We start from the raw sequence: 228183 nt of genomic DNA on the forward strand, positions 1-228183 counted from the left end.
GGCTTGGGGGTCGTCGAGAAACGCGGAACCAGCCACCACAAATGTCGACGGTGAGTGGCTCCGAATCAGTTCGGCCGCCACACTGCCCAGCTCTGTGGCGCGTCGATCCAAGCAGCCGCGGGAGGCAGGGTAGTTCTCGCCGAGCTCGACTGCATCTTTGAGGGTGTGCAGGTCCGGATTGTTGATGCCAGCGAGAAGACCGTCCGTGGTGAGGTCAGGGCGGTCGATGTTGATCGATGTGACCCCGTCTTGGCCCGAGACTGCAGCACCGATGGAGTCGTCGGCAAAAAGTGACATGATGCCCGAGGGGTTCACCGACTCGCTGGATTGAATTTCCGAGCCAATAATGCCTGGCACGATCCCCGAGACTGTCACTGGGACTGAAAATTGCTCTCGGAGCTGGGCTGCAATGTTGACGTTTTTCCACCCCAGGTTGGAGGCATTGACTACGCCGTCGCGAGAGACGGTGCCCGAGGTGGTCACTCCCACACTCGATATCGGGCGATCCATACCCGCGGTGAGGCGATTGAGCCCGGCCATAATGTGCTGGACGAAATCATCCGGGGTCAGCGCTGCCACAGGTGTAGAAATATCCGTGTCGCGCAGGGTGTGGCCCTTGATATCGAATAATGCGATATACGTAGAAGTGGTACCAACGGCAATACCGGCGTGGATGCTGTGTGTTTCTGCGATCTCGAGTGGAATCGTCGGGCGCCCGCGACCCTGTGAGCGGGTGAGGTCATTGCGCTCTACAGCGTATCCGGCCTTGATGAGCGCGGACATCGCGCGGGTAATGGTGGGTTGGGAAAGACCGGTCGCCTCAACGAGTTCGCTACGCGAGGTCACCGGATTGAGCCGGATGAGATGCAAGCACTTGGCCACTGGCGTACGCAGCCGAGAAAACGGTGGGTGGGACGAGGACATGTGAAGATAATACGATGGAACTAGACAATCCTGTCTTTATTACCCCCGGTGTTTCTAGACTGCTTATTCTGGTTTTGGTTTGGAATAGTTCCAGAATTTGGGGACAGCCAGCATAGATAGCACCGTGCCAACGATGACAAGAACCCCGCCGATGAGGGTGGTTAGTCCTGCCCCCATGAACTCGCCAGCCCATCCATGAGCCAGATCTGCAATGCGCGGACCGCCCACGACGATGATGATGTACACGCCCTGGATTCTGCCCTGCATCTCTGCGGTGGCCGACTGTTGCAGGATCGCATTACGCAGGCTCGCCGAGAACATGTCAGCTGCACCGCCAATGACCAGCATTGCAACCACGAGCCACGCCCAAATACTTAGAGTCGGTGGGCTGACCATGGTAAACAGGCCAGCCAGCGCGACTGCTCCGCCCCATACCGCAACGCAGATAGCTACCGCCTTGCCCTGCTTGGCAACGCGAGAGACCCAGCCAGAAAACACACCACCGATCACCGCGCCCACGGCGATAGAGGAGTACAAAAGCGACAACATCAGTGGCGAGCCACCGAAGTTCACCTCAGCCATCTCTGGATACAGTGCTCGTGGCATGCCGAACACCATGGCGATGGCATCGAGAAGCATCGCGATGAGGAGCACTGGTTGCGCCCACAGATATGTCAGCCCACTTGCGATAGAGCGCAGGCCCGGGGATTCAACCTTTCCTGCCGGGGGTAGTGAAGGCAGGGCCAGCACTGCCCCGAGGGTGGGAATTAAGAATGCGACATCGAGGAAATAGACCCACGAAAATCCGGTAAAGGGAATCAGGGCACCGGCAACGAGTGGGCCAATCACGGCTCCTGCCTGCATCACCAGCATGTTCAGGCTTGCACCGGCGGCGAGCTGATCAATGGGCAGAATTGAGCGGAAGGTTGCCGTCCTCGTTGGCTGGTTGATGGCAAAAAATGCTTGCTGGAGGGCGAAAATGCTGAGCAGCAACCAAACATTAGTGTTTCCCAGCATCGAGACAACGAAAAACGCACCGGAACTAATAATCATGCCGAGTGTAGAGACGATGAGCACCGCGCGCTTATCAAAGGCATCGGCAATAGCACCGCCGTAGAGCCCGAACAAGACGAGAGGGACAAGGCCGAAAAGCCCGGTCAAGCCGACGTATCCCGACGATCCCGTGAGGGAATAGATCTGGGCCGGCACAGCCACGACCGTCATCTGGGCGCCGAGCTGGGTCAAAATATTGGCGACCCAGAGCTTTCGGTATGCCGGAACTTTGAGCGGTCTCGTATCCGCAAACATCTCACGCATGAGGTGAAATGTTAGGCGACGAGCTCGGGCAACACCTCAGCGGCCGTGCCTTGCAGGACAATCGATGCCATCGGACTGAGATCGGTGCGCTGAGGAGTCACTTCGATAATCGGGGTGCCAGCCTCATAAGCAATTACGGGTAGACCCGCTGCCGGATATACAACGCCGGAGGTTCCAACGATGATCACAAGGTCTGCCTCGCGCATCCGTGCCTCTGCCACGTCCCATTCTTTGTGCGGAAGTCCCTCGCCGAACCACACCACCCCTGGGCGCACCAGATTCTTACACAACGGGCAGGTCGGCGGTGTCATCCGAGCAACGGGCTCGGTGGGAAAGTCAATCTTCCCCTTCCACGGTCGAGAACAAATGGAACAGCGAAAATCGAACAGAGAGCCGTGGAGGTGAATAACGTTGGTGGATCCCGAGCGCTCATGCAGGTTGTCAATGTTCTGCGTAGTCACGGTAACGTCTGCGCGCTGTGCTAATTCAGCGATCGCATCGTGGCCAGCATTGGGGGCCGCGCGACTTACAAGCTCAGCGCGCCAGAGATACCAGGCCCACATCGGTTCTGGGTCGCGTGCCCACGCATCAATGGAGGCCATCGCCTGGGGGTCCACGTTTTCCCATACACCGGTGTGCGCGTCTCGGTAGGTGGCAATGCCTGAATCGGCAGACATACCGGCACCTGTAAAGACCTCGATTTTTCCCGCCATCTTTCCGCCGCGAGCAGTGACTTGGGAAACAAGATCGTGAGCTTGGAGCATTCCGTCGACCATGCTTATTAGGATAGGTGCTTTGTGTGCCCCTTTTCATTACAACATTGACGTGCCCTCGGAGGAATTTGAAGACTCCTCTGACCTGCTAGAACAATTTTCCACCTGGGTAAATCCTTGAATCAAGTGGGCAGAAGCATAAGAATTGATTAGACTTCCTAGCCATGACTTCATCGTCAACACCGTTTTCTTCTGACCGCGATTCCCAGGAACCTATCAAACGTCAAACGTCGCTGCTAGACGCGACATGTGAGAACTTTGTCTACGACATGGCAGAGCACACGCCGACCTTGGCAACCGAACTAGGAATTGTTGGATACGACGGAGACCTGCAGGATTTCTCACCTGAGTATTGGGAAACCGTGGCGGAGCGCATCCGCGACCTCATGGCCGATGTGGATGCCCTCAATGACGGCACCGATGATTCTGACGACGAGGATGATTTCGACGACGTCGACCATGTCACTGCAGCAATTCTGCGAGACCGCATGGGATTGGAACTAGACCTGTTGCACCAGGGAGAGTTCCAAGCACAGCTCAACAACATTTCGTCTCCCGTTCAGACAATCCGGGACACGTTCTCGCTCATGGCATCGGATACCCCTGAGCAGCGCGAGGCAATCGAATCTCGCCTGTCGAAGGTGGCGCAATCCCTGCAGGGCTACCGCGAGTCGCTTGCAGATGCAGCGAGCCAAGGCCATGTCGCAGCGCACCGCCAGATCGATGCCGTGATTGATCAGTGCGAAAACTTGGCCGACGAAGGCAGTCTCCTCGAGTCGCTAGGAGTTGATCCCGAATCGGCAGCCGTTGAGTCAGCCAAAAGCGCCTTCGGCGACATGGCAGATTGGCTCTCCACCGAGCTCAACCCTTTGGGGTCAATGGAGGAAGCTTTTGGGCGTGAGCGCTACGAGCTGCTCTCTGAGTATTTCGTTGGCTTCCAGGTGGACCTCGATGAAGCCTACGAGTGGGGCCTTGACCAGCTCCACCGGATCGTCAGCAAGCAAAAGCAGCTGTCGCGAACGCTCTTCGGCGACGATTGCCCCGTGCGCGTGGCCTACCGCCGCCTGAATGAGGACCCACGCTACACCCTCAACGGCACCGACGAGCTGCAGAATTGGATGTACAAGGTCTCGCGCCGTGCGATCGAAGATCTTGACGGAACGCATTTCACCATTCCTGACGAAATCAAAGTGCTCGAGTGCAAGATCGATGCTGCAGGCTCGGGAGGTATTTTCTACACCCCGCCGGCCGACGATTTCTCTCGCCCCGGCACGATGTGGTGGTCGGTGCCGAGGGGCCAGACCAAGTTCCACAAGTGGCAGGAACTCTCTACCGTGTTCCATGAGGGAGTGCCGGGACACCACCTGCAACTAGGCATCACGCTGACCGAGAAGGATAATCTCAACCTGTGGCGCCGGACCATGAACTGGCATTCCGGCCACGGCGAGGGCTGGGCACTCTACGCCGAGCAGCTTATGGAAGAATTCGGCTACATGCGCGATCCTGGCATGCAGATGGGCCTGCTGGATTCGCAGCGCCTGCGCGCCGCCCGCGTTGTGCTCGACATCGGTGTGCACTTGGGCAAGAAGGTCCCCGAAGGCTCTGGTGTGTGGGACGCTTCCTACGCTAAGTCCTTCCTGCGCGACAACACCGCGATGGACGAGGCCAACCTCTCCTTCGAGCTCGACCGTTACATGGGCTGGGCAGGTCAGGCACCGTCGTACGCTTTGGGTCAGAGGGCATGGACATCGCTTCGCGACGAGGCGCTTGCCGAAGGCCAAACGCTTACGGAATTCCACGACAAAGCGTTGCGCTTGGGCTCGATGCCGATGGACTTGCTGCGCCGTGAGGTCTTGAACGACTAAAGTTTTTTCAAGATTTTCGGGAGCCATCCGGCCATCAGCAAGATGGAGATCAACCGGATCAGCTGGATGGCCACCACTGCCGGTCCAGCACCGCCCTCTGCCGAGAGCGCGAGAACCGTCTCTAGGGCGCCGGGACTCGTCGCTAAGTATGCTTCAAAATAGGAAATGTCGAGCCACTGCGAAACAACCCAGCCCATGGCTGCGCAGGCCGCCATGACAACTGCGATGAAGATGAGCGTGGCGGGTAGCAGTTTGCCGAAGCGCTTAAGCGCCGGGACTGAGAGCGTGCCGCCGCAGACCCAGCCGATGGCGAGGAAGGAAATAATCGACAGTGGTTCGGGCACGACGACGCCGCCGTCGATGAATTGGGACACGAGCACAGTCAGCAGCAGGGGTCCGAACACACTGGGCACGGGAAGCCGAATGAGCTTGGCCAGTGGACTGCCCACGACTGCGATGGCGATGACTACCAACCACATCCACCACGGCACGCTGGAAAGCGGCGCGATGGTGGTTTCGCCGGGCCTGTCAAGAAACGATGCGACAAGCGGCAGCGTCATCGATACGGCGAGCAGGCGCAGGTATTGGGTAAGAGCGACGTAACGGGCATCGGCACCGAGCTCTTGGGCGATTGCCGGCATGATGGAGGCGCCTCCCGAGAGCATGGAGAGGATGCCGGTCTCGCGGGAGACACCATATCTAGATAAGAGGATCCCGCCGCCGAATCCGATGCCGACGGTGACTGCAGCCACGGCAAGCCCAGCGGGGAGGTAGCTCACTAGCTGCATCACAGGAACGCCGACAAGGGGCACGGCTGCTAGCACGCCGATGATGCCGCGCCCGAAGGCGTAGAACTCTTTATTGATCACAAGTTCTCGGCCGGTGCCCAGCGCCATAGCGCCTGAGGCGATGATCGCGGCGAGGATCCACGCTGCAGGAACATGCAAGGCGGAGAATGCAAAACCGAGCCCGAGGGACGTTGCGATAACAATTATCCACCTGAACACGTTACTTACACTACCGTTAGTGACATGAGCCATTACCTTTTGAGCATTTATCATGATCCAGGCGTGCACGCAGCTGGCACTGCCTACCAGTCCGAAGAGGAGATGCAGAACGCATTTTCCAAGGTAGAGAAGTTTAATGAACAGATTATCGCTGACGGGCAGTTCGTCTACGCCTGTGGGCTAACACCTCCAGAATCTGCACGCCGTGTGGGCACGGATGGCAGCGTCCTTCCTGGGCCAGCCTCGCCAGGGGATCGCCAGTTGGGCGGATTTTGGGTCATTGATGTCGCCGACGACGAAACCGCACTTGCTGTTGCAGAACGCGGTGCCGCCGCATGCGGGCAGCAAGTGGAAGTCCGGTCTATGCAGTGATAGTTCTTCTCCTGGCCGCGGCAGCCGTCGCCGGTTGGGTCGATGCAGTCATTGGGGGCGGAGGGCTCATTTTGATTCCCGTCCTCATGGCTTCTACTGGCCTGCCCGTGGCGAGCGTGCTGGCCACGAACAAGGTGGCCGCCGTCTTTGGCACGGCCTCTGCCGCATTTACGCTCGTGCGCAAGGTTGGCGTGCCCCGCAGGGTGTGGGGATATGCCGTCGTGGCGGCCCTGTGCTCTGGGCTGGGAGCCCTGGCCGTATCGCTTATTAGCGACGAGGTCGTGCGCCCCTTCATTATCGTGCTGCTCATCGCGGTGGGGATTTTTGTCGCCTTCAAACCAAACTTCGGGCAAAGCGACGCACAAGTCGAAGTAACCCGCGCACGAGTGTTGCTGGGTCTCTTGCTCGTCGCTGCAGTTGGTTTTTATGACGGAGTCTTTGGCCCCGGCACCGGAATGTTTCTGATCATGGGTTTCACCGCGATCTTTTCGCAGAATTTTCTCCGCTCAGCCGCGATGTCCAAGGTGGTCAACACTGCCACAAACCTGGGCGCCTTGGCCGTCTTTATCGCAGGTGGGCATGTGGAATGGGGATTGGCGCTGGCCCTTGCCGTAGCCAACGTGGTTGGCGCGCAATTAGGTGCGCGCACAGTCCTTGGAGGTGGCACAAAACTGGTCAGGTACGCCATGCTGACGCTGGTTGTCGTGCTCACGATATACCTGAGCATCCAAGAGTTCAGTGGTTAGCAATACGTAGAGTTCGCTGCCGAAGCGAGCGAAACCTACAGTCTTTTCACACGCCGATTATCAGGCACCGAGCAGATCACTTCTTTAACATTGAGAACATGCAATATCCAGAAGGCGTTATTGAAATCCGCCTTGACCACAATGCCGACAACGAAATCGATGAAGAATATGCCTTGCGATTCATCGATGCCTCGCTAGAATTTGCTCGTCGCTATCCGGCGCAAAAGATTCATATCGTCGGCACTACAGAGTCGATGCCGAAACTCGCACTCGCGCTGAGCATGCAAGACGAAATCGTCGACAATGTTCAATTGGTCGAACACGGCCATGAGTGTTCGGACCACCGCATCGTCTTGTCGGCGGACTACCTGATGGAAGGTGCGCTAGTCGTCGTCTAGCCGCGGTTCTTTGTCCGTGCCGTGGCGCGGGCACTCCAGGGGTCCTCGGGCCAGGGGTGTTTCGGGTAGCGCCCGCGCATTTCCTTGCGAACCTCCTGGTACGGGCCATCCCAAAAACTCGCCAGGTCATCGGTGACGGCAAGCTCACGTCCCGCGGGCGAGAGCAGATGGAATAACACACGCTGGCCCACCACTTCTGGCGAACTCGCCAGCCCAAAACACTCCTGCAACTTGACCCGCACAATAGGCCTGCCCGTGGAGTAATCGATGCGTGGGTGCGAGCCACTGGGCACATCGAGGCGCTCCGGCACGAGCTCGCCGAGCTTGGCTGCCTCTGGCCAGGGAAGTTGGCGCTGCAACGCCGGATACACATCGATCTTTCCAATCGGGTTGCCCTTGGCCACCTCCATGAGCTCTGGTGTGTAATCTCCCTGGGAGACATCCGGGCAGGGCGCGCCGACGCGTTCGTGCAGGTAATCTAGCCGATCCTTCAAGCCCTGGGATTTCTCCGACAGCGTGAAGGCCTCGAGCCCCACGCCACGCAGCGCCTCGGCGGCCTCGGTGGGGGAGAGCTTGACCGGGGTGGAACTGAGCTCAATTGCCCCGATTGCCTTCACCCTGCGCCCACGCACCTTCCCGTCGACTAGGCTCGCCCGAGTTTCTTCTGTGATCATGTGCTCGGGTGCGCCACCCAGTGCCGCCGCAGAGCGGATGATCGCTCCGCGCGCGGTGAGCTGCACCTCGGCCGCCGCGATCCACTCCGGCGCACCCATCTCCACGCCGAGGGTGGCGCGGGTGCCCGCTGCCAGCAAATATTCGGAGCCCACACGCTTGCCCACCCAACCAGGGTAGGCGGCAGCGACCACGTCGCCAGCGGGCACCGGAGCTGACTTATCGACGAGTCGAGCCAGCCTGGACACCTGCTGCTTCGGAGCGCGCAGCCGCGCAAGATCACCACTGAGGCCCTCGGCTAGTACTGCTACTGTTTCTGCTGCACCCGAACCGTATTCCACGAGTGCGTTGCCCAAGCGAGGATCCAGCGGCAGCTGCGCGAGGTGAGCGCCGCGGTCGGTGACGTGGCCGGATTCGTTGACGGCCCCGAGCTCGCGCAGGGTTGCTTCGGCATCATCGAGCGCTGATTCGGGCGGGGTGCTGAGCAGTGGGAGCCCCTCGCCACGGGGCGTGCCCCAGGCAGAAAGGGTTAGCGCCGCATCGGTCAGGTCCGAGGTGGCAATCTCCGGGGTAATTTCGGCAGAAAAGTGCTGGTAGTCGTCCTGAGAGTAGGCCCGAAGTACTTCACCTGGGCCGAGTCGGCCCGCACGCCCGGCGCGCTGATCGGCACTTGAACGGGCCGTGGAGACAGTAACCAGGCCGGTCATCCCGCGGGCTGCATCGCGCCGGGGTACGCGTGAGAGCCCCGCATCGACGACGCGGTGCACACCGGGCACAGTGATTGAGGATTCCGCAATTGTTGTAGAAACCACCACCTCGGCGTTTCCGTTCAGCGCTTCGTCTTGTTCCTTACTGCTCAGTCGGCCGTGAAGGGGAGCTGCGTGAATTTGCTGGGCGGTCAGGCCGGCGCACACGAGCTCCACCTCGCGCGCACCGGGGACGAATACAAGGGTGCGCTGGCTGGTGTCACGCGCGGCAAGATCGGCGACATGCGCGTAGAACTCGCGGGTGCCACGGACCCGACCCTCATGCGGGTGATAGGAAATATCCAGCGGATGAGTGACAGCATCGGTGGAAAGAATCTGCGCACCCATGTGCTCGGCGAGGCCGCGCGCATCGAGGGTGGCGGACATGGCGGCTAGGTAGAGGTCGTCGCGAAGCGCTGCGACTTCCATGACCATGGCTAGTACGAGATCGGTATCGAGTTGGCGTTCGTGGACCTCGTCGATAATCACGGCACCAACACCGGTCAGTTCTGGGTCGCGCAGCAGCCGGTTGAGCAGGACTCCCGGGGTGACGAACTCGACGCGGGAGCCTGCGAAGTGTTCTCCGCGGATGGAATATCCGACGCGGTCGCCCAAGGGGGAATCGTCGAGAAGCGAAAGTCTGCGTGCCGCCGCGCGGACGGCGACGCGACGTGGTGCCGTGACCAAGGTCTTGCCTGCAATATTGCTGATGGCGGGCGGCAGGAGGGTGGTTTTGCCTGTTCCTGGGGGTGCTTCGACGACGAGTGGGCCAGTGGGCGGCAGCTGGTCGATCACATTGGCAACGGGGAGGCCGGCGCCGATACGGGTGAGGTCGAATGGGGCGGGCATAGGTGTCAAGGGTAGTGGAGTGGGCGACAAAAGACGCCAATTGTTCACTGTCTGCTGTATGGTCAGTGTGTGCTGACTATTACTTCGAAGCTTGACGTGATGAATCGTCTCGGTCGTGCGATGGCCGATCCGACTCGCTCGCGCATTTTGATGACCTTGTTGGATGGGCCCAGTTATCCGGCTGAATTGTCCCGAGATTTGGGCCTGACCAGGTCGAATGTGTCGAATCACCTGACGTGTCTGCGCGACTGTGGGATTGTGGTGGCGGAGCCGGAGGGGCGAAAGACTCGTTACGAAATCGCGGATCCACACCTGACCGCCGCGTTGAATTCCCTGCTTGAGGTCACCCTTGCGGTTGACGCGGATGCGCCATGCATCGATGCGTCGTGCGAGGTGCCAGGTTGTGAAAGCGCGGGGGCAGCGAAATGACCGAAGTATTGAAACCTCAGGTTGAGGGCGACGACCTCGACGATGACGATGATGACGACGACGGCCCGTGGTGGAAAGACCGTGAGGTCATGCCGGCAGTTTTGTCTGGTGTGGCGCTGGTTATAGGCCTGATCTTAGAGTGGACTGGTTTTGAAACCCCAGCTCAGATCCTGTTTTGGGCCTCGCTGCTGCTGGGTGCCTCCACCTTCACACCCGGTGCGATTCGGAATCTGTTTAAGGGCAAGCTGGGCATTAGCCTGCTCATGACAATCAGTGCGGTCGGCGCCGTAATTTTGGGCTACGTGGAAGAGGCCGCAGCGCTGGCGTTTTTGTACTCGATTGTTGAAGCACTCGAGGACAAAGCGATGGACCGGGCGCGCGGCGGGTTGCGCTCGCTACTGAAGTTGGTGCCGGAGACGGCGACGATTAGCCGTGGCGGTGTGCGTGAGGAGATCCCGGCGAAGGATCTGGAAGTCGGCCAGCTGATGCTGGTCGCGCCGGGCGAGCGGATTGCTACCGACGGAATTGTCCGCTCGGGCCGGAGTTCTTTGGATACCTCTGCAATCACCGGCGAATCCATCCCGGTGGAGGTTGTTCCTGGCGATGAAGTCTCGGCCGGTGCGATTAATAGTTCGGGTGTGCTCGAAGTGGAAGCCACTGCGGCTGGCACGGACAACTCGTTGACCACCATCGTTGAGCTTGTCGAACAAGCCCAAAACGAAAAGGGCGAGCGTGCGCGCATTGCCGACCGGATTGCCAAGCCACTTGTTCCCGGTGTGCTCGTCCTTGCCGTGTTAGTGGCAGTGATTGGTTCGATATTGGGCGATCCAGAAGTGTGGATCACCCGTTCGCTCGTGGTACTCGTTGCAGCCTCGCCGTGTGCGCTTGCCATCTCCGTTCCGCTGACTGTTGTGGCTGGTATCGGCGCCGCAAGTAAGTTCGGGGTGGTGATCAAATCAGGCGCAGCATTCGAGCGCCTCGGCACAATTAAACACGTCGCAGTAGACAAGACGGGAACTCTGACCCGCAACGAGCCAACGATAACCGCAGTTGTGAGCGACGACGGGGTTGAGGAACGCCAGGTGCTGGAATGGGCCGCGGCCCTCGAGCACAGCAGCTCGCACCCGCTGGCCACCGCGATTACCAACGCGGCACCCGAGGTGACTGCCGGTTCTGATATTTCCGAGCAAGCTGGCCACGGCATCGAGGGCACCGTCGATGGTGCACGCATCACCGTGGGCAACCCGCGCTGGATCGACGCAGGCGCGCTTTCCGGCCGGGTGACGGAGCTAGAGAACCAAGGGATGACGGTGGTCGTCGTGAAGCGAGGCGACGACGTAGTCGGAGCTATCGGTGTGCGCGACGAGCTTCGCGACGAAGCCCCGCAGGCCGTAGCGGACCTGGCAGCGCAAGGCACTGGTGTAACCATGCTGACCGGCGATAACGCGCGCACCGCCGCGGCCCTGGCGAAGCAGGCGGGAATCAGCGATGTGCGCTCCGAGCTGCGCCCCGAGGATAAGGCGAGTGCTGTCGCTGAGTTGTCGCAGCAGGCTCCTGTGGCGATGATCGGTGACGGGATTAATGACGCTCCGGCTCTAGCGAGTGCCGATGTGGGCATTGCAATGGGCGTCTCTGGTTCGGATGCGGCGATGGAGTCCGCGGACGTGGTGTTCACCGGCAGCGACCTGCGCCTGATCCCGCGCGCTCTGGAGCATGCGCGACGTGGCGGGCGGATTATCAACCAGAATATTGCGCTGTCGCTACTGATCATTGCGGTGCTGATGCCACTGGCGATCACGGGCGTACTGGGGCTTGCGGCAGTGGTGCTGGTGCACGAAGTGGCCGAGATTTTCGTGATTCTCAACGCGTTGCGTGCCGCCCGGGTTTCGAGCTCTGTCTCTCTCTAACCTTGGCCTCCGCGCCCTGACCGTGCCCTGACTTTGCGGGGTGCGGGTGCTAGAGTCTCCTCTGGATTCTTGCGGGTTCTTGCGGTTTGAGAAGGAGATCTGGGATGAAAAAGTGGCTCCTTTTGGGCGGTGCGATCGCCTCGGAGGTCACCGCGACGCTGTCATTGCGAGCCAGCGTGGACCAACCCGCGTGGATTGTCGTGGTGGTGATTGGCTACCTGCTGGCCTTCGGATTTTTGGGGCTGACACTGCGTGAGGGCATGAGCGTGGGCGTGGCTTATGGCATTTGGGGAGCATGTGGCGTGGCCGCGATCGCGCTGCTGGCCATGGTCCTCTTCGGAGAAATGCTGAGCACTGGTGCGCTTTTGGGCATCATCTTCATCATTATCGGCGTTGTCTTGGTCGAATCCGGATCCTCTGAGAACACTCAGGAGGCCCGCTCATGAGCTGGATTTGGCTCCTATTATCCATTGCTGCTGAGGTTACGGGTACTTTATCCATGCGCGCCAGCGATGGGTTTCGAAAGAAGAAGTGGCTCATTCCGATGACGCTGGCCTATGTTGTGGCCTTCTTTTTCCTTGGGCTGACGCTGAACACGGGAATGCCCGTCGGTGTGGCCTACGGGCTGTGGACCGCTATCGGTCTTGTGGCCATCTCGGTGCTGGCCAAGCTGATCTGGAATGAGCCATTGACTCGCCGCATGCTCGTGGGCATGGGATTCATTGGGGTCGGCGTGCTGCTGGTCGAACTGTCCTGATCGGAGTGTTCTAATCCATCTGCAACACGGTGCGAAGCTCTGCAAACATTTCGGGGAGAATGCGGTGGGTGACGGTACGGCCTTCCTTCTTTTTCTCGATGAGGCCGACATCGGTGAGCTTCTTCAAGTGATGTGACACCGTGGGCTGGCTCAATCCCGAAAGCTCCGTGAGCTCATTAACCGTCATTGGCCCACAGTTTTTCTTCGTGAGCTGTGAGAGCAGGCGCAGCCGGGCGGGATCCGAGAGGACCTTGAACAGCAGTGCGTAGCGCTCGGCCTCGTCTTCGGTCAGCGGGCCAGCTCCGAGGGAGCAACAATCGTTCAAGTCAGTCAGGGGAAGGATTGTAGGGGTGGACATACCCCCACTATAGATTGACACTCATCAATGCGAAACCTAGCTTTAATATCGATATGTATCAATATTATTCGGTATTTTTTCGGTATGAAGTGAAAGGGTGCAATGAGTACTCGAATGTCATTCCTTGACCGGTACCTGCCGGTCTGGATTCTTGTGGCCATGGCTGCGGGTCTGATGATTAGCCAAGCGTTCCCCAAGATCGGCGATGCACTCGGTGCGATGGAGGTCGGGGGGATTTCCATTCCGATTGCCATCGGCCTGCTGGTCATGATGTATCCGCCTTTGGCGAAAGTGCGCTACGACAAAGCAGTAAAAATCGCGGCAGATAAGCGCCTCATGCTGGTTTCTCTCGTACTGAACTGGATCGTCGGCCCGCTATTGATGTTTGCACTAGCGTGGATTTTCCTGCCCGATCAGCCCGAGCTGCGGACGGGACTGATCATCGTCGGCCTTGCTCGCTGCATCGCCATGGTGCTCGTCTGGTCGGACCTCTCATGCGGTGACCGTGAAGCCACCGCCGTTCTCGTGGCAATCAACTCGGTGTTCCAAGTCCTCATGTTTGGCGTGCTCGGCTGGTTCTACCTGCAGGTCCTGCCCGGCTGGTTGGGTTTGGAAACGGCCTCAGCCGATTTCTCTTTTTGGGCGATCATGAAGTCGGTTCTTGTATTCCTGGGCATTCCGCTAGTAGCTGGCGCACTGACCCGCATTATTGGCGAAAAAGCCAAAGGGCGCCAGTGGTACGAGGAGAAGTTCATTCCGAAGATTTCCCCATTGGCTCTCATCGGTTTGCTGTACACAATTGTGCTGCTATTCGCCCTGCAAGGCGATCAAGTCCTTGAGAATCCGTGGGCAGTTGTTCGCGTCGCCGTACCGTTGGTCTTGTACTTCGTGATCATGTTCGGCATCGCCCTGTTCGCTTCGCGGAGCTCGGGAATGAACTACGCGCAGTCCGCGTCGGTTTCCTTCACAGCCGCCGGAAACAATTTCGAGCTGGCAATCGCCGTGGCAATTGGTACATTCGGAGCTACGTCGGGCCAAGCTCTCGCTGGCACGATCGGTCCACTTGTTGAAGTGCCGGTACTCGTAGCACTCGTCTACGTCATGCGCTGGCTTGGCCCGAAGCTATTCCCAAGCGATTCGACCCTTCCACCCCAACAATCCCAAGCAAAAACCACACTTCCCAAGGAGAACTCCCATGTCTGAATCTACAAAACCGCAGGTCTTGTTTGTTTGTGTCAGTAACGGCGGAAAGTCCCAGATGGCCGCGGCCCTGGCCGAAAAGCACGCCGGCGACACGCTTGATATCCATTCGGCTGGCACAAAGCCGGGTACGAAGTTGAACGCTCAATCCGTGGAGGCGATCGCCGAGGTCGGTGCCGACATGTCCCAGGGCACCCCGAAGGGCGTCGACCCGGAGCTGCTGCGCACCGCCGATCGCGTGGTCATCTTGGGCAAGGACGCACAGCTAGAAATGCCCGCAGACGCCCACGGCACCCTTGAGCGCTGGGAAACCGACGAGCCCTCCGAGCGCGGCATCGAAGGCATGGAGCGGATGCGGCTTGTGCGCGATGACATCGACGCACGCGTGAAGCAGCTTATCGACGAGTTGTAGTTCCTAGCTCCCAGGTAATAGACGAAAGCTGCTGAGCCAACCCGAGAATCGTATGGCCATCGGCCCTGATCGCTCCCAGCTGGATACTTACTGGCCCTTTTTCCGCTCCAAGATCCAGTGGCACGGAAATCGCTGCACCTCCACTCATATTGAAAATGGAACCCCACGGAGTCCAGCGGGTTTGAGCAAGGAAATCGTTCTCAGGGCCGAGTTTTGCAAACGATCCAATTTCTGGGGGCTCATGGGAAAGCATCGGAGTAAGCAATACGTCCACCGGCCAGGCAGCTTGGAGTTCCTGGGCGGAGCCCTCGAGCCTGGCGATATCCTCTTTTGGTGGCGTGCGGTGGGAGTGGTTGCGAAACCACTGCACGATCTCGCTTGCAGGTACGTCGTCGTGGGGGACTTTCGCGCTAAACACTCGCTGGAAACTCCCAAATAGCCCGGCAGCATCAAGCGCCGAGCGCTCAACTTCTACGACATCGTGACCTGCTGCGGCAAGGGTGTTCGCTGCGAGTTCTGTGGCTCGAAGCGCTGGCGTATCCACGTCGGATCGCATCATATTTTCGGCCAAGAGGGGAGAAGTGAGCACGCCGATGCGCAGTGGCCGAGGCGGCTTAAGTTGCTGAATATTGTGGGCAAAAAGAGTGTCCGCCAAGGTTCTGGTCAGCACTCCTTGGGCGCTCAGCATTCCACCCACAGCGTGATGGGAAGGTTTGAATCCAATCAATCCACACGCAGCCGCGGGAATACGAAGCGAGCCTCCACCATCAGAACCGTGCGCGATATCGACGAGCCCCTGTGCAACCGCCACCGCAGCACCACCAGAAGAACCTCCAGGCGTACGCGCCTGCCCTGGCCACAATGGGTTATGCGGTGCGGGAAGACCAACCGGTTCGGTATAACCGGTCATCCCTAGCTCGGACGTGGCCGTTTTACCTGGAATGATCGCGCCTTCTGCAAGTAGCTTTGAAACCAATTCCGCAGATGAGGTGGCTCGGCGGCGCAAGTGAATCGAGCCATAGGTGGAGGGCATTCCAGCCACATCGGCCAGGTCCTTGATCGGGATGATTCGGCCGTGCCAGCGCCCGCGCTGTTGCGGTGGAAGCGAGTCCAAATGCGTTGCACGTTTCATCGACGTGCCGAAATCAACGTGGCTGAAGCCGTGTTCCTCCGGCGAAAGCCCAGAAATCTTGTGAATAAACGCTTTCACATTGTGCGTGGCACTTGTCGAACTCAATATTCTCCAGGCTCCAATTCATCACGTTCCAACGCGTCGCCAGGCTGGTTCAATGTGCGGGTGACTTTGCCTGGAACGCCCATGACTAGGGAGTCGTCGGGAATGTCCTTCGTGACCACGGCCCCTGCTGCAATTACGCAGCGATGGCCAATTGTGACACCGGGCATCACCATTGCGCCTGCGCCGAACCAGCAATCGTCGCCAATTGCGATAGGGCGAGCACGCTCCCACCCCTTGACGCGCATCTCCACGTCATTTACCGGGTGCTCCGCGGTGATCAGCTGGCAGCCGGGGCCAAAGAGTGTGTTGTTGCCCACTGTTATCGGAGCGACGTCGACGATGATGCAATTGAAATTCATGAAACACCCGGTGCCGAAGGTGGTGTTGATGCCGTATTCGAGATGAAGGGGAGCAAAGGTTTCCGGAATGCCTGACCCAGGTGCCAGCGCCTCCGCGAGAATTGCTTCGCCTTGGGCCATATCGGTGTTGGCAAGGTCGTTGAATCGCTTCATAATGGACCGGTTTTTCTCGTGCTGTTGCACGATCTCCGGTCCTCCCGCAATGTACCACGAGCCACTTTTCATTCTGTTAAAATCGTGCATGTCACCAATCCTACAGATCCTACCTTTTTATTAGTGTGACCTGCATTAATGAAAATACTTTAAATTTCTACTATGGTTGGTGATGTAACAACAAACTGTTTATTTTAGAGGAGTTAACATGGGTAAATTTGACGGAAAAGTAGCTCTCGTTACCGGCGGTGGCTCGGGTATCGGCGAGGCTATTGCCAAGGAGCTCGCAGACGGCGGCGCGAAGATCATTGTTGCCGACCTTAACCTTGAGGGCGCACAGCGCGTCGCTGACGAGATTAAGCAGGCTGGCGGCGAAGCAACCGCATTCGAGATGGACACGTCCTCCAAGGAAGACAACAAGGCAGCGGTTGACTTTGCTGTTTCGACCTACGGTTCCCTCGAGTTGGCAGTCAACAACGCTGGCATCGGCGGCAAGAACGCGCCAATCGCCGAGCTTGACCTGGACAACTGGGACAAGGTCATCGACATCAACCTCAACGGCGTGCTCTACGGCAACCACTACCAGATCGCGCAGTTCCTGAAGCAGGACAATACCGACAAGACCGCGATCGTGAACATGTCCTCCATCCACGGCGTGACCTCTGTCTGGGGCAATGCGGCGTACGCTGCGGCAAAGCACGGCGTGATCGGCCTGACCAAGAACGCTGGCGTCGAGTACGCATCCCAGGGCATTCGCGTCAACGCGGTTGGTCCTGCTTACATTGAAACCCCACTGCTTGAGAATATGTCGAAGGAGGCCTACGACGGCCTCGTCGCAAAGCACCCAATCGGTCGCCTTGGCCAGCCGGAAGAGGTAGCAAAGCTCACCGCGTTCCTGCTCAGCGAGGACGCATCCTTCATCACCGGTTCCTACCACCTTGTTGATGGTGGTTACACCGCTCCATAAGCGCTGGATTGTTAGCGCCGGTCAGCGTCAGGTTGATCGGCGCTTTCGCATTTTCGCTTCACGACGAGGCGCTAAGGTCTAGAACTCATTGCAGGAGTACAAGTGATCTGGCACACTCGTTTCTATGGCAAACAAAGTAGCAGTAGTAACAGGTGGTTCCGCGGGTATCGGCGAGGCAACCGCACGCGCACTGGCCGGCGACGGCTGGACGGTGTACGTGGCGGCTCGTCGTAAAGATCGCGTGGAACAGATCGCGAACGAGATCGGCGGTGTCGCCGTTGAATTAGACGTAACCAGCCAGGAGTCTGTGGACGCTCTGGTGGCAAAGCTCGATCGCGTGGATCTGTTGGTGAACAACGCCGGTGGCGCGCGAGGTGCTGACCCACTCCGCGACGCAAACGAAGACGATTGGCGCTGGATGTACGAGGTCAATGTTCTCGGCCTAGTCAGAATAACTAAGGCTTTGTACCCGCTGCTGCTGGAATCCGAAGGCCAGATTATCAACGTTGGTTCCGTGGCTGGATTCCGTGCTTATGCAGGCGGAGCAGGTTACAACGCCGCAAAGTTCGGCGTGACCGCGCTGACCCGTGCGATGCGCTTGGAGGAAGAAAACAACCCGATCCGCATCTGCGAGATCGCGCCGGGCCGTGTGAAGACAGACTTTGCCAAGAACCGCTTCAAGGGCGACGAAGAAAAGGCCGACGAAGTTTACGCCGACAAGCTCAACCTCAGCGCAGACGATATTGCCGAGGCAGTGCGCTGGGTTTCCTCGCTGCCTAAGCATATGAACATTGACACGATGAATATCATGCCGCGAGATCAGGCGCGGGTGTAATTAAGGCGGTAAGGGTACCCTCTTCTCCATGACCCTTGCCTCATTCGCTGCACTGATCGGTGTGTGGCTAGCCGCCATCATGAGTCCTGGCCCCGACGTATTTCAGATTATGCGCGTCGGGGCTCGCTCGCGTCGCAATGGAATTTTGTGCGCATTGGGCATCGTCTTTGGTAACACGTTGTGGCTGATTGCTTCGCTGGTCGGTTTGTCGGCGTTGATTCAAGCAGTGCCAGAGATCCTGGCAGTATTGCAATTGGCTGGCGGTTCCTACCTGATCTACATGGGCTTTGGCGCAACTCGAAGCGGAATAGCTGCGCGAAGGGCACCTGCGACTACAACTTTACGGGGCCCGGAAATGACGGGTGGGCAAGCGTTTTGGCTGGGTGTGCGCACGAATCTGGCGAACCCCAAAGCGGTGCTGTTCTACGGGGCGGTGTTTGCCCAGTTTGTGCGCCCCGAGATGGGGGTGCAGTGGATGTTTATTATTGCTGCCACCCTCATCCTGATTGCGCTGGCGTGGTTTACCCTTTTTGCTGTGTTTATCCGCGCCATTGCGAAGCCACTGGAAAAGTACGGCTTCATTGTTGATATTGTTGCTGGCTTTATCTTTATCGTGCTGGGTGTGTGGATGATCGCGGAGGGCGGTATTGGTCTGTTTGGGGCGGTGGCATCGATCTGACTCTTCGGTTGGGTAAGTGCTCAAGTAGGCTGAAGCACTATGGACGTAGCTATCCACGGAGATTCCATCAAGTTGGGCCAGTTTCTTAAACTCGCCAACCTCGCCGACACCGGCGGACATGCTAAAGAGCTCATTGCCACAGGCCAAGTTCACGTCAACGGCGAAGAGGTAACGCAGCGCGGCCTCGTTTTGCGCGACGGCGACGAAGTGCGCGTTGGCGGAGTGAGCGCCACTGTGATTGCGAACTCCGAGGACACGGACTATTTCGACGAGCGCACCGCCGACGATGATTTTGACCCAGAAAAGTGGAGGAACCTCTAGCCAATGCCCGCATTTGAAGCCCGAACCGGCATGCCCTACTGGATTGAAAAGACCACCCAAGACAAGCAAAAGTCCACCTATTTTTACTCCAAGGTGCTTGGGTGGGAAGTCTCCGACGATGCTTATAGCATGGCGCGCATCCAGGGCCTGCCAGTAGCTGGTTTTGTTCAACAGCCCAAGGAAGCCACAGTGAACGACACTTGGGTGACGTACTTCCTCTCGGGCGATATTTACGGCGATACCGCGAAGGTAGAGGAGCTGGGTGGCCAAGTTCTTTCGCAGCCGTCGGACGTCTCGCTCGGCGTGATGAGCCTGTGCGCTGACGTCGCGGGTGGGCTTTTCGGTTTGATTCAGCCTGCGGGCGAAGAAGCTTTCGTTGCTGCTGGCGAGCCTGGCACCCCGGTCTGGCACGAGTACACCGCCAACCGCTCGTTTGAGAAGGTCGCCGACTTTTACCGTGGCCTTTTTAATTGGGAAACGGTCACCAAGGATGGCTACGCACTCGCTGTCGAAGACGGTGGGGCATTCGCCGGCATTTGGGATGCAACCGGCCAATTCCCGCTGGAAGTACCAGGTTTTTGGCAGTCGTATCTGGGAGTGCAAGATATCGACGAGGCCGCGCGCCGGGTTCCTGCATTCGGTGGCGAGGTCATTCGTGGTCCCCAGGATTCCTCCTTCGGCCGCCTGCTGCTCATCGCGGATTCAACAGGTGCGACCGTGACCTTATGTGAGGTAGATGAGCCAGTTGAGGAAGACGACCTCAGCGAGGCGGATTCCATTTTGGATCTATAGGTCCGAAACTTGTGAGCGTGCAAAAGCCGTGGGTGGAGCTGCCGGATTACGCCGAGCGGGTTTTGGCAATCGTCGATACGCTTGGCCCTGGTCAGGTAGCTACCTACGGTGAGGTGGCGGTCGAAGCCGGCACCGGGCCACGGCAAGTCGGCTCCGTGTTGCGCAAATGGGGAGACTCGACGAACTGGTGGCGTGTTGTCCGCGCCGACGGAACTGGGCACGATCCTGTCCGACAGATTCCGCTCTGGGACGCCGAAGGGATCCCACACGATGGGGCTCGTGTGAGGTTTCAGTAGCACCCGACTAAATAGTGTTCAGCTGCATAGTGCAATTGCGCGTGAATCTGTTTAAAGTTACCTGCGTAGTTTCGCCGAGCGTATAGATGGTGTATGCTCGCGTGACTTCGGTGAAGGGTGGAGGACGGTGGACATGAAAAAGTTATTGGGCGTATTTCTTGCGCTGCTCTTTGTCATGTCCGGTGTACCTGCGGCCAACGCGCTTCAGCTCGATGCCGAGGACGTTGATGAACGCACGGCACTGGTGCTCGTTCACTCTGATGGCACGGTGGAAGCAAGCGAAAACGCTGAAGAATCTCGGCCTTCGCTGTCGCTGAGCAAGCTCTACCTGGGATATTGGGTCATCTACAACGGCTCGGACGAACACAAAGATCAGGTCGAGGAAATGCTCCGGCTATCCAATGACGATATGGCCTCGGAGATGGATGCTGCCTACCCCGAGGCTATCGACGAGGTCGCGGAAGATTTTGGGCTGGAGAACACCTACCGCAATGGCTACTGGGGAGTAACCCGGACATCGGCATTAGATGTGGCAACATTTATCGCCGAAATTAGGTGGGACCCGCGCGCTAAACCGATTTTTGAAGCCATGAGTGATTCAGCGCAATACGCACATGACGGATTCGCGCAGGACTACGGAACCTCACAGCTGCCTGGTGTGAAGGGAACCAAGTTCGGCTGGTCGAATGACCATGAAACTACCGCGACGGTCTCCTTCGGGAAAGAATGGACAGCCGCATCGATGACTTTCGGCGATACCTCGGCGATTACGAAAGATACTCTCAAGGGGTTCACCCCGTCGTTGGAGATCTCCGGCAAGGACGTCGAACTGATGGCGGAAGGGTGGTTGCTGGCCCCAGCCAAGGTGGAGTCCGTTGACCAGCTCTATCCGAAAACTACGGAGAACAAAGAACAGACGAAAGCACCAAGCATCTTTTCCCACGGTTGGTTGCGCTCCATCGGGGCACCCAAGAAAGTAATTAAGATCGACGAACTTAGCGATCTACGCTCTTCAGGAACTCCGCAACATCAGTGATTTTCTGCCTGTTCACCTCGGGTGTAGCAATGCGATGGGTGGAGTAATATTCCTTGACCTCCACATTGCTCGCGCCGTCCACGTTCGGGCGGGAGGCGATCTCGTCGTGAAGCGCTATTTGTAGGAGCGTGCGCGGCCAACTTGAGGGTGGCGAAATATGGGCTGCGCCACGGATTTCAGCGGGAAGATTAGCCAGCGAGTCCAAATCGGGGAAGGTGAGCACAAGCCCGTCGACGAGTGGCGCGACAAGCGTGGCAAGAGCTGCACCCGAGCTATACCCCCACGCGGTGATCGACGAAGGGGAGTGGTGCTTGGCATAGCCGATCGCCTGCTCGACAGTGTCGCGCATCGCGGCGACCTTGTACTTCGGGGCGAGCGGATAATCAACGTCAAGGATTGTGGTGCCGGAGAGCTCCGCGGCTGCTGCGACCTCAGGGCGCCAGGAATGCTCCAGGGCATTGCCAGAGCCACGCCACCAGCCGCCCGAGTGCAGCGAGATAGCCCACCGGCCCGTTGGCTCGGACGGAGTGAACTGGCGGGCGCCGATGGTGAGAACATCTTCGACCTGGACATCACCGGCAAAAGCCACACCGGGCATGGAATGGTCAACGGCGGTGCCGAGCATGAGCATCGAGGCATGGGTAATCCGATCCGGCAATAATGCGGTGTACTGATCCGCGGGGTAGGGATCACCCGAGCCACCCTTCCACGGCGGAGTGAAGTCCGGCAGCGGATAAGTAGCATCCATATAGGACACTAGTTGCTCAAGTTGCTGCTTTTCCGGAAGTGTGCGACGGACCCCTCCGACATTAAATTCGGCCGAATTCTGCTCGTTAACGGGGTAATTATCGTCTGGATCGCCGGGCTGCAGTTTAAGAGGTGGAGTCATACTTACAGCGTAGGCGAGAATTGAGCGCTAGATTTGAAAGTGGACAGAACTTCTTGAGGAGGAAGCCATGAGCGGGACCGCAAAAATCTACGATGCCGACGTTTATCCAACCAAAAGCCAAATCGCTAAGAAATTCGGAGCCATCACCGATCTAATCGGCTCCTACCGCTTCGTCGACCCCGAAGACGTGGTCGGAATCGAAGTCCTTGTGGGCAGGGACATGGAAGGGCGCTTGATGCAGCTCCCACTCGTGTACACCTCTGATGTCATCGAAGGCGAAGCACTGATCAGCACAATGAAGCACTCCATTCTGGGCAAGCGCTACGTGGGCGTGGCCACGGCCAGCCCAGCCGCCGTCAAGGAATTCATCCGCGTGATCCTCAACGGCGACAACGGAGCCGCCTACTCCGACGGCTCCGGCCCGCAGGTAGAGGTCAAGGGATCCGGCGACCTCGGCGTTGAGGTCGGTGATATCAACATCCGTGAGTTCACCCGTCAGCGTTCTACAGGTTCAGTGCTTATCGACGGACGCTCCCGCTCGTATTTCCTAAGAATTCCCAACCTGCTTTTGCGCAGCCACGAAACTGCCCGCGGCCACACAACGTCACGGATGCGCCTGTCGGGTTGGCGCCCAGAAAACCCAGCAGATCCGCGCGTCATGGCGGAACTCTCTTGGGGTGACATGCTGAAGTAAAAGCAGAACTAAAAGCTAGTCCCGCTACCAGATGGTTACGCGATCTTCTGGGGTGATCCACATCTCCGAATTCTCGTCGACCTCAGGGAAGGCAACGTAGAATTCGGAGATATTTGATGAGATGACGTTGCAGCGGAACTCGGCAGGCGAGTGCGGGTCAATGGCCAAGTACTGCTGCGCCATCTCGGGGCGAATTGCTGTGCGCCAGATGCGTGCCCACGACAGGAAGAGGCGCTGCATGCCGCCGTACTCGTTCTCGTAAAGCTCAGGGCTGGCGCCCTCGATCTCGAACTTCTGAGTAGGCCCGTCTTCTAGGCCCTTGTCTGCCAGATACATCTTGTAGGCGATCACAGCGATGCCAAGACCACCAAGATCACCAATATTCTCGCCCAGTGTGAACTCGCCGTTGACACCCTCAACGCCTTCCTTGCCCTTGAGCGCGGAAGGAATCAGGCCATCGAACTGGTCAACCAACTTCGATGTCAGTTCGTCGAAGGCATCGCGGTCTTCGTCAGTCCACCACGAGTTCAGGTTGCCCTGACCGTCGTAGCGCGAACCCTGATCGTCGAAACCATGCCCAATTTCGTGGCCGATGACCGCACCGATGGCGCCGAAGTTCTCCGCAGCGTCGACCTCGGTGGAATAAAACGGTGGCTGCAAGATGGCGGCTGGGAACGTGATGTCGTTGACCACCGGGTTATAAAACGCGTTGACGGTTTGCGGGGTGGTAACCCACTCGTCGCGATCCGCGGGCTTGCCCACCTTGCCGAGCTGGTACTCGTGTTCAAATTCGGCGCCCTTGCGCACATTTTCGACGAGGTCACTACCGGAAACCGAGAAGTCCAAGCCCTCGAAGCTGCGCCAAGTGTCCGGATAGCCGATCTTCGCCTTGAACTGGCTCAGCTTTTCTAGGGCCTTGGTGCGAGTTTCTTCGGTCATCCACTCGAGCTTGCCAATCCGCTCGCGGTAGGCGCGCACGAGGTAGTCAACCAGCTCAAGCATGTCGTCCTTGGCCTCGGGGGAGAAGTACTCCTTTACGTAGGCCTGGCCAATATCTTCGCCGACGATGGACTCTGCAAGGCCGACCCCACGCTTCCAACGATCGCGCTGCTGCGTCGCACCAGAGAGCTGAGTGCCGTAGAACTCGAAGTTTTTCTCGCCGATATTTTCGGCCAGGGTGCCCGCGCGGGAACGCAGGATGTGCCAGGTGGCCCACAACTGCCAGTCCGCCAAGTACTCAGGGCGCAGCATGCGCGAGAGATGCTCGGTAAAGGTTGGCATCATGTTGATCACGCGGCCATCCTTGACACCAGAGCCGCGCAGGAGAGTTTGAATAATTTCAGGAAGATCTCCGAGGTCAACCGGGTTATAGGTTGCTACAGCATCGCGGGTGCGCACGACATTCCAGTGTCCTGCCGCCAACTCTGTTTCCAGATTGACGATGCGTGTTGCCGCCGCCTCAGTGGGGAGCCCAAAGAGGTGGACTGGGTCGATGAACTCGAGCATTGCTGCAATATGAGACCGGTAGGCCGTGAGAGTTTCCTTGTGGTTCTCGGAGCGGTAGTAAGCCTCGTCCGGCAGGCCAAGACCCGATTGAACCAGGTAAGGCACAGAATCCTCGCCCTGAGAATCCTTCTCGATGTAATAAGTAATAGGCGCACCGATGCCGATACGCTCCAAGCGACCCAAGTTTGTGGCAAACTCTTCAATGTTGGCCACGGAAAGTAATTCGAAGTCTGCTTCCAGTGGGGCAACACCGGTGGCATTGATGGATTCCGTGTCCATAAAGGATTTGAATAAATCGGTAGCGCGCCCGGCGCCCTCAGTGACAAGATCGTGGACGTGGGCCTCGGCCTCGTCGCGAAGCGCATGAAATGTGCCGTCGACGCCGCGATCGTCTGGGATCACGTGGTTTTTGAGCCAGGGGCCATTGACAAACTGATAAAGGTCGTTCATGGTTCTACTCTAACGATTAGGCTGACCCTATGCCCCACTATCGGTTCGGTCCCAGAAAAACTGGCAGCCTTTTTACAGTTTCAGTCCTAGTGACCGTGCTTTTTCTTGCCATTCCGCAGATAGTGACAATGCTCGCTCCACCCGTGCAGATGGATCGCGAGCGTGTTGTCATTTCGAGCGAGCGAAGCGATTGGGCGGTTGAGTTTCCCACCCTCGATTGCTATTGGGACCCGTACGGTATGGCGGGCCAAGCGTGGTGGTGCGGTGATTCTAGCGATACCTATGTGCTTGGCTCGTCGACGATGTGGACTGACGACCCAGAAAAGACATTGCGCAGGCAGGTGCGCGCGAACTCCCTTGATCTTGATGGCTCGGCGGGAGTGGTTGTGGAATCCGGCGACAACCTGATGTATTTCTTCATGCCTAACCAAGGAAGCCTGGGCAGCCCGACCATGGCGATGGCCGTCCGCGGTGGTGGGTCGAGTGGTGGAAAAGAGAACGAGGTCCTCTTCGCGATGGTAGAAGGCACTAATCTCACCGAGCTAGCTTCTCTGGGAGCAGACTTATGGGAGGGTCTAACGGGCACGCCGATGCAAGATGAGCTCCGAAATCATCCGATGTTCGAGCAGTGGAATGCGCCGACGGATCCGTCAGTGCCATCGGACCCATCGGCGCCGTCTGTTCCGTCAGTTCCGTCAGTGCCGGAAATGAATGCGCCACGGAATCACGAATTTGCAAGCGCGAAGGAGAACCATGTCGCGGCTATTTAGAACCACCATGATCGTGCTTCTGGCAGTGTCCGTGCCACTGACTATTGTGACCTTGATTTTTCAGGGGGTCTCCTCTCCGATTCCTACTATCGTGAGTTATCTCATTGCTGCGGCCTACATCCTGATCTGTCTGGCGATTCTGCGGAAAACTCCGCTCTGGCCGAAATGGGACACCACGGGTATCTGGTGGGTACTCTGCGCACTTTTCTGGGGCGCGGGAGTCAGTTACTCCGTCGCAGGAGCCGTGGGTTATTCGGCCATTGACTTATCTCTAGTCCTGCGTTGGGAAGACGCGTTGATGTCCTTCGGCGGGGCTTGGCCGGAAGAGGCCGCAAAGGCGATCGGGGTGCTGTTTATCTTGATGTCGTTTAGGCGCTTCAACCGTCCGTGGCATGGATTCCTGGTGGGCATGATCATCGGCCTGGGCTTCGAAGCACTGGAAAACGCGATGTATGGCTCGATACTTGGCATGTACCACCCTTCAAGCGACATGGTTGGCATGTTGCAGGGGTGGGGCATCCGCATGGTGTTCCTGCCCTTCTTGCACATCGCCTGGACCGGTGCGGTGGGCTGGGCCATCGGGCTGGCGCTTTATAGCGCGGATCACACGTTGGGGTGGAGGGTTCGCGTGGTGGCAATCTACTTCGTCTACGCCTTCGCTTGCCACTTTGCCTGGAACTATTCGCTGGATGATTTCACACTTTTCGTGGTGAAGAACGTCATTGTTGGCGTGGTGATGTACGCGGTGTGGATCTTCGTGTGGCTGAAGGCATGGCGCGCAGCAAAGAATGATCGCACCTACGTGTTTACGCGCGAACCACTCCGGTCCATTGCCGATATTGAAGGAAATACTGGGGGTAATTCCACCCCAGAATTAAGTGATGTGCAACACACAAAAACCGTGTGACCGGCCCTTTTTCTATCGGACAAATGGTATGTCTTGCGTGGTAGTGACGTTATATTGTTTTCTATAGAGCGATAGACAGGCGATCAGTAAAGGTGGACCACAATGCGTCAAACAGGGCTCTACAACCCCGCCTACGAACACGATGCGTGTGGCGTGGGTTTTGTTGCTGACATTAAGGGACGACCAAGCCGTCAGATCATTGATAATGCGCTGACGGTCCTGGATAACATCGATCACCGTGGCGCCGCCGGAGCGGAAGAAAACACTGGAGACGGCACCGGTATCCTGCTCCAAATCCCCGATGCGTTCTACCAGGAAGTCACCTCCTTCGACCTGCCTGCAGCAGGCGAATACGCCACGGGCATTGCCTTCCTCCCGCAGACTCGTATGGCCGAGCTCGACGCGCGCCGCGCAATCGAGGACATCGCCGGCGAAGAGGGCGCCAAGGTGCTGGGGTGGCGCGAGGTGCAGGTCAACCCCGAAAGTCTGGGCAAGATGGCACTTGCAGCCATGCCGACTTTCGCGCAACCTTTCTTGTCCGTGCCGGGTAAAAAGGGCATTGAGCTCGACCGCGTAATGTTTTTCATTCGCAAGCGCGCCGAGCGCGAACTCGGCGATCAGACGGTGTATTTCCCATCTCTATCTGCACGCACCATTGTGTACAAGGGCATGCTGACCACCAGCCAGCTCTCCGAGTTCTACGCAGATCTCTCCGATCCACGCATGGAGTCGGCGATCGCGCTGGTGCACTCGCGCTTTTCCACGAACACCTTCCCATCGTGGCCGCTTGCGCACCCTTACCGTTTCGTTGCGCACAACGGTGAAATCAACACCGTCACCGGCAACGAAAACTGGATGCGTGCCCGCGAGGCCTTGATCAATTCCGAGCAGCTCGGTCCGCTTGACCGTGTCCTTCCGATCTGCACCCCTGAGGGATCGGACACAGCGCGTTTCGACGAGGCACTGGAACTGCTCCACCTTGGCGGCTACTCGCTGCCCCACGCGGTCAGCATGATGATTCCGCAGGCCTGGGAGCACTCCACCGAGTTAGATCAGGAACTGCAAGACTTTTACGAATACCACTCCTGCCTGATGGAGCCATGGGACGGCCCAGCCGCTGTGGCCTTCACCGACGGTAGGTATGTGGGTGCCACCCTGGACCGCAATGGCTTGCGCCCAGGCCGCATCTGGATTACCGACGATGGCCTCGTCGTTATGTCCTCTGAGGCTGGCGTACTGGATATCCCGGCGGAGAAGATTGTCAAGCGCACCCGCGTGCGCCCCGGTCACATGTTCCTGATTGATACCAAGGCCGGGCGCATTGTCCCCGATGCCGAGATCAAGCAGACTTTGGCTTCCAAGGAGCCTTATGGTCAGTGGATTGAGGAGAACTTCACCCCGCTGAGCCAGTTGGATCAGGTCTACTACGAGTACATGCCACACAACCGCGCGGTTTTGCGCCAGCGTGTCTTTGGCATCACTGAAGAAGACGTGGATTTGATCATTCGCCCGATGGCGCTGACCGGCGCAGAGGCAATCGGCTCCATGGGCTCGGATACCCCAATTGCTGCGCTGTCGAATCGTCCGCGGATGCTCTTCGACTACTTCGCGCAGCGCTTTGCCCAGGTGACCAACCCGCCGCTGGATTCCATCCGCGAAAAGAACGTGACCAGCATGTACACGCTGTTGGGTGCGCAGTCCGACGTGCTTAATCCCACAGCTGAGGCGGCTCGGCGGATCCGGTTGGATTCGCCAATCATCGACAACCATGCCTTCGTCACCTTGCTTGAAGCAGGCGAGCCCTTCAAGTCCCGCATTATCTCCGGGCTCTACTCCGTCGCTCACAACGGCAACGGCATGCGCGAGGCTATCGAGCGAGTCAAGCGCGAGGTCTCCGAGGCCATCAACGACGGCGTGAGCCTCATCGTGCTCTCGGATCGCGATTCCGACGAGCGCTTCGCCCCAATTCCCTCCCTGCTGCTCACCTCTGCGGTGCACCAGCACATGGTTGCTGAGCGCACGCGCACCCGCGCATCGCTTGTCATCGAGTCCGGTGACTCCCGCGAAGTCCACCACCTGGCCATGCTCATCGCTTTCGGCGCGGACGCCATCAACCCATACATGGCTTTCGAATCCATCGACGAGCTGCGCATGCTCGGCCAGCTCGGCGAGCTTGAGCTCGACGAGGCCTGCACCAACTACGTCAAGGCAGCCACCACCGGCGTGCTCAAGGTGATGTCGAAGATGGGCATCGCCACCGTCGCGTCCTATCGCGGCTCGCAGCTCGCGGATGTTACCGGTTTATCGCAGTCGCTTCTCGACGAGTACTTCGGCGGGATGCCCGCACCGATCGGCGGAATGGGCTTGGATGCCGTGGCAGAAGATGTAGAAAAGCGCCACCGCGCAGCATTTTTGCCACGCCCTGAGGAAAACGCCCACCGCGAGCTCGAACTCGGCGGTGAGTACAAGTGGCGCCGCGAAGGCGAGTACCATCTGTTTAACCCAGAGACGATTGCCAAGCTGCAGCACGCCACCAAGACGGGCCAGTACGCAATTTTCAAGGAGTACACCACAGTGGTGAATAACCAGTCCGAGCGACTGGCCACCCTGCGCGGCATGATGGACTTTGATTCGCCACGCCCAGCCATCTCGGTGGATGAAGTTGAGCCGGTAGCCGATATTGTCAAGCGTTTCTCTACCGGCGCAATGTCCTATGGCTCGATTTCGGCCGAGGCGCACGAGACCCTGGCTATTGCCATGAACCGCCTGCACGCAATGAGTAACTCCGGCGAGGGTGGCGAGGACCCAGCGCGCTTCGAGATGGAACCTAATGGCGATTGGCGTCGCAGCAGCATTAAGCAGGTCGCCTCCGGTCGCTTCGGTGTGACCAGCCACTACCTGAATAACTGCACCGACATCCAGATCAAGATGGCTCAGGGTGCAAAGCCAGGTGAAGGCGGCCAGCTGCCGCCGAACAAGGTCTACCCCTGGATCGCCGAGGTGCGAATTACTACCCCTGGCGTGGGTTTGATTTCCCCGCCACCGCACCACGATATTTACTCCATCGAGGACTTGAAACAGCTCATCTTCGATTTGAAGAACGCCAACCCGGATGCGCGCATCCACGTGAAGCTGGTTGCTCAGGCTGGTGTGGGCACCGTTGCTGCTGGTGTTTCGAAGGCTCACGCCGATGTTGTTTTGGTCTCCGGCCATGACGGCGGTACCGGCGCGTCGCCACTGACTTCGCTCAAGCACGCCGGTGGTCCGTGGGAGTTGGGCTTGGCAGAAACCCAGCAGACGCTGCTGCTCAACGGCCTGCGCGACCGGATTCGCGTTCAGGTTGATGGCCAGCTGAAAACTGGTCGCGACGTGGTTATTGCGGCACTGCTTGGCGCCGAGGAATTTGGTTTCGCCACCGCACCGCTGGTGGTGGAAGGCTGCATCATGATGCGCGTGTGCCACTTGGATACTTGCCCAGTGGGTATTGCTACTCAGAATCCTGACCTGCGTAAGAAGTTCACGGGCCGGGCCGAGCACGTGGTGAACTTCTTTACCTTCATTGCGCAGGAAGTTCGTGAGATCTTGGCTGAGCTTGGTTTCCGTTCCATCGAGGAGGCCGTGGGCCAGGCACGCGTGCTGAAGCAGAAGGAGAACACGCCGGGCCGCTCCGAGATGCTGGATCTCTCGCCGATTTTCGAGCAGCCTGAATCTGAGTTCTTCCGGAATCAGAACCCACGCCAGACTCGTGAGCAAGATCCTGGTTTGGAAGGCACCCTTGACCAGCGCATTATCAAGGATTCTCAGCTGACTATTGATGCTGCGGCGGCAGCGTCGTCGTTAAGCGCCCCTGCGTGGATGAGCTCTTCGGACGCACCGTCGATCCGCCTGAAATATCCTATCCGCAACGTGGACCGCACGACCGGGACCATGACGGGCTCGCAGCTCACTCGCGCTGCTGGGCGCGATGGGCTGCCGGAGGATTCGGTGAAAGTGACCTTCACCGGTTCGGCGGGTAACTCTTTCGGTGCGTTTGTGCCTGCGGGCATGACGCTGGATCTGGTTGGTGATGCGAACGACTTTATGGGCAAGGGCTTGTCGGGTGGTCGGATTATTGTGCGTCCGCACCCGGATGCGCCTGCGCAGGCGAACTTCGACGAGCCGGACATCATCGCCGGAAACGTGATCGGCTTTGGTGCGACCAGCGGTGATATGTACATCGCCGGTGAGGTGGGCGAGCGCTTCTGCGTGCGCAACTCGGGCATTACTGCCGTTGTGGAGGGTATTGGTAACCACGGTTGCGAGTACATGACCGGCGGGCGCGTAGTTGTGCTTGGTCCGGTCGGCGAGAACTTCGGTGCCGGCATGTCCGGTGGCGTGGCCTACTTGGCACCGCAGGAGAACCTTTCTGCACGCGTGAACCATGGCCTCGTGGACTTCGAGGAGCTGGATGCAAAGGACATCAGGTTCCTAGAAGAGGCCGTGGCCAAGCACAAGGAGCTGACCGGCTCACAGATTGAGGTGGACGTGACCACCCTGGTCAAGGTCATGCCTCGCGATTTCCGCAAGGTTTTGAACATCACCGCAAAAGCCCAAGCACGGGGCGAAAACGTTGGAAAAGCAATCATGGAGGCAGTGAACTAATGGCCGACCCACATGGATTCATGAACTACGAGCGCAAGGAACCGGCACACCGCCCCGTTCCGCTGCGACTGATGGACTGGCGCGAGGTGTACGAAAAGGCTCCCGACGGCCAGATCCAAGAACAGGCCACGCGCTGCATGGACTGCGGCGTTGCGTTCTGCCACGAGGGCTGCCCGCTGGGCAACATCATCCCGGAGTGGAACGACCTCGTGCGCCAAGAGCGCTGGCAGGAAGCCTACGACCGCCTGCACGCGACCAATAACTTCCCGGATTTCACAGGTCGTCTGTGCCCGGCGCCGTGCGAGGGCGCGTGCGTGCTAGGCATTAACGACGACGCCGTGACCATTAAGAACGTCGAGTTGGACATTGTCGAGCGAGCTTTCGACGAGGGCTGGGTCGAACCGATCCGCCCCACCATGCAGACCGGCATGGCAGTTGCCGTGGTTGGTTCCGGGCCTGCAGGTATGGCCGCTGCTCAGCAGCTGACCCGCGCCGGGCACCGCGTGACCGTGTTTGAGCGCGATGACCGCATTGGTGGTCTGATGCGCTATGGCGTGCCGGAATACAAGATGGAAGCGCGCTATATTGACCGCCGCATCCGCCAGATGGAGCTGGAGGGTACTGAGTTTCGCACCGGTGTTTCGCCAACCGCGCGTGACCTGGCAGGTTTCGATTCCGTGGTGCTGTGCACCGGCACCGCTGTGGCCCGCGAGCTGGCTGTAGACGGCCGTGACCTCGAGGGCATCTATCCAGCAATGGAATACCTCACCGCGCAGAACCGCGTGAACGAGGGCGACATGGAAGTCTCGGCGATTAGCGCCAAGGGCAAGAAAGTCGTGGTCATTGGCGGTGGCGACACCGGTACTGACTGTTTCGGTACTGCGTTGCGCCAAGGTGCTGCGAATGTGACCCAGTTCGATATCCGTGCTCGTGCTCCGCAGCACCGCGCTGCCTCGACTCCGTGGCCGATGTACCCGCTGACCTACCGCGTGGCCACTGCTCACGAGGAAGGCGAGTACGTGGTAACTGGCGATGAGTCGGCAGATGAGATTGCAGCACTTGGCCTGGCCACCCGTGGCGCGGGCGAGGCTTTGGGCAAGCGCATCTACTCCGTGAACACCGTCAGCTTCGACGGTTCTGATGGCAAAGTGGAGACGATCCGAGGCAACGAAGTCGAGGTCATCGACGGTAAGCGCACCCCGATGGAGGACACCGACTTCGAGTTCGAGGCCGACCTAGTACTCATCGCGCTGGGCTTCACCGGCCCGGAGCGTGGCGGCCTTGCTCACGAGCTGGGCATGGAGTTCGACGCTCGTGGCAGGATGGTTCGCGACAACGAGTACCGCGCTACCGTGCGCCCACTCGTGCCAAACTTCAAGCCACAGGTCTATGTTGCTGGCGATAACGGCCGTGGTCAGTCGCTGATTGTATGGGCAATTGCCGAAGGCCGGGCGGCTGCTGCCGCAGTGGACAAGGATTTGATGGGTGAGACGGCTTTGCCGGTGGCGGTTTCGCCGTCGACGGCGCCGATCAAGCTTTAATTGCTAGTTTGGAATCGACCACGCTGGTTTTATGTCCGTTAGAACAGGCCTAACTGGCCTATTTTTCCGCATGGTCGATTCCGCAGCGGGGCGAGAGGCAGCCCCATGCAAGCTACCTGTGCTCGAGCAGACCCAGCAGGTGGCGGCGCATCTCGCCGGTATCCGATTCCGCGGCACCGTGGCGTGGCCGGCGAATATCCACCTTGAGATCCTCAATGATGGTGGCATCTGGGCCGGGTGACATGACCAGGATGCGGTCGGAGAGCAGGATTGCTTCCTCCACGTCGTGGGTGACCATGACCACCGTGCGCCGGTTGGTTTCCCAGATCTCCAGCAGGAGGTTCTGCAGCTCGCGGCGGGTCAAAGCGTCGAGGGCGCCGAAGGGCTCGTCGAGAAGCAAAATCTTGGAATCGATGGCGAAAGCTCTAGCGAGACCCACTCGCTGCTGCATGCCGCCGGACAGCCGCGCGGGGCGACGGTCGGCTGCGTGCGAGAGGCCGACGCGGCCCAGTACGTCGTCGGTGCGCTTGGCGCGCTCGGCGGCGCTGAGCTCTGGGTGGGCGGAGAGTAGACCGAAATCGATGTTGCCACGGGCGGTTTTCCAGGGCAGCAGGGCGTGGTCCTGGAAGACGAGGCCGCGCTCGGGGCCGGGGCCTGTGATTTCCTTGCCGAACGCGGACACCGTGCCGGTGGAGGGAAACGCGAGGCCGGCGATCATGTTTAAGATCGTGGACTTACCGGAGCCAGATGGGCCGAGCAGGCTGACGAATTCGCCCTCGGCAACATCGAGTGAGGTGGGGCCGATGACGCGGGTCTCGCCGTAGGACTTGGTGATGTTATCTACTGAAATAGTGCTAGTCATGGTGTTAGTCATGGCGGACTACCTTCTGGATAGAAGCGACAAGGTGGTCGAGGATCAGGCCGGTGATGCCGATGAGCAGGATTGCCACAACGATGGCGTCGATGTCCAGGCGGTTCCACATGTTCCAGACGAAGAAGCCGATGCCTTGCCCGCCGACGAGCATCTCGGCGGCCACGATGACCAGCCAGGAGGTGGACAGCGAGAGGCGCATACCGGTGACAATCCCGGGCAGCGCCGCGGGGAGAAGCACGTGGCGCAGGGTGAGCCAGCGACTCGAACCGAGGGTAGCCGCAAGATTGAGATAACGCGGGTGAATGTCGTGGACGGCCGAGATGGTGTTAATCAGCGTCGGCCACAGTGCGGAAAGCACGATGACGAAAACGGCGGTGTTCTCGGCGTCTTGAAGCAGGGCAAGACCCAGAGGCAGCCACGCCAGGGGAGAAACCGGCCGCAAAATTTGGATCGCCGGGTCTAGCGCGCGACGCAGCGTGGTGGAAGTTCCCAGCAAGAAGCCCAGTGGAATGGCAATAATCATGGCGATGGCGAAGCCAATGAGCACTCTGCGAAGGCTGGCTAGGAGGTGCCAGAAGATACCTACAGAGGCGGGCCCGTTGCGATAGAAGGGGTCGGAAAGGATTTCCACGCCACGCTGCCAAGTGCGCGCCGGGGTAGGCGCGATGTCAGAGAGCCAGCCAGCGGACACGGCAATCTGCCAGAGCGCGAGGAAGGCCACAAACAGCGCGAGACCAGTGACAACGGCATGCCACACAGGGGGAGAGGACTTCTTTGTCATGTACGTTTCCTAGCGATATCCAGCAGTCGGGCGGGTCGGGTCGAAAGTGCGGCCATTGATGGTCACCGGCGCGTCGTCGGTCACGGCATCGCGGGGCAAAACCGCAAAGGCGGCGTCGCGGATGGCGGTGTCGTCGAAAGTTAGGCGCGAGCCACCCAAATCCCATCGCGCGAGCTGCGCAGCCATCCACGTCAGTGCCGTCGAGGAGGTGGGGTCACCGTAGCTCAGGTAGTTCGGGTCGGTGCTCTGCTCGCCCGCCCAGTTCACATAGGTGCCGCTCAGCCCCGCCGCAATCAGTGGTTCCTGCTGGTTGAGGTACTTTTCCGAGGCCAGCATGGGCGCGGTCTCGTGGACGTGGGCAGGGTCGTCGACAAAAGTTGCGGCTTCGTGCAGCGTTGCGACGATCGCATCTGCCATCTCCGGGTGAGTCACACGGAACTGCTTGGACATCACCACCGAGCAGCACGGGTGGTGATCCCACATCTCGCGAGTGAGCATGAAAATCCTGCCCGCCCCGCTTGCCAGTGCACGCTGATTGAACGGCTCCGGGCCGATAAATCCGTCGATGGTGCCCACAGATAATTGCGCCACCATGTCGGCGGGCCTGAGCAACCGAAGTTCCACGTCGGCAACTGGGTCGAGCCCGCCGGCTACCAAGTAGTCGCGCAAAAGCAGCGCATGCACCGAGTACTCGAAGGGGATACCCAGGACCATGCCACGCATATCCACAGGTGAATGCACGTGTCCGTGGTGCTTCGCCGCCAAAGTGAGCGCCTGACCGTTGGTGTTTTGGGTAAAGGAGAGTTCGGTTGGGCGCGCAGCGTTGGTCGCCGCAGCATCGAGCGCGATCGGCATCGGCGAGAGCATGTGCGCTACGTCGAGCTCGCCGGTGGCATACGCCGTCCACAAATCGGCCCAGCCGGAAAACTTCCGCAGGCTCACGTTCACCCCGTGCTTATGAAACAGATCCAAGGAATCGGCAACGAGTAGCGGAGCCGCGCAGCCAATGGGCACGAAGCCGATGGTGACGGCGTCTGCAGAGGAGGCTTTGCTTTGCGACGACGCGCTGCCGCACGCCGCAAGCGTACCCAGTGCCACTCCGGCCCCTGCGACACCAGTGGCGCGCAGCAAAGTACGACGGGAAAAGGACGGCTGCATCGACTCTCCTGGACATGCCTGAATACTTTTTATAGACCGAACGGTCTTATGAACTTCACACACACTATGTGCTGAAAATATAAAAGTCCATCTTCGGAAGAGGGGAGAATAAAAATCACAGTACAGACCACTTAGTCTATGAATTTAATTCCGTGCGGCCCTTGGGTGGAGGCGAGAAAATCGTCGATAAGCGAAATTGACACTTGTGCAGAAAGTGTCAACATGTACACTGTGCCCATGGTCACAGGACAAGGAGTTTCCGTGCCGCTGCCTCCTATGGAGCCGCAGCTGTGGGGCACGCGCGAGGAAGCGAAGCCACTCTCGCCCTCGATTTTGCGGATGCTGGACAAGGCACTCGGCGCGACATCCGCGCAGGTGGGACGTATTGATCCGCGGGACATCGAGCTCACACCGGTGCGCCTGAGTAAGGCGGACCTAGCGCAGCTGGCCACAATCGTGGGGCAGGAATTTGTCTCTACCGAGCATGAGCAGCGGCTGCGCCGGGCGCGGGGCAAGTCGTATCCTGATCTGCTGGATATGCGCGCGACTCGGGTGATTGATGCCCCCGACGCGGTGGTCGCGCCCGCCACGAACGGCGAGCTCGAGCAGCTGCTGCGGTTTTGTGCGGGCGAGCGGATTGCCGTGGTCACCTTCGGCGGCGGCACCTCGGTTGTTGGCGGAGTGGCACCGAAAGATGGGGGACTGCGTGCCGTGCTTAGCGTGGATATGGCGCGCTTCACTCAGCTCTCGGATGTGGATGACATCTCGGGCGAGGCCACCCTGGGCGCCGGGTTGACCGGCCCGCACGCCGAAATGTTGCTGGCTGAGCATGGATTGCAGCTGGGCCATTTCCCGCAGTCCTTTCCTTACGCCACCATTGGCGGTTACGCGGCGACGCGGTCCTCGGGGCAGAATTCCGCAGGCTATGGGCGCTTCGATGAAATGGTGCGCTCACTAACCGTAGTCACCCCAACAGGCACAATCGAAGCGGGCTGGAACGCGCCACAATCCGCCGCGGGCCCCGATCTGCGCCACCTGTTCATGGGCTCCGAGGGCACTCTCGGAATCATCACCTCGGTGCGTGTGCGGGTGCATCCGATTCCAGAATCGAAGCGCTACGAGGCCTTCCGCTTTCCCGATTTCCGCGCCGGCGCCGAAGCGATGCGAGTGGTTACCCAAACCGGGACGGGGGCCACGGTGCTGCGCTTGTCGGATGAGATTGAGTCGGCGATGAATCTTTCGTCGACAAGCGCGATTGGCGAAACCGCAGGTCAAGGCTGCCTCCTACTCACGATGTTTGAGGGCACTGAGGCGCACACGACCTCGCGGCATGCGGAAACTAGTGCGCTGCTGCGCGAACTCGGGGGTGTGTCCGCGGGCGAGAACCCGGTGCGTCACTGGGAACAGGGGCGCTTCGGGGCCCCTGTGCTGCGCGACGGGCTGTTGGACAATGGCGCGATCTGCGAGACGCTGGAAACGGCCACCGACTGGTCAAATTTGATGAACCTGAAGCGTGCGGTGACCGACGCCGTGACCTCGGCGCTTGCCGATTCCGGAACAATTCCGCTGGTCATGTGTCATATTTCCCACGTGTATGCCACTGGCGCTTCGATTTATTTCACAATTATTGGTGGCCAGCGCGGCGAACCGGAGCAACAGTGGTGGCCGGTTAAGGAAAAGGCCTGCGAGGCGATCATTGCAGCCGGTGGCACGATTTCTCATCACCATGCCGTGGGCACCGATCACCGCCCTTACCTCGCCGACGAGATCGGCGCACCGGGCGAAGCTTTGCTCAGGGCCATCAAGGCACAGCTGGATCCCGCGGGAATCCTGAATCCCGGAAAGCTCATCTCATGACGAGCAACATCTTAAGCCACCAGCCGATTCGCCGCGTTGCAGTGCTCACGAACCCCGCCGCCGGGCGCGGCATCGCGGCGGAACGAGCCGTGGAGGCGCGCCGGGAATTTTATCGCCGCGGCATCGACGTGGTTGCGCTCGCAGGAGCCAGCGCGCAGGCATCGCGCGAGCTTGCACGACATGCGCTTAGCGACGATTTACTCGATGCCCTTGTCGTCTGCGGCGGCGACGGACTGATTCACTTAGCCTTACAAGAACAAGCCGGAAGCGACAAGCCACTGGGAATCATTCCTGCTGGTACCGGCAATGATCACGCGCGCGAGTATCGCATTCCCCTGGATGTGCGCGGCGCAGTGAACACGATCGTCGGCGGCTATTCCACGCATACCGATCTAGGCGTGATCCGCCACGGCGACAAGGAGCGCTACTTCGGCACCGTGGCGATGGCAGGATTCGACTCCCAGGTCACCGAGCGGGCCAATACCATTAAGTGGCCCCGGGGCAAGCTGCGCTACCTACTGGCCTCAGGCATTGAGTTTCCCAGGTTCCATGCGCGACCCACGCAACTGACAACCCCAGACGGCCAGGTACTTTTCGAAGGGCCTGCCATCTTGTGCGTGATTGGCAATACCAAGTCCTATGGTGGCGGGATGACCATTGTGCCCGACGCCGATCACCACGACGGGCTCTTCGACATCACGCTGCTCACCGATATTCCACGTCGCAGGTTCTTACCCCAGGCGCGCAAGTTCATGGCGGGCGATTTCTCAGGCCTCGGTGACGCGATCAAGCGTTTCCGCGAGCCCGCGCTCTCCCTCAACATGCCTGGTGTGCACACCTATGTCGATGGGGACCGCAGTTTTTCTTCCCCGGTCTCGCTGCGCATCGCAGCTGGTGCGGGCCACTACTTGGTGCCGAAGCCATGACCAACCCATCCACTCCCACAAGGCAAGCGCTCATCCAAGCGGCCCGCGAAACCTTCATCGAAACTGGGGTGTCCCGGGCTACCATGTCCGGCATTGCCCGGCGGGCTGGGGTCTCACGCCAAACCGCGTACAACCATTTCTCCTCGGTGGACAAGCTCGCAACCGAGGTGATGACCAACGAGATTGTCACACTGCTCAGCGAGGTTCAGCCCGAAACCTTCGCCGGTGACACCGCCGAGTTCGTCAGCCAAGTCGTCAACGTCACCGCCCGTGCCCGCGACAACGAACTGCTCGTTGCCCTGATCCGCAACGACCCCGAGGTCTTCGTCACCTACCAATTCGAGCGCCTCGGCTCGAGCCAAAAAATCATCATCCACTTCCTCACCTCCATGCTGGACACACTCGCGCAGTCGGGCACCGCCCCAGAACTAGAGGGAAGAAACCACCACGACATGGCCGTGATGATCCTCATGATCACCCAAGCAGCAGCGCTGAGCCGCGAAGCGGTCGTCCCCGAACTCAGCAGCGACTCCACATGGAAAGCAGAACTGACCACGATGCTGAAAGGATATTTGTCAGCATGAAAGAACAACCACGCATTAATGCTTCACGACGAGCAGCCGACCTAAAACGACTCACCACCGCTTCCGAGGGAGTAGATGTGATTGTCATCGGCGGTGGCATCACCGGTGTTGGTGTTGCACTTGATGCTGCGACGCGGGGCCTGAACACGGTGCTCGTCGAAAAGCATGATCTTGCGTTTGGAACATCACGGTTTTCCTCCAAGCTTGTCCACGGCGGGTTGCGCTACCTGACCAAGCTGGAATTCGGCATCGCGAGAGATTCTGCCCGCGAGCGCGGCATCATCATGGAACGCACCGCACCCCACCTCGTGCGGGCACTCCCGCAGGTCACGGCACTGGGCGCGGACACGAACTTGTTCCAAAAGGCCGCGATGCGGGTGGGCTTCCTCGCCGGAGACATCCTGCGCATCCTGGCCGGAACCTCAGCTCAGACTTTGCCGCGGTCGCGCTATGTTGGCCCCGATGAGGCGAGCCTGCTGTGTCCGGCGGTTTCTCGCGACAAGCTCCGTGGCGCATGGGTGAACTTTGATGGGCAGATGATCGACGACGCGCGCTTTGTCACCGCGGTGGCGCGCACGGCGGCCTCTGAGGGCGCGCGGATTCTCACCCGATGTGAGGTGCTCTCCGCCACCGGAACAAGTGTGCAGGTACGCGACCGGATCGCGGGCACAGAATTTACCCTGCAGGCAAAAGCCGTGATCAATGCCACCGGAGTCTGGGCGGGAACCATCGACGATGCGCTGAGCATTCGCCCCGCTCGGGGTACGCACGTTGTCCTTGACGCTGCCACGCTTGGTAATCCAGAAGGAGCGCTGACGGTGCCGCTGCCTGGGTCGATTTCGCGCTATCTCTTTCTGCTGCCTGCGCCACACGGGCGCGTCTACCTGGGGCTGACCGACGAGGACAACGGGCCAGAAATTCCTGAGGTGCCCGCGACTCCGCAGGAAGATATCGACTTTCTTCTCGAGCACATCAACCGCGCATTGGTGAAAAAACTTACCCAGGATGACGTGATCGGCGCGTTTACAGGGCTGCGCCCCTTACTTGATACCGGCGAGGATGCCGTCACCGCCGATCTTTCGCGCAGGCATCACATCATCGAATCGGACACCGGGGTGATCTCTACCGTCGGCGGAAAGTTCACCGAGTATCGATTGATGGCCGAGGAGACTGTGGATGAGGCAGTGCGCTTGCGCAAGCTCAATGCCAGTGCCTGTGTGACGCATAAGTTCCCGCTGATCGGCGCGCCGGGACACCGCGATTATGCGCATGTTTCCCGCCGAGACCTGCACCATCTTCCAGATTCTTTGGTGCAGCGTTTTGGCAAAGAAGCACCTGAAGTTGTGCGGAGTGCCACCGTGGAGCGACCCCTTGATCTGGTGGAAGGCAGCGATCTCACGCGCGCGGAAATCGAGTTTGCCGTGACCGCGGAAGGCGCGTTGAGCGTGGACGATGTCCTCGAGCGACGCACGCGCATCGCCCTAGTCAAAGCGGATGCTGATGCCACGCGCAAAGAAATTACCAGTATTGTCAACCACGCATTGGAGGCAGTTTCATGAATTTTGCACCCCGAATTGCAGCCATAGCCCAAACTCGCGCACCGCGACTTAGTGCACGGGTGCTTTCTTGGGCCACGAGCAAGCGCAGCAAGAAACCCAAAACTGAGACGAGTGGATTGAAGGCGGCCAATGGGGCTGCGCGCGTGCCAGCAGCAAACAACCCCGGCAGCCGGACGAACGGTATTGCGGCCGCGAACCGGGCCGCGGGGATCCCAGGGGCTTAGTACCGTTTGTTTTTATTAGCTGATGCGGGGCGCGGGCGATATCGGGTTTGCCGTGGTGCGAGACCTGGCCTTTGACCACACCGTCTACCGCATCGGCACAGCTGATCTCGATTCTGTGCTTCTAGCTGCGAGTAGTCAACGGTGCATTTTGAGTGGGAATTAACTCCCTTTAAAGCATTATGGCGACCTATACCTTTTCACTTTAAAGATAGTCATGATTCCGCATGCCTCGAATGAAAAAATGCCGTGGATATTTCTATAGAACGGATGATTCTTCCGCTGAGTAACGGGTATTCTCAGTTTAAGAAGGCAAATCATACGTTGTTATAGGAGATAATTATGCGCTACATCGTAACAGGGACAGATGGAAAACTAGGCGGACGAGTTGCGGAAGATGTATTGAAATCGGTTGAACCGCAAAATTTGGTTTTTACATGTCCAAACCTTGAATGGATGAATGCCGAGAAGAAAGAAGAGTGGGAAAACCTTGGTATTTCAGTGCGTCAAGGAAATTATGATGACGTTGAAGAAATGACTAAAGCATTTGAAGGCGGAGACAGAATCTTCATCGTCTCAGGTGTGCTGATTGGTGAACGTCGAGTACAACAGCATAAAAATGTAGTCGATGCCGCAATCGCAGCAGGTGTAAAGCACATTACTTATACATCCTTTTTAGGAGCAAGTGATCCGGCTTATGCACATGTATATGTAACCCCAGATCACACAGCAACCGAAAAGTATATTCGGGAGCGTGCTGCTGAAACAGGGGTCGCGTACAACTTCATGCGAAACAATCTTTATATGGAGAACTACTTAACTACCTCAGTCATGTTGGCTCTTATGTCGGATAACAAGTGGTATACAACTGCGGGAGAAGGTAGAGCAACTTTCATTCCTAAAGATGACAGTGCCAGAGTAGGAGCAGCTCTTTTGCTTGGAAAAGGGGAGCATAATACTGCATATAATGTGTGTGGTATCGAATCCATCTCGCAACGTGACATCGTAGATTTAATCAGTGAATTATCGGGACGGCAGATTGAATATTGCCCGGTAGGTCATGAAGAATTCTTTGAATACTTGGATTCCATGGGAATACCAAGAGACACTGATGCTGACTTCTCCAATTCACCAGTTCCTTGGTGTGGAAACGACATGGTGACTAATGAAGCAAGTATTGCAGAAGGACTTATGGATGTTAAAAGCGATGCTGTGGAAAAGTTAACAGGTACGAAACCAAAAACAGCAAGGGAAATAGCTCAAAATTACAGCTATATCTGGGAAAAGAATGTTACAAATTGGAAAGATATTGACTAGGTTGTTGGGATCCGAGGAGAAATCCACGGAGAAGAATGAATGAAAATTGCCTGTGGGGGTCCGCACCTGCAGGTAATTTTTTATAAATCCCCAACATGTTCCCCAAAACCCCGACATCAATAATGGCAACTCTGCCCACGTTGAAGCGCTTCGGGCTTAACTGAATCAAAAGCTAATCGACGAATAGCGCAAAAAAGGGCGTGACCCTTGAATAAGGGTCACGCCCAAGTAGCTGCTACTCGATGTCGCGGATCTTCATCTTGGATGGGTACCACAAGCCGGAGCGCGTGATTTCCTCGTAATCAATCTGGGCGAGATCAGGTTTCTGCCCGGTTGAGTCCGTACGTTGTTCGTATTTGTATACGGAGCCCCAGTCGCGCTGCCAATCGTCTCGTAGGTATGCCGGGATTTCGTAGGAGTAGTTCACGGCCTCCGCTGTACCCAGGGAACCGCCACCGAGGAAGTCCATGAACCCGGAAAGGGAGGCCTTACCTGGTGCATCTGGGGAGATGCGGAACTCAGGAATTTCCGTCACACCTGCGTAGTGGTCGAATGGGCGCTGGTCAGGGAATTGCAGGGAAATCGACCAGTCCAGCAGGCTAGGTGCGTTGGCCGGGATGTAGTCATTCATTGATTGCAGCTCAGGCACGCGAGGTGGGGTCACTGCGATCCAGTCATCTTCTGCCAGAGACTTATCGGAAGCAACGATGCGCACCACGTTGGCCTCAGCAGGCAGGTCCTTGATGGGGTAGCGCAGGTTACGCCACGAAGGCGTTGGGCCGGTATCCATCATCTGAACAGTGCCCAGAGCTTCGACGCTGCCATTTTCGGAAAGGGTGCCGTATTCGAGGAGCACTTCCTGGCCGTCTTGCTCAACGCCGTTGATGTCATCGTGTTTAATCTTGCCCGCAGCGGACACAACGATCAGCGGTGCGGATTCGCTATCTGCGGGAAGTTCGTACCACTCCGTCTCCAGTTCGGCGGCGTTACGAGGCTTCGATTCCCAAGAACCCAGCACCGGCACTCGAGTGTAATCCAGGTTGAACGGCAGATTCACTGTAGAACCGTTGACACCTTTGTTCTCCTCGGAACGGTTGCCCTGGGTTCCACCCTGAGAAGTGGATTGCTGAGAAATCGTTTCCTGAGTGGTGTTCTCAGGGTTATTGGTTGTTGCCGGAACTTCGGCGTTGGTCGTAGTGTCATTAGCAGTTGTGCGCGACTCGGTGTTCGCGTTGCCGGAAGTGGTCTGCGTGTTATCACCGATCGCACCAACAGAAGCCGAAGACATGTTCTGGGGTTCAATGAATCCAGGAACACCGTCAGGCGTAAAGCCACGGTTGTCACCGGACTCAAGAGAGCGCCCGAGCGGAGTTCCGTTGATCGGGGTGAGGAAGGAATCGTTCGTGTTGGTTTCCATCATCACGTCCTTGGCCATGCCAGAGCTATCTCCACCGAAGGAGCGGACGTTGCCCATGCCAACGGAGTAGGCCGGTGCCTGGTCAATGAAGGACTTTGCGAACGACAGCGACGAGAAGGCCACCATGAGCACACACGCAATTGCAATTGGTGCGGACATCAGCCCAGCGAACTTGCCGGTGGCAACATTCTGGCTTGCCTCGAACTCGGCGAGGCGACCCTCTTGCTCAGCTTTTCCTCGCTGGTAGGAGTATCTAAACGTTTGCCAAATGCCAATTCCCAGCACGATCAGCGCGATGATGAGCATGACAGAGTTTGCCTCGATCGCCTTGAACTGCACAGGTCGATCCCACCAAGGAATAGCAAAGGAGGACGCGTACCACCAGGCGTTCCAACCAGCGAGGGTAATTGCCATCAGGAAGAGCACCGCGGCGATGGAGAGGGTTCGGGCCCGCACCGACTTCAGTGCAATTTGAGAAAGCACAACGGCTCCCACGGCGGCGATGGCCCCCGCGATACCTGCATAGATACCAAAGTGGTGGGTCCACTTGGTTGGGGTGAACATGAGGAAGAACATCGACAAGGCGACGATGAGCAACAAACGTTGGGTTGGGGCCTTGGAGATGCCAGGTATCTTGCCTTGGCGGGTGACGGCCCACACGATCAGAATCAGGCAGAACAGCATGGTGAACATGGCAAAGCGACGCGACATCGAACCGTCCACAGACTGCTGGAACAGCGTGGAGTAGCGCACCCACTCGGAGTACCACGGCAGCGCCGGGCCGACGGCGGAGCGCACCGAGGTGGATTCCACCACGGCCATCAACGTTTGATCGGCGAACACGGGAACGAGAACCGCGGTACCGGCGCCGAGGAAAGGCGCAATATAGGCAATCCACGGAGCAATCGAAAGACGTGACTTCATGATGCGGAACAGTGCTGGGAGGGACACCAAGAAGACGCCCACTGCCATCAGGCCGGTCGGGCCGACGGTCAGGGTAAACGCTGCGGTAATAGTGCCCAGAGCTGCTGGGAAGAGACGATTCGTCGCAATGGCACGCTCGAACAGTGCCCAGGTGACGATAGTGCCAAGTGCCACCATTGGCTCAGGACGGGTGCCGTTGTTGTACGGCAGCCAGAACGCCAGGAACATGAAGGCTGCTGTCCAGTAGGCCACTCGTCGTCCAGCGACTGCTTCACCGAAACGTGGAAGGATCTCGCGCGATAGGAACCACCAGATCAATACGCCGGCGATAAGCGTCGGGAGGCGCATCCAAATTGATGCCGTGGACACCTGAGCGAAGGCGGCGAGCAGATCATAGAACGGGGAACCGAAAGGCGATTCAGGTACGCCGTACCAGCGGTAGTAGTTCGCCATGTAACCAGAATTCTCGGAAGCCCGGGCCATGGTGAGAATGAAGCCGTCGTCGGAGGTGTTGCCACCGAAGACGTGCCAAAAGCCCAGCACGAAAAGAACAATGCCGTCGAGTGGTTTGAAGGTGCGCCAGTTCTTGTTGAACACCGCGAACTTGCGCCCATCGAGCTGGTCCATGCGCCACAGAGACCAGAGGGCAACCAAGGCTGCCACGATGCCACTGACCATGAAGATGAGCTTGAGGGCGGTCGGCGTCGTCGTAAAGCGGGAATTGATCTCTACCTGTGCTTGCAAGCCAGCATCGGTCAGGGCGTTCGCGTCGCCATTGACCTCGGTGTAAATGCCGGTGAGCTGCGGGCGCAGGTCTTCGCTGGTGGTCTCGTCGTACTTCGTGCCTGGAATGACCACATGGATGCCGTCTTGCGTGACGGAAAGATCGAGGACGGCATTATCTGGAAGAGCATTGAGCTCGTCCGGAGTGAGCTCGAAAACAACCTTATTGAGCGAGCTGATACTCAAGCCCCCGCCGGCCGGAGCAGACACGAACAGGCCACGGTCATAGGCTTCGGTGGAATCGGAAGGAAGCGTACCAATTACCGTGCTTTGGCCCTCGCGCAGCGAATCAATCGCAGTGACCGGCACGCTGACTTCCAGAGACTCCGGAGCCATGGAGATCAGCGGTGCGTTGACCGAGTTCAGCGAGCCGTTCTGCGGCCAGCTAAACGACGATTGCGTCTGGTTAACCGGAAGAAACGGGGTTGAGACGAACAGAATGAAGGCAATGAGCCCTGAGACTATCGCAAGATTTTTGAGCCACCCGGGAGCTTTCTGAGCAACAGGCTGGGTGGACTGTTGACCTGGTTGCGTCAACGTTTCACCTGGGTTTTCGTGCTTTGAGTTCAATTCTCGATCCTGACTTCTATTTATTTAATCCGGGTAACTACAACAAAAGGACCAACCTGAGTGGCGTCCCAGTCGGCGCTGTCGAACACTTCTGGATTAAAGAACAATCCCTCATAGCGTACATTCGGTTCGCTCGGGTAGATATCTTCGGCAATGTGGGTCTTCCAACCTTCAGAGGAAGAAGCAGTGGAAGCAGCAGAGGAAGTTGTGGTGCTGGAATTACTTACGGTGCCACGGAAAATGAACACGTCGGGGCTGCGCCACGGAGCCGCTGCCAGCTCTTTCTTGAATGCTTCAGGGTCACCGTTATTGGCGTAGGAAGCTTTCGCCCAATTCGAGATTGTCTCGTTGCGGGCCGTGAATTCACCAAGCGGGTTGGCATAGTGGCTCGTGAAGGCGTTAAAGCCGTGGTAGGGGTGGAAAGCCATGAAGTTGATCTCGTCGGTAAGTACGACTGTGTCGTTCGGCACATACCCCTGCTCGCGAATGATCTGGTCGATCTGGGCGTAGTAGCGCGCAGAGTCTGGCGCGAAGCGGTCGGCGCGCTCACCGTTGCCGTCGGTGTCTTGGTACGCCTGATCGATGTGGGCTTCGTTCTCGGCAGGAATTTGCTGCACGTAGACCAGCCCGCCGAGCGCCAAGAGGACGATAAATGCGACCGTAATGCGGCGATTGGTTTGATCACCGAAGCGGCCCGGGTAGAAGTACTCAGGACCGCGGTGGCGCAATTCCGCAAGCGCTAAGACACCCGTGGTGGACATGGTCAACACAATCAAAGTTTCAATGCGGAATCCCAGAAGCGTTGTCCCGAGCACCGTGGCCAGCATAGAGAGCAGCGCCCAGAGATAGAAAACACCGGTGGCGATGGTAAGAACGCGCACTTCCGGAACATTGAAGCGGAACAGCATGTACACGAAACCAATCAGGCACAGCAGGCCGACCACGGAGAGGGAGAGGAATGGGATCGGCAGCGTCGTTCCCTCCTCCGGCAGGAAGTGCTGCGCGGTGGAGGTGTCGCGTGGTGCTCCAGACAGCACTGCCGCGAGGTAGGGGCCCCATGTGATCAAAGCAATGGCGATGGCACCGAAGCCCATGACCATGAGCTGGCGAATCGGGATCCACCACGAGTGTTTACCCGAATCTTTGCCAGCAGTAAACGCTGCGACGAAGGCCAGCACCACCACAGCGAGCGCCACGGCGCCGGTGTAGAGCGTATAGAAGGTGGCGGAAATTCCCAGGTAGATCATGATCGCAATCGTCGCCGGCCACGAGCCGTGGAGCGCGCGCTGGGAAAGCACGATGATAGCGGGAACGAACAGTGCGACGACTGCTGCATAAGGTTCGTCCGGTGCAAGAGTCAAGACGACGCAGATGGTGACCAGCGAGATTCCCGTAGCCAGGGGCAGCGAGCCCACCAGTTTGCGCCAGATCGGACCTAGACATGCCGCTGCAGCAGCCATGGACACGATTGCCCACGGCTGGTAAACCTCCCAGCCCGACATTCCCAGCATGTTGGCCATCCGGCCCCCGAGCCAGAACCACCCGATGGGGTAGTAGGTAGGCATGTCAATGTAGTTCATGTCCTGGTTCGCAAACGTATCCGTCATGCGAGTCAGGAACTGGGTGCGGAAACCCTGGTCAACCTGGATGCCGTTCAAGTACAGCTTCGTGGCAGACAGTGGGATACCCAACGTCGTGACAACTAGTCCCGCGGGCGCGAGGTAGCAGACAGCCTCGGACAAAACTTTGCGCCACGTTGCCCGGGTATCGCCGCGCTTGCGGGCACGCAACCACAAAATCACTACGGCAACGACAGCGATGAGAACAAACAGCGAGGCGGCCGTTGTCAACGCGCGGGTGACATATGAGGTACTAAATGCCGGGAGTGAAATGGAGTGAAGGACAAACCAGGCACCAAGAGCAAGCACCCCTCCGAGCACCCCATAGACCAGTACCGAGGCAATGGTCCGGCCAGTCGAGACACTATCGGGAGTGCGATCAGCTGACGAGTACGTAGGGGGGATCGGAGGGGTGGGTTGTGGGCGTGGCAAAGACCCGGTGGGTGAAACTGTCATGCAAAACAGTCTCCCACACACCTTCAAATTAGAGGTTAAGCCTGCGCATAATCGGAGCAGGAATATGCTGCAGCACGAAAGAAACTGCTCCGAAAGCCTTGTGCACGAAGATACTTGACTTCTTGTGCAGCACAGCATCGACAGTTTCGTGGGCAACCTCGTCGACATCGACTGTCAGCGGAGCTTCCTTTTCAATGTCAGCGGTCATCTTGGTGCGTACCTGGCCGGGGCGAACCACGAGCACGTCCACACCGGTGCCACGCAGAGCTTCGCCCAGCTGGGTGTAGAAGCCGTCCACACCGGCCTTTGCGGAGCCGTACACGAAGTTCGAGCGGCGCACCTTCATACCAGCAACGGAGCTCATGGCAATGATGGTGCCGTGGCCCTGATTCTTCATGGCCTGGCCAAGAAGAACACCGACGGAGACTGGTGCTGTGTAGTTGAGCTGGGCAGAGGCAACTGCTGCCTTCTGGTTCTGCCAGAGCTCTTCCTGATCGCCAAGGGAGCCAAAGGCGACGATGGCAATATCGACGTCGCCCTTGTCGAAGACCTCGGCAATGATGGCCTCGTGGGTGTCGAAGGCGGTCGCGTCGAAATCAATCACGTCGACCACACTTGCACCGGCCTGCTCGACCTGGGCGCGGGCGTCGTCGATACGCGGCGAATCCTTGCGTGCTGCCAGAGTGACTGCGGGTGCGCCACCGCGGGAGACGAATTCCTTGACAATGCCAAGGCCGATCTCGGAGGTGCCGCCAAGAAGAAGAATGTGTTGTGCTTGGCCTACTGCGTTGAGCATAGGGCGGTCCTTTCTAGTGGAGTTCCAGACGGCGGGACATGTCGGAGGCGAACAGGCCCTCGGGGTCGATCGCGTTGCGAGTCTTCAGCCAGCCCTCAAGGCCTGGGTACATCTTGTGGAAGTTCTCCGCAGAGGTGCGGGATTCCTTTGCCAGGTAGAGGCGGCCACCGAACTCCATAACCTGCTTATCAATACGGTCGAGGAACTCATTGAGGCCATCGCGGATAGGGAAGTCCACGCAGACGTTCCAGCCCTTCATTGGGTAGGACAGCGGCGCGCGGTTGCCCTCGCCGAACAGCTTGAACACGTTGAGCGCGGAGTAGTGGCCGGACTTCTGAATGTCGTAAATGATCTGCTTGAACGGCTCGACTGCATCGGTTGGTACAACGAACTGGTACTGCAGGAAGCCAGCATCGCCGTAGGCACGGTTCCACTCAGAGATCATGTCCAGTGGCTGGTAGAACTGCGTGAGGTTCTTCACGTCGTTCTTGGAATCCTTGCCCATTGCGTAGTAGAGCTCACCAATGGTATTCAGGGTCAGCTTGTTCATGGTCCAGGATGGGAAGATATCCGGCACTGTCATCAACTGAGGAGCCGAGAACTTCAGCGGGTCCTTCGCCAGCTTCGGAGCGAACTCCTCGAGCTGTTCCAAGGTAGCCAGCGAACCACGGGAGATAGTGGAGCGGCCTGTCTTTGGTGGTGGGTTGATCGCGTCAAACCATGCAGACGAGTAGGAGTAGTTTTCCTCGGCACCACTGGAGTGCTCAGCAATAGTCTCGTCGAGGTTGGTGGTGCGCACGGTATCGGAGATGAAGTACGCGGTTTCTGTCTTCGTCATCTTGATCTTTGCGCGCAAGATGATGCCGGTCAGGCCCATGCCACCCACTGTTGCCCAGAACAGGTCACCCGATGGATCATCGGTGGAGCCTTCTGGCTCCAGGTGCAGCACACGTCCGTCTGCCACCAAGAGCTCCATGGACACAACGTGGTCGCCGAAGGAGCCATCGGAGTGGTGGTTCTTGCCGTGAATGTCTGGCCCGATTGCGCCACCGATGGTGACCTGGCGGGTACCAGGCAAAACAGGGACCCACAGGCCATAAGGGATTGCGGCGCGCATCAGCTGATCCAGGGTCACACCGCCGTCAACGTCCACGATCGCGGAGTCAGGGTCAATGGAATGGATCTCATTCAGTGGCTGCATGTCCACGACAAGGCCACCGCCGTTTTGCGCCGGGTCACCATAGGAGCGACCCATGCCACGGGCGATGATGCCGCGCCGGGCGTGCTTTGGCAGCGATTCATTCTGCTCAGCAACAACCTTGACAGCATTGATGACCGTCTCAGGGCTCGTCGCCGAAAGGACGTGAGCTGTGGTCGGAGCCGTGCGGCCCCAGCCATAAAGTGATTTTTCAGTAGTGTGCAGTTCCATCTTTTCCATTCTTGCTACTCGATGGTTGTAGGGGATGGAGTAGGTAATTCCGAACTCAAGCCTACAGACGTGATCCCCGCTAAGGTGTAGAGATTTATGTGAAATAGGTCGTATCTATAAGACCTGTGTCAGAAACCCATTACAGATCCATGATGTCCTTGATTTCCTGCGGCAGTTCCTCCTGCGAGGTAATCGTAGGCAAACCCTTCGCCTTATAGTCCGCCAGAATCCGGTACACGTAGCTGCGCGAATGCGAATCAAGTAGGGGCAGCTCCTGGGCAATCAAGCGAACCATGAAGTCGCTTAAAGGAACATCCACCAGCTGAGCTGCCACGTGAGTCGCGTTTGGGTCGTCGCCTTGGTAGTGCTTTCTCATGTTTTCCAGGCTAGTGGAGCATGCGCGAGATAACCGAGATAACCTAGCCCAAAACGCGGCCTCTCCCAGATACCATGGGGAGCTATGACACGGAAGCAGACTTCGGCTCAAGATCAATTAGAAATCGACGATATTGATTACAACGCCCTAGACAACACCACCGGCGGGCGCGCCATCCAGGCAGGATTCGTCTTCGCAGCGTTGTCAGTGCCCGATTACGTCGCGCCAGGGGCTCGTCGCGTAGCGACGATTGCGGTGGTCGCCGTAGCAAACCTCGTCACCACTGCGGCGTTCAACGCCTTCGACGAAGACCCCCGCAACGACCTGACCGCGGTGTTGGACCGTGACAACGGCTCAGGGCCTGAAGAGGTCGCATCTCCTGCGAAGACCTGGGCAGTGCTGCTTGGGCTGATCGCCGTGGGCGCGCTAACTCTTATTGCAGGTCAGAAGTGTGTGGGTGCCCTGGCGCAGGGGTTGCGCAAGCGCGGAGTGAACAAGCCTCATACCGTGATCGGCGGCATCGCTGCGGCTCTGGCGTTTGCCCAGATGGAACTTCAGGCCCGCAAATGAGTGAGGTGAAGCACCCGGTGCTGGCGATCGTCGATAAGCACGATGCTCGCACCGTGATCTGGCGAGTGGAAACGACCCCTGGGTTCGAGCCCTTGTGCGGGGCGTGGATCACCGACGATGCGGCGGACGTGGCGAATTTGGTGACCGGCGCGGTGGTTATTCCCGTCGGTGAGCATGTCGACGACGTGCTCACGCTGGACGGGGCGGGCCCCTTTTCCAGTATTGAGGGCATTGCTCAGGAAATGGAGAAGACCGGTGTGAGCGCGGCGAAGGAACTTCGCGAGCAACCGCAATTTACCGGTGAGCCGGTTGCCGAGACCGCGTGGGCGAACGCGATTAAGGCAACTGAACTGGTGGAAGCGTGGCGGGTGTTTGAAACGCGTCGGCGTCAACGCGATGGAGATGAGCTGCGAGCATTGCCCACGCCCGAGCGTTGAGCGCATTCTTAGCAAGCTTTGAGCGCGACCTGCCGAAAACAAAATCGCTACGCTTGAATTTATGGCAGGAAATGTTTCAGATGAGTTCGACGGGCGCAAGGTCATTGACCTCGCGGCGGCTCGCGCTTCCCGAAACATGCTCGAAAACAAGCAAGGCGGGAGCACTGTCCAAGACTCCATGTTTGGCAACACGCTCCTGATTAGCGTGGCTACAAACGTCGCCGGGGAAGAAGTGATCCGCCATATCGGAATCAACGAAAACCTCCAGCTCGGCCAGCTTGGTGAAATAGTGTCGGTGGCCTTTAACCTTGGCCAGGAATCGGCACCCAGAGGCTTTACCGTGGAAGGCAGCGGAAATCGCTGGCTGGACCCGCACCACGGCGTTGCGGAATTTCTCACCCACGAAGGCGACGGCCTGTATTACCACTGGGGGCTGTGGACATTCAGCGTGGTCCTGGGCGACAAATGGCTCCGCGACGAGGGCACGCCGCGCGCATTGTGCGTCGGTGGGGTCGGCGATTTCGGCGGCGAGCCGTTTGATCTCTCCCACATCAACAAGCAGCTTACCGACGACGGCGTGGCGCGAGAGGTGCTGGCAAAAACTCGGCCCGAGGTGGTTGAGATCATTCAGCGTTCCGGGATCTTCGACTTCGTCCCTTTGCTTCACGCCATGGACTTAGGGCGCAGCGTGCGCCTCGACGACGAGGTGGCGCACACCCTGCAGGGCCTGCCTCGTGAAATCTCGCGCCAAGGAATCGATGCTTTCTGGGCAACGGTGCTTGGCCTGGCCTGTCTTGCTTCCGAGGACTTGACCGACCAAGTGGTCGAAGAGACTATGGAGGCTCTCGGTTGGGTGGATGAGCAGGGCTCGTCGTATAGCGCACAAGAGATTAAAGGGATGTGCGCGACATCGCTGAATGAACTGCAGCGAGTGGGCGGTTATCGGGAGCCGACGCTTGCTCCGGTTGATCGCCTTGAGCTCTACCGCGAGTTGCTTCGGCGCCCAGGGCAGTAGAGGGGAGTAGGATTGTCCGGCGTGCCTACTATGCCTCAAGATTCAACGCCCGCTGAAGAGCCTGAAAATCAGGAGACTCAAGAGCAGCACCAACGTTTCGACGACAACAACGCGCTTGTCCAGCTGGTGCGTTTTACTACCGTTGGTATTTTTACTGCCCTCATTGACTTCTCGCTGACCTGGTTTTTTACCTTCGTTGTGGGGTGGAACCGCCAGATTGCAAAAGCAATCGGTTGGGTCTTCGGCACGCTGGCGGCCTATCTGCTCAACTCTCGGTTCACCTTCAAGTCCGAGGTAACGGCGAAGAAGGCTCTTGCGGTGTTTACGCTTTATGCCTCGACATTCCTGATTCAGCAGTTCATGTACTGGGTGACAAACGCCCCGCTGCTTGCTTTGGGCTTCGACGGCACCACTAAGGACGCGATTTCGTTTGTGATTGCCCAGGGCGTGGCAACCATCACGAACTTCGTGCTCCAGCGTGTCCTGATCTTCAAAAAAGACTAGCGTAGGAAATTATGGCTGATCCGATCTCAACTGCGTGGGCAGCGCTTCGGGCAGCCAATTTACACAAGTCCGATGCGCTGCACGCTCAAGCGACGCGCTTCGGCATCACGGGGTTAATCTCCGCGGGCCTAGATGTCTCGCTGACCTGGCTCTTACAAGTCGGGTTGGGCGTGCTGGGCCAAGGCTGGGCGCGATCAGTGGGCTATATCGTCGGTACAACGGTAGCTACGTTGCTGAACCGGAAATATACCTTCCGGGCGCCCTTTTCCCTGCGCCGCTTCATCGCGGTGGCGGTGTTGTACTTTGTCAGCTGGCTTGCCAATGTTGAGATCTATCAGCGAGTATTTACCTGGCTCCACGAATCAACGGTGCTCACCGAGACACCTGTGTTGCTGATTTCCTACGTGATCGCCCAAGGCATCACCACCACTATCAACTTCTTTGTGCAGCGCTCGGTTATTTTCCGCCCGCCCGGCCAGTCGCGCTCGCCGGGCCAGTACAAGAAGCGCTAAGGCCTGCGGAAATCCTCGCGTGCGCCGCGTCGCAGCAGGGACAACCATTCGCGGAATTCCTTCGGGTTCTTGCGCTGGAGCAGGAAGAACCAACCGAAGCGCACCACTTCCTGCAGTTTCATATGCTTCATCCCGCGCTGACTAATTACGTAGCCACGGTTGCGATAGGTAAAGAAACGCTTCGTTTCATTATCCGGGAATTGCGCGTGCGCACGGCCTCCCATGATCGGGTGGAACTCACTAGAGCCGTCTGGGTGCACATATGCCGTGGTCAGCGCCGTACCGAACTTCAGCCCGGACTGCTTCAAACGACGGTGGTACTCCACCTCGTCGCCGCGGATAAACAGGCGATAATCAGGCACACCAATGCGCTCCATCGCAGCCGCAGAAATCAGGGCACCATTAAACAGCGAGGCGATGCCGGGGAGGAAGTCGCCCTCCAACTCGTCGCGACGCCTGTGCCACACCACGCCCTGGCGCAGCGGGAACGCCAGCTTCTCCGGGTCCTCGATATTGGCTACCACCGGCGAGACCTCATGCAGACCCTCGCGGCCAGCCACGCGATACAACTCCTCCAACACGCCGTGATCCGCCGGACGACCATCGTCGTCAGCGCACCAAATCGCATCGGCACCCAGCGCCAAAGCATGCAAGAACCCATACGCAAAGCCGCCGGCACCACCCAGGTTGGTGCGCGACGGCAGGTAGACCGCGCGTTCGCCCGCTAGCTTTACGACGAGCTGCCGCACCGCATCCTCGCAGCCATTATCAACAACAATGACCCACTGCACGGGGTGGGTCTGATTGACCACTTGCTCCAGGGAATTACGAAGCAGCTCGACGCGCTTGTGGGTGACAATCACCGCAGCGGTCGAGCCGGATGGATCAATTGGGGGAGTTTCAGACATAGCGTTTATTGTGCCACCCGCGAGCGGATTGTGGCGGGAGGCTTCGCTATTCTTCGCGTGCTTCTTCTGCGCGGGAGTCTGCTTCGCGGGAGTCTGCTTCGTGGAAGCGCTTCATCAGGCTGCGCACGTTATCTGCGGCATCTTTGCCTTCGTAGGCTTCCACGACCTCGTCGACAAGTCCTGCTTGACGGATCTCACCGTGATCAATCCACAATCCGGTGGTGCACAGCTGCGCGAGGAAGTCGTTGGAGTGCGAGGCAAAAACTAGGATGCCGGAGCGCTCCACCATTTCGGCAAGCCGGACGCGCGCCTTGGCCATGAATGCCGAGTCGACGGCGCCGATGCCCTCGTCGAGAAGCAAAATCTCTGGCTCGATAGAGGTGACAACGCCGAGTGCGAGGCGCACGCGCATGCCGGTGGAGTAGGTGCGCAGCGGCATGGAGAGGTAGTCGCCGAGCTCGGAGAACTCTGCGATTTCATCCATCTTCTTGCGCATCTGGCGACGTGATTGGCCCAGGAAGAGGCCGCGGATGATGATGTTTTCGTAGCCGGAAATCTCCGGGTCCATGCCCACGCCGAGGTCGAAGACTGGGGCGACGCGGCCACGCACATCGGCGACGCCGCGGGTGGGCTCGTAGATGCCTGAGAGTAGCCGCAGCAAGGTCGACTTACCTGCGCCGTTGTGGCCGACGAGGCCGACTCGATCGCCTTCGCGCAGGTGCAAGTTAATGTTTTTGAGCGCCTCGACGACAACCGTGTTGGACTCGTTCTTGCCGATTGCGCCACCAGCTGTGGAGAGTACTGCGTTCTTCAGCGAGCGTGACTTTGCATCAAAAACAGGGAAGTCGACGCAGGCGTTGTAGGTATCAATAGAAACCATGGTGTTGTCCTTTTACTTGATTCCTGATTAAACCCAATACGCGACGCGGTAGCGCCACTGGCGCATGACAACTGCTGTCAGCAGGACACCAATGACCGTACAGCCGATGACAATCCACCAGTGGTAGGCATCAACGTGCTGGCCGAGCAGCGGAGCGCGAGCGATTTCGAGGTAGTGGAACAGTGGGTTGATCTCGACGATCTTTGCTTGAGCTGCAACTTCGCCACCGCGGTCCTCGAGGGTACTGGTGGTCCACACGATCGGGGTGACGTAGAACAGTAGCTGCACCAGTGCTTCGAGAAGAGGTGCAACATCGCGGAAACGCGTGGAGATGATGCCGAAGAACATAGCTACCCACACGCCGTTGATGATCAGTAGGAGCAGCGCCGGGACAAATAAGAGAACTTCCCAGGTCAGCGGGATATCCAGGATGATCACCATGAGTACCCAGATGATCATGTTGTGCGCTAAGAAGAGCACTTGGCGCCAGACGAGGCGATAGACGTGCACGCTCAGCGCACTGGGGAGCTGTTTGATCAGGCCTTCGTTCTCAATGAAAACTGTCGAGCCCTCTTTAATACACCCTGAGATGAAACCCCAGATGATGAAGCCCACGGTGACGTGTGGGAGGAACTGGCGCCATTCGATCTGGAAGAGCAATGAGTACAAAAGGCCAAGTGCAAGAGCCATCACGCCGGTGGCGATGGTGATCCACAGTGGGCCAAGTGTTGAGCGCTTATAGCGCTGCTTGATGTCTTGCCAGCCGAGTTGGAGCCATAGTTCGTATTGACCGAAACCGCGAATGAGGTCACCAAATGCAGCACGGAAAGTCTTCGATTGCGACTTTGGTGTTTCCTCGTGCGCATCTGAAGTCATCCGCGCAACATCGGCACGTAGTTGGTTTTTATCCAGCACGCAATCCACCCTAGTCGGCCATGCGCCAATTCCTAATGCAGATCGAGCCCATGACGGCAAGGATTGTGCATGTTTGAAGGATGAGCACAACTAGTGGGGTGGTATTGATCTACTGTTTTAGATGGTGCTGGTGAGGAGTCTGGGAATTGTTTAGGAATTGCTAGGGTGTTCCGTTAAATAGTGTTTGGGTGCCCAAATAGGGCTGGCTATAGTGGAAGTTTTATACAGTGAACTGTGGAACCTTGTGCTGGGCGCAGGGTTAACACGCAAGTAGTTATCGTGGTTGAATAGTTGGTTGTACCGCTGGTGGAAGAAAACGCTGATGAAAGTCCGCAGGAAAGGGGCAGACAATGGCGTACGACGTCTTTGAAGTTCGTGGGTTGTATACCTCGCTCTCGGATGGCTGGACGTACCTGAACGCACATGACTGTCCGCAGATCCCTGAGCGGGTTTCTGCTGCCGTTGCTCGATCATTCCGAATGGCAACCCAAGCAGTGCGCCCCGAAGTAACAACAGGCACTCATTCGCGCAGCAGCGTCGGGCGCCCCGAAGGCGATGCTTTTGCAGCCGATGCGCGCCATGCCGTTGCCGATCTTGTGGGTTCTTCGGCAAGTCGGGTTGTTCTGGGGCCGAGCCTGCCAGTGCTTTATGCTGCCCTGGCCCGGGCGATGCGTCCGATGTTTAGGCACCGATCGTCGATAGTTGTGAGCTCGTTGGACGATCCTGCGCTGACCATCGCCTTCAAGGGCTTGAGCGCAGATATTCGTTGGGCGCAGACGGATCTTGCCACCGGTGATCTACCCGCGTGGCAATACGGCGACCTGGTGGACGGCGGGACCCGCCTTGTTAGCGTGCCGGCAGCCCATGCTGGCCTGGGCAATGTGGTTGACGTGCAAGGTATTGCTGAGCGGGCCCGCGGTAAGTCGCGTGCGTGGGTGCTTGTCGATGCAACCGCATACGCGGCGCACCGCGTAATTGATATTGAGGAGATGGGCAGCGACATCATCGCGCTTGATATCGGAGCGCTTGGTGGGCCGCAGCTGGCTGCACTAGTTTTCCGCGACGAGGCAATGTTTCGGCGCCTTGATTCCCTTCATCCCGCCCAAGGGAGCGCAGCCACGGGCATTGACAAGCTGAATATGGATGTCGCGCCGGGCCTGGCCGGCGGTGTATCGCCCCTGGTTGAGCACCTATCTAACTTGGTTCCCGCGCAGGAGCGCATGAGCCGGCGTAAGCGGGTTGTGCATTCGATGACCGAGCTGGGCATCTATATGGACGGCCTGCGCGAGGATCTTTATGGCTACCTTGGCGCCCTGCCGGCCGTGCATATTGTTGGTGCCTCCGGCGAGGCCGCGCAGGGCACGTCGGTGGATCGCCTTCCGAGGCTTTCCTTCGGTGTGCGTGGCGTACCTGCGGAAACGGTATACCGGCGCCTCGTGGACAATGGGCTGATCACTACGGTGAGCCAGCCATCGCCATTGCTCACTGAGATGGGTGTGGAAGAAATTGGCGGGGCCGTCACAGTGGCGCTGGGCCCCTTCAACACGGAAAGCGATATCGAGCACCTGACGCGTGTTGTCGCCTCCTTGGCTTAGAATTCTTGCCCGATTTTCAGGCCCTTAAATAAGAGGTAGAACGCAAACCAGATCTCGAAGGCGAAGATGGGAACGGCGGCCAAACCAGCGATGGTGCCACCCATCTCAATGGTGCCGAAGAGCTGCAGGCAATTGCCAACCAGAACAATGATGCCGCCAGCAACGCCGAGCCAGGCGAGAGCACTCGGTACAACTTTGGCGCTGAGAAGCAGCCAACCGAGGATGATCGTGTTGACGCTGATGATCATGCCCTGGCCCATGAGGAAGCCCGCGGTATGCACTTCTGTCAGTGTGGCTCCAAGCGACGTGCCGAAGCTATCAGTCAGTGCGATCGTGAGCATGGGTAGCGTCGCGGCGATAATGACCGCGGCCTCGAGGGCGCGCAACGCTGCGAAAGTTGCCGCGCGCACTGGGCCGAAGGAGCGCAACATATGCCACAGCAAGACGCCGGTGCCTAAGCAGCCCAGGGCAAGAAGAAATTCAAGAGCGACCCCAAGGCGGATTGTGTAGGCGCGAGAATATGCGAGAACTGCCACGACAGAGGTGACGTGGGTGATGAGGTAGAGCACCCCGGTGGCAATGGAATAGGTCCTAGTTGTGGTGTTCATCGTGCCGGCCCCTTTATATACGCCGTATACTTTTTCTAATTTGAGAGTATGTGTACGGTGTATATATGTCAACAGGTGCGGCGAAAAAGCGGCTGAGTCGCGAGGCGGTTATTGAAGCGGCGATCGATTTTGCGGACACGCAAGGTCTCGACGAGTTGAGCATGCGCAAACTTGCAGAAGCCCTCGGTGTGACACCGATGGCGCTGTACAACCATGTGGCGAACAGAGAAGAAATGATCGACGGCATGGTCGAACATCTCGTGGCAAGCATTCCCGCGCCCCAGCACGGCAAAGGCTGGAAGGTGGCGGTACGCTCCAAGATTCTGGCTGCGCGCGAGGTCATGAACGCCCATCCGTGGGCTCCGGATGCCATAGAGACCAGGACAAGCGCAGGTCATTCTGTACTGCACTTTATGGACGAGCTCATGGCCCTCATGTTCGAGGGCGGGCTTTCCGCGGACCTTGTTCACCACGCAATGCACGCACTGTCCACGCGCATGTGGGGATTCAATCGCGATGTTTTGCCGACACCGCAGATGCCCAAGGACCCTGAGCAGTACGCCACGGCCATGGCTGACTACCAGCGCGAATATCCGGCGATTATCCGCATGGCCACCGATGCGCCACACACCGGGGCGGGATGTGACGCCGATGCGGAATTCGAGTTCGCACTAGATATTTTGCTCGATGCATTCGAGCGGCTCGACTCCCAGGGGTGGGTGTCGGTGGGAGGGTAGGTATCGCCGGCGCTACACCTCAAGCACGAGCTTTCCGGTCACCGCGCCTGTTTCCAACAGCTCGTGCGCCTTTGCAGCGTCGGCGAGGGGAAGCGTACGGTCGATCGTCGTCACGATCTTTCCGCTTTCAATCAACGGCCAGACATTCTCCACCGTCGAGGCGCAAATTTCCGCCTTCTGATCCAGCGGTCGCGCGCGCAGCGTCGTGGCGTGTACCGACTGCCTGCGCGGCATCATCCGACCTAGCGGCAGCGTACCCTTCGCCCCGCCCTGCACCGCGATCACAATTAGCTTGCCGTCCATGGCAAGACACCGCACGTTGTCTTCGAGGTACGGTCCGCCGATAATGTCCAGGATGGCGTTGCATGAGCCTTTTAGCTTATCGACGAACGACTCTTCCTTGTAGTTAATGAGAATGTCCGCGCCGAGCGCCTTACAGTGATCGAGTTTTTCCTGGGATCCTGCCGTAACGGCAACTTCGGCGCCGAGTGCCTTGCACATTTGGATAGCAAAGGAGCCGATTCCGCCTCCGCCGCCGTGGATGAGAACTCGCTGTCCTTTTTTAAGGTCGGCGAGCATGCCGAGGTTAGACCAGACGGTGGTGGCGACTTCGACAATTGAGGCGGTATCGGTGAGCGTGAATCCTGCTGGCACCCGCATGAGCTGGCACTCGGGAACCGCGACATACTCGGCGTAGCCACCCCCGGCGAGCAGGCAGCCTACCTCTTCACCGACGGTGCGGCCGGTGTCACCTGTGTCGACGATGGTTCCGGCGCACTCCAGGCCGATGATTTCGGATGCGCCTTGTGGGGCAGGGTAGTTGCCCTTGGCTTGGACAAGATCGGCGTGGTTGACACCTGCGGCTGCGACCTTTACCAGTACCTCTCCTGGTTGAAGCTGCGGAGTCTCCGTTTCTTGCAGTTCAAGCGCGCGAGGGTTGTCTGGGTCTGTTTGGATAATTGCTTTCATGGACCCAGGTTAGATGATCTTTGAGGGGCATAGGCTATACTTTTCTCCAGTCTCTGGAGAGTTCCAATTGAGCTATCTGGTGATTGGAGACGTGGCAGAGCGGCCGAATGCACTGGTCTTGAAAACCAGCGAGGGTTAAACCTCCGCGGGTTCAAATCCCGCCGTCTCCGCAAACACTAAAACCCCTGTTCATGTTTGGGCGGGGGTTTTGTCATGTCTGGACTCCAGAGGATAAAAAGAAACCTCGTTGAGAGAAAGATAGGGGAAAGGGGCGGACGGTACTGCGCCGTCTCCGCGGGGTGAAGTCTCGAGACTTTTTTATTTGAATCTTCAAAGAGGTGCACTTTGCAAGATATCACTTTTAAATGACCTGGGGTTTTGATTTTCGCCGTGCGTTAGGTCCGGGTGGTGCGGACCTAACGCACGGCGAAAATCAAAACCCCAGGTCGCTGTGAACAAAGAAGTGCAAAGTGCACCTAGTGGGGCACGGCCAAGGAAAATAGCCCGGGAATGAGTCAGTCACCCCTGCGGGAAATGTGACCCATACCACCTTGAGTGCCTCGTTGAAAAGGGTGGAAATGAGTGATATTTAGCATAACCTTACTTAGGTAAGCCTATGCTAACTTCTTAAACGATATTTGGCGGAAATACCGTTTTAAAGGAGAACAGCTGTTGTTGGTCGCAACATTTATTATTGGCCTGCGCGAAGGCCTGGAGATGTCGCTGGTTATCGGCATCTTGCTCGCGCACTTGCGGCGCACAGGGCGAAGTTACGCGGCACCGAAGATCTGGTGGGGCGTTGGCCTGGCAGTGGTGGTTTCGCTGATCGCGGGAGTAATCCTCACCTTTGGTCGCTACTCGTTGTCCTTCCGGGCGCAGGAGATTCTCGGCGGCTCGATGTCCATCTTGGCGGTTGTCATGATCACCGGCATGGTGTTTTGGATGATGTCCCACGGGCACACACTGCAGCGTGACCTGGAGAAATCGGTGGACGAATCCATTGCCAAGACCACGGTGACCGCAGCGGGCTGGGGCATCTTCTGGCTGTCTTTTGTCACCGTGGCCCGCGAAGGGCTAGAAACCACGGTCATCATTTTGAGTTGGTCCTCGGCGGCGCAGGCATTCATTGGGGCGCTGCTCGGTATCTTGGTTGCCGCGGTTCTTGGATTGCTGCTGAACCGGGGCATGGTGCGCATCAACCTGTCCACCTTCTTCCGCTGGACCGGCGGGCTGCTCATAATTCTTGCCGCGGGAATTTTGGCCTACGGTATCCACGACCTGCAAGAAGCTGCAGTCCTACCCGGACCATTTTCGGGTTCTCCCATCACGCCGACCAATCCGTTAACGGGTGAAGTCCTCGTCGGCTTTACTAACTCACCGTTCTCGATGGCGGCGTACCCCTTCGGTTGGGCGTGGGATCTCTCGTCGTCAATTGCTCCCGATGGCTTCTTCGCGGCCCTGGCGAAAGGCACCGTCGGGTGGACGCCGCGCATGACGTGGCTCGAAGTGACCATCTGGTTCATCTTCATCGTGGTGGCCTTCGCGCTTTTCATTGCGAAGGCGCGCGAGCAACGCAGAATCCTCAATGCCCCATCGATCACTCCAGTGAAGGAGCTCCAAGCATGAAAACTTCCCGCATTTTCCTCTCTATTCCTGTGTTCGGAGCTCTCGCGCTGACCGGCTGCGTGGCAAATGCCCCTACCGATGGTGCGGGCGCAGTGAATGACATCACGGTGAACTCCACCGATTCGGAGTGCACGGTTTCCAGCGCTTCGGCGGACGCAGGAAACATCACTTTCCAGATCACCAACGATGGCCCGCGTGTCACCGAGTTCTACGTGCTTGGTTCCGATGGGGTGCGCATCGTCGCTGAGCGTGAAAATATTGCGCCGAGCCAGACCGCAACTTTGACCGCATCGTTGCAGGAAGGTAGCTACTTTACGGCATGTCGGCCTGGCATGACCGGCGCGAATGTCGGCGAAGTGGCATTTACCGTCGTGGCTTCTGCAGACCAGGCGGCCAGCGTGAATGATTCGCAATCGCAGCAGGTCGCGGCGCAGTACATTGACTATGTCAAGGGCGAAGTTGATGCGCTGCAGCCCATGGTGAAGGATTTCGCCACCGCGTATATGAACGGCGACGATGAGACCGCCCGCACTCTATATGCTCAGGTGCGCGTACATTACGAGCGCATCGAGCCAGTTGCGGAGGCGCTCGGAGTTCTGGATGCGCGCATTGATTACCGCGAGATCAACTACCACGCCGAAGCAGCATTGCTCCAGCAAGACAGCCCAACTTTTACCCAGTGGCTGGGTTTCCACCGCATGGAGAAGGACCTGTGGGTGCCTACCCGCGATCAGTTGCAGCCCGACGGGACGAATGCCTGGGAAGGCTGGGAGCCGTCGACCCCGCAGCAGCGCCAGGAGGTCGGGCAGGCACTCATCGACGACGTTGCCCAGTTGCATGAGGTGGTCAACGATCCAAGCTTTGCGACGACCCACCAGGTCTCCTTGGCAAGCATCTCCAATGGTGCATCCACGCTGCTTGAAGAGGTATCCGTGAAGAAGGCCACCGGCGAAGAGAACTGGTGGAGCCACCACGATCTGTGGGATATCCAGGCCAACTTGGAAGGTAGTCGCAAGGCGTTTGAACTGGTTGCCCCGATCGCGGAATCAAAGGGCGACGAGGGCAAGAAGCTGGTGCAGCAGATCAGCGCGCAATTCGATGCCACCCAGGCCCTTTTGAGCAAGTATGGGAATCTGCAGGATGGTTTTGTCACCTACGACAAGCTCACTACAGATCAGCGTCGCGAACTGATGTCCAGTCTTGACGGCGTGCGCGAACCGACCTCGAAATTGACCAATACTGTGCTCTCGGAGGGGGCATCAAAGTGAGCACCAACGGTGAACTAAATGCTGAACTAAATGCCGGACAAGGTCTCTCTCGACGCGGTTTCCTCGCCTTGGTCGGGCTCGGTGGCGGTGGTGTAGCAGCAGGTTATCTGACACATGCGGCATCGAGCGCGTTCGCAGCGACCCCAGAATCCTCTGCAGGTCGCGACCTAGTCTACGACTTCTTCGGGTCCCACCAAGCCGGAATTGTCACCCCACAGCAAGACCAAATGCACACGGCGGCATTCAACGTGGACGAAAGCACTACCCGCGCAGATCTCATCGAGCTGCTGCAAGATTGGACCTTCGCGGCTTCGCGCATGACCCAAGGCCTCGACGTGACCGACGGGGGATCCTTCGATTTAGGGCCCTACCTGCCACCAGACGATACCGGCGAGGCCCAAGGGTTCGGCCCGTGCGGTTTGACCATTACCTTCGGCTTCGGTCCGACCCTCTTCCAAGACGCCACTGGAAATGACCGCTTCGGCATTGCTGCGAAGAAGCCAACGGAGTTCACGGCGCTGCCCACCATGGTCAACGACTTTATGGAACCAGGCCGCTCAGACGGCGATCTCTGCATCCAGGCGTGTGCCCAAGATCCGCAGGTGGCGGTGCACGCGATCCGCAATCTCACCCGGATTGCCATGGGACGTGCGACCTTGAAGTGGTCGCAGCTGGGCTTTGGCCGCAGCTCGTCGACCTCCGTGGAGCAAACAACCCCACGCAACCTGTTCGGGTTGAAGGATGGCACGAATAATCTCAAGGCGGAAGAGCAACCAAAACTCGACGAGCACGTTTGGATTCCAGAGCAATCGTCGATACCTGCTCTTGCCGGCGGCACCTACCTCATCGCGCGCCGCATCCGCATGACCATCGAAGTCTGGGACGGCGTACGCCTCGAGGAACAAGAGCGCGTGGTGGGCAGGAACAAAGCCGAAGGCGCGCCGCTGTCCGGTGGCGACGAGTTCGCCGCACCGGATTTCGTAGCCCTTAGTCCCACAGGTGAGCCGCTTATCGACGAGCGTTCCCACCTCGCCCGGGTTCACCCCTCTGCCAACGGCGACATCGCGATGCTGCGACGCGGCTACAACTTCGTTGATGGCAACGATGTCCAGGGCCGCCTCAACGCGGGACTGTTCTTCATCGCGTTTGTCAATGCTCCCGAGCGTTTTGCCCGCGTGCACCAAAACATGGCGCGCGATGATCTGTTCACTGAGTATCTGAAAACCACAGGGTCTGCGGTGTTCTTGGTGCCACCAGGAGTTTCGGAAGGGCAATATGTTGGCTGGCAACTATTTGAGTAGCTTAAAGCTCGAAGTATAAAGGTGCGTGCTGGGAGCAGTTTGAGTTAAAGGGGTGCCCGCACGAGCGACACGCTGATGCATGGGAATACTCTGCGTAATCCATTTCGTGTCCGCATGCCCCGCACAGTGCGGCCGCTACATCTCGGGTGGGCATGCGACCGAATGGGTGATCTGCAATGTCACGGTGACATTTAAAACAAGCCCACCACTGATTGCAGGTGGCACAACGATTAGCAATCACATCTCGCGCCGAGTGGTAGTGGGCGCAGCGCCCCTGACCGTCCACGCCGGTGCCGCAAATAGTAAAACCCATGGCCTCCAAAATAACATAATAGGAGGTCATGGGCCTTTTTCTGAGCTTGTTACTAGCCAGTTACTAGCCAGTTACTGCTTCAGGCTGCTTACGCAGGGCCGAGGTTTGCGCCTCGGAGGATTCGATGATCGTCGTTGCTGCAGGGGAGCGCGGGATCAGGGCGGTGCACACGGCACCGACAAGAGCTGCAGCTGCGAAGATGTAGAAGGCGTAGGTTGGGCCGAGGCCAGCGCCGATGATGAGGCCGCCGATCAGTGGGCCGAAGATGCCGCCGAGGCGACCGAAGCCTGCGGTCCACGCCACGCCAGCCGCACGAGCGGAGGTGCCGTAGTAGTTGGCGGTCAGGCCGTAGGTGAGCACCTGGGTACCCAGCACGCCGATGCCGGCGAGTGCGATTGGGAGATACATCGGTGCCACCGAGTTGAACTGTGGCAGGATCGCCAGCGAGATCGCAGCCAGCAAGAACGTCGAGGTGATCACGGTCTTTGCGCCGATCCGGTCAGCGAACTTCGAAGCGATCAGGCCGCCGACCACAGCGCCACCGTTGAGCGCCAACAGGGAGTAGAGGGAGTCGTGGGAGGAAGCACCGTTTGCCTGCATGATCTTCGGCAGCCAGGTGTTCAGGCCGTAGGTGGAGAGCAAGCCGATGAAGCTCATCACGCCAATCAGGATGGTGCCTGGCAGGTAGGAGCGGGAGAAAATGCCTGCAAAGCCGGTCTTTTCCAGGTCGGACTTCTTCTGCGAGTCACCGGAGGTTGCGCGCTTGACAGCAGCTGCAGCCACTGGCTCAGCCATGAATTGGTCCTTTGGCAGGCCGAAGCGGTCACAGGTGGACTCGGCCTCGTCGCGACGCCCACGCGTCATCAGCCAGCGCGGGGATTCCGGCAGAGCGAAGTACGCCAGTGGCAGCAGGAAGAGCAGTGGGGAAGCGCCGATCATGAACAGTCCGCGCCAGCCGATTGCGTCCTCGAAGGCGATGGCGAACAGGGAAGCCATCACGCCACCAGCTGGGACACCGGAGTACACGATTGCGTTGAAGAAGTTCTTGCGGTTGGCCGGCGCGAACTCAGCGATGATGGCACCGCCGGTGGCCACGATCATGCCCACACCCAGGCCGGTGAGGAAGCGCAGGAAGCCGAACATAAAGATCGAGGTGGCAAGGGAGGTTGCCAGCATGCCCAGGGAGAACCAGACGATTGCGGTGATCATCACTTTACGACGACCGACTCGGTCACCCACAGCACCTGCCGAAAGTGCACCGATCATCACGCCGATCATGGCATAGGAACCGAGGGTGCCGGCCACCGCTGGGCTGAGCTGGCCGATGTGCGTTGGATCTTCCAGCAGAGTGCCCAACACTGCGCCGTAGATAACTAGGTCATATCCGTCGAACAAGATTGAGATGCCGACGATGGCCAGGATCATATAGACGGTTCTCTTGTGTTTTGGCGAGGCCCATGTGTTGCCTCGCGCTTGGGTTTGGGTGGTGGACATGATGCGCTCCTTAACAAATTTTTCTATTTGTGACAGTAAGCACATTCAACGTGTTTTATTTATCCTGCGAAACTAGGGAGATGCCCAAAGAAACCCCGGGTAAAGCTGTGCGCCTGGCGAACATGATGTTGTGGGAGTGTGTGGGTGGGGTGCCTAGTTTACCTAACTTACTATCGACCAATCGTTCGAAAACGGCTGATTTTCAGGCATTTTACCCACATTGGTCGATATTAAACCTCGAATGCTTGGGCTAAAAACCGCCGCTGCAGCTAGCCCTGCCACGCATCAATCCCACCGCGCAGCGAAACAATGCCGGTGATGCCCTGTTTCTGCAGCGCATCCACCGCCTTCGCCGAGCGCACACCTGCGGTGCACTGGAAAACCACAGTCTGATCCCCGCCGCGGACCTGATCGGGCACGAACCCACCCAGGATTTCCCCCAGGGGCACATTCACCGCGCCGGGGATATGGAAAACTGAGAACTCCTCGGGTTCGCGCACGTCAATAACCACTGCACCTGCGGGAATCTGCGCAACTTCGTCCACGACGGGCACGTCGGAAACCTGCCGGGGAGGCGCTGAATTAAGCACCCGCTCGGTCACCTCAGGGTCGCCCGCAAGCGGAATGTACTCCCACTTTCCGGTCAGCGAATCGTAGTAACCCAGGGTGCCCACAAGGGGTTCGCCCACCCCGATGATCAGCTTCAGCGCCTCCATGGCCATGGCGGAACCAGTCACACCCACCACCGGGCCGAGCACGCCGGCCTGCGCACACGAAGGCACCACACCTGGCGCGGGCGGGGTGGGAAACAGGTCCTCGTAGACCGGGCCGTGGCCCGCCCAGAACACGGAAAGCTGGGATTCATAGCCCAAAATGGAACCCCACACGTGCGGAATCCCCAACCGCGCCGCCGCATGCGAGGCGATATGGCGGGTATCAAAGTTGTCGGCGCCGTCCAGGATGACATCGGCACCTTCCAACAATTCCAGAGCATTAGACCACGTCAGACGCTGTTCGTACTGGATCACTTCCACATCTGGATTCAGCGCCCGCACCGCCACAGCAGCCGAGGCTACCTTCGAGGAACCGATCCGCTCGGTTGTATGAATGACCTGGCGATGCAAGTTGGAGAGGTCGACCACGTCGTCGTCGATAAGCGAAATGCGTCCCACACCGGCACCCGCAAGATACAGCAATGCGGGCGAGCCGAGGCCCCCTGCGCCGATCACCGTGACGTGTGCATTCAGCAGCGCCTCCTGGGCATCGGTGCCGGTCAGGGTGATTTGGCGGCGATAGCGTGCTGCATCCATCACTCGAGACCCACCCACTGCGTGTCGCCCGAAACCAATTCCTGTTCCTTCCAGATGGGCACCTCGGCCTTGACGCGGTCCGCGAGCTCAGAGGCCGCAACGAAGGCGTCCCCGCGGTGGGCTGCGGCCGCAAGCACGATGAAGGCGACCTCGCCGATGGGGATGGGGCCGGTGCGATGGGCTGTCCAGACGCGCACGAAAGGATGCTTGACGACGATTTCCTGCGCAATCCGCGCGATCTCCGCATCAGCGGTGGGGTGGCTGGAGTAAGTGAGTGTGGCTACGCGATGGCCGCCGTCATGGTCGCGCACGATGCCTTCGAAGCTGACCAGGGCCCCCATCGCGCGCGTCATTGTGGCCTCGCGGGCGGCGGGGAGAAGTTCCTCGAGGCGGTCTTGCGTCATGAATGCGCTAATGACTTGGCCGGTTTGTTCCTGGACGTAGTCCGGATCTTTAGTGGACATTGTTGCCTTCTATCATGTCAATAATGTGGTGCAGCACAGGGGCGAGCACCGTGCAGCCATCTTTGACACCGCCGCGGGAACCGGGCAACGTCATAATGAAGGTGTGGCCCGCCACCCCGGCAACCGCGCGCGAGATGATTGCGGTGGGCACCTTCTTTAAGCCTTCATTCCAAAAAGCGTGGACGATGCCGGGAATCTCTCGCTCGATGTGGGCAGAGACTGCCTCGACGGTGCGATCGTCCGAGGTCAGGCCGGTGCCACCTGAAGTAAGCAGCACGTTGGGCAGGTCATCTCCGGCGAAAATCTCGTCGATGGTGGTCTGGATATCTGCATCGGCTACTACGATCGCATCCGGGGTGTCAAAGCCCTGCTCGCGCAGGAATTCCACGGCAACTACGCCGGAGCGATCCTGGTACACGCCCGCGGCAGCGCGCGTGGAGGCGACGATAACAAGTCCGGTTCGCATGCAACGCTCCAATTTCTTAAAGGGGGTAGACCTTCACCAGGCTACCCGCTGACACGGTTGTGGATTCGGGGATACGGATCAGGCAGTCGGCGGTGACAGCCTGAGAAATGAGGTGCGACCCCGCTCCGCCAACGGGAGTGGCGATAACATTGCCGTCCGCATGATTAAGGTGGCCGCGCCTGAATTGCTCACGGCCTGGAATACCTGTGGTGTCCTCGGTGAGTACAGCCTCGAATGGCTGCGGGGCCGTGCCCAGGAAAGGGGCCACATACAGGCGGAAACTCACCCAGGTAGATACGGGATTGCCGGGAAGTGCGATGACCGGGGTACCAGCCAGTGTGGCCAGGCCTTGCGGCCCGCCCGGTTGTTGATCCACATGCCCAAACCAGCCCGTGGGCTCGAGGATTTGTCGCACAACCTCGAATTTCCCGGCACTGATCCCGCCGGAGGTAATCAACGCATCGGGGGCGAACTCGGCTATTGCGCGTTTGAGGTCGGCGCGCAGGGTCGCGGGGTCGTCGTTAGTTGAGACATGACCTGCCACCTCGATGCCGTACTGCTGCGCCAGCGCCTCAAGCATCGGCGCGTTGGAATCAGGGATGGTGGCCGCGCCTGGTGCACCAATCTCGGCGCCACCAGTGACAATGACAATGCGGCCCGGACGCAGGACCTGCACCTCAGCGATTGATTGAGCCGCAAGCGTTGCGACGACCGGCGCCGTCACCTTGGTACCTGCAGGAACAACCACGGCGCCCGCAGGGATATCGGAACCCTGTCTGCGAATAAACTGCCCGGTGGGCACGGCTGGGACTTCAACGAAGGCGCCCTCGGCACCAAAGGTCGGCGGGACGCACTTTTCCACGGGGACGATCGCGGCGGTTCCGCGGGGAATTTTCGCCCCTGTCATGATCGGGGCGATCGCAGCATTCACGCCCTGCGGATACAGCTGATCGGGATCACTACCTGTGGCAATGGTGGGTCCAACGCGGAACTGACCGGGGGTGCCATTGATATGGTTGATGGACAGGGCGTAGCCGTCCATCTGCGAATTATCGAAGCGCGGTGAAGGGTGCTGAGCAATCACATCTTCCGCGGTAATTGCCTGCGCTTGGGCGGCCTCAACCAACCCGAGGGCGGTAGTGCCTCGCTTGCCTAGGAGGGACTGAACTGCCTGTGCGTGGTGCTCTGGTGTGCGTGCCATAATAACTTCTAGATATTACCCGGGAAATCTTTCAGTTATCTTGTGCTTCAGGAGGACAAAATGGAGATCCACTATTTTGCTGCGGCCCGCGCCGCCGCTGGAACTTCCGCGGAAAAGCTCAGCGGAAATTTTGCCACGCTCAACGATGTGTTGGATGCAGCGAAAGCGCAGCATGAAAATCCCGCTGAAGGTGCGATGGACCTGGCAGATGTGCTCGATCGCTGCACCTTTTTGCTTGATGGGCGCCGTGCTGAGCGAGATGAACCGGTTGGTGATGCGAGGCGCGTTGATGTGCTCCCGCCCTTTGCGGGAGGCTAGGCCTTAATCGCATCCCACGCAGCGAGGAATTGATTCATTTCCTCCTCAGTGGTGATGGAAACGCGCAGGCCTTCGGGAAAAGCGCGGGTGAGCACGCCCTGCTCGCCGAGCTGCGCAGTGATCGCTTGCGCATCCACGCCCGGCAGCCACACGAAGTTTGCTTGCGAACGTTGCGCGCCGATGTGTTCTGCAACGCGGTCACGGATAGCCGCGGTCTCATCGGTGCGTTCGAGCAGCTCGTCGGCGCTGCGTAGCGAGGCAACCGCACCAGCCTGAGCCACAGAAGAAACGCCGAACGGAATGGCCACCTTGTCTAGCGCGGAAATCAGCTCCTCGGAGCCGAATGCATATCCCACGCGCACGCCTGCCAGGCCATAGGCCTTGGAGAAAGTTCGCAGACCAATCACATTGGGGTACTGCTGGATTGCCTCGGTTGCCACGACGGTGTCCTCGGCCCGATTGAACTCAAAGTAGGCTTCGTCTAGGCCAACAACCACGTTGGCAGGGACCTTTGCCATGAACTCGTCGAACTCCGCCTGAGTAATGATTTGCCCAGAAGGATTATTGGGATTGCAGAGGAAAATGAGGGACGTAGAATCGTCGATAAGCGAAGCCATGCGATCAAGGTCGTGCTTGCCGTCCTCCCGCAACTCCACGGGGCGTGGCTCGGCGCCGACAACCTGGGCGAAGATGGGGTACGCCTCGAAGCTGCGCCATGGGTAGATCACGTTGTTGTGCTCAGTGGAGGTGATCTGGACGAGCTGCTGGCACAGTGCCGACGAACCGTTGCCCACCGCCACCTGCTGTGGGGTCACGCCGAGGTGATCGGCGAGTGCTTCCTTGAGTTCCTGGGCACCCATGTCCGGGTAGCGGTTCGCGGTGGCCGCTGCCTGGGACATTGCCTCGACGGCGGAGCTCAGCGGAGGGGTAGTCACCTCGTTGGAGGAAAGCTTCAATGCATCATCGTTGCGCTTACCGGGGACATAAGCGGGGATGGTGGAGAGGTCGGGGCGAATCATGCTTGACAGTCTAGTGCGGGTGGTTTGTTTTCAAACCACTGCATTAGGTACGATGCTTTATGGCCTGGAGATGTGCCAGAGTGGCCGATTGGGGCTCCCTGCTAAGGAGTTGATCACGCAAGTGGTCCGCAGGTTCAAATCCTGTCATCTCCGCCAGGCGCCCGTAGCTCAACGGATAGAGCATCTGACTACGGATCAGAAGGTTGGGGGTTCGAATCCCTCCGGGCGCACCAAATTTTTTGGGCGTAACGCACGAAACCCTGGACTTAAAAGTCCAGGGTTTTCTGTCAGGGTTTTATTCTTCTTCGGGCTTATTTTCCTTGCACCCCTCCAGCCCGGCCCAGACCAATTCGAAGGCCGTGATCATGCGGGAGTGGACTTCGTCGGAATAGAAAGATTCTCCGCGGACAACCACCTGATAGTAAACCGCGCCGTAGATGGTATCGAGAGCTGCATCTAGATCGACATCGGCACGAATTTCTCCACGCTCTTGCGCGATGCGAAGGGCCTCCAAAGGGGAGCGTCGGCGAGGCTCAACATGGGAATTCCAATAGGCCAATTGCAGGTCATGGTCGCCCATCATCAGTTCAATTCGCTTGCGGAAGCGACGGAAAGGATAGGTCGGCCCGACGGACTCTTTCATTGGATTGCTAGGGTAGAGCATTTTGATTATCGCTGTCTTGATATCGCCCGACGTATCAATTGTCACTGGCAGCCTACCTTTGTCCAAGGCTGCTGCCGTAAGTTCCGTCATTGAAGACCACCGGCGATAGACTGCGGCTCGCGAAACACCGCTCTCTTTGACCACGGCATTTACCGTGACTTTCTTGCCTTCATCAATGAGTTTGAGCGTGGCATCAATTACCAGCCCATCGATCCGTTCCTCGCGCGGTCGACCTGGGCCTTGTGCTTCGGCCTGCTCTTTGTCCGCCGAATCAGGCTCGTTGTCCTGCTGAGCAGGCACGGTCGACGTCATGGGACGAACTAATCCTTTCTCACAACTGGCCAAGTATTCGACCAATTTGTTCGCTCGTGCTGAATTAAAATGAGCGACTAGTCCCAGATACTACTCAAGAGTTGTGAGTCTCCAAGAATCGAGAAAGTGGCGAGGACTAGATTTAGGCCTTAAGCTCACCTTCCTGTACATATAAAAGGTATATTTTGCACATCACCTGCACTTTTCCAGTTTTATTGCATTAACAGTGATTTTACCCCCATGAATAAAATTATGTTGCGCACACGTCAACTATTGGTCTACTAGTTTGTCCTTCACGTGGTCGATGAGTTGCGCGCTGAGGCCGGCGCGCTTCAGGGGAACCAGCGGATCTGAGTAGGCGGAACCTAGATAGTCCAGCAGGCCTGTCATCGGTGCGGAAGAAAAGTCGCTGCGCAGAGCGGCTCGTGCTGCTGCCTCGATATCAACTCCACGCCCCGCAAGCAGGGTGGACCACACGGGCAGCAATCGCTCGCGAATAGCGGCGGTATTTTCACCGGTGCGTTTATAGTCGGCAATAATGTCGGAGTTTCCCACACCCACGGTCAGAAACAATGAGGCAGCAAGGACACCTGTCCGGTCTTGACCAGCGGCGCAATGGAAAACAACCGCGCCGGGAGCGCTCGAGAAGACAGAGAACGCGGCAACGATTTGCGGAGCCGATAACTCGAAAATGTTGATATACATCTGTTTGAATCGCGACTGATCTAAATCCTGCTCATCGGAATCCAGCGCAGAAAGCAGTGGCAGGTGGTGATAGGAGACGTCATATTTTTCCAGCACTCCCCGACCAGTGAAATCAACTTCCCTCTGAGAGCGCAAGTCGATGATTGTGGTGAGCCCATCGTCGATAAGCGAACGTGCCGACTGAGAGTCGATCAACGTCAGGTCGTCGGCGCGCCATGCGGCACCGAACCGTGTGACACCCGTGGCTGCTTGGAATCCGCCGAGGTCACGGAGGTTCGCTAGCGGTGATAGCGAGCTAGGTAAGAAAGGGGATGGGGTCATTTATTGGATCTTCTTTCGGATTATTGCGCTGAATTGATCAATGATAGTCACCAGGACAACAATGCAGATGATCATGGCGAAAAGGTGGCCGTATTCGTAGCGATTCATCGCCGTTGTGAGCTCGAGTCCAATTCCGCCTGCTCCGACGAGGCCAAGGATTGTTGCTCCGCGCACATTGCCCTCGAAAAGCAACAGCGTGTAACTAGTTAGCATCGGGAGGGCTTGGGGCAGGATTGCATATTGAATGATCTGTCGCTTGGAAGCGCCAACGGCCTCCAAGGCAGTGATGGGGCCAGTATCGACGGATTCCATTGCTTCGGCGAATACCTTGCCGATCGAAGGGTAGCCAAGCCGATGACCTGAACGCTGGAAGCCGCCTCGGTGTTGGACATTGAGTCTGCTGCCGAGCAACCACTTAGCGTGAGGGAAGCAATAACTGCGAGCGAACCAAGTGCCAAAAGGTTTAGGGCCTCGTCGTAAAGCGAAATCTACTGCCGCAATCCTCCCGTTAACAAGCCCAGCACACCGCGCGCAATGGCGAGCACCGCGGCGCCGATGAGCGCCGGCCAGAAACCATCGATGGTGAGGCCAAGCCCGAATTGATTCGAGAGCCAGCCGGTCAGGGCGAACACGACGGCGTTAATAACAAGGACGAAAAGGCCAAAGGTCAGGCACGTGATGGGCAGGCCAAGCGCGCGAAGGATCGGGCTGACGACGGCGTTGACCACGATGAAGATCGCGGCGACAGCGAGGAAAGCGAGGATGCGATCGTTGCCTGGATCGCCGGTCAATGGTGTCGAAGGGCCTATAAGATCGATGCCTGGGACGAGTGAGGTCACGGCCCAGAGCGCGAGTGCTGTGATGATTACGTCGAGTAGAAAATTGAACAATCGAGCCATGTAGATCAATCTTACTGGCCTTTTCTGGACCTTTGCGTAACATCGAGGCCGTGAAGCAGACTGATCAGCTGGCAATTCTTGAAGATCTGATGCGCTCCGAGACTGACCTAAGCCCCGAGCGCCTTTCTCAGCTCCAAGAAATCTTGCTCGGAGTCAGTCTGAAAGACCTCATCGCGCTCTTTGAGCGCACCACCGCCTCCCGCGGCGCGGTCCTCTTCCGGCTTTTGCCCCGCGACCGCGCCATCCACGTCTTCGACGCACTCGACCCCAGCCACCAGGCCGACATGGTAAAAGCCCTGGGTAGCGACAATGTTGCAGATGTGTTCGGGGCACTCGACCCCGAGGATAGAGCATCGCTTCTCGACGAGCTCCCGGCCGAGATTTCCGAGGAGATGCTGCGTCACCTGGATGCTGGTGAGCAAGAGGCAACGTGGACGGTTCTGGGTTTTGAGAAGGGGACCGTGGGCAGGTATATGTCGCCCGAAGTGCCTGAAATCACCCCCGATATGACGGTGATGGACACGCTGCGCAAGCTGCGTACCATTGCCCACGAAGTTGAGACCATTTACACACTTCCGATCGTGTTGAACGACCGAAAACTCGTCGGTGTGACGTCCCTGCGCACTCTTTTTACTGCTGAGAGCGACGCGGTGGTGGGAGAGGTGATGAGTGAGCCTGTCTATGCTCATACCAGCGACGACGCAGAGGAAACAGCGCGCTGGTTTCTTTCCCTCGATCTTTTGGCGATGCCGATCTTGGATGAGTCGGACAGGCTGGTCGGGATATTGACCTTCGACGATGCGCAAGACATTGCCGAGCGTGAAGACACAGAAGACTCAGCCCGTGCCGGTGCTTCCGAGCCTCTTGGACAGCCGTATCTTTCTACTCCTATTAGCAAGCTGGTTCGCTCGCGCATTGTCTGGTTGGCCGTACTGGCGCTATCGGCCCTTTTAACCGTGCAGGTGTTAGATACTTTTGAATCCACCCTGGAAAAGGCCGTCGTACTTTCGTTGTTTATTCCGCTGCTGACCGGCACCGGTGGAAATACAGGAAACCAAGCAGCCACCACTATCACTCGTGCACTCGCGCTTGGCGACGTACGCAAACGCGACGTTTTCCAAGTCATGTGGCGAGAGATGCGCGTGGGCGTCATGCTAGGCGCCGTCTTGGGCCTAGCCGGATTCTTCCTCGCCTGGTGGGCCTACGGGCTGCACATCGGAATTGTAATCGGCTTGACCTTGGTTTTAGTCTGCACAATGTCCGCGACGGTGGGCGGTGCAATGCCGATTCTGGCCAAGGCCGTTGGGGCGGATCCCGCGGTATTTTCCAACCCCTTTATTACGACCTTCTGCGACGCGGCGGGCCTGATTATCTACTTCTTGATTGCCAAGTCGGTGTTGGGAATTTAGTAACAATCGCGCTTGGCCATGGACGTGACCAGTAACACATTATTAATGTAGGGACTATGTCTTCTAACAGCGGAAAACCAGTCTGGATCGACCTATCTACCCACGATATTGAAGCAGCAAAGAAGTTCTACAACGAACTCTTCGGATGGACGTTTGAGGACCAAGGAGAAGATTTCGGCCACTACCACATGATCAAACACGGCGAATCCCTCGTCGGCGGAGCGATGAGTTCGCTCTTTGGCCCAGAAGGCCCGCTCGATGAGCCTGCTAACCCGACCACTTGGGGCGTCTACCTCGGAACGGATGATATTGACGAAGCAGCGAAGAAGGTCGGGGAGAGCGGTGGCACCGTTGTTGTCGAACCGATGGAGGTAGGTGACTTTGGCAAGATGGCGCTGGCCGTTGATCCAAGCGGTGCAGCCGTGGGAATCTGGGAATCTGAGACCCTCGAAGGCGCCACCACCATGTCTGAGCCTGGCTTGCCGTGTTGGTTCGAAGAAATGAGCAACAACTACGATGCGGCCAAGCCGTTCTACGAGAACGTGTTTGGCTGGGAGCCAACCTTCACGCGAGAGGATGGTTCCGAGACTCGCGAGGAGCCGGAAACCGGCTTCCGCTATGCAACGAATTTTCCCCGCGATCGCGTTTCCGCAGGATTGTGTGACGCAGCGGAGAATGTTCAGGAATCCTATTGGAGGGCCTACATCCTCGTCGACGATGCCGATGCAGCGGCAAAGAAGGTTGGGGAGTTGGGTGGCTCAGTGCTTGATGGCCCCCAAGACTCGCCTTTTGGACGTCTCTACACCATCGCCGACCCGCAAGGAGCGCAGCTGCAAATATTGTCAGGATAGTTTCAGCCACCGCTAGCGAGTATGGGAAATTCCTATACTCGGATCGGTCTCACTGCGACGCTACCGCCCCCGTGTGGGGGCGGTATTGGTCTTACTAAAGCTAGATTTCGGGGTTAAAAGTGTGAAGTTCGACGATTTTCCACACTAAATTCCACAAAAATGAGGCAGATCACTAATCTCTTATCCGTCATGTTTCCCGTGCCGTGACGCTTGAGAGAGTGCTTGCGGCAACCAACTGTTAGTAGAAATGGAGGAAGCCGTGAGCCAAGTTGATACTCAAGAGGAGCAAATCCGCGCCCCAGGCGAGGACACTGAAATCCGTGAGCAACGCGAATGGCACCGCCAAGCTTTTGGTATCGTGCTGGGCCTAGGTTTGGGCGCACTCGTATACTTCTTTTTCCCACAGAATGCGGCAGAGGTCGTACTTCAGTCCACCGGCGCTGATCCAGATACGGAATACAGCTACCACTCGATGCGCGTCGTCGCCGCAGTCACTGTCTGGATGGCAGTGTGGTGGATGACCGAGGCCATTCCACTGGCCGCAACCGCGCTGATTCCGGTTGCTGTATTCCCGATCACGCAGGTGGCCACCTTTGCTGAAGTGGGTGCGCCCTATGCGTCCTCCACGATCTTCCTGTTCCTGGGTGGCTTCTTGCTGGCTCTTGGCCTGCAGCGTTGGAACGTGCACCGTCGCATCGCCCTGGGTGTGGTCATGATTGTTGGTACTTCGCCGAAGCGCCTCATCCTGGGCTTTATGCTGGCTACTGGCTTCATGTCCATGTGGGTGTCCAATACCGCGACCGCAGTGGTGATGCTGCCAATCGGTTTGTCGGTGCTTTCTCTTACCGCTGATTCTGTGGGTGGCTGGAAGAACCAGAAGAACTTCGCTACCGCACTGATGCTGGCTATTGCTTACTCCGCCTCCATTGGTTCGTTGGCAACCTTGATCGGTACCCCGCCAAATGCGCTGCTCAAGGGCTACATGGAAGAAGCTCACGGCATCACCATCGGCTTCGGCCAGTGGATGATGGTCGGTTTGCCACTTGCAATCGTCTTCACATTCCTTGCATGGTTCGTGCTGATCACCGTGTTCAAACCAGAGATGAAGGATATCCCTGGTGGTAAGGATCTGATCCGCAACGAGATTAACAAGATGGGCAAGTGGACTCTCCCGCAGATCATTGCCACGATCATCTTCGTTGCCGCAGCACTGACCTGGGTATTCCTGCCTTTGGCAATGGACTGGTTTGATTGGGACTTTGCTTACGACGACGCCATCGTCGGTATCATTGCTGGCCTTTTGATGTTCCTGATCCCCGCTGACAGGAAGACCGGTGTCCGAATTCTGGACTGGAAGACTGCAAACGAGATCCCATGGGACGTGCTGCTCCTCTTCGGCGGCGGCCTCTCCCTGTCCGGCATGTTCACCAAGACTGGTCTGTCCCTCTGGATTGGCGAGCAGGCAAAGGCACTGTCCGTCCTGCCAACCTTCCTGTTGATCGGTGCAGTGGCCCTGTTGGTTCTGATTCTTACCGAGTTCACCTCGAACACTGCTACCGCTGCGACCTTCCTCCCAATTATGGGTGGCGTTGCTGTGGGTATCGGCCTGACCGATACACCAGCCGGTGAGATGAACGTTCTGTTGCTGACCATTCCTGTGGCACTTGCTGCAACCTGTGCCTTCATGCTGCCGGTGGCAACGCCTCCGAACGCGATTGCTTACGGCTCTGGCTACGTCAAGATCGGCGACATGATCAAGGCTGGCCTCTGGCTGAACCTGATCGCCGTCATTTTGATTACCTTGGTTGTGTACTTCATTGCCGTTCCAGTATTCGGATTGAGTGTCTAAGCACTTAGCTGAATTTGGTTAAATCGACGTAAACGGCTGGGTTGACCAGCCGTTTTGTTGGTTTTAAGTGTCCGGTGTAGAGTTATGTCTCGTTGCTTACGAGATATCGAAAACAACAAAACAACTAAAGCGCCCGTAGCTCAACGGATAGAGCATCTGACTACGGATCAGAAGGTTGGGGGTTCGAATCCCTCCGGGCGCACCACTAAAGCGTACGGCCTCAAACATTTAAGTGTTTGAGGCCGTACGCTTTTTTATTTGAACCTTCAAAGAGGTGCACTTCGCAAGATATCACCATTATTTCACCTGGGCTTTTAGTTTTCGCCGTGCGTTAGGTCCGGCAGGGGGTCGTCGTAAAGCGAAATCAATGGTGCATTTATCCCCTGGGGCACTAAACTGACATATATGGATATCAAATATCCGTTTAAGATCACCCGCCCGAAGGGAGAATCCGTGCCCGCACTCAACATCGTCGTGATCGGTGGCTCCTTGGCCGGTCTGGTGACCGCGCTGGCCCTCGCGCGCACCGGTGCGCAGATCACAGTCATTGAACGCGCGAATCAGCACCGAACCGGCGCGGCCTTGGCCACAAGTCCCGCCGAGCTCACCCGTGCGCTCGGCACCGAACTTGGTACCAGGGTGGCAAGTAGGTTGGCGGGGCCCGGCCGAAGGCTCAGCGGCTCTCAATCCATCGCGTGGCACGACTTACGCGATGCGCTGGTCGACTCGGTCGGGGAGAGTCTGAACGTCACTCTGCGCGAAGGGCTAGAAGCCACGCGTATCGACGAGGGCCCAACCTCGGTCACCGTAGAACTCGGCAGCGGCGAGATAATCGAATCGGATCTGGTTGTTGGCGCGGACGGGCACCGCAGCATTGTTCGAAAAGTTGTGGCTCCGGATCATCCGAATGCGGAATTTGCCGGATATCTCCTCTGGGTTGGCATTGCCGAGGAGCGCGACCTGACACTTGGTGGCAGCTGGCCGGACAACTTTGACATCATCTCTGCGGGCCCGGAAATCTTGCTGGGCTATCCTCTTCCCAGCCCGACGGGAAGCCTTGAACCGGGGCAGCGGCGGCTGGGCTGGGCATGGTACGACGCTGGTCACAACAAGTTTCTCCGCGAGCAGGGAGCCGTGCGCGATGGGGTGGTGCGCCATTCGGTGAAGCCAGAAGATATTCCTGAGCAGATTTATCAGAAACTGGGGCGCAAGGCGCGGAGTCGCTGGTCAGATCCCTGGTTGGCCGCTATTGAGGATTGCGTTGGCAGGCGTGACATTACGGCCACGCCGATTGCGGAGTATGTGCCTAACCGGCTGGTCAGTTCTAGGTGTGCGTTGGTGGGAAATGCAGCCCATGTCCCAACGCCCATGACGGGTCGGGGTTTTGCCGTCTCCGTTGACGATGCGGTTGCTCTCGCCCGGGCCACCAATGGCAAAAAGTCGAGTGAGATTCCTGTGGCCTTGCTGGAATACGAAAACGACCGACTTGCACCAGCCCAAAACCTAGTTCGGTCGGGGCAGCACTTTAGTCGGTCGTTCGGGAGCTAGCACCATGCCAGCGCCGTACTAGCGCCAGCCTAGAACACCTCGATGCGTCCGCCGAGGGACTCAGCCTGGACCAGCTGGCGGACCCAGTTGTGTCCGCCAGGGTGCAGGCGCATCACGGGGCGCGAAGAAATCTTCACCGGAGACACAGATTCTCGACGAGCACCCGAGCGAGCCTCCATGCGAGTGTGCGCGCGGTGGCCGGCATCGACCAGCTCTTCAATGTTTGGCTCATCCGAGTCCAGATCGTTGCGGGCCTTGGTGAGCAGCTCAATCATTTCGTCCAGCGAGTAGACAAGGGCAGCGGCGTTGGTCTCGCACATCGCGCGCACCAATTCAGGCGCCGTGCCTGCAACGCGCGTGGCGTCCTTGAAAGAGCCTGCGGCCAGGGACTGGGCTAAGGTGCCGCCTTCGTCACCGACGATGGACAGCGCCTCTGCAATCACGTGAGGCAAATGGGAGATCCTGCCCACGGCCTCGTCGTGCTTGCGCACAGATGCTGGGACTGCTTCCGCCTTTACTCCGGCAACCATGCGGCACACGTCAGAGAACAAGTCGATCCACTCGGTAGGAACTGGCTCGCCGGCCTGTTCCTTTTCCAGTGCGTAATCGTAGGTGATTACCCACGCAGCGCGGAGGAAAAGTCCAGTTTGGGAAGAGCTCCAACCGGACTTCTCAGTACCGGCCATGGGGTGGCCGCCCACGTAGCGAGATTCCAGGCCACGCTCACGGATGAGATCGTAAATAGGTTTCTTCACGCTGACTACGTCGGTGATACCGCACGAAGGAGCGTGTTCGATGATGTTGTCCAGGACATTTGCAACGGCGTGCATTGGAACGGCGATGACAATCATGGCTCCGTCTGCCTCTGCACGCTGCAGAGTTGCGACGAGGTCATCGGATACGTCGAAGCCTTCTTTAGCGGCGGCACGCGCGCCAGAAGTTGAACGATTAAAGCCGTAGACAGCTGGGTTGCCACCGGCGAGATCGCGCATCAGCGATCCACCGATTAATCCGAGGCCGATTAGGCAAATTGGACGGGAGACATCTCTTGAACTCACAGTGTCAATATTGACACATTCCGACTACTCTGACTAGGCATGGATACCTCTGCGGGTTACCCCGACGGTTTTGCCGTGACCGTCGCGTGGCTAGATGGTGCATGGACGGTGCGGTCTTTCGACGACGATTTCTCTAGTTTTTCCACAAGTGTCAAGGCAGTACGCAATCTCCGCAGTGAGGGAGCGGCGTTCGCGCTGCTCAATGTTGAGGAAGAGTACTTCGTTATCGTGCGCCCGGGCCCGGAGCGAGTTTTTGCATTTATTTCGGACGCAACGATGGCAGTTGACGACGATTTCGCGGCCGACGTCCTCGACGAGCTCGGCATCGACGTTCCCGATCTCGACCCAGATGAGCTCGATCAGATCGAGGGCTGGGCTGAGGGCGATTTCGATATTTTGGAAGATCTCGGTATGTCGGAGGAGCTTTTGAGCGTGCTTGCCGACGACCAGGACTCGGATCCCTCGGAGATTATCCAACGGATCGCAGATGAGATCGGATTTGGCGAAGAGCTGGAGAACGCCCTGTAGTGGCAGAGAAACTGTCTGCGTTGGAAAGGCGTGCTACGGAGCGAATGCGGCGGGCTTTGGAAGTTGCGCGCGAAACTCCCGAGGGCGATATCCCGGTTGGGGCGGTGGTTTTTGGTCGGGATGGGCGTGAGCTGGGTTGGGGAGTGAATCGTCGCGAAGCGAATGGCGATCCCACCGCGCACGCCGAGGTGGAAGCCATCCGTGCTGCCGCCCGCGCGCTGGGCACGTGGCGGTTGGACGGCTGCGAGCTAGTGGTCACCCTGGAACCCTGCACGATGTGCGCGGGCGCGATTGTCGGGGCGCGTGTGGAAAGTGTGGTTTTTGGGGCCTATGAGCCTCGGACGGGGGCCGTCGGGTCCATTGTGGATGTGCTGCGCGATGTGCGGCAACTGCATCGAGTGCAGGTCCGCGGGGGAGTGCTGGAAGAGGAATGTGCGCAGCTTTTGGGGGATTTCTTTGGGAAGCTCCGATGAATTTGCCATCAAATGATAACTAAATTGTTATTTTGCTGTGATGTTTATTTCGTTAACGTGGTTTACGTACCGATGAAAATCGCATTTCAAGGAGAGTGAACATGGCAGATCTGCAGAATGAATTCGACAAGGTATCCGGCAAGGCGAAGGAAGCTTACGGCGAAGCAGCCGGCGATAAGTCTGTCGAGAACGAAGGCAAGGCCGATCAGACCAAGGCTGACTTCAAGGACAAGCTCAACGAGGCAGGCGACGCTGTCAAGGATAAAGCAAACGAAGTGCTGGGTAAGTTCCAGGACAACAAGGACAACTAGTGACAACTAGAGGCAATTTGGATTACGGGTACTTCTACCGTTAATCTAATTCGCGGTAGTGTGTCCGAGCGGCCGAAGGTGCTCGCCTCGAAAGCGAGTGTGGGTAAAACCACCGCGGGTTCAAATCCCGCCACTACCGCCAATTGCTTTAAGCCCCTGACCACGCTGGTCGGGGGCTTTTCGTATCCATCAATTACGATGGAGGAGAAAATCTTCAATCGTATTTCGTGAGGAACTCAATTCACTGTGGCGAAACTACTATTCCGGCTCGGACGCTGGTCGTACAAGCAAAAATGGCGGATCGTCATAACTTGGCTCATTCTGCTGGTCGGAGTTGCAGCGGGAGCGTCGAGTTTGGCAAAGCCATTCACGTCGGATTTCGCTATCTCGGGCACTCCCTCGATTGATGCGCTGCACGGTCTTTCGGCGAATTTCCCAGACCAAGGCAACCCAGTCAGTGCCCCGTCGGTGAACCTTGTGTTTGCTGCTCCCGAGGGGGAGACGCTGACCGATCCTGAAAACCGGGCGGCGGTAGACGAGGTGATTACCTACCTCCAAGACAACTTGGCCATGACTGGTACGGAGCGCTTCGGCAACCCGGTCGATGTCTCGGCAGCGCAGACGGAAACGATCCTCAATCTCGAAACCGAAATGGGCTTGCCGGAGGCCACCGCGCAAGCTGACGCGGCCAACGTTGCCACGCTCAGCGAGGATCAACGCATCGGCTACACCACCTTCAATTTCGACGCGGAAACCAGCTACCAGGTTGAACAGGCAGACCGTGACGTGGTCACCGATGCCATGCAGCTCGGGCGCGAAATGGGACTGCAGGTGGAAGCCGGTGGTGCAGGTTTTGGCGATCCGATTGAGATCAAAACCACTAGTGAGATCATCGGCCTTGTTGTTGCATTCTTAGTGTTGATTTTCACCTTTGGTTCGCTGGTTGCAGCGGGCATGCCGGTGGTTTCTGCGGTCATCGGTGTGGGTATCGGCGTGATGCTCACCGTTGGTCTGACGCACTGGGTTGAGCTCAACGAAGTGACCCCGGTTCTTGGTGTGATGATCGGCCTAGCCGTGGGCATTGACTACGCCTTGTTCATTCTGTCTCGCTATCGGCAAGAGAGACAGCGCATGCCTGGCCCAGAGGCCGCCGGTATGGCCGTGGGCACCGCAGGTTCCTCGGTTGTCTTTGCCGGTTTTACGGTCTTTGTTGCACTGGTGGCGCTCTCGATTGCGCAGATCGAGTTCCTCACGTGGATGGGCCTGACCGCAGCTTGGACGGTGCTTATTGCCGTGCTGGTTGCCCTGACCTTGATTCCCGCGATGCTGGGTATCTTGGGCGATCGTGCCTTCGCGGTGAAAATCCCAGGCGTGGCCGGCAACCCAAAGCGTGGGGAAAAGGTAGGCAAGGACCTTTCGAAGCAGTCGATGGGCCGACGGTGGATCAACTTTGTCAAGCGCTTCCCGGCACTTGTGATGGCCGTAGTCGTGCTGGGCCTAGGTGCGTTGTCAGCACCGGTGATGGACATGGAGCTCTCGCTGCCATCGGATAGCACCAGTAATACCGATACCACCCAACGCAAGTCTGCCGACCTCATGGCCGAGGGCTTCGGCGAGGGCGTGAACTCTCCATTCTTGATCATCGTGGACGCACACTCTGTGAACCCGCAGGCGCAGGCACTTGAGCCATATATGAACGCGCAGGCAGACACCGAGCCCGTCACTGCGGCGGCGCTGAGTTCCTTCCTTTACACGGTGGGCGAAATCAAGAGTGTCAACGGTATCAAGCACGCGCAGCTGATTTCCGTCAATGCTGATAACACGGCAGCGCAAATCTTGGCCACGCCAACTACTGGTCCCGACGATCAGCTGACCGTCTCGGTGTCGCATGCCCTGCGCGCAGTTGGTGAGCAGGTCCAAGATGCCACCGGTGTCAGCGTCGGCCTGACGGGTCTGACCGCGGTACAGATGGACATCACCGAGGAACTTGCAGGAGCAATGCCGATCTATCTCGCCATTGTTGTCGGCCTAGCCATTATCTTGTTGGTGCTGGTCTTCCGCTCGATCATGGTTCCTGTTGTGGCTGGTCTGGGCTTCTTGCTCTCCGTTGGCGCGGCCTTCGGCGTGACTGTCCTGGTGTTCCAGGAAGGCCTCTGGGGGTTGGTACACACCCCTGGCCCGTTGTTGTCGTTCATGCCAATCTTCCTCATCGGCGTGACCTTCGGTTTGGCCATGGACTATCAAGTCTTCCTGGTCACACGAATGAAGGAGCAATACACCAAACGAGGGGGCGCCAATTACCACAAGGGCGTGAACAAGGCCGTAGAGGAATCAACGGTGGAGGGCTTCGTGGAGGGCGCCCGCGTGGTCACCGCCGCGGCGATCATCATGATCGTGGTGTTCATCGCGTTCATCGACCAGCCACTGCCGTTTATTAAGATCTTCGGTTTCGCGCTGGGCGTGGGCGTGTTCTTCGATGCCTTCTTCATCCGCATGGCCCTAGTCCCAGCAACGATGTTCCTCATGGGCCGTGCCACCTGGTGGATGCCTAAGTGGCTGGATCGGATCCTGCCTAACCTAGATGTCGAAGGCGCCGGGCTGGAGAAGGAATACGAGGAGAAGCTGGCAGAGCGCCAAGCAGCCTCGCGAGCCAACACACACCCAGACACTACGGAGATTGTGGCGCAGCGGGGATAAAGCCCTAAAGTGGGAAAGCATGACAACCCAGGATCTCACCTTCGAGGTGGGCGACCAGCTTGAACCCGGCCCCGGTCGCCACGGGCGCACCGGTGTGATTCACACCCCGCACGGTGATATTCAGACTCCCGCCTTCATCCCCGTGGCCACCAAGGCCACGGTGAAAACGCTCACCCCGGAGCAGGTTCGCTCCACAGGTGCCCAGGCCATCTTGTCGAATGCCTACCACCTCTACCTGCAGCCCGGCCACGACATTGTCGACGAGGCCGGCGGCCTAGCCAAGTTCGAAAACTGGCACGGGCCCACCTACACCGACTCCGGCGGCTTCCAAGTCATGAGCCTTGGCGTCGGCTTCAAAAAGGTCCTCGCCATGGACACCGCCAATCTCACCCGCGACGATATCCGCGCCAAGGACAAGGAACGCATGGCGCATGTCGACGACGACGGCGTGGACTTCAAGTCCTTCATCGATGGTTCCAGCCACCGCTTCACACCCGAGGTGTCTATGCAGATCCAGCACGGTCTCGGAGCGGACATCATGTTTGCTTTCGACGAGCTGACCACCCTGGTAGACACTTACGACTACCAGGTGGAGTCGGTCGAGCGCACCCGCCGCTGGGCGGGCCGCTGCATCGACGAGCACACCCGACTGACCAATGAACGCACCCACCGGCCAAAGCAGTCGCTCTGGGGAGTGGTGCAGGGGGCCCAGTTTGAGGACCTTCGTCGTGAAGCAACTCGAGGCCTGCTCGAACTTGACCGCAAAGCTACGGAAGAGGGCAAACGCGGCTTCGGCGGCTTCGGCATCGGCGGCGCGTTGCAGAAGGAAAACCTGGGCACCATTGTCGGCTGGGTCACCGACGAGCTGCCCGAGGACAAGCCTCGCCACCTGCTGGGCATCTCCGAGCCGGACGACCTGTTTACCGCGGTCGAGGCTGGCGCCGATACCTTCGATTGCGTCTCTCCGACGCGTCTGGGGCGCCGCGGCGGCGTGTACACGCTCGACGGCCGCATGAACCTCACGGGTGCGCGCTTCAAACGCGATTTTGCGGGTATCGACGAGGAATTTGGCGGCTACGTTTCCAACAACTACTCGCGCGCCTACATCCATCACCTGCTCAAGGCGAAGGAATTTCTGGCGGGCACGCTGTGCACGATGCACAATCTGGAATTTATGATTCGCCTGGTGGACAACATCCGTTTGTCTATTAGCGAGGGCCGTTTCGAGGAGTACCGTGACGAATTTCTGGGCCGGTACTACGCCAACAAGCGATGAGCGGGGCGGGGCGTTACGCACCTTCGCCGAGCGGGGATTTGCATCTAGGTAACCTGCGCACGGCAGTGTTGGCCTGGCTTTTTGCGCGCCGCTCGGGGCGCGATTTTCTGTTGCGCGTCGAGGATATTGATACCGCGCGCTCTTCCCGCGAGTCCGCCGAGCGCCAGATCTCCGATCTGCTTGCCATCGGCATCGACCTCGACGGTGAGGTGCTCTACCAATCCTCCCGTTATTCCGCCTACGAATCTGCCCTTGCCAAATTGCAGGCCTCCGGCCACGTCTACGAGTGCTACTGCTCGCGCAAGGACATCCGCGAGGCCTCTTCCGCGCCCCACACAACGCCTGGGATGTACCCCGGGACCTGCCGTAATCTCACCGAAGAACAGCGCGCTTTACGACGATCGCAGCTCGCCTCCCAGGGACGCGTTCCGGCACTACGACTGCGCTCTTCAGTATCTACGTTCTTTGCTACTGATTATTACGCGGGCCGGGTCGAGGCGCCGATCGATGATGTAATTCTGCGCCGAGGTGGCAACGCCTCGCAGGGCTCTTCGGGTCAGGACTGGGCCTACAACCTCGCCGTGGTCGTTGACGATGCTTACCAGGGCATTGACCAGGTAGTTCGTGGCGATGACCTGCTAGAACAGGCCCCCACGCAGGCTTATCTGGCCTCGCTTTTGGGTGTGCCACCGGTGGAATATGTCCACGTACCTTTGGTTTTGGGGCCCACCGGTGAGCGCCTGGCCAAGCGTGACGGTGCGGTGACGCTGCGTGAGCTTGGCTCTCCTACTGTGGCGGTGCGCTGGATCGGGGAGTCGCTGGGGTTGGCGGGGGCTACTTCTTTGGCTGAGATCCGCGAGCGATTCGACCCAGACTTGTTGCCCCGCGAGCCCGTGGTGTGGCGCGGGTAGGGTGGACATTATCGACCAACCGAAATTTCCCGAATTTTTGAACAGCATTTCCCCAGGTCATTTGTGGTCATGTCAGTGAAAATTCCCGGTTGGTCGATAATGGTTTGCGACCAACCGGGCCCAAGCCAGAACTAGCCCTGTCCGGGAGGCATCATTCCACCGGGGCCGCCAGGGCCGCCTGCTCCACCCGCTCCGCCGGGGCCACCGGACATGGATTGATCCTGCTCGGTGGTGGGATCGATGGGCACCTCAATGCCAGCCTCGAAACCCTTGGTGGCATCGCCGGTGATGGTGGCCATTTGCTGATCCCACCCGTCGGAGAAGACGTTGTCAGATTCCAGAGAAATATTGTTCAGGTTGGTCATGGAATTGCCGTACCCATCAAGTGCATACACCGAGGTAGCCGACGCTTGATCCAACGCAATCTGCGAGGTCAAGATGTTATTGGTGGAATCAGTGATGCTATCGCGGTCGGGGAAGACCTCAAAGTGGATGTGTACCCAGCGCCCCGCATAGCAGCCGGGGAAGATGGTGTTGAAGGTGACTTGTCCATACTTGTCGGCTACCTGCACACCGCGCAGGTAGGTCTCGTTTTGCAGGGCGGAGTCGTACATCGAGTAGCGACCTTCGGCATCACAGTGCCAGATATATACAGCAGCACCTGCCATTGGTTGGTTGTTGTTGCTCATGTCCAAAATGGTCATGGTCAACGAGAGTGGGACGCCTTCGGCCACGGTGTCTGTATCAATGGACTTGGTGATGTCGCTTCGTTCCACACCCGAGATCTCCAAAACGTCGGGGCCATTCGAGCCGTCACCGGGGTAGGGACCTTGAGTCTCTGACTTCATTTCGGTGAGATTCGCGGCGGCCTGTGAGGTCGCACTGGCAGCAGATGTTGCTGCGCTGGTAGCCGCCGTGCTTGCTGCAGTGGAACCTGATGGGGTGCACGCAGCCAGTGCGACGCCCGCACCACCGATTCCGATGAATCCCAACATCTTCCTGCGGGAGAAGACGGTGCCTAGGTCGAACCCAAGCCCTTGGTCCTCGAGATCTTCGGATTGGTTGGGCAATACTCTGCCTTCGTATTTGCGCAATTGCTCAGCCATAGCTTGGAAAGCCTTTCTTGTTCGGATGTGGACTGATAACAACAAGCTAAAGGGAATTTCTGGGATGGCCCTGCGATATGCCTAGAGATGAAAAAGCAGATTCCTGCGAAATAATCGACCAAATGGCAACTGTATGTGGGTTTCTGGCTAATTTCGTACCATATTTGTTTTTGTTTGTGTCCGAATGGACGTTAGCGCAACTTAGGGAAAAGAAAAACCAGCTTCCCGAAAAAGCGGGAAGCTGGTTTCCATGTGGCGGAGGATAAGGGATTTGAACCCTTGAGGGTATTGCTACCCGCACGCGTTCCAGGCGTGTGACATAGGCCGCTAGTCGAATCCTCCATGACGTTTGCGTGACGCTTACGTCGAGGCATAACTTTATCTGATCCTTCCCAAATCGACAAAACGGCAGGCCAGGGCATAAAAGTAGAAAGAATGTGGCGCGAAATTCACGCGAACGTGCCGCAAAAAATGCAATAAATCTGCAACCTGCAAGCACATCCCCGGCCCTAACCTGGCCCCAATCTGGCCTCAATCCGGACCCAGCCCGGACCTATTTGGCATTGGCTGGGTGCCCCGGCTAAAGTGAGGGTCAGGATCTCACGCGGTGCGTATCTTGTGAACTCCCCCAGGGCAGGAATGCAGCAAGGGTCAACGAGCTCTAGCAGGTGCGTGAGGTCCCCTTTTTATGCCTCACTGCAGCCCGGCACCGGCCCGGCACCAGCCCGGCACCAGCCCGGCACCGGCCCGGCGCAGGCCCAAACCCGGCCCGAAGAGCGCAAAACTCGAATCTCGGGGTTGCCCCTGCAGTCATGTCTATGGTCTGACTACGATGTAGGTCAATACTGTTTTCAAAGAAGAAAGCTAATGCATATGTCGCTGCTGAACCTCGATTCCAACGAACTCGCCAAGCTGTCCGAGCAAGTGCGTAAGCAATACGAAGAGCTCAAGGCAAAGGGCCTCAAGCTCGATCTCACGCGAGGAAAGCCAGCGGCAGAGCAGTTAGATTTTTCCGACGAGCTCCTGGGGCTTCCAGGCAAGGGTAACTTTCTGTCTGCCGATGGCGAGGACGTTCGCAACTACGGCAATCTCAAGGGCATTTCAGATATCCGCTCTATCTGGGCAGAACTGCTGGGCGTGCGCCTGGACCAGATCGTCGCGGGCGATTCATCCAGCCTGAACATCATGTTTGACCTGGTCACCTGGTCGTATATGTTCGGCAACAATGACTCGGAGCGTCCGTGGAAGGACGAGGAAACCGTGAAGTGGATCTGTCCGGTCCCGGGCTACGATCGCCACTTCACCATCACCGAGACCCTGGGCTTTGAAATGGTCACCATCCCGATGCTCGAGGATGGCCCAGACATGAACGCCGTCGAGGAACTGGTTCAGGATCCACAGGTTAAGGGCATGTGGACCGTGCCGGTATTTTCCAACCCCTCCGGTGTGAGTTTCTCTGAGGAGGTCGCTGACCGCCTCGCTGCGATGGAGACCGCGGCACCTGATTTCCGCATTGTCTGGGATAACGCCTACGCGGTGCACCCTCTCAACCACGAGTTCCCAGTGCTACACAACGTCGTCGATAAGGCAGAAAAGGCCGGCAACCCGAACCGTTTCTGGGTCATGGCTTCCACCTCGAAGATCACCCTGGCAGGCGCGGGCGTGTCCTTCTTCGCCTCCTCCACGGACAACATCGCGTGGTACACCTCCATCGCGGGCGTGCGCGGCATCGGCCCGAACAAGGTCAACCAGCTCGCCCACGCAAATTACTTCCACGACCTCGAAGGCGTAAAAACCCTCATGCGCAAGCATGCAGATAGCCTGGCTCCAAAGTTTAACGCTGTGCTGGACATTCTCGACGAGCGCCTAGGCAGCTACGAGGTAGCGCGTTGGTCGCGTCCAGAGGGTGGCTACTTCATCTCCGTTGATGTCATTGATGGCACCGCCTCGCGTGTCTGGGAGCTTGCCAAGGACGCAGGCATCAAGCTCACGGAGGCGGGTTCGTCGTTCCCGCTGCATAAGGACCCGAACGACCGCAACATTCGCTTGGCCCCGTCGCTGCCTCCGCTCGACGAGGTCGTAGGCGCGATGGACGGCTTCGCTACCTGTGTCCTGCTCGCGGCGATTGAGAAGCTGGAGGGCAAGTAATGACGGCCGATGAAAAGGCCGTCTGGCTCTCCAACATCTACGGAGAGATCGCGTTGCAAGATATCGAGGGACGTCGCATCGCTTTTGCCACGCTTCACGACGATTATAGGATCGCCAACACCGTCGGATTCTCTGACGTGGACACCGGCCTTGTCATGCAGACTGCCCCTTCTGTCGAGGTACGTTGTGAGCTGGCAATTGGCTCGTCGCAAGCAAGCGATGCAGAGCTTGCCGCCGCAGTGGTTGGCGCTTGGAACCTCATCGAATCCGGCGACTACACCGTGCAACCCGGCATGATGCTGCCAGACTTTGTACAGCACACCGCGCTTAAAGAATTGAAGGATCTCACTGTCGAGCATGCCGTGCTGCGTGAGCCCACCTGGTTCCCGCAGGGCACCCCGAATTATTCGGAGCCGGGCCGGGTGACGCTCATGCTTGAGCTGGTCTTGCTTACCAATGATGAATTCGTCATTGCTAACGAGCGCGGTATGGACAAGCTGGATACTCGTCTGCGTCGCCGTCGCACGGATGTGGGCGATATGCGCCGGGACAGGGACGAAGATTAAGAAGGTAGGGTAATTCCGTGGCTTTGTACCGGAAATATCGTCCCGCAACGTTCGCGGAAGTTGTTGGCCAGGAGCAAGTAACCCGGCCCCTGAGCAATGCGTTGGACTCAGGCAGGATTAATCATGCCTACCTGTTTTCTGGTCCGCGTGGGTGTGGCAAGACTTCGTCGGCACGCATCTTGGCGCGCTCGCTGAATTGCGTTGAAGGACCGACTTCGACGCCGTGTGGTGTGTGTCCGTCATGTGTCTCGCTGGCTCCCGGCGGTAGCGGCAACCTTGATGTTACGGAGCTTGACGCGGCCTCGAACCGTGGCGTGGAAGACATGCGTGAGCTGCGCGATCGGGCGTATTTCGCGCCGGCGGATTCGCGTTATCGCGTCTTCATTATCGACGAGGCCCACATGATCACGGCCGAGGGCGCGAATGCCCTGCTAAAGATCGTGGAGGAACCGCCAGCCCACCTGATTTTCATTTTTGCGACCACCGAGCCCGAAAAGATCATCGGCACAATTCGCTCGCGTACGCACCATTATCCGTTCCGGTTGCTCACTCCGCAGGCGATGCGTTCGCTGATTGAGCGCACCGTCGAATCCGAGGGTGTCAGCGTCGATCCAGATGTGTATCCGCTGGTCATCCGTGCCGGTGGCGGTTCACCTCGTGACACGTTGTCGCTTTTGGACCAGCTCCTTTCCGGCAGCGGCCCCGAAGGCCTCACCTACGAGGCGGCCCTGCCGCTTTTGGGCGTGACCGACGAGGGCTACATTGACACGATGGTCGACGCGCTGGCCACCGGCGACGGCGCCTCGGCCTACCAAGTCATCGACCAAGTTATTGAGGCAGGCCACGAGCCACGCCGGTTCGTCGCGGACTTGCTCGATCGCCTGCGCGATTTGATCGTGATTCAAAACGTGCCCAATGCCTTTGGCCAGGGCTTAGTCAGCGCGCCAACCGACCGTGCCGAGGTGCTCACCGCCGAGGCCGCGCGCTTCCAGCCAGCACATTTGGCGAAGCTCGCCGAGGAAGTCAACGACCGCATTTCCGCAATGCGCTTTACGACGAGCCCCCGCCTCCTGCTCGAGATCATGGTCGCGCACCTCTTGGTTGTTCCGACCTCTGGCGTATCTGCAGCACCGGCGGTTGCTGCATCTGGTGCTGCTTCTTCAGCTGGCGACGCTTCTGGCTCGGTGCAGCGCACCCAGCCCACACGAGGTGGGGGAGCGGCGGCTGCCCAAGCAGCTGCAGCGGCGGCGGCAGCCGGGAAGCCGAAGAGCTCGTCGACGCCTGCGCCGCGTCAGGCACCACGTCCAGAGCCAACCCCGGCACCAACCCCGGCACCAGCCCCATCTCCAGCCCCAGAACCCGCGCTCGAAAAGGCTCAGCCGACTCCGGACTTGTTGGACACGATCAAAGAGAACTGGACCGAGTTGCGCCAGTATGTTGGCTCGAGGAACAAGATCGCCGAGATCATGCTTACCGAGGCTCAAGTCCTAGGGATGGAAGATTCCACCCTGGTCATCGGGCACAACACGGGCGCGCTGGCACAACGGATCAACTCGGAGCGCAACAACGCAGATATCGTGGCGGCGTTCTCCGAGAAGCTTGGCACGCGCGTTGCAGTGAAGTGCGTCGTGGGAACGGATCCGCAGGCTGCGGGTTTTGCGCCTGCGAAAAGTACACCTGAGGTCTGGAACCCATCGTCGTCCGGTGCGCAGCAGGCGCAGGAGCCAGAACCGGAGCCTGAGCCTGAACCCAAACAGGAACCCAAACAGGAACCCGAGCCCGCAGCTCCGGCAAGCGGGTGGGGTGCGCCAGCGGCGATTCCTGGGCAGCAGTCCCCGCAGACTCAGCCAGCCCCGGTAGAACCTACCCAACCCGCTTCGCAGAAGCGTCCCGAACCGGCAGCTCCGCAGGACGATTGGCGAGCGATTGCAGCGCAAGCTGCGCAGCGCCCCGCCGAACGCGAAAAAGCTGCTCGTGACGAGATCCCGCTTCCTCCCGAACCGATGGATGACGCGCCGCCTCCGCCCGACATGTATGAGCCGGCAGCGCCAGTCCAGCAGCAGCCACCGCAGCCACAGCAGCCAGCCCAGCAAGCACCGGTGCCCGAGCCCGTCCAGGAACCAGTCCAGCCGACCCAGCAGGCTCAGCCGACCCAGCAGGCTCCGTCTCCGGCACCCGTCGAGGAATACTCACAAGAGGCGGAAGAGCGAGACATGGTGGACCAGACGAAGGAACCTGCACAGTTCGATCGTCGCGACGCGACTGCCGTAGCCATGGAACTCCTAGAACGCGAACTCGGCGCGAAACCACTGTAGTGCTGTGTTCGCTGAAGGCGAGCGCCGATTGTGGCCGCGCGCGCTAAACTGGGCGACGATTAACCCGACACCCAACGGAAAGTAGTTAGCCATGACCCAGCCAGATATGAACGAACTGCTCCGCCAGGCAGCAGAGATGCAGGCGCAGCTGCAGAAGGCTCAGGAAGAACTTCTGAACACTAACGTGACGGGCACCGCAGGCGGCGGTCTGGTCGCAGTGACCATGACTGGTGGCAGCGAGGTCACCGATGTGCAGATCAAGAAGGAAGCCGTTGACCCTGAGGATGTAGAAACCCTCCAGGACCTCATTCTGGCTGCTTACCGCGATGCGCACAGCCAGGCGAGCCAGCTCGCGCAGGAAAAGATCGGCCCGCTCGGCGGCGGTGCCGGCGAGGACAGCCCTTTCGGCAACTTCGCCTAAGCTCGCACGCCTAACACGCACCCTCACGCCCGGTTTCTACCGGGCGTTTTTGTATGCTGGAAGAATGTTTGAAGGGCCGTTACAAGATCTTATCGACGAATTCTCGCGCCTCCCCGGCATCGGCCCAAAAAGTGCTCAGCGCATTGCGTTTCACTTGTTGAAGACTGATCCCGAGGATATCGACAGGCTGCGCGCTGCTCTTGCCGCGGTGCGCGACGGGGTGAGCTTCTGCCGCATTTGCAACAACGTTTCCCGTGACGAAGTGTGTCGCATCTGCGCGGACTCTGGTCGCGACAAGACCACCATCTGTGTTGTCGAGGATGCCAAAGATATTCAGGTGATTGAGCGCACCGGTGAGTACCAAGGGCGCTACCACGTGCTCGGCGGATCGCTGGACCCGTTGGCAAATGTCGGGCCGAAGGACCTGGCTATTTCTTCGTTGCTGCAACGCATCGGCGGGGTTCTGCCGGACTTGGAAGGCGATGAGGCACCAGAGATCAGCGAGGTCATCCTGGCAACAGACCCAGATACTGAGGGCGAGGCCACCTCGTCGTACCTAGCCAGGTTGCTGAAGGACTTCCCGAATCTGACTGTTTCGAGGCTCGCTTCCGGTATGCCGTTGGGTGGGGACCTCGAGTTTGTGGACGAGCTTACGTTGTCGCGTGCGCTGTCGGGCAGGCTGAAGCTCTAGCAGCTCTAGCAGGTTCCAGCGTGGTCGATTCCGGAATCGACCACCGCGAAATTTAACCCTGTTTAGGTTCGAAAGCTCGGGTATTAAAACCGTATGGTCGATTCCATTAGAGCTGGACAACGCGCGGTGGCGCATGCCTAGGCTGGGGATACCGACGCAGCGCACTTTGGATGCTTCGCACGTAGGCACAGCTACCATTCTCATCCAGTCGAAGTGCGGAATAGTAGTGGCGCACGATAGGAAACCCAGCGTTGAGCAGGAGTCTCTCTCGGTCCCGTTCCTTTTGTCGCACCTCTTCCGGAATATCGCCATAAGTCCCGTTGTATTTGGTTCTTCCGTCCAGCTCGCTAATGAGGTAACCGTTTATGAGTTGGTCTGCGTAGAAGATATGCGGGCGACCGCGTTCATCCGTGATGAGAATTTTCGCCTGGTATTCAATGCTTTTTACTTGCAGAAGATTGGCTTCTAGCAGCCGGAAACGGGAGAGGGACTCCAGTGGGCTGTCCATGTTCGGTTCGGATAAGTCGATCGTGCTGCGGAGTGCTTTAACGCCTTTTGCCCGAGCAAACGGTAGTAGATGTTGGTGAAGTTGGTCTTTGGTTAGGTGGGGGTGTGCCCGCCTTGCGGAATCTGTAGCTACCAGGGTTTCTAGAGTCCCATAAGTGCGTTGCATATGAAGCAGTACCTGAGCCAAACTCACGGTCTGGAAACCTTGACTAGAAGTAAAAGACCGAGATGTGCGCGAGGAAGTCAGAAACCTCGTTCCTGGTCTCCACTGTGACTTCGGCGGTGGCTTAGTTCCGTGGGGCAAGGTGAGATCGAGCGTTGATAGGGGAGACAGCGTTCGTATTCCGAGAGCACGGGCACCTGCAATTCCAGTCAGTGCTGCCTTCCGGGTGAATGCAGTGGTGAGTTTAATATGAGTGATTTCTTCGGGAGTGAGAAGTTTTGGTGTTCCACATTTGTTAGCATCTACCAGGAAACTTTGGTGTGCAGAACCAAAGACTTGGGCCTGTGGATAACACAAGTTATCCACAGGCCCAAGTTGCAAGCGTGGTCGATTATGGTATCGACCATGCCTAGATAATGTGCGAAATGTCAATCATAAATGCCCGAAAAATCCGTGTGGTCGATTCCGCCGAAAGCTACTTAAGCCTCTCCAGACGCAACCGGTCGATCTCGCCGATCTCCAGCGGCTCAAGCTCAGCCAGCGGGATGTCCATCGCGCGTGCCAGCAGCAAGTCCGCCAGCTGCGGGTTACGCGCCAGCGCCGGGCCGTGCATGTAGGTGGCAATCACGGAACCTTGCACAACACCCTCGGCCTTGCGCTGCTCGGCGCCGTCGGGCAGATCCATCGTGCTGGTGACATCAGTGTTGCCTACGCCGCGAGTCAGGCGGCCAAGCGGAGCTGCATTAGCGCCCAGGACTGTTCCACCCATGTGGTTTTCAAAGCCAGTCAATGGTTCGGTGAGCTCCGCGGTGATACCAGCATGGGTGGGGTAGGAGGTCACCTCACCGATTGCACGGGTGTGCATGGGGGAGGTGGTGGCGTCGATAAGCCCAAGGCCGTCAACCTGCTTACCCGAAGCGTGGAAGGACTCGCCGAGCACCTGCATGCCCGCGCACACCGCGAAGATGGGGCGACGGTCGATGGCCGCGCGGACCAAGCCCTTGTCTGAAGAGAGGTGCTCTGCCGCAAGGATCTGCGCGGAGTCCTCGCCGCCACCCATGCAGTAGATGTCCAAGCCTGCGGGAACGGGCTCGCCGAGGCGCACCTGCACGATCTCTGCTTCTATTCCGCGCCAGCGGGCGCGCTGGCGCAGAACGAGCGCGTTGCCGTCGTCGCCGTAGGTACCCAGCACATCAGGGAGGATAAGCCCAATAGAAAGTGAATCAGTCACGGTAGTCCTCCTGCTTGGTAATGTCGCGCTTCAGATCTCTAAACGCGGTGTAGTTTGCTAGCACTTCCACGCGCCCGGCAGGGCATGCGCGAATCGCCTCGATTGGGTCATGGATAAGTTCGTGATCGATGTCTGCGTAGAGCAAACGCACAGCCAGGTCGGTTCCGCGCTCGCCGGCAGCTTTGACCGAGACGCCCTCAAAGTCCTCGAAGCGCACGTCCCAGAGCCACGAGAGGTCCTCGCCGTCGGCGACCTGTCCGTTTACGGCAATGACCAGGCCGTCAGCATCGCGGTTGACCATGGACAACGCCTCCTGCCAACCGGCGGGGTTCTTCGCCAGCAGGAAGTGCACTTCCTTGTCGCCGAGGTGCACCGTGGAGTAGCGACCCGCCACGTTGTCTACCTTTTCAGCAGCCGAGACCGCAGATTCCAACGGCACGTCGAAGCCCTCAACAGCTGCGGCAATTGCCTGAGCTGCGTTGCCGCGGTTCGCGTTGCCCGGCAGCGTGAGATTGAGTTCCACCAGTTCGCCGGTGCGGGTGCGCAGGCCCTCTTCGCTAACCACCCAGTCAGGGGTGGGCCGGCGGAAGGTCGTGCCGTCGGGCAGAGGCTTCACGGCGTACCAGTGATCAGCCGTGCGCACGACGTGGCCACCTCCACGCGGGCTGGTAACGGAGTCCCCGAGCCAACCAGCACCTGCAGCCACCCAAATCACGTTCTTCGCGTCCCACGCCACCGAGGTCATCAGCACATCGTCGCAGTTGGCAATAATTAACATGTCGGGGTGGGAGCTCACAGCCTCGCGCAGTGCCTGCTCAATCTTGTTAATCTCGCCAACACGATCGAGCTGATCGCGCGAGAGGTTGAGCAAAACCAGGGCTTGCGGCTCCAGCTTGTCTGCAACTGAAGGCACATGCAGCTCGTCGACCTCAAGCACAATATGCGAGGCGGACGGATTGGCCATCAGCGCGGAAATAATGCCGGCGTCCATGTTGTCGCCGCCCTCGTTGGTGGCCACGGTGTACTTGGTTTTCATCGCCGCGGCCAGCATACGCGTGGTCGTCGACTTACCATTGGTGCCGGTCACTAATACTGCAGGGCGCCCATTTGCCAAGTTCGCCATGATCGATGGATCTATTGCTCCGGCAACTAGGCCGCCGATCATGCCTCCCTCGCCACGACCTGTGGCGCGCGATGCGGTGGTTGCTAACTTTGCTGCGGTTTTGGCAACGCGAGTGCGCAGCTTACCGAATCGACCTTTTGGTGTAGAACTCATGAGTCTACGATACCGAATTGTGCACTAGTTCCGAGTGCGAGCCACAGCTGCCAGGAAATCTTTATCGCTCACCAGCGGGATTCCTTTTCGCTGCGCGTGCATGGCTTTTCCCCGCAGGTCAGCTGTGACGTTGCTGATTACCAGCGACGCCGTCCGAGAAAGCTTCTCCGAATACGTCAGTCCAGCGCCAAGACCAGCCTCAATCAGCTCATTCGGGTCGATCTGCACATCATCAGTGACCACGAATTCCATGCCAGCCTTCAGACCCGCGTCAGGGTTGTAAAGCCCCGGATTCGGCGCAGCGTTCTCATCCTTTTCTGCATCCACGCGCACGAGGCTGCGCTGCAAACCAAACCGATCGGCCGTCAGCTCCTCGGCAGCCCGCGTGAGTAGCTCACCAGCATCACGCAGTGCAAGATACGTATCGACGAGCACCAGCGTGGCCTCCCGCGAGGTCTCCGCTTCGGGGCGACGCGCGCGCTCCACAGAAGCGGCCGCCTCCGGCGCATCAACGCCGACGCTGTGCGCAACAGCGTACAGGCGGGTGTCACGCAGCGCGTTACCTTGGTGAAAAGCAGAGGCGAGCGTATCGACGATCGCTGCCGGGCGTGGCACATGTCCAACGCGTTGGCGCCTGCGGCCCCGACCCCGGTTGCGTGATCGGTTGGCACGCGCGGCGGCATTCATGGCGCGCCGGGCCTCGGAGACGAGAAATCCCCATACCTTTGGCGCATCGTGAACGACCAGAGTGCGATCGTCGATAAGCTTATCTAGTGCCTTGAGGTGGCGGGAAAACCGCGCGGCCTGCTCGAATTCTTCAAAGGCAACGCCGTGCATGTGGCGTGGGCCTGGGTCGCCGCCGGTGTTGAATACTGCGTGGAACTCTTCGCCTGTTGCGCCGGTGTCATCGAAAGTGACTACGTCGATGGTGAGCAGGCGGCCAGTACTCGGGTGAATCCCGGTGGCTTGCACGTGCACCGCGACAAAGGGGTGCGTCATGTCCTGCGTGGTTGTCATTGTTCAGAGTCTAGTAAACCTATGCAGGACTGTGGCCACAGGTGTGCATCTGGTGGGGAACTAGACCAAGTAACTAGCTAAACAGACGGTTCAGAGAGGTGAAGAATCCGTCGAGCCAAGAATGGCCTGTAGAGGTGCCCGAAGATGCGGAGGCGGCAGTGGTTGTGGTGCTGGAGCCTTCGACGGTGACTCTGACTTCGTCAACGACCTGGCCATTTTCTACCAGGGTCAGAAGCGCGGTTTCTCCCGGTTGAGCCTTCGCGGGAGCTGCGACGCGGAATGTTTCGTTCTGGCTCCAGACACTCCAACCTGCAGGGAGTGTGGCGCTGTTCGCAATCGACGGAGAAACAGAGGAAGCAGAAGGGGTCTGGTCGGAAGAGTCCACCCTGACAAGTGAAATTGTTTCGCCTGGCTTGATCGTTGTATCTTTCCAGTCCGCAGCATTGGCTGTGGGGGCTGAAGGGGAGAATGCGAGCGAAAGAGCCACAATACCGCTGGCAAATGCAGCGCCGATGCGCCTCGATGCAGCCATGTAGTCACCATTCTTTCTCAAAATAGAAAACGTCCATCGACCAGTCTCCCTCTTGGGAGGGACGGGCACAACCAACGTTATCTATTTGAGATGAAAAGGTAATGAAAAGCCGATTTAAAGTAATACTATCCACCGAAGCGGATAGTTGTTTACTTCCCGTTAACCAGCAGTTCAGCGATCTGAATGGTGTTCAGAGCCGCGCCCTTGCGCAAGTTATCGCCGGACACCACGAATACGAGTCCGCGGTTGTCGTCGATAGTTTGATCTTGGCGGATACGACCCACCAAGGAATCATCCTTGCCTGCAGCTTCCAGCGGGGTAGGAACCTCAACAACGGTCACACCAGGTGCAACCTCGAGCAGGGCCTTGGCTTCCTCAGGAGTAATAGAATTAGCGAACTCCGCGTGCACAACCATGGTGTGGCCGGTGAACACAGGAATGCGCACGCAGGTGCCCGACACCTTTAGCTCTGGGATGCCCAGAATACGGCGGGACTCGTTGCGCAGCTTCTGCTCCTCGTCGGTTTCGAAGGTGCCATCGTCGACGAAGTTGCCAGCCATTGGCAGGGCGTTGTATGCAATCGGAGCAACGTAAGGGCTGGTGTCTTCCACCTGGAGTGCAGAACCATCGTGGACCAGATCCACGTTGTGCTCGCCGATGGAAGCCACCTGCTTTGCCAGCGCCTCAACGCCAGCTACGCCGGAGCCGGAGACTGCCTGGTAGGAAGCAACGCGCAGGGTGGTCAGACCAGCCTTTGCATGCAGCGCGGACAGTACCGGCATGGCGGCCATGGTGGTGCAGTTCGGGTTTGCGATGATGTTCTTCTTCAAATCCTTCAGGTCGTCAGGGTTGACCTCGGAAACTACTAGAGGAACGTCGGTGTCCTTGCGCCAAGCAGAGGAGTTGTCCACTACCTTCACGCCAGCCTGAGCGAAGACTGGTGCCCACTCCTTGGAGGTGCTGCCGCCAGCAGAGAACAGAGCAATGTCGATATCAGAGATGGATTCTGGGGTGACCTTGGTCAGGTCCTCGACTTCGAGCTCTTCGCCGCGGAAGACAAGCTTCTTGCCCGCCGACCGAGGGGAAGCGAACAGGCGAACCTTGTCAGCTGGGAAGTTGCGCTCTTCGAGGATGTCGCGCATGACCTGGCCGACCTGGCCGGTGGCGCCCACAACTGCAATCGTGGTCATTTCGGAAAATCTCCTAAGTCTTAGAAAAGTGGTTTTAGCGTCCGGTGCCTGCGTAAACGGTGGCGGATTCTTCGCCGCCCAGCTCGAACTTGTCGTGGATCGCACGCGTTGCGTTGTCCAGTTCGGAATCGCGCACGACGGCGGTGATGCGAATTTCGGAGGTGGTGAACATCTCGATGTTGATGCCTGCATCGCGCAGTGCCTCAGAGAACTCAGCAGTCACACCCGGGTGGGACTTCATGCCCGCGCCGACCAGGGAAACCTTGCCAATCTGGTCGTCGAAGGTGACGTTGGTCCAACCGTTTTCATCCTTCATGCTGGTCAGCAGCTCGACCGCGCGAGGAGCATCCGCCTTCGGGCAGGTGAACGTCAGGTCCGTGGTGTTGTTCTCAATGGAAGAAATGTTTTGAATCACCATGTCAATATTGATCTCGGCATCTGCCAGAGCGCGGAAGACCTTGGCGGCCTCGCCCGGCTTGTCCGGGATGCCCAAGATGCTGATCTTTGCTTCGGAGCTATCGGTTGCGACGCCAGTAAGTACTGCTTCTTCCACGGGAATATCCTCCATCGATCCGGTGACAAGGGTGCCAATATTATCGCTATACGACGAGCGCACGCGCAAGGGAACGTTGAACGCTCGGGCGTACTCGACGCTGCGCAGAACCAGAATTTTCGATCCGGCAGCTGCGAGCTCGAGCATCTCTTCGAATGAGAGCTGCTCAATCTTTTGCGCATCGGGAACAATGCGCGGGTCAGCGGTGTAGATGCCGTCTACGTCCGAGTAGATCTCGCACACATCGGCGTTAAGCGCGGCGGCCAGGGCCACCGCGGTGGTATCCGAGCCACCACGGCCCAGGGTGGTCACGTCGCGGGTTTCGCGGTTAACGCCCTGGAACCCAGCGACGATAGCGATCTTTCCCTGGTCAAGTGCTTCTTGCACACGCCCCGGGGTGACATCCACGATGCGCGCGTTGCCGTGGCGCTCAGTGGTGAGCACGCCAGCCTGCGAGCCGGTAAAGGATTGCACCTCAGCTCCAAGCGATGCGATGGCCATGGCTACCAGGGAGTTCGAAATGCGCTCGCCAGCGGTGAGCAGCATATCCATCTCGCGCGCTGGCGGCACCGGGTTGACCGCAGCGGCGAGCTCGAGCAGCTCGTCGGTGGTATCACCCATTGCAGAGCACACGACCACGACGTCATCGCCCTGCTTCTTCCTTGCCACGATCCGTTCTGCCACGGCGCGAATGCGCTCAGCGCTCTCCAGGGAAGAGCCTCCATACTTCTGCACGACCAGTGCCACTGATGGGCCGCCTTTCGTTATTTGGGGAAACTTGGCGAAACAAGACGAAGCAAGCCAAGGAAATATCGTCGGTCGTTTCGCTATCCTACCTGGTTGACTCGGAATAATCGCCAGTGCCCGTTCTATCTCACACCTAATTATTCACTCTGGCCTAAAGTAAGTGCCGTGCAGAGCAGCTTTGTGGCGGTGCTATTTGCGTTAGCGTCCGCCTTGACTACCGCGTGGGCGACGGTGATTCGCCATAAGGTTGTCAATCAAGTTGCAGCCCAAAGCTCAAACGGCACCGGCAATCGCTCTGCTCTTCTGACTGGTCTTACTCATCCCGTTTGGTGGTTGACCATCGCGGCCGCGTTTGTTGCGTATTTACTCCAGGTGGTCGCGCTCGGGTTTGGCACGCTGTTGGTGGTGCAGCCGATCCTCGTCCTGTCGTTGTTGTTCACCTTGCTGCTGTCGGCCCGGATGAATCGCAAGGCGTTGAGCCGCCATGACACCCTTTGGGCGAGCGGGTTGACCATCGCGGTGGCAATCGTCGTTATGTATGGTCGCCCCACTCACGGCGCCGGTCGCCCCGACACCTCCGACTGGTGGGGCGCGGTCGTCATCGGCAGCGTTGCCTGTTTGGGCGCAGGGATTTTCGCTTATCGACGAGCTGCCGCCCCCAAAGCCTTAATCCTCGGCGCAATCTGCGGGGTAATTTTCGGCTATGTGGCTGTGCTTTCCAAGATCGTGGCAGACCAATTCTTCTCCGGCGGATTCGCAGAACTTGTGGAAAACTGGCACCTCTACGCGCTGATCGTCGCTGCGATCATTGGCACGGCAGTCCAACAACTGGCGTTTGCTGCCGGTAATCTCTCGCAGTCTCTACCAGCGATGACGGTGTGCGAACCCATTGTGGCCTTCGCGCTCGGCTACCTAGTCTTAGGCGAGGAATTTCACGTGACCACCGCCATCGGACATGCGGTATTAGTAGCAGCCCTATTAGTAATGGCGGTGGCCACGTTTAAGCTCGCGCGGAAGCGTGTGGCTTAGGCCTCGGCCGCAGGACGCATACGTTTCGGGTGCACCCTGTCTCCAAGGTCTCCAAGTTTTGCCAACAAGTTTTGCAGTTTTGTTGTCACACTTTGCATTCTCGGGCTACAGTGTGTCCTATGTCTTTCATGTCGACATCGCTGGCGCCATATGGCGCGCGGCTCCTCCTTCTAAGCCGCGGCGGGAATCAGGTCTAAAACACGGCCGGCACCCCGTCGCGGAGTTTGCGTTGCCGGTCGTGGACTTAAAAACACACCCAGCACGCTTTATATAAAAGGACTTTGAGCGACATGACACCTTCGGATTCTTTCATTTCTGCCCCTTCTGAAATCCGCACCCCAAACGGCCCACGCAACGAAGGCCAGCCTGTTTGGAATAAGCAGCGCGGTTCCCAAATGCCGCATGAGCGTTACCTGACTTTTGCTCAGGAAGTAGAAACCGTCAGCCTGCCGGATCGCACCTGGCCAGACAAGAAGATCACTCAGGCACCACAGTGGTGTGCGGTGGATCTGCGCGACGGCAACCAGGCGCTGATCGACCCGATGAGCCCAGAGCGCAAGCGTCGCATGTTTAACCTGCTGGTACAGATGGGCTACAAGGAGATCGAGGTAGGTTTCCCTTCGGCCTCGCAGACCGACTTTGATTTCGTGCGCGAGATCATCGAAGAAGACATGATCCCTGAGGACGTGACCATTCAGGTGCTGGTCCAAGCTCGTGAGCACCTGATCCGCCGTACCTTCGAGGCCTGTGAAGGCGCACCTAACGTAATTGTGCATTTCTACAACTCCACCTCGAAGCTGCAGCGCAAGGTGGTATTCCGCAAGGATCGTCCAGAGATTAAGAAGCTGGCCACCGACGCGGCAGAACTGATCAAGGAGATCGCCGCGGATTACCCAGACACCAACTGGCGCTGGCAGTACTCCCCAGAATCCTTCACCGGCACCGAGCTGGACTTTGCTGTTGAGGTCTGCAACGACGTCGTTGACGTGATGGGCGCTACCCCGGAAAACCCAATGATCATCAACCTGCCTGCAACGGTGGAAATGATCACGCCAAATGTGTACGCAGACCAGATCGAATGGATGAACCGCAACTTCAAGAAGCGCGATTCCATCATCCTGTCCCTGCACCCGCACAATGACCGTGGCGAGGGCGTCGCGGCAGCCGAGCTGGGCTACATGGCTGGCGCCGATCGCATCGAAGGCTGCCTGTTCGGCAACGGCGAGCGCACCGGCAACGTCGACCTGGTGACCCTGGGCCTGAACATGCTGACCCAGGGCGTCGACCCGCAGATTGACTTCTCGGACATCAACAAGGTCCGCGAAACCGTGGAGTACTGCAACCAGCTGCGAGTTCACGAGCGCCACCCTTACGGCGGCGACCTGGTCTTTACCGCTTTCTCTGGTTCCCACCAGGATGCCATCAACAAGGGCCTGGACGCACTGGCCTCCGAGGTTCGCCCTGGCGCTGACTCCACCGAGGTCACCTGGGATGAGCTGCGCGAAACCGTCTGGGAGGTGCCTTACCTGCCAATCGACCCGAAGGATGTCGGCCGCGATTACGAGGCCGTGATCCGCGTGAACTCCCAGTCCGGCAAGGGCGGCGTTGCCTACATCATGAAGACAGACCACGGCATGAACATCCCACGCGGGATGCAGGCCGAGTTCTCCGGTGTTGTCCAGGCCATCACTGAGCGTGAGGGCGGCGAGGTCAACTCGAAGAACATGTGGGACATCTTCGCAGGCGAGTACCTGGATTCCGATTCTCCACTGGAGCTGATTTCCTACAAGATCCAGAATGCGGAACAAGATGACGACGACGCAACCGTTATAGCCCACGTACGCTACAACGGCGAAGAAAAGACCATCGAAGGTGCCGGTAACGGCCCGATCGCAGCCTTCGCGAACGCGCTGGAGCAGATCAACGTTGACGTCGAGGTCCGCGATTACTCCCAGCAGTCCCGCACCGAGGGCGATGACGCCGATGCTGCGTGCTACATCCTGGCCGACATCGCCGGTGCTCCTGCCTGGGGCGTGGGCATTGCAGGTTCCACCACGCGAGCTTCGGTGAAGGCAATCGTCTCTGCCGTCAACCGCGGTTCTAAGCTGGAAGAGAATCCAAGCGTCTAGTTTTTCGCTTCACGACGATTAGCTCCCGCATCGCCAATCCACAGCCCTGTGAATGGCGGAGTGGGAGCTTTTTCTGGCTACACTTGTGCAAGGAAAGTTGAGTGAATTATAAGGTGGAGCGCCGATGAAGACCTATGTTGTGCCTGATCACGGACTCGGAGCAATTCGTAAGCTTCGCGTCGAGGAAGTCGACACGGAGTTAATCTCGGGTCTGTTCCAGGAGCAGTCCACGGTGCCAGCAGTTTCGGCGCTTGATCTCGCGGTGATTATTATCCCCGATGAACAATCGGGGGAGCTCTATCTCCTCTTCGAGAGCACCGTCATCGGCGTGATTAGCACATACGATCGGCGTGCCTATCCTGAGCTGGATTGGATTGGCCAGGCGGGTCTGGTGCCACAGGTAACCGCGCGGGCTACCCTTACCGCCGGTGAGAAGGAAGTGGAGCTAGAAGTACGTCTGCCCAGGCCAGGGTTGTGCGTTCCGGAAAATAACCCGCCCACTTCTCCTTGGGTATTGCTTGACGGGGACGCAGTGTACAACGTGGAGCTTTTCGAAACTGAGGAGCAAGGACCAGCAGCGCGTGGGCGTCGGCACGCACTTCTTAGTCTGCACACGGCCGAGGATTCGGTGGAAGTCAGGCTCGACGGCACCCTTGTCGGCCACGTGGTGGAGCAGGCGCCACTATCTGAGACCGTAGCTGCGCTGGAACACAAGGGCCTTGTGCCTGTCGTGCGGGGATTCTTCGCGCCTGTCGCAGGGGAGCCGACGCTGACTTTCCGTGCCGGTGAGGTTCCAGCAGACGAGGACTTGGCAATCTCGCCTATTCCAGCTCTGCCGAAACAGGAACCGAAGCGCGCGCTTGCCCAAGAGGCGCAGACTTCGACGATGCCGGTTGTCGTAGCGGACGCGGACACAGACAAGGTGCCCGAGAAACCCGATATAGTCGAGAAACCCGAAGAACCTCGGACCGGTTATTTGCCTTCCTATCAGGCTTATCAGGGCAGTGCCTCGAGTGAAGCCGAGTTGGAAGAAGTCCAGGAAAACGAAAAATCGCGACGAGAAAAAGGCGCCGCGATAGTTGCTGTTGTTGTCGTTGTACTGATTGTTCTAGCCGCGCTGTGGGCAGCGGGTGTGCTGCCGTTTGGCGCTAGCTAGTCGTTGACAAGCGAATCCTTTGAATCTTTTGTCTCGTCAAACCCGGAATTCTTGTCGGCGATGAGCTCGTCGGTGACCTCCCTGGTGAGTTTCTGTTCGAAGACCTCGGACGGGACGTTCGAGGCGGCGACGAGTTTCGCCAGCTCGTGCTGCTGTGCGGTGGAGAAACGCAGGCGAGGGTCCATCTTGCGGCGCATCAGGTCGCGGGCCTGGATGCGTACGCGCTGCTCAACGGTGAGCTTGGAACGGCCACGCCACCAAGCAACCGTAATGACCAGGATCAGGAAGATGCCCATGTAGCCGAGGATTGGGTACACGAAGCCAATGAGATCCTGGAAGCCGATGAAGGAGAGGACGAAGCCGATCAGGCAGGCAACAAGGAAAACAGGGTAGAAGCGCTTCGGCTGGCGCTTGGTTAGGCGCTTGCCCAGTGCGTAGAACATGGAGATCGCGGTGTTGAAGATCATGCCGTAGATCGCGATCGCCGTGAGGATGCCCAGGATTGGGTGGATTTCGTTGATCAGGGTCAGTACTGGCATGTCCACGCCATTGACAAGCTCGACCTCAAAGAAGAGGGCAAATGCCAAAAGCATGAGCAGGATCAAGTAGATGCTGCCACCGATGAGGCCACCCCAGCCCGCGACCTTGGTGTCCAAGAAGTTGCCACCGATGACGATCGCCATCGAACATGCGGTCATGACGTTGAAGCCGGTGTAGTTCAGCGAAGATACCCACCAGTTCGGCAGGGTGGTCTTGACATCCTGCGAGGCGATATTCAGTGCCGCGATATCGGGAGATGCGTGAACGATAGTCCAGATCGTGGCGATGCAGATAAAGAGGAAGATAAACGGGGTGGCTGCGCCAATGACATAGGTGACGCGGTCGACATCGAGCAGACCTGTGATCAGCACGAGTGCCAGCATGAGGAAGGCACCGACCCACAGTGGCAGGCCGAACTGCTGATTCAGGTTGGAACCCGCACCCGCGAACATGATGAAGCCCACCGAGAAGAGCGTGATGGTGGTGGCAACATCCAAAATGATCGTGACGACGCGGTTGGAAATATTACTCAGCACACTCAAATGTTCGCGGGCCTGGAAGTAGCTGCCCAGCTGCATCAGAGCGATGCCTGAAATGATCATCAGCAGAGAGCTCACCGCGGCTCCGACGATGCCCCAGGAACCGAAGGCCACGAAGTACTGCATCGTCTCCTGACCGGAGGCGAAACCCGCGCCGATAATGATGCCGACGAACGCGAGCCCGATGCTAATTACTTGTTTTATCATTGCGGTCCCTCACCGAAACTTAGAAAAGTAGTATGACTATACGAAAAAGTATTGTGAGTAACCTTACAAAACTATTTCCAAAGTGATGGGGAAAGGGGTGGATTATTTTTCGGTGCCCGCGATGAGATCGCGCCGGGCACGGGCGACGCGTGAGCGAATCGTGCCCACGCGCACCCCAGCAATGTTGGCGGCTTCCTCGTAGGTATAGCCGAGTACCTGGGTCAGGATGAGTGCTTCGCGACGCTCGGGCGGGAGCTCGTCGATAAGCGTGCGAAGATCGATGATCTCGCTCCACGAATTCGGATTATCGGGGCTAGGGGTACTTGCCGTCGCGTCGTCGACCTCCACGGCGGACTTGCGCGGGCGCGCCATGTCGTAGCGCACGGAGTCGACCCAGACGCGACGCGCCAGCGAGAGGAGCCAGGTGCGTGCCGACGAGCGCGCGGCGAACTTGGGCAGCGAGCCCATGACGCGGAGATAAGTTTCCTGGGTCAGATCGTCGGCATATTCGCGGCCGGCAAGGTGGGCAAGCAGGCGCCACACATCATCGTGGGTAGCCTCGATGAACTCCGTTAATGCGCGCTTATCGCCCCGACCGGCACGTAATGCCAGCTCGGTAACGTGCTCGTCATTACGCCTGTTCACGAAAGTAAAGGTTACCAGCCCCCAAAATTGGTTATTCTGGTGAGTGTGCGCCTGGGAACTTACTGAATTCGGTTGTTAAACAATCCGGGCGACCGTACACTATGAATTGCGACCGATTAATAATTTCTACCTAAGGAGTCTCACGTGGCTGATAAGTCCGTAGAAGATATCGTGGCACGCGGCGAGCGCCCAGCTGGCACTGGCCAGACCACTCGCCACAACGGCACCCCAGTCCCATCCGAGAACATTTCTCAGACTGCAGGTCCTCAGGGCCCAGTCGTTTTGAACGATATTCACCTGATTGAAAAGCTTGCTCACTTCAACCGCGAAAACGTTCCAGAGCGTATCCCTCACGCAAAGGGCCACGGCGCTTTCGGCGAGCTGCACATCACCGAGGACGTTTCCCAGTACACCAAGGCAAAGCTGTTCCAGAAGGATGCAGTAACTCCTCTGGCAATTCGCTTCTCCACCGTTGCTGGTGAGGCTGGCTCCCCAGATACTTGGCGCGACGTGCACGGTTTCGCACTGCGTTTCTACACCGAAGAGGGCAACTACGACATCGTTGGTAACAACACCCCAACCTTCTTCCTGCGTGACGGCATTAAGTTCGCAGACTTTATCCACTCCCAGAAGCGCAACCCAGCCTCCGGCCTGCGTTCCGCTGAGATGCAGTGGGATTTCTGGACCCGTACCCCAGAGTCCGCACACCAGGTGACCTACCTGATGGGCGACCGCGGTACCCCTAAGACCTCCCGTCACCAGAACGGCTACGGCTCCCACACCTACCAGTGGATCAACGAAGAGGGTCAGCCAATCTGGGTGAAGTACCACTTCAAGTCCCGCCAGGGTGTAGAGAACTTCACCGACGCAGAGGCAGCAGTTGTTGCAGGCCAGAACGCTGACTACCACCGCGAGGACCTGTACAACTCCATCGCTAAGGGCGATTACCCAATCTGGGATGTCAAGGTTCAGCTCATGCCAGTTGAAGAGGCAGAGAACTACCGCTTCAACCCATTCGATCTGACCAAGACTTGGTCCAAGAAGGATTACCCACTGATCGATGTGGGCTACTTCGTTCTGAACCGCAACCCAAAGAACTTCCACGCACAGATCGAGCAGCTTGCGCTGGATCCTTCAAACCTGGTTCCAGGCATCGGCCTCTCCCCAGACCGCATGCTCCAGGCTCGCGTGTTCGCATACGCTGACCAGCAGCGTTACCGCATCGGACCAAACTACCGCGATCTGCCGGTCAACCGTCCGATCAACGAGGTGAACACCTACTCCGAGCGCGGTTCCATGGCATACTTCTTCAACGAGGAGTCCGAGCCAAACTACACCCCGAACACCTACTCCAAGGGTGCTGGCTACTTGGACAACGGCGAGGATTCTTCCTCCAACCACACCGAGTACGGCCAGAGCGCAGACAACTACGTCAACCCAGAGCCACACGGTTCCGACATCGGCCGCTACGCATACGTCAAGCATGCAGAGGACGATGACTTCGGCCAGGCAGGTACCCTGTACCGCGACGTCTACGACGATGGTGAGAAGGAGCGTCTGGTGGACAACATCACCAACGCGATGAACGGCATCACCGACAAGGGCATCGAAGAGCGCGTGTACCAGTACTGGACCAACGTCGACGAGAACCTCGGCCAGAAGGTTCGCGAAGAGTTCGCTCGCAAGCAGGCAGCAAACTAATCCAGTAAAACAGTAAGAACATTTAACCCCCGAGCTCACAGCTCGGGGGTTATTTGCGTGCAGGCGCTCGTCGTAAAGCTATTTTTTAGTCTTCGATACCGACATGCTTATCGACGACCGTGACGCCGTAGATGGAACGGCCCATGACGAAGGATCCGACCGAGGCGATGATCCACACGCCGAGGATGGCCACGATCGCGCGCCAGAAGAGGTGAAACTCAAAGCCCGTGCTGGACCAATCGCGGATCAGCTTGGCCACGACAAGTAGCGGGAATGCCACACAGGTCAGGGGGCCGAGCAGGTTCACCCGGGTCAGCGCGTCGGGGGCGCGCCACTGCAAGATCGCAGTTGCCACGACCATGATCGTGGAAATGATGACAAGAACGGCGACGACAATTTCTGCGATGGTCATTAGCGACGTCCTTTCGAGATGATGCGGGCCATGGACAAGGTGGGCAGTACGCCACCGGCGAGCGCGGCGAGGACCGCTACTTCGTAGCCGATCATGGTGTCATTCATGAGCGTCCACGTCAGGTAGATCGCGATCATGGAGTAAAACACGAGGTCGGAAAGTACTGCGCGGGTGAAGTTGTCGGCGGTGCGCAAGATGAGAATCAGCCCTGAGACGAGGGCGAGTCCCATGATGACAATGCAGACGGTCAGAATTGTTTCGAACATGTTAGACCTCCTTGCCTGAATCAGTGATCTGCTCGGAGGGGTACTCGTAGTACACCTCTGCGGGATCGAGGGGAATCTCCTTGACCCGAGGCGACAAACGTTCCTCCATGTCCGCGAAACCGGCGATCGTGTCTATTGGATCAGCACCGAAGGCGGACTGCACGATCATGATGCGGGGATTGCCTTCGATCTCGGGCTCGCGGAATCCTAGGGTGAGCGTCGAGGGGGTCGCAGTGACTGAGGTGGAAAACCAGAACATTTCCCACTCGCTGGTGACCCGCAGCGGGTAATAAATCACTACGGGTGCTAGGCCGGAGTTGCGCTTGAACGCGGCCCAAGCGGTAGTGAAACCCGCGACGAAGATTTCTTTGATGATCCAGAAAATATACTTAAATACGTGCATTATTGACCTCCCTGGAGGGAACCAACGTCGGGAATTCCAACTGGATTATCGCCGAGCACGGCAGTGACGTAGGAATCCACGTCGAGCAAACCGTCCACACTGGTCAGCACTGAATCCCAAAGCGGTCCAGCAGCGAAGAACATCACGAGAGACACCAGCATTAATGTGGCAGATGGGGCAAGAAGCGTCGGCCGGATCCGGAGGTTATCCGGGTAGCGCATCATCGGTTTACCCCAGAAGACCACACGCCACACGCGCATCATGGCCAGCATGGCGCCGAAGGAAGCGATAATGATCGCGCCGATGACCACCCAGCTGCGGGCATCTCCGGCCTGGGCTGCGGCGAAAACCACGGCGAGCTTGCCCCACAGACCGGAAAACGGTGGGAAGCCGACAATGGAAAGGGCGCCAGCGGCAAAGACTGCGGCCGTCCATGGGTCGCGGCGGGCCAGTCCGGAAAGCCTAGACAAGTTGCCGGTGCCGTAAGTTTCCTCGATGGCACCGGAGTTGAGTACCAAGGAACCCACGGTAATCATGTGGTGCAGCGTGTACAGCAGGCCAGCAGCTAGGGCGTAGCGGGGCTCGTCGTCGGTAAAAGCCAGCATGATCAAGATGAATGGCATGCCGTTGACCATCTGGTAGGCAAGGACTCGTCGAATAGTGTTCTCTGCCAGACCCGCGAACGCACCGACCATCATGGAAATGACCATGAGCACGATGATGAACCAGTTCCAGCGGCTATCCATGTCGAAGATGACCACATAGATACGGAAGATCATGTACACCGCGACCTTGGTATGCAGGCCAGAGAACAAGCCCATCACCGCGGCAGAGGTCGACGGGTAGGTCCGGGGCAGCCAGGTGTGCACCGGGAAGACGCCCGCCTTGGCGGCGATGGCAATGAGCACGATGCCCATGGCCACGGTGACCGGGCCATTGCCGGCGGCGGCGCCCTGCAGCGAGGCGATATTCACCGCGCCGGTGACACCGTAGACGTAGCCCACACCAAGAACCAGCAGCGTCGATGCCGCGAGGTTGACCAGCACGAAGGTACGCGCCGAGGCGAGGCGATTGCGGGTACCGGTCATGGCGATCAGGCCATAGGACGGCAGCAGCATGACCTCGATCATGACGAAGAAGTTGAACAGGTCCGCGGTGAGCAGCGCGCCGGAGACACCGGTAATGAGCACGAGCGTAAGCGCCGTGTAGAACCGTGCGCGGGTCTCACCGGCTACTGAGGCGAACCAGTTGGAGATGGCCGCAACCAGCATCGTGGTGATCAACATGATTGCCGAGAACTCGTCGGCAGCAAAGGAAATACCTGCTCCACCTTGGTAGAGGCCGATCACGTGCGCGATCGTGCCGTGTTCCGCGGTGTAGTTGTAGAGCCAGATGCCACCCGCCATATTGATCAGCGGGATACCAACACCCAGCACGTCGTGGACGAGCTTGGACTTTGAAAGTGCGGCGAAGGCCGACATGATCAGTGGGAAAGCAACGAACAAAGGAAGCATTACGTCAGCAGTCATGGGTTAGGCCTCCTTCTCTACAGACTTCTTCAGTGACTTATGCGCCGTGCGCCCAGGCGTACTGAGCTCACCCGGCGCAACTTCGCCGGCATCCGGGTCGAATTCTGGAGCGTAGTTTTCGCCGATATTGTCCGTGACCTTTGCACTCGGGGACTGCGACTCGTCGTCAAACGTGTCATCGTTCTTCCCTAGGGCCGCAAGCATGAGCAAGATCGTGGTGGTGGCCATCGCGATCACGATAGCGGTGAGCACGAAGGCCTGGGGCAGGGGGTCGGACATGTCGTCGATATTTGTGCGCGAAGGGAACGCCTCCCCGCGCCACGCGCCGACGCCCGTGGCCAAAAGCGTCAGGTTCGATGCGTGGCCGAATAGGCTCATGCCGAACACGATGCGGACCATGCCACGCTGCAGGATCAAATACACCGCTCCCGTGACCAGCACGGCGATTGTCAGCGCCATAATCATTTGCGATCCTCCTTAACGGTGGTTGGGTTATGGCCTTTAATTGCATTTGCCGACACATTGACGGGGCTTGCCGCAGGGTTAATCGGATGCGGATACGGCTCTGCAGGCTCTTCCGGTTCCTCGGGCTCCGGGATATCCGGCAACGGGTTCTCGCCGTCGCGGTTATAAGTCAGCTCCGACTTGTCTACGCCGGGGCGCAGGTAGCCGCCCAGCGCGTTGATGGCCATGGTCATCATGCCCAGTACGGCAAGGTAGATACCGGCGTCGAAGATCAGCGAGGTGGTCAGATGCTGACCCAGGATCTCGCCGTGGATGGCGTAGAGGAAACCGCCCTCGATTAGTCCCAGGAAGCCCGCGCCGATGGCAACGATAATGCCAATTCCCGTCAGCCAGATCGGCGTCTGCTTGTTCACCACTAGGGTGTCCTTGCCCTTCGACAAATACGACAGGCCGAAGGCCGTGGACAAAACGAGTGCCGCGACGAAGCCGCCACCTGGCGCTTGGTGCCCGCGGTAGAAGATCAGCGCGGAGAGAATCACCAGAATTGGGATGGCCAATTGGATGCCCTTGCGCATCGGCAGCGAGTTGAGCTGGGACTGCCCGAATGGGCGCGGACGCTGCCCCTTCTCGAACTTGTGCCTTGGCATCGACGAGGTCACCGCGGCAATGACCACGGCGGCCATGCCCAGCACGGAAAGTTCGCCCAAAGTATCGAAACCACGGAATTCCACAATGATCACGGCAACAATATTGTCCGCCGAGGTCATCTGTCCCGCATTGTCGAGGTACCACATCGCCAGGTCAGAGCGGCCGTGGCGGCCGAGCAGGGTGTACACGCCAAGGAAGGCGGTAATGCCAGCGAGCACGGCGACGACGCCAGCTATTGCTTTACGACGATTCCCAACCGGCGGAAATAGCCGCGGCTGGTAGCGCACGACCATCATGATCACGATGACCGTCAGCGATTCGACGAGGAACTGCGTCAGCGCAACATCGGGAGCACCCAAGATCAGCATCTGCAGACTCATACCCACGCCAACGGTGCCGATGAGCACGGCCGCCGCGAGGCGATGGCGAGTAAACATCAAGCCGATCACCGACAAAGTGATGATGGCGAATGGGAGCAGGTCCCACCAGTTATCCAGGCCCTCGGCGCGCGGTGCCAGTGGCATGCCGTCGATACCTGTGGTGAGGAAGAAAGTAGCCATACCCAGTGCAATCACGCTTAAGACCAGCCACAACAGGTGTCGGGATGGGTTGAAGGTGTTGGCCATTGCGCCAAATCCACGACCCAGGGCAGTCATGCCACGGACTAGGAGGTTGAGCAATTCGTTGCCACTGGAAGGGAAGAGCTTCTTGTTCTCCAGTGCGGCCCAGACCGGCTTGCGCACGAAGAGGAATGCAATACCTGCGATGAGCACGAGGACAGAAACAATCAGTGGCGTGTTTACGCCGTGCCACAGGCTCAAATGCGACTGGTAATCGTTTGTGCCCGTGATGGCGTGGACTGCGGAGGAGATGGGCTCGTCGATAAGCGAAAGTGCGAAAACCGCAACCACCGACATCCAACCGGGTAGCGCTGCCGGAAGCCACAGCGCAACGGGGGCTTCCTTGACGCCTGTCATGTCGCGCGGGCCGTCGACGAAGGCGCCGAAGACGATTTTTGCGGAGTAGACGAAGGTGAGGAAGGCCGCGATGGCTGCGACGACGACCAACAGGCCGCTGGCCGGTGCATCCATGAACGCGGTGAGCATGCCTTCCTTGGAGACGAAGCCGAAGAGTGGGGGAACGGCGGCCATCGATGCGGCTGCGACCACGACGGAGGCGAAGGTGAACGGCATTTTGTCGTAGAGTTTGCCCAGTCTGCGGATATCGCGCGAGCCGGCCTGGTGATCGATCACGCCGATGAGCATGAACAGGCTCGACTTAAATAGTGCGTGGGCCAGCGTGTGTACAAGTGCTGCTGCTAAGGCGAACTGTGTGCCCACGCCGATAGTGGCCACGATCCAGCCCAAGTGGGAGACCGTGGAATAGGCGGTGAGTTTTTTTAGATCTGTCTTCGTAATGGCGAAGGCCGCGGACATAAGTGCGGTGCCCATGCCGACGATAATTAGCAGGTAATTCCACACTGAGACGTCGTGGAAGATGGTGGAGAAGCGCAGCAAGAGGTAGATGCCAGCCTTGACCACGGCCGCTGCGTGCAGGAACGCCGATACGGGGGTGGCCGCCGCCATGGCTTCTGGGAGCCAGAAGTGGAAGGGGAACTGCGCGGCCTTTGTGAATGCGGAGACCGCGATCAACACGGCGACGGTGTTGGTCAACCCTGGGTTCTGCGCCCACACATCGGAGTGCAAAATCTCCTGCAGGTTCGTCGTGCCTACGGAAACGGAAGCGACCGCTAGGCCTGCGAGCAAGGTCAGGCCACCGATAAAGGTAAGTGCGAGAGTGCGGTACGAGCCGGCCTCGCCGCTTGAGCCCGAGCGTGCGATCAACAGGAAGGACGCGATGGAGACGAGCTCCCAACCAATAAACAACACGACGGTGTCGTTGGCCAGCACCAACAGGAGGACGGCCAAAGTAAAGGCCGTCATGATGGTATAAAAGCTGGTGTTTCCCTGCTTCTTCGGCAGGTAAGCCGCCGAGTAAATAAAGACAATCGCCCCGATCACCAACGCGAGCAGGGCAAAGAAGATGCCTAACCCGTCGGCGTTTAAGGAGAATACAACTTCGGAACCAGGGCCGAGGAGGTCTCTCACCCACACTGCCTCGAAGGTGAGGGCTTCGCCACGAAGAACTGCAGGGAGGTTCCACGCAAGGACCACAGCGGAAGCAAGTAAGAGCAAAGCAAGGGGCCACCCAGCTTGCCGATCAAACAGGCGCACAAACAGAGGCGCGGTGATTACCGCTACAGCTGCAAGGGCGACCGCGAAAATCAATGACACTGTTCATCACACCCAAACGCTTGTAAAATTCTGTAGTCAAAATCTAATATTTCAACCCTTACACCGTACCAACAGGGTCAAGTCCGCGGGAGTGGTGTTTCTGCCTTTCGATAAAACAAGCAGCGTGACGACCTCAGGGACCGGCACGAGCTCGATGCTGGCGCGGGCTCATGCAACCTCCTGAGTGGATTCCCTGGCGTCGATCACAGAGCTGGCCATCATCGCCTTCGTCTGCTCCAGGCTCGTCAACGACATGTAGCGCTTCTGCTGGATCCAATCATCGTGCTGCTCCGCCAACACGGCACCGACGAGGCGGACGACGGCGTCGCGGTTGGGGAAGATCCCGACGACATCGGTGCGCCGGCGGATCTCCCGGTTCAACCGCTCGGTCGGGTTGTTCGACCACACCTTCGTCCACACGGCCTTCGGCGCGTTCGTGAACGCCAGCAGCTCATCGAGGGACTCCTCGAGGTAGTCCGCGACATGGGGGAACTTCTGCTCACAGAAGCCCACCACCTCCCGTGCCTGATCCCACACAGCCTGGGCGTCGGGTTGCTGAAAGATCGTCTGGAACATCGCCGACAATGTCGGCCACTGCGTCTTGGGCACAAGGCCGGAGAGGTTCTTCGAAAAATGCGTCCGGCACCGCTGCCAGGACGCGTTGGGCAGGACGTCGCTGATGGCGTGCTGGATGCCCAGGTGCGCGTCGCTGGTGACCAGGTACACCTGATCCAGGCCCCGGGCCTTGAGGTCGCGGAAGAACCCGGTCCAGGAGGCCACAGACTCGGATGTGGCGACCTGCATACCGAGTAACTCGCGGTAGCCTTCGGCATTGACGCCGGTGGCCAGCAGGACGGAGGTTTTGACCACGCGGCCGCCTTCACGGACCTTCATCGTCAGCGCGTCGCATGAAACATACAGGTAGGGTCCGGTATCCAGGGGCCGGGTCCGGAAGTCCTCGACCATGACGTCGAGGTCTTTGGCCATCTCTGACACCTGTGATTTCGACAGGTTGTTGATCCCCAAGCTGGCGACCAGGTCGTTCATCCTGCGGGTGGAGACACCTTTGAGGTAGCAGGTGGCGATCACGGTGGTCAGGGCCCGTTCGGCCCGGGTGCGTCGTTCCAGCAGCCAGTCGGGGAAGAACGAACCGGTACGCAGCTTGGGCACGGCGACGTCGATGGTGCCAACCCGGGTGTCGAGGTCGCGGTGGCGGTAGCCGTTGCGGACGTTGGTGCGGGACTCGGATGTGGTGGCGTATTCGGCGCCGCAGATCTGGTCGGCCTGGGTGGACAGGATCTGGTTGATGAAGCCCTGGAGCATCTGTCTCATCAGGTCCGGGGAGGCTTGAGACAGCAGGTCGTCGAGATAGGTGGTGGGGTCGATAGAATGGGGGCCAGCGGCCATCGTGGTGTCCCTTTCGAGGAGATGTAGGAGTTGATTCGAAAGGTACTGCGGTGGTCGCCTCGTGCATTCATGAGGGTTGTCACCGGCAGTTACAGATACACCACGCTAACGGACGCAACCTACCAACAGGTTCCTTTACGGTGCGCCTACGCCTAAAGGTCACACGGTTAAGTAATTTTTCAAACATGAAGATCCGCTTCGCCTTGGCTTTGATCATCCTGGTAATTGGCGCATTTTTGCCCATGAGCCCGGCATCTACTTGGTCGGCAGGTGAACAGATTGCAGGCGCCCCACCCACGCAACCTGGTCCGGACGAACTCGTTGATGCGCGCCGTGCAGCTGGTGAAGCTGGAGCTCAGGTCGGGTTTTTCACCCAGGGAACTTCCCAGCTCAAAGACGGTACCGAACAGCTCCGCGACGGAGTCCAGACACTCGCCGACGGCACCGACACTGCCCAGTCCGGCGCCACCGAACTTTCCAACGGCATGAATGCGCTGAGCGGGGGACTTGCCGAGCTCGGTTCCGGCGCGAACCAAATCGCCGACGGGGTCGAGTCCGCAGTCAACACAGTCGTAACCTTCGAGGCAGTCAAAGGCCAGGTCATAGTTGCTATCGACGAGGCCCTGAAATCTACCGAGGGCACTAAAGACCCCGAGGTGAAAAAGGCTAGAGACACCCTGAGCAACCTGCGTGGACAGGTGGAAATGGCCAAGCTTCCCCAAGACATGGAAACCCAGTTGACCCAGCTGCGTGATGGTTCCCGCGAGATTGCCAACCAACTGGGCACGCCTGGCTATGCCTTTTACGACGGCGTCTACGCCGCAACCACCGGCTCGATGGATCTGGCCTCTGGTCTCACGGAGCTGCGCGACGGAACCTTCACCGCCCGCGATGGTGCACAAGAGCTTTACGACGGAGCCGTCCAAGTAGACACCATGGCGGACAACACCGGAAACAAGATTGACGCTGTCCAACGCGCGATCCCGGCTCCGACGCCTACGGCTGCTTCGGATTCTGCAAATGCTTCGGCTCCTACCTCGGCCTTGTCCCCGCTGGTGGCTCTCCTGATCGGTGCGCTGATGGTGCTCGGGGGAGTGGCTGTTGCGCTTGCGGCATTTGTTGCACCGCACCGAAAGTGGAGCATCGTCGGATTTGGCACCGCTTTCTTGGCCGTAATTGGACTGATCCTGGTGATGGTTCTGGGCGTTGGCCTTTCCCCAGTAGCGATGCTTCTGCTCACCCTGGCGCTCGCTCTTGGAGCCATTGCTTCGACCGGTCTGACCTGGATTTTGCTGTGCGCCTTCGGCTTGCGCGCAGGGGCGATTATCTCGGCTGCCTTCACAGCTGTGCAGGTGGGCGTAGTCGGTTGGGTCTGGCGCACCGCTGCCGTTGGGCCAGTTGCAATGGTGTGGGAAAAGATTGCCAGTGCCCTGCCTTTGCACTGGACCACGACGGCACTTTCCGCCGCCGGCAATGGTGGCTCGACCCAGGCGATGTGGATCGGGATCGTGCTGTCTGCCGTGCTTGCGCTAGTTGGAGTGGTTGCGCTCTGGCGCGGTGCCCCGCAGGAGAAGTTGGCTACTAAGGACGAGTTTGCGGTCGTGGCCTAGGTCGGATCTGATTAATAGAGAATAGGTGCACTTCGCAGGACTTTGTTTTCAGCGACCTGGGCTTTTGCATTTCGCAGTGCGTTAGGTTCGGCGAGGGAGTCGTCGTGAAGCGAAAAACCGGACCTAACGCACCGTGAAATCTAAAACCCCAGGTCAGATAATGGTGATATCTTGCAAAGTGCACCTTTGTGGCCACGTCACTGAATATAAAACGCCCCGCGACTCCGGAGAACCATGAGTTCTAGGGTGCCACGCGGCGGCGACGGTTTTGGGAAACTACCTTGACCTGTGTTCATGGGACGGAGCTGCGCGATCAGTTCTAATTGATTCTCTGAGTGATTCCATTTTCGACAAACGAAAGTTTGACTAGTTACGTCAGAGGATTTCAACATAATGCCCCTGTTGTCAGGAAAACTTCTTGACAACAGGGGCATTTCTTTTGAAGTATGGTGTCCAATCGGGAGTGGCACAAATGTGCTAATACCGAACGCGGCGCTTCGATCGCTACAGATACAGTAATGGCATGACCCAACAAATGACTGGAATTCTTGTACTCATTGCGTCCCCAGGTGACACTGCTGAAGAGCGGGCTACCGTTCGTGAAAAAATCAATGACTGGAACATCAGTAATGGCCGTAGACAGGGAGTTGTTCTCCTCCCATGGCTGTATGAGCGTAATGCAGTACCAGCGCTTGGTGGACGCGCTCAAGCTGTGATCAATTCTCAAGCCGTTGATCAAGCTGACGTAGTTGTCGCGTTTTTTGACGCCCGACTCGGATCATCCACAGGCGTCGATGTGTCAGGCACTGCTGAAGAAATTCATCGTGCCCATGAAAAGGGCAAGCCAGTGCACATCTACTTTTCCAATGCTGCGTTGCCTCGTGATTTCGACCGCGACCAGGAAGCTAAATTGAACGACTTTAAACTGGAATTGCGGGATGAAGGACTCTTAGGAGACTACGAAGACCCTGAAGATCTTGCCGGGCAAGTAATTCAGGCACTTGAATATGACATCGACGTGTCCAATTGGTCAGATACTGGTAGTGCTCGACGGCCTAGGCCAGTAGGTGCCAATTTGAAGTGGCGTCACGATCACGAAGAAAAACAAAAGGGTCTCGATAGTAAAAATAAGATGCAGTACCAAGTCACAAAGAACCGTCTCGTTGTTGAAAACAAGGGGGACGTTGCGGCAGAGAACCTCGTCTTTACTGTCTCAGGTACGGAAAGGGTCCGGCTCAAATTCGCCGAACACGTCGAGGCGATCACGCTCCAACCCGATTCAGTTTATTCGTGGACCGCGATCCCCCTAGCTCACGGAACATTGAAAATTGAGGCTACCTGGACCGAAAATGGAGAGGCTAAGCATCAAGAACGGACGATAGATGTGTAGCGCCGAGGGACTTAAACTAATTAGACCGATAAGCAACCTTATGTAAAGTAGCCCTGCAGCAGCCCCCGGGGACACCACAGGAGACTTGCGCCAGTGCGGGGGGCAATGGCTTGCCCAAGCATTTCGGGGTGGTGCGTGGGTATCTCAACCGTGGTGGCCGAAGCTAGTATTGCACGAGGGCTTGGCTGTGTCTTGCCGAAGCTGAACGGCAGAGTGTGCCGAAAGCTGAGGATGAAAGCATTTTCGAATGTGTGATCTATGAAAAGGTGCCAATAAAGGCATTCTGTCGATGATGGCGCATAAGCTGTTGGTGTGCCTGATTCATTACTTTTGTCTATCCGCAGCGGTCTCATTGAAGGCCGTCCATTGCCTGATCTACTTCGAGCTTGTATTTTCCTCGGTAGCGATACAAACTCGCAACTTCTTCAAGATTGGGCCAGGAAAGAACTAGAGGGATACCCGGAGGATGAAGATGCTGAAGTGCCTGAGTACAGGACACTAGAATATCCACCTGTTTTTGCTACGCTGCAGGCGGGAAATCAATTCATTTCAAACACTCCACTCAGCCCATTCAATGTTCCTGAAAAAGCGAGGGAATACTATCCAGAAAATCTATACTTTACTCAGCCACTGCAAACATTGATGGAATTTTCGTTACAGGAAAAGGCTGTCAAATTCTTGCCGGGAAAATTGCTGATGGTTCGGGATATCTACAACAACAAGTACGCTCCGCTTAATCAAATCTTAGAAATTTCGGTTAATTTAGATAAGTCTTATTTTTCGGGAATCGTAGATCGGATTCGGACGGTACTAAGCTCAATGATCGCAGATCTTACGAAATCAAACCCTATGGAAACACTTCCAAGCAGCGAAAGGGTAGACAGAGTCGTTAAAAAATATATCGAGAATCACTACGATACTAGGATCGAGCAGGCTTCGGGTCCCGTCGCAATTGGGTCTAACGCGCAGTCGATACAGAATGGATTAAAAATTTCTGAACTCGTAGATTTGATCAAGGGTATTGATCTCGGAATATATGAGCTAGAACCAGATCAACGACGCGAAACCGAAGCTGAGTTAGAGCGTGTCTCGGACGAGTTGCAAGCAGGAACCCCAAACAAAGGCGTTATTCGAAGTATTTTCGACAAGATCCGTGGCATTGGTGCGAGGGCCGGAGACGCTGCTTTTACAGGAGCGATGGAAGAGCTTGGATCAACCGTGATTGAAACACTAGGATAGTCCGAGTGAAAATCGACTAGGGAGGTCCTTTGGATTGGGCTTGCAGTAAGAAGAAATAAGTTAACCTTCCTGCAGTGCACGAATTGCTTCCGGTGGAACAACCTCTCCAAAACGCTCGACTAGCGACTCAATAGCCTGTGCAGCCTCGCGCTTGGCAATTTCACGGGCATTGTCCTTGGCGAACAATGACATTTTCGGCAGGATTTTGATGAGGGCGGTACCCTCGACTGCTACCTTGCCCTCCTGGAAGCATTTGGCGATAAAAGCATAAGCCTCAGGCGTCTTCATTCGCTTGTCGGTAACCACAAGCTGAACTTCTTCAACGCATTTGTCTCGCAGGTAATCATTCAGATCACCGTCAAAGCCCTCACCATTGACACGGTTAAGGAACTCCAAAATGAGTTCTTTCTTCGGGCGCAGCTTTGGCGAAGCATCAATCATCCGCTCTACTTCGCGTTCGTAATCTTCGGTCACACGGCCATCGCTATGTTCAGCGCGGGCCTTTTCTACTAGAGATATGATGTAATCAACATCAACACTGATGTGTCGGACTAATTCGATCTCGAACTCTAACTGTTCGCCCGAGGGTTCAATATCGCCGTTCTGGCTAGCAACCTCGCTTTCTTCATCGCTGCGTTGTTGGTCACGAATATCGAGGTAGCGCGACATGTAATCACTGAGATCAAAGTCGTTTAGCGGGTTATCTTCGTCAAACTGCTCGAAGTCAGACAAGACATTATGGAGCCGCAAAATAGCCGAAAACGACTGAACAAAGCGCTTCTGGCGCTCGTTTCCGTATATATGTTCACCAGGTTCGGCGATAGAATGCAACTGTTCAACACCTGCTACATATTCAGCGAGCAACTCACTATAAGGGCGCACCAAGGCTAGACGGCCTACCTTTTCGGAGTCACCAAACATCTCAAGCGCTTCATCCGTCTGCTCCGACAGATCACGGTATGTGACAATCATGCCGGCGTCCTTGATCGGGTTAATGATGCGATTGGTTCGAGAGAATGCCTGAATCAATCCATGGTGCTTGAGGTTCTTGTCAACAAACAAGGTGTTCAGTGCTGGTGCATCAAAGCCCGTCAAGAACATATTGACGACGATGACAAGATCGATCTGACGGTTGCGAATCCGCTGAGATAGGTCTTTGTAGTAATTCGCAAAGCTTGTGGCTGATGCGCTGAAAGACGTCCCGAACAACGAGTTGTAATCCTCAATCGCCGATTCGAGCGCAGTACGGTCATCCTCGGAAAGATGGAGCTCGTCCATGTTTTCTTCGCCGACATTACCGGCAACCTGGTCAGCCGCCTCCTGGTTAATGGCACTAGAATAAATCATTGCCACTCTTAACGGCGGTACTTGGTCGTTAGCCCAAGCTTCCTGCTGCTGCCGGGCAAACTCTGCGTAGTAAGACCGCGCTGCAGCAATGCTCGACGCTGCAAACAGCGCATTGAACCCGAAAACATTCGCGCTGCTTTGAGTTACTTTCCCAGTGCTCAAGTCCCGTTCGACAACAGTATGAGTGAAACTGCGCTGACGCTTGGTGTAGCGGGTAAAGCTTTCAAGAACATGCGTGACCACCGCAGATATACGTGCAGGTGAGCGCAGTGCTATTTCACGATCCGCAGAGTTCATGGCTGGATTGTTTGTGATACCAGCAGTCATCGTTTCGTTAGAGTCAACCTTGAATTTCAAGACGTTCGCGTCCTTGATTGCATCCACGATTGTGTAAGTATGCAGTCGGTCCCCGAAGACCGCGCCAGTTGTAAACACCTGTCCCGCTGAATCGCGTCGAGCAATTTCGTCAAAAATCGGAGTGCCCGTAAAACCAAAGCTATGTCGCTTATTAAAATACCGACTTACACGTTTATGCATGGAACCGAATTGAGAGCGATGGCACTCATCAAAGATAAGAACAACGCGGCCTGGATAGCGTGAATTCTTCGCTTTGGAATGCACAAACGCATTGAGCTTTTGGATCGTCGTGACAATGATTTTCGACATCACGACATTCTTCGAGCTTACTTTTTTAATGGCCTCGGGGTCACCAAGCTGAGCCGCAAGAATTGTTGTACTCGTGTTAGATGACACCGATCCCTTCTGGAAACGCTCATACTCCTTTACCGTCTGATAGTCGAGATCTTGACGGTCCACGGCAAAGATGACCTTATCGATACCGTCAATCTCGGTGGCGAGTTGAGCAGTTTTGAAACTCGTCAGTGTCTTTCCTGAACCAGTGGTGTGCCAGATGTAGCCGCCCGCCTCAGCGGTCCCCAACAACTTGGTGTTTGTTGTGGCAGTAATCCGGTTGAGGATCTTTTCAGTGGCAGCGATTTGGTAAGGGCGCATGACCATCAGGTTGTCACCAGAATCGAACACACAGTAGCGGGTGAGAATATTCAATAGGTTGCGCTTGGGCATAAACGTTTCTGCAAAGCTGGCCAGATCTGAAATGATTCTATTCTTAGCATCGGCCCAGTACGACGTAAATGCGAACGATTTCTGCGTTACAACCGAGGCACTGGATTTGTTGGCAGCTCGTAATACCTGGTCACGGGTAGTATTCGAGTAATATTTCGTATCTGTTCCGTTCGAGATGACATAGAGTTGGACATACTCAAATAGTTTGGACCCTGCAATGAAACTCGTCGATTGGTAACGGCTGATCTGGTTAAAAGCCTCACGTAATTTCACGCCTCGACGCTTTAGCTCGACATGGACCATGGGCAGACCATTGATCAACACGGTGACGTCGTAGCGCGACGCTTTGGATCGCTTGCTTCCACCTTCAGTCGGCGTGGTGTACTGATTTGTCACCTGGAGGTGATTAACCATGAGATTACGCTTATCGAGCACCATGACATTGATCTGGGTTCCGTCATCTCGGGTGATGGTGAAACGAGGGTCAGTCTGCAGCAGACGAGTGCGATCTACTAGTTTGTGCTGCGGATTGGCAACATGGTGGTCGAATACCTGCGTCCACTCGGCATCGCTGAACTCGGTTTTATTGAGTCGCTCTAGCTGGCGTCGCAGATTCGATACGAGTTCGTCCTCCGTTCGGATGGTGACCCGCTCGTAACCGACAGTAGTGAGGCGAGTGAGAAAATCTTCCTCCAATTCCGCCTCTGACTGGGCAGCCTTTGGCCGGGGCCGCTGCGACGGGTCGAAGGACGCAATAACCGTGCTGTGCTCGGTCTCTGCAACATTGTAGCTCGGGTGCCCGGGCTGAGAATCAGGGGAATTCAGGTGTTCGAACTCAGACATGATCGGTAGCGCATCTTTCGAAAATTAGAAGCTATTTGTAATTTAGGGACTCAAGCAATAGGGAAATCCAACAATTGATTTCGATAATACTCAAGTTGTTTGGCGCATAGTTCTATCTCTCGTTCAACCACTTTCTCCATAGAGGTGAAATTTCCGAGGTCGCGGACAATCGCATTTTGAGTCTCGACTGGGGGTAGAGTGATCTGGAACTTCAATGCTTTGGCTCGATCTCCACGAGGCATTTTTCCTTCCTTTCGGTTATTTTGGAGAAAAGCGAAATAGGGATCTGATGCCAAAATTTGAAAGAGAAACTCTGGAAGTACGGGCGTACTTACGTCGTTCCGTGCTCGAAACACAAGCACATCACCATTAGTGCCACCGGTGGAGTCTGCGAACCATACCTTTCTTAGGTATGGTCGGATATTTCCAACAAGCACGTCTCCCCGTTCATACACGTCTGCTCTTCCTTGAGGGGGGAGTTTCTTGGCGTTAACACGGCCTCTCTTGTCAGGAAGTAAGTTTTCAACTGATGTGAAATTTGATGTTTGAAACTTCTCTACATCTTCTTTCTCCCGAACCAAGATTGCGATCTCTTCGAGAGATATTCTTGGGGTATCAGAAAAAGACTCAAGCCGATTGTCTAGATTCAAAAGTACATTTCGATAATGCTCAACCTGGTTTTGTCGTAAAGCCTGCTCTCGGCGCAGATTTCGTTCAGTATCGGTGAAGGAATCAAGAATAGTCACTATCTTGCGTTGCACTTCGATGGGTGGGAGAGGCATTGAGATACGCTGCAGCTTTTTCATTGAGATACTACTCATTGAACCAAAGTCCATGAGATTGAACAGCTTCTTCCGAAACTGGGAAGACCTCAGCCAATGAACTGCATATTTCGGTTCGACTCGTTGAACATCGAATGACAGAACATAGATACCTTCCTTGACTCCCCAATTTGTAGCAGCCTCAGTGACCAATGCTGTGCGCCCTACTGTTCCAACGCTAGAGAACAAGACATCATTGACCTTAATTCTTGCCCGGTGAGATATCTTTTTTAGGGCTGCATCATTCACCAAATCTGTTTTCTCAGAGGTGGCAATTGACCAATCATCAAGCTCCCTAACTGTGATGTAATAGTTCGTTGCATCAGGCGTATTCAGTTCAAAGTGCTGTGGGCCCGACCCCCGGGAAGTGGACACGGAGGATTTAATCAGGAAGCAGATTTCAGGATAGCAGGACCGCGCTCCTCAAACACCGCAGGCGCGAGATATTTACACCAGGAATGTCGGCGCACCGTGTTGTAACGGATACACCAGCGGAACACGTCCCGGCGGCAGCGCAATTGATTCTCAAAGGTCTTGGAATCCTTGAGGACTTCCCGCTTCAGCGCAGCGTTGAAAGACTCCGCTAACGCGTTGTCCGCACTGGTGCCGATTGATCCCATTGACTGCCTAATTCCAAGCTCTTTGCAGGTGTCCTGGAATGCGTGAGAGGTGTAAACGCTGCCGTGATCCGAGTGGAAAATCGCACCTTTAAGGCTTCCACGCTGGCCCTTAGCCATCAGCAAAGCATCCTGCACCAGGGACGTGCGCATATGATCCGCGATCGCGAAACCAACAAGTCGGCGAGAATAGCAATCAATGACCGTGGCCAGATATATATTCGACCCATCCGCAATCGGCAGGTAGGTGATGTCCCCGACGTAGAGCTGGTTTGGTTTATCGGCAGTGAATTTCCGGCCGACAAGGTCAGGAAACACGGGTTTCTTCTGATCTGAGACGGTCGTGGTGACCTTGCGTTTCTTTGTATATCCGAACAGCTTGAGTTCGCGCATGACTCGGGCAACCCGCTTGTGGTTCACGGGGCCATGACCGGCCTGGTCTTTGAGTTCAGCCGTGATCCGTTTCGCCCCATAGCAACCGCGTTCGGCAGCGAATACAGTCTTGACGCGGGCGCCGAGGATCGCGTCGGACATGAGGCGTTTCCTGCGGGCTGAACTGCTGTTTTTCCATTTATAGAACGAAGATCTGTTGAGTTTTAACACCTCGCACAACCGCTTAACCGAATGGTTCTTCTGGGCGTCATCAACGAACCGGAAGCGGATCACCAGTTCGTCTCTTCCGCGAAATATTTAGCGGCTTTCCGCAGGATGTCACGTTCTTCCCGGAGCCGGGCGTTTTCTCGTTCGAGTTGTCGAATCCGCTCGGCCTCCGTCACCGAGGCCGGGGAAGCTGAATCCTTAGAGCTGATCTTGGTGCGGGCACCGGTGCCGTATTTTTTCAGCCAGTTATGCAGGGTGGCACGGTTGATCCCAAGATCAGTGGCGATGGTCTGGAGCGAGGTGCCCGGGGAGTTCTCGTAGAGCGCGACGGCATCGCGTCTGAACTCTTCGGTGTAGGTCTTGCTTGGCATGGTGTGGAGATTACCTTTCAGTCCCAGATTGTTGGGATGTTAGGTGTCTACCAAACGGGGGTCAGGTCCTGTCGAGGATTTAATCCGGTTCTAATGTCTTGTATCAGATCTTTCAGCTTGATTTCACTCACCCCATTAGGACACTGTTGAGTTAACAGCGCTCCTATTTGCTGCGATATATAGTCCGAGTAAAGCGAATCAGGCTTCATTAGCGCCCACTTCCTCATCAGTAATGAACGCATTGATCTTGGCTACCAAATCAACCCGTTCAATTTCGAGCTCAGCAAGTTCAGCGTTGACCGCGTCAATATCAATGATCTCGCGCGTGTCCTCTTTCTCTACATAAGTAGACACAGACAAGGTGTAGTCATTCTCAGCGATTTCGGCTGCATCAACAATTCGGACGAAGTGCTCCTCATCCTCGCGCTTTTCTACGGCGCCCACAATGCGATCGCGGTTTGCCGGCGTAAGGTAATTTTTACTACCGTCTTTGACGAATTCGCCAGATGCATCAACGAACACCACATCGTTTGTTGTCTTGGATTTCTTCAATACTAGAATGCACACTGAGATATTGACACCGTAGAAAAGGTTCGGAGGCATTTGGATAACAGCTTCTACGAATCCCGAATCAATGAGATATTTTCGAATCTTCTGTTCGGCACGACCACGGTACAGAACGCCAGGAAACGACACAACAGCTGCAGTACCAGAATCCTTGAGCCAAGAAAGAATATGCATAACAAAGGCAAGATCGGAATCGGATTTGGGCGCTAAAACTCCTGCAGGGGTAAACCTCTCATCATTGATAAGCACGGGGTCGGAATCTCCATCCCAGCTTGTACTGTAGGGAGGATTAGACACGATGGCATCAAAAGGCTGTTGATCCCAGTGGTGTGGGTGCTTTAACGTGTCATCATTATAGAAATCGAAATGCTCGTAGCCCACTCCGTGCAGAATCATATTCATGCGGGCAAGGTTGTACGTCGTCAAGTTGCTCTCTTGGCCAAAATAGTCAATCTCTTTATTGTCTGCGAGCTTTGCGAATTTGAGGAGTAACGAACCGGAACCACAGGCGGGGTCGTAAACTCGCTCTACGGTGTCTCGACCAATCATGGTTAGGCGAGCGACAACCTCTGAAACCGCCTGCGGGGTGAAGTACTCACCCCCAGAGCGACCGGCTTGAGTGGCGAACATGTTCATGAGATATTCATACACATCACCGAATTGATCAATTTCAGAATCCGAGAAATCGCCGAGATCAAGGTCGGAAATTCGCCCCATGAGACCTCGCAGCGATGCGTTTTGGTCCTCAGGCGTTCGTCCTAGTTTTGGTGAACTGGTGTCTATGTCGCTAAACAACCCGGCAAAATCGCCTTCGCTAGGCTCACCTTTTGTGGAGTCCTCGATGCGACGAAATATATTCGCAAGATCCACATTGAGGTTTGGGTTCTGATCACTTTTGGGCTTGGTGGCGTCAAGAACGTTTTCGAAAAGCTCGCTTGGCGGGATGTAGTAACCCAACTCTTCAACCACGGAAGGGCGAGCGGCCTCGGCCTCGGTATCGTTCATCTCCGCAAAGGAGAAGTCTGCATCCGATTCGAGATCTTCCACATAGTGAGAGACCTTTTCTGAAATGTAGCGGTAGAACAAGATTCCGAGAACATAACCCTTGAGATCCCAGCCGTCAACCTGGCCCCGCACGTCGTTTGCAATGTTATCAAGTTGCTTATGTAGTGCTTTCCGCTGTGCCTCCGCAGTTTTCGGACTCAAGTTAAATCTCCATCTTGCAGGTAACCAAAGGTGCTTTTTTGCTAGATTCCAATGCTACAGCCCCACTTTCGCGGGAGAATTTTTGCCGTCGTCATAAGTCAAATCAGGCAAACCTTTGCGGTATTAAGTTAATTGTTATTAACATAATAGTTGGAGTACCCCTTTTTTGCAAGCCCCATTGGGATAAAATATTGCCAACGAAATCAGGCGTTCCTGGAGGATGGCGACAACTCATATGCCTCGACCTAAAACTGTGCACCCCGTCGATCTGTACCCGGAATGGCCTGATCCTTGCGATCTCGTCTCCCCGGACAATGTGATCACTTCTAAATGGGCTCATGCCGAAACTTTGCGAATTGTTGCTTATCGAATGAGGGAAGAGTTTCGTCGGCGACAGTGGTCTCTGCGCGTGGCTGCCGAACACGTCGGCGTCAATCACGTGTCACTGCATAATATGATGAATGGACTTGTCTGGCCGCGCGCCGAACACATCGCCGCCATCGAAATCGCTCTTGACGTTCAGCTGTGGCCGACCCTAGCTGAGGTACGGGACGGGATGGATTGCTATCTGAAGTAACTTCGCTTGCTTCAGTGACACTGCAGCTTCTGCTGAGGTTTGTGGGTGCTACCCCCAAAAGTGAACCATGTCTGTTTCTTGTTTGATTAATCGCTTTTTCGAACGAACAACGTTGAACCTGGATTAATGGTCAATGTTTGAGTGGACGGTCAATATGGAGTCTTTGGGGAGCATTATTCCCCGCCATTAATGGGTAAAGATGACAGTTGCACGTTGCGGATGCGCAACGTCATACTTGCGATAGATGGCCCGCTCAAGCGAGGGGTAGCCACAACAGGTAATCATCGCCTGGTTTTCGTCACCGAGTAGCCAATTCTCTGAGCTGCTTGGATCGATACGTGTATCAGGCAAAATGGAGGGAAACCTATGGCACAACGTCACTTCACCAATGCCGAATTTGCATCCATAATCCAGAATTACACGCCCACCAGTGTGAACTCCGTCGTGTGGTCGGAAATTGAAGAATTTGTCAGGTCGGTGGTGGTTGAACTCAACATTGATGCTGCGACAACATCACGAGACACATTGCGCGTGACCCTAGGTGCTGTATCACGACTTACGGCATTCGCGTGGACGCTGTATGGAGAACTCACCCGTGAGGGAGTCTTCGAGCCCACGATGATTGGAAACTACTTTGAGTCAGAAGACGTAGCACATCTACGAAAAAGCACTGCCGGCACTCAGAGATCTCTGCTGATGAGAGTGGGAGAGATGGTAAATCCTGAGTGGGACGCTGATTTTCAACACGCAATTTCCTATACACCGGCGCTGCAGCCCTACCAGGACTATGAAATAACACGTTTTAGAACCAGAGCCAGCATGCAGCCGACTGAAGAAAGGAAGCAAGACTACTGGACAATTCTGGCATTAACGCTGGGGGCTGGATTACGTGCTGGAGAAATCTGCAAACTACGTGCGAGCGACGTCAGGGTAGACGGAATAGGAATTCTGATAAGCCCATTCGGTTTTCGCGGAGCAGAACCAAGGACTGTACCCTTGCATGTCCAGTATCACGAGCATATTCACAACGTTTTGGATGTCATTGAACCGAATGACTATGTGTTCCGGCCAGGGCGCGACAACGAGCATGTTTCACTACTATCGGCATTTCTTGAGAGAGTGACATCAGTTGCTCAAGCTCCGCCACCAGACACGCGCCGACTTCGCAATACGTGGGTAAAGAATCGAATCCTCGCTGGTATTCCAGAAGATGTTATCTGTGCTGCGGCAGGTCTACGAAGTCTCCATCAATTTGGAGAGTTTGTTCTCGAAGCTGGGGCGCTTCGATCTAACAATTTTCGATTCATGCTTCAAGGTGGCTTCACACCGATGGATGAAGGTGGCGATTCAGCGGAAGTAACTCATTTGCACCTTGTAGAAGACGATTGAATGATAGCGATGGGTTCAGAGTCTCGTTGCGTATACGCAATATTGAATTTCTTTTTTCAATTTCGCAAAGGAATAAAGACCGAATGTGTAATTACACGCTTTGAACTCGGCTTTTCCAGCTACAAGAAATAAACCGAAAACAATAACACAGCTGAATGAAGCCTCTAGATCTAATGGGTTGCTTCCGTTAGATAAGAGGTATGAACATTGATCGAAAACCGCAGCTCACAGTAGTTTCGAGCGGGCCTGACTCCCTGGAGCTTGACTTATTTCGATGGGGGCGAGTCCCGAATCTCTTGATCTCATGGTGCGGCCACAAAGAAACCTGGCAGGCTTGTTCAATGCGGGCGATGGTGTGCGCACTAGGGCTCAGTTCTCCACGAATAATTCGGCTAACGGTCGAGGTGGGAAGGCCACTGGCTCTAGCCAGAGCTGCAATCGACGGAAATCGCTCTCCGTTGTTGACGAAGTCTCTGAGATTTCGGGAAAAGTCTTGGAGCTTCAAGATGACGGGGTCATTGATATTACGAGCGTCGGGCCACGAAGGGTAACTCCTGACGGGAGCACTTTTGGGAATATGTCCCCAATTGTCGGGGGAAGTAGAGATGAGTCTGCACCCCCTTTAGCTGGGAAACCGCGTACCCAACTCAATAGCCAAAACAATAACCAAAACAATAATCGCACACTGGCGGAGGTTGATGACGTGATCGACACAATAGACCACCAGTTTTCTGTCTTACCTCAACACGAAAAAACGCGACAAGGCGTGCGTTCGCACTTACGGAAATTCTTAAATTGGGCAGCCAAGGACTATGGCTTGACATTGGATTATGACGATCTTGTGCCCGTACTTACGGACTACGGTGCGGTGCAGAATTACATCGATGCATGTCAAGGGAAAAAGAAGCCATCAACTCTTCAGCAGGAGCTTCGTGTCCTCAATCGAATTGTCTCCAAGATAAACCAAAACACTAATTCTGAGGGGCCCGAAGACGAGAATCTATGGGAACCTGAACCCTTTGGGCTCGGCCAGCCCTCTCAAGCTCCTAGCTACACCCCTCAAGAAATTCGAGACATCAAGGATTGGATCGAAAACAGGCCTTCGGGAGTTTCGAGGGACAGAGCAACTGCTATCGTCTCACTCGCTCTGGGTGCTGGATTTACAACCGGCGAAATAGTTCACGTGACCGCCAATGATGTGAGCAATGACCGGTCGCATATAATCGTGCGAACGCCAGGGACAACCACTACAAGGGCGCGATCCGTCCCGGTTACTGCTCCGTGGGACAGCCACCTGCACAGAATCGTAGAAGCCGCACGACATGAGTTCGGGCCTAATACATACGTCATTAGCCCAGAAAGCCAAACTAGGAATTCGAGCTATCCAGCTCTTTTGGTCACAAGATTTCTTGAAAAGACCACTACACAACACTCTGGTGGATTAATGCCGACTATTGGCCGCCTTCGGCATACGTGGGTGTTAGAACATGTCGCTCATCGTGTGCCGTACGAATTGTTGGATTCGGCGGCAGGTATCCATCGTGGCGTCAAAGCGGCGTATAAGCGAACCATTCTTTCATCTGGCCTCATGCAAGCTGACGAATTTCATGCGTGGACAACAGGACTAAAGACAGAAATACCAAAAAGTCACCCTCGCAACCTTTAGCTGAAATACATAGTTCCATTCTCACTAGGTCCAGAAAGGAGGTGGCCAAAGTGGCCGGCGCAATTTACCCCATTCAAACTTCTGCCCGACTTGATCGTGCGCAGGTCGAGCGATTCGGGGCAATGGTTGATCGAGCAAACGCTGTTGAACTCCTAGAGAAATGGCGTGCAGAAGAAGGCAGAATGCCAGAGAAGGGCGGGCGACCTTCTGTGATAAGCGACCGAACCGTGCTCATCCTTTGCTGTATTCTGGCCACCTCTGGACGACCGCTGCATATCACTCAGCTAACAGCGATGCTTTGCGCTGATGACACTACAGATAATGCATTAGAGGCCCTTGGCCTGCCGACAAAAGCTCAAGCGAAGAAGCTTGGCGATGACTATCGCACATGGTCAATGCGTTGGTACAACCGTATTTGGCGCTCGGTGAAACGCGTACTCGCCATTGTGGACCCTTTTGACTACTTCCCTCATGGAAAACGCCTAACCAAGGCGGAATTTGACAAGCTGGAAGAGCAATTCGGGGATGAAACGAGAAAGAAACAGCGTTGGGCGCGGGCGACGGAATTCTTCAACAGGCTGATTACAGAATCCGTTGCTGAGCTTCCCGAGGAATATCGCAATAATTGGAAGGGCGATATCGCTCTCGATGGAACCTTCATTGCAGGTGCGAAAAAGTCAATTCCCAAGGACCCAAAACCTCACCATTTGATGTCAAGTGACCCAGATGGTGGTTGGTACGTCCGTGAGGGAAACCATAAGGGAACCAAAGCGGCCATCAAGAAATCCAAAGAAGTTTCCAAATGGGGATATGAGGCGACTATTATCTCATCGGTCATTTGCGATCAGGGGCCACATAATCAGCCACATCTCATTCTTGCGATGTCGATGGATCGACCAGGATTCAAACCTGCCCAACGAGCTTTAGAGGCAATGAAAGGCATTCTGGACGATAGGACTCAGCCTCGGGGCACGATAGTAGGTGACAGAGCGTACTTCCCAGGGGCTAAACCGGAGAATTACCATATTCCCTTGAGAAAAGCTGGATACGAAATAGTCGGAGACTATCCCAAGAACCAGCGTGGCAAACAGGAAACTTATGAAACGATGAAACTGGTTGAAGGCCGATGGATGTGTCCTGTTATTCCAGAAATCTTGGTCTCCGCCACTGAAGACTTTCTCGAAGGTCTAATTGACAAAGAAACCTATGAAGAAAGGATAGAGGCTCGTCGAGAATATGAAATGCGGGCCAAAGGAAAAGACGATACCGGCGAATCCACTGTTTTCATGTGCCCGGCTAAGGGCTCGGGCAAGACACTATATTGCTCTCTGGCTAGCACCAAAGATCGATCAGATGCCAAGCAAAAGCGCTTAAAACGTGTGCTCAAGACACAAACTCCTCGATTCGAAGATCGAGGAAAATGCTGTACGAATCGAACTTCCGTGACGATTCCGAACAGCGTAGGTGCAAAGTATCGTCAAACAGGACCTGCATATAAGAGCGCCGCATGGGAATACATCTATGGGCCATATAGGAATATCATTGAGACTCGTAACGACTTGCTCAAAAACTCTCGGGGCGGTGCTGCCATCGGGGACCATACTCGAAGGTTGATGCGAGGATTCGCCGCCGCATGGTTTTTCACCATGCTAGGGGTAGTCGCGATTAACCTCTATCTCATTAGGAACTTCCTCCATCGCGTCGAGAGAAACATAGTAGTTTCACCGCCTCCGGAGGCTCCACCCCCGATGGGTTCGAATCGCTCGGATACTCAACAAACTGATCGGCTTCCTGAGTACCGACGAGTTGCCTAGCGGAATCACGAAAATCACAAAGCAATCAACTTCACCAGTTGAACAAGTATCGTCAACACAAGCGACACTTCAATTTCACCTGGTTCTTTAGCATGTCCGAAATAGAGCCACTACGCCGTTAGGCTGCTGAATTCGGGTCGCTGACCACGGAAATGTGCAAAGAAAACGGGGTATCAGACCAAAATCGGCCATGTTACCCCGTCCACATTGAGTTTCCCAAACGATTTGGGTTGGTTTCCCAAAACCGTCGCGGTGATTGGTCGGGATAACAGGATTTGAACCTGCGACCCCTTCGTCCCGAACGAAGTGCGCTACCAAGCTGCGCCATATCCCGAAACACGTTCAAGTGCTATCGAAAACTATACGCCCGGTTTTCGAAAGACCCCAAATCGCCCAAGATCGCCCAAGAGACGAAAGCTAGCTGCGCTCAGTGACCTTGATCAGCGAAGCGGAAGGTCGGCAGAAGATACGAACAGGGGCAAAACGCGAGGTGCCTAGGCCATTACTGACTTCCATCCACATCTTGCCAAAGCGGTGGAGCCCCGAGGCGCGTTTCCGGTCAATGTCCGCGTTGGTAATAATCGCGCGCTCACCTGGCAGGCAGATCTGGCCGCCATGCGTATGACCTGAGAGGGCGAGCTGGTAGCCGTCGGCTTCGAATCGCTCAAGCACTCGTCGATAAGGGGCGTGCAACAAGCCGATCGACAGATCGGCGTCTGGGTTCGGAGCTCCTGCGACCTGATCGTAATCGTCGAGGTTGTGGTGGGGATCGTCGACACCCGCGATGGCCAAGCGCACCGAACCCACCTGGAACTCCAACCGCTTGTGCGTGGCGTCCTGCCAGCCATGCTCGATGAAGGCTGCGCGCATGCCCTTCCACGGCAAATCGATGTAAGACGGCGTGCGCTTAGCGCCGGTGAGGTACTTCAGCGGATTGACCATGCGCGGCGCCCAATAATCGTTGGTGCCGAAAACGAATGCGCCGGGGCGATTGAGCAGGGGGCCGAGCGCGCGGAGGGTATCGGGGACGGCGCGCTCGTCGGAAAGGTTGTCTCCGGTGTTAATCACCAGGTCAGGGGAGAGCGAATCCAGGGCGGAGACCCACGCGATCTTCGTTTCTTGCCCCTTGATCATGTGCAGGTCTGAGATATGGAGGATCGTGAAGGCCTCCTTGCCGCGCAGAGTGCCTGGCTCGAGGAGCGGCAATTCGTAGGTTTTCAGGCGGAAATTGTTGAGTTCACTGACGCCATAAGCGACGACTGCAGCGCCAGCAACGGCACCGGTGGCAGCCAATATTCCGGTGGTGCGGAGGATCGAGGAGAACTTCATCGTGTCAATGTTACCCGTGGCGTACTCTTGAGCCCATGAGTGAACTAAAGGACACAATCCGCAATGACATGAAAACCGCAATGAAGGCCAAGGACAAGGTCCGCCTGGGCGCGATCCGCATGCTGCTCGCCGCGATCCAGACCGAGGAAACCTCCGGCACCAAGCATGAGCTCACCGACGAAGACGTGTTGAAGGTTGTGGCTCGCGAGATCAAGAAGCGCAAGGAATCCGCGCAGATCTACGCTGAAAATGATCGCCAGGAGCTGGCGGACGCTGAGCTCGCCGAGGTTGCAGTCTTCGAGGATTACCAGCCGACACAGCTCTCCGACGAAGAGGTTGCATCGCTTGTCGACGAGGCCGTGGCTGAATCCGGAGCCGAATCCATGAAGGATATGGGCTCTGTCATGAAGGTTGCTACGGAAAAAGCCGCTGGCCAGGTAGATGGCAAGCGGCTTTCTCAGGCAGTCAAAGACCGCCTGTCCAACTAGTTTCGTTAGAGGCTGTTAAGCAGATCTGCCAGCTGCTGGCTGATGCGGTCTGCTTCGTTCTGGAGGTCCTGCAGGTTCGGGGCGGCTGGCGCTTGGCCACCGTTGCCCTGATTACCTTGGTTGCCGGTGTTACCGTTATTGGTGGCACCGGCGTTTCCGTTTCCTCCACCTGGTTGCTGAGTTGGTGCTGGGGCAGGTGAGGTGCCATCGGAGATTTCCAAGATCACCGTTGACCCAGAAGTGAGGATCTGGTTTTCCGAGCGGGCGTTAACAACATCGCCGCGCGGGACACCGTTGCCAGCCACCTGGCTAGTCTGCACCTTGTAGCCTTCGGCTTCGAGCTGCTTGCGGGCTTCTGTTTCACTGAGGCCCTTGACCTTGTCCAAGAGTGTTTGCGAATTGCCAGCTAGGTACCGCGAATCCGCTGCCGGGAGCTGGCCCTGGGCTGCGCCAGGGATATTCGACGCAGCATTAAACCACATCTGAGCGGGCTCGCGTCCACCGAAGAGGTTGCCGCTTGCACATTGGCGCACAGGAGAACTACACAGCGAGGAAGTGGTCGTGCCATCGTTGAAAATATATGGTGCGGCAGAAAGTGCACCATTGAAACCGATGAAAGCCGACGACTGGTTCGACTCGGTGGTACCCGTCTTCGCAGAAACTGGGGCCGTCCAACCGGATTGTTTAGCGGCAGCTTCTGCGGTGCCGGCGATAGCATCTCCGCCCAGTGCATCGGCGAGTGCGTACGCCACTCCTGAGTCCATGACATTTTCGCAGTCCGGCTGCTGAATATAGACCTGTTGGCCCTGGCGGTCAGTGACTTCGGCAATTGGGTTTGGCTGGCACCAGCGACCACCAGAGGCAATCGTTGCACCAACGTTGGATAGCTCCAAAGCGTTGACAGGAGTAGGGCCCAAAGTAAAGGAGCCGAGGTTTGCCTCCTTGATGTGCTGGGCAAGCGAGGTGTCGCCGTACGTACCCTCATCGGTGTAGGACCGAAGGCCAAGCTTCACGGCCATGTCCACCGTGTCGGAGACTCCGACTTGCTCAATCAGATTGACGAACGGTGTGTTCGGAGACTTCGAGAGAGCTTCCTTCAGGGTCATCTCCGCTGGGAAGCTACCGGTGTTTTCGACACAGTAAGCACCGGTAGGGCAGTTTTCGGCTCCGCCGTCGCCCATGCCATACACCTCAACACGTTGAGGCACTTGCAGCTTCGTATCAATGCCCATTCCCTTCTCAATGGCAACGGCAGCGGTGAACAGCTTAAATACCGAACCTGCGCCGTTGCCGACCAAGGAGGTCGGCTGAGGGAGGTAGGTCTGATTCTCGTCGGCATTGAGCCCGTAATTGCGCGAAGACACCATTGCGGCGATGTCGCGGGAGTTCTCACCTGGGCGAATAACATTCATGACTCCGGCGACGCCGGTTGCGTTCGGATCAACGTTCGCAGTCACAGCATTATGGGCCGCTGCCTGCACGTCTGGTTCCAGGGTGGTCCGGATGGTGTAGGAATCATTGCGGAGCTGATCCTCGGTCATGCCCTGGTCTTGCAGGTACTTCAGGGCGTAGTCACACAAGAACCCGCTATCTTCTGCCGCGATACATCCGTTAGGCAAGGTGGCAGGGGATTCCAAGATACCGAGGGGTTCTTGGATGTATGTATCAGCCTCGTCTTGTTGGATGTAGCCGGCATCGGCCATGGCTTGCAGGACAGTATTGCGACGTTCCGTTGCACCTTCAGGGTTGTAGTACGGATTCAAAGCTTCCGACGACTGAACGATGCCCACGAGGAGTGCAGCCTGTGGCACGGAAAGCTCGGATGCGCTAATGCCGTAATAGGTTTGTGCGGCAGCCTCGATGCCATAGGCGTGATTACCGAAAGAGACAAGGTTTAAATAACGGCCAAGAATTTCTTCCTTTGACAGGCTCTTGTCCAGATCACTGGCCATTTTCATCTCGCGCAACTTACGTGGAATGGACTGCTCGGTGGCCTGCGTCTGTTCTTCGGTCGTTTGCGCATCGACGAGCAGGAGGTAGTTCTTGACATACTGCTGATCGATCGTCGAAGCGCCCTGCTCGACGCCACCCGCAAGAAGGTTGGTAAAAAGGGCACGAACTGTGCCCTGAATATCAACGCCGTCATGCTCATAGAAGCGACGATCCTCAACGGCTACCAATGCGTCCTTGACCGATTGGGCGATCGCCTCCGACGGGACCTCGTAGCGACGCTGGTTGTATAGCCACGCCATGGGTTCGCCATTAATATCAGTAATGGTGGTTACGCCGGGCGCTGTTCCGTCCGTTAAATCCGAAAGATTCGATTGCATCGTTTCATTCGTACGGGCGACGGCTACACCACCGATACCCGCGAAAGGGGCTAGGCATGCAGCGATGACTACTGCGGCCAAAACGATGGCTCCAAGTAGTTTTGCTAGGGATTTCAATGCAGTCACCTCATATACCCTACGATGTTTCCCTCTGTGGGGGAATGGCTACGACCCCCTGATTGTGTGACTTACTCGACAAGTTGTTTGGTATGTGAATACACTTACCAGCGGAGATAAAAGTTCACCGACTTTACGCTGTTTAATAATTGTGAATTAGTTGAACGTGTTGCGCTTATGTGCATACACGGTGGAGCGCAAACGTGCGCTGTAAGACCTCCCGGAAGGAGATCACTATGACCGCAACGCTGCCCCGAGGGTTCGAGGACCATTCCGAGCGCCGAACTGATTCGAGGCGCACTTCTTTAAAAAGCAACTTAGACGGTCAGATGGCCTTTGACCGTGGCGAGTGGGTGACCCACGCACAATGTCGCACCGGCGACCCAGACGCACTCTTTGTGCGAGGCGCTGAACAGCGTAAGGCCGCGGTTATCTGCCGCCATTGCCCAGTTCAGCTTGAATGCCGTGCAGATGCACTCGATAACAAAGTCGAGTTTGGTGTTTGGGGTGGCTTGACCGAGCGTCAGCGTCGCGCGCTGCTGCGGAAGAACCCACACATCACCGACTGGGCTGCATATTTATCCTCCGGCGGTGCCCTAGAGGGTATCTAACCGCTAGAGTAGTGGCCATGACGAAATGGGAATATGTAACTGTGCCACTACTTACTCACGCCACCAAGCAAATTCTTGATTCTTGGGGCGAAGATGGTTGGGAACTCGTCTCCGTTGTACCTGGTCCAAACCCAGAAAACGTAGTCGCTTACATGAAGCGCGAGGCAGAATAATGGCCAATTGGACCAAGCGTTTCGCCGAGCTCGGAATCGAACTGCCCACAGTTGCAGCACCGGTGGCTGCGTACGTACCCGCTACACAAGTGGGCAACCAGGTGTGGACTTCGGGCCAGTTGCCCTTCGTTGACGGCGCACTGCCTGCAGAAGGCAAGGTAGGTGCTGAGGTTGATGAAGAAACCGCGTACAAACTTGCTCGCGTAGCTGTTCTCAACGCTATTGCCGCAGTCGATGACCTTGTCGGGGTCGATAAGATCTCCCGTGTTTTGAAGATTGTTGGTTTCGTGGCCTCCGACCCAGACTTCACCAAGCAGCCAGCGGTAATTAATGGTGCTAGTGAAGCATTGCAGGAAATTTTCGGCGAGCAGGGAGCTCACGCACGCTCTGCAGTCGGTGTGGCGGTGCTACCGCTGAACTCTCCAGTTGAAGTGGAACTGATCGTCGAGCTCGAGGACTAAGTCTTTCAGCTTTTCTCTGCTTGGATTAGAAAAACCCCGTCAGGCCTGTAGGCTGGGTGCTATGGAGCACCCCGCTTACAGTCAGATTCGACCGGTAACGAATTCGGTCGCCGTCGTGTTGGCCCCCAACCCAAGCTATTCTGCGTTGGAGGGCACAAATTCGTGGATTATCCGTGGCCCTGAAGATGATTTCAGTATTGTCGTTGACCCTGGTCCGGAAGATGAAGGGCACCTTAATGTCCTCAAGTCAAAGGCCGGAAATGTTGGCCTCATATTGCTTACGCACCGCCACCACGACCATGCTGATGGCGCAGAACGCTTCCGCCAATTAACTGGTGCGCCAGTGCGCGCATTTGATCCTCGCTACTGCTCTGGTGCAGAACCATTAGTTGATGGCGAAATTATCAGCATCGATGGTGTAACCCCTTCTGTCGAGGTAGTACACACCCCAGGACACACCTCAGATAGTGCCTGCTTCTTCATCTACACCGATGAAATCAATGAGGAAAACCTCGAAGGCATTATGACCGGTGATACCATCGCGGGTCGCCACACCACCATGATCTCGGAAACTGATGGTGATCTGGGTGCATATCTAGAAACCTTGGCCATGCTGGAAAAGCGTGGCGAGGGTGTCATGCTGCTTCCCGGTCACGGCGCTGAGGCCCCAGATTTGGCACCGTTTGCACGCAAGTACATTGATCGTCGTAATCGTCGCCTTGAGCAGATTCGCTCGATCTGGGCAGAGCGCGGAACTGACGTTGATGTGAAGACATTGGTCGACGAAATGTACGACGACGTTGATCCAGTGTTGCGCGGGGCGGCTGAGCAATCCACCCGTGTCACGCTAAAGTACCTAGAGAAGCAGGGCGAGAAAGCATCGAATCACGCTTAGAGAAAGTTAAATCGTCGTCAAGCGAAAAACCGGTCCCACTGGGACCGGTTCTTTTGTGCCTAGCGTGCGCGACGCGCGAGGTGCTCCGTGTCGACGATGAGCACGGACTTGCCCTCTAGGCGGATCCAACCGCGATGCGCAAAGGTAGCAAGAGCCTTGTTCACGGTCTCGCGGGAAGCGCCGACGAGCTGGGCGATTTCTTCCTGGGTGAGGTCGTGGTTCACGCGAAGGGCGCCGCCCTCTTGCTGTCCGAAGCGATTAGCCAGCTGCAGCAGGGTCTTGGCAACGCGGCCCGGAACGTCAGTGAAGATGAGATCGGCCAGGGATGCGTTGGTGCGACGCAGGCGACGTGCCAGGACGCGGAGGAGCTGCTGGGAGATGGCAGGGTACTCCTCGATCCAATTCTTCAACATGTCGGAGTTCATGGTGGCGGCCTGAACCTCGGTCACGCAAACTGCAGACGAGGTACGTGGGCCTGGATCGAAGATGGAAAGCTCACCGAACATGTCAGAAGGTCCCATCACGGAAAGCAAGTTCTCACGGCCATCCGAAGCGTGGCGAGCGAGCTTCACCTTGCCGGAAATGATGATGTACAACCGATCGCCGGGTTCACCCTCGTCGAAAATGGTGGCTCCGCGAGGATAGCGTACGGTTTCCATATCCTTGGTCAAGTTTTCAACCGCTACAGGGTCAACGCCTTGAAAAATGCCGGCACGAGATAGGGTCTCGTGAACTCCGTCCATTCGTGTTCCTCCCAATTAATTTCGGTCCCTGGTCACGGTATTGGTGGCTAAAGTGATAGGGCCCAGCCAAAAGGTTGTTTCGGCTACTTAAGATTTCTTCCATGTTGGTGATCACAGAGGTAAAAGCGAAGCAATTACCCTAACGCCGGACTTATCACAATGTGATATTTTGGCGAAGTTTGTCACACTTAACGATGATAACACTCTAGTAACAGAGGTGCGCGGAAAGTCGTTCTTAATTCGCTGTGCGCACAGTGAAAACATGCTTGTTATTTGGTGTTCACAACCATGGATTCCAGCTTTTCCATTCCCATGGGAAACAGAGCCAGCAAAACTGGGACAATAAATACGAGTATTGCTGTCATGGCCTCAACCATACCGGAGTCGATTTTGGGGACAAGCTAAGGTGGGAATTATGTCTGCTCCTCGAGCCTCGCTCACTCCCTTGAAAACTCGGCGTCCTGGCACCCACCCAGCGGCGAAGGGACAAGAAACTGGGTTGGGGAGAACTCGCAGAGCCAGGCGCATCAATCGCACGCTGGCTACTGTGTATCCCGATGCTCATGCTGAGCTGGATTTTACTAACCCGCTCGAGCTACTCGTGGCCACGGTTCTTTCCGCTCAAACTACCGACGTGCGGGTGAACCAAGTTACTCCGGCGCTGTTCGCGAAGTACCCGCAAGCATCCGACTACGCCACAGCTGACGTAGAAGAGCTGCAGGAAATTATTCGGCCGACCGGGTTCTACAAGGCGAAGGCTGGGCACCTGATTGGGCTGGGGCAGAAATTGGTGTCCGATTTCGGCGGTGAAGTCCCCGTTGCCTTGGAGGATTTGGTGACCTTGCCCGGCGTGGGGCGCAAGACTGCACACGTAGTGCGCGGAAACGCGTTTGATCTGCCCGGGCTAACAGTGGATACCCATTTCCAGCGACTGGTTCACCGCCTTGGGCTGACCGAGGAAACCGATCCCGTGGCCATAGAAAAAGCGATTGGCGAGCTGATTGAGAAGTCCGAGTGGACCATGTTTTCCCACCGGATCATTTTCCATGGCAGGCGTGTGTGCCACGCCAGAAAGGCCGCGTGTGGGGCATGCCCGATAGCCTACGACTGTCCGAGTTTTGGGCAAGTGGGGCCGGCTGATTTCGGCGAGGCCGAAAAGCTTGTCCGTGGGCCCGAGCGCGAACATATTCTCAGTATGATGACTACACCGGCAGATGAAGAAAGCGTCTAAGGACTGAAAGAGCAATGAAGAAAACCCTAATTGTCAGCGTGGTTGTCATCGTAGCGGCCACCGCGCTGCTCATCGCCGGCGCCTTGAGCGTTTTTAACAGCAACGGGGCTAACTCGGGTGGCCAGAACGCCTCTGGGGCAGCAACTGCGGGCCAGGAGAGCCAGGAGGCGGCCGCTCCGACAACCTCGCAGGTCTCCGCTCGCCCGAATTGTCCTTCTACAGGCGCAGGTTCTGTTGAGCTACCTTGCCTTGGCGGCGAGAATGGCGGCGAGAATGGTGGCGCTGCACAAGACCCGAACCACATCACCGTGGTGAACGTGTGGGCGTGGTGGTGCGGCCCGTGTAAAGATGAGCTGCCTGTGATCGAACAGTATGCTCAGGAGAACCCTGACTACACCGTGGTGGGCGTGCACGCCGACACTAACGCAAGCTACGGCGCTGACTTGCTCACGGAGCTCGGCGTAGACATTGCGAGCTATCAGGACACAGACAACAAGTTTGCTGGAACACTGGGCCTTCCTAACGTTATCCCCATTACCGTGGTGTTTCGCGGTGAAGAACAGATCGGTCTTTTCCCCCGGACGTTTGATTCGGTAGAGGAGATCGACCAAGCAGTCAGTAGCGTTGTGTAAAAAGGAGCGTGAATGATCGTGGGCCAGCAAGATGTTCCAGTCAATCCTGAGCGTGCGCCGCAGTGGCTCGAACCCTTGGCGCGCCACCGCGAAAATGGTGGTGCGGTGCCTAATTTATACACCCGCAGCAATACCAAAACCACTGAAAATGCTGATGCGGGGGTGAGCACGAAGGTGAGCACGAAGGAAGCCGCCGTGCTCATGCTCTTTTCCGGTGTCCGAGGAAGTGCCACCTTGCCACGCGATGCGGGCATCTTACTCACGCACCGCACTCCCACAATGAGGACCCATTCTGGGCAAATGGCCTTCCCCGGGGGCCGGATTGATCCAGGGGACCGTGGCCCCGTGGACGCAGCTCTGCGCGAGGCCTGGGAAGAAACCGGCCTGGACCCGGATGCCGTCACCCCTTTGACCACGTTGGATACGGTGAGGGTACGTGGCAACGGCTATCCCGTGCATCCCGTGGTGGCTTATAACCACTCCGAGGCAAAGACCTGGGTCGCCAGCGAGGACGAGACAGATGATGTCTTTGTTGCCAGCCTTGAAGAGCTCCTTGCTCCGGAGTCACGGTTGATGGTGGGTTGGGCCGATTGGACGGGACCAGCCTTCAAGATCAATGGCTACCTTGTGTGGGGGTTTACTGCAGCTTTGCTGGCAGGCGTGTTCACCGCTAGCGGATGGGATATTCCGTGGCACTCGGAGCGAATCTATGACCTGGAGGACGCGCTGGCGCGCTCACGGAACCGGGAGCGTCACGATTAACAGGTCTTAAGGTATGTTTGGGCAGATATCAATTTTTGTGTGGTGAGCGAGTAGGCTCTGCCTAAGAATTGTTTGGACAATTGTCAAGCCAGTAAGGATCGCCCCGCCCCGTGACCGCTAGCCTCATCATCGATGCTGTCATCGTTCTGCTGATCATCTCCGCCTTCGTTGGTGGATGGAGGCAAGGCGCTTTTTCGTCAGTCCTCTCTGCCATCGGCATCATCGCCGGCCTAATCATCGGCTTGGCCGTTGCCCCCTTTGTCGTTGACCTCGCTGATACGACGCTTTTGCGCCTCTTGCTGATGCTTCTGGTCATTGTCCTATTCGTCGGCATCGGCAATCTTGCAGGTGCCACAATTGGCATGCACGTGCGCGATCGCATGAGAAAAGCCTCAGCTCAGACCTTGGATTCAGCGGTCGGTGCCGTGCTGCAAGCCCTTGCTTCAGCCTTGGTAATCTGGCTCATTTCAATCCCTTTGGCATCAAGCGTGCCCGGTGCGTTGGGGCAGGGGATCCGCTCGTCGTCAATTCTCACCAGCATCAACGAAGTGGCTCCAGCGTGGGCAGGAAAGATCCCCGCGCAACTTGCAGCGCTTCTCGACGAGTCCGGCCTGCCGCCCCTGGTTTCTCCTTTTGATGGAGGTACAGGGCAACAAGTCGATGCCCCAAACGCAGATGCTGTTGACCAGACAATGGTTCAGGCAGTAGAGCCCTCTGTTGTTCACGTTCGTGGAGATGCGCAGGTCTGTTCTCGTCACCTCATGGGCTCGGGATTCGTCGCTGATACTGATTACGTTATTACTAACGCGCATGTTGTTGCTGGTACGGAGACTGTGGGACTAGATACCATGCTGGGCTCTAAGGAAGCGACCGTGGTGTATTACAACCCGGACGTCGACATTGCGGTTCTCCACGTTCCGGATCTTGGCCTCGAGCCACTGCAGTTCGCCGAGAAGGTTGCTTCCACAGGCGACGACGCAGTGGTGATGGGGTATCCAGAATCAGGTCCATTTGAGGCTGCACCAGCGCGCGTGCGCGACCGCATCACCATTGCAGGTCCCGACATCTATGCCTCTGGGCGCGTTGAGCGCGAGGCGTACACGGTGCGCGGGACCATTCGCCAAGGTAACTCAGGTGGTCCACTGCTAAATACCGAGGGAGACGTGCTTGGCGTGGTCTTCGGTGCCTCGGTAGATTCCACGGGTACCGGGTACGCACTGACAGCACGAGAGGTGCTGGACCAGGTAGGCGATTTCACCGCGCTGACCCAACCTGTTGATACTCAACAGTGTGTCAACCGCTAAGGCATTAAGCATCAAGCCAGCGCAATTTTGAAATAGTTGGCGAGGTGAGCCACAAACCGCTCGGGTTGTTCGATCTGCGGAAGGTTCTTCGCCTCGTCGATAATTAGCTCTTCAACGGGGGCATCGACGCGTTCACGCGACATTGTCACGATGGGGTTCCACAGTTTCTGCTTCGGGTGAATTAACAGGGTTGGGGCGGTGACCTTTGCGTCCTTTTGGAAGGTGACGGGAAGGCGCGGTGTGAGTAGCCGCGAGTTGTGCACGATATACGGCATGGCATGGCCGATGTCGGCAGCTTTGAGGCGCAGCTCAAGGGTTTCGTGAAACTTCTTTGTGCCATGGAACCGCGCCAAGGTGTCGAATTCCAACACTTTGCGCCAAGTGTGTCTGCGCATCGTTGTCAGGCGTGAGAGGAACTGAGAGGGCAATTGGGCCATGGCGATGCGCGCGATATTAGGCATGAAATCCCACGGACGCCTGATCACCGCTGCGCGCAAATCCGTCGGGTGTGCGGCTGCGACGGAGACCAAGGCTTGGACTCTGTCTGGGTAGTGCGTCGAGCAGGCCCACGCGACGGTGCCACCCGTGTCGTGGCCGACCAGGATCGCCTTGGAGTGCCCCAGCGAGGACACCACGCCGACGACGTCGCCGGTGGCAATGCGAAGCTCGTCGCCGGGAGTTTGGGGCGGTTTATCGCTCATGCCGTAGCCGCGCATATCCATGGCAGCGACGTGGTAGCCTGCGGCCGCGAGCGGGGCGATGACATCTTTGAAGTCGAACCAGCCGCCGAAGGTGCCGTGGATTAGTAAAACGAGGGGGTCGCTGGGCTTGCCAGCTACCGCGACGTGCAGTCGAATGCCACGGGTATGAACCATGTGGTGCTCGAAGTCGCCTTCAAGTTTCACCACTTCTGGGCTGGTGGCATAGCGCTGGGCGCTCACAGAATACCCTTCCGGTTGGGGTTAATGGGGCAGAACATAAGAAAACGTCTGCTTCAGGGCAGACGTTTCAGTGCAATTAGATAAAGGGGCCAACCTTTAGGTGTAAAGGTGGGAATCCTTCTTCTCCAGGTTGGCGGTGGCCTTACCTGGGACCAAGGTCTTGAGCTCTCCGACAGAATCGATGGTCTTCTTCGGCTTCTTAATGCCCTTGACCTTGCGGTAGCCCATGAATCCGAGGACCGCAGCCACAACAAGCATGATCAAAAAGACGATCAGGAATGCCGCCCAACGCTCAAGCCACACGGCGAGGAGTTCCGCGAGGAAGAAGAAAAAGAAGAACGAGGAGTACGCTGCGATGACGCCTGCGCCACCGAAGAAGCCACCGCCCATGGCACCCTTTTTGACCTCGCCAGCGATCTCGGTCTTTGCTAGCTCGATCTCCGAGCGCACGAGGGTAGACATTTGCTCAGTAGCCTTGGAGACCAGCTCACCGATGGAGTTTTCTCCTGGGCGGGTGGAATCAGTATCGCGCAAAGGAATGGAATTTACCTTCGCCGAAAAGGATTCGGTCCCGTCGGTGTAAAGACCTTTTTTGCTCACGTTTCTAACCTTCCTCGGTGGGCCATTAAAACCCTGGGGATTTCATGATTTTATTGTCGATTTACCACAATAGTCCCAAGATTTTCAGAATGCTTGTTAATTTTAGAAGCTCCGTGGCTATTCTAGGCTATATGAGTCTGCCAGGTCCCCTTTCCCCCTACCTCGGACTGGGCAATGTCGCATCGCTTATCGACGACGCTACCGCCTCAATAGCTCGAGCACACCGTCGTCCAGCAGCGCTGCGAAGAGCCGACGTCATTGTCGGGGAATCCGTTCTCAGGGGAGCGAAACTCTCAGCCCTGCTCGAAGACACCACAGTAGATGAGTCTCCGGAGAACTTTATTCGGCCACATGCACTACTTTCTCCTGAATCTTCGCACCAGACTGCCCAGATCTTTTTGCGCGCTCCACTGCAGATTCTCGCTCGCCTTGATGTTGCTGCAGGCGGTAATGGCACTCCGGTTGCCACCGATGGTTCCGCGCGTCTTAACGCTTTGAGCCGAATTATTACCGCTGACAATGTCGACGGGATGTTGCTTGCCCAGGTCGTGCACTTTGAGATAGCCTCCCGCGAGCTCTTCGGTGCGCGCAGCGGGATTGTGGGGCGCGTTGCGAGCCGGTGTGCTGCACTAGCCACGGGCGTGGACCCGCTGGGGATTGCCGTGCCTGAGACCTATTATTACCGCCACAAATCCGAGTATGCCCGAGCGCTGCAGTTGTGGAAGTCGGGCGATACTTCAGGCATCACAACTGCTCTCGAATTTGGGTTGCGCGCCTGGAGCGCTGGCGGGGACGAAGCTGATGGGATTGCCAGGGCAGCCTAATCGTCGTAAAGCGAAAATAAAGACTAGGCGCTGTTGCCGTCACGCAACTTATGTGCGACCCACAGCCCGCCCACCGCGATCGCGGTGATCCCTGCGATGACACCCGCGCCAATGCCCACCTCTTTGGCGTTGGGGGTGTGAATGAGGGGCTCGGGGTGCTTGAAAGTACGGATCTCCCAGCCATTTTCTAGGGCGTGTTTCTTCATCGCGCGATCGGGATTGACCGCGACGGGGTGCCCGACCTTTTCCAACATGGGGATATCCGTTGCGGAATCGGAGTAGGCGTAACTATTGGCCAGATCGTAACCGTTGGCCTCGGCGAGCTCTGTGATGGCATCGGCCTTCGCGTCGCCCTTGAGGTAGCGCAGGATGTTACCGGTGAATTTGCCGTCGACGACCTCAAGTTCGGTGGCGGCGATACGCGTGACTCCCAGCTCCACGGCGATGGGCTCCACCAAGTGGCTCGCGGAGGCCGAGATAATAATTACGTGGTGACCAGCGGCTTTGTGGAACTGAATGAGTTCGCGAGCTTCGGAATATATCGCTGGAGTTACCACGTTGTGCATTGTCTCATCGGTGATGCGACGCACCTCGGCGACCGACCAGCCAGTGACCATGTTGGTGAGCTGATCGCGGGTGGTGTCCATTTGCTCGCTAGATAAACCAGTGAACATGTAGGAGGTTTTGGCTAAGTAGAGCTCAAGTGCTTCCTGCTTGGTGATCAAGCCCTTATTCATGAACTCCTTGCCAAAAGCAAAAGCAGAGGACGTGGCGATAATAGTTTTATCGAGATCGAAGAACGCGGCGACAGGACGACGCGCCAAAGCAGTGCTGGGACTGTTTGGCAGATGTGACTGAGCCTCCTGAGGGGTCATGGGGCTAAGTCTAACCCCATGCATCTGTGAAAGTTAAGTGGCTCAAGTGGATATTGTGACTTAGTTTTGAGGCTTGGAGGGTGCGTGACTGATGGTTCCTACGCTGAGTTTCGCAGTGTGTTAAAAACCTCACGTAGATCGCCGCCGAGATGATACACGCGGTCTTGTCAAAATTTAAAGCACTGTGCAATAATCGGGCGTGCAAGGCCCCGATATACAGTGCGGCCTGCTCCGGTCCTCCCCCCGAGGCCGGGTTATTGGACGGTCCGCGCACACCCCCCGAGGCGCGGACCGTCCCTTTTTTGTGGTTTATCCACAGTTTTTGAGTGACACGACCATTAAAAGCGGGGTTATCCACAGAAAAAATGGGTCTACCTGCGCAAAGTTTTGGAACCAGCGATAGTCAGGGCATGACACCCGAGACAGCTCCCGTGCTGATCGCCGTAGACAGCCCCACCTTGCATCCAGAAGCCATTCACGTCGCTGCAGCCACTGGCCGACCGGTGATTGACGCGCGTGATGCTGCGACGGTCCAACGCCATGCGTCAAACGCCCATGCCATACTTATCGATGCCCCGCGCGCGCCCGAATTACCGCGAAATCAGCGTCGCGGTGGGCGGTACTTTATTGCAGAAGATCCCGGCGCGATTGATTTTGAACTTGCCATGAAAGTGCATGCCGATGAAGTGTTTGTCTTGCCTGCGCAGGTCGGGGAGTTACTCGGCGCGATTGGTCAGCGATCGATAGATTCCACGTCTACTGCTGGTGCCGGAACCGTACTGGCGGTGACTGCTGCTGCAGGAGGTGCGGGTTGCTCCACATTTGTGGCGGCATTGGCCCTTAGCGCTGCTGAGAACTCTGAGCCGGTGCTCATCGACGCAAACCGCTATTCCGGTGGGTTGGATTTGCTTCTTGGAATTGAGGAGAAAATTGGCGCGCGGTGGGGAGAAATCACCTTCGGAGAGGGCGATATTCACCGCGGCGATATAAGACAGGCGCTACCTAGCACCACGTCCGGGGTGGCGGTACTGACTTCGGCGCGCACCAAGGTGAACATGCCTCTCGCCCTCGGGCGCGAAGACCTAGACCGGGCCGTGTCCGCTTTATCCTCCAGCGGGTTGACGCTCGTGGACACCCCGCCTGGTCTCATTCCCGCGCGGTGCGACCTTGTTGTGGTTATGGTCCCGCTTGAGGTCCGGGCAGCGGCAGCGGCCGCGCGCATCGTGGCTGAGTGCAGGGCCGCGTCGTTGGACGTGCTTTGCGTTGCGCGGCATCGGGACTGGTCAGGAATGACCGTCTCCGAGCTCGAGCGCATCACTGGCGCGGATGTGTGCGCGGAGATTCCCACCATCGCGCGACTGACCAAGACCATTGAGGTGTCCGGATTGGGCGTAAAACTGCCCCGGGGGCTGCACCGTGCTGCCCAAGCGGTGTATGCACGGGCAGGCGTAGTGCCTCTGAGTAGGGGAGGTACGGCGTGACTGCCGCGACGCTCAACAGGGAAGTAATGGAGAAAATCCACAAACGCTTGGCCGATGAACAAGTTCGCCATGATCCCGCCAAACTGGCGGCGTTGATCCGCGAAGAAGCCGTGGTGATCAGCGACCTAGACGTCCTTGAGGTGATGCGTACACTGCGGCACGACTCCTTTGGAATCGGTCAGCTCGAATCACTCCTTGGAATCGAAGGGGTCACCGATATCTGTGTCAACGGCCCCGATTCAGTGTTCATAGACAGGGGAGGCGGCCTCGAACTTGCCGAAGTGAAATTTTCCGACGAACAGGAGGTAAGAAAGCTTGCGGCGCGCCTGGCCTCGGCATGTGGCAGCCGACTCGATGATGCGCAGCCTTTCTGCGATGGCCACCTCACCCGCGAGGACGGAACAATCATCCGAGTCCATGCAGCGCTGGCTCCTCTCGCCGCTAATGGCACCTGCCTGTCGTTGCGGATCCTGCGCAGTGCGACCACGTCGTTGGCGCAGCTCATTGACAAAGGGACCGTGCCACCGGAACTTGCAGGTGTGCTTTCTGGTCTTGTCCGACACAAGGTATCTTTCCTCGTCGTTGGAGGTACCGGGACTGGCAAGACCACCATGCTAGGTGCCCTGTTGGCGGAGGTACCAGTGTCCGAGCGCATCATCGCCATCGAAGACACCCTTGAGCTCTCCCCGCCGCACCCACATCTAGTGAGTTTGACAACCCGAGGCGCTAACACCGAAGGCAGGGGCGAGATCACCATGAGTGACCTGCTAAAACAGTCGTTGCGCATGCGCCCAGACCGCATCGTTGTAGGCGAGATTAGAGGCAGAGAAGTCGTTGATTTGCTGGCGGCTCTTAACACGGGCCATGAGGGTGGCGCGGGTACTGTCCACGCAAACTCTCTGGCAGAGGTACCTGCACGCATGGAGGCACTCGGGGCACTCGGCGGGTTGGGCGCCACAGCGTTGCACGCCCAACTGGCGGCGGCAGTCAAGGTAGTCATTGTCATGGCGAGGTCGCACGGGGGACAGCGCGTTATCGACCAAGTCGGGCTGCTTCGCGGAGTACCCGTTATTCCCGAAGTGTGCTGGGAGGCTTCCCGGGGACCACTGGATGCATTCGCGGATCTCCAAGCTATGGCGGAGGGGTGATGGTGATGGTGACTGGGTTTTCTGGGGTAACTGGGATGTTCTGGCTTCTCTCTTCAGCCGTGTTGGTCTATCCCGGCGGTGTGTCAGCGCGCGTCGGCCCGCGTACACGGCAAGTCTCGCCACGAGTACTGATCAGCCTAGGTACTTTTGGCCTGGTCATCGCGGTAGTCCTTACGGATCGAGTCCTCGTGGTCGTCTCTGGGTGTTTGGCCGCGCTCACCGTGCTTTTCGTGGTTAGCAAAGGTCGGCGGGCGAAAAATGAACAGCAGATCCAAAGCCTTGTCGCTGACTACCTGGGTCATCTGCTTGCCGATATTCGCGCCGGGGCAACACTCGTGCACGCCTGCGCCCACGCCTTGGCGGAGCTGCCGGAAGACACCAACGCACAAGTTCGCACTGAGCTGAACCAATTAAGCAATCATGTGGCTCACGGTGGCAATGGAGCCGAGATACTGGCCAATTCCACGGTCAGCGAGCTGCGTCAGCTTGGCACCATGTGGTCACTCGCCGAGTCACACGGATTGCCCATTGCCACGTTGTTAGAAAACAACCGCGATCGGATGGACAAAGCAACCAGACATAGACGAGCTACCACCGCGGCATTGGCAGGACCAAAAACCACTGCGATCGTGCTCGCAGCTCTGCCGCTGGCAGGAGTTGGCATGGGCATGTTGATGGGCGCCAATCCGGTTGCTTTTCTCACCTCGACGCAACTCGGTGGCGCGCTCCTTCTGGTGGGAACCGGCCTGACCTGCGCTGGAATTATTTCCTCCGACCTCATCATGGAAAGGGCGGCGCGATCATGAATCTAGCTTTCCTCCTCATCCTTGGCGTGGCACTGTGCGTACCCGTACCCCTGCCAGCCGGGCGAGTTGATCCGAATATTGCGACCCGCCAGACGAAGAAGAAACCACGAGATGGGCCGGTGGATTACTTCCGCATAGCTGCAGACATCGAACTCTTTTCTGCTTGTCTGCGAGCGGGCCGCTCAATTTCTGCAGCGGTAGATATCGTCGCAGCAACGTACGCGGGTGTGCAGGAAAGTTCCGAACCAACTATTCGGATGCTCGCACACGCGTGGTGCACGGCGTCGTCGTTAAGCGCTTTAGGTGCGACAACGGACACCGTCTGGCAGGAACTGGCAAAGATCCCTGGGCTCAAAGACGTTGCTGCACTGGTCAAGCTCTCCGCAAGTTCGGGAGCCAGTCTGGCCGACGGTTGCGCGCGCATCGCCACCTCGCTTCACGACGATGCCGCCGACAACTCCACCGCCCGTGCAGAACGCGCCGGGGTTCTCATCAGTATTCCACTGGCGCTGTGCTTCCTACCGGCCTTTTTCGCCCTGGGCCTCGCCCCGGTGGTGATCAGCCTGGGAAGCGAACTCATGCCCTGACCAACCGACCGACCCCTTAACACCGACCCATACCAAATGATTGAAGGAGAACTACCAATGAATCTGACCAAATACGTAATCAAAACCCAGCTTCACCTGGCCCGACGCCTCCGCGCGATCAACAATGACCAGGGGATGAGCACAATCGAATACGCCATGGGAAGTTTAGCGGCTGCCGCACTTGCAGCAGTGCTGTACCTCGTGGTGAACGGCAATGGAGTGACCTCAGCTATTGAGTCCATCATCACCGATGCGCTGTCCAATACACCGGGTTAAGGCTGACTCTAAAGATAACTGAGTGCAATGAAAATACGCAGAATACGGAGAAAGGAGCTGAGGGTGAAGCTTCGAGATGAGCGTGGTTCCGTGACAGTGGAGGCCGCCTTGTCGCTGGCTACGCTCATGATCGTTGCCGCTGCCATTGTCGCAGCATGTGCGACCATGGCAGCACAGATTGCCGCCACAGATATCGCAGGTGCAGCCGCACGAGCACATGCGATCGGAGTGGACTATTCGGTCGCGAACGCCGACATTGCAGTGAGCGAAGCGGAGGGCGTTGTTACTGTGTCTGTCACGAAACCAGCAGCTATCGGTCGCGTCACTGCACAGGCGAGCTACCCCGTGGAATACCGATGAAACAGGTGCTTGCGGATGATCGCGGATATGCAACTGTTGCCTCCGTGGGCATCATTGTCGCGCTGGCAACTTTGCTGCTTGCTATTGCTGGGCTCACGCAGCACACCATTGCAACGCACCGAGTCAGAACGGCCGCAGACCTCGCTGCGATTTCGGCGGCGTCGGCACTGTACGAGGGGTTTGATCCCTGCACAACTGCTGGACGAACAGCTGAGCTCAACGGGGTCGGCGTGACAGAATGCGAGGTAGAAGATGTCGATGTTGTGGTGAGGGTGCGACTTGGACAAGCGGATTTTCAGTCGCGAGCGGGCCCACTCTAAGCAGTTGGCTGCGCGGTCATGGTGACCAATGCGCCCAGCAGCTTGAGAGCAGCCTGCTTGTCCAAGGGCTGATTTCCGTTGCCGCACTTGGGCGATTGCACACAACTAGGACACCCTGACTCACACGCGCAGGAGCGTACGGTTTCATAGGTTGCGGTCATCCACTCATGGAATCGGGAGAAGCCTTCGTCGGCAAAGCCCGCTCCGCCAGGATTACCGTCGTAGACAAAGACCGTGGGCAGCATGGTATCTGGGTGGAGAGCAGTAGATACACCACCAATATCCCACCTATCGCAGGTGGCCAGCAGGGGGAGGATGCCAATTGCAGCGTGTTCGGCCGCGTGCAGCGCACCTGGAATTTCTCCGGCGGTGATGCCCATCTTCTCTAGAACTAATGGGTCGATGGTGTAGGCTACCGCGCGGGTGATCAGCGTTTGCTCCGGCAGCTGCAGCGGGATGTGATCGCTAATTGTTCCGTCCGACAACCTGACCACATAACCCGTGACATGGTCGGTGACCTCGACATCCACGTTGGCTACCCAGAGTCCTGGGGAATAGTTCACCAATCGCTCGGCCTCGCCGAGGATGCTGATGTCCGTGGTTGAACGTGCCTGCGTGGAATAATCCGGCATTTCCGGTTTCGCCAAGGCAATGTAGTTGTCCAAGTCGAGTTCTTCGATGACGAAGTATTCGCCTTGGTGGATGTAGACGGCACCGGTATGCACTTGGGAGGCTGCGCGTGCTGAGTCGATGGTTCCTAGGAGCCTGCCATCGGAGATGTCCACAATCATGACCTGCTCGCCGGAGCCACCGCGGATCGATACGGAAGAATGCGCAGTCTCGGGGCTGATGTCGCCCTCCAACTGTGGCACGGCAAACCAGCCGTTCGCCCGCTTGCGCAGAAAACCGCGTCCCACCAGGTCGTCGACCACATCCTGGGCGTGGAAGAGATCAATATCGTCCTGGCTCAGTGGCTTTTCCACCGCAGCACAATAAACATGACCACGCAGAATATAAGGATTCGAGGGATTAAATACGCTGTTTTCTACCGGTTTTCCTAGCAGTGCCTCGGGGTGATTGACCAGGTAGGTATCCATCGGTTCATCGCGGGCAACCATGACCACCAGCGAGCTTTGGCCACGGCGACCCGTTCGGCCTGCCTGCTGGGTAAAGGAAGCGACGGTGCCAGGAAAACCCGCCATAACTACGGCATCAAGACCGCCCACGTCGATGCCAAGTTCAAGGGCATTCGTGGTGGCCATGCCCAACAAATCGCCGTCGTCGAGGCGACGTTCCAACTTGCGACGATCTTCGGCCAGGTAACCGGCTCGATAGGAAGCAATCCGGCCCGCGAAATCGGCACGCCCTGCAATGACGAGTTCCTCCGAGGCTCGCATAGCGACGATTTCCGCAGCGCGCCGGGAACGCACAAAGGTTAAGGTGCGCGCACCTTCGCGGACCAAGATCGCCATAATCTCGGCGGCTTCGCTGGTGGCAGCTCGTCGCACGGGTGCGCCATGTTCTCCCTCGGCTCCTTCAATGAAGCCTGGCTCCCACAACACCACGGTGCGCTCGCCTTTAGGTGCCGTGTCGGCTGTGACGGCCAGGACATCTCGGCCACTGAGCCTACGCGCCTGACCCGCAGGATCAGCGGCCGTAGCTGAGGCAAAAATGACAACGGGGGCGGAACCGTACGCTTTGGCAATGCGCAGAAGCCGACGCAAAACCAGCGCAACATTGGCTCCAAAAACGCCACGGTAGGTGTGACACTCGTCGACAACTATGTATTTTAGGTGTCGCAACAGGCGCGCCCAGCGTGGGTGGGCCGCCAAAATTCCTGCGTGCAGCATGTCGGGGTTGGTGAACACGAACCTAGTTTGTTCGCGGATACCGGCCCTCGCCTCGGTTGGGGTGTCACCGTCGTAGGGTGCCGGGTGGACTCCATATAGGTCGGGGATCTCCTTGATCCGCTCGAGAATGGAATGGAGTTGGTCCGAGCCAAGCGCTTTGGTAGGCGTGATGTACATGGCGCAGGCGGTGGGATCGTTTGCCAGGGTTGTCAGGATAGGAAGCTGGTATCCCAGGGATTTTCCAGAAGAGGTGCCAGTAGCTATGACTACGTCTTTTCCGAAGTAGGCAGCGTCTGCACACTGAATTTGGTGCCGATAGGGTCGCGAGATGCCTTCGTCGATAAGCGAATTAACTAACCCCGGGTGTATCCATTCGGACCATGCCGTAAATTCTGCCGCTTGGGCTTCGGAGGTGGAGACGTGGGTGGCCCGTGAGCTGGGGAAATGGTGTTTGAGCTCGTTGATGAGCTCCAAACCAAAAATGTTGGACACGCGTATTCCACTCTTTAAGGTGTGATAATTCGGATGGTTATAGGAGTTTTATTGTAGCTAACTGCAAAATTCTTGAAGGTCTCTGGCATAATTACAGGTGGTCACAGATTCTGTGTGCGCCTACTAGGTGCTCGCGAAGGAACTTTATCCGCGGGCACCAGGTTTAGTTAGACCTGGTGATTCGGAAAGACCCGGGGTCGACAATCGTCGGCACCGCAAATACAACCGGCAACCTAGAAAGGTCTATTAATATGGCTACCGGAACTGTCAAGTGGTTCAACGCTGAAAAGGGCTTCGGCTTCATCGCTCCAGACGACGGCTCGTCCGACGTTTTCGTTCACTACTCCGAGATCCAGGGCAACGGCTTCCGTACCCTCGAGGAGAACCAGAAGGTTGAGTTCGAGATCGGTGAGGGCGCAAAGGGCCCACAGGCACAGCAGGTTACCGCCCTGTAAGCCTTCGCTTTTCGCGACAAACAATTAAGCACCTAAGCATTGCGCTTAGGTGCTTTTTCTATGCGAACCCCTAGTTCAATCCGCTAGAGAGTGGAGTAGCCGCGGCGCTCGTCGGCCCACTCGAAGAGGCGCTCTTGCACTTTCTGAATCAGCGCGCCGACAAGCGTGCCCAAGGTCACACCGAAAATCATGCCCAGGAGCGGGTTCTGTTGGAAAAGTGCACCACCGGCGTAGCCGATCAGGACGCTTTGGAAAGCCCAGATGACCACGCCGATAGTGTCGTAAATGAAAAACATCGGCCAGGGGTAGCGCACCGATCCCAAAATGATTGTGGCCACCCATCGGGCCCACGGCAGGAATCGAGCAACGATAATGGTCACGCCCGCGCGACGCCGCATGTTTCTGCGCACCCATGTCACGGCCTGGCCGGCTTTAGATTCTGAGTCAAGGCGGTTGACGAATTTCACCAGCTTAGTGCCCAGAATGTAGCAGATATTGTCGCCTATCATCGCGCCGATAATTGCGGCAGCAATGACCAACCACACATTCGGCGCACCGGTAGAACCGGAGAACGCGCCTGCCAAGTTCAATACCGACTCGGATGGGATAAGTGGGATCAGTGCGTCGCCGATAATGAGCAAGACCACTAAAGGATAGAAAATGGGCATCGTCATCAGTGTTTCGACCCACATGACGATTTGATCTGCCACGAGTACCTCCGTGTGCCTGCTGTTTAACACTTTTCTAGAACTTTAGGCCCATAATACGTTCGATACAGATTTGTGTGGTGGTGTTATTGTCAGTTAAAACCACTTCAAGGTCGTAGCGTGACGGGTGAAAAATTTGTAATTTTTACCCCCAATGCATCTTTCCGTGGTAAATCTCGGAATACAAAAGATACGAAAGTGGTGTTCGATAAAGACTTGGTGGCCCGAATTGATCAAATTAATAGGCCAAGAACACGGAAGTATCGAATGAAGCACCTAATAAGAGCGAGGTACACACGCAGTGGCGGAAGGTAACAGGTCGGGCAAGACCCTAGTCATCGTCGAGTCCCAGACGAAGGCTAAGAAGATCCAGGACTATTTGGGTGACGACTACATCGTCGAAGCCTCAGTAGGCCACATTCGCGACCTTCCTGGACGTGCTGCGGATATTCCCGATAAATATAAGAAGGAACCGTGGGCGAAGCTTGGTGTGAACCCCGAGGCTGGCTTTGAGCCAATTTATGTTGTCAGCAACGACAAGAAAAAGAAGGTTGCTGACCTCAAGGCCAAGCTGAAGCAGAGCGACAAACTCCTGCTGGCAACAGACCCGGACCGTGAGGGCGAGGCAATTGCCTGGCACCTACTTGAGGTGCTGCAGCCGAAGGTCCCCGTCGAGCGCATGGTGTTCAACGAGATCACTGAGTCCTCGATCAAAGAAGCGGCCGAAAACACCCGTGAGCTGGACACGGACTTAGTCGATGCCCAGGAAACTCGCCGCATCCTGGACCGCCTCTACGGCTACGAAGTCTCCCCAGTTTTGTGGAAGAAGGTTATGCCACGTCTGTCCGCAGGGCGTGTGCAGTCGGTGGCAACGCGCGTGATCGTCGAGCGTGAGCGCGAGCGGATGGCGTTTATCTCCGCTGAGTATTGGGACTTAACGGCGACGTTGAACACTGGCCGCGAGGACACCGCAGAGGAACCTGCGGAATTTGATACGAAGCTGACCAGCGTGGATGGTCGTCGTGTAGCTCAAGGCCGCGACTTTACTGACCGCGGTGAGTTAAAGAAAACTGACGACGATGTTTACGTGGTAGACCAGGCCGCTGCCGAAAAGCTCTCCGATGCTTTGGACAAGCAGCCGATGGCCGTGGAATCGGTAGAAACCAAGCCGTATACTCGTCGCCCGTATGCGCCGTTTATGACCTCGACGCTGCAGCAAGAGGCGGGACGCAAGCTGCACTTTACTTCGGCGCGCACCATGCGCATCGCGCAGAGGCTCTATGAAAACGGTCACATTACCTATATGCGTACTGACTCGACTTCGCTGTCGAACCAGGGACTGAAGGCCGCCCGCGACGCTGCCACCGAGCTGTACGGGGCGAACTTCGTCTCTTCCTCGCCGAGGACCTACGACCGCAAGGTGAAGAACTCCCAGGAGGCGCACGAGGCAATCCGTCCGGCTGGCGAGCGCTTTGCCACCCCGGGCCAGCTTGCCAATTCCCTCGATGCCGAGGAATTCAAGCTCTATGAGCTGATTTGGCAGCGTACCGTGGCATCCCAGATGTCAGATGCCAAGGGCGAGTCGATGAAGGTCACGGTTGCAGGCACCGCGACGACTGGCGAGGCCGTGGAATTTACGGCTACCGGCCGCACCATAACCTTCCCGGGTTGGTTGCGCGCGTACTCCGATGGCCAGGACACCAAGGAATCGCACCTGCCGAATCTGACCAAGGGCGACCCGCTCACGGCCGTCAAGATCGAGGCCGACGGGCACTCCACGAATCCTCCTGCGCGCTACACCGAGGCGAGCCTGGTCAAGAAGATGGAGGAGCTGGGCATTGGTCGCCCGTCGACCTACGCTTCCATCATCAAGACGATTCAGGATCGTGGCTACGTATTTGTGCGCGGCAACGCACTGGTGCCGTCGTGGGTGGCGTTCTCCGTGGTCGGCCTCCTCGAGGACAACTTCGACACGCTCGTTGATTACGATTTCACCTCCTCGATGGAAGATGAGCTCGACGAGATCGCAAGCGGCAGGTCCGATCGCACCGAGTGGCTCAATGGTTTCTACTTCGGCGACGCCGACGCGAACGATTCGATGGCGGAATCCATCGCGCGTCGCGGTGGTTTGAAGTCGATGATCGAGGAGAACCTCGAGTCCATCGATGCCCGTCAGGTCAATTCGCTGAAGCTTTTCGACGATTCCGAGGGCCGCGCAATCAACGTCCGCGTCGGGCGTTACGGCCCCTACATTGAGCGCCAAGTAGGCATTGACGACGAGGGACAGCCGGAGTACCAGCGCGCCAATTTGCCGGAATCCGCAACTCCTGACGAGGTCACCCTCGAGATGGCGGAGAAGCTCTTCTCCACCCCGCAGACCGGCCGCGAACTGGGCGAAAACCCAGAAAACGGTCGCATGATCGTTGCCCGCGAAGGCCGCTATGGCCCGTACGTGACCGAGATAGTCCGCGACGACGAGAAGGAAAAGGCAGAGGCCGAAGCAGAGAAGATTCTCGCCGAGGAGCGCGCCGCCGAGGATGCGCAGCGCGCCTCCGAGGGCAAGCGGGCGAAGAATTGGGAGACCAAGACTGCCGAGAAGCAAAAAGAAAAGCGCATCGGCGAGCTTGTCGACGAGCGTCTCATGCCGAAGACGGCATCGCTGTTTAGCTCGATGGAGTCTGCCACGATTACCCTCGACGAGGCACTCAAGCTGCTCAGCTTGCCACGCGAAGTGGGCGAGGACCCTTCCGACGGTGAGATGATCACTGCCCAAAACGGCAGGTACGGCCCCTACTTGAAGAAGGGTACCGACTCGCGTTCCCTGGCCAATGAGGAACAGATCTTTACTGTCACGCTCGATGAAGCTCGCCGGATTTACGCTGAGCCGAAGCGTCGTGGACGCGCGGCAGCGAAGCCACCGCTAAAGATGCTGGGCGACAACGACGTTTCCGGCAAGCCGATGACAGTAAAGGACGGTCGCTTCGGTGCCTACGTCACCGACGGTGTGACCAACGCATCCTTGCAGCGTGGCGATACCCCGGAGACCATGACCGACCAGCGCGCCAACGAGCTGCTTTCTGCACGCCGTTCCCGTGAAGCTGACGGCGGGACACCGGCTAAGAAAACCACCAAGAAGTCTACGAAGAAGTCCACCAAAAAGGCGACTTCCGAGACTTCTGCGAAAAAGACAGCTAAAAAGGGTACTAATAAAACAACGGCTAAAAAGCCTGCGCAAACAACCAAACGTGTAGTCAAAGCAGGCTCAAGGAGGAAATAGGACATGCCACAGGAACTCGGCTACGGTGATTTTGCGCAGCGCACTAATCAAGGGATTGAGGCTTTTGTCTCGTCGGTCAAGAAGGTCAACGATCGCCCCGAGCGGATCGCCTTTCTTGGTGCGACCGAGTTGACCTGCTGGGCACGTACTTTCGGTTGGGAGAAGCTCTCCCGGATCGTCGAGCCGCTGATTCTTCCTCTGCTGGCTGGTGAAGCCGTGCGTTCACCGGAGCGCACCAACCAAAAGGTCGCACTCGGGGCAGGCCTTGCGTCGGGGGCCGTGGCTTCCATCGAGCAGTCCCGTGTTCCTGAGAATCCAAGCGGCCTCGGTGTGGCAGCCGTTGTGGGAAATCAAGCTGGTTTCATTACACGCCTCGTCGATAAGCGTGCTGCAATCTCTACCCCGAGTGCGATCGCTGCTGCTGGCGTGCTGGCCGCCGGTGTTGGCCTGGCGGCGTGGAAGAATCCGAAGTTGGTGCCTGCGACCGCAATCGGTGGCGCGGCCACGGTGGTCACGGCGGCTTTAGCTAACGACGAGCGCTTCCGCAGCACCACCACGGAGGAAGCCGGCATTAGCCACGGCGCGAACCTGGTGGTTATTGCTGAGGGCGCGCGCGTTGTGCGTAACACCGTACTGAAGGGCAAAAAGGGGTTGGGTGCGCGCCTGCTTGACGCGTTTACTGTGGGCGCACAGTCTGTCGGCCAGATGCTGCTGACCGACGGTGTGGCTAAATAACTTCCCAGATAACTTCGTTATCTGGGAAGTTAGGAACGATCGGCCATAGTGGCGCGCACTGGGCGGGCCAACTGAGTCATCTTGTGGCGACCGCGCAGCTCGATGGATTTCAACAGTGTCCAGCGTGCCTGTTCCACTTCGTTTGCCCCGCGCAGCGTGGCGGCGTTGGTGAGAACGCCACCCGGGGTGTCCTTGGCCAGGTCGGTCAGGCGCGCGGCTGAGTTCACAGCGTCGCCGATGACGGTGTACTCGAAGCGGTCGTGGCTGCCGACGTGGCCCGCGACGACGTGGCCCGCAGCAACGCCGATGCCGGCCTGAAGCTCCAAACCGCGCAGCTCGGAGCGCAGCTCACGCGCTGCCTGCAGGGCATGGGAGGTGGAGTCATTGAGGTTGAGGGGAGCGCCGAATACGGCCAGCGCAGCATCGCCCTGGAACTTATTAATCACGCCCTTGTTGCGGTGCACCACGTCGACGACGATTTCGAAGAACTCGTTTAAGGCGTTGACCACTTCCTCAGGAGTGTGGTTGACCGCAAAGGTTGTCGAGCCGACAACGTCAATGAACACGACAGCAACCTTGCGGTCTTCGCCGCCGAGCTCGGGCTTTTCCTCGAGGGCTTTCTGGGCGACCTCGGTGCCTACGTATCTGCCAAAGATATCGCGAACGCGCTGACGCTCGCTCAGTCCGCGCATCATCTCGTTGAAACCGGCCTGCAGGACGCCGAGCTCGGATCCGTCATAGATATCGACCTGCGTGTCCGTTTCGCCACGGCGGACCTTGTTAATGGCTTCTTGGAGCTCCTCAATCGGGTCGACCACGCTCATGATTGCGTACATCATGCCCAAGAAACCGGTAATGATCGCGGTAATTGCGATTGCCAGTAGCGCCGGCATCAGCTCACCCGGATTGCCATCGAAGAAGCCCTGGTGCTGTGCCACGAGCAGCAAAATAATACCGATCAGCGGCACCGCCGAAGTCATGAACCAGGTCAGAAGCAGCCGGTATTTAATCGGCGGCTCCATCGTGGAGTCCTCGAAATTGCGCGCCAAGGCTTCGGCGGCAATCGGACGGACCATGCGCTGAGTCTGCAAATAGGTCAACAGGGAGACGACCAGACAGGTCAGCGACGTGGATACTCCAACGACAATGGCGAATTGGCTGCTGACATTAGCAGCCGCGATCACGGCGATTACGATGCCAATTGCCCACACCACAACCACTACGAGGGTTTGCCGCAGCGGCAGGCGCATAACCAGATTGCGCACCATGTTCGGATCATGATCATCAGGGTGACGCTGCCAGTCCAACACCGGCCGAACAATGACCAAGGTGGCCACCACTCCGATGACTACCGCCAGGATGACGTAAACAATGCCGACCGTAACCATTTGGGAGGCCTCCGAGGCGAACTCTTCCACCTCGGACATAGGCACCAAATAACGGATAAACAGCATGATGGCGATGGCGCCCAGCAAGTTGGTTACCAGCACGTTTATGGCATGTCGGGGCCACGAAGTGCCCCACAGCCATTTCAGCCCACGCCACAATCGGTTCATGGTGATATAGTCTATCGTTTTCATCAGACACGATGGTGCGGACGGGAAGTAGTAGGGTAATTGAAGTGAACACTCGCAGCGTTTCTCAGCGGTTGGCGGACAGCCCGACAGTGCGAGACACTATTCTTTCCGCCGCGCGTGCTGCCCGCGGCGAGCACGGTGCCGATGCACATGCGATGACTCACTCGTGGCTGTTTACCGGTCCTCCGGGCTCCGGCAGATCTAATTCCGCTGTCGCTTTTGCCGCAGCTTTAGTCTGCACCGACCCGAACGAGCCTGGTTGCGGGCGATGCCAAAGCTGCCTAGATGCTTTTGGCGATTCGCACACCGACATCGTGCATGTCGTGCCCCAAGAGCTCTCCATTTCCATCGACACGGTGCGCAATGAAATCATCGCACCAGCAGCTCGCTTACCGACGATTGCCAAGTGGCGCGTTGTCATCGTCGAAGATGCCGACAGGCTCAGCCCTCCCGCCCGAGACGCATTACTTAAGACTGTGGAAGAGCCACCAGCTTCGACCGTGATCATCTTGTGTGCCCCTTCGACCGATCCGAAGGATTTCTCGCCGACGCTGCGCTCGCGTTGTCGGCACCTCTATATTCCGCAGCCTTCGATGCGCGAAGTGATGCGTATTTTGATGGAGGAAGAGGGAGCCTCGGAAAGCGATGCCCAGCTGGCTGCTGCGACATCTCTGCGCCACATCGGGCGTGCGCGTGCGCTGATTAAAAGCGAGGCGATTCAGAAGCGTCGCGCTCAGGTGATCCAGTTGGCCGAGTTGATTTTCCACGGCGACCAATCCTTCCAGGCGGTTGGTGCGCTGCTGACGGCGATAAAGAAGGAGTCCGAGGAAGCGCACGCTGAACAGGACACCGTGGAGCGCGAGAAACTGGAACAATCACTTGGCATGGGCGCGAAAGGTAAGGGTGCTGCACGGGCACTGAGCGGTGCGTCCAAAGCCGTGAAGGATTTGGAGGCCCAGCAAAAGAAGCGCGGTACTCGTCGTCAACGCGATGCCATGGATCTTGCCCTAGTGGACTTTGCTGGGGTGTACCGCGACGCGCTGATAATCAAGGCTGGTTCGCAGTTGCAGCTGACGCACCCCGACTTTGAGGGGCTCTCGCGAGAAATTGCCGAGAAGGTCTCCGTGGAAGGGCTTGTCGCATGCCAAGATGCGATTGAGAAATGCCGGGTGCATATTTCACAGTCCGTGGGTCCGCAGACTGCCTTTTTCGGCATGATTGGCGCGATCCGAAAGGCGTGCAAGGTGAAGTAACCTGCGAATTTTAAAGTTTCGGCTGGCTTAGGTTAAGCTGATATCCGCACGTTTACGTGTCGGTTGCCGCTTTAGCTCAGTCGGTAGAGCGTTTCACTCGTAATGAAAAGGTCGCGAGTTCGATTCTCGCAAGCGGCTCAACAAGATAAACCCCCTCTCACCTGCATAAAGGTGGCAGGGGGTTACTTCTTTCTGGAACACTTGTGTGTTCGATAAGTTCTATTTGGACACTATTTGGACACAAGTTGTTCTGATCTAAATGTGTCCAGTGCTACCCCTACAGCGTCAAGATCATCTGGGAACAAGTCTGCATAGACGTTCAACGTGACCGCCGCCGATTCGTGGCCCAATAAGCCCTGGACTGCTTTCACGTTCGCGCCCGAGCTAATAGCGAATGAAGCGCACGTGTGCCTAAGCGAGTGGGGAGTGATCTTAGGGAAGTCGTTGTGCTCGATTCTCAGGGCTTCAACGGCTGGTTTGAACACTCGTACCCGAAAGTTGTCTACGTCGATTCTGTGGCCCTCAGGGGACACGAACAGCGGGTGTTTCTTCCCCTTGGCCTTGCTGAGTTCTGTAAGTTTCTCACCGAGAAAACCTGGGATTGGTACTTGCCTTTTCTCATACGTTTTCGTGGGGCCAATGGCACCATCACCCTTAACCGACTTGGAGACGTTCAACCGCGCGCGCCGTGGCTGGTAATCCTCAACGGTAACTGCCGCCAACTCGGAGATGCGTAACCCGCAATAAGCCAGCGTGTACACAATCGCCTTATCGTTGTCGGTGGCCATGGCACCCGCTAACAACTCGACCTGCTGTGCTGTCAGGTAAGGCCGGCGCTTGTCTACGTCTCGTTGAAGTTTGACGTTTTGGACTGGATTGGTGGCAAGTTTCCTATCCTCGATGGCTGTGTTGAGTATCCCGCGAAGAACGTGGATTGCTCGCAGGATTGTTGCGCGCTTCACGTCCTGGCCTTGCAGGTCGATAACCCATTGCCGTACCTGGGGAGTGGTGATCTGGCCAATCTGCCTGTTTTCCCAGTGTGGTTTCACGTGGACCTTGTAGGCAGAAAGATTGCTACGTTTCGTGCGTACCGCTAACAGGTCTTGGGTTTGCTCCCATTGCTCGTAGAAACTACCGACTGTGAGTTTCCCTGATGATGGGTTGATGAATTGGCCTGTGTCTTTCGCAGTCTCTATTTCGCGTGCAAATTTTTCGGCATCTTTCTTCCTGATGAATCCCCGTTTAGCGCCTTGTTTCCTACCTGGTGTGCGGTAGCGAACACGGTAACGGAGACCTTGCTTAGTCTCGTAAGGCTCAATCGATGCCACTATGACCAACCGAGCTGATTCTTAGACTTCCTAATCCACCTACCCGCTGTAGCTAGTGATGCACCCATTGCGTTGGCTACGGCCTGGGCTGGTGGCTCACCATTGGCTGCTGCTTGCTCATACACCTGCCTGATTGCTTCAAGGCGTAGTGCCATGTCAACACCTGCCGGTATTCCAAGTTTGCGGTGATCTTTATCTAGCCATTGGACAAGCCGAACTGGGTCGCTGGTCTCGACGTTGATCCCGGTGTTTTCGCGTAGGTGTTGCCGCATTGTGGTTTGGGGGTTGACCTTGCGAAGGACTGTCGAATTAACGGCCTTGTCCCCAGTCGCTTCAACGGTGATTTTTCTGGCGCGGGGTCCATCGTCGGTGGTGATGTAGTCGATCGTGGTAACGAATCCCTGTTCGGGGGTATCGGGTAGTTCTGCATGTTTCTCCTGCATGGTGCCCATTTTTGCATGAGCGAGTTAGCTAAGTCGAATGAGCGAGCTAGCTAAGTCGATCTAATTGGGTTAAATTCTATTTGAGCGAACAAGCTACCTCACTCACTGAAAGGGCAAAGAGAATGAGCGACCCACTCACCATCGAAGACATGATTGACAAGTTCCCTGGGACTAATCGTTCCACCTGGGCACACCACCGTTACGCGGGAACAGGCCCCGCCTACACGAAAGTTGGCCGTCGAGTTTTCTATCTGGAAGAAGACGTACTCGCCTGGCTCAAGTCGAACCGCCGTACCCGTACCGACGAGTTGCCACCTGCCGCCTAAACCCACCACCGATAAGGAGAAACACCAATGCCACACCAGCCAGAACCCGAATCACCTCAACCCGCTGTTGTTTCAGACCTCTACGGGCTGCACGTCCTGGGCGCCGAGAACATGAACCCCGACCAGGCCATGGAACTTGCCAGCAACCTGTTCATGCTCGCACTCAAAGAGGGCGGTGAACTTCTGTCATGAACACTCTGAGCGCTATTGCCCTGGGCATTCTCGGAATGCTCGTGCTCATATCCGCTGAACTCGAAGTACCGAAGGACTAGGAGCCACCACCGATGCAAGACCCCACCAAAGTCAGCCACATCCAAGTCCACGAATACGACTCCCACTTTGAATGCTACTGCGGACACATCATCCCGAAGAAGACCCGCCCAAGTGGCAGAAAAACCTACAAGAAAGGCAAACAAACAGAAGGAATGGAGGAGTGCGAAACCTGCCGATACCTCTCCAACCTCAACCGGGAAATGAAGGAATACACCATCGAACAGTGGGCACTAGACGTCAAAAACAGTAGGGATAATCAGAATGTTTAACCAGCCAGGCGTGACCATCGATGCCACGGGCATCAACGTTGTCGGCAAGATCGGTGGCTTATCCATCACCGAATCACTAGGCCTTATCCGGCATCTCTCAATCGCTGTTCAAGATCAACTCAACCGCCCGTGGTCCGAAGATGACCCCTCAACCATTCTTAGCCGCGGCGAACGGTAACCAACTTCGCTAGCTGTGCAGCACTCCCAGGTGCCGCTGGTTCACGACCAAGCACTAGCACAAAGCCGCATAAGCGGTGTGAGTCGAGCCTAGGAGCCAGCCACACAACCCAAACCAAAAAGAAACCCCCCGGCAGCAACCAGGGGGGAACAACGTAAGGAGTTATAAGTGGATTATAACACGAAAATGCGCACCGGCCACATCCAAGAATACTTTCTTACCGTCCTGGAACTCACCGGGGCTGACGCTACCCGCGCCCTCGACCTCATGCACCCTGACGTATTGCCGTGGCAGGCCGCGAAACTTCACGCCGCCATAAAATACGTAGCCACCAAGTCGCCCGATGATCGCATAAGCCAAACAGACGTGAACTCGTACCTCACAGCCAACGGACTCATGGCCAATCAAGGACTCGCTGCATGGTGGCAAGCACTTATCACCTCAGACGTGAAACCACGAACACCGGCGATACTCCAAGAACTCGCAGCACGAATCACAGAAGACCGATTCCGGCAACGACTCCTCGAAATGCACCAACCACCCGAAGACATATTCACGGCACCTCTAAACGAGATCACCGCCCGCATAAACCGCAACCGCGAAGAACTACTCACCATCTACAACCACCTCAACCAACTCACCGCAAAGGAGGACGCAGCATAATGACAAGCCCCGACGATATTTACCAGCGGGCACAGGTAACAGTCGGAAAAGTCCGCCCAGACCTCACTGTTGCAACTGGAAATAGCTTCGAATCTGCGAACGAATCGGTGTCTAACGGTGAACCCGAAGTCCTGGACTCGCAGACCATCGCCGGAATGGTGGAAGCATGGCTCTCTACCTACGTCAAGACAGCACAAACAAGTGACCTACATACCTTGACGTTGTGGGTACTGCACACGCACTTGGCTAGCGAACTTTATACGACTCCACGGCTATTACTTGATAGTCCTGTTCCTGGCTCAGGTAAAACCACCGTCTTAGATCACCTCAAGCATCTATGTTTCAAGCCTGTTCAAGCCGCGTCGTTATCGTCACCCTCTTTGCTTGCACGCCTGTTGGAAAAAGAGCCAAGAACGATCCTTATTGATGAAGCAGACCGCACCTTGCACCCTAAAGCTGACGGCGTGGGTGAACTCTTGGCCGTCCTAAATTCTGGTTACCGCCGTGGAGCATCACGCCCCGTACTCGTTCAAAAAAAGAATGAGGATGGTGCTACGGTTTGGGACCCCGTTGAAATGTCTACTTATGGGCCGGTGGCGATGGCTGGAAATTCCCCTGATCTTCCCGACGATACTAGGAGTCGGTGCATCTCAGTCCTTCTTCTCCCAGACCTCGACGGCACTGTTCAAGATTCTGATTGGGAAATGATCGAAGAATCTGCAAACGAACTTCACAACGAGATTGAAGCATGGGCAAATAGTGTCCGGGAAACCGTGTCGATGAATCGCCCTGACATGTCCAAGAACGTTCTGAAAGACCTCAAGGGTCGCAATCGTGAACGGTGGTTGCCTCTTTACCGGGTGGCGAAGCTCGCAGGGAATGAATGGGAATCTCGCTGCATCAAACTAATCGAAAATGACTTGGAGCAAATGAAAATGGATAAAGAAGCGGGTTTAGTTCGCACCAAAAGGCACGTAGCCCTGTTACAGGATATTGCAGCGGTATGGCCTAAAGAACAACCATTCTTTGCCACAACCGACCTCTTACGAACATTGTCTATGCACTCGCCCGAGATGTGGGGCATTGGTAGTGGCAAAGGTGCACTGTCTCCCCAGGGTATGGGTCGCATGTTGTCCAGTAAGTACTCGATACGTGCAGACCGATTACCAGGTGGCAGTCGTGAACGTGGATACTTTCGCCACGATTTTGAACCAGCTTGGTCCGCTTTACAGATCGCCTATTGACCACCCTATACAAACCGGACGTACCGGACGAACCAGCCTAACCGGACCACCAGCAAGACCACTTTGTCCCGTTCGTCCGCATCGTCCGGTTACTAGAGGGGGACCAGCCTAACCGGACCACCAGCAAGAAAGAAGAGAATCATGTCTAAGAATTACGAATCTGAGTATTTACGTTTCATTGCCCCTAACGGCCTGGAAGAGCAACTTATCCGACTCGAAACCGAAGGCGTAATCCGCCGAGACAACACCGGCAAATACTTGAAAGTGAAGGACGCATCATGAACGGGCGATTCTCTCAACCTAAAGGCCGCTTCCAGCATGTAGGCATCACCGTTGAACCATCAACGGACCCTCGCGGCAATCAGAACGTCATGGTCAAAATCCACAACGTAAATGGGTACTTCTACATGCTCGACTTGCCCCAAGAAACCGCGATTCAACTTTGTAACCAGATCACGGACACTCTGGAAATCTTCAATGAGAAAGAAGAGAACCACCCTTCCCCGAATGATTAAATGGTCTAGGTAATGGTAGACTTTTAACCGTGGCCGGTTGATGTACTGGTGGTACGGGAACCAACCAGCCGCACTCTATGTTGAGACAAAAGCAGTAGTTTCTCCTGCCAATAGCCCCCTTCACCCCAAGTTGCTTTGCCAGGTGAAGGGGGCTTCACTAATTCTTGTAGAAGGTTCACATGTCGCTGAAACGTTGCCTACGATGCGGTTGCCACCGCCCCCGCCTGGACCCCGACCCCAAAGGCCTAGGACTCTGCGAAGAGCACTACAACCAGTTGAGTGCAGGCACCATCGGTCAAGACCACAACCCCCGCAGCAAAGAACGCACCGTCGAAGAGATGGAAGACTACCTCCTCCAAGCGTGGGAAGCCTTAGGCACGATCCCCAAAGACAGGGCCCTCGCACGCCAAATCGGGGTACCCAAAGACACCATCCACCACATCATGGGCCGCACCTGGCCCAGGTTCAGAACAGCCGCCTGGATACCCTTCACCGACGGTGTAGCACGCCTACGCTTCCACCACGAACACCCAGAAGCCAACCAAGAAGATGATGGTGGCCAATGGGACCAAGGCGAACCACCAGGCTCAAAGGGTCGCCTATCCGAGAATGAAGCCCTACTCGGGGAAACCCACCACGAATACAAAACCTGGACCAAAGCAGCATGAGCCACCCCAACACCGACCGCGACAAACGACAATGGCGAAACAAAGTCACACGAGAACGCAAACGCCTAGAGAAAGACCCAGTACTCGCAGTCTGCTGGTTGTGCGGTTCTGAAATCGACCTTCAGTTGCCTTACCACCACGAGAACGCGTTCACCCTCGACCACGTTGTACCACTCGCAGCTGGTGGTCACATCATGGGAGAAACCAGACCAGCACACAGAAGTTGTAACTCTTCTCGTGGAGATGGAAGAAGAAAACCAAACCAAAGACCAACACTTCTTGAATGGTGAACAACAACGTTGTTTGCTTCACGTGAAACAACTTCAAACAACTCTTGATTCAACGCAGCGCACGCCAGCACCCACAGCCACACACATGGTTGGTAGGCACCAATGATTGAGCCGACCCCACGGGGTGGCGGGGGACTCGGTCGCCCGATCCTCCGGGGGACCTCTCGGTATTGGGTCATTTGCTCGCGCCCTGATTCTGCTGCTTAGTTCCAGACTTCTTTTTGGTGGTGGTTTTCGTTTGGTGGCCTGGTTATTGTTGGGTTTTGTTGTCGTTTGGCCCTGGGGTGCCTTGGGGCGTTTTTGTAATCGGTTTGTAAACCGTTTTCGTATTGAAAAAGCAGGGTGGTTTTTGGCTGGTGGGTTCCAGAGTCGCGGAGCGTTCCAGACACATACCAATCTGGAACGCTTGATGTATGCCGAAGATGAAGTTGGAGCCTAGGAGTCGTTTTCAGTGCGGTACGAATGCGGGTTATCGGCAGCATTCTAAGCGTGGGGAGCGTCCTTGCGATGATTGCCGGGCTGCTCATGCTGCTGCTGATCGCGCGTATCGGCGTGGGGAGCGCACTGTGAAGAAGAAACGTAAGACTGATGTGTCTGGCCCGTCGATGGATCAGATCATGGGTGATAAGTACAACTATTTGGAAGAAGGAAATTGATGGCTGTGAAGTCGAAGTCGTTTGTGTCTCGTTTGGAAGAGTTTGATTCTTTCCCTGTGATTGGTGTTCAGTCGCCACTGCTTGGGGAGTTGGAGGAAGCGGACCGGGCGGTGCAAGCGAAGTTGGAAGAGCTTGATGAAGCGTGTGGGGTTAGTGCTTTGTCGCCTGAGAAGTTGGGGGAGTTGGGGCAGCGGTTCGCTAAGGGTGAGTTGAAGCCTGAGACTGTGGCTGCTCGTATTTCGTCGGCTGCTACGGTTCCTCGTGGGCAGGCTGGTTCTCGTCATGCGGTGGTTCGTCAGGCTGCTAAGGCTCAGTTGCGTGCGGAGCTTGATAGGCCTGAGTGGTCTCGTAAGTCTCTGTTGGAGTCGTTTCGGGAGCCTGTGGCCAAGGTTGTGGACCAGGCCGCGGTTGAGATGGTGGAGACGTGGCAGGCGTTGCCTGAGCATTTGAAGGACTTTGCTAAGGGTATGCGTGGCCCTGGCAAGTTGGGCCGGTTGGCTAATGAGGTTGATTTGAATGCTTTGTCTGGTGCTGAGATTGACCAGGTGCGCCGTTTGTCTCAGGTGTGGGTTTTCTGGTCTCCTCGTTCTGTCCCGCCGTTGGTGTATGTGGCTGAACAGTTGGGCGAGTTGCCTAGCCAGTACACCGCGAGTGGGCGCGCGAATCCGAATGCGCCTGCACCGTTGCAGCACTCGTTGTTGTGGTCTGGTGCTGAGGAAGCGGCTGTGCTCGCTCTTGATGATCTGGTGATTGGTGGCCATGTTGATGCGCTTGAACCTGTCATTGATGGTTCTTCTGAGGAGTACGCGGAGCGTAAGGCATTCATGGACAAGATCGACACCTGGAAGCATGAGAAGGCTATCTTGACTGCTGCTCGTGCGAATGTGCCCCTGGGGAGTGATCGTGCAGCTGAGTGGAATCGTCGCCGTGATCTCGAAGGTATGCAGCTGTTGGAGGAGTTTCGTTCTAAGCCAATGTTGGTGTTGTAGATGCGGGTTGATGATTACGGCAATGTGGCTGATGGTTCACCGGAGTCAGCGGAGCAACGACTATTCATGCCTGTGACTTCTCGGGATTACCGGGTGGTCATGCAGGGTGAGGAAACTGTGGAAGAGATTGGGGCGCGGATTTATGAAGTCTAAGAAGAATGGGCCGGTGGCTGTGCAGGAAGTCCCTACGCCGGGGCCTGTGGTTCGCCCTGAGGTGGCTAAGTCTGGGGATAATCGTTTGATTGCTTGTGACAAGGTTGGTTTGCCGTTGCACTTGGCTTCACGGTTGATTGGTGACACTCTCGATGAACTTGTTGAGGATGCTAAGCGGTTTAAGGAGTTGTTGGAGTCGTTGGAGCCTTCAACGACTTGGCCTTAGAAAGGATTGAATAATGGCTGATGTATTTGATTTTGCGAATGCTGTCGCTGCTGAACTGGCGCAAGACGAAATGGATAGGGTAGCTGAGGAGATGCGGGCGCAGGCTGAATCTACTGCTGCTGAGCATCGAGATTCTGGCGAGTTTTCCGGAAACTTCAAGGTTAAGAAGCAGGGGAAAGATCGTTATGTTTATAACGATCACCCGGCTGCTTGGCATATTGAGGGTGGGCACTTTGCGCGAGGGAAGGATGGCCGGCCTGGTGATTGGGTGCCTGGTCAGTTCAATCTCACTCGTGCTTCACGGAAAGATTATTGATTTAGTGCCGCTGTAGGAGCCGTTTTAAGCGGTTTTATGGTGGTGGCCTGCACTGTTGTACCCCTGGAACGCTCTCACGGCCTTCTGGGGGTATTGGTGTTTGTGCAGGTCAGGACTTTTACTCAAAAATGAGTACCGGGAGCACGCGCGACGAACCGGGGCAAGTACAACAACGGCTGGAACTGTGCGCAAAGAAATGGAGCAGTCCGGAGCATTGTCCAAATTGGACAATGGCACCACCTCGGATGGCAGGAGCTGGAGGAGGGAGGGCAGGTGGACCAACGGTCCACCTCAATCGGTTCGGACGGGAAGTCTTACCCCGCATCGCGCCCTGCACCTGTGGAACCAGAACCGCCTACTCCTCGTGCTCGTGCGCCTGGGCTAGGCGAGTGGTGGACACAAAACGGACGCGACCCCCGCCGATTCTCCCTGATTCAACAAGACTGAACGGGGGCTAACCCGCTGGTAGATGATGTTCCTCGTGGTTTCCCCAGGGCATATTTCTTCCTCGTAATGAAAAGGTCGCGAGTTCGATTCTCGCAAGCGGCTCAATTGAAACCCCAGTTCAGACAGTTTGAACTGGGGTTTCGTCGATTCTAGAATCGGCCAAGCGCAAAAATGAGGCGTTTAAGGTCCAAGATAATGGGCATAAAACCAGTGTGGTCGATAATGCCCGCCGGCGAAACTATTTCGTTTTCAAACCTTGTTCAATAGCAATTCAGCCATTAGGCTGGCTAATGCATGGAGCTATGTTACAAATCACAAAAGACTATATCCTGTTAGCTTTTGCACTCCATGTCTGTTTCGAGTCACTTCCCCTAATTCACAGCCCTGTCCACTGGCAGGGCTGAGATGCATACCCAAAAATTGGAGAACATCTATGACTACCGCAGCACCACAGCAATTTACCGCAGCCGTTGTTGAGCAATTCGGACACACTGTCACCATCAAAGATATTGATCTGCCAGAGCCGGGGCCATTCCAAGCACTGGTGAAGCTCAAGACTTCGGGCATTTGCCACACTGACCTTCATGCGATGGAGGGCGATTGGCCGGTCAAGCCTAATCCGCCGTTTGTGCCTGGTCACGAGGGGATTGGCGAAGTAGTCAAGTTAGGGCCGGGCGAGCACGACGTAGCAATCGGTGACATCGTGGGCAATGCATGGCTCTGGAGTGCGTGTGGAACCTGTGAGTTCTGCATCACTGGTCGGGAGACTTTCTGCCATGAGGCAGAATACGGTGGCTATACCCAGAATGGCTCCTTCGGTGAGTACATGCTCGTTGATACGCGATATGCCGCACGCATCCCTGAGGGTGTCAACTACCTCGAAGCGGCACCGATCCTTTGCGCCGGTGTGACCGTGTATAAGGCGCTGAAGGTTTCTGATACCCGTCCAGGCCAGTACATGGTGATTTCCGGTGTCGGCGGACTTGGGCATATTGCAGTTCAGTACGCCGTGGCGATGGGCATGCGTGTGATCGCAGTTGACGTTGCTGATGACAAGCTCGAGCTGGCACGCAAGCACGGTGCTGAATTTACAGTGAATGCGAGGAATGAAGATCCGGGCGAGGCCATTCAGAAATACACTGAAGGAGGCGCGCACGGCGTGCTTGTGACCGCTGTTCATGAGTCGGCCTTCGGGCAGGCTCTTGACATGGCCCGTCGCAACGGCACGATCGTGTTTAATGGACTTCCGCCAGGGGAGTTCCCTGCATCGGTATTCAATATCGTGTTTAAGGGCCTGACCATCCGCGGCTCTCTTGTTGGCACCCGCCAGGACATGGCTGAGGCGCTGGACTTTTTCGCACGAGGGTTGATCAAACCAACGGTAACGTCGTGTTCGCTAGGCGAGGTCAACGACGTCTTTGAGCGCATGCGTAACGGCAAGATTGATGGCCGAATTGCGATCCAGTATTGATCCAGTATTAAGGTCATTTTCCGGGTGGTCGATTCTAGAATCGGCCACCCGCAAAAATGAGGCGTCTTAGATCCAGAACGATGGGCATAAAACCAGTGTGGTCGATAATGCCCGCAGGTGGTTAAAGCAGACGGTTAGTCCTCGCGCACCGACTCCGGCAGGAAGCGTGGCACAACCTTGCCCACGGCGTTGCGGGGCAGCTCGTCCACGAAGTTCACGTCGCGCGGGACGGAGTGGTTGGCCAGATTATCGCGGACCCACTCGCGCACGGCGTCGGCGGTGAGGTTGCGGCCGGCTTCGTCGTCGCTACGCACGATCCACACGGCGATGCGCGCGAAAGTCTCCTCGTCCTCGACGCCACCTGCGTAAAGGTCGGCGATGCCGGGCATGGACTCCAAGACATCGGAGACGGAGGCTGGGTAGACGTTTTCGCCACCGACGATGATCATGTCGTCGACGCGGCCGAGCACGTGCAGGCGGCCGTGCTTATCGAAGTAGCCGAGGTCGCCCATTTCGACGAGGTCGCCGATCTTGACCATCTGCGTGTTCGGATTGGAGTAACCCACCAACGAGGTCGAGTTATTGAGGAAGATCCGACCGACGGAACCCTGTGGGACTTCTTGGTCGTTGTCGTCGTAAAGCTTCAGTACGGTGCCCGAGGAAATGTGGCCTGCGACGGTCGGGTCGGCTGCGACCTCTTCGGCCGAGGCTGCCGCTGCGAGAGTGAGCTCAGTGGAACCGTAGATGTTGGCCAGGATTGGGCCGAAGCGGTCGTTCATTGTGCGCACTATTTCGGGGGTCAGCGCGTGGCCTGCGGAAGCGATGAATTTCAAAGACGAGGTGTCGTACTTGTCGTGGTCCTCGAGCTCGAGCATCTGCTTGAAGAAGATTGGCGAGGAGATAAGCGCGTCGCACTTGTAATTGACAATCTGCTCGAAGACCTTGCGCGGGTCGTAGTGGCGCTGGGTGACCACAGTGTTGCGGGCGCCGAAAGCAATGTTGGTTGCCGACCAGCCCCAGGTGTGGAACATGGAAGCGCTCATTTGCACGGTCATGCCAGCGCGCCAGGGGAGCTTCTCTAGCAGGCCCGCCAAAACAAGGGGGAGCTTCGGCTCGGGACGCAGGATGCCTTTTGGGATGCCGGTGGTGCCAGAGCTCATCAGCACAATGTTGCCGTGCTTTGGCCAGACGGGCAGCTTGTAGCCATTGTCCGGAGCGTGCACGATTTCCTGGACCGATGGGTAATCGGTATGAGGCTCGGAAGTGTGCGCGTAGGCAACCGTGAGACCTGGGTAATCGGTGGGGATGCGGTCGGCAAATTCATCGTCGACAAGCAGTACATTGATCTTGTTCTCTTCGATGCAGCCGAGGATTTGCTCGGGGGAAGAACCCACGTTGAGCAGGTATAAGGTGGCGCCGGCGTAGCCCTTAGCGGTCATGGGCAAAAGGATGCCGCGGCCGTTGCGGGCCATCACGCCGATGTGTAGGTCCTTGAGGCCCGCGTGGTCCTTGACTTCGAGGAACCACTTGGCCAGGCGCTTGGATTGGTCGCGCATCTGGGCGTAGGAGAGGACGCCATCGTCGTCGATAAGTGCATTGCGATGCGGGCTCTGTGCGGCACCCTGCTCGATCTCGCGGGCGGTGGTGAACCAGTAGCGCGCGAGCGTACCGGGCATGGTTGCTGCGGCTGCGGGGCCACCTTCGCTGCCGACGATTCCGGAGCGGATCACAGCGGGCACGAATTTAGCAAGCGCCTGCGTGTTGAAAGCGAATTTGCCCAGAGGGGAAAGCGTCGACATTTTAATCCTTGAATTGCGGGTCGGGAATAGCGCCAATAAAGGTATCGGTTTTGGTTTCCAAAGTGTTGCATATTTACTTAGCACAGGCCACAGATCTTGATTTGGAACGCAAAACTTTTTCCATGACAACATAAATGAAAGTGACTAAAGTTGCCAATGATACTGGAGGGATTTTCCCCCAATTTACTCACAGCGGTTGCATTGAGTTAGCCATGGCGCTTAAGGTGCCCATTGACACTCTTTTATGAAATTCGTACGATCCTGACGGAAAATCTGACGGAAATAAGAAGAAAACAAGAAGCAAACAAGAAAGTGGGCTCCATGCTGTTCTCAGCTTCCCGCCGCAAAATCGTTGCTCTCGTCGCGGTCCTGCTTGCTGCCATCGGCATGGTAGTCGCACCTCACGCGCCGAAGGCGAACGCGCAAAGTCGTAACCTGGTCATCTTCGGAGATTCGTGGGTCTCGGATCCAACCGTGCCTGAATGGGCTGCCGGTAAGTTGGGTTTGGATGCGCGCGGCTCCTCCAACGCCGCGACGTGGTGCCCAACCAGCAACACTAGCTTTGGCAAGATTGCTGCCGGTCAGCTCGGCCTGCAGGCCAATGACTACTCCTGCACCGGCGCCGTCACCATTTCCCAGGGCCCGCAGCTGTCCACTCAGGTTGACCGCGCGCTCAACACTCAGGGCCTCAACAGCGCCACCGAGCGTGTGCTCATCTCTGTTGGCTTCAACGACACCTACAACAACGACGGCCAGCCACACGATGTTGTCCGCCAGCGCTTCGTCGATTACATGCGCCCACAGGTCGATCGCATCCGCGCGGCCGCACCAAACGCGCGCATTCAGTTCGTTGGTTACCCGCAGATCAGCGACGGCAACGGCAACGTCTGCCTCTTCCACGTCGCGCCAAATGTCTCGGATGTCACTCCTTTCCAGAAGATCACCGAATGGGAAGTGCTTGGCCAGTGGATGCTGGTTGATGCTGCCAACGCCACCGGTTCCGAGTTCATTGACCTGAAGCCTTCCACCCGCGACAACCACATGTGCGCCCCAGACGATCAGCGCATGTGGGCAGGCGTGATTGATTTCTATGGCGGCCCTGGCCACATGCCGTTCCACGCCAATCAGCGCGGACATAACCACGTCGGCGCAGTGGTCGCCGCAAGCTAGGATTTCGCTTCACGACGATTAGCCCACCGCCTTCCCCGTACCGTTCGGGGAGGGCGGTTTTGTGATTGGTATGACGATTTTTTCAATACTGAAGTTGAATTTCGTTACACTGGGAGTAATGAGTGTGTGACCTAACCAATCGAGTTGATCGCGCAGTTGGTTGGGGCACAGGCCGGACAAATCACCACTACCCAAGGAGTACCCCGACATGCCTGATCAAAAACAGCTCGGTTCCCGCACAGACCGCTTTATTGAGGCCGATGGCCTGAAATTCCGCGACCTAGATGGAGATGGCCAGCTCACCCCATACGAGGACTGGCGCTTGCCTGCGTCCGAGCGCGCCGCCGACCTAGTTGGTCGGATGAAGCCGGAAGAAAAAATCGGCATGATGGTCATCGGTTCCCACTACCCCGGCTACTCCGAGTACCTGCCACACGCCGATGCAAACAACCTGCTCAACCCGAAGGATGTTTGGCGCGACCACAACCCGATCACCGGGCAAGAATACCCAGATCCCATCCTGGTGACTTCCTCTACCGACAACGCGATCAATGTTCGCCACCAGCGCTACCTCATCGTGCGCGATAATCTTTCCCCACGCGACCTGGCGGTATGGACCAACGCCGTGCAGGAAGTCGCGGAGCGCTCGCGTCTGGGCATTCCGGTTGTCTTTGCCTCCAACCCGCGTAACCACTTCTCGCTCATCGCCGAGTTCGGCGTTTCTGAGTCTGCGGGCGTGTTCTCCGAGTGGCCAGGTGAGCTAGGTCTTGCAGCACTTGACGACGATAAGCTCATCGAAACCTATGGTCGCGAGATTGCCAAGGAGTGGCGCGCAGGTGGCATCCACAAGATCTACGGCTACATGGCTGACGTCGCTTCCGAGCCACGCTGGTCGCGCTTCAACGGCACCTTCGGCGAGGACGTCGACCTGGTCACCCGCTACATCGGCGCGCTGACTCGCGGTATGCAGGGCCCCGAACTTTCTGAGAAGTCCGTGGCCACCACCGTCAAGCACTTCCCGGGTGGCGGCGTGCGCCTCGACGGCCACGACCCACACTTCGAGTGGGGTCAATCCAACGAATACCCCACCGAGGGTGCGTTGGCGAAGTACCACCTGCCTCCTTTCCAAGCGGCTATCGACGAGGGCGTTTCCTCCGTCATGCCGTACTACGCAAAGCCGGTGAATACCTCTGCCACACAGCTCCCAGAAGAAATGTGGGCCGGCCCGACCACCCAGTTCGAGGAGGTCGCGTTCGCTTACAACAACACCTTCATTCAGAAGCTGCTGCGCGAGAAGATGGGCTTCAAGGGCTACGTGAACTCCGACTCCGGCATCATCGACGCCATGATGTGGGGCGTGGAAGACCTGACCAAGCCGGAGCGCTTCGCCAAGGCAGTCAAGACCGGTACCGACATCGTTTCTGACATGGCCGACCCAACCGAGCTGCAAAAGGCCTTCGACCAGGGTCTGCTGGAAGAAAAGTACCTCGACCGCGCAGTGACCCGCCTGCTTACCGAGATGTTCCAGCTGGGCTTGTTCGACAATCCTTATGTCGACGAGGACAACGCGGAAAAGGTCATCGGCAACCCAGAGGTCACCGCGCTGGCAGAGAAGGCACAGCGCCAGTCCGTGACCCTGCTGCGTAATTCCGAGCTTCTGCCACTGGATCTGCAGGCGCAGAAGAAGGTCTTCGTGTTTACCACCGGCCGCACCAAGATCGAGGAGGTCGACGTAAAGGTCAAGGAGTCCCTGCAGCAGGAGGCTCCGAACTACGTGCTCGTCGATAAGCCTGAAGACGCCGACTTTGCCATTGTCTGGGCGCGACCTGACATCGCACTGTTCGAGGATGACAAGCCGGGCGTTTCCCTGTCGATTGACCCGCGCGACAATGGCGTCGATGTTGACCGGATCGTTGAGATTGAGGCGGCCACGCCGACGATCCTCGTGGTTAACTTCACCAACCCGTGGATCTTGTCCGAGATTGAGCCGAAGGCCTCCGCTGTTGTGGGCACCTTCGAGATCAACCCGGATAACCTCTTCCGCTCGCTCGCGGGCGAAGATGGCGGCCCGCAAGGCAAGTTGCCGATGTCGGTTCCTGCCTCGACGGCCACGGTGGCAGATTCCCCGCGCGACGTTCCGGGCAAGTACCAAGCGGGATATGCGCACGTAGATCGCGAGGGCGTGACCTACGAAGCTGGCTTCGGATTGACATTCTAAGCCCCTTAATGAAAAAGTTCTCCCACCCTAATGAAAAATCGTTAGGGTGGGGGCATGACTCAAACAGTTAAAGGCGTAATCGCCCGCTCCAAGGGCGCAGAGGTTGAACTAACCGACATTGTGATCCCGGATCCAGGCCCCAACGATGTTGTGGTCAAGGTGCAGGCGACCGGTGTGTGCCACACCGATCTTGCGTACCGCGACGGAGACATTAACGACGAGTACCCTTTCCTGCTCGGCCACGAAACCGCAGGTATCGTCGAGGAAATTGGCTCGGAGGTCACGCACGTTGCCGTCGGCGATTTTGTGGTGCTGAACTGGCGGGCAGTCTGCGGCGAGTGCCGTGCGTGTCGCAAGGGTGACACGAAGAACTGCTTTAATACCCACAACGCATCCAAGCCGATGACGCTAACCGATGGCAACGTGCTCACCGCGGCGCTGGGCATCGGCTCTTTTTCCGACAAGACCCTTGTTCACGAGGGCCAGTGCACCAAGGTCAACCCTGAGGAGGATCCAGCGGCCGCTGGTCTGCTCGGTTGCGGCATTATGGCGGGCCTCGGCGCCGCTGTGAATACCGGCGACGTGCAGCGCGGCGAGTCCGTGGCTGTCTTCGGCCTCGGCGGTGTTGGCCTTGCCGCCATTGCGGGTGCCGCGCTGGCGGGAGCCACGAAGATCATCGCCGTGGACATCGACGAGCGCAAGACCGCCGCCGCACTGGAAACCTTCGGCGCGACCCACGCGATTAACTCGAAGGGCATGAGCGAGCAGGAAGTGATTGACAAGGTCCGCGAGCTCACCGACGGCTTCGGTACCGATGTCACCATTGACGCTGTAGGTATCCAACCCACCTGGCGCCAGGCCTTCTACTCCCGCGACCACGCCGGACGTATGGTCATGGTTGGCGTGCCGAACCAGACCAGCAAGATTGAGATCCCAGCGATTGATATGTACTCCCGCGGCGGCTCCGTCAAGCCGGCATGGTACGGCGACTGCCTGCCTGAGCGCGACTTCCCAACCTACGTCGACCTGCACTTGCAGGGCCGTTTCCCGCTCGGCGATTTCGTCTCCGAGCGCATCGGCATCGACGAGGTGGAGGCCTCCTTCGAATCCATGAAGAAGGGCGACGTCCTGCGTTCCGTGGTGGTGTTTGACTAATGTCTTTCCGCATCGACAACGTTGTCACCTCGGGCAAGTTCCGCCTCGACGGTGGCGAATGGGACGTGGACAACAATGTCTGGATCATCGGCGATGATTCCGAGGTGTACATCATCGACGCCGCCCATGATGCCGACGCAATCGCTGCGGCCGTGGGAGATCGCAAGGTTTTGGGCATCGTCGCAACGCATGGCCACAACGACCACATCGATGCCGCACCGCGACTGACCGAGCTCGTTGACGCACCGATCTATCTTCACCCTGCCGATTCCATGCTGTGGGAGGAAACCAACCCGGATCTGCGCTACAAGGATCTCGCGGACGGCCAAACCTTCCAGGTCGGTGGCACCGAGATCAAGGTGCTTTCCACCCCAGGCCACTCGCCGGGATCCGTGGTGCTGTATGTGCCTGAGGCCGGCGAGCTCTTCTCCGGCGACACGCTCTTCCAGGGCGGCCCGGGTGCCACGGGGCGTTCGTATTCTAGCTTCGACACCATCATTGAATCGCTGCAGAAGTCCGTTCTGGAGCTTCCCGCGGCCACAATTGTGCGCACCGGACACGGCGATCACACAACAATCGGCGACGAAGCGCCACATCTTGAAGAATGGATCAGGCGCGGGTACTAAGATCGAGGGTTATGCACACTCTCGTCACCGGCGGAGCCGGGTTTATCGGCTCCCACCTGGTGGATCTCCTCATCGAGGAGGGACATCGGGTTACCGTCGTGGATAATCTTTCCCACGGCACCACCGACCACCTGAACCCAGAGGCCACCCTCATTGAGGCCGATCTGCGCACCGCTGACCTGGCCCCGATCGTTGCCGGGGTTGAGGTGGTTTTCCACCTCGCCGCGCAGATTGATGTGCGCAGTTCAGTCGCCGATCCGGTCTTCGACGCCGAGACCAACGTCACCGCCACGATTCGTTTGGCAGAAGCTTCACGACGAGCGGGCGTGCGTAAAATTATCATGGCCACCTCCGGCGGAGCAATCTACGGGCGCCCTGAGACCTTCCCGGTGAATGAGAACGCTCCGGTTGAGCCATACTCGCCTTATGCCGCCTCTAAATACGCAGGCGAGCAGTATCTGAACATGTTCCGCAGGCTCTACGGCCTGGACTGTTCCCATATTGCGCTGGCGAACGTGTACGGCCCGCGTCAGAACCCGAAGGGGGAGGCGGGCGTGATTGCCATCTTCTCCAACGCGCTGCTCAACGGCGAGCCAACCACCCTGTTCGGCGAAGGCGCAAACACCCGCGATTACCTCTATGTTGGCGACGCTGTGCGCGCGTTCTACGCGGTCTCGGGTGAGCTCGGCGGCGGCGAGCGTTTCAACATTGGCACTGGTGTGGAGACCACCGACCGTGAATTGCACTCGCTGGTTGCCAACGCTGCCGGCGCGCCGGATGAACCACAGGTCGCACCTCCTCGTCTCGGCGATGTGCCACGGTCTTGCCTGGACTTCAGCAAAGCAAAAGAGACCCTTGGCTGGGAGCCGCAGGTCTCTATTGCTGAGGGAATTCAGCGTACCGTGGATTCGATGCGGTAGTTAGCGGGAGGAAGAGCTGCCGAGCGAGCTCAGGGAGCTTGTTGCGCTGCCCGAGGTATCAGGCTCGGTGGCTGCCTTTTTGATAGTGAACTCGTCGAAAAGCTGCGGTGCCTGATCAGGGTTTTCGGTATCGAAGATGTAGCTGGACACCTTGCCGGTTGCGGAATCAAAGCCGGTGAACAGCGAGTAGCGGTTCGACGCGTGGTACGGCTCTTTCTGCGATGGGTCGACGGGGGAGTCAAACGGCCGCACCGTTGGAACGATTGGCTCCAAACCACCTGGGGAACCGTATGGCATGTAGTTGTCGGAGTTCCACGGTGCCGGCGGGGTTGGGCGTGGGCCGTCGGCTGAAAGCTCGTGGCGGGCACCGTAGTTGTTACCCACGTTTGAAGTTTCGATGAAGTTCACGCCGTTGTCGGACTTGAAACGGTTCCACAGGTGCGAGTGGCCGTTGAACACGAGGTCAACAGGGGTGCCCTTGCGGTCAACCAGTGGCATGAGCGAGTTGAGCAGGACGTTGCCTTCTGCTGGGTACTCGTAACGGATACCAATGACGTTGCCCGCCTCATCCTTTTCCTCGATCTCGACTGGATCGGAGAAGTGTGGCATGGCGTTGTTGCCCAAGGAATGCGGCGACTCGTGCAGCATCACGATCACGTTTTCTGCGCCGGTGGTTGCAGGGGAAGCCAGCTCCGCCTGCAGCCAGTCGTACTGTGCGGAATCGACGGTGAGATCCTCGAAGATGAAGTCGCCGTAGCCGCGCTCAAGTGGGGAATCCAGCACATCGGCCGCTTCCTGGTAGCGAGACGTGTTTGTGCGCTCCTCCGGATTAGCGTTTGCGTCGAGGCCACGCCAGATACGAGTGGAGAACAAGGTGATCAAGCGAGTGTTTCCGACCGTCGTCGCATAGTATTTTTCACCCCCAGTTGCAGACTCTGGCAGGGTGAAAATCTCTTCGTAGGAAGTCGTGGAGAAGGAGTTGTCCTCGATCCACTTGCTCTTGATTGCTTCGTCGCCGGTTGGGTTGACGGTGGCTGCAACCTTTTCGTATTCCGCCTCAGCTACCTCGCGTGGAACAGGGTAGTTAAAGGAGTAATCCAGCGAGTCCTGCTCGGCGATGCGCCCCTGGACCTCGTGGTTACCTATGGCTGTGTAGAGCACGGAGTTCTGCGCGATCTGGCCGCCGTTGTAAACCTGGCCGTTATCTGCGGTGTAATTCGCGTTGCCTTGTACACCCGGGAAGAATCCAAGACCTTGGTTGTGGTCAAACCATTCGGAGGCGCGGTCCGGAACGTTGATCATGTCGCCCGCGATGAAGGTGGCGTCGATCTCGCCCAAGGTTTCCTTTGCCCACTGCATGTTGGCAGGCGCGTTGTTCTTCTGCTGGTGATCGGAGGTCAGCAGTGCGGTGAAGCTCTCGTCGGCGCCGATTTCATCCTTGGCGGTGTACACGTTGGACAGTGCTACGTCGCCGTCGATGATGGAGACAACGCGGTAAGGCGTGCGAGCGGTCGAATCGAGGCCGGTCACGGTGGCCTCATGGCGGTGGACCTCGCGCGCTTCGATGCCAGCGGCGGGCTTATTATCGACGAATGATGCCGCATCCTCAGCCATACGCGACAGCTGGAAGGACTCAGCGTTGTGGACGGTGACGCCCTCGCGACCTGCGGTGGCGGCTTCTTTCGCCTGCTCAGGAGTCAGGTTTTCAATATCACCGGTGAGAACAACGTTCTTGGATCCGGCTTGCTCAGTGAACCACACGACCTGGACGGAGTTCTTGCCAGGAGCCTGGAGGAACGGATCGGTCAGCAGCTTGGCGCTGCCAACGTTTTCGGGAATAGCGTTTGCAGGAACAATAGTTGCGAATGTTGCTACGACGGTGAGCGCAGCAAGCGTGGCACGGAGTGTAGATTTCATGACAGGAAACCTCGGGAGACTCGAAAAGTGTGGACAACCCGGATTGTCTCAGGAAATTTTCAGGTTGTCCCCTGGGGGAAGGTCCCTAATGAAACTATTAATATTCCGTTTAGTTTGGGGTTAGAAAGTTCATATACAGGTCAGGCTTTCACCTGGGATGCCTGCAGCTCCTCGTTGATGACCTTCTCAAACTCCGAGAGCGGCAGCGCACCGCTGACCAGCTTGGTGCCGATAACGAAACCTGGGGTGCCGTCAATGCCCAGACCCAGCGCGTACTCGCGCGCCGCAGTGATTGCCTCGTCGTACTTGTCGCTCTCGGCGTCCGCGCGGAACTTCTCAATGTCGCTCACACCGGCCTCTTCGGCGTAGGTAACGAAGTCATCCATCGTGTATTGCTCGTGCTTGAAGTTGGAGAACAGGGCATCCTTGAACTCGAAGAAGCGGCCTTGCTCGGCGGCGGCTCGCGCGGCGCGGGATGCGGCCTCGGAGTTGGCGCCGTTGACTGGGAGATCGTTGAACTCAATGCGCAGCAGGCCAGCATCGACGTATTGTGCGACGATCTCCGGTTCGGTTTCGGTGGCGAACTGGGCGCAGTAGGGGCAGCCAAAGTCACTGAATTCGCTCATGACCACGGGTGCGTCGACGGCGCCGACGGCCATCGGGTCATTCGCGTCACGACGAGGCACGTTCCCCACCTCATCCATATTGGTGACAGGACCAGCTGCACCATATCCCTGGGCATCAAAATAGCCCTCCTGGTTGGGCGTTGGGGTGGAGAAATCGGTGCCGGGGGTGACATCTGGGATCTGGTTTTCGCTAGGAGCTGCCGCCGAAGGAGTAGTTACCGTCTGGCCTTGTTCGCGGCCATCATTAAGCCCAATGATATAGCCGCCGACGGCCGCCGCCAGCGCAAACACAATGGCAAAAGCCCAGAACAGGGCAGGGATTTTAGTTTTGGTTTCAGGCTTGTTGGACGCCAACGGTTCTTCTCCAAAGTCTTTATGCAGGAATTAATTTAGTGTCTGCAACAACCGTATCAGGCGACCTCGACAAACCCGTTAGCCCCGTGGCTCCTCGGGCAGTACTGGGTTCTGCAGTGCAACCGCGCGAGCCAGCTTGGCGTAGCGCACCTCTTGTTCCCGCTTGCCCACCCACGACGACAGCGTGGTGGAGAAAAACGCCACAACGAGGCCGTAGGTGAGCAGGTCGGTTCCGCGATCGACGCCGAGCCAGTTTGCCACCACGGTCAGATCGTCGGGGCGCAGGATCGCCCACACTGCGGCAATGGTGAGCAAGATGAAGGCAATTTTCACCCACGCCTTCGTTTGTGCTTTCTTCCGATTCAAAAAGAAATAGCCCAGGAGTAATACCGTGGCCGCGAGCAGCAGAAATACAATCAACATATTAAAGCCTCTTTGCTAGGAATGTGTCGGCCAAGATGTTGACGCCGTTAATCAGCGATTGACCCTTTGCCATGGAGTATTCGGTGTACAAAATATCCACGTGTTCTTCGGAGACGCGCCAATTCTTTTCGTCGATCATGGCAATGATTTCGGAGGCATGTGACATCCCGCTCATCTTGATGTCCATCTCGTTCGCGACCTTCAAATTGAACGCACGCAGGCCGTTGTGCGCGTCGGTCAACCCAAGGCGGCGTGAGCGTGGCGACAGCAGCACGACAATTTGCAGCACAATGCGCTTGATCAGAGGGACCTGGTCATCTTCTGAGCGAGGGCGACCAAAACGCGTGCCGACGATAATGTCTACCTCTTCGGTACGCAGGCGATTGACCATCTTCACCACGTCTTTGACCTGGTGTTGCCCGTCCGCGTCAAAGGTAACGAAGTACTTTGCCCCCGGCTGCTTCCGCGCATATTCCACACCGGTTTGCAGAGCGGCACCCTGGCCCAAGTTGACCGGGTGATTTACCAGGTGCGCACCAGCAGCGTGGATTGCTTGGGCTGAATCATCCGCCGAACCGTCATTGACCGCGACGATATTAGGGAATGTTTCCCGGGCATGCGAGAGTACCTCTTCAATGACTTGGCCCTCGTTATAACAGGGCACGATCAGCCAGGTATCTGCAAAATCTTGCGTCATGGGCAACCTATCTATGAACTATCTATGAAAAAGTTTTGAGTAAGCTCGCTGCAGCAAACCCAGCGGCAGTGCTCGATAAAGCGTGCGGAGAATCAGGTTCATCGTAGCCCGCGGTTTGGACACCAGGCCGTACGAAACCAGGTTTCTTTGCATTTCTCTTTCAGATTCAAACATATTTGACGTTCGCCTGCTGAATTGCTCCGGCGACACACGGAAATAAGTCAGCGGTTCCTCCAGATTCGCCAACCCATATCCACCGGCCACAAGACGGGCATATAAGTCATAATCTTCCATGCGGTGCACATCTTTATAGCCACCAACAGCCTTGACAGCATCGGTGCGCATCATCACCGAAGGATTATTAATCGGCGAATTGATCTTCACATATTTATCCAACCCGCTCGTAGGCAGCGCACGAATCGCACCGCCGTCGCCGGGGGTCTCGGAAAATTCCTCCATCGCCGTGCCCAAAGCAGCAACCTCGGGGTGTTTCTCTAGGTAGTCAAGCTGTATGGCGAAGCGCTGTGGCTTCGCCACGTCATCGGAATCGAGCCGGGCAAGATAGGCAGAGGTAATCGTCGTTAAGCCTGCTTGCGATGCTCGACCCGAGCCAACATTGTCCTTGAGCGTCACGCGCCGAGCCTCAGGATGCTTTGCGACGAATGCCTCGATGGTTTCAGCGACCGTGTGCGGTCCGTCCTCGACGATGACGATTTCATCGGCAGGTCGGGTCTGTGCCGCGAGGGAAGACAGCGCTTCTTCCAAGGCCGCAGCATCGGTGCCACGATAGACGGTCATGAGGACTGAGAGAGTAGACATCAGTAATCCCTTTCGCGGGCGGCATCAATGAGGTAAGCGCCGTAACCCGATTTCATCATCGGTTCGGCGAGACTGCGGAGGCTGGCGGCGTCGATGAAACCCTCGCGGTAGGCGGCGACCTCGGGGGAACCGATGACTTGGCCCGTGCGCTTCTGAATCACCTCGACGTAGGAGGCGGCCTCCGACATCGAATCGATAGTACCGGTATCCAACCAAACATCGCCGCGGTGCAGGCGCTGGACCTGCAGGGCACCCTGAGCGAGGTAGGCCTCGTTGACGGCGGTGATTTCCAACTCGCCGCGCTCGGAGGGGGTGATCTGCTTGGCAATATCGACAACGCGGTTGTCATAGAAATAGAGGCCCACGACCGCGAAATTTGACTTTGGGTGCTCCGGCTTTTCCTCGATGGAGGTGGCGGTGCCGTTTTCGTCGAAGGCCACGACGCCGTAGCGGGAAGGATCGGAGACCTCGTAAGCAAAGATCATGCCGCCTTGCGGGTTGCGGCAATGCGGCAACGCCTGGGCCAGGCCGGCGCCCTCGAAGATGTTGTCGCCGAGGACGAGCGCTACTGAATCGTCGGCAATGAAATCCTCGCCGATGATGAAGGCCTGGGCGAGGCCGTCGGGGGAGGGCTGGACGGCGTAGCTGAGCATGAGCCCCCACGCCGAACCGTCGCCGAGCAGGCGCTGGAACGCTGCCTGGTCCTCGGGGGTGGTAATGATCAAAATTTCCCGGATGCCCGCGCTAATCAGCGTGGAGAGCGGGTAGTAGATCATTGGCTTGTCGTAGATCGGCATGAGCTGCTTCGAAATCCCCTTGGTAATGGGGTAGAGCCGCGTGCCGGATCCGCCTGCCAGAATGATGCCTTTCATGGGTAATGATCCTAGTCGGGGATCACTCGGGGATCACTGCCAGATAGAGCGCCAACGCCGCGCGCCAATTGCCCGGGGTGAAACCGGTGGCCTCGATCTTGGAGAGATTGAAGGTGGATTCTTTCGGCCGGGGCGCCTCCGGGCCGTTGATCTCCTGGTACTGCGCGCTGCTCACCGGGTGGACCTCGGCAGGGTCGTGGCCCATGCCAATGAACACGGCCATGGCCATCTCGTCGCGGCCCACGGCGTCGCCGCCACTGGAGAGGTTGTATACGCCGTAGTCCGCGCCAGTGTCTAGCAGGTGTTTGACGCCGTGGGCGAGGTGTTCGGCGGAAGTTGGTCGGCCGCGCTGGTCGTGGACTACATAAGGTTGGACATCGCGCTTGGCCAGCGAGGCCATCGTCGCGATGAAATTCGAGCCTTCGCCGAACACCCACGAGGTCCTGATTACGTAGTGCTTCGGCGCGGTTTGCACGGCGGTCTCGCCGGCGGCCTTGGAAGCACCGTAGGCACTCAGCGGGCTCGGCGTTTCATCTTCGCTGTGGATTTCATGGCTGCCGTCGAAGATATAGTCCGAGCTGATATGGACCAGGGTGAGGTTATGCGCGGTAGCGATCTTCGCCAGCTTCGCCGGGCCCTCGGCATTGACCTGCCAGGCTTTTGCGCGCTCGGTTTCGGCACCGTTGACATCGTTGAAGGCGGCCGTGTTGATGATCGCCTGGTACTGCGACCAATCTCGCGCCGGGGGATTGGTGATGTCGAACTCGCGGTGACCAACAAATTCCACGTGTGCGTCCTTATATACCCGTCGCAGCGCACGACCCAGTTGCCCGTTCGCCCCGGTGACCAGGATCTTGCGCGGCGGCACGGGGGTAGCCTGGCTCAGCGGAGGATTGTCTAAGTCCTTGTCGGAGACCTGCGACGGCGCCAGGGGCCAGGCGATCTCGTTGAGATTCACGTTGGAATACTGCGCCTCCGGCGACCAGTGCGTATTCACCAGGTAGATATACGAGGTTTCCTCAAGCGCCTGGAACCCATTGGCCACGCCCCGCGGCACAAAAACCGCCTGCTCCGGGGTGATCTCGAAGGTGTGCTTTACACCGAAAGTCTCCGAGCCCTCGCGCAGATCGATCCACGCGCCAAACACCCGGCCATGCGCTACCGAGACGTATTTATCCCACGGCTCCGCATGCATCCCGCGGGTCGTGCCGGCGGTGGCATTGAAGCTCACATTGTTTTGCACCGGGGCGAAATCCGGCAGCCCGGCCGCGACCATCTTCTCGCGCTGCCAGTTCTCCTTGAACCAGCCGCGCGAGTCGCTGTGGACATCGAGTTCTACCGTGAGAAGGCCCGCGATGGGCGTGGAATTGACCTGCATGCGCACTAGCTTACTGCCCGCGCGCGGCGTATTTCTCCTCCACGGCGGCCTTCGCGCCAGCCCACCAGGACTCGTTGTTGCGGTACCAGTCAATGGTGCGCTCGAGCCCATCGCGTATCGACGAGGTGTAGCTCGGCGCCCACCCCAATTCACGACGCAGTTTCGTCGAATCCATGGCATACCGCTGATCGTGGCCAGCGCGGTCGGCGACGTGCTCGTAGCTGCCACCCATGATCTCGCAGATCATCTCGATAACCTGCTTATTCGAGGTGTGATCGTTATCCGCGCCGATATTATAGGTCTCGCCGCGACACCCCCGCTCTAAGATGGCCAGCACTGCGTCGTTGTGGTCGTCGACGTGAATCCAGTCGCGCACCTGCGCGCCCGTGCCATAAAGTTTCGCAGGCCGCCCGGTGAGCAGATTCGTGATCTGGCGCGGAATGAATTTCTCCACGTGCTGATAGGGGCCATAATTATTCGAGCAATTCGAAATCGTCGCGTTGATCCCGAACGAGCGAATCCATGCGCGCACAAGGTGATCCGACCCGGCCTTCGTCGCCGAATATGGCGAGGAGGGGTTATAGGCGGTTTCCTCGGTAAAGCGCGCCGGGTCGTCGAGAGCCAGGTCGCCAAAGACCTCATCGGTAGAAATATGGTGCAGCCGCACCCCATGCTTGCGTACCGCCTCCAGCAGCGTAAACGTGCCCACCAGGTTCGTCTCCACAAACGGAGAAGGATCGGCGAGCGAGTTGTCATTGTGCGACTCGGCCGCGAAGTGCACCACGGTGTCAACCTGAGACGTGAGCTCGTCGATAAGCACTGCGTCCGTGATCGACCCCTGAACGAAATCGATGTCCAAACCTGCGAGGTTGGCGCGATTGCCCGCATAGGTCAGCTTATCGACGACCGTAACGCGCAGGTCAGGCACACGATCAAGCGCGAGCCGGACAAAATTCGCCCCGATAAACCCGGCGCCACCAGTAACAAGCATCCTCATAGCATGCAAGACTACCTTCCGCTTCACGACGATCGCTCCCGCCCCGAAAACTGTGGATAACCGAAATCTATCCACAGGCTGGAAAGGGGCTGGTTGCGGGTTCGTGGGGGCCGATTATGGTTGCGGGCATGAACGCATTCGAACACTTCGCAGCCCAGTGGGGCCAGGCCATGGACATCCTGGCCGCCGCCTTTGGGCGCAGCGTGTTCGAGCTGTGCCAGGCTGGGCTGGACACGAAGATGGCCAAGCAGGTGGACAAGCTCGGCGAGGTGTATTTCGGGAAGACGAAGTCCACGAGGAAGCAGGCGCGGGCCCGCGGGTTTGCCGGGAAGCAGGGGCACACGCTGTTTACTCTGGCGGAGATTGAGACGATTGTCGGGCGGCTGAAAGATAAGAAACACGCGTGGAAGGTGCGCGAGGAGCTGTGCAAAGAAGCGCCGATCATGCGGCAGATTCAGGAGCGCGGCAAGGAACTCATCGCGGAGTTCAACGGGCCGGAAGTACCGGTGAATAAGCCTTCGGTGTCGGCCACGGCGATTCCGGGCTCAACCTATGTGAATTTTCGGGCGTGCGCGCCGGGCCACCTCGTGCAGGCGGCGATGGATGCGCTTCACGCCGAGGAGTCGGATGAGCACGTTGCGGTGAGGGCGATGAATATTCTTGCTGGTGGCGGGTCCGCGGGTGGGCCGCCGATAACGCCGGCGGTGGTCATTTCGCTGGACAATCTGGCGAAGGTGGTCGGCTACGAGGGCGACGACGTGATCCTCTCGCTGACCAACGGCACGCGGATGACGGGCAAGGACTTCGTGGAGGCCACGCTGACCGAGAAGGGTTTTGTCATGCTGGTGGATCCGGTCGAGGGGCCGGTCAACGTTTATTACGCAAGTAGGGTCGCCACCCCGAAGCAGCGGCTGATGCGCAGTATCTGCGACCCGGTGTGCGTCGGCGATGGGTGTGGCGTGGGCGCCGACTACTGCCAGATGAACCACAATGTTGCATGGTCAGCAGGCGGGCCGACGAACATTAACAACCTGTCTACGATGTGCAAGTTCCACAACGGGCGGATGGACGATGACCGAGGCAGTCCGCTGCATGGGCATGTGGACCAGGTCGATGGTCAGGTGTACTTCTTCCCGCCCTTTGGTGGAAAACCAAGGCTCAACGATCACCCGGTTGCCCGCGGAGGAGCAATGCGTTTGGTGTAGCCCAGCCCAATGGCGTGCACCACCCCACCGGCGAGCGGCCCGACAATCAGGGAGAGGCACACCGCCTCCACCAGACCAAGTGGGGCGAGGAAGAGGATCGAATAGGCCACAACGGAGGCCACGATCCAGCCGGAAACATACCAACCATGTTGTTCCATCGCCAGCACGGCCGTGCCGGTGATCATTAGCGTGCCCGTTAGCGCCGAGGCGAACGTCAGCGTGCCCAGAATCAGGCCCGGCACAAACAACTCCTCGCGGTAGAGCAGGCGCAGGATCCACGGACCAATCAGATACGCGGCCACGAAACCAACGACGCCAAGGCCCAGCACCGCGGCGACCGGCTTGATCAGGCTGGAGAAAATCTTCTCGCGCGCCTCAACGAATTTCACCACCAGCGCCGACTGGAAACGCTGCAGCGGCACCAGGATCGGCGCGCGCGTGAGCGTGACGGCATTAATAATGCCCGCAATGGTCACCGTGGTGGACGGATCCTCGTTCGGGAACGCAGCATTCAGGAAGGTGGGGTAGCCGGTGATCAGCGTGGCGGTCGCACCCGAGGCCAGCATCGCGGTGAGCACTCGGCGGATGAAGGCGTCGCGGTTGACGTCAAGGGCCACGCTTATCGACGAGCGCGCCGTCGGCGAGCAGGCCAAAATCACAATCCAGCTCGCGGCACCAATCACGGTGATTCCCAGGAACGCTGGAAGCCCCCAGCCAGCCGCCCAAGCTATGAGCACGGCAACCAGGCGCACGCCGGAGTCTAAGGCGACCAGGCTAGCGTATTGATTCCACAGGCCCGCACCCGAGAGCACACCCGACAGTACCGCCTGGAACACATAGCTGACCAGGCCGAATATCAGCAGCGCGGTGCCGAGTTCGGGGCTGGTCGGTACGACGCGGTCCATCATCAAAACGCCAACGGCAAGCGCAATCGCGGCGATGACCACGGCCAGGAGACCGCCGACCTTCCACGGATTCGCATCACGATGCTTGCCAGTACTCTCCGCACCGGCAACAGCACGGGTGGTTTCCTGGGTGATGCCGTCGATGAGCCCGGTCATGGCAAAGAACAAGCCCCAGTAGGCCTGGAAATAGCGCAGCTCTGTCTCGGCATTGAGTGGCCACTGGGCCGCCCACATCACGATGAAGCCGGCCAGGGCGGCGAACACGGTCGCCAGAGACAGTGATTTCACTTTATGGACACTCCGGTAATTCGGTTTGATCGAGCCAGAGGTGCAGCAGCTCGTCGACACGCGTGGTTGCAATGTCCCGGCTACGCGCGGCCGCATAGAGCTCGCGCTTCAAATCCTGGACCTCGACCACGGAATGGCGACCGGCCGCAACGTAGCGACGCACGGCCTGGAAAAACGCCTCGTCGCCAAGCAATCTGCGCAACGCATGCAACGTGATGGCGCCGCGCTTGTACACCCGATCGTCGAACATGTCGCGGGGACCGGGATCGCCAACAACGATGTCCTCGGGCTTCTCCGCCAAGATTGCGTACTCGGCCTCCACATTGACCTGCGCCGGTGTGCCCTTGTGTTCGAACCAGAGCCACTCGGCGTAACAGGCGAAACCCTCGTTGAGCCAGATGTCGTTCCACTGGGCGAGCCCCAGCGAATTGCCGAACCACTGGTGCGCGAGCTCGTGGGCGATCAGCCGCTCCCAGCCCTCGAGGTGGTTGACGCCGAAAATGGACAGGCCCTGGGCCTCCAGCGGAATCTCGAGTTCGTCCTCGGTCACAACAACAGTGTAATCAGCAAACGGGTACGGCCCGAAGGTTTGCTCGAAGAAATCCAGCATTTCCTGCTGCTGATCGAAGGCATCCGTGGTGGCATTCTCCGGCGGCAGCCACGCATGGGTGTTGCGGCCGAGATCCACGCGGACGTACTCGCCGACTTGCACCGTGGCCAGATACGAGGCCATCCGTTGCGTCGTCTCATACGTCCACGTCGTGCGGCTGCCACCGGCCTGCTTACTCACCAGCCTGCCGTTGGAAATGACCACATACGGGTCGTCGGCGCTGATCCGAATGGAGTAGCTGGCCTTCTCATCAGGTGTGTCGTCGCAGGGGAACCACGTCGGCGCGCCGATCGGCTGGCTGGCCACAAGCGCGCCGTTTTCCAGCTCTTCCCAGCCGATGTCGCCCCAGGTGGTGCGACGCGGGCGCGGGTTGCCACCGTAATAAATGGTCAGCGTGAACTCGGTATCTACCGGCACCTCGTTCTTAAACGTGATGCGCAGCTTTCCACCGGACTGCTTAAACCGCGCCACCTGCACGGACTGCCCCGCCGAGCCCTGCGCCGTGACCCGCCGCGCCACCATATTCGGCTGCAGATCCAACGTCAGACCACCGAGGGCCTTCCAATTGTCCAGCCGCAGCGTGGCGGTGCCCTCCAGCCGGTTCGGCTCGACCCGATAGGCCAGATTCAGGTCGTAGTGCCGAACATGGAAGCCGAGGTTGAAATCGACGCCGGTGTACGTATCGCGCGTACCCGGCACAGGTGTGGAGCGCAGCCTTTTGAGAATCATGATGCGGCTGAGTCTACCCCTATGTGCGCATCGAGCCACGAGTAGATCAGCCCTTCGACGCGCGCGGTCTGTTCGTTGTCGGCCGCACCCGCGTGCCCGCCCTTGGTGTTTTCGTAATAGTCCACGGGTTGGCCGGCCTTGGCCAGCGCGAGCGCGAAGGTCCGGGCGTGCGCGGGGTGGACGCGGTCGTCGCGGGTTGAGGTGGTCACGAGTGCGGGAGGGTATTTGCTTTGCGACGACACGTTCTGCAACGGCGACCACTTCTCAATTGCAGCGCGCTCGGTGGGATCCTCGGGGTCGCCGTATTCCGCCATCCACGAGGCTCCGGCGGAAAGGGTGTGGTAGCGCAGCATGTCGGTGAGCGGCACTTGGACCACGGCGGCACCGAAGGCCTCAGGGTACTGCGTCAGCGCGCCGGAGGTGAGCAGCCCGCCGTTGGATCCGCCCCGGATACCAATCTGCGCAGGCGCGCAATACCCGCGCGCAACGAGATCGGTAAGAACAGCATGGTGATCCTCCCAGACCTTATGCCGATTGGTTTTCACCACCTGCTCATGCCAGGCCGGGCCGAATTCGCCGCCGCCACGCAGGTTGGGTTGCACATAAAAGTAGCCCTTCTCCAGCCAGGCCAGCCCGCGCACCGCGGAATAGCCTGGGGTCAGCGAGACCTCGAAGCCGCCGTAGCCGCCCACCAAGGTTGGCCGGGCACCCAGCGAGAAATCACCGGTGATGAAATACGGGATCTTCGTGCCGTCGGCGGAGGTGGCCCAATGCTGGCGAGTCTCCAGGCCGGTGGCATCGAAGAGCGCGGGTGCCTGCTTGATCGGTTCCGCGCCCAGATACAGCGTTGACGGCGTGCTAAACGACGAGGCGTTGACCCAATATTCGTCGCCATCCAGCGGGCTTGTGGCCACAATGCTTGCCGACGAATTCTCCGGCAACTCAAGCTCGGCGCGCTCCCATGTATCTAGCGTAAACGCGGAAATATGGGTAACCACGTCGACGAGCGTGGTCACTAGGACCTGCGACTGAGTAAAAGAGATCGCGTCGACGGAGGTGTGCTCATCGGGTTCGATGAGAGTGGTGAAAGTGGGGGAGCCGACCAGGACGTCGTCGAGAAGCGAAACCGCGAGTGCGCCTGCCGTGACCCCGGCGAAGCCGGTGCGCGGTAGGACGAAGAGCCACTGCTTGTGTGGGATGGCTTCGCAGTCCAGCGGGATGTCGAGGGTGTGGCCGTCGATGGCGACTTCGGTGGTGTAGAAATCGATTGCGCGGGTGGTCACGGTGCGCTCGAAGCCGGGGGTGGAATCGTAGCCGGCGGCGACGAGCACGTCAGCGGGCTGGCCTTCGGCGATGACTTCGGCCTCGTGGATGTCCTGGCCGCGGTGCCAGCGCCTCGCCTGTCGCGGGTAGCCGGATTCAGTGAGCGAGCCCTCGCCGGTGTCGGTGCCCACGAGCAGGGTGTCAAGATCGACCCAGCTCACGTCGGTTTTCGCTTCGGGCAGCGTGAAGCCGTCTGCGAGAAAGGAGCGGGAGGCGAGGTCGAATTCGCGTACGACGGAGGCATCAGCACCACCGCGGGAGAGGCGCACGAGCGCACGGTCGTGGTGCAGGGGGCGCACGGTGGCACCCTTCCAGACCCAGTCCTCGTCTTCGGCTGTGGCGAGCGCGTCGACGTCGATGAGGATCTCCCACTCGGGCTGATCGGTGCGGTAGCTCTCCAGGGTGGTGCGGCGCCACAGGCCACGCGGGGAGGTGGCGTCGCGCCAGAAGTTGTAGAGGTACTCGCCGCGCCGGGAAACGTACGGGATGCGGGCGTCGGTGTCTAGGACATCGCGGATCCGAGCCTCGAGGGCGGAGAAGTCGCGTTGGGCAAGGGTCTGGGACGACCAATCCTCGGCCCACGCAAGGGCCGAGGATCCGGTGATGTCGTCTAACAGCTTGGGGTCAATCGAAGTGCGCATGCCCCAAGCTTAGGGGCTAGTTGGAATTAGAGCCCGAATGCAGGCTTGATGGTGTGCTCCCAGGACAGCTCGAGGTCCTCGCGCCAGCTTGGCCAGGAGTGGGTGCCGGTGTTGCGCAGCTCGTAGTAAGTATCTTCGGCCATGCCCAGGGAGTCAGTCTTCGCCTTCAGGTCATGGGTGCAACGGTTCATTGCGGCCTCGATGATACCGCCTTCAACCTGAAGTGTTGCCGCGGCAGCAGAAGCTGCAGTAGCGTCAGCGCCTTGCTGAGTGTAGTAGCCAGCCATATCGGTTTCACCAGCCAAACCGGTGCCGGTGGAGACGTAAACCTTGGTGTCAGCCAGGCCCTGAGCGTTGATCAGAGCGTCGTTGTAGTGATTGTAGGGTCCACCTACTGCGCCGACCATCTGCTCAGGCTGCGAGCCACCGCGGTTGATAGTCAGGCGCATGTACTCGTAAGTATGTGGAGTTGAGGTAGAAGCGCAACCAGAGAAGGAACCAACAGCGTCGTAGAAGCCTGGGTTATGCTCGGCGTGCAGCAGCGAAGAAGTAGCCGACATGGAGAAACCGACGATTGCGCGCTGGTTATTAGCCTTGAGCTCCGACTCGATTGGGCCAGGAAGCTCCTTGGTGATGAAGGTTTCCCACTTCTGCGGGCCACCCACCAGGTAGTTGGTGTCTACGTCCTGCTCCCAGTCCATGTAGTAGCTGAAAGCGCCAGCCTGAGGGATGACCACGTTCACGCCCTTGTTCTGGTAGAACTCCAGGCCACCGGTCTGGCGCAGCCAGTCAGCGTCCTGCTCGGCGCCACCAGCACCGTTGAGCATGTAGACGGTAGGAGCGTTGTCGATGCGCTTGCCATCAGCATCGCGTGCAGGGATGACGGCAACTGGAATCTGGCGGTTGTTCATCGAAGGCGAGGTAACAATGTAAGCCTCGACCTTTTCGCCATCAACGTAGTCCGCGAACCACTGCTGAGGTGCTCCGGTTGTGACTGCGTTAGGAACATCCTCCGCGGTCATTGTACGGACAGTGCCAACAGCAACCTCGCCAGCAACGTCAGCTGGGGTTAGGGTGGCAGACTGGGCAACCGGCGTAGCGCCGAGGGCAATGGCGATCGCTGCGCCAGCAGCGAGGACGGAACGCTTGAGCTTCATTTGGCGAGGCTTCCTTACCTGTAAATTAAATGTGAGGACAATGGGGTATCGTACCGCAGTGCGAAAACGTTAGCTGGACGCGAGCTAAAAAGGCACATGAAAGTTCACAGTTGACCCTAAACTTCGCCAACCTGTTGCGCAAGTGGTAATTGGGATTTAGATTGTTTGAGTAATGTCGCTCAATCTTCTGTGAAGCACCTGTAACAATCTGGCTGATTTCAGCGACACGAACCTTGAGAGGTTCTCCCACCGAAACAAATTAAGGAAAATTACCGTGAGCATCATCGAAATCATCCAGCTGCAAATCAACGAGGTCCTTGGCCAGTTCATCCACATGGGTTCCTCGGCATCCTCCCAGGGCGCGCTCCTGCTGGGTTGGCTCTAAGAGTCACTCCCCCCCGATAGCCTCCGCCAGAAAATGGCGGGGGCTTTCGTCGTAAAGCGAGCTTGTGCCCCCACAGGGGTGCAAAACACACACCTCTATATAAAAAGGACGTATCCTGTGAGGCGTGACTAATGAACATTATGACGTAGTAGTACTCGGCGCTGGCCCTGGTGGCTATGTGGCCGCCATCCGCGCAGCACAGCTGGGCAAAAAGGTCGCTGTTATTGAGAAGCAGTACTGGGGCGGTGTCTGCCTGAACGTGGGCTGTATCCCTTCCAAGTCGCTGATCAAGAACGCTGAAGTGGCGAACACCTTTAACCACGAGAAGGATGTTTTCGGCATCAAGGGCGACGTGACCTTCGACTACACCGATGCTCACAAGCGCTCCCGCAAGGTCTCCGAGAAGATCGTCGGCGGCGTGCACTACCTGATGAAGAAGAACAAGATCACCGAGATCAACGGTGTGGGTTCCTTCAAGGATGCGAAGTCCATCGAGATCACCGAGGGCGCCGATAAGGGCAGGACCGTCACCTTCGACGATTGCATTATCGCGACCGGCTCCGTGGTCAACAACCTGCGCGGCGTGGAATTCTCCGAGAATGTTGTCTCCTTCGAGGAGCAGATTCTTAACCCTGTGGCGCCGAAGAAGATGGTTATCGTCGGCGGCGGCGCAATCGGTATGGAGTTCGCATACGTTCTTAACGCTTACGGCGTTGACGTCACCGTGATCGAGTTCATGGACCGCGTCCTGCCAAACGAGGACAAGGAAGTTTCCAAGACCATTAACAAGGTCTACAAGAAGCTTGGCGTGAAGGTCCTGGCTGGTCACGCTACTACCGCTGTGCGCGACAACGGCTCTTCCGTTGAGGTGGATTACCAGAAGAAGGGCACCGACAAGACCGAAACCATCACCGTTGATCGCGTGCTGGTCTCTGTTGGTTTCCGTCCGCGCACCGAGGGCTACGGCCTGGAGAACACCGGCGTTGCGCTGACCGAGCGCGGCGCAATTGCTATCGACGATTACATGCGCACCAACGTCGAGCACATCTACGCCATCGGCGATGTGACCGCCAAGCTGCAGCTGGCTCACGTTGCTGAGGCAATGGGCATCGTTGCTGCCGAGGTTATTGCCGGCGCCGAGACCCAGACTCTGGGCGATTACCAGATGATGCCACGCGCTACCTTCTGTAACCCACAGGTCGCATCCTTTGGCTACACCGAGGAGTCCGCGAAGGAGAAGTGGCCTGAGAAGGAGATCAATGTCTCATCCTTCCCATTCTCCGCGAACGGTAAGGCCGTTGGCGCGAACGCAACCGAGGGCTTTGTCAAGATCGTTGCTGACGCGGAGTACGGCGAGTTGCTCGGCGCACACATGGTCGGCGAGGGCGTTTCCGACCTGACCCCGCAGCTGACCCTGGCGCAGAAGTACGACCTGACCGCGGGTGAGATCGCACGCAACGTGCACATCCACCCAACGTTCTCCGAGGCCATGAAGGAAGCTGCTCATGGCATCGAAGGTCACATGATCAACCTCTAATTCGCTTCACGACGAGCACCTGCCCCCATCGGGCGGGTGCTTTTTGCTTTACTGGGTGCATGGCTCAGGTTGTTGGAATTTTGGCGGACCAAGGCATGCCTTCCCTCGATGTGATGCGGATCTTGAACCATGCCACCGATTCAGCAGAATTCGTGCGTGACGACGAAGGCAACCTCCTGGGGCGAGCACAACGCGGGGAGATCGTCGTGGAGGCCAAGCTCGGCGAGATCCCCATGGATACCGAAGGAAACCTAGAGCTAGGCACAGGTGGGCCGCGCCTGTTGGAAGAACATGGATGGGATCGGCTGATTTATGTCACCGATCTTCCGCTGACTGCCTATAACCGCCCGGTGTTGACACAGCGGGATAGGGACTCGGATGCGTGGATCGTGTCATCGCCGACGTTTGGCTGGTGGGGTGCACAGCGGCGTTTGGAACGGGAGTTGGTTTCGCTAATTGATGGTGACGGACCCGTAGCTGGAACCGAAAACCCCCGCTCGCGGGCGCATAGCCAGGACGATGACGATGATGTGCACACCAGGGTGTTGGACCGGCCGCTGCGTTCGTGGCGGTTGATTGCAGGAACAATCCGCAGCAATCGGCCGTGGCGGATTCCGAAGGTGCTGACTACAGCGTTTGCGGCAATGGCGGCATCCGGTGGTTTCGGTGTGTTCTATGGATCGATCTGGCAGCTGGCCGATTCGATGTCCTACCTGCGACTCTTTCTCGTCGGGGTGCTTGCTGTGGTTGTTTTTACGGGCTGGATTATTGTGCACAATCGGATGTTTGTCCGAGCTGACGAGAACCACAGTGCGTGGCGGCGCAATATTGACAATATTTCGACCTTCGGCACGATCGCCTTCGCCATTGGGATCTTATACATCACGATCTTTCTTGCAATGACGGGCTTGACTGCGATGATCGTGCCAGCTGACTACATGGCGAATTACTTATCTCATGACGTGAGCTGGCTGACCTATGTTTCGATTGGCTGGCTCTCAGCGTCGCTGGGGACGTTCGCCGGTGCGATCGGTTCGAACTTCGACGAGACCGGCGCGATCCAGAATGCAACGTACAGCGATCGCGAGTACGAACGACGCGCTCGTTGGGGGCAGTTCTAGCGCGTTGCTATTAATTGCTATTAATACGGTGCGATGGCAGTGGAGTGCGGGTCGATGTTGAGCGGCATGTGTACTGCGGGGAAGGCGCGCTGGGCGCAGTTCTGCCGGGGGCAGACGCGGCAGCCGGAACCGATTTGGTCGGCTTGCTCGGCATCGTCGAGAGGAAGGCCCGCGGCGTAGATCGTGCGCTCGGCGTGACGGGTCTCGCAGCCCAGTCCGATGGCGAAGAGTTTGTCGGTGTCCTGGAACTTGCGGCGGTGGTGACGCACCGTGCGCGCGATCCAGAGATAGGTGCGACCGTCGGGCATTTGGGCGTGCTGACGCACGATGTCGCCGGGTTGGGCGAAGGCGTCATAGAGCGCCCACAGGGGGCAGGTGCCGCCGGAGGTAGAGAAGTGGAAACCGGTGGCGGACTGGCGCTTCGACATGTTGCCGGCGCGGTCGACGCGCACGAAGGTAAACGGCACGCCGCGCAGGTTGGGCCGCTGCAGGGTGGACAGCCTAGAGGCGACGGTTTCGTAGCCCACGCCGAAGATATTAGAGAGGTACTCCACGTCGTAGCCGGCCTTCTCGGCGGCGGAGTGGATCAGGCCGTAGGGCAAGATTGTGGCGGCGGCGAAGTAGCTGGCCACGCCGCGGCGGGCAAGATTGACGGAGGCTTCGTCGGAAAGCGGCTCGTCGACAAGTTCATCGTCGATAAGTGTGCCTGTTTCTAAATAGGCGAGCTCGCTGGCCATGCGGAAGGCGCGCTGGCCAGTGGAGAGCAGCGTGGACAGCGAGAGGATGCCTCGCTCAGCGTCGAAGGTGTGCAGCGTGCCGTCGACGGCGGAGGAATCCTCGACGGTGATGTTGTGCTTGTCGCGCAGGCGGGCCTCGAGGGCTTCCTCGGTGTCGCGGATGCCAAAGAGGTCGACGCCGAGCTCTGCCGCGAGGTCCTCGGCGGTGTGGTCGATCTCGTCGAGGTAGTTTTGGCGCGAATAGAAGAAATCGCGCACCTCGTCGTGCGGCATGGAGATCGCCGTGTCGCTCGTGGTGCGCTGGTCTGTGGCGATGGTGAGTTTGTCGCGGACGTTGCGATAACGACGATGCATGTCCACCATCGCGCGGGCGACCGTGGGGTGGTTATAGACTAATTCGGAAAGCTCTTGGAGCTCCACGTCGCTCGCCGCGATTTCTTGGTCGCCGACGACATCTTTGAGCTCGGCGAGGAGACGGGAATCGTCGTCACGCGAAAAGAAGGTGGCATCGACGCCGAAGGCTTCGGTGATGCGCAGGAGCACGGGCACGGTGAGCGGCCGCACGTCGTGCTCAATCTGATTGACGTAGCTTGCTGACAAATCGAGTGCGGCGGCAAGAGATGCCTGGCTTAAGTTTCGCTCGCGGCGCAGTTGGCGGAGGCGCGAGCCCACGTACGTCTTTCCCATGGGCACATCTAACCAAATATTGTGAAGAATTGTGTGAGTATCGCTGCGAAAAAAGTTAACTCTCAGCAAAATCGGAACTTCGCCTGCGTGTTAATTTTTGGCTCCGTCGAAAGTTTGACACCTTTGGGGGTAAAAGCGGGGAGGAAATGTCCGTAAGTGGGGTAGTGGTGGCAAAGATCACAAGTGCTTACTACTTTGGGGACCTGTGGGCACAATGTGAAGATCTGAAAAACATAGTGTGAAGTGGAATCTCGCAGTAAGTGGGGTGACCTGCATGCATTCTTCGCAGCGTTGCGAAGATCTGGCTGCTAGCTTTCGGCGCAGTGGTGCAGAAACCCGGCAATGCCGAACCGCCAGCGAAAAGGGGGTCCGACGGTGTGAAATGGAAAATCGTGTAACTAGGACGTGACCGACTTAACCACGTAGAGTGATTACGACACTGGAGGTGCCATGACTGTACAAAACGCAGACCGTGACGCAATTCGCCACGGTAAAATTACCGAAAAGCCGCTGCGCGAGCGGCCTTCGTATCCAACGTGGGCGCTGAAGCTCACAATGGCCATCACCGGCCTGATCTTCGCGCTATTCGTACTCGGCCATATGGTCGGAAACTTAAAGCTTTACATGCCAGACCACGGTGGCGTGCCTGCCTTGGACATTTACGGTGAATTCCTGCGCACCATGGGCGAGCCACTGCTGCCACGCGAGGGCCTGCTGTGGATCATCCGCATCGTGCTGCTTGTGTCGATTGTGCTGCATATTTACGGTGCGTTCGCTCTCCACAGCCGCTCGAAGCGGTCCCGTGGCAAGTTCAAGCGCACCAACCTGATGGGCGGCACGCAGTCCGTTGCTGCACGCTACATGCTGGTCACCGGCGTTATCTTGCTGCTGTTTATCATTTTCCACCTCCTCGATCTGACGCTGGGCACCGTAGTTGCGTCCAGCTCCTTCGAGCACGGTGCTGTGTACAACAACATGGTTGCAACCTTCGCCCCTGAGCGTTGGTGGGTCACCCTGGTTTACGTTGTTGCAAACCTGGCTCTGTTCCTGCACCTGACCCACGGCATCTACCTGGCTGTCTCCGACCTTGGTTGGTTGGGCAAGCGCGGCCACGTGATCATGGTGATCCTGGCGTACTGGCTGCCAGCCATCGTTGTCATTGGCAACATTGTTATGCCGCTGTCCATCACATTCGGTTTGGTCTCGTAGGAGGAGTTAAGCCAACATGACTACTGAACAGGGCGCGCAGCGCGCCGAATTCCAGCACCCGACATCTATCGTCGCGGGTGTTACCCCGGGAACCATCCTTGAGAACAATGAGCCTAAGGGTGTCCCAATGAAGGAAATGTGGGACTACAACAAGGACCACATGGAACTTGTTTCCCCACTGAACCGTCGCAAGTTCACCGTGCTTGTTGTGGGTACCGGCCTCTCCGGCGGCGCCGCAGCCGCTGCACTCGGCGAGCTGGGCTACAACGTGAAGTCCTTTACCTACCACGATGCTCCTCGTCGTGCGCACTCCATTGCTGCGCAGGGCGGCGTGAACTCCGCTCGTGGCAAGAAGGTCGACAACGACTCGGCTTACCGCCACACCAAGGACACCGTCAAGGGCGGCGACTACCGCTGTCGCGAGTCTGACTGCTGGCGCCTAGCCATCGAGTCCGGCCGCGTGATCGACCACATGAACGCCATCGGCGCACCATTCGCTCGCGAATACGGCGGCACCCTGGCAACCCGTTCCTTCGGTGGTGTGCAGGTCTCTCGTACTTACTACACCCGTGGCCAAACGGGCCAGCAGCTGCAGCTGTCCACCGCGTCGGCTCTGCAGCGCCAGATCCACCTGGGCAACGTGGAGATCTTCACCCACAACGACCTAGTTGACCTGATCGTGACCGAGAAGGACGGCCAGAAGCGCTGCGAGGGCATTGTTACCCGCAACCTGATTGACGGCTCCATCACCCCGTTCACCGGCCACGCCGTGATCCTGGCAACCGGTGGCTACGGCAACGTCTACCACATGTCCACCCTGGCTAAGAACTCCAACGCTGGTGCGATGATGCGCGCGTACGAGCAGGGTGCATACCTGGCTTCGCCTTCCTTCATTCAGTTCCACCCGACGGGCCTGCCTGTCAACGCTGAGTGGCAGTCGAAGACGATTCTGATGTCTGAGTCCCTGCGCAATGACGGCCGTATCTGGACGCCAAAGGAAAAGGGCGACGACCGCGATCCAAACACCATTCCGGAAGAAGAGCGCGATTACTTCCTTGAGCGCCGCTACCCAGCGTTCGGTAACCTGGTCCCACGCGACGTTGCATCCCGTGCAATCTCGCAGCAGATCAACGCTGGCTACGCAGTTGGCCCGCTGAAGAACTCCGCTTACCTGGACTTCCGCGACGCCATCGAGCGCCTCGGCAAGGACACCGTCCAGGAGCGTTACTCGAACCTGTTCGACATGTACGAGGACGCGATCGGCGAGGACCCATACACCACGCCAATGCGTATCGCTCCGACCTGCCACTTCACCATGGGCGGCCTGTGGACGGACTTCAACGAGATGACCTCCATCGACGGCCTTTTCGCCGCCGGCGAGGCATCCTGGACCTACCACGGCGCAAACCGCTTGGGTGCGAACTCCCTGCTCTCGGCTTCCGTTGATGGCTGGTTCACCCTGCCATTCACCGTGCCGAACTACCTGGCCCGCCACCTCGGCGAGCCTGTTCTTGCTGAGGATTCCGCAGCAGCTCAGGAAGCTGTCAACCGTGCGAAGGCACGCCTGGACAAGCTGATGAGTGTCGAGGGCCCGAACCCACACGGATCTGACTACTACCACCGCCAGCTCGGCGAGATCCTGTACAAGTACTGTGGCGTTTCTCGTAACATCGAGGGCCTGCAGCAGGGCATCAAGGAAATCCGCGCCCTGCGCGAAGATTTCTGGACCAACGTCCAGGTCCCAGGTGGCACCGACTACATGAACCAGGCACTCGAGCAGGCAGCTCGCGTTGCTGACTACATCGACTTGGGCGAGCTCATGTGCGTTGACGCACTCGACCGCGATGAGTCCTGTGGTGCACACTTCCGCGACGACCACCTCTCCGAGGACGGCGAGGCAGAGCGTGACGACGAGAACTGGTGCTTCGTTTCCGCATGGGAACCAGCTGGCGACGAAAAGTTCGTCCGCCACGCAGAGCCACTGTACTTTGAATCGATTCCGCTGATGACAAGGAACTACAAGTAATGAAACTGACACTTGAGATCTGGCGTCAAGCCGGACCTGAAACCGGCGGCGCTTTTGAAACCGTTCAGGTCGACGACGCTGTTGAGCAGATGTCCATCCTGGAGCTGCTCGACCACGTAAACAACAAGTTCATCGAAGAGGACAAAGAACCATTCGCGTTCGCCTCTGACTGCCGCGAGGGCATCTGCGGTACCTGTGGCCTGACCGTCAACGGTCGCCCACACGGTGCGGGCCAGAACACCCCTTCTTGCCAGCAGCGCTTGGTGAACTACAAGGACGGCGACACCCTAAAGATCGAGCCGTTCCGCTCCAACGCATTCCCAGTGATCAAGGACATGGTTGTTGACCGTTCCGCACTGGACCGCGTGATGCAGCAGGGTGGCTACGTCTCCATCCAGGCTGGTACCGCACCAGATGCTGATACCTTGCACATCAATCACCACGACGCAGAGCAGGCACTCGACTTCGCAGCCTGCATCGGCTGTGGCGCTTGCGTTGCTGCCTGCCCTAACGGCGCAGCTCACCTGTTCACTGGTGCAAAGCTGAACCACCTCAAGCTGACCCCACTGGGTAAGCAGGAGCGTGGCAAGCGTGCACGCCAGATGGTCGACGAGCTGGAGACCAACTTCGGCCACTGCTCGCTGTACGGCGAGTGTGCAGATGTTTGCCCGGCGGGCATCCCACTTGAGGCCGTCGGCGCCATCAATAAGGAACGCGCACGTGCCGCATTCCGTGGCAAGGATGACTAGAATAAACACTAGTTGTGTTTAAAGTCTTGGCAGCCCCCATGCTGCAAGGCAATCGTGAATGAAAGAGAGAATAGGTAATGAGTGCACAGAACTCAGTAGCAGACATCAAGTCTGAATCTTTCCCAGAATATTCCGGGAAGCTGCAGGATTCCTACATTGATGGCTATGACCCAGTTTCCCTGGGTGCACCCCACTCCTCCCTGATCCGTTCCTCCACCTGGATTGGCATGGGTCTGGTTATGGCATCGCTGGCTTTCGTCGGCATCCTGCTCTGGGGCCTCGGTACCGCAATCTGGGGCACTGGCACTGCAACTGATCACACCTCCGTGCTGATCACCATCGGCGCAGTTGGCACCGTTCTTGGCTTCGGCATTGGTTTCGGTCTGATCTACCGTGGTCGCCGTTACTACCGCCAGTACCGTGCAGAAACTGGTCGCGCGAACTAATTCTCTCGCTCGTTAAAACCCCCTTGCCCTTAAGCGGTGCAGGGGGGTTTCGCCATACTATGGCAGGCATACTATGAAGTAGATGTACTGATCCACTTCCGATCAACTGAAAGACTGACTTCTAACATGGGTAGACATGCCTTGCCAGGCGAAACTGAGGCGAACGTAACACCTGATAAATCCACCATGCCGGGGATGAGCGCGGAGAAGGAAGCCGAGCGTCGTCGCTCGCTGCGCAAAAACCAAGCCTTCGCTACTGGCCTACTCGTGATCGCAGCCGTGATTTTTCTGTCCTGCTCCTGGTGGCAGTCGCAGGGCACGGCTCCGGTCTGGGTAGGCTACGTCCGCGCGGCCGCGGAGGCGGGCATGATTGGTGGTCTCGCGGACTGGTTCGCGGTCACCGCTATTTTCCGCCACCCGATGGGGATCCCGATCCCGCACACCGCGCTGATTCCGAAGAAGAAGGACCAGCTCGGCGAAGCGCTCTCGGGATTTGTCGGCGAGAACTTCCTCAACGCTGAGCTGATTACGGAAAAGGTAACCCAGGCCAACATTCCCGAAAAGGTCGGCCAGTGGATGTCAAAGCCCGCCAACGCCGACCTGATTTCGCGCAAGGCCGGTGAGTTCGGTGTCTACGCCCTGCGTTCTCTGGATCCGAAGGATGCCGAAGACCTGATTAATTCGCAGGTCATCGCTCGTCTCGCCGAGCCGACCTGGGGCCCGATCGCGGGCCGCGCGCTCGAGGGGCTCATCGCAGATGGCAAGACGGAGCCCGTCGTCGATACGCTGATCTCGTGGGCCCGCGAAAAGGTTGATGGGATGGAGGACTCCATCGTTTCGCTTCTCGACGAGCGCATGCCGAAATGGGCCCCGCGCTTCGCCAAGGAGCTGGTGGGCGAACGGGTCTATGCCGAGCTGGTGAAGTTTATGGAAGACGTTGATACTGATCCAGATCACAAGGCGCGCCAGGCGATTCGCAAGCAGCTCAACCAGCTGGCCCAGGATCTGCAGTTCGACGGCGAGATGATTACCAAGGTCGAGAATTTCAAGGCTGAGGTGATGGGCTCAAAGGTTGTCCAAGGTGCTGCCTCCGAGATCTGGGCAAGCGTGTCCACCTCGCTGATTGATGCGCTTTCGGATCCAGATTCCACGATGCGTCGTCGCATAGCGGAAATTGCTGTCTACTGGGGCAACCGCATTCAAACCGACGAGGAAGTACGCGAGCACCTGGACCGGATGATTACCGGCACCGCTTCCTACCTGGCTGAAAACTATGCGGGCGAGGTGACCAGCATCATTTCGGAGACCATCCAACGCTGGGACGCAGAAGAAGCCAGCGAAAAGATCGAGCTGATGGTGGGCAAGGACCTGCAATACATCCGCGTCAATGGCACCGTAGTCGGTGCGTTGGCCGGTTTGGTTATTTACACTGTTAATCAGCTGCTCTTTGGCGTCTAGACCCACTTAAAAGTACTTAAAAGTGATTGATTGCGAAGGAAGAAGATCACCATGACTGAACCGACCAACAAGAACAATGACTCCGTGCGTGATTCCCTGAAGGGTGTCGGTGAGGCGCTGCTGAATGCAGGCGGTCGCCTCGGCGATGCTGTGGGGGATTTCAGCGAGCGTTTCAAGGCAGACCGGACAGATTCCTCAAAGGAAGGCAACGCTCTCGCCGAGCAGGTCAAGCAGGCCGTCGCCCGCGCGCGGACGTCCTTCGGCGAGGCCAAGGACGCCGAGCAGTACAAGCGTGCGGGCGCTTCCTTCGCCGGCGATGCCGAGAACATCTTCCGCGACATCAGCGGCTCGTTCACGCGCGCGGCGCAGGGAGCCAAGGATTCCGAGGACGCGGGCGCTGCCCGTGAATCGCTGAATTCCGCGATGGATCAGATCCGTCAGACCTTCGACCAGAGCGTCAGCCAGATTCGTGAGCGGACCGCTAAATCCGGCTCTGAGCAGGACAAGCAGGAAAGCGAAGGCTTCATCAACGAGATGCGCGGCCGCCTGGAGGACTTGATGTCGCGGGTCAATGACGGGTTGGATAAAGCGCAGGACAAGGCTCAGGACTCCACCAAAAACACCGCCGCGGATATCATTGACGGTGAAGTCGTTTCGGAGTCCGATACCGACACCCCGAAAAACCCATCTAACGGAGAAAATTCCTAAATGCTCGATTTTTCAACCACTACCCTGACGATTGCAAGTATCCCGACCCTCCTGGAGAACCTATTGTTCTTACTGGTGGCAATCGCCGGTATTGTCGGCGCGGTTATGGCAGCAACTACCCGGGAAGATGCCTTTGAGGCAGCGAATCGTCAGTCGAAGTGGATCTGGGTAGCCATCCTGGTTGCCAGCGCCTTCGCGTGCCTGTTGTCACTGCCATTTTTGTCTTGGATCGGTGCCATCGCCATCGGCCTGTACTACTTTGATGTGCGCCCGCAGATCAACAGCATCCTGCGCGGCGACTACTACTAAAGCCTATGGATGACATTGCATGGCTGGCCACGAAGGTAGGTACCTTCGCGGCCAGCCCGACTGGTATTCAGGGCACCCAGGCCAATCCCGCGGGCATCGTCGTTGAGCCGACGCACATCGGGCAGGCCCGCAAGCTCAGCGATCACGTTATCGCGCTCGCGGGCTGGCCCACGGGTCGCCATCACACGCTGGTTAAGGCCGCCGAGGCACGGCTTGCGGGGGAGACGGGGGCCAGCGAGGTGTGGGTGGTCGTCGATAAGCTTAGCGACGAGAACGCGACCCTCGGCGAGCTCGTCGCTGTTCGCCAAGGCGTGGAACCGCCCGTGCGCCTCGGCGCGATTGTGCCACCCGGGCAGGAGTCGGTGGCCTTTCAAGCTGGCGTGGACGTTGTGGCTGTCGAATACGGGGCCGACATCCCGGCGGGCGAGGTGGCGGTCTACGGGGAGATCCCGAACCTAGAAGCCACCGTTGAGCTGCTGTCGGCGGGCGCGACCCGAGTATTTGCCGCTGACCCTAAAGCTGCGTTGAGGCAGTCGTAGCACCGATCTCGTTGAGGTTGACGTTATCACCGGTCAAGGTGACGCGGAAGCCGTCTTGGATCACGGTGAATTGTTGGATCTGCAGCGGGCCGACGAGTTCCTGCTGGATGCCGGACTCGCTGAGCTGCTTGAGCGCGTCGGTGGTCTCCGGTGGCAGGTCGAAGCCGAACAGGCGCGAAGACGTCACCTCGAATTGGAGCTGGCCGTCAACCATGACGGGCAGCAGCTCCACCTCGAAGAGGCCCTGGGTGATGGACAGGTCGAAGGTGCCGGCCGTTGGGTTGGAAATTACGTCCGAGACCCCCAACACATTGACAAGCTCGGAGTAATTGCCTGCGTTCCCGCCGGCGATGGCCTCTTGAAGCTGCATCTGCATGGAGGTCTTGAGGAAGTCGTCGGGGATCTCCGCGGTGACCTGCAGATGGCCCACGGTGTTGTCGCCGCGTATGGAAAGATCGCGGAGCTCAAGCTGAGACGCCGGACTGCCATTGATGTAATCCGGGCCGATTTCCAGCGTCGACGGCGTATCCAGCGACATACTCGGGATAGTGCCGGTGAACAGAGAAAAGGTCAGTGGCATCGCGCCGAAGGAGAGGTGTGGCTCGCCCTCCACGGTGACGCTTGCCGGCGTTTGCGCGGCGAACCCGTCGCGGAACTGCTTCGACATATACCAGCGCATTCCAACTTCGGCGACGAGGAAAATCACCAAAACGAAAACGAGCACACTGATAAGAACCATCCACCCGGTGGATCTTCTAGAACCGCTGGATTTGCCGGAGGTCTTACCGGTAGATGATGAACTAGTACTCATTGTGCTTGGGTCCCTTACTTCTGCTCTGGAGCAACGGCACCCCATCTTACCGTGAAAAGGTTGTCCCTCACCCTTCTGCGCTGAGGGATAATGGGCACACCTTCGGCGACCAGCAACTCTATCGCCTTGCGCCACCGCACCCGCGGGCCGTACGGCTCCCACCCAGCGGCGCGCTCCCACGCGGAATCGGCGGCCGCCAAAAGCGCGTGGATTTTTTCGCCGTCCTTATTTAAGTGAATCAGTTTCTTCGGCAGCCGCTCGGCAACGTCGCTGGGCGTAGAAACATCCCACGGATCCCAGGCAAGCGTGAGCGTTTGCGGCCCTTTCTGGTCCAGGAGCACCCAGGCGGCGCGCCGGCCCAGCTCGTCGCAGGTCCCCTCGATGAAGTAGCCACCGGGAGCCAGGCGCGAGCACACCTCGGCCCACACCATGTCCACCTGGTCCACATCGTATTGGCGCAGCACATTGAAGGCGCGCACCAGGTTGGGGCGGTAGCCGGCCAGCTCGAAGCCGCCGAGCTCGAAGCGCACGCCGTCGCGCGGGGGCAGGACCCGGGATGGGTCTATTTCAAGGCCAACCACCTGGGTGCGGGGATTGATCTGGTGAAGCCAGCGCGCCCACTCAACGGTCGTCGTGAAGCTAGCGCCGTAACCCACATCGACCGCGAGGGGACTGTCGACCCCGCGCAGGTAGGAGGAAATCAAAGGGTGGTAGCGGGTCCAGCGATCGGAGCGGCGCAGGCGGTTGAAGCCGGTGGTGCCACGGGTGATCACGCCAAAAGGCCGACCCGTCCCGGACTGCGCGCGCAGATTATGGGCATGGTCGGCCATGGTAGATCTCGAAAAAGAAGGCTTAGAGGTTTTCGGTGATCCAGGTGTTGGTCAACTGACCTTCCTGGTTGAAGAGATCGCCGAGGGCTTCCGCAACCTTAGGCTCAATGGCTGGGCCCATGAATGGGATGTCCACGGTGACCTCGTTGTCGTAGGTCAGGGTGGTGTTCTCGCCGTTAGCAGCAAGAGCGATATCGCCATTGAAGTGCACAGGGGTGCCCTTGACGTCTGCGTCGTAGTTGATGTCAGCCTTGCCGTCTGCCAGCTCGCCGATGGTGATCACGCGCTTGACCTTCAGGGACTGCGACACCATGGAGCGCACTGCCTCCGGGAGCAGGTCGAGGGGGAGAACCTCGAAGAGGGTGGCTACGTTGCCGCTAAAATCGTTGACTTCGCCTGGCTCAGGGGACAGGTTGGCCACAATGTATGCCCAGTAGTCCTGGTTTGTCAGCGCGGCGTGAACTTTTTCGGCCGGCTGATTGATAGTTACGGTGTTTTCGCTACGAGATGCCATGCCCTACAGACTACCGTGGGAAGGGTGTCTGATTCAGTTAAGGTCCGCTTTGACGGCCGTGTCGCAGAGAACTTGTCCGCCATTGATGGGGTAGAGGTCATCGCCCCGCCCGCCTTCGCGGAGTTGACCACGCTGCGCATCGGCGGTCGGCCGGTCGCGGCGGTGCGCGCTTCGTCGGCGCAGGCGCTCGCTTCGGCCGTGTCGCTTCTCGACGAGGCTCAGGTCCCACTCCTCGTCGTCGGCGGTGGGTCCAACTTGGTGGTGGCCGACGAGGAGCAGGATTTGGTGGTGGTCCTGGCGGCCAATGACTCGCTGGAGATCGGCTCCGACGGATTGGTGCGCGCGGGCGCGGGCGCGGTGTGGGACGAGGTTGTGGCGGCAACGGTCGAGGCGGGTCTCGGCGGCATTGAGGCGCTCTCGGGCATCCCGGGTTCCGCGGGTGCCGTGCCGGTGCAAAATGTGGGCGCCTACGGCGCCGAGGTGGCCGACGTGCTCACCCGCGTTAACTTATATAACCGCGAGACCGGCGAAACCGGTTGGGTGCCGGTGGCGGATCTGGAGCTGGCCTATCGCTACTCCAACCTGAAGTTCACCTCCCGTGGCGTCGTGCTTGAGATTGAGATGCAGCTGGACACCACCGGGATTTCGGTGCCGCTGCGCCACATGAAAAACCGCCGCATTTCGGTGGCGGCGGCGCGCGCCTCGGTGCTGGAGGTGCGCGCTTCGAAGGGCATGGTGCTTGACGCCGCGGACCACGACACCTGGTCGGCCGGGTCGTTTTTCACCAACCCGGTCGTGTCGGCTGAGCTCGCCGAGGCCATCGACGCCAAGGTCGGCGAGGAGGGCATGCCACGCTTCCCACAAGAGGACGGCCGCGAAAAGCTCTCGGCCGCCTGGCTCATCGAGCGCGCAGGCTTTAGCCGCGGTTTCCCCGGTGAAGACGCACCAGCTCGCTTATCGACGAAGCACACGCTGGCACTCACCAACCGCGGAAATGCGAAAGCGAGCGACATTGCATCGCTCGCTCGCACCGTTCGTGACGGGGTGGAAGAAAAGTTTGGTGTGCGCCTGGTTCCCGAACCGGTCTGGGTCGGGATGTCCATCGATGACTAATTTTGCGGACTAGCCCTTCACACCACCGGCCGTCAGCCCGGACACAATGCGGCGCTGGAAAATCAGCACCATAATAATCAGCGGCACCGTGACCAGTGCGCCGGCCGCCATCGTGGCTGCATAAGGGTATTCAAAGGAGCTTGGGCCGGTAAACCTGGCGATGGCCACGGTAACGGGTTCGGTGGCATTCGTCGATAATTGCTGTGCCAACATGTACTCGTTCCATGCCGCAATGAACGCCAAGATGGCCGTGGTGAACAAGGCCGGGGTGGCCAGCGGCATCATGATCATGCGGAAGGCCTGCGCGCGTGTGGCGCCGTCGACGCGGGCGGCTTCCTCGAGCTCCCACGGCAGCTGGCGGAAAAACGAGATCAGGGTATAGATGGTCAGCGGCAGCGCGAAGGAAATGTCGGGTATGATCATCGCCTGGTAGGTGCCGATCCAGCCGATCTGGCTAAAGAGCTGGAACAGCGGGGTGACCAGGGCGATACCCGGGAACATCGAGGCGGCCAGGATGATCGCGGTGACGAAGCCCTTGCCACGGAATTGCAGGCGCGCCAGCGCGTAGGCGGCGCCCACGCCGACGACCAGCGCTACAACGGTAGTGGCCAAGGAAATTATCAGCGAGTTCACGATTGCCCGGGCAAAGTTGTTGCCCTTGTCGGTGGCCAGTGCGTCGCGGAAGTTATCCAAGGTGACGTGGGTTGGCCACGGGGTGGTATCGAAGGTGAAGGTGGAATCGCGCAGCGCGACAACCAACATCCAATAGAAGGGGGCCAGGCCCCAGATCAGGATGAATGCCACGCCCACGTAGTGCAGGGCGGTGGCCCATTTTTTGCTTCTCATTTAGCTGGCTCCCATCGTTGCTGCGGCTGCCTTGGCTTCGCGCTGTGCTCGTCGTTTAGCTTCCTTCTTTGCTGCTCTTTGCTCGCCGGTGCCCGAGACATCGGCTCCGAGGAAGCGGATGAGGATGAAGGCGACGAAGAAGATAAAGAGGAAGATCAGTGTGGATAGCGCCGAGGCGGAATTGAAGTTGCCCTGGCGCATGTCTTCGACGACGAGCTGGCTGATTACGGCGGTCGGCGAGTTCGAGGACGGCGAGATCATGATCACCGGCAGGTCGTACATGCGCAGCGCATCGAGGGTGCGGAAGAGCACCGCGACCATCAGTGCGGGGCGCACCAGTGGCAGGGTGATCAGCCAGAATTGTTGCCAGCGCGAGGCGCCGTCGACGCGGGCGGCTTCGTAGGTTTCTTTCGGGATCATCTGTAGCCCGGCCAGGATGAGCAGCGCCATGAACGGGGCGGTTTTCCATACGTCGGCGATGATGACGGCGAAGCGCGCGGCCCAGGGGTCGGTGGTCCACATGATGTCGGTGCCCAAAATGGAGTTCACGATGCCCTGTGGGGCGAACATGAACTGCCACAGCTTGGCGGTGACGGCTGTGGGGATGGCCCACGGGATGAGCACGGCGGCGCGCACGAGGCCGCGGCCCTTGTAGTTGCCGGCCATGATCAGCGCCATGATCATGCCCAGGATTGTTTCCAGGGTGACAGTGGCGATGGTGAAGCCGACGGTGTTGGTCAGTGCTGGCCAGAAGTCGGTGGAGAGCACTCCGGGCGGGCACGTGGTGGCCACGCCGTTCGCGCCCATGCAGCGCTGATTCAGCCAATAGAGATAGTGCTGGATGCCGGCGAAGCCACCCTCGACGAAGAGCCCGGTTGCGGGGTCGAGGTGGCGGTCGGCTTGAAAAGACAGGTAGATGGCGCGCAGCACCGGATAACCGATGACCACAGCCAGCACGATCAGTGCAGGCGAGAGCAATAAGAGCGCGCTTCGGGCTTGTTGGGCTCTTGTTCGCATGGACACGACTCCATTTTCAAGTGATAAACACCTGCCCGGGTTGATCGCGGGCAGGTGTTAAGGGGTTAGAGCAGGTTACTTAGCAGCGTTTTCGATTGCGCTCTTCATGTCGCGGGTTGCGTCGTCGACGCTCTTTCCAGCGGTCAGCGCCGCGTAGGAGTTATCCTGCACAGCCTTGGAAATTGCTGGGTAGAACGGGCTGACCGGACGTGGCGCCGCGTTTTCCAGGGAGGTCTTCAGCGCTGGCATGTATGGGTGCTTTGCGATGATGTCTGGGTCGTCGTAGATCGAGGAGAGAACCGGTGGGAAGGAAGCCTCAGCGAAGGAGAGCTGGTTTTCTTCCGAGACGATGAACTCGATGAAGTCGCGGGCGGTGGCCTTGTTCTTGGAGTTCACGTTGATGCCGTTGTTGTAGCCGCCCAGGGTGGACACGCCGACGCCGTCCTTGCCCACGAGCGGGCCGACCGCAACCTTGCCAGCGATCGTGGAGGCTTCGCCCTCGGCGTTGGAGTACATGTAAGGCCAGTTAATTGCGTAGGCGGTGCGGCCCTCGACGAACGCGAGGTTGGTCTCTTCCTCGGTTGCGGCGGTGGAATCCTTGGTGATAACGCCGCTGTTGTAGGCGTCGACGAGTGCCTGCAGGCCGGCCTTGGACTCAGGGGAATCGACGGTGACGGTGGTGCCGTCGGTACCAAGTACCGAGCCGCCCCAGCCTTCCATGAAGCCGACGGTGTTCACGGTCAGGCCCTCGTACTGGGAGAGCTGCGTGGTCAGGCAGCCCACGCCCGCGGCCTCGGCTGCGCCACAGGAATCGATGAGCGCCTGGAAGTTCGTTGGCTCCTCCGGCATGATCTCGGTGTTGCGGAAGAGCAGCTGGCCGTTAGTGTTCTGTGGCAGCGCGTAGAGGGTGTTGTTGTAGGTCGCGGACTCGACGGTCGCTGGCAGCAGCTTGGAGGTGTCCACGGCGAGGTCGCCCTCGAGTGGGGCGAGGTACTGGTTGGCTGCGAAGTCGGCGGTCCAGATCACGTCGAGAGCCATCACGTCATAGTCGCTGTTGCCGGCCTGCAGGGACTGCACGAGGGTTTCGCGCTGCGCGTCGGCCTCGCCCGGCAGCTCGCGAAGCGTGACCGTCTCGTCGGCGTGCTCAGCGTTCCAAGCTTCAATGATGGGCACGAGCTTGTCCACGTCGTTGGCACCCATGGCAAAGGTGATCGGGCCACGGGAGTCGGCGCCTTGGGAGGCCGCAGGCGAGGAGGAGGATGCGGAGGATCCGGAACCGCCGCTCGAGCAGGCGACAAGGGTAGCCGACGCAACGGTGACAGCAGCGAGCGTGCCAAGTGTGCGGCGCGTAATGCGAAGCGACATGCGAAGAACCTTTCAGGAAATTTTAATGGTTCTTCTAATGTAGTGAGCTAGGGCATAGTTGCGAAGCACTTTGCTTCAAATCATACTATTCGGGGGTAAATTTAGATTCGCTGTCCGGAATCCTTGTCAAAGCGAAGCGCGCTCTCGGGGTCATAGGTCAGCTCGGCACTGGCACCGATGCGGGGGACATGTCCTTGAGGGACCTTTGCGACGAGCCGATCTCCCTCACTGGCAACGTAAGCGTAGGCCTCGGAGCCCAATTCCTCGACCAGCTCAACGATTCCGGAGCGCACCACCCAACCGGTCGGCGCCGGATGATCGGCGGTGACCAGATGCATGGATTCTGGGCGCACGCCGAGGCGCACTGCCTGGCTGCCACTGTCGGCGCTGCGGTCGTCGAAAAGGTTCATGGCGGGCGAGCCAATGAATCCCGCGACAAACTCGTTGACCGGGTTGGCGTAGAGCTCCTTCGGGGCTGCGACCTGCTGGAGCACGCCTTTATCGAGCACGGCGACGCGGTCGCCCATGGTCATCGCCTCGACCTGGTCGTGGGTGACGTAGACGGTGGTGGTGCGCAGGCGGCGCTGCAGGGAAGCGAGCTCGGCGCGGGTTTGCACGCGCAGTTTGGCATCCAAGTTGGACAGCGGCTCGTCCATGAGGAAGACCTTGGGCTCGCGGACGATGGCGCGCCCCATGGCCACGCGCTGGCGCTGGCCGCCGGAGAGATCCTTGGGGCGGCGATCCAGTAGTTCGGTCAGGCCCAGGAGTTCGGCGGCCTCGTTGACCTTCTTATCGATCTCCGCCTGGGGAAGCTTGGCCAACTTCAGCGCGAAACCCATGTTTTTGGCCACGCTCAGGTGTGGATAGAGCGCGTAATTCTGAAAAACCATGGCCACGTCGCGTTCCCCGGGCTCCAAATCGGTGACGTCGGTGTCGTCGATAAGAATGCGTCCCGCGCTCGTCGGCTCGAGGCCGGCCAGCGCGCGCAGGGTGGTGGACTTGCCGCAGCCTGAGGGGCCGACGAGCACAAGGAACTCGCCGTCTTTGATCTCGAGCTGGAAGTCGCGCACCGTGGGTTCGTCGGCGCCGGGGTATTGAATATCAACGTGATCGAAAGTAATCGATGCCATGAATAAGCAGATTAGCAGCGTGGGTCACTTTTGGGGGAACCCTTGCCCCTAGACCAAGCGGTCTGTATGGTGGTGGACACGATCAAGAAGATCAGCCGCAAACGCCCTTCGGCAGGCTGACTGGCAACCGCGTTACGCACACGGTGCCCCCGAAGGAAGATCGGCCTCGGACAGGCAAAAGCCGCGAGGAAGAAGCGATTTATTAGGAGCACTCTCATGAGTACACCAATTCGCCGGATGGCAATCACCACCGGCACCGAAAAGTTCCACAGCCAAGCAGAAGCTGCCGTCAATGGTGGCGGCTGGGAACGGGTCCGGGACATGTCCTTCGATGACCAGCGCACTGAGCTGCGCAACATCACGAATCAGGCCCAGCGCAGGGGGCAACCGATCTGGTGGCACCCGGAACAGAAGCTGTTGCGGGTTGATCTCAGCCACACGGCGTCATTCGTGTTCGAATCCGTAGCGGCTTAAGGGGAGACATCATGTGTGAATGCATGTATACCTACAATGTTCCTTCCTCCACCTGCACGCTTGAAAAGCGCGGGCATAGCGCTGGCTTTCACGTCACCAAGAGCCTGCTCAGCCACGGGGACTGGGTCGATGCCACTGATGTGGAGGCCAAGGGCAACTACCTGATCTTCCGGGTCGCGGGCGAACGGTTCGTCCGCTGGCATCACAATGCGAAACGCGCCGCGACCGAGGCTTCGCATCTGCGCGGGATCGAAGGTGCAGTGCAATTTTCGCCGTCGGCGGAGTGCCTAGAGGTGCGGGTGTGTAAGTCTCGCGCTGGGGTCTTTTGGCTCGACCTGACCGACACCGGCGACAAGTGCGAGCACACCCGCAGCGCCGAACCGCTCGTGGGTGGCCCAATGCCTTCAGTCTGCGAGTCATGCGGGCGCACGGACGCGGATGCGCTGCCGGGCGACGACGAGCCAAAGATCAGGTTCCGCTAGACGACGAAGTACCCACCGGAAACTTTCTCCGGTGGGCACTGTCGGTCTACTTAAGCGTTAGGCGCTTGGGTAGACGCCGTTCTCGCCAAGGCGTGCGTTCTCGTCGAGAAGCAATGCGATCTCGGCCTCGTGCGCACCCTTTTCTGGGAAGCGACGGCCTTCGACCTGCTTGAACAGCTCGGTGCGGCCGATCATGCCCGCCTCGAGGTGGTTCGCACCGGAGCGCAGACGGTCGGTGGCACGCTTGCGCCATGCCTCGACATCCTTGCCAGACTTCGCCAGGGCAGCCTCGAAAACACCTGGGTGAGCCAGGACCACCAGGGCGCCAACGTGGCCGAAGCCCAGGGAAGTCAGCGCGGCTGCCTTCACGTTGCCCTCGCCGAGAGCGAGTGGGGAGCGCAGCCAGACCAGGTTCTTCGACTTCGGCTCGAGCAGCGGATCCACACAGTCAAGCGATGCGTTCTGTGGGATGTTGCCCGTGCGTAGCACGTCGATGATGCCACCGGTCTGGAACAGCGCCGCACCTGCCTTCGAGTGGCCGGTGAGCGACTTCTGGGAGATGACGTACATCGGCTTCTTCGGATCTCGACCAATCGCAGGCCACAGCAGGGAGTGCAGCTCGGATTCGTTTGGATCGTTGGCGTTGGTGGAGGTGTCGTGCTTGGACAAGACGCTGACGTCGTCTGGGGTCAGGCCCAAAGACTTCAGGTTCTTGGCCAGCTTCGAGTTCTCGCCACCGCGAGCAGAGGCCAGCACACCCAGGCCAGGGGCCGGGATGGAGGTGTGCGCGCCGTCGCCGAAGGAGGAAGCGTAACCGATGACAGCCAGGACTGGCAGACCCAGCTCGGCAGCCAGGGAGCCACGCGCGATGAGCACGGTGCCACCGCCCTCAGCCTCGAGGAAGCCACCGCGACGGCGGTCGTTCGCACGAGAGATGAAGCGGTTGTCGATGCCCTGGTCGGTCATCTTCTTGGTCTCAGCGGTTGCGTTCATGTCGCCGAAGCCCGCAAGGGACTCGACCTGCACGTCGTCGATACCGCCGGCGACCACAAAGTCGGCCTTGCCCAGTGCGATCTTGTCCACAGCTTCCTCAACGGAAACAGCGGCGGTTGCACAAGCGCCAACCGGGTGGATCATCGAGCCGTAGCCGCCAACCAGCGACTGCATGACGTGAGCAGCCACAACGTTTGGCAGGGCTTCCTGCAGGATGTCGCTCGGGCGCTCCTCGTCGAGGAAGCGGGAGACGAACACCTTGTGCAGGGACTCCATGCCACCGATGCCGGTGCCCTGGGTGGAAGCCACCTGGGCTGGGTGGATTGCCTGCAGCAGCTCGGTCGGGGTGAAGCCGGCACCGACGAAGGCGTCGATCGCGGTGACCAGGTTCCACACGGCGATGCGGTCCAGGCCGTCGACCATCTGAGCTGGGATGCCCCACTTGGTTGGGTCGAAATCGTCAGGCATCTGGCCCGCAACGGTACGGGTCAGGGTGGCCTTGCGAGGCACGCGTGCCGTCGCACCAGCTAGGCGGGTCACGGTCCACTCGCCGTCGATCAGCTCGACCTTCGTCTTGGAAGGATCGGCTACCTCGATGTCGCGGGCCTCGTCCTCGTTGGCGACGGTGAAGGTGATATCGCGATCGAGGAAGACCTCAGTCAGGTCGATGGAACCCTGGTCGGTGAGGAAGTACTTGTCGGTCAGCGTGCGGACACCGGAACGTGCAACAACCTCGTCGCGGAAGCGGTCGTAGATGTCCTCTTCGGCGATCTCGGTGCCGTCGGCGTCGTACCAACCTGGGTGTGGATCCTCGGCCCAGTGGACCAGGTTCATCATCCATGCCAGCTCGAGTACGCCGGCTGCGGTGAGGTCGGCGGTGCCGTCGCGCTGCATGCCGAACTCAGCCTCGGAGCGGGTACGACCCAGACCCCAGGAGGAAACCTCGCCGAGGCCGACGATGACGATCATGTCGTCGAGGTCGCAGGTGACATCGCCAACCTCGGCGGCCTTTGCCTGCGTTGGGTGAGCGGTGTTCGGCAGGGCCTTGATGGTGACAGGTGCCTCTGCCTCGGTGGTTTCAGGCTCAGCGTTTGCCGCTTCTTCCTGTGCCTGCTTGGCCATCTCGGAGATGGAGATCTTGGAATCGCCCAGGCCACCGGTGAGATCCAGCTCGACAGGAGCCTCGGCTGCCTGCGCGCGGGTCTCCTTGGAAGCCAAGCCGATGAGAGCCGAAGAGATCTCTTCCGGATCCCAGACGTGGATGCCAGCCTTCTCGGCGGCAGGCACGAGGCCGTCGTTGCCACCCATCAGGCCAGTACCGGCAACCCAGCCGATCTTTGCCTGCGCCAGGGTCACGCCTTCTGGCCAGCCGGCCTCAGCGGACCACTTCGCCAAGATTGCGTCCATAGCAGCCTTGGTCTCGCCGTAGGCGCCGTCGCCACCGAACATGCCGCGGTTCGGGGAACCAGGCAGGATGATGTGCGCGCGGGTGGACGGGAAGTCGTCGGCACCCTGTGCAAGCTCGGACAGGCCTGCGATGGTGCGCTCAACCGACCAGAGCAGCAGACGTGCCTGGTTCTCGGCCGGTGCGCCCGCATCGGCCAGGGAACCGGAGACAGAAGGAGCCGCGAATGGGTAGGCCAGGGTTGGGATAAGCGCTGGCTTGACCACCTTGACCGTGTTGCCCACGGTCTCGCGCTGCTCGGAGCCGATCCAGTCGATCAGGGCGTCGATGTCGCGGTACGACGAGAGGTTGGCCGGTACGATCCACAGCTGCGCGGAAGCGGAAGCGTGGTCGCGGAAGAGCTGACGAGCGAATTCCTTACGCGCCTGGGACACGTTCGAGGCAGTCATGATCACGGTCGCACCGCCTTCGAGCAGGCGCTCGACAACAGCGGTGGCAATCGAGCCAGGAGCTGCACCGGTGACCAGTGCGACGTCGTCCTTGAACTCCTCGTCGGCCTCGCCGCGGGCGGCGGTGGCGATCTCGGAGAGCAGGTCGGCGTTCTCATAGCCGTTGGCCCTGTACCATTCGGCTTGCTCAGCAACGGTCTCGCCGGTGCCCGCAAAGCGTGCCACATCCATGGTGGTCTCGCCGAGTGCGATGCGTGCAAGGTCCTCGCGGGCCTGAGCCCAGCGGTCGTCGAAAAGGATCGCGCGCTTGGCATCGAAGGATGGGGAGACCAACTTGACCCAGTTGGAGCCGAGCTCGGCCTCAACGGTGTCGATGACGGTGGTATCCGGAGCCTCAACGGCCTCGACCTCGTCGACCACGCCCAGCTTGTTCAGCAGGGTGCGGGCCGTGGAGACCAGGGTGTCGGTGACGGTCTCGGCGTAGGCGTCGAGGGCCGCGGAATCGACCACGCCACCGCCGCCGGCGCCGCCACCAGCGTTCATGGAAACGGAGACACCATTGCGGTTTGCCACGGACTGGATTGCGGCATCGATGAGGGCGTCGACGTCAGCCTTGGACGAAGCCGAGGTTGGGATGGTAGCCAGGGTGCCACCGCGTACGGACTCTTCGTCGCGGGAGCCCAGCAGGATTTCCGCCTCGACGTGTGCGGTCCAGGAGCCAGGCAGGCCCCAGGTGCCGGTGACGCGCTCGCCAACGTAGGCAGGCTTCACGCCGGCAGCGCCGGTGAGCTGGCGCAGGCGGGAGTTGATGGCTTCGGAGAGCACGGAGCCGAATGGTGTGTAGCCAGGGGCCGCGGTCTTGACCGTGTCGCGCAGGGTGGCCACGTCGGCGTCGGCTGCGCCGTCGATGGCAGGCACACCGATTTCGGCGGACATGTCCATCAAGAGCTGGTTACGACGAGAGGACACGCCGTTGGTGAGCTCCTCGACAGTATCGGAGTCGTTGATCTGCTCGTAGCGCATCTTGTTCTGGAAGGAGAACAGGACCATGATGGCCTCGGCTGCGGTAAATGGCAGCTCAGGGGCGTCGGCGGCGGAAGCGGCTGGCGCCGCTGGAGATGCGGCAGGGGCTGCGGCAGGGGCAGGTGCTGCTGCTGGAGCAGGGGCAGAGGATTCAGCAGGAGCGGATGGAGTCGGGTCGGCAGAGTCGTCGTCAAGCGAAGGCTCTTCGTGCGCAGGTGCCTCGACGGAATCCTGCAACATGACCTGATCCTGGTTGGCCTCGACGTTGAGGACTGGGATGTGGTGGCCGATGACGTCCATCTCGCGCTTGGCCAGGTTGGTCAGCGTTGGCGAGGAAGCCAGACCGACCTCGATCATCTGATCGTTGGACTGCAGCAGCAGATCCTGGGTCTCGATCCAGCGCACAGGGGAGGCGAACTGCCACGCGAGCAGCTCGATGAGCAGGGTGCGTGCCAGGGTGTTCGCGTCGGTGTTGTCCGCGGTGATGTTGTCGAAGGCGGTGGTTGGAACCTCGGCCTTGATCGCATCGATGAAGTCCTGGGTCAGCTCGAATGGGCGCGCGACCAGGTTTGGCACGTAGCGGCCAACCAGTGCGTCCACGTCGATCTCGGCAGGCAGGAGCTCGTCGAGCTTCTGGGCGAAGGCAGGAACGCCGTCGCGCAGAACGGAGGAGTGGAACGGCACGTCGATGCCAGGAACGGTCACGAAGGCGCGCTCGCGGATGGCGTTGGCCTGCGCCTTCAGCTGTGCGAGGCCCTTCTTGGTGCCCGCGATGGAGTACTGCTGACCTGCGATGTTGTAGTTGACAATCTGCAGGAACTCGCCGGTCTCCTCGGACACCTTGGCCACGTAGGCCTCGACGTCGTCGGCGGAGACACCGATCATGTTCGGACGCAGCGCGCCCATGCCGTACTCGGAGTTGCCGTCGGCGTCGCGTGGAACCAGGGTGCCCATGGCAGAGCCGCGGGAGTAGACCACGTCGATGACGGATTCGAGGTCGAAGATGTTCGCCAAGGAAGCCAGAGCGGTGTACTCGCCGAGCGAGTGGCCAGCGTACATGGAGCCCTCAGCCAGCGCATCGCCTTCGCGTAGACGCTCGGTCTGTGCGTAAGCAACCACGGCGAGCGCAACCTGGGTGAACTGGGTCAGGTGCAAAACACCCTGTGGGTGCTTGAACTCGGTGCCCTTGACGTTCACGCTGGTTGGGTTCTCGTCGATAATGCGCTGGATAGAGAAGCCCAGATTCGCGCGGGTGTGGCGATCGGCGCGGCGCCAGATGTCGCGCGCTGCAGGAGAAGCGTCGCGGTCGCCCTTGCCCATGCCCTCGGTCTGGATGCCCTGGCCTGGGTAAACGTAAGCGGTCTTTGGCTGTGCCATGAGCGCCTGGCCCACGGAAACGACCTCGCCATCGATGCGGCAGGTGACCTCGAGGGCGCGGTGGATGCCCTTGCGTCCGACGCGCTCGACGGTGATTTCGACCTCGTCGTTAAGCTGCACCATGCCGTACATGGAGTAGGTCCAGCCCACAACGTCGCCGTGGCGGCCGGCGAGGTGCTGCGCGGTGGCCGAGAGCCACATGCCGTGCACCAGCGGCGCCTGGAGGTTGACCAGGCCGGAGGCGTTGTAGGAGGTGTGGATCGGGTTGTAGTCGCCCGAGACCAGCGCGAAGGCGGTCATATCGGAAGGTGCGGTGACGGTGGCGCGGTCCACGAAGGAGCGCGGGGTGGCCTCAACCTTGGTCGAGGACTTGCCGCCGCCCCACTCAGGCGCAGGGGTTGGCACGTTGGTGCCGGTCGCGCGGCCGCGGATGGCAAAGCGCTGCATTTGCGTTGCGACGAGTTCACCCGACTCGTGATCAAAGAGCTCGACTTCCACGGTGACGATGCGACCGGAGGCGGACTCGTCGATAGCCGTGCACTTGGAGGTCACGTCGATGGTGCGGCCGTTGGCCAACTCCTCGAGTGGGACGCGCAGGTCGATGACGTGGTTGAGGTGCACGGCGTTGAGTAGGCCCTCGATGACTGGGTAGCCATCGGCAAGCTTGCCGGAGCCCAGGGCGGTGTAGATGGCAGGCCAAGCAGGTCCGACGAGAACGTCTGGGGTGCCCGGCTCGACATCGCCGAGTGCTGCGCCGGTCACGTTGGTGTGCGCGGTGAGCAGGGAGGCCGGGAAGGTAAAGGAGTACTTGGCCACGCCGAAAGGTGCGTCCTCGGACTCGGAGCCCGGGATGATCTGTGGCATCTCGGTGATCTCGTCGCCACTCTCGGAGGTGGAGCCGACGCCGGCGAGGCCTTCGAGCAGGTTGAATACCGACTCAGGCAGGCGCTCGTCGGAAACTACTGGCGATGCGCCAGTAGCGGTGCCAGCGGAGAGGTCCAGCGGGATGGTGACTTCGCGTACGTAGAACGGACGCTGATCCTCAGGCAGGTTGTCCCAGTAGGAATCGGAGTTGATGCGGATCGACCACAGGCCGTCCTCGTCCTGAACTAGGTCGTAAGCCTCGTCGTTCATCTCGTAGGCAGGGTTTGCCATGAGGTGGCCGTGCCAGACGATGGTCGGCGCAGCCTTGATGAATTCCTCAGCCGACTGTGCGTCAGAAAGGCGGGAGTAAAGCTCGGTTTCCTCGACGCCTGCGGACTGCAGGGCCTCGGTGGAGCTTGCCTCGAAGCGACCCAGCAGGTCAGCAACGGGCTCGTTCTTCTTGGTGATGCCAGCAACTGCCACAGGACCAGGGATGATGCGAACCTGGTCGGCGGTGTAGCGCTCGTCCTGGGCCTGCCACAGGGTGTCCTTGCCGAACCAGGTCTTCAGGTCGCCGTCGATGGCTGGGACCCAAGGCATCGGCTTGACGTGCTTGTAGTGCAGGGAGATCCACCAAGCGGCGTCGCGTGGGGAAACCTGGATCTCGTGGGCTGCCGGGTAGGCATCCAGCAGGCGCTTGGCCATGGCTGGTGCGTCGGAGACCTCGTCGATAGATGGGAACAGGGTCTCGATCTCGCCGTGGTCGGTCTCGTTGAGGCGGGCCTCGATGCGGTGCAGCAGGTCGAAGAAGCGGTCGTCCCAGGTCGGGTCGACGAATGGGTGAGCAAGCTCCACGAAGCGCTCGACCCACTGTGCGTAGGTCATTTCCTCGACGTCGCCGAAGTAAGGCTTGGAGGTCTTGTTCAGGGCCTCGATGATCTCGTCGCGGTGGGCCTGGTAGTCGTCGATATCAAGAGACGTGATCAGGCGCGAGGCTGCTGCGAAGGAGTTGTCCAGGTCGTGGATGTCGGCCAGCAGGTGCGACTGCGAGGAGGCAACACCGTTGGTGCCGGTGCCGCGGGCGACCCAGCCGTCGTTCTCTTCGAAAGACAGACCCTTGGTGTTGACCAGGAGATCCTTGACGGAGTCGGTTGCCTTGGCTTCCTTGGTGGCCATGGCGACGGTGCCGATAAAGACGGCGTCGACAGGCATGGCAGCCAGGCCGTACTTCTCGGACCAGGAACCGGTGATGTAGGAAGAAGCGCGCTCTGGCGAGTAGATGCCGCCGCCGACTGCGAGCAGCGCGTTCGGGTACTTGCGCACCTCGGCGTAGGTGTCCAGCAGCATGTCGTCGAGGTTGGTCCAGGAGTGGTGACCACCTGCGTGGCCGTCCTCAACCTGCAAGATGACAGGGAAGTCAGGGTTCGCGGCGGCGATCTTCAGTGCGTCGCGGATCTGCTTGGAGGTACCAGGCTTGAAGGAAATGTATGGGAAGCCGTCGGACTTGAGCTGTGCGAGCAGCTCGGTTGCCTCGTCGACCTCAGGGATGCCAGCGGAGATACAGACGCCGTTGAAAGGTGCGCCGGCAGCGCGGGCCTTCGGCACGATGCGGGTCTGACCGAACTGCAGGTTCCACAGGAAGCGGTCGAAGAACATGGTGTTGAACTGGGCGGTGCGGCCTGGCTCCAGGAAGGACTCCATGGTGTCCTTGTGGTGTGTGAACACCTCATCGGAGTACATGCCACCACCGGCGAGCTCGGTCCAGTAACCAGCGTTCGCGGCGGCCGCGACGATCTCGCCGTCGGCCGAGGAAGGCGTCATGCCGCCAAGCATGATCGGCGAGAGGCCAGTCAGAGACGAGAAGCGGGTCTGGGTATAGGACTTGCCGTCTGGCAGGCGCACGAGGCGTGGCGCGAACTCGGAGTAGTTCACGGCCTCAGGCAGCTCGGTACCAGGGGTGGCCAGCTCGTCGCGGGCAGCAGCCGAGTCGGCGGTGATAACAGGTACGCCGTGGCCTGCGACGAGCTTCGAAGTGATCGACGCGAGCGATCGGTCCAGGGACACGATGTGGGTGGCACCGTCGTCGAGAAGCTTTGCGACGATTGTCGGCCAGTCATGGTGATCGTGCAGGATCGCCTGGGCGAGCGCGCGAGGGGTGGTTTCACCCAGGTCGATGCCGCATTCTTCGGCCCACTGCGCTGCCAATTCCACGGCCTTCGCGTTGGAAGAGTTGTGGAAAGGGTAGGCGACCGGGAGCTCGTCGAAAAGCGGATTGAGCTCGGCGCCACCGAACTCGGCGGCCTCGAGGCGCGCGTTGTGCGCGTCGGCGAGCTTGGTGATCGCATCCTTGGCAGCCTCGAGGGACTCCGGGGTGCCCGAGAGCACGTTGTGGCGAGGGCCGTTGATCACGGCGATCTCGGCGCCGGCGGCCGCTGGGGTCTCGGCGAGAACAGCTGCGAGCTGGTCGCGGGACAGGCCACGGATGGAGAGCATGTGTGAGCGCTCGTCGGTGGCGCCGTGTACGTGGGAGGCCGCGGTGCCGAGCAGGAAGGCGAACGCCAGGGTCTGCTCTGGGTGGCGGGCGGCCGAGACACCGAGGGAGCCCTGCGAGTGGCCAGCCAGAAGGGTGTCGGAGATGTTGAGCCCCAAGTCGCGGAGCTGATCAACGGCGGCGATCTGGCCGAGCACGATGCCCGGGACGCTGACCGCTGGGTGCACGTCGATGGCCGCAGGGGTAGCTGCGGAACCTTCGGCAATCAGTTCGCGGAGGCGTTCTGCCGTTCCTGGGACCGTGGAGGCCAGCAGGCGGGCAACGGGTCCGGTGGTGGTGCGCGCGCCGTCGATGAGATCAGCGAGGCGAGTGCGGGTCAGCGGGGATGCAGCGGCATCGGAAAGCGCGTACTGCCAGTTAGAACCCTGCCCAGCAAAAGTGAGGGCAGGGTTCGACATGGCCAGAAGGGGCGTTAAAGACATGCGGATGTTCCTTCAAAGTGTTTAGGGGTCGGAAACAGTGCAACTACGACACCGTAACCTACGAATTCGTAGGAAGTGAACGACACGCCCTGTATTGTGAGGGAACTCTCATGTTTTGGACAGGTTTTGGGTGTGACCCCTGTCCTGGATCAGGCGCTATGCCAGAGAAAGGAAGATTTTCTCCAATCTTTCCTGGTCAAGGGAATCTGGACCCTCCTCGGTCATGCATTTCTGCATGCCCTTCGAGATCACCAGGAACCCCGCACGCGAGACCGCGGTGGAGGCAGCGGAGATCTGGGTAGCCACCTTTTCGCACTCCTCGCCTTCCTCGAGCATGCGGATGATGGCATCGATCTGACCGCGCGCACGCTTCAGCCGCGTGATAGCAGGCTTGGCCTCTTCTGCTGTGATTTTCATAGTGTCTACTGTACAGAGGACCACGTGACGTACCCGCCGTCTAAGTTCGCCACTTCGACTCCGTAGTTGCGCAGCAGCGACGACGCCGTGTGGCCGCGCAGGCCGACCTGGCAGTGAACAATGTACTTGCCACCCTTGAAGTCCTCGATGTTCGCGCGCAGATCATTGAGCGGAACGTTGCGGGCACCAGGGATCTGGCCAGCCTCGAACTCACTCGGTTCGCGCACGTCGATGAGTTCCCAGCCTTCGTCCATGTACTGGTCCAGCTCGTGGAACTGAACGGTCTTCTCGCCCTGGACCATGTTGTCGTTGATGAAGCCCGCCATGTTGACCGGGTCCTTCGCCGACGAAAACTGCGGAGCATACGCAAGCTCGAGGTCCGCAAGGTCCGAGGCAGTCAGTCCGCCACGCATTGCGGTGGCAATGACGTCGATTCGCTTATCGACGCCGCCTTCGCCCACACCTTGAGCGCCCAGGATCGCGTCATTGTCAGCGTCGACAACGAGCTTCAGGTGCATCTGGGTCGAACCAGGGTAGTAGCCAGCGTGGTCGGCTGGGTGGAGGTGGATAACCCGCAGGTTCTTGCCGGCAGCCTTCGCCTTGCGCTCGTTCCAACCTACGGCCGCGGCCGAGAGGCCGAACAGGCCAACGATGGAGGTGCCCAGGGTGCCGGTGCGGCGGACGTCGCGACCCGAAATGATGTCGGCAACGAGGCGACCATGGCGGTTCGCAGTCTGAGCTAGCGGAACGAGGGTGTCGGAGCCGTCGACGCCGTCGCGCTTCTCGGCAGCGTCGCCGAGTGCGAAGATCGCAGGATCGTTGGTGCGCTGGTAGTCGTCGACAACGATGCCCCCGCGCGCCCCGACTTCGAGGCCGGCGTCGCGAGCGAGCTCGGAGGAAGGGCGCACGCCGATGGCGGCGACAGTAATATCAGCATCGATTACGGTGCCGTCGGACAGGGTGAGCGTTTTTTCGTCGATACGCGAGGTATCGGCGTTGGTGAGGATGGTGATGCCGTTATCTTCGAGGTGCTTCTGGACGAGGGCTGCCATCTCCTCGTCGAGCGGTGCCATGATCTGGGGCGCGCGCTCGATGACGGTGACCTTGAGACCACGGTGTGCAAGGTTCTCAGCGAGCTCGAGGCCGATGAAGCCGCCGCCGATCAGAGCTGCCGATTTCGCGCCTTCGAGGTGGGCGACAATATTATCTACGTCTTCGACGGTGCGCAGGGTCAGCGCGCGATCGATGCCCTCGATGGGAGGAAGGAGTGGGGTCGCGCCGGGGGAGAGGACCAAGGTGTCGTAGGCGATGTCTTCGCCTGCGTCGGTGGTGATGGTCTTGGCCTCGCGGTTGATCTTGGTTGCGCGGGTGTTGACGCGAACGTCGAGATTGAAGCGGTCCTTGAGAGACTGTGGGGTCTGCAGGAGGAGCGACTCGCGCTCGGTGATGACGTCGCCGACGTAGTACGGCAGGCCACAGTTGGCGAAGCTGACGTTTCCCGAGGCTTCGAGGACAATGATGTTGCGGGTCTCGTCGTTGCGACGCAGGCGGGTCGCGGTGGACATGCCGCCGGCGACGCCGCCGACGATGACGGTGGT

The 228183-nt window shown here is 58.1% G+C and carries 212 protein-coding genes, 8 tRNA genes, 1 other RNA gene and 1 riboswitch (2 of these 222 running past the window's edge); of the genes, 126 read left to right on the top strand and 95 right to left on the bottom strand.

Features of this window, described 5'->3' with window-relative positions; genetic code table 11:
• The 3 genes from ACXZ66_RS01140 to ACXZ66_RS01150 all read right to left on the bottom strand — a co-directional run.
• On the bottom strand, positions 1 to 924 hold the 5' portion of the coding sequence (locus tag ACXZ66_RS01140; protein WP_458749900.1) for an ROK family protein. It extends 159 nt beyond the left edge of the window; only the first 924 of its 1083 coding nucleotides appear in the window; the start codon lies at positions 922 to 924; its stop codon lies beyond the left edge, outside the window.
• A gap of 63 nt (positions 925 to 987) precedes the next feature.
• Positions 988 to 2241 carry an MFS transporter gene (locus ACXZ66_RS01145; RefSeq protein ID WP_458749901.1) on the bottom strand — a complete coding sequence of 418 codons (1254 nt, stop codon included), beginning with the start codon at positions 2239 to 2241 and terminating at the stop codon, positions 988 to 990.
• Between the two features lie 11 nt (positions 2242 to 2252).
• Positions 2253 to 3005, bottom strand: a complete 753-nt coding sequence (locus ACXZ66_RS01150; RefSeq protein WP_458751421.1) for an NAD-dependent deacylase — start codon at positions 3003 to 3005, stop codon at positions 2253 to 2255.
• 173 nt (positions 3006 to 3178) lie between these two features.
• Between ACXZ66_RS01150 and ACXZ66_RS01155 the strand changes: the two genes are divergently transcribed.
• On the top strand, positions 3179 to 4879 hold the full coding sequence (locus ACXZ66_RS01155) for a DUF885 domain-containing protein (RefSeq protein ID WP_458749903.1): 1701 nt from the start codon (positions 3179 to 3181) through the stop codon (positions 4877 to 4879).
• On the opposite strand, the gene ACXZ66_RS01160 is transcribed toward ACXZ66_RS01155, so the two are convergent.
• Positions 4876 to 5919, bottom strand: coding sequence for an AbrB family transcriptional regulator (locus tag ACXZ66_RS01160; RefSeq protein ID WP_458749904.1), 1044 nt, complete (start codon positions 5917 to 5919; stop codon positions 4876 to 4878). The genes ACXZ66_RS01155 and ACXZ66_RS01160 overlap by 4 nt on opposite strands.
• On the opposite strand from ACXZ66_RS01160, the gene ACXZ66_RS01165 reads away from it, so the two are divergent.
• The 3 genes from ACXZ66_RS01165 (at position 5911) to ACXZ66_RS01175 (ending at position 7402) form a co-directional block, all read left to right on the top strand.
• Positions 5911 to 6258 (top strand): YciI family protein, encoded by a 348-nt coding sequence (locus tag ACXZ66_RS01165; RefSeq protein ID WP_458749906.1) that lies wholly within the window; start codon positions 5911 to 5913, stop codon positions 6256 to 6258. The genes ACXZ66_RS01160 and ACXZ66_RS01165 overlap by 9 nt on opposite strands.
• Positions 6255 to 7004, top strand: a complete 750-nt coding sequence (locus tag ACXZ66_RS01170; protein WP_458749907.1) for a TSUP family transporter — start codon at positions 6255 to 6257, stop codon at positions 7002 to 7004. Before ACXZ66_RS01165 ends, ACXZ66_RS01170 begins: the two co-directional genes overlap by 4 nt.
• Positions 7005 to 7102: 98 nt before the next feature.
• On the top strand, positions 7103 to 7402 hold the full coding sequence (locus tag ACXZ66_RS01175; RefSeq protein ID WP_458749908.1) for a hypothetical protein: 300 nt from the start codon (positions 7103 to 7105) through the stop codon (positions 7400 to 7402).
• Here ACXZ66_RS01175 and ACXZ66_RS01180 read toward each other — a convergent pair.
• The gene (locus tag ACXZ66_RS01180) at positions 7399 to 9669 is read right to left on the bottom strand and encodes an ATP-dependent RNA helicase (RefSeq protein ID WP_458749910.1); all 2271 of its coding nucleotides are present in this window, start codon (positions 9667 to 9669) and stop codon (positions 7399 to 7401) included. The genes ACXZ66_RS01175 and ACXZ66_RS01180 overlap by 4 nt on opposite strands.
• 69 nt (positions 9670 to 9738) lie before the next feature.
• Here ACXZ66_RS01180 and cmtR point away from each other — a divergent pair, with 69 nt between their 5' ends.
• From cmtR to ACXZ66_RS01200, 4 genes are all read left to right on the top strand, one after another.
• Positions 9739 to 10098 (top strand): Cd(II)/Pb(II)-sensing metalloregulatory transcriptional regulator CmtR, encoded by a 360-nt coding sequence (gene cmtR, locus ACXZ66_RS01185; protein ID WP_458749912.1) that lies wholly within the window; start codon positions 9739 to 9741, stop codon positions 10096 to 10098.
• A gap of 89 nt (positions 10099 to 10187) precedes the next feature.
• Entirely contained in the window at positions 10188 to 12005 is a 1818-nt protein-coding gene (locus ACXZ66_RS01190) for a heavy metal translocating P-type ATPase (RefSeq protein WP_458751423.1), read from the top strand.
• 104 nt (positions 12006 to 12109) lie between these two features.
• Complete coding sequence (locus ACXZ66_RS01195; RefSeq protein WP_458749914.1) at positions 12110 to 12451, top strand: DMT family transporter; 342 nt, start codon at positions 12110 to 12112, stop codon at positions 12449 to 12451.
• The gene (locus ACXZ66_RS01200; protein WP_458749916.1) at positions 12448 to 12762 is read left to right on the top strand and encodes a DMT family transporter; all 315 of its coding nucleotides are present in this window, start codon (positions 12448 to 12450) and stop codon (positions 12760 to 12762) included. The genes ACXZ66_RS01195 and ACXZ66_RS01200 overlap by 4 nt, the downstream gene beginning before the upstream one ends.
• A gap of 10 nt (positions 12763 to 12772) precedes the next feature.
• Here ACXZ66_RS01200 and ACXZ66_RS01205 read toward each other — a convergent pair whose 3' ends face one another.
• A complete protein-coding gene (locus ACXZ66_RS01205) occupies positions 12773 to 13120 on the bottom strand; it encodes an ArsR/SmtB family transcription factor (protein WP_458749918.1) in 348 nt (115 codons plus the stop codon).
• A gap of 102 nt (positions 13121 to 13222) precedes the next feature.
• Between ACXZ66_RS01205 and arsB the strand changes: the two genes are divergently transcribed.
• Together arsB and ACXZ66_RS01215 are read left to right on the top strand one after the other, a co-directional pair.
• Positions 13223 to 14323 carry an ACR3 family arsenite efflux transporter gene (gene arsB / locus ACXZ66_RS01210; protein WP_458749920.1) on the top strand — a complete coding sequence of 367 codons (1101 nt, stop codon included), beginning with the start codon at positions 13223 to 13225 and terminating at the stop codon, positions 14321 to 14323.
• Positions 14316 to 14732, top strand: a complete 417-nt coding sequence (locus ACXZ66_RS01215; RefSeq protein WP_458749922.1) for an arsenate-mycothiol transferase ArsC — start codon at positions 14316 to 14318, stop codon at positions 14730 to 14732. Before arsB ends, ACXZ66_RS01215 begins: the two co-directional genes overlap by 8 nt.
• Here the strand turns inward: ACXZ66_RS01215 and ACXZ66_RS01220 are convergent.
• Both ACXZ66_RS01220 and ACXZ66_RS01225 read right to left on the bottom strand, forming a co-directional pair.
• Positions 14716 to 15969, bottom strand: a complete 1254-nt coding sequence (locus tag ACXZ66_RS01220; protein WP_458749923.1) for an amidase — start codon at positions 15967 to 15969, stop codon at positions 14716 to 14718. The two genes, ACXZ66_RS01215 and ACXZ66_RS01220, sit on opposite strands and share 17 nt — an antisense overlap.
• A complete protein-coding gene (locus tag ACXZ66_RS01225; protein WP_458749925.1) occupies positions 15966 to 16571 on the bottom strand; it encodes a sugar O-acetyltransferase in 606 nt (201 codons plus the stop codon). Before ACXZ66_RS01225 ends, ACXZ66_RS01220 begins: the two co-directional genes overlap by 4 nt.
• Positions 16572 to 16689: 118 nt before the next feature.
• Here ACXZ66_RS01225 and ACXZ66_RS01230 point away from each other — a divergent pair, with 118 nt between their 5' ends.
• From ACXZ66_RS01230 to ACXZ66_RS01260, 7 genes are all read left to right on the top strand, one after another.
• Positions 16690 to 17448: an SDR family NAD(P)-dependent oxidoreductase gene (locus tag ACXZ66_RS01230; RefSeq protein WP_458749927.1), complete on the top strand. Its 759-nt coding sequence runs from the start codon at positions 16690 to 16692 to the stop codon at positions 17446 to 17448.
• Positions 17449 to 17572: 124 nt separating this feature from the next.
• A complete protein-coding gene (locus tag ACXZ66_RS01235; RefSeq protein ID WP_458749928.1) occupies positions 17573 to 18283 on the top strand; it encodes an SDR family oxidoreductase in 711 nt (236 codons plus the stop codon).
• A 28-nt stretch (positions 18284 to 18311) separates the two neighbouring features.
• Positions 18312 to 18962: a LysE family translocator gene (locus tag ACXZ66_RS01240; RefSeq protein ID WP_458749929.1), complete on the top strand. Its 651-nt coding sequence runs from the start codon at positions 18312 to 18314 to the stop codon at positions 18960 to 18962.
• 39 nt (positions 18963 to 19001) lie between these two features.
• Positions 19002 to 19283, top strand: coding sequence for an RNA-binding S4 domain-containing protein (locus tag ACXZ66_RS01245; protein ID WP_458749930.1), 282 nt, complete (start codon positions 19002 to 19004; stop codon positions 19281 to 19283).
• 3 nt (positions 19284 to 19286) lie between these two features.
• Positions 19287 to 20075 (top strand): VOC family protein, encoded by a 789-nt coding sequence (locus ACXZ66_RS01250; protein ID WP_458749931.1) that lies wholly within the window; start codon positions 19287 to 19289, stop codon positions 20073 to 20075.
• Between the two features lie 11 nt (positions 20076 to 20086).
• Positions 20087 to 20371, top strand: a complete 285-nt coding sequence (locus ACXZ66_RS01255) for an MGMT family protein (RefSeq protein WP_458749932.1) — start codon at positions 20087 to 20089, stop codon at positions 20369 to 20371.
• 133 nt (positions 20372 to 20504) lie between these two features.
• A complete protein-coding gene (locus ACXZ66_RS01260) occupies positions 20505 to 21407 on the top strand; it encodes a hypothetical protein (RefSeq protein ID WP_458749934.1) in 903 nt (300 codons plus the stop codon).
• Here ACXZ66_RS01260 and ACXZ66_RS01265 read toward each other — a convergent pair.
• Complete coding sequence (locus ACXZ66_RS01265; protein WP_458749935.1) at positions 21367 to 22296, bottom strand: alpha/beta hydrolase; 930 nt, start codon at positions 22294 to 22296, stop codon at positions 21367 to 21369. The genes ACXZ66_RS01260 and ACXZ66_RS01265 overlap by 41 nt on opposite strands.
• 67 nt (positions 22297 to 22363) lie before the next feature.
• Here ACXZ66_RS01265 and ACXZ66_RS01270 point away from each other — a divergent pair, with 67 nt between their 5' ends.
• The gene (locus tag ACXZ66_RS01270) at positions 22364 to 22990 is read left to right on the top strand and encodes a CG0192 family protein (RefSeq protein ID WP_458749937.1); all 627 of its coding nucleotides are present in this window, start codon (positions 22364 to 22366) and stop codon (positions 22988 to 22990) included.
• A 24-nt stretch (positions 22991 to 23014) separates the two neighbouring features.
• Here the strand turns inward: ACXZ66_RS01270 and ACXZ66_RS01275 are convergent, their stop codons facing one another.
• Positions 23015 to 24946: a M13 family metallopeptidase gene (locus tag ACXZ66_RS01275; protein ID WP_458749939.1), complete on the bottom strand. Its 1932-nt coding sequence runs from the start codon at positions 24944 to 24946 to the stop codon at positions 23015 to 23017.
• Positions 24947 to 25035: 89 nt separating this feature from the next.
• Here ACXZ66_RS01275 and ACXZ66_RS01280 point away from each other — a divergent pair, with 89 nt between their 5' ends.
• From ACXZ66_RS01280 to ACXZ66_RS01295, 4 genes are all read left to right on the top strand, one after another.
• Complete coding sequence (locus tag ACXZ66_RS01280; protein ID WP_458749941.1) at positions 25036 to 25716, top strand: hypothetical protein; 681 nt, start codon at positions 25036 to 25038, stop codon at positions 25714 to 25716.
• On the top strand, positions 25700 to 26623 hold the full coding sequence (locus tag ACXZ66_RS01285) for a PrsW family intramembrane metalloprotease (protein WP_458749942.1): 924 nt from the start codon (positions 25700 to 25702) through the stop codon (positions 26621 to 26623). Before ACXZ66_RS01280 ends, ACXZ66_RS01285 begins: the two co-directional genes overlap by 17 nt.
• Before the next feature lie 102 nt (positions 26624 to 26725).
• Complete coding sequence (gltB, locus tag ACXZ66_RS01290; protein ID WP_458749943.1) at positions 26726 to 31264, top strand: glutamate synthase large subunit; 4539 nt, start codon at positions 26726 to 26728, stop codon at positions 31262 to 31264.
• Positions 31264 to 32805 carry a glutamate synthase subunit beta gene (locus ACXZ66_RS01295; protein WP_458749944.1) on the top strand — a complete coding sequence of 514 codons (1542 nt, stop codon included), beginning with the start codon at positions 31264 to 31266 and terminating at the stop codon, positions 32803 to 32805. The genes gltB and ACXZ66_RS01295 overlap by 1 nt, the downstream gene beginning before the upstream one ends.
• A 112-nt stretch (positions 32806 to 32917) precedes the next feature.
• Here ACXZ66_RS01295 and ACXZ66_RS01300 read toward each other — a convergent pair whose 3' ends face one another.
• The 3 genes from ACXZ66_RS01300 to ACXZ66_RS01310 are packed head-to-tail and all read right to left on the bottom strand — an operon-like array spanning position 32918 to position 35618.
• Positions 32918 to 33667, bottom strand: a complete 750-nt coding sequence (locus ACXZ66_RS01300) for an ABC transporter ATP-binding protein (RefSeq protein WP_458751425.1) — start codon at positions 33665 to 33667, stop codon at positions 32918 to 32920.
• A gap of 4 nt (positions 33668 to 33671) precedes the next feature.
• Positions 33672 to 34460, bottom strand: a complete 789-nt coding sequence (locus tag ACXZ66_RS01305) for an ABC transporter permease (protein ID WP_458749945.1) — start codon at positions 34458 to 34460, stop codon at positions 33672 to 33674.
• Positions 34461 to 34469: 9 nt separating this feature from the next.
• Positions 34470 to 35618, bottom strand: a complete 1149-nt coding sequence (locus tag ACXZ66_RS01310) for an ABC transporter substrate-binding protein (protein ID WP_458749946.1) — start codon at positions 35616 to 35618, stop codon at positions 34470 to 34472.
• Positions 35619 to 35855: 237 nt separating this feature from the next.
• Between ACXZ66_RS01310 and ACXZ66_RS01315 the strand changes: the two genes are divergently transcribed.
• The 5 genes from ACXZ66_RS01315 to ACXZ66_RS01335 all read left to right on the top strand — a co-directional run bounded on the left by ACXZ66_RS01315 (position 35856) and on the right by ACXZ66_RS01335 (position 42082).
• A complete protein-coding gene (locus ACXZ66_RS01315) occupies positions 35856 to 37475 on the top strand; it encodes an FAD-binding oxidoreductase (protein WP_458749947.1) in 1620 nt (539 codons plus the stop codon).
• Positions 37472 to 38401: a diacylglycerol kinase family protein gene (locus ACXZ66_RS01320; RefSeq protein ID WP_458749948.1), complete on the top strand. Its 930-nt coding sequence runs from the start codon at positions 37472 to 37474 to the stop codon at positions 38399 to 38401. Before ACXZ66_RS01315 ends, ACXZ66_RS01320 begins: the two co-directional genes overlap by 4 nt.
• Positions 38398 to 38985: a TetR/AcrR family transcriptional regulator gene (locus ACXZ66_RS01325; protein WP_458749949.1), complete on the top strand. Its 588-nt coding sequence runs from the start codon at positions 38398 to 38400 to the stop codon at positions 38983 to 38985. Before ACXZ66_RS01320 ends, ACXZ66_RS01325 begins: the two co-directional genes overlap by 4 nt.
• Positions 38982 to 40544 (top strand): glycerol-3-phosphate dehydrogenase/oxidase, encoded by a 1563-nt coding sequence (locus ACXZ66_RS01330; RefSeq protein WP_458749950.1) that lies wholly within the window; start codon positions 38982 to 38984, stop codon positions 40542 to 40544. The genes ACXZ66_RS01325 and ACXZ66_RS01330 overlap by 4 nt, the downstream gene beginning before the upstream one ends.
• Before the next feature lie 563 nt (positions 40545 to 41107).
• Positions 41108 to 42082, top strand: a complete 975-nt coding sequence (locus ACXZ66_RS01335; RefSeq protein WP_458749951.1) for an NmrA family NAD(P)-binding protein — start codon at positions 41108 to 41110, stop codon at positions 42080 to 42082.
• Positions 42083 to 42317: 235 nt separating this feature from the next.
• Here the strand turns inward: ACXZ66_RS01335 and ACXZ66_RS01340 are convergent, their stop codons facing one another.
• The 5 genes from ACXZ66_RS01340 to ACXZ66_RS01360 all read right to left on the bottom strand — a co-directional run bounded on the left by ACXZ66_RS01340 (position 42318) and on the right by ACXZ66_RS01360 (position 50452).
• Complete coding sequence (locus ACXZ66_RS01340; RefSeq protein WP_458749952.1) at positions 42318 to 45776, bottom strand: arabinosyltransferase domain-containing protein; 3459 nt, start codon at positions 45774 to 45776, stop codon at positions 42318 to 42320.
• A gap of 20 nt (positions 45777 to 45796) precedes the next feature.
• Entirely contained in the window at positions 45797 to 47851 is a 2055-nt protein-coding gene (locus ACXZ66_RS01345; RefSeq protein ID WP_458749953.1) for a galactan 5-O-arabinofuranosyltransferase, read from the bottom strand.
• Between the two features lie 28 nt (positions 47852 to 47879).
• The gene (locus ACXZ66_RS01350; protein WP_458749954.1) at positions 47880 to 48647 is read right to left on the bottom strand and encodes a decaprenylphospho-beta-D-erythro-pentofuranosid-2-ulose 2-reductase; all 768 of its coding nucleotides are present in this window, start codon (positions 48645 to 48647) and stop codon (positions 47880 to 47882) included.
• Between the two features lie 13 nt (positions 48648 to 48660).
• The gene (locus tag ACXZ66_RS01355) at positions 48661 to 50076 is read right to left on the bottom strand and encodes an FAD-binding oxidoreductase (RefSeq protein ID WP_458749955.1); all 1416 of its coding nucleotides are present in this window, start codon (positions 50074 to 50076) and stop codon (positions 48661 to 48663) included.
• A gap of 139 nt (positions 50077 to 50215) precedes the next feature.
• On the bottom strand, positions 50216 to 50452 hold the full coding sequence (locus ACXZ66_RS01360) for a hypothetical protein (RefSeq protein ID WP_458749957.1): 237 nt from the start codon (positions 50450 to 50452) through the stop codon (positions 50216 to 50218).
• An 84-nt stretch (positions 50453 to 50536) separates the two neighbouring features.
• Here ACXZ66_RS01360 and ACXZ66_RS01365 point away from each other — a divergent pair, with 84 nt between their 5' ends.
• From ACXZ66_RS01365 to ACXZ66_RS01385, 5 genes are all read left to right on the top strand, one after another.
• The gene (locus ACXZ66_RS01365; RefSeq protein WP_458749959.1) at positions 50537 to 51022 is read left to right on the top strand and encodes a hypothetical protein; all 486 of its coding nucleotides are present in this window, start codon (positions 50537 to 50539) and stop codon (positions 51020 to 51022) included.
• Positions 51019 to 51459, top strand: a complete 441-nt coding sequence (locus ACXZ66_RS01370; protein WP_458749961.1) for a hypothetical protein — start codon at positions 51019 to 51021, stop codon at positions 51457 to 51459. The genes ACXZ66_RS01365 and ACXZ66_RS01370 overlap by 4 nt, the downstream gene beginning before the upstream one ends.
• 61 nt (positions 51460 to 51520) lie before the next feature.
• Positions 51521 to 52474 (top strand): hypothetical protein, encoded by a 954-nt coding sequence (locus tag ACXZ66_RS01375; protein WP_458749962.1) that lies wholly within the window; start codon positions 51521 to 51523, stop codon positions 52472 to 52474.
• Positions 52475 to 52504: 30 nt separating this feature from the next.
• The gene (locus ACXZ66_RS01380; protein WP_458751427.1) at positions 52505 to 52978 is read left to right on the top strand and encodes a GtrA family protein; all 474 of its coding nucleotides are present in this window, start codon (positions 52505 to 52507) and stop codon (positions 52976 to 52978) included.
• Between the two features lie 11 nt (positions 52979 to 52989).
• Positions 52990 to 53490 carry a GtrA family protein gene (locus ACXZ66_RS01385; protein ID WP_458749964.1) on the top strand — a complete coding sequence of 167 codons (501 nt, stop codon included), beginning with the start codon at positions 52990 to 52992 and terminating at the stop codon, positions 53488 to 53490.
• On the opposite strand, the gene glfT1 is transcribed toward ACXZ66_RS01385, so the two are convergent.
• Genes glfT1 through wzm form a run of 3 tightly spaced genes read right to left on the bottom strand, consistent with a single transcriptional unit; the run spans position 53487 to position 56193 of the window.
• Positions 53487 to 54398 (bottom strand): galactofuranosyltransferase GlfT1, encoded by a 912-nt coding sequence (gene glfT1, locus ACXZ66_RS01390; protein ID WP_458749966.1) that lies wholly within the window; start codon positions 54396 to 54398, stop codon positions 53487 to 53489. The genes ACXZ66_RS01385 and glfT1 overlap by 4 nt on opposite strands.
• A gap of 46 nt (positions 54399 to 54444) precedes the next feature.
• On the bottom strand, positions 54445 to 55278 hold the full coding sequence (wzt, locus tag ACXZ66_RS01395) for a galactan export ABC transporter ATP-binding subunit Wzt/RfbE (protein WP_458749968.1): 834 nt from the start codon (positions 55276 to 55278) through the stop codon (positions 54445 to 54447).
• A 27-nt stretch (positions 55279 to 55305) separates the two neighbouring features.
• Positions 55306 to 56193, bottom strand: coding sequence for a galactan export ABC transporter permease subunit Wzm/RfbD (gene wzm, locus ACXZ66_RS01400; protein ID WP_458749970.1), 888 nt, complete (start codon positions 56191 to 56193; stop codon positions 55306 to 55308).
• A 350-nt stretch (positions 56194 to 56543) separates the two neighbouring features.
• On the opposite strand from wzm, the gene ACXZ66_RS01405 reads away from it, so the two are divergent.
• Positions 56544 to 57788 (top strand): aminotransferase class V-fold PLP-dependent enzyme, encoded by a 1245-nt coding sequence (locus ACXZ66_RS01405; RefSeq protein ID WP_458749972.1) that lies wholly within the window; start codon positions 56544 to 56546, stop codon positions 57786 to 57788.
• Here ACXZ66_RS01405 and ACXZ66_RS01410 read toward each other — a convergent pair.
• Positions 57785 to 58396: a DUF4386 domain-containing protein gene (locus tag ACXZ66_RS01410; RefSeq protein WP_458749974.1), complete on the bottom strand. Its 612-nt coding sequence runs from the start codon at positions 58394 to 58396 to the stop codon at positions 57785 to 57787. The genes ACXZ66_RS01405 and ACXZ66_RS01410 overlap by 4 nt on opposite strands.
• 65 nt (positions 58397 to 58461) lie before the next feature.
• Here ACXZ66_RS01410 and ACXZ66_RS01415 point away from each other — a divergent pair, with 65 nt between their 5' ends.
• A complete protein-coding gene (locus tag ACXZ66_RS01415; RefSeq protein ID WP_458749976.1) occupies positions 58462 to 59133 on the top strand; it encodes a TetR/AcrR family transcriptional regulator in 672 nt (223 codons plus the stop codon).
• 12 nt (positions 59134 to 59145) lie between these two features.
• Here the strand turns inward: ACXZ66_RS01415 and ACXZ66_RS01420 are convergent, their stop codons facing one another.
• A complete protein-coding gene (locus tag ACXZ66_RS01420; protein WP_458749978.1) occupies positions 59146 to 60102 on the bottom strand; it encodes an NAD(P)H-quinone oxidoreductase in 957 nt (318 codons plus the stop codon).
• Between the two features lie 85 nt (positions 60103 to 60187).
• Here ACXZ66_RS01420 and ACXZ66_RS01425 point away from each other — a divergent pair.
• From ACXZ66_RS01425 to ACXZ66_RS01440, 4 genes are all read left to right on the top strand, one after another.
• A tRNA-Ser gene (locus tag ACXZ66_RS01425) sits at positions 60188 to 60272 on the top strand.
• A gap of 505 nt (positions 60273 to 60777) precedes the next feature.
• Positions 60778 to 61728: an iron uptake transporter permease EfeU gene (gene efeU, locus ACXZ66_RS01430; RefSeq protein ID WP_458749980.1), complete on the top strand. Its 951-nt coding sequence runs from the start codon at positions 60778 to 60780 to the stop codon at positions 61726 to 61728.
• Positions 61725 to 62996 carry an iron uptake system protein EfeO gene (gene efeO, locus ACXZ66_RS01435; RefSeq protein ID WP_458749982.1) on the top strand — a complete coding sequence of 424 codons (1272 nt, stop codon included), beginning with the start codon at positions 61725 to 61727 and terminating at the stop codon, positions 62994 to 62996. Before efeU ends, efeO begins: the two co-directional genes overlap by 4 nt.
• Positions 62987 to 64297 carry a Dyp-type peroxidase gene (locus ACXZ66_RS01440; protein WP_458751429.1) on the top strand — a complete coding sequence of 437 codons (1311 nt, stop codon included), beginning with the start codon at positions 62987 to 62989 and terminating at the stop codon, positions 64295 to 64297. The genes efeO and ACXZ66_RS01440 overlap by 10 nt, the downstream gene beginning before the upstream one ends.
• A 1-nt stretch (position 64298) precedes the next feature.
• On the opposite strand, the gene ACXZ66_RS01445 is transcribed toward ACXZ66_RS01440, so the two are convergent.
• The 6 genes from ACXZ66_RS01445 to ACXZ66_RS01470 all read right to left on the bottom strand — a co-directional run bounded on the left by ACXZ66_RS01445 (position 64299) and on the right by ACXZ66_RS01470 (position 69545).
• A complete protein-coding gene (locus tag ACXZ66_RS01445; RefSeq protein ID WP_458749983.1) occupies positions 64299 to 64640 on the bottom strand; it encodes a CHY zinc finger protein in 342 nt (113 codons plus the stop codon).
• Positions 64641 to 64673: 33 nt separating this feature from the next.
• Positions 64674 to 66104 (bottom strand): MFS transporter, encoded by a 1431-nt coding sequence (locus tag ACXZ66_RS01450; protein WP_458749984.1) that lies wholly within the window; start codon positions 66102 to 66104, stop codon positions 64674 to 64676.
• Between the two features lie 269 nt (positions 66105 to 66373).
• Entirely contained in the window at positions 66374 to 67414 is a 1041-nt protein-coding gene (locus ACXZ66_RS01455) for a ThiF family adenylyltransferase (protein WP_458751431.1), read from the bottom strand.
• Entirely contained in the window at positions 67414 to 67878 is a 465-nt protein-coding gene (locus ACXZ66_RS01460; protein WP_458749986.1) for a molybdopterin synthase catalytic subunit, read from the bottom strand. The genes ACXZ66_RS01455 and ACXZ66_RS01460 overlap by 1 nt, the downstream gene beginning before the upstream one ends.
• Positions 67868 to 68344 carry a MogA/MoaB family molybdenum cofactor biosynthesis protein gene (locus ACXZ66_RS01465; RefSeq protein WP_458749988.1) on the bottom strand — a complete coding sequence of 159 codons (477 nt, stop codon included), beginning with the start codon at positions 68342 to 68344 and terminating at the stop codon, positions 67868 to 67870. Before ACXZ66_RS01465 ends, ACXZ66_RS01460 begins: the two co-directional genes overlap by 11 nt.
• A gap of 16 nt (positions 68345 to 68360) precedes the next feature.
• Positions 68361 to 69545, bottom strand: coding sequence for a molybdopterin molybdotransferase MoeA (locus ACXZ66_RS01470; protein WP_458749989.1), 1185 nt, complete (start codon positions 69543 to 69545; stop codon positions 68361 to 68363).
• 60 nt (positions 69546 to 69605) lie between these two features.
• Between ACXZ66_RS01470 and ACXZ66_RS01475 the strand changes: the two genes are divergently transcribed.
• Positions 69606 to 69863: a MoaD/ThiS family protein gene (locus tag ACXZ66_RS01475; RefSeq protein WP_458749990.1), complete on the top strand. Its 258-nt coding sequence runs from the start codon at positions 69606 to 69608 to the stop codon at positions 69861 to 69863.
• On the opposite strand, the gene hisC is transcribed toward ACXZ66_RS01475, so the two are convergent.
• The gene (gene hisC / locus ACXZ66_RS01480; protein WP_458749991.1) at positions 69860 to 70882 is read right to left on the bottom strand and encodes a histidinol-phosphate transaminase; all 1023 of its coding nucleotides are present in this window, start codon (positions 70880 to 70882) and stop codon (positions 69860 to 69862) included. The two genes, ACXZ66_RS01475 and hisC, sit on opposite strands and share 4 nt — an antisense overlap.
• A gap of 66 nt (positions 70883 to 70948) precedes the next feature.
• Between hisC and ACXZ66_RS01485 the strand changes: the two genes are divergently transcribed.
• Together ACXZ66_RS01485 and ACXZ66_RS01490 are read left to right on the top strand one after the other, a co-directional pair.
• Positions 70949 to 71038, top strand: a tRNA-Ser gene (locus tag ACXZ66_RS01485).
• Between the two features lies 1 nt (position 71039).
• A tRNA-Arg gene (locus tag ACXZ66_RS01490) sits at positions 71040 to 71115 on the top strand.
• 62 nt (positions 71116 to 71177) lie between these two features.
• On the opposite strand, the gene ACXZ66_RS01495 is transcribed toward ACXZ66_RS01490, so the two are convergent.
• The 4 genes from ACXZ66_RS01495 to ACXZ66_RS01510 all read right to left on the bottom strand — a co-directional run bounded on the left by ACXZ66_RS01495 (position 71178) and on the right by ACXZ66_RS01510 (position 73783).
• Positions 71178 to 71858, bottom strand: a complete 681-nt coding sequence (locus tag ACXZ66_RS01495; RefSeq protein ID WP_458749992.1) for a TetR/AcrR family transcriptional regulator — start codon at positions 71856 to 71858, stop codon at positions 71178 to 71180.
• Between the two features lie 270 nt (positions 71859 to 72128).
• Complete coding sequence (locus tag ACXZ66_RS01500; RefSeq protein ID WP_458749993.1) at positions 72129 to 72884, bottom strand: tyrosine-protein phosphatase; 756 nt, start codon at positions 72882 to 72884, stop codon at positions 72129 to 72131.
• Positions 72885 to 73295 (bottom strand): PhnE/PtxC family ABC transporter permease, encoded by a 411-nt coding sequence (locus ACXZ66_RS01505; RefSeq protein WP_458749994.1) that lies wholly within the window; start codon positions 73293 to 73295, stop codon positions 72885 to 72887.
• A gap of 77 nt (positions 73296 to 73372) precedes the next feature.
• A complete protein-coding gene (locus tag ACXZ66_RS01510) occupies positions 73373 to 73783 on the bottom strand; it encodes a phage holin family protein (RefSeq protein WP_458749995.1) in 411 nt (136 codons plus the stop codon).
• 89 nt (positions 73784 to 73872) lie between these two features.
• On the opposite strand from ACXZ66_RS01510, the gene mgtE reads away from it, so the two are divergent.
• From mgtE to ACXZ66_RS01535, 5 genes are all read left to right on the top strand, one after another.
• On the top strand, positions 73873 to 75192 hold the full coding sequence (gene mgtE / locus ACXZ66_RS01515) for a magnesium transporter (RefSeq protein ID WP_458751433.1): 1320 nt from the start codon (positions 73873 to 73875) through the stop codon (positions 75190 to 75192).
• Between the two features lie 56 nt (positions 75193 to 75248).
• Entirely contained in the window at positions 75249 to 76043 is a 795-nt protein-coding gene (locus tag ACXZ66_RS01520) for a VOC family protein (RefSeq protein WP_458749997.1), read from the top strand.
• A gap of 259 nt (positions 76044 to 76302) precedes the next feature.
• Positions 76303 to 77892 carry an SLC13 family permease gene (locus tag ACXZ66_RS01525; RefSeq protein WP_458749999.1) on the top strand — a complete coding sequence of 530 codons (1590 nt, stop codon included), beginning with the start codon at positions 76303 to 76305 and terminating at the stop codon, positions 77890 to 77892.
• Between the two features lie 129 nt (positions 77893 to 78021).
• Positions 78022 to 78097 (top strand) — tRNA-Arg (locus tag ACXZ66_RS01530).
• Positions 78098 to 78297: 200 nt separating this feature from the next.
• On the top strand, positions 78298 to 79440 hold the full coding sequence (locus ACXZ66_RS01535; protein WP_458750001.1) for an FAD-dependent monooxygenase: 1143 nt from the start codon (positions 78298 to 78300) through the stop codon (positions 79438 to 79440).
• A 29-nt stretch (positions 79441 to 79469) separates the two neighbouring features.
• On the opposite strand, the gene ACXZ66_RS01540 is transcribed toward ACXZ66_RS01535, so the two are convergent.
• Positions 79470 to 80498: a prephenate dehydrogenase gene (locus ACXZ66_RS01540; RefSeq protein WP_458750003.1), complete on the bottom strand. Its 1029-nt coding sequence runs from the start codon at positions 80496 to 80498 to the stop codon at positions 79470 to 79472.
• 39 nt (positions 80499 to 80537) lie between these two features.
• Here ACXZ66_RS01540 and ACXZ66_RS01545 point away from each other — a divergent pair, with 39 nt between their 5' ends.
• The 7 genes from ACXZ66_RS01545 to gluQRS all read left to right on the top strand — a co-directional run bounded on the left by ACXZ66_RS01545 (position 80538) and on the right by gluQRS (position 86694).
• Complete coding sequence (locus ACXZ66_RS01545; RefSeq protein WP_458750005.1) at positions 80538 to 81026, top strand: tRNA adenosine deaminase-associated protein; 489 nt, start codon at positions 80538 to 80540, stop codon at positions 81024 to 81026.
• A 44-nt stretch (positions 81027 to 81070) separates the two neighbouring features.
• On the top strand, positions 81071 to 81499 hold the full coding sequence (locus ACXZ66_RS01550) for a nucleoside deaminase (RefSeq protein ID WP_458750007.1): 429 nt from the start codon (positions 81071 to 81073) through the stop codon (positions 81497 to 81499).
• Between the two features lie 101 nt (positions 81500 to 81600).
• Positions 81601 to 81810, top strand: a complete 210-nt coding sequence (locus ACXZ66_RS01555; protein WP_458750008.1) for a CsbD family protein — start codon at positions 81601 to 81603, stop codon at positions 81808 to 81810.
• Between the two features lie 54 nt (positions 81811 to 81864).
• Positions 81865 to 81952: transfer RNA gene (locus ACXZ66_RS01560), tRNA-Ser, on the top strand.
• Between the two features lie 104 nt (positions 81953 to 82056).
• Positions 82057 to 84507, top strand: coding sequence for an MMPL family transporter (locus ACXZ66_RS01565; RefSeq protein WP_458750010.1), 2451 nt, complete (start codon positions 82057 to 82059; stop codon positions 84505 to 84507).
• A gap of 19 nt (positions 84508 to 84526) precedes the next feature.
• Positions 84527 to 85783 carry a tRNA guanosine(34) transglycosylase Tgt gene (gene tgt / locus ACXZ66_RS01570; RefSeq protein ID WP_458750012.1) on the top strand — a complete coding sequence of 419 codons (1257 nt, stop codon included), beginning with the start codon at positions 84527 to 84529 and terminating at the stop codon, positions 85781 to 85783.
• Positions 85780 to 86694, top strand: coding sequence for a tRNA glutamyl-Q(34) synthetase GluQRS (gluQRS, locus tag ACXZ66_RS01575; RefSeq protein ID WP_458750014.1), 915 nt, complete (start codon positions 85780 to 85782; stop codon positions 86692 to 86694). Before tgt ends, gluQRS begins: the two co-directional genes overlap by 4 nt.
• A gap of 131 nt (positions 86695 to 86825) precedes the next feature.
• Here the strand turns inward: gluQRS and ACXZ66_RS01580 are convergent, their stop codons facing one another.
• Together ACXZ66_RS01580 and ACXZ66_RS01585 are read right to left on the bottom strand one after the other, a co-directional pair.
• The gene (locus tag ACXZ66_RS01580) at positions 86826 to 87800 is read right to left on the bottom strand and encodes an intradiol ring-cleavage dioxygenase (RefSeq protein WP_458750016.1); all 975 of its coding nucleotides are present in this window, start codon (positions 87798 to 87800) and stop codon (positions 86826 to 86828) included.
• Positions 87801 to 88053: 253 nt separating this feature from the next.
• Positions 88054 to 88142: transfer RNA gene (locus tag ACXZ66_RS01585), tRNA-Ser, on the bottom strand.
• Positions 88143 to 88391: 249 nt separating this feature from the next.
• Between ACXZ66_RS01585 and ffs the strand changes: the two genes are divergently transcribed.
• From ffs to recR, 6 genes are all read left to right on the top strand, one after another.
• An RNA gene (gene ffs / locus ACXZ66_RS01590) (signal recognition particle sRNA small type) lies at positions 88392 to 88490 on the top strand.
• Positions 88491 to 88673: 183 nt separating this feature from the next.
• Positions 88674 to 89948: a PLP-dependent aminotransferase family protein gene (locus tag ACXZ66_RS01595; RefSeq protein WP_458750018.1), complete on the top strand. Its 1275-nt coding sequence runs from the start codon at positions 88674 to 88676 to the stop codon at positions 89946 to 89948.
• Positions 89948 to 90514 (top strand): suppressor of fused domain protein, encoded by a 567-nt coding sequence (locus ACXZ66_RS01600; protein ID WP_458750020.1) that lies wholly within the window; start codon positions 89948 to 89950, stop codon positions 90512 to 90514. Before ACXZ66_RS01595 ends, ACXZ66_RS01600 begins: the two co-directional genes overlap by 1 nt.
• A gap of 17 nt (positions 90515 to 90531) precedes the next feature.
• Positions 90532 to 92829: a DNA polymerase III subunit gamma and tau gene (locus tag ACXZ66_RS01605; RefSeq protein WP_458750022.1), complete on the top strand. Its 2298-nt coding sequence runs from the start codon at positions 90532 to 90534 to the stop codon at positions 92827 to 92829.
• 91 nt (positions 92830 to 92920) lie between these two features.
• Positions 92921 to 93250: a YbaB/EbfC family nucleoid-associated protein gene (locus ACXZ66_RS01610; protein WP_458750024.1), complete on the top strand. Its 330-nt coding sequence runs from the start codon at positions 92921 to 92923 to the stop codon at positions 93248 to 93250.
• Positions 93251 to 93314: 64 nt separating this feature from the next.
• Entirely contained in the window at positions 93315 to 93941 is a 627-nt protein-coding gene (gene recR, locus ACXZ66_RS01615; protein WP_458750026.1) for a recombination mediator RecR, read from the top strand.
• 106 nt (positions 93942 to 94047) lie between these two features.
• Here recR and ACXZ66_RS01620 read toward each other — a convergent pair whose 3' ends face one another.
• From ACXZ66_RS01620 to ACXZ66_RS01650, 7 genes are all read right to left on the bottom strand, one after another.
• Positions 94048 to 94449, bottom strand: coding sequence for a hypothetical protein (locus tag ACXZ66_RS01620; RefSeq protein ID WP_458750028.1), 402 nt, complete (start codon positions 94447 to 94449; stop codon positions 94048 to 94050).
• A 637-nt stretch (positions 94450 to 95086) separates the two neighbouring features.
• Entirely contained in the window at positions 95087 to 95842 is a 756-nt protein-coding gene (locus ACXZ66_RS01625; protein WP_458750030.1) for a type 1 glutamine amidotransferase, read from the bottom strand.
• Entirely contained in the window at positions 95835 to 97118 is a 1284-nt protein-coding gene (locus tag ACXZ66_RS01630; protein ID WP_458750032.1) for a MurT ligase domain-containing protein, read from the bottom strand. Before ACXZ66_RS01630 ends, ACXZ66_RS01625 begins: the two co-directional genes overlap by 8 nt.
• Positions 97119 to 97142: 24 nt before the next feature.
• Positions 97143 to 98135, bottom strand: coding sequence for a DNA polymerase III subunit epsilon (locus ACXZ66_RS01635; protein ID WP_458750034.1), 993 nt, complete (start codon positions 98133 to 98135; stop codon positions 97143 to 97145).
• 73 nt (positions 98136 to 98208) lie between these two features.
• A complete protein-coding gene (locus tag ACXZ66_RS01640) occupies positions 98209 to 98667 on the bottom strand; it encodes a hypothetical protein (RefSeq protein WP_458750036.1) in 459 nt (152 codons plus the stop codon).
• Between the two features lie 149 nt (positions 98668 to 98816).
• Positions 98817 to 99857 (bottom strand): aspartate-semialdehyde dehydrogenase, encoded by a 1041-nt coding sequence (locus ACXZ66_RS01645; protein ID WP_458750038.1) that lies wholly within the window; start codon positions 99855 to 99857, stop codon positions 98817 to 98819.
• Between the two features lie 34 nt (positions 99858 to 99891).
• A complete protein-coding gene (locus ACXZ66_RS01650; protein WP_458750040.1) occupies positions 99892 to 101157 on the bottom strand; it encodes an aspartate kinase in 1266 nt (421 codons plus the stop codon).
• A 165-nt stretch (positions 101158 to 101322) separates the two neighbouring features.
• Here ACXZ66_RS01650 and ACXZ66_RS01655 point away from each other — a divergent pair, with 165 nt between their 5' ends.
• From ACXZ66_RS01655 to ACXZ66_RS01665, 3 genes are all read left to right on the top strand, one after another.
• Complete coding sequence (locus ACXZ66_RS01655; protein WP_458750042.1) at positions 101323 to 102186, top strand: DMT family transporter; 864 nt, start codon at positions 101323 to 101325, stop codon at positions 102184 to 102186.
• A gap of 290 nt (positions 102187 to 102476) precedes the next feature.
• Positions 102477 to 104315: a 2-isopropylmalate synthase gene (gene leuA, locus ACXZ66_RS01660; RefSeq protein ID WP_458750044.1), complete on the top strand. Its 1839-nt coding sequence runs from the start codon at positions 102477 to 102479 to the stop codon at positions 104313 to 104315.
• Positions 104316 to 104439: 124 nt separating this feature from the next.
• A complete protein-coding gene (locus tag ACXZ66_RS01665) occupies positions 104440 to 105471 on the top strand; it encodes a hypothetical protein (protein ID WP_458750046.1) in 1032 nt (343 codons plus the stop codon).
• Here the strand turns inward: ACXZ66_RS01665 and ACXZ66_RS01670 are convergent.
• Together ACXZ66_RS01670 and ACXZ66_RS01675 are read right to left on the bottom strand one after the other, a co-directional pair.
• The gene (locus ACXZ66_RS01670; RefSeq protein ID WP_458750048.1) at positions 105468 to 106757 is read right to left on the bottom strand and encodes a YkvI family membrane protein; all 1290 of its coding nucleotides are present in this window, start codon (positions 106755 to 106757) and stop codon (positions 105468 to 105470) included. The two genes, ACXZ66_RS01665 and ACXZ66_RS01670, sit on opposite strands and share 4 nt — an antisense overlap.
• Positions 106758 to 106859: 102 nt before the next feature.
• The gene (locus tag ACXZ66_RS01675; RefSeq protein ID WP_458750050.1) at positions 106860 to 107402 is read right to left on the bottom strand and encodes an RNA polymerase sigma factor; all 543 of its coding nucleotides are present in this window, start codon (positions 107400 to 107402) and stop codon (positions 106860 to 106862) included.
• Positions 107403 to 107546: 144 nt separating this feature from the next.
• Here ACXZ66_RS01675 and ACXZ66_RS01680 point away from each other — a divergent pair, with 144 nt between their 5' ends.
• Complete coding sequence (locus tag ACXZ66_RS01680; RefSeq protein ID WP_458750052.1) at positions 107547 to 109103, top strand: catalase; 1557 nt, start codon at positions 107547 to 107549, stop codon at positions 109101 to 109103.
• A gap of 85 nt (positions 109104 to 109188) precedes the next feature.
• On the opposite strand, the gene ACXZ66_RS01685 is transcribed toward ACXZ66_RS01680, so the two are convergent.
• The 7 genes from ACXZ66_RS01685 to ACXZ66_RS01715 all read right to left on the bottom strand — a co-directional run bounded on the left by ACXZ66_RS01685 (position 109189) and on the right by ACXZ66_RS01715 (position 116527).
• Positions 109189 to 109515: a Na+/H+ antiporter subunit G gene (locus ACXZ66_RS01685; RefSeq protein WP_458750054.1), complete on the bottom strand. Its 327-nt coding sequence runs from the start codon at positions 109513 to 109515 to the stop codon at positions 109189 to 109191.
• Positions 109515 to 109781, bottom strand: a complete 267-nt coding sequence (locus ACXZ66_RS01690) for a cation:proton antiporter (RefSeq protein ID WP_458750056.1) — start codon at positions 109779 to 109781, stop codon at positions 109515 to 109517. Before ACXZ66_RS01690 ends, ACXZ66_RS01685 begins: the two co-directional genes overlap by 1 nt.
• Before the next feature lies 1 nt (position 109782).
• Positions 109783 to 110184: a monovalent cation/H+ antiporter subunit E gene (locus ACXZ66_RS01695; protein WP_458750058.1), complete on the bottom strand. Its 402-nt coding sequence runs from the start codon at positions 110182 to 110184 to the stop codon at positions 109783 to 109785.
• Complete coding sequence (locus ACXZ66_RS01700; RefSeq protein WP_458750060.1) at positions 110184 to 111713, bottom strand: monovalent cation/H+ antiporter subunit D family protein; 1530 nt, start codon at positions 111711 to 111713, stop codon at positions 110184 to 110186. Before ACXZ66_RS01700 ends, ACXZ66_RS01695 begins: the two co-directional genes overlap by 1 nt.
• A gap of 3 nt (positions 111714 to 111716) precedes the next feature.
• Positions 111717 to 112178 carry a cation:proton antiporter subunit C gene (locus ACXZ66_RS01705; RefSeq protein WP_458750062.1) on the bottom strand — a complete coding sequence of 154 codons (462 nt, stop codon included), beginning with the start codon at positions 112176 to 112178 and terminating at the stop codon, positions 111717 to 111719.
• Positions 112175 to 115120, bottom strand: coding sequence for a DUF4040 family protein (locus ACXZ66_RS01710; protein WP_458750063.1), 2946 nt, complete (start codon positions 115118 to 115120; stop codon positions 112175 to 112177). The genes ACXZ66_RS01705 and ACXZ66_RS01710 overlap by 4 nt, the downstream gene beginning before the upstream one ends.
• A 168-nt stretch (positions 115121 to 115288) precedes the next feature.
• Positions 115289 to 116527, bottom strand: a complete 1239-nt coding sequence (locus ACXZ66_RS01715) for an IS256 family transposase (protein ID WP_458749673.1) — start codon at positions 116525 to 116527, stop codon at positions 115289 to 115291.
• Positions 116528 to 116712: 185 nt separating this feature from the next.
• Here ACXZ66_RS01715 and ACXZ66_RS01720 point away from each other — a divergent pair, with 185 nt between their 5' ends.
• The 3 genes from ACXZ66_RS01720 (at position 116713) to ACXZ66_RS01730 (ending at position 120766) form a co-directional block, all read left to right on the top strand.
• Positions 116713 to 118137, top strand: a complete 1425-nt coding sequence (locus ACXZ66_RS01720) for a hypothetical protein (RefSeq protein ID WP_458750065.1) — start codon at positions 116713 to 116715, stop codon at positions 118135 to 118137.
• A gap of 523 nt (positions 118138 to 118660) precedes the next feature.
• Positions 118661 to 119527 carry a hypothetical protein gene (locus ACXZ66_RS01725; RefSeq protein WP_458750067.1) on the top strand — a complete coding sequence of 289 codons (867 nt, stop codon included), beginning with the start codon at positions 118661 to 118663 and terminating at the stop codon, positions 119525 to 119527.
• A 312-nt stretch (positions 119528 to 119839) separates the two neighbouring features.
• Entirely contained in the window at positions 119840 to 120766 is a 927-nt protein-coding gene (locus ACXZ66_RS01730; RefSeq protein WP_458750069.1) for an AbiTii domain-containing protein, read from the top strand.
• A 60-nt stretch (positions 120767 to 120826) separates the two neighbouring features.
• Here ACXZ66_RS01730 and ACXZ66_RS01735 read toward each other — a convergent pair whose 3' ends face one another.
• The 4 genes from ACXZ66_RS01735 to ACXZ66_RS01750 form a co-directional block, all read right to left on the bottom strand.
• Complete coding sequence (locus ACXZ66_RS01735) at positions 120827 to 124039, bottom strand: type I restriction endonuclease subunit R (RefSeq protein WP_458750070.1); 3213 nt, start codon at positions 124037 to 124039, stop codon at positions 120827 to 120829.
• Between the two features lie 50 nt (positions 124040 to 124089).
• A complete protein-coding gene (locus tag ACXZ66_RS01740) occupies positions 124090 to 125235 on the bottom strand; it encodes a restriction endonuclease subunit S (protein WP_458750072.1) in 1146 nt (381 codons plus the stop codon).
• 11 nt (positions 125236 to 125246) lie between these two features.
• A protein-coding gene (locus tag ACXZ66_RS01745) for an IS3 family transposase (RefSeq protein WP_458748508.1) occupies positions 125247 to 126448 on the bottom strand; the annotation gives its coding sequence in 2 pieces (ribosomal slippage) (positions 125247 to 126154 and positions 126154 to 126448; 1203 coding nt in all).
• A 198-nt stretch (positions 126449 to 126646) separates the two neighbouring features.
• Positions 126647 to 128221, bottom strand: coding sequence for a type I restriction-modification system subunit M (locus tag ACXZ66_RS01750; RefSeq protein WP_458750074.1), 1575 nt, complete (start codon positions 128219 to 128221; stop codon positions 126647 to 126649).
• A 454-nt stretch (positions 128222 to 128675) separates the two neighbouring features.
• On the opposite strand from ACXZ66_RS01750, the gene ACXZ66_RS01755 reads away from it, so the two are divergent.
• On the top strand, positions 128676 to 128798 hold the full coding sequence (locus ACXZ66_RS01755) for a hypothetical protein (protein WP_458750075.1): 123 nt from the start codon (positions 128676 to 128678) through the stop codon (positions 128796 to 128798).
• A 186-nt stretch (positions 128799 to 128984) separates the two neighbouring features.
• On the opposite strand, the gene ACXZ66_RS01760 is transcribed toward ACXZ66_RS01755, so the two are convergent.
• The gene (locus tag ACXZ66_RS01760) at positions 128985 to 129149 is read right to left on the bottom strand and encodes a hypothetical protein (protein WP_458750077.1); all 165 of its coding nucleotides are present in this window, start codon (positions 129147 to 129149) and stop codon (positions 128985 to 128987) included.
• A gap of 15 nt (positions 129150 to 129164) precedes the next feature.
• On the opposite strand from ACXZ66_RS01760, the gene ACXZ66_RS01765 reads away from it, so the two are divergent.
• On the top strand, positions 129165 to 130187 hold the full coding sequence (locus ACXZ66_RS01765) for a site-specific integrase (protein ID WP_458750079.1): 1023 nt from the start codon (positions 129165 to 129167) through the stop codon (positions 130185 to 130187).
• A 187-nt stretch (positions 130188 to 130374) separates the two neighbouring features.
• Here the strand turns inward: ACXZ66_RS01765 and ACXZ66_RS01770 are convergent, their stop codons facing one another.
• A complete protein-coding gene (locus tag ACXZ66_RS01770) occupies positions 130375 to 130692 on the bottom strand; it encodes a helix-turn-helix domain-containing protein (protein WP_458750081.1) in 318 nt (105 codons plus the stop codon).
• A gap of 72 nt (positions 130693 to 130764) precedes the next feature.
• Between ACXZ66_RS01770 and ACXZ66_RS01775 the strand changes: the two genes are divergently transcribed.
• Positions 130765 to 131853 carry a hypothetical protein gene (locus ACXZ66_RS01775; RefSeq protein WP_458750083.1) on the top strand — a complete coding sequence of 363 codons (1089 nt, stop codon included), beginning with the start codon at positions 130765 to 130767 and terminating at the stop codon, positions 131851 to 131853.
• A 50-nt stretch (positions 131854 to 131903) separates the two neighbouring features.
• Positions 131904 to 133667: a hypothetical protein gene (locus ACXZ66_RS01780; protein ID WP_458750085.1), complete on the top strand. Its 1764-nt coding sequence runs from the start codon at positions 131904 to 131906 to the stop codon at positions 133665 to 133667.
• A 257-nt stretch (positions 133668 to 133924) separates the two neighbouring features.
• Here the strand turns inward: ACXZ66_RS01780 and ACXZ66_RS01785 are convergent.
• Positions 133925 to 134001: transfer RNA gene (locus ACXZ66_RS01785), tRNA-Pro, on the bottom strand.
• 83 nt (positions 134002 to 134084) lie between these two features.
• Complete coding sequence (locus tag ACXZ66_RS01790) at positions 134085 to 134996, bottom strand: metallophosphoesterase (RefSeq protein ID WP_458750087.1); 912 nt, start codon at positions 134994 to 134996, stop codon at positions 134085 to 134087.
• Positions 134997 to 135031: 35 nt separating this feature from the next.
• Between ACXZ66_RS01790 and ACXZ66_RS01795 the strand changes: the two genes are divergently transcribed.
• Complete coding sequence (locus ACXZ66_RS01795) at positions 135032 to 135484, top strand: GatB/YqeY domain-containing protein (RefSeq protein WP_458750089.1); 453 nt, start codon at positions 135032 to 135034, stop codon at positions 135482 to 135484.
• A 5-nt stretch (positions 135485 to 135489) separates the two neighbouring features.
• On the opposite strand, the gene ACXZ66_RS01800 is transcribed toward ACXZ66_RS01795, so the two are convergent.
• Entirely contained in the window at positions 135490 to 137940 is a 2451-nt protein-coding gene (locus ACXZ66_RS01800; protein WP_458750091.1) for a transglycosylase domain-containing protein, read from the bottom strand.
• A 320-nt stretch (positions 137941 to 138260) separates the two neighbouring features.
• Between ACXZ66_RS01800 and ACXZ66_RS01805 the strand changes: the two genes are divergently transcribed.
• The 4 genes from ACXZ66_RS01805 to ACXZ66_RS01820 all read left to right on the top strand — a co-directional run bounded on the left by ACXZ66_RS01805 (position 138261) and on the right by ACXZ66_RS01820 (position 140071).
• Entirely contained in the window at positions 138261 to 138542 is a 282-nt protein-coding gene (locus ACXZ66_RS01805) for a WhiB family transcriptional regulator (protein ID WP_458751235.1), read from the top strand.
• A gap of 17 nt (positions 138543 to 138559) precedes the next feature.
• Complete coding sequence (locus ACXZ66_RS01810) at positions 138560 to 138715, top strand: DUF4177 domain-containing protein (RefSeq protein WP_458750092.1); 156 nt, start codon at positions 138560 to 138562, stop codon at positions 138713 to 138715.
• Positions 138715 to 139176 carry a RidA family protein gene (locus ACXZ66_RS01815; protein WP_458750094.1) on the top strand — a complete coding sequence of 154 codons (462 nt, stop codon included), beginning with the start codon at positions 138715 to 138717 and terminating at the stop codon, positions 139174 to 139176. Before ACXZ66_RS01810 ends, ACXZ66_RS01815 begins: the two co-directional genes overlap by 1 nt.
• Before the next feature lie 61 nt (positions 139177 to 139237).
• Positions 139238 to 140071, top strand: coding sequence for an MBL fold metallo-hydrolase (locus ACXZ66_RS01820; RefSeq protein WP_458750095.1), 834 nt, complete (start codon positions 139238 to 139240; stop codon positions 140069 to 140071).
• A 59-nt stretch (positions 140072 to 140130) separates the two neighbouring features.
• Here ACXZ66_RS01820 and glxR read toward each other — a convergent pair whose 3' ends face one another.
• Positions 140131 to 140814 (bottom strand): CRP-like cAMP-activated global transcriptional regulator GlxR, encoded by a 684-nt coding sequence (gene glxR / locus ACXZ66_RS01825; protein WP_458750096.1) that lies wholly within the window; start codon positions 140812 to 140814, stop codon positions 140131 to 140133.
• Between the two features lie 415 nt (positions 140815 to 141229).
• Between glxR and nth the strand changes: the two genes are divergently transcribed.
• The 4 genes from nth to ACXZ66_RS01845 all read left to right on the top strand — a co-directional run bounded on the left by nth (position 141230) and on the right by ACXZ66_RS01845 (position 144743).
• A complete protein-coding gene (gene nth / locus ACXZ66_RS01830) occupies positions 141230 to 142045 on the top strand; it encodes an endonuclease III (RefSeq protein WP_458750097.1) in 816 nt (271 codons plus the stop codon).
• A 14-nt stretch (positions 142046 to 142059) separates the two neighbouring features.
• Positions 142060 to 142677, top strand: a complete 618-nt coding sequence (locus ACXZ66_RS01835) for a TlpA family protein disulfide reductase (RefSeq protein ID WP_458750098.1) — start codon at positions 142060 to 142062, stop codon at positions 142675 to 142677.
• Positions 142678 to 142695: 18 nt separating this feature from the next.
• Positions 142696 to 143439, top strand: a complete 744-nt coding sequence (locus ACXZ66_RS01840) for an NUDIX hydrolase (protein WP_458750100.1) — start codon at positions 142696 to 142698, stop codon at positions 143437 to 143439.
• 110 nt (positions 143440 to 143549) lie between these two features.
• A complete protein-coding gene (locus tag ACXZ66_RS01845; RefSeq protein ID WP_458750101.1) occupies positions 143550 to 144743 on the top strand; it encodes a MarP family serine protease in 1194 nt (397 codons plus the stop codon).
• Between the two features lie 11 nt (positions 144744 to 144754).
• On the opposite strand, the gene ACXZ66_RS01850 is transcribed toward ACXZ66_RS01845, so the two are convergent.
• Positions 144755 to 145684, bottom strand: coding sequence for an alpha/beta fold hydrolase (locus ACXZ66_RS01850; RefSeq protein WP_458750103.1), 930 nt, complete (start codon positions 145682 to 145684; stop codon positions 144755 to 144757).
• A 96-nt stretch (positions 145685 to 145780) separates the two neighbouring features.
• Positions 145781 to 146284 carry a phage holin family protein gene (locus ACXZ66_RS01855; protein WP_458750105.1) on the bottom strand — a complete coding sequence of 168 codons (504 nt, stop codon included), beginning with the start codon at positions 146282 to 146284 and terminating at the stop codon, positions 145781 to 145783.
• Positions 146285 to 146415: 131 nt separating this feature from the next.
• On the opposite strand from ACXZ66_RS01855, the gene ACXZ66_RS01860 reads away from it, so the two are divergent.
• The gene (locus ACXZ66_RS01860) at positions 146416 to 147108 is read left to right on the top strand and encodes a hypothetical protein (RefSeq protein ID WP_458750106.1); all 693 of its coding nucleotides are present in this window, start codon (positions 146416 to 146418) and stop codon (positions 147106 to 147108) included.
• A 23-nt stretch (positions 147109 to 147131) separates the two neighbouring features.
• On the opposite strand, the gene ACXZ66_RS01865 is transcribed toward ACXZ66_RS01860, so the two are convergent.
• The gene (locus ACXZ66_RS01865) at positions 147132 to 147983 is read right to left on the bottom strand and encodes an HAD family hydrolase (protein ID WP_458750108.1); all 852 of its coding nucleotides are present in this window, start codon (positions 147981 to 147983) and stop codon (positions 147132 to 147134) included.
• A gap of 410 nt (positions 147984 to 148393) precedes the next feature.
• Here ACXZ66_RS01865 and ssd point away from each other — a divergent pair, with 410 nt between their 5' ends.
• Genes ssd through ACXZ66_RS01900 form a run of 7 tightly spaced genes read left to right on the top strand, consistent with a single transcriptional unit; the run spans position 148394 to position 152961 of the window.
• Entirely contained in the window at positions 148394 to 149464 is a 1071-nt protein-coding gene (ssd, locus tag ACXZ66_RS01870; protein WP_458750110.1) for a septum site-determining protein Ssd, read from the top strand.
• A 26-nt stretch (positions 149465 to 149490) separates the two neighbouring features.
• Positions 149491 to 150612, top strand: coding sequence for a TadA family conjugal transfer-associated ATPase (locus tag ACXZ66_RS01875; protein WP_458751237.1), 1122 nt, complete (start codon positions 149491 to 149493; stop codon positions 150610 to 150612).
• A 5-nt stretch (positions 150613 to 150617) separates the two neighbouring features.
• Complete coding sequence (locus tag ACXZ66_RS01880; protein ID WP_458750111.1) at positions 150618 to 151418, top strand: type II secretion system F family protein; 801 nt, start codon at positions 150618 to 150620, stop codon at positions 151416 to 151418.
• Entirely contained in the window at positions 151415 to 152005 is a 591-nt protein-coding gene (locus tag ACXZ66_RS01885; protein WP_458750112.1) for a type II secretion system F family protein, read from the top strand. Before ACXZ66_RS01880 ends, ACXZ66_RS01885 begins: the two co-directional genes overlap by 4 nt.
• 57 nt (positions 152006 to 152062) lie before the next feature.
• Complete coding sequence (locus tag ACXZ66_RS01890) at positions 152063 to 152281, top strand: DUF4244 domain-containing protein (RefSeq protein ID WP_458750113.1); 219 nt, start codon at positions 152063 to 152065, stop codon at positions 152279 to 152281.
• A 27-nt stretch (positions 152282 to 152308) separates the two neighbouring features.
• Positions 152309 to 152641, top strand: coding sequence for a hypothetical protein (locus ACXZ66_RS01895; RefSeq protein ID WP_458750114.1), 333 nt, complete (start codon positions 152309 to 152311; stop codon positions 152639 to 152641).
• Positions 152638 to 152961 (top strand): Rv3654c family TadE-like protein, encoded by a 324-nt coding sequence (locus ACXZ66_RS01900; protein WP_458750115.1) that lies wholly within the window; start codon positions 152638 to 152640, stop codon positions 152959 to 152961. Before ACXZ66_RS01895 ends, ACXZ66_RS01900 begins: the two co-directional genes overlap by 4 nt.
• Here ACXZ66_RS01900 and ACXZ66_RS01905 read toward each other — a convergent pair.
• Positions 152958 to 155303, bottom strand: coding sequence for a DEAD/DEAH box helicase (locus ACXZ66_RS01905; protein ID WP_458750116.1), 2346 nt, complete (start codon positions 155301 to 155303; stop codon positions 152958 to 152960). The two genes, ACXZ66_RS01900 and ACXZ66_RS01905, sit on opposite strands and share 4 nt — an antisense overlap.
• A gap of 251 nt (positions 155304 to 155554) precedes the next feature.
• On the opposite strand from ACXZ66_RS01905, the gene cspE reads away from it, so the two are divergent.
• On the top strand, positions 155555 to 155758 hold the full coding sequence (cspE, locus tag ACXZ66_RS01910; protein ID WP_026196370.1) for a transcription antiterminator/RNA stability regulator CspE: 204 nt from the start codon (positions 155555 to 155557) through the stop codon (positions 155756 to 155758).
• Positions 155759 to 155841: 83 nt separating this feature from the next.
• Here cspE and ACXZ66_RS01915 read toward each other — a convergent pair whose 3' ends face one another.
• Positions 155842 to 156468: a DedA family protein gene (locus ACXZ66_RS01915; protein ID WP_458750118.1), complete on the bottom strand. Its 627-nt coding sequence runs from the start codon at positions 156466 to 156468 to the stop codon at positions 155842 to 155844.
• A 298-nt stretch (positions 156469 to 156766) separates the two neighbouring features.
• On the opposite strand from ACXZ66_RS01915, the gene topA reads away from it, so the two are divergent.
• Positions 156767 to 159742 carry a type I DNA topoisomerase gene (gene topA / locus ACXZ66_RS01920; RefSeq protein ID WP_458750119.1) on the top strand — a complete coding sequence of 992 codons (2976 nt, stop codon included), beginning with the start codon at positions 156767 to 156769 and terminating at the stop codon, positions 159740 to 159742.
• Positions 159743 to 159745: 3 nt separating this feature from the next.
• Positions 159746 to 160477 carry a lysoplasmalogenase family protein gene (locus ACXZ66_RS01925; protein WP_458750120.1) on the top strand — a complete coding sequence of 244 codons (732 nt, stop codon included), beginning with the start codon at positions 159746 to 159748 and terminating at the stop codon, positions 160475 to 160477.
• A 29-nt stretch (positions 160478 to 160506) separates the two neighbouring features.
• Here ACXZ66_RS01925 and ACXZ66_RS01930 read toward each other — a convergent pair whose 3' ends face one another.
• The gene (locus ACXZ66_RS01930) at positions 160507 to 162033 is read right to left on the bottom strand and encodes an adenylate/guanylate cyclase domain-containing protein (RefSeq protein ID WP_458750121.1); all 1527 of its coding nucleotides are present in this window, start codon (positions 162031 to 162033) and stop codon (positions 160507 to 160509) included.
• A gap of 65 nt (positions 162034 to 162098) precedes the next feature.
• Here ACXZ66_RS01930 and ACXZ66_RS01935 point away from each other — a divergent pair, with 65 nt between their 5' ends.
• Both ACXZ66_RS01935 and ACXZ66_RS01940 read left to right on the top strand, forming a co-directional pair.
• Complete coding sequence (locus ACXZ66_RS01935) at positions 162099 to 163307, top strand: DNA polymerase III subunit delta' (RefSeq protein ID WP_458750123.1); 1209 nt, start codon at positions 162099 to 162101, stop codon at positions 163305 to 163307.
• Between the two features lie 65 nt (positions 163308 to 163372).
• Positions 163373 to 163445: transfer RNA gene (locus tag ACXZ66_RS01940), tRNA-Thr, on the top strand.
• Between the two features lie 92 nt (positions 163446 to 163537).
• On the opposite strand, the gene ACXZ66_RS01945 is transcribed toward ACXZ66_RS01940, so the two are convergent.
• Entirely contained in the window at positions 163538 to 164635 is a 1098-nt protein-coding gene (locus ACXZ66_RS01945; protein WP_458750124.1) for a tyrosine-type recombinase/integrase, read from the bottom strand.
• Complete coding sequence (locus ACXZ66_RS01950) at positions 164635 to 165078, bottom strand: hypothetical protein (RefSeq protein ID WP_458750125.1); 444 nt, start codon at positions 165076 to 165078, stop codon at positions 164635 to 164637. The genes ACXZ66_RS01945 and ACXZ66_RS01950 overlap by 1 nt, the downstream gene beginning before the upstream one ends.
• A gap of 122 nt (positions 165079 to 165200) precedes the next feature.
• Between ACXZ66_RS01950 and ACXZ66_RS01955 the strand changes: the two genes are divergently transcribed.
• The 15 genes from ACXZ66_RS01955 (at position 165201) to adhP (ending at position 173762) form a co-directional block, all read left to right on the top strand.
• Positions 165201 to 165404, top strand: a complete 204-nt coding sequence (locus ACXZ66_RS01955) for a helix-turn-helix transcriptional regulator (protein ID WP_458750126.1) — start codon at positions 165201 to 165203, stop codon at positions 165402 to 165404.
• 27 nt (positions 165405 to 165431) lie between these two features.
• Positions 165432 to 165596, top strand: coding sequence for a hypothetical protein (locus ACXZ66_RS01960; protein ID WP_458750128.1), 165 nt, complete (start codon positions 165432 to 165434; stop codon positions 165594 to 165596).
• A gap of 92 nt (positions 165597 to 165688) precedes the next feature.
• Positions 165689 to 165946 carry a hypothetical protein gene (locus ACXZ66_RS01965; RefSeq protein ID WP_458750130.1) on the top strand — a complete coding sequence of 86 codons (258 nt, stop codon included), beginning with the start codon at positions 165689 to 165691 and terminating at the stop codon, positions 165944 to 165946.
• Positions 165939 to 166124 carry a hypothetical protein gene (locus tag ACXZ66_RS01970; protein WP_458750131.1) on the top strand — a complete coding sequence of 62 codons (186 nt, stop codon included), beginning with the start codon at positions 165939 to 165941 and terminating at the stop codon, positions 166122 to 166124. The genes ACXZ66_RS01965 and ACXZ66_RS01970 overlap by 8 nt, the downstream gene beginning before the upstream one ends.
• A gap of 168 nt (positions 166125 to 166292) precedes the next feature.
• Positions 166293 to 166787: a hypothetical protein gene (locus ACXZ66_RS01975; RefSeq protein ID WP_458750132.1), complete on the top strand. Its 495-nt coding sequence runs from the start codon at positions 166293 to 166295 to the stop codon at positions 166785 to 166787.
• Positions 166787 to 168031, top strand: a complete 1245-nt coding sequence (locus tag ACXZ66_RS01980; RefSeq protein ID WP_458750134.1) for a DUF3631 domain-containing protein — start codon at positions 166787 to 166789, stop codon at positions 168029 to 168031. Before ACXZ66_RS01975 ends, ACXZ66_RS01980 begins: the two co-directional genes overlap by 1 nt.
• 141 nt (positions 168032 to 168172) lie before the next feature.
• Complete coding sequence (locus tag ACXZ66_RS01985; RefSeq protein WP_458750136.1) at positions 168173 to 168313, top strand: hypothetical protein; 141 nt, start codon at positions 168173 to 168175, stop codon at positions 168311 to 168313.
• Positions 168310 to 168546, top strand: a complete 237-nt coding sequence (locus tag ACXZ66_RS01990; RefSeq protein ID WP_458750137.1) for a hypothetical protein — start codon at positions 168310 to 168312, stop codon at positions 168544 to 168546. Before ACXZ66_RS01985 ends, ACXZ66_RS01990 begins: the two co-directional genes overlap by 4 nt.
• A gap of 179 nt (positions 168547 to 168725) precedes the next feature.
• Positions 168726 to 169214 carry a hypothetical protein gene (locus ACXZ66_RS01995; protein ID WP_458750138.1) on the top strand — a complete coding sequence of 163 codons (489 nt, stop codon included), beginning with the start codon at positions 168726 to 168728 and terminating at the stop codon, positions 169212 to 169214.
• A gap of 945 nt (positions 169215 to 170159) precedes the next feature.
• Positions 170160 to 171149 (top strand): hypothetical protein, encoded by a 990-nt coding sequence (locus ACXZ66_RS02000; protein ID WP_458750139.1) that lies wholly within the window; start codon positions 170160 to 170162, stop codon positions 171147 to 171149.
• Positions 171150 to 171302, top strand: coding sequence for a hypothetical protein (locus ACXZ66_RS02005; RefSeq protein WP_458750140.1), 153 nt, complete (start codon positions 171150 to 171152; stop codon positions 171300 to 171302). It begins immediately after the preceding gene.
• Positions 171292 to 171528, top strand: coding sequence for a hypothetical protein (locus ACXZ66_RS02010; protein ID WP_458750142.1), 237 nt, complete (start codon positions 171292 to 171294; stop codon positions 171526 to 171528). Before ACXZ66_RS02005 ends, ACXZ66_RS02010 begins: the two co-directional genes overlap by 11 nt.
• A gap of 13 nt (positions 171529 to 171541) precedes the next feature.
• The gene (locus tag ACXZ66_RS02015) at positions 171542 to 171844 is read left to right on the top strand and encodes a DUF5403 family protein (RefSeq protein ID WP_458750143.1); all 303 of its coding nucleotides are present in this window, start codon (positions 171542 to 171544) and stop codon (positions 171842 to 171844) included.
• 184 nt (positions 171845 to 172028) lie between these two features.
• Positions 172029 to 172229, top strand: coding sequence for a hypothetical protein (locus tag ACXZ66_RS02020; protein ID WP_458750144.1), 201 nt, complete (start codon positions 172029 to 172031; stop codon positions 172227 to 172229).
• A gap of 495 nt (positions 172230 to 172724) precedes the next feature.
• A complete protein-coding gene (adhP, locus tag ACXZ66_RS02025; protein WP_458750146.1) occupies positions 172725 to 173762 on the top strand; it encodes an alcohol dehydrogenase AdhP in 1038 nt (345 codons plus the stop codon).
• Positions 173763 to 173896: 134 nt separating this feature from the next.
• On the opposite strand, the gene ACXZ66_RS02030 is transcribed toward adhP, so the two are convergent.
• Positions 173897 to 175561 (bottom strand): AMP-binding protein, encoded by a 1665-nt coding sequence (locus tag ACXZ66_RS02030; protein ID WP_458750148.1) that lies wholly within the window; start codon positions 175559 to 175561, stop codon positions 173897 to 173899.
• 321 nt (positions 175562 to 175882) lie between these two features.
• Between ACXZ66_RS02030 and ACXZ66_RS02035 the strand changes: the two genes are divergently transcribed.
• The 5 genes from ACXZ66_RS02035 to ACXZ66_RS02055 all read left to right on the top strand — a co-directional run bounded on the left by ACXZ66_RS02035 (position 175883) and on the right by ACXZ66_RS02055 (position 181650).
• Positions 175883 to 176731: a GDSL-type esterase/lipase family protein gene (locus ACXZ66_RS02035; RefSeq protein ID WP_458750149.1), complete on the top strand. Its 849-nt coding sequence runs from the start codon at positions 175883 to 175885 to the stop codon at positions 176729 to 176731.
• 208 nt (positions 176732 to 176939) lie between these two features.
• A complete protein-coding gene (locus ACXZ66_RS02040) occupies positions 176940 to 178949 on the top strand; it encodes a glycoside hydrolase family 3 protein (RefSeq protein ID WP_458750150.1) in 2010 nt (669 codons plus the stop codon).
• A gap of 54 nt (positions 178950 to 179003) precedes the next feature.
• On the top strand, positions 179004 to 180104 hold the full coding sequence (locus ACXZ66_RS02045) for an S-(hydroxymethyl)mycothiol dehydrogenase (RefSeq protein ID WP_458750152.1): 1101 nt from the start codon (positions 179004 to 179006) through the stop codon (positions 180102 to 180104).
• On the top strand, positions 180104 to 180730 hold the full coding sequence (locus tag ACXZ66_RS02050) for an MBL fold metallo-hydrolase (RefSeq protein WP_458750153.1): 627 nt from the start codon (positions 180104 to 180106) through the stop codon (positions 180728 to 180730). Before ACXZ66_RS02045 ends, ACXZ66_RS02050 begins: the two co-directional genes overlap by 1 nt.
• 11 nt (positions 180731 to 180741) lie before the next feature.
• Positions 180742 to 181650: an NAD-dependent epimerase/dehydratase family protein gene (locus tag ACXZ66_RS02055; protein ID WP_458750154.1), complete on the top strand. Its 909-nt coding sequence runs from the start codon at positions 180742 to 180744 to the stop codon at positions 181648 to 181650.
• Here the strand turns inward: ACXZ66_RS02055 and ACXZ66_RS02060 are convergent, their stop codons facing one another.
• From ACXZ66_RS02060 to rfbB, 8 genes are all read right to left on the bottom strand, one after another.
• Positions 181651 to 183567 carry a metallophosphoesterase family protein gene (locus ACXZ66_RS02060; RefSeq protein WP_458750155.1) on the bottom strand — a complete coding sequence of 639 codons (1917 nt, stop codon included), beginning with the start codon at positions 183565 to 183567 and terminating at the stop codon, positions 181651 to 181653.
• A 140-nt stretch (positions 183568 to 183707) separates the two neighbouring features.
• Positions 183708 to 184547: a DsbA family protein gene (locus ACXZ66_RS02065; RefSeq protein WP_458750156.1), complete on the bottom strand. Its 840-nt coding sequence runs from the start codon at positions 184545 to 184547 to the stop codon at positions 183708 to 183710.
• A 78-nt stretch (positions 184548 to 184625) separates the two neighbouring features.
• Positions 184626 to 184970 carry a DUF2304 domain-containing protein gene (locus tag ACXZ66_RS02070; RefSeq protein ID WP_458750157.1) on the bottom strand — a complete coding sequence of 115 codons (345 nt, stop codon included), beginning with the start codon at positions 184968 to 184970 and terminating at the stop codon, positions 184626 to 184628.
• A gap of 1 nt (position 184971) precedes the next feature.
• A complete protein-coding gene (locus ACXZ66_RS02075) occupies positions 184972 to 185667 on the bottom strand; it encodes a glycosyltransferase family 2 protein (RefSeq protein ID WP_458750158.1) in 696 nt (231 codons plus the stop codon).
• A gap of 18 nt (positions 185668 to 185685) precedes the next feature.
• Positions 185686 to 186486 (bottom strand): glycosyltransferase, encoded by an 801-nt coding sequence (locus ACXZ66_RS02080; protein WP_458750159.1) that lies wholly within the window; start codon positions 186484 to 186486, stop codon positions 185686 to 185688.
• Positions 186486 to 187358, bottom strand: a complete 873-nt coding sequence (gene rfbA / locus ACXZ66_RS02085) for a glucose-1-phosphate thymidylyltransferase RfbA (RefSeq protein WP_458750160.1) — start codon at positions 187356 to 187358, stop codon at positions 186486 to 186488. The genes ACXZ66_RS02080 and rfbA overlap by 1 nt, the downstream gene beginning before the upstream one ends.
• Positions 187359 to 187380: 22 nt before the next feature.
• A complete protein-coding gene (locus ACXZ66_RS02090; protein ID WP_458750161.1) occupies positions 187381 to 188736 on the bottom strand; it encodes a sugar nucleotide-binding protein in 1356 nt (451 codons plus the stop codon).
• 10 nt (positions 188737 to 188746) lie between these two features.
• Positions 188747 to 189733 (bottom strand): dTDP-glucose 4,6-dehydratase, encoded by a 987-nt coding sequence (gene rfbB / locus ACXZ66_RS02095; protein WP_458750162.1) that lies wholly within the window; start codon positions 189731 to 189733, stop codon positions 188747 to 188749.
• Positions 189734 to 189861: 128 nt separating this feature from the next.
• On the opposite strand from rfbB, the gene ACXZ66_RS02100 reads away from it, so the two are divergent.
• A complete protein-coding gene (locus tag ACXZ66_RS02100) occupies positions 189862 to 190938 on the top strand; it encodes an HNH endonuclease signature motif containing protein (protein WP_458750163.1) in 1077 nt (358 codons plus the stop codon).
• Here the strand turns inward: ACXZ66_RS02100 and ACXZ66_RS02105 are convergent.
• The 4 genes from ACXZ66_RS02105 to ACXZ66_RS02120 are packed head-to-tail and all read right to left on the bottom strand — an operon-like array spanning position 190899 to position 196591.
• A complete protein-coding gene (locus tag ACXZ66_RS02105) occupies positions 190899 to 192131 on the bottom strand; it encodes a hypothetical protein (RefSeq protein ID WP_458750164.1) in 1233 nt (410 codons plus the stop codon). The two genes, ACXZ66_RS02100 and ACXZ66_RS02105, sit on opposite strands and share 40 nt — an antisense overlap.
• Before the next feature lies 1 nt (position 192132).
• Positions 192133 to 193470 (bottom strand): M1 family metallopeptidase, encoded by a 1338-nt coding sequence (locus ACXZ66_RS02110; RefSeq protein WP_458750165.1) that lies wholly within the window; start codon positions 193468 to 193470, stop codon positions 192133 to 192135.
• Positions 193467 to 195434: a prolyl oligopeptidase family serine peptidase gene (locus ACXZ66_RS02115; protein WP_458750166.1), complete on the bottom strand. Its 1968-nt coding sequence runs from the start codon at positions 195432 to 195434 to the stop codon at positions 193467 to 193469. Before ACXZ66_RS02115 ends, ACXZ66_RS02110 begins: the two co-directional genes overlap by 4 nt.
• 26 nt (positions 195435 to 195460) lie before the next feature.
• Entirely contained in the window at positions 195461 to 196591 is a 1131-nt protein-coding gene (locus ACXZ66_RS02120) for an alpha/beta hydrolase (RefSeq protein ID WP_458750167.1), read from the bottom strand.
• 509 nt (positions 196592 to 197100) lie between these two features.
• On the opposite strand from ACXZ66_RS02120, the gene lpdA reads away from it, so the two are divergent.
• Both lpdA and ACXZ66_RS02130 read left to right on the top strand, forming a co-directional pair.
• Positions 197101 to 198513 (top strand): dihydrolipoyl dehydrogenase, encoded by a 1413-nt coding sequence (gene lpdA / locus ACXZ66_RS02125; protein ID WP_458750168.1) that lies wholly within the window; start codon positions 197101 to 197103, stop codon positions 198511 to 198513.
• Between the two features lie 59 nt (positions 198514 to 198572).
• Entirely contained in the window at positions 198573 to 199634 is a 1062-nt protein-coding gene (locus ACXZ66_RS02130) for a hypothetical protein (RefSeq protein WP_458750169.1), read from the top strand.
• Between the two features lie 20 nt (positions 199635 to 199654).
• Here the strand turns inward: ACXZ66_RS02130 and ramB are convergent, their stop codons facing one another.
• Complete coding sequence (gene ramB, locus ACXZ66_RS02135; RefSeq protein ID WP_458750170.1) at positions 199655 to 201058, bottom strand: acetate metabolism transcriptional regulator RamB; 1404 nt, start codon at positions 201056 to 201058, stop codon at positions 199655 to 199657.
• Between the two features lie 450 nt (positions 201059 to 201508).
• Here ramB and ACXZ66_RS02140 point away from each other — a divergent pair, with 450 nt between their 5' ends.
• From ACXZ66_RS02140 to ACXZ66_RS02175, 8 genes are all read left to right on the top strand, one after another.
• A complete protein-coding gene (locus ACXZ66_RS02140) occupies positions 201509 to 202267 on the top strand; it encodes a succinate dehydrogenase cytochrome b subunit (protein ID WP_458750171.1) in 759 nt (252 codons plus the stop codon).
• Positions 202268 to 202283: 16 nt separating this feature from the next.
• Positions 202284 to 204293, top strand: a complete 2010-nt coding sequence (locus tag ACXZ66_RS02145; RefSeq protein WP_458750172.1) for a fumarate reductase/succinate dehydrogenase flavoprotein subunit — start codon at positions 202284 to 202286, stop codon at positions 204291 to 204293.
• Positions 204293 to 205042, top strand: coding sequence for a succinate dehydrogenase/fumarate reductase iron-sulfur subunit (locus tag ACXZ66_RS02150; protein ID WP_458750173.1), 750 nt, complete (start codon positions 204293 to 204295; stop codon positions 205040 to 205042). The genes ACXZ66_RS02145 and ACXZ66_RS02150 overlap by 1 nt, the downstream gene beginning before the upstream one ends.
• Before the next feature lie 77 nt (positions 205043 to 205119).
• Complete coding sequence (locus tag ACXZ66_RS02155) at positions 205120 to 205488, top strand: hypothetical protein (protein WP_458750174.1); 369 nt, start codon at positions 205120 to 205122, stop codon at positions 205486 to 205488.
• Between the two features lie 126 nt (positions 205489 to 205614).
• The gene (locus tag ACXZ66_RS02160; protein ID WP_458750175.1) at positions 205615 to 206946 is read left to right on the top strand and encodes a DUF445 domain-containing protein; all 1332 of its coding nucleotides are present in this window, start codon (positions 205615 to 205617) and stop codon (positions 206944 to 206946) included.
• A gap of 51 nt (positions 206947 to 206997) precedes the next feature.
• Positions 206998 to 207654, top strand: coding sequence for a CGLAU_01105 family protein (locus ACXZ66_RS02165; RefSeq protein WP_458750176.1), 657 nt, complete (start codon positions 206998 to 207000; stop codon positions 207652 to 207654).
• A complete protein-coding gene (locus ACXZ66_RS02170) occupies positions 207655 to 207963 on the top strand; it encodes a DUF2516 family protein (RefSeq protein WP_458750177.1) in 309 nt (102 codons plus the stop codon).
• A 5-nt stretch (positions 207964 to 207968) separates the two neighbouring features.
• On the top strand, positions 207969 to 208502 hold the full coding sequence (locus tag ACXZ66_RS02175) for a deoxyribose-phosphate aldolase (protein ID WP_458750178.1): 534 nt from the start codon (positions 207969 to 207971) through the stop codon (positions 208500 to 208502).
• Here the strand turns inward: ACXZ66_RS02175 and ACXZ66_RS02180 are convergent.
• The 3 genes from ACXZ66_RS02180 to ACXZ66_RS02190 are packed head-to-tail and all read right to left on the bottom strand — an operon-like array spanning position 208477 to position 210657.
• Positions 208477 to 209313: an LmeA family phospholipid-binding protein gene (locus tag ACXZ66_RS02180; protein WP_458750179.1), complete on the bottom strand. Its 837-nt coding sequence runs from the start codon at positions 209311 to 209313 to the stop codon at positions 208477 to 208479. The genes ACXZ66_RS02175 and ACXZ66_RS02180 overlap by 26 nt on opposite strands.
• Positions 209314 to 209327: 14 nt before the next feature.
• Positions 209328 to 210143 (bottom strand): class I SAM-dependent methyltransferase, encoded by an 816-nt coding sequence (locus tag ACXZ66_RS02185; protein WP_458750180.1) that lies wholly within the window; start codon positions 210141 to 210143, stop codon positions 209328 to 209330.
• 22 nt (positions 210144 to 210165) lie between these two features.
• Positions 210166 to 210657 carry a DUF2505 domain-containing protein gene (locus tag ACXZ66_RS02190; protein ID WP_458750182.1) on the bottom strand — a complete coding sequence of 164 codons (492 nt, stop codon included), beginning with the start codon at positions 210655 to 210657 and terminating at the stop codon, positions 210166 to 210168.
• Positions 210658 to 210681: 24 nt separating this feature from the next.
• Between ACXZ66_RS02190 and ACXZ66_RS02195 the strand changes: the two genes are divergently transcribed.
• Positions 210682 to 211770: a UDP-N-acetylmuramate dehydrogenase gene (locus ACXZ66_RS02195; protein WP_458750183.1), complete on the top strand. Its 1089-nt coding sequence runs from the start codon at positions 210682 to 210684 to the stop codon at positions 211768 to 211770.
• A 9-nt stretch (positions 211771 to 211779) separates the two neighbouring features.
• On the opposite strand, the gene ACXZ66_RS02200 is transcribed toward ACXZ66_RS02195, so the two are convergent.
• From ACXZ66_RS02200 to ACXZ66_RS02215, 4 genes are all read right to left on the bottom strand, one after another.
• Positions 211780 to 212616, bottom strand: coding sequence for a carbohydrate ABC transporter permease (locus tag ACXZ66_RS02200; protein ID WP_458750184.1), 837 nt, complete (start codon positions 212614 to 212616; stop codon positions 211780 to 211782).
• Positions 212617 to 213633, bottom strand: a complete 1017-nt coding sequence (locus tag ACXZ66_RS02205; RefSeq protein WP_458750186.1) for a carbohydrate ABC transporter permease — start codon at positions 213631 to 213633, stop codon at positions 212617 to 212619. It lies immediately after the preceding gene.
• A gap of 75 nt (positions 213634 to 213708) precedes the next feature.
• Entirely contained in the window at positions 213709 to 214998 is a 1290-nt protein-coding gene (locus ACXZ66_RS02210; RefSeq protein ID WP_458750188.1) for an ABC transporter substrate-binding protein, read from the bottom strand.
• Between the two features lie 101 nt (positions 214999 to 215099).
• Positions 215100 to 216128, bottom strand: coding sequence for an ABC transporter ATP-binding protein (locus ACXZ66_RS02215; protein WP_458750189.1), 1029 nt, complete (start codon positions 216126 to 216128; stop codon positions 215100 to 215102).
• 80 nt (positions 216129 to 216208) lie between these two features.
• Positions 216209 to 216328, top strand: a riboswitch (SAM riboswitch).
• 16 nt (positions 216329 to 216344) lie between these two features.
• On the opposite strand from ACXZ66_RS02215, the gene ACXZ66_RS02220 reads away from it, so the two are divergent.
• Positions 216345 to 216602, top strand: coding sequence for a hypothetical protein (locus ACXZ66_RS02220; protein ID WP_458750191.1), 258 nt, complete (start codon positions 216345 to 216347; stop codon positions 216600 to 216602).
• A gap of 23 nt (positions 216603 to 216625) precedes the next feature.
• On the top strand, positions 216626 to 217084 hold the full coding sequence (locus tag ACXZ66_RS02225) for a hypothetical protein (RefSeq protein WP_458750192.1): 459 nt from the start codon (positions 216626 to 216628) through the stop codon (positions 217082 to 217084).
• A gap of 57 nt (positions 217085 to 217141) precedes the next feature.
• On the opposite strand, the gene ACXZ66_RS02230 is transcribed toward ACXZ66_RS02225, so the two are convergent.
• From ACXZ66_RS02230 to ACXZ66_RS02240, 3 genes are all read right to left on the bottom strand, one after another.
• Positions 217142 to 226168 carry a fatty acid synthase subunit beta domain-containing protein gene (locus ACXZ66_RS02230; protein WP_458750194.1) on the bottom strand — a complete coding sequence of 3009 codons (9027 nt, stop codon included), beginning with the start codon at positions 226166 to 226168 and terminating at the stop codon, positions 217142 to 217144.
• A 156-nt stretch (positions 226169 to 226324) separates the two neighbouring features.
• Positions 226325 to 226585 carry a metal-sensitive transcriptional regulator gene (locus tag ACXZ66_RS02235; RefSeq protein ID WP_458750196.1) on the bottom strand — a complete coding sequence of 87 codons (261 nt, stop codon included), beginning with the start codon at positions 226583 to 226585 and terminating at the stop codon, positions 226325 to 226327.
• Between the two features lie 5 nt (positions 226586 to 226590).
• On the bottom strand, positions 226591 to 228183 hold the 3' portion of the coding sequence (locus tag ACXZ66_RS02240; protein WP_458750198.1) for an FAD-dependent oxidoreductase. Its footprint extends 24 nt past the window's final position; only the last 1593 of its 1617 coding nucleotides appear in the window; its start codon lies off the right edge, out of view; its stop codon occupies positions 226591 to 226593.

The sequence above is a fragment of the Corynebacterium sp. S7 genome, assembly GCF_054401105.1.

Coding starts and splice junctions, on each gene's coding strand:
- ACXZ66_RS01145 (WP_458749901.1), bottom strand. CDS start 2,241: ATGCGTGAGATGTTTGCGGATACGAGACCGCTCAAAGTTCCGGCATAC.
- ACXZ66_RS01150 (WP_458751421.1), bottom strand. CDS start 3,005: ATGCTCCAAGCTCACGATCTTGTTTCCCAAGTCACTGCTCGCGGCGGA.
- ACXZ66_RS01155 (WP_458749903.1), top strand. CDS start 3,179: ATGACTTCATCGTCAACACCGTTTTCTTCTGACCGCGATTCCCAGGAA.
- ACXZ66_RS01165 (WP_458749906.1), top strand. CDS start 5,911: ATGAGCCATTACCTTTTGAGCATTTATCATGATCCAGGCGTGCACGCA.
- ACXZ66_RS01160 (WP_458749904.1), bottom strand. CDS start 5,919: ATGGCTCATGTCACTAACGGTAGTGTAAGTAACGTGTTCAGGTGGATA.
- ACXZ66_RS01175 (WP_458749908.1), top strand. CDS start 7,103: ATGCAATATCCAGAAGGCGTTATTGAAATCCGCCTTGACCACAATGCC.
- ACXZ66_RS01180 (WP_458749910.1), bottom strand. CDS start 9,669: ATGCCCGCCCCATTCGACCTCACCCGTATCGGCGCCGGCCTCCCCGTT.
- ACXZ66_RS01190 (WP_458751423.1), top strand. CDS start 10,188: ATGCCGGCAGTTTTGTCTGGTGTGGCGCTGGTTATAGGCCTGATCTTA.
- ACXZ66_RS01195 (WP_458749914.1), top strand. CDS start 12,110: ATGAAAAAGTGGCTCCTTTTGGGCGGTGCGATCGCCTCGGAGGTCACC.
- ACXZ66_RS01200 (WP_458749916.1), top strand. CDS start 12,448: ATGAGCTGGATTTGGCTCCTATTATCCATTGCTGCTGAGGTTACGGGT.
- ACXZ66_RS01205 (WP_458749918.1), bottom strand. CDS start 13,120: ATGTCCACCCCTACAATCCTTCCCCTGACTGACTTGAACGATTGTTGC.
- arsB (WP_458749920.1), top strand. CDS start 13,223: ATGAGTACTCGAATGTCATTCCTTGACCGGTACCTGCCGGTCTGGATT.
- ACXZ66_RS01215 (WP_458749922.1), top strand. CDS start 14,316: ATGTCTGAATCTACAAAACCGCAGGTCTTGTTTGTTTGTGTCAGTAAC.
- ACXZ66_RS01225 (WP_458749925.1), bottom strand. CDS start 16,571: ATGCACGATTTTAACAGAATGAAAAGTGGCTCGTGGTACATTGCGGGA.
- ACXZ66_RS01230 (WP_458749927.1), top strand. CDS start 16,690: ATGGGTAAATTTGACGGAAAAGTAGCTCTCGTTACCGGCGGTGGCTCG.
- ACXZ66_RS01235 (WP_458749928.1), top strand. CDS start 17,573: ATGGCAAACAAAGTAGCAGTAGTAACAGGTGGTTCCGCGGGTATCGGC.
- ACXZ66_RS01240 (WP_458749929.1), top strand. CDS start 18,312: ATGACCCTTGCCTCATTCGCTGCACTGATCGGTGTGTGGCTAGCCGCC.
- ACXZ66_RS01245 (WP_458749930.1), top strand. CDS start 19,002: ATGGACGTAGCTATCCACGGAGATTCCATCAAGTTGGGCCAGTTTCTT.
- ACXZ66_RS01250 (WP_458749931.1), top strand. CDS start 19,287: ATGCCCGCATTTGAAGCCCGAACCGGCATGCCCTACTGGATTGAAAAG.
- ACXZ66_RS01260 (WP_458749934.1), top strand. CDS start 20,505: ATGAAAAAGTTATTGGGCGTATTTCTTGCGCTGCTCTTTGTCATGTCC.
- ACXZ66_RS01265 (WP_458749935.1), bottom strand. CDS start 22,296: ATGACTCCACCTCTTAAACTGCAGCCCGGCGATCCAGACGATAATTAC.
- ACXZ66_RS01270 (WP_458749937.1), top strand. CDS start 22,364: ATGAGCGGGACCGCAAAAATCTACGATGCCGACGTTTATCCAACCAAA.
- ACXZ66_RS01275 (WP_458749939.1), bottom strand. CDS start 24,946: ATGAACGACCTTTATCAGTTTGTCAATGGCCCCTGGCTCAAAAACCAC.
- ACXZ66_RS01285 (WP_458749942.1), top strand. CDS start 25,700: ATGTCGCGGCTATTTAGAACCACCATGATCGTGCTTCTGGCAGTGTCC.
- gltB (WP_458749943.1), top strand. CDS start 26,726: ATGCGTCAAACAGGGCTCTACAACCCCGCCTACGAACACGATGCGTGT.
- ACXZ66_RS01295 (WP_458749944.1), top strand. CDS start 31,264: ATGGCCGACCCACATGGATTCATGAACTACGAGCGCAAGGAACCGGCA.
- ACXZ66_RS01300 (WP_458751425.1), bottom strand. CDS start 33,667: ATGACTAGCACTATTTCAGTAGATAACATCACCAAGTCCTACGGCGAG.
- ACXZ66_RS01305 (WP_458749945.1), bottom strand. CDS start 34,460: ATGACAAAGAAGTCCTCTCCCCCTGTGTGGCATGCCGTTGTCACTGGT.
- ACXZ66_RS01310 (WP_458749946.1), bottom strand. CDS start 35,618: ATGCAGCCGTCCTTTTCCCGTCGTACTTTGCTGCGCGCCACTGGTGTC.
- ACXZ66_RS01315 (WP_458749947.1), top strand. CDS start 35,856: ATGGTCACAGGACAAGGAGTTTCCGTGCCGCTGCCTCCTATGGAGCCG.
- ACXZ66_RS01320 (WP_458749948.1), top strand. CDS start 37,472: ATGACGAGCAACATCTTAAGCCACCAGCCGATTCGCCGCGTTGCAGTG.
- ACXZ66_RS01325 (WP_458749949.1), top strand. CDS start 38,398: ATGACCAACCCATCCACTCCCACAAGGCAAGCGCTCATCCAAGCGGCC.
- ACXZ66_RS01330 (WP_458749950.1), top strand. CDS start 38,982: ATGAAAGAACAACCACGCATTAATGCTTCACGACGAGCAGCCGACCTA.
- ACXZ66_RS01335 (WP_458749951.1), top strand. CDS start 41,108: ATGCGCTACATCGTAACAGGGACAGATGGAAAACTAGGCGGACGAGTT.
- ACXZ66_RS01345 (WP_458749953.1), bottom strand. CDS start 47,851: ATGACAGTTTCACCCACCGGGTCTTTGCCACGCCCACAACCCACCCCT.
- ACXZ66_RS01350 (WP_458749954.1), bottom strand. CDS start 48,647: ATGCTCAACGCAGTAGGCCAAGCACAACACATTCTTCTTCTTGGCGGC.
- ACXZ66_RS01355 (WP_458749955.1), bottom strand. CDS start 50,076: ATGGAACTGCACACTACTGAAAAATCACTTTATGGCTGGGGCCGCACG.
- ACXZ66_RS01360 (WP_458749957.1), bottom strand. CDS start 50,452: ATGAGAAAGCACTACCAAGGCGACGACCCAAACGCGACTCACGTGGCA.
- ACXZ66_RS01365 (WP_458749959.1), top strand. CDS start 50,537: ATGACACGGAAGCAGACTTCGGCTCAAGATCAATTAGAAATCGACGAT.
- ACXZ66_RS01370 (WP_458749961.1), top strand. CDS start 51,019: ATGAGTGAGGTGAAGCACCCGGTGCTGGCGATCGTCGATAAGCACGAT.
- ACXZ66_RS01375 (WP_458749962.1), top strand. CDS start 51,521: ATGGCAGGAAATGTTTCAGATGAGTTCGACGGGCGCAAGGTCATTGAC.
- ACXZ66_RS01380 (WP_458751427.1), top strand. CDS start 52,505: ATGCCTCAAGATTCAACGCCCGCTGAAGAGCCTGAAAATCAGGAGACT.
- ACXZ66_RS01385 (WP_458749964.1), top strand. CDS start 52,990: ATGGCTGATCCGATCTCAACTGCGTGGGCAGCGCTTCGGGCAGCCAAT.
- glfT1 (WP_458749966.1), bottom strand. CDS start 54,398: ATGTCTGAAACTCCCCCAATTGATCCATCCGGCTCGACCGCTGCGGTG.
- wzt (WP_458749968.1), bottom strand. CDS start 55,278: ATGGTTTCTATTGATACCTACAACGCCTGCGTCGACTTCCCTGTTTTT.
- ACXZ66_RS01405 (WP_458749972.1), top strand. CDS start 56,544: ATGGCGTACGACGTCTTTGAAGTTCGTGGGTTGTATACCTCGCTCTCG.
- ACXZ66_RS01410 (WP_458749974.1), bottom strand. CDS start 58,396: ATGAACACCACAACTAGGACCTATTCCATTGCCACCGGGGTGCTCTAC.
- ACXZ66_RS01415 (WP_458749976.1), top strand. CDS start 58,462: ATGTCAACAGGTGCGGCGAAAAAGCGGCTGAGTCGCGAGGCGGTTATT.
- ACXZ66_RS01420 (WP_458749978.1), bottom strand. CDS start 60,102: ATGAAAGCAATTATCCAAACAGACCCAGACAACCCTCGCGCGCTTGAA.
- efeO (WP_458749982.1), top strand. CDS start 61,725: ATGAAAACTTCCCGCATTTTCCTCTCTATTCCTGTGTTCGGAGCTCTC.
- ACXZ66_RS01445 (WP_458749983.1), bottom strand. CDS start 64,640: ATGACCTCCTATTATGTTATTTTGGAGGCCATGGGTTTTACTATTTGC.
- ACXZ66_RS01450 (WP_458749984.1), bottom strand. CDS start 66,104: ATGTCCACCACCCAAACCCAAGCGCGAGGCAACACATGGGCCTCGCCA.
- ACXZ66_RS01455 (WP_458751431.1), bottom strand. CDS start 67,414: ATGGATGCAGCACGCTATCGCCGCCAAATCACCCTGACCGGCACCGAT.
- ACXZ66_RS01460 (WP_458749986.1), bottom strand. CDS start 67,878: ATGTCCACTAAAGATCCGGACTACGTCCAGGAACAAACCGGCCAAGTC.
- ACXZ66_RS01465 (WP_458749988.1), bottom strand. CDS start 68,344: ATGCGAACCGGACTTGTTATCGTCGCCTCCACGCGCGCTGCCGCGGGC.
- ACXZ66_RS01470 (WP_458749989.1), bottom strand. CDS start 69,545: ATGGCACGCACACCAGAGCACCACGCACAGGCAGTTCAGTCCCTCCTA.
- ACXZ66_RS01475 (WP_458749990.1), top strand. CDS start 69,606: ATGGAGATCCACTATTTTGCTGCGGCCCGCGCCGCCGCTGGAACTTCC.
- hisC (WP_458749991.1), bottom strand. CDS start 70,882: ATGATTCGCCCCGACCTCTCCACCATCCCCGCTTATGTCCCCGGTAAG.
- ACXZ66_RS01495 (WP_458749992.1), bottom strand. CDS start 71,858: ATGACGTCGACCGTGCCTGCTCAGCAGGACAACGAGCCTGATTCGGCG.
- ACXZ66_RS01500 (WP_458749993.1), bottom strand. CDS start 72,884: ATGACCCCATCCCCTTTCTTACCTAGCTCGCTATCACCGCTAGCGAAC.
- ACXZ66_RS01510 (WP_458749995.1), bottom strand. CDS start 73,783: ATGGCTCGATTGTTCAATTTTCTACTCGACGTAATCATCACAGCACTC.
- mgtE (WP_458751433.1), top strand. CDS start 73,873: ATGCGCTCCGAGACTGACCTAAGCCCCGAGCGCCTTTCTCAGCTCCAA.
- ACXZ66_RS01520 (WP_458749997.1), top strand. CDS start 75,249: ATGTCTTCTAACAGCGGAAAACCAGTCTGGATCGACCTATCTACCCAC.
- ACXZ66_RS01535 (WP_458750001.1), top strand. CDS start 78,298: ATGGATATCAAATATCCGTTTAAGATCACCCGCCCGAAGGGAGAATCC.
- ACXZ66_RS01545 (WP_458750005.1), top strand. CDS start 80,538: ATGGATACCTCTGCGGGTTACCCCGACGGTTTTGCCGTGACCGTCGCG.
- ACXZ66_RS01550 (WP_458750007.1), top strand. CDS start 81,071: ATGCGGCGGGCTTTGGAAGTTGCGCGCGAAACTCCCGAGGGCGATATC.
- ACXZ66_RS01555 (WP_458750008.1), top strand. CDS start 81,601: ATGGCAGATCTGCAGAATGAATTCGACAAGGTATCCGGCAAGGCGAAG.
- tgt (WP_458750012.1), top strand. CDS start 84,527: ATGACAACCCAGGATCTCACCTTCGAGGTGGGCGACCAGCTTGAACCC.
- gluQRS (WP_458750014.1), top strand. CDS start 85,780: ATGAGCGGGGCGGGGCGTTACGCACCTTCGCCGAGCGGGGATTTGCAT.
- ACXZ66_RS01580 (WP_458750016.1), bottom strand. CDS start 87,800: ATGGCTGAGCAATTGCGCAAATACGAAGGCAGAGTATTGCCCAACCAA.
- ACXZ66_RS01595 (WP_458750018.1), top strand. CDS start 88,674: ATGTCGCTGCTGAACCTCGATTCCAACGAACTCGCCAAGCTGTCCGAG.
- ACXZ66_RS01600 (WP_458750020.1), top strand. CDS start 89,948: ATGACGGCCGATGAAAAGGCCGTCTGGCTCTCCAACATCTACGGAGAG.
- ACXZ66_RS01610 (WP_458750024.1), top strand. CDS start 92,921: ATGACCCAGCCAGATATGAACGAACTGCTCCGCCAGGCAGCAGAGATG.
- recR (WP_458750026.1), top strand. CDS start 93,315: ATGTTTGAAGGGCCGTTACAAGATCTTATCGACGAATTCTCGCGCCTC.
- ACXZ66_RS01620 (WP_458750028.1), bottom strand. CDS start 94,449: ATGGACAGCCCACTGGAGTCCCTCTCCCGTTTCCGGCTGCTAGAAGCC.
- ACXZ66_RS01630 (WP_458750032.1), bottom strand. CDS start 97,118: ATGAGTTCTACACCAAAAGGTCGATTCGGTAAGCTGCGCACTCGCGTT.
- ACXZ66_RS01635 (WP_458750034.1), bottom strand. CDS start 98,135: ATGACAACCACGCAGGACATGACGCACCCCTTTGTCGCGGTGCACGTG.
- ACXZ66_RS01640 (WP_458750036.1), bottom strand. CDS start 98,667: ATGGCTGCATCGAGGCGCATCGGCGCTGCATTTGCCAGCGGTATTGTG.
- ACXZ66_RS01645 (WP_458750038.1), bottom strand. CDS start 99,857: ATGACCACGATTGCAGTTGTGGGCGCCACCGGCCAGGTCGGCCAGGTC.
- leuA (WP_458750044.1), top strand. CDS start 102,477: ATGACACCTTCGGATTCTTTCATTTCTGCCCCTTCTGAAATCCGCACC.
- ACXZ66_RS01665 (WP_458750046.1), top strand. CDS start 104,440: ATGAAGACCTATGTTGTGCCTGATCACGGACTCGGAGCAATTCGTAAG.
- ACXZ66_RS01670 (WP_458750048.1), bottom strand. CDS start 106,757: ATGATAAAACAAGTAATTAGCATCGGGCTCGCGTTCGTCGGCATCATT.
- ACXZ66_RS01685 (WP_458750054.1), bottom strand. CDS start 109,515: ATGACCATCGCAGAAATTGTCGTCGCCGTTCTTGTCATCATTTCCACG.
- ACXZ66_RS01690 (WP_458750056.1), bottom strand. CDS start 109,781: ATGTTCGAAACAATTCTGACCGTCTGCATTGTCATCATGGGACTCGCC.
- ACXZ66_RS01695 (WP_458750058.1), bottom strand. CDS start 110,184: ATGCACGTATTTAAGTATATTTTCTGGATCATCAAAGAAATCTTCGTC.
- ACXZ66_RS01700 (WP_458750060.1), bottom strand. CDS start 111,713: ATGACTGCTGACGTAATGCTTCCTTTGTTCGTTGCTTTCCCACTGATC.
- ACXZ66_RS01705 (WP_458750062.1), bottom strand. CDS start 112,178: ATGATTATGGCGCTGACAATCGCCGTGCTGGTCACGGGAGCGGTGTAT.
- ACXZ66_RS01715 (WP_458749673.1), bottom strand. CDS start 116,527: ATGGCCGCTGGCCCCCATTCTATCGACCCCACCACCTATCTCGACGAC.
- ACXZ66_RS01720 (WP_458750065.1), top strand. CDS start 116,713: ATGAAGATCCGCTTCGCCTTGGCTTTGATCATCCTGGTAATTGGCGCA.
- ACXZ66_RS01725 (WP_458750067.1), top strand. CDS start 118,661: ATGACCCAACAAATGACTGGAATTCTTGTACTCATTGCGTCCCCAGGT.
- ACXZ66_RS01735 (WP_458750070.1), bottom strand. CDS start 124,039: ATGTCTGAGTTCGAACACCTGAATTCCCCTGATTCTCAGCCCGGGCAC.
- ACXZ66_RS01755 (WP_458750075.1), top strand. CDS start 128,676: ATGATGAATGGACTTGTCTGGCCGCGCGCCGAACACATCGCCGCCATC.
- ACXZ66_RS01765 (WP_458750079.1), top strand. CDS start 129,165: ATGGCACAACGTCACTTCACCAATGCCGAATTTGCATCCATAATCCAG.
- ACXZ66_RS01775 (WP_458750083.1), top strand. CDS start 130,765: ATGTCCCCAATTGTCGGGGGAAGTAGAGATGAGTCTGCACCCCCTTTA.
- ACXZ66_RS01790 (WP_458750087.1), bottom strand. CDS start 134,996: ATGAAGTTCTCCTCGATCCTCCGCACCACCGGAATATTGGCTGCCACC.
- ACXZ66_RS01795 (WP_458750089.1), top strand. CDS start 135,032: ATGAGTGAACTAAAGGACACAATCCGCAATGACATGAAAACCGCAATG.
- ACXZ66_RS01805 (WP_458751235.1), top strand. CDS start 138,261: ATGGCCTTTGACCGTGGCGAGTGGGTGACCCACGCACAATGTCGCACC.
- ACXZ66_RS01810 (WP_458750092.1), top strand. CDS start 138,560: ATGACGAAATGGGAATATGTAACTGTGCCACTACTTACTCACGCCACC.
- ACXZ66_RS01815 (WP_458750094.1), top strand. CDS start 138,715: ATGGCCAATTGGACCAAGCGTTTCGCCGAGCTCGGAATCGAACTGCCC.
- ACXZ66_RS01820 (WP_458750095.1), top strand. CDS start 139,238: ATGGAGCACCCCGCTTACAGTCAGATTCGACCGGTAACGAATTCGGTC.
- glxR (WP_458750096.1), bottom strand. CDS start 140,814: ATGGACGGAGTTCACGAGACCCTATCTCGTGCCGGCATTTTTCAAGGC.
- nth (WP_458750097.1), top strand. CDS start 141,230: ATGTCTGCTCCTCGAGCCTCGCTCACTCCCTTGAAAACTCGGCGTCCT.
- ACXZ66_RS01835 (WP_458750098.1), top strand. CDS start 142,060: ATGAAGAAAACCCTAATTGTCAGCGTGGTTGTCATCGTAGCGGCCACC.
- ACXZ66_RS01860 (WP_458750106.1), top strand. CDS start 146,416: ATGAGTCTGCCAGGTCCCCTTTCCCCCTACCTCGGACTGGGCAATGTC.
- ACXZ66_RS01865 (WP_458750108.1), bottom strand. CDS start 147,983: ATGACCCCTCAGGAGGCTCAGTCACATCTGCCAAACAGTCCCAGCACT.
- ssd (WP_458750110.1), top strand. CDS start 148,394: ATGACACCCGAGACAGCTCCCGTGCTGATCGCCGTAGACAGCCCCACC.
- ACXZ66_RS01875 (WP_458751237.1), top strand. CDS start 149,491: ATGGAGAAAATCCACAAACGCTTGGCCGATGAACAAGTTCGCCATGAT.
- ACXZ66_RS01880 (WP_458750111.1), top strand. CDS start 150,618: ATGGTGACTGGGTTTTCTGGGGTAACTGGGATGTTCTGGCTTCTCTCT.
- ACXZ66_RS01885 (WP_458750112.1), top strand. CDS start 151,415: ATGAATCTAGCTTTCCTCCTCATCCTTGGCGTGGCACTGTGCGTACCC.
- ACXZ66_RS01890 (WP_458750113.1), top strand. CDS start 152,063: ATGAATCTGACCAAATACGTAATCAAAACCCAGCTTCACCTGGCCCGA.
- ACXZ66_RS01895 (WP_458750114.1), top strand. CDS start 152,309: ATGAAAATACGCAGAATACGGAGAAAGGAGCTGAGGGTGAAGCTTCGA.
- ACXZ66_RS01900 (WP_458750115.1), top strand. CDS start 152,638: ATGAAACAGGTGCTTGCGGATGATCGCGGATATGCAACTGTTGCCTCC.
- cspE (WP_026196370.1), top strand. CDS start 155,555: ATGGCTACCGGAACTGTCAAGTGGTTCAACGCTGAAAAGGGCTTCGGC.
- ACXZ66_RS01925 (WP_458750120.1), top strand. CDS start 159,746: ATGCCACAGGAACTCGGCTACGGTGATTTTGCGCAGCGCACTAATCAA.
- ACXZ66_RS01930 (WP_458750121.1), bottom strand. CDS start 162,033: ATGAACCGATTGTGGCGTGGGCTGAAATGGCTGTGGGGCACTTCGTGG.
- ACXZ66_RS01950 (WP_458750125.1), bottom strand. CDS start 165,078: ATGCAGGAGAAACATGCAGAACTACCCGATACCCCCGAACAGGGATTC.
- ACXZ66_RS01955 (WP_458750126.1), top strand. CDS start 165,201: ATGAGCGACCCACTCACCATCGAAGACATGATTGACAAGTTCCCTGGG.
- ACXZ66_RS01960 (WP_458750128.1), top strand. CDS start 165,432: ATGCCACACCAGCCAGAACCCGAATCACCTCAACCCGCTGTTGTTTCA.
- ACXZ66_RS01965 (WP_458750130.1), top strand. CDS start 165,689: ATGCAAGACCCCACCAAAGTCAGCCACATCCAAGTCCACGAATACGAC.
- ACXZ66_RS01970 (WP_458750131.1), top strand. CDS start 165,939: ATGTTTAACCAGCCAGGCGTGACCATCGATGCCACGGGCATCAACGTT.
- ACXZ66_RS01980 (WP_458750134.1), top strand. CDS start 166,787: ATGACAAGCCCCGACGATATTTACCAGCGGGCACAGGTAACAGTCGGA.
- ACXZ66_RS01985 (WP_458750136.1), top strand. CDS start 168,173: ATGTCTAAGAATTACGAATCTGAGTATTTACGTTTCATTGCCCCTAAC.
- ACXZ66_RS01990 (WP_458750137.1), top strand. CDS start 168,310: ATGAACGGGCGATTCTCTCAACCTAAAGGCCGCTTCCAGCATGTAGGC.
- ACXZ66_RS01995 (WP_458750138.1), top strand. CDS start 168,726: ATGTCGCTGAAACGTTGCCTACGATGCGGTTGCCACCGCCCCCGCCTG.
- ACXZ66_RS02000 (WP_458750139.1), top strand. CDS start 170,160: ATGGCTGTGAAGTCGAAGTCGTTTGTGTCTCGTTTGGAAGAGTTTGAT.
- ACXZ66_RS02005 (WP_458750140.1), top strand. CDS start 171,150: ATGCGGGTTGATGATTACGGCAATGTGGCTGATGGTTCACCGGAGTCA.
- ACXZ66_RS02010 (WP_458750142.1), top strand. CDS start 171,292: ATGAAGTCTAAGAAGAATGGGCCGGTGGCTGTGCAGGAAGTCCCTACG.
- ACXZ66_RS02015 (WP_458750143.1), top strand. CDS start 171,542: ATGGCTGATGTATTTGATTTTGCGAATGCTGTCGCTGCTGAACTGGCG.
- adhP (WP_458750146.1), top strand. CDS start 172,725: ATGACTACCGCAGCACCACAGCAATTTACCGCAGCCGTTGTTGAGCAA.
- ACXZ66_RS02030 (WP_458750148.1), bottom strand. CDS start 175,561: ATGTCGACGCTTTCCCCTCTGGGCAAATTCGCTTTCAACACGCAGGCG.
- ACXZ66_RS02035 (WP_458750149.1), top strand. CDS start 175,883: ATGCTGTTCTCAGCTTCCCGCCGCAAAATCGTTGCTCTCGTCGCGGTC.
- ACXZ66_RS02040 (WP_458750150.1), top strand. CDS start 176,940: ATGCCTGATCAAAAACAGCTCGGTTCCCGCACAGACCGCTTTATTGAG.
- ACXZ66_RS02045 (WP_458750152.1), top strand. CDS start 179,004: ATGACTCAAACAGTTAAAGGCGTAATCGCCCGCTCCAAGGGCGCAGAG.
- ACXZ66_RS02050 (WP_458750153.1), top strand. CDS start 180,104: ATGTCTTTCCGCATCGACAACGTTGTCACCTCGGGCAAGTTCCGCCTC.
- ACXZ66_RS02055 (WP_458750154.1), top strand. CDS start 180,742: ATGCACACTCTCGTCACCGGCGGAGCCGGGTTTATCGGCTCCCACCTG.
- ACXZ66_RS02060 (WP_458750155.1), bottom strand. CDS start 183,567: ATGAAATCTACACTCCGTGCCACGCTTGCTGCGCTCACCGTCGTAGCA.
- ACXZ66_RS02070 (WP_458750157.1), bottom strand. CDS start 184,970: ATGTTGATTGTATTTCTGCTGCTCGCGGCCACGGTATTACTCCTGGGC.
- ACXZ66_RS02075 (WP_458750158.1), bottom strand. CDS start 185,667: ATGACGCAAGATTTTGCAGATACCTGGCTGATCGTGCCCTGTTATAAC.
- ACXZ66_RS02080 (WP_458750159.1), bottom strand. CDS start 186,486: ATGTCTACTCTCTCAGTCCTCATGACCGTCTATCGTGGCACCGATGCT.
- rfbA (WP_458750160.1), bottom strand. CDS start 187,358: ATGAAAGGCATCATTCTGGCAGGCGGATCCGGCACGCGGCTCTACCCC.
- ACXZ66_RS02090 (WP_458750161.1), bottom strand. CDS start 188,736: ATGCAGGTCAATTCCACGCCCATCGCGGGCCTTCTCACGGTAGAACTC.
- rfbB (WP_458750162.1), bottom strand. CDS start 189,733: ATGAGGATGCTTGTTACTGGTGGCGCCGGGTTTATCGGGGCGAATTTT.
- ACXZ66_RS02100 (WP_458750163.1), top strand. CDS start 189,862: ATGAACGCATTCGAACACTTCGCAGCCCAGTGGGGCCAGGCCATGGAC.
- ACXZ66_RS02110 (WP_458750165.1), bottom strand. CDS start 193,470: ATGATTCTCAAAAGGCTGCGCTCCACACCTGTGCCGGGTACGCGCGAT.
- ACXZ66_RS02115 (WP_458750166.1), bottom strand. CDS start 195,434: ATGCGCACTTCGATTGACCCCAAGCTGTTAGACGACATCACCGGATCC.
- ACXZ66_RS02120 (WP_458750167.1), bottom strand. CDS start 196,591: ATGAAGCTCAAGCGTTCCGTCCTCGCTGCTGGCGCAGCGATCGCCATT.
- ACXZ66_RS02130 (WP_458750169.1), top strand. CDS start 198,573: ATGGCTCAGGTTGTTGGAATTTTGGCGGACCAAGGCATGCCTTCCCTC.
- ramB (WP_458750170.1), bottom strand. CDS start 201,058: ATGGGAAAGACGTACGTGGGCTCGCGCCTCCGCCAACTGCGCCGCGAG.
- ACXZ66_RS02140 (WP_458750171.1), top strand. CDS start 201,509: ATGACTGTACAAAACGCAGACCGTGACGCAATTCGCCACGGTAAAATT.
- ACXZ66_RS02145 (WP_458750172.1), top strand. CDS start 202,284: ATGACTACTGAACAGGGCGCGCAGCGCGCCGAATTCCAGCACCCGACA.
- ACXZ66_RS02150 (WP_458750173.1), top strand. CDS start 204,293: ATGAAACTGACACTTGAGATCTGGCGTCAAGCCGGACCTGAAACCGGC.
- ACXZ66_RS02155 (WP_458750174.1), top strand. CDS start 205,120: ATGAGTGCACAGAACTCAGTAGCAGACATCAAGTCTGAATCTTTCCCA.
- ACXZ66_RS02160 (WP_458750175.1), top strand. CDS start 205,615: ATGGGTAGACATGCCTTGCCAGGCGAAACTGAGGCGAACGTAACACCT.
- ACXZ66_RS02165 (WP_458750176.1), top strand. CDS start 206,998: ATGACTGAACCGACCAACAAGAACAATGACTCCGTGCGTGATTCCCTG.
- ACXZ66_RS02170 (WP_458750177.1), top strand. CDS start 207,655: ATGCTCGATTTTTCAACCACTACCCTGACGATTGCAAGTATCCCGACC.
- ACXZ66_RS02175 (WP_458750178.1), top strand. CDS start 207,969: ATGGATGACATTGCATGGCTGGCCACGAAGGTAGGTACCTTCGCGGCC.
- ACXZ66_RS02180 (WP_458750179.1), bottom strand. CDS start 209,313: ATGAGTACTAGTTCATCATCTACCGGTAAGACCTCCGGCAAATCCAGC.
- ACXZ66_RS02185 (WP_458750180.1), bottom strand. CDS start 210,143: ATGGCCGACCATGCCCATAATCTGCGCGCGCAGTCCGGGACGGGTCGG.
- ACXZ66_RS02190 (WP_458750182.1), bottom strand. CDS start 210,657: ATGGCATCTCGTAGCGAAAACACCGTAACTATCAATCAGCCGGCCGAA.
- ACXZ66_RS02200 (WP_458750184.1), bottom strand. CDS start 212,616: ATGAGAAGCAAAAAATGGGCCACCGCCCTGCACTACGTGGGCGTGGCA.
- ACXZ66_RS02205 (WP_458750186.1), bottom strand. CDS start 213,633: ATGCGAACAAGAGCCCAACAAGCCCGAAGCGCGCTCTTATTGCTCTCG.
- ACXZ66_RS02210 (WP_458750188.1), bottom strand. CDS start 214,998: ATGTCGCTTCGCATTACGCGCCGCACACTTGGCACGCTCGCTGCTGTC.
- ACXZ66_RS02215 (WP_458750189.1), bottom strand. CDS start 216,128: ATGGCATCGATTACTTTCGATCACGTTGATATTCAATACCCCGGCGCC.
- ACXZ66_RS02220 (WP_458750191.1), top strand. CDS start 216,345: ATGAGTACACCAATTCGCCGGATGGCAATCACCACCGGCACCGAAAAG.
- ACXZ66_RS02225 (WP_458750192.1), top strand. CDS start 216,626: ATGTATACCTACAATGTTCCTTCCTCCACCTGCACGCTTGAAAAGCGC.
- ACXZ66_RS02230 (WP_458750194.1), bottom strand. CDS start 226,168: ATGTCTTTAACGCCCCTTCTGGCCATGTCGAACCCTGCCCTCACTTTT.
- ACXZ66_RS02235 (WP_458750196.1), bottom strand. CDS start 226,585: ATGAAAATCACAGCAGAAGAGGCCAAGCCTGCTATCACGCGGCTGAAG.